At 69.0% G+C, this 219,107-nt stretch carries 223 protein-coding genes, 1 other RNA gene and 1 pseudogene (2 of these 225 only partly in view); 102 read left to right on the top strand and 123 right to left on the bottom strand.

The annotated features are described in order from the left end of the window. A protein-coding gene (locus ACSQ2H_RS20015) for a ubiquitin-activating E1 FCCH domain-containing protein (protein WP_436063122.1) crosses the window boundary here: on the top strand, positions 1–1,549 show its 3' portion. Its footprint begins 86 nt before the window's first position; 1,549 of the gene's 1,635 nt are visible here — the last part of the coding sequence; its start codon lies off the left edge, out of view; its stop codon occupies positions 1,547–1,549. Positions 1,550–1,615: 66 nt separating this feature from the next. Here ACSQ2H_RS20015 and ACSQ2H_RS20010 read toward each other — a convergent pair whose 3' ends face one another. The 5 genes from ACSQ2H_RS20010 to ACSQ2H_RS19990 form a co-directional block, all read right to left on the bottom strand. After that, entirely contained in the window at positions 1,616–3,055 is a 1,440-nt protein-coding gene (locus tag ACSQ2H_RS20010; protein ID WP_436063121.1) for an MFS transporter, read from the bottom strand. A gap of 104 nt (positions 3,056–3,159) precedes the next feature. Further along, positions 3,160–4,641 (bottom strand): MFS transporter, encoded by a 1,482-nt coding sequence (locus ACSQ2H_RS20005; protein WP_436063120.1) that lies wholly within the window; start codon positions 4,639–4,641, stop codon positions 3,160–3,162. Between the two features lie 181 nt (positions 4,642–4,822). Continuing rightward, positions 4,823–6,355 (bottom strand): MFS transporter, encoded by a 1,533-nt coding sequence (locus ACSQ2H_RS20000; RefSeq protein WP_436063119.1) that lies wholly within the window; start codon positions 6,353–6,355, stop codon positions 4,823–4,825. Positions 6,356–6,377: 22 nt separating this feature from the next. Beyond that, complete coding sequence (locus ACSQ2H_RS19995; protein WP_436063118.1) at positions 6,378–7,874, bottom strand: MFS transporter; 1,497 nt, start codon at positions 7,872–7,874, stop codon at positions 6,378–6,380. A 339-nt stretch (positions 7,875–8,213) separates the two neighbouring features. Next, positions 8,214–9,194 (bottom strand): NAD(P)H-quinone oxidoreductase, encoded by a 981-nt coding sequence (locus tag ACSQ2H_RS19990; RefSeq protein WP_436063117.1) that lies wholly within the window; start codon positions 9,192–9,194, stop codon positions 8,214–8,216. A 77-nt stretch (positions 9,195–9,271) separates the two neighbouring features. Here ACSQ2H_RS19990 and ACSQ2H_RS19985 point away from each other — a divergent pair, with 77 nt between their 5' ends. Then, positions 9,272–9,475, top strand: coding sequence for a DUF1192 domain-containing protein (locus tag ACSQ2H_RS19985; RefSeq protein ID WP_436063116.1), 204 nt, complete (start codon positions 9,272–9,274; stop codon positions 9,473–9,475). A 135-nt stretch (positions 9,476–9,610) separates the two neighbouring features. Further along, positions 9,611–10,117: a protease adaptor protein RcdA gene (gene rcdA / locus ACSQ2H_RS19980; RefSeq protein ID WP_436063115.1), complete on the top strand. Its 507-nt coding sequence runs from the start codon at positions 9,611–9,613 to the stop codon at positions 10,115–10,117. Between the two features lie 230 nt (positions 10,118–10,347). On the opposite strand, the gene rpmE is transcribed toward rcdA, so the two are convergent. Then, positions 10,348–10,572, bottom strand: coding sequence for a 50S ribosomal protein L31 (gene rpmE, locus ACSQ2H_RS19975; RefSeq protein ID WP_293404218.1), 225 nt, complete (start codon positions 10,570–10,572; stop codon positions 10,348–10,350). 119 nt (positions 10,573–10,691) lie between these two features. Here rpmE and ACSQ2H_RS19970 point away from each other — a divergent pair, with 119 nt between their 5' ends. Beyond that, positions 10,692–12,542 (top strand): ABC transporter transmembrane domain-containing protein, encoded by a 1,851-nt coding sequence (locus ACSQ2H_RS19970; RefSeq protein ID WP_436063114.1) that lies wholly within the window; start codon positions 10,692–10,694, stop codon positions 12,540–12,542. Between the two features lie 136 nt (positions 12,543–12,678). Here ACSQ2H_RS19970 and ACSQ2H_RS19965 read toward each other — a convergent pair whose 3' ends face one another. Beyond that, positions 12,679–13,698 (bottom strand): glycerophosphodiester phosphodiesterase, encoded by a 1,020-nt coding sequence (locus ACSQ2H_RS19965; RefSeq protein WP_436063113.1) that lies wholly within the window; start codon positions 13,696–13,698, stop codon positions 12,679–12,681. A 47-nt stretch (positions 13,699–13,745) separates the two neighbouring features. Then, a complete protein-coding gene (locus ACSQ2H_RS19960) occupies positions 13,746–14,540 on the bottom strand; it encodes an inositol monophosphatase family protein (RefSeq protein ID WP_436063112.1) in 795 nt (264 codons plus the stop codon). Positions 14,541–14,625: 85 nt separating this feature from the next. Between ACSQ2H_RS19960 and ACSQ2H_RS19955 the strand changes: the two genes are divergently transcribed. Beyond that, positions 14,626–15,039: a GFA family protein gene (locus ACSQ2H_RS19955; RefSeq protein ID WP_436063111.1), complete on the top strand. Its 414-nt coding sequence runs from the start codon at positions 14,626–14,628 to the stop codon at positions 15,037–15,039. Here the strand turns inward: ACSQ2H_RS19955 and thiE are convergent, their stop codons facing one another. Further along, entirely contained in the window at positions 15,040–15,687 is a 648-nt protein-coding gene (gene thiE, locus ACSQ2H_RS19950) for a thiamine phosphate synthase (RefSeq protein ID WP_436063110.1), read from the bottom strand. 140 nt (positions 15,688–15,827) lie between these two features. Between thiE and ACSQ2H_RS19945 the strand changes: the two genes are divergently transcribed. From ACSQ2H_RS19945 to ACSQ2H_RS19935, 3 genes are all read left to right on the top strand, one after another. Beyond that, the gene (locus ACSQ2H_RS19945) at positions 15,828–16,013 is read left to right on the top strand and encodes a (2Fe-2S)-binding protein (protein WP_267232422.1); all 186 of its coding nucleotides are present in this window, start codon (positions 15,828–15,830) and stop codon (positions 16,011–16,013) included. A 120-nt stretch (positions 16,014–16,133) separates the two neighbouring features. Next, positions 16,134–16,625, top strand: a complete 492-nt coding sequence (gene bfr / locus ACSQ2H_RS19940; RefSeq protein ID WP_183771426.1) for a bacterioferritin — start codon at positions 16,134–16,136, stop codon at positions 16,623–16,625. Positions 16,626–16,735: 110 nt separating this feature from the next. Further along, on the top strand, positions 16,736–18,397 hold the full coding sequence (locus tag ACSQ2H_RS19935) for an MFS transporter (protein ID WP_436063109.1): 1,662 nt from the start codon (positions 16,736–16,738) through the stop codon (positions 18,395–18,397). Positions 18,398–18,402: 5 nt separating this feature from the next. Here ACSQ2H_RS19935 and ACSQ2H_RS19930 read toward each other — a convergent pair whose 3' ends face one another. From ACSQ2H_RS19930 to gap, 4 genes are all read right to left on the bottom strand, one after another. Beyond that, the gene (locus tag ACSQ2H_RS19930) at positions 18,403–18,663 is read right to left on the bottom strand and encodes a hypothetical protein (RefSeq protein WP_436063108.1); all 261 of its coding nucleotides are present in this window, start codon (positions 18,661–18,663) and stop codon (positions 18,403–18,405) included. Between the two features lie 99 nt (positions 18,664–18,762). Continuing rightward, the gene (gene fba / locus ACSQ2H_RS19925) at positions 18,763–19,848 is read right to left on the bottom strand and encodes a class II fructose-bisphosphate aldolase (protein ID WP_436063107.1); all 1,086 of its coding nucleotides are present in this window, start codon (positions 19,846–19,848) and stop codon (positions 18,763–18,765) included. A gap of 25 nt (positions 19,849–19,873) precedes the next feature. Continuing rightward, positions 19,874–21,064: a phosphoglycerate kinase gene (locus tag ACSQ2H_RS19920; protein WP_436063106.1), complete on the bottom strand. Its 1,191-nt coding sequence runs from the start codon at positions 21,062–21,064 to the stop codon at positions 19,874–19,876. Between the two features lie 99 nt (positions 21,065–21,163). Beyond that, a complete protein-coding gene (gap, locus tag ACSQ2H_RS19915) occupies positions 21,164–22,171 on the bottom strand; it encodes a type I glyceraldehyde-3-phosphate dehydrogenase (protein WP_436063105.1) in 1,008 nt (335 codons plus the stop codon). A gap of 180 nt (positions 22,172–22,351) precedes the next feature. On the opposite strand from gap, the gene ACSQ2H_RS19910 reads away from it, so the two are divergent. Continuing rightward, positions 22,352–23,188 (top strand): MliC family protein, encoded by an 837-nt coding sequence (locus ACSQ2H_RS19910; protein ID WP_436063104.1) that lies wholly within the window; start codon positions 22,352–22,354, stop codon positions 23,186–23,188. 48 nt (positions 23,189–23,236) lie between these two features. Here ACSQ2H_RS19910 and ACSQ2H_RS19905 read toward each other — a convergent pair whose 3' ends face one another. From ACSQ2H_RS19905 to tkt, 3 genes are all read right to left on the bottom strand, one after another. Beyond that, on the bottom strand, positions 23,237–25,276 hold the full coding sequence (locus tag ACSQ2H_RS19905) for a S9 family peptidase (protein WP_436063103.1): 2,040 nt from the start codon (positions 25,274–25,276) through the stop codon (positions 23,237–23,239). A gap of 56 nt (positions 25,277–25,332) precedes the next feature. Beyond that, complete coding sequence (gene purT / locus ACSQ2H_RS19900; protein ID WP_436063102.1) at positions 25,333–26,538, bottom strand: formate-dependent phosphoribosylglycinamide formyltransferase; 1,206 nt, start codon at positions 26,536–26,538, stop codon at positions 25,333–25,335. Positions 26,539–26,626: 88 nt separating this feature from the next. After that, complete coding sequence (tkt, locus tag ACSQ2H_RS19895) at positions 26,627–28,597, bottom strand: transketolase (RefSeq protein ID WP_436063101.1); 1,971 nt, start codon at positions 28,595–28,597, stop codon at positions 26,627–26,629. On the opposite strand from tkt, the gene ACSQ2H_RS19890 reads away from it, so the two are divergent. From ACSQ2H_RS19890 to ACSQ2H_RS19870, 5 genes are all read left to right on the top strand, one after another. Continuing rightward, on the top strand, positions 28,563–29,048 hold the full coding sequence (locus tag ACSQ2H_RS19890; RefSeq protein ID WP_436063100.1) for a DUF4164 family protein: 486 nt from the start codon (positions 28,563–28,565) through the stop codon (positions 29,046–29,048). The genes tkt and ACSQ2H_RS19890 overlap by 35 nt on opposite strands. A gap of 6 nt (positions 29,049–29,054) precedes the next feature. After that, positions 29,055–29,381, top strand: a complete 327-nt coding sequence (locus tag ACSQ2H_RS19885) for a cell division protein ZapA (protein WP_436063099.1) — start codon at positions 29,055–29,057, stop codon at positions 29,379–29,381. A gap of 71 nt (positions 29,382–29,452) precedes the next feature. Further along, positions 29,453–29,614: non-coding RNA, 6S RNA (ssrS, locus tag ACSQ2H_RS19880), on the top strand. Between the two features lie 44 nt (positions 29,615–29,658). Continuing rightward, positions 29,659–30,213, top strand: coding sequence for a 5-formyltetrahydrofolate cyclo-ligase (locus ACSQ2H_RS19875; RefSeq protein ID WP_436063098.1), 555 nt, complete (start codon positions 29,659–29,661; stop codon positions 30,211–30,213). A 6-nt stretch (positions 30,214–30,219) separates the two neighbouring features. Next, a complete protein-coding gene (locus tag ACSQ2H_RS19870; protein ID WP_436063097.1) occupies positions 30,220–31,056 on the top strand; it encodes a TIGR00282 family metallophosphoesterase in 837 nt (278 codons plus the stop codon). On the opposite strand, the gene ACSQ2H_RS19865 is transcribed toward ACSQ2H_RS19870, so the two are convergent. After that, entirely contained in the window at positions 31,053–31,622 is a 570-nt protein-coding gene (locus ACSQ2H_RS19865) for a hypothetical protein (protein WP_436063096.1), read from the bottom strand. The genes ACSQ2H_RS19870 and ACSQ2H_RS19865 overlap by 4 nt on opposite strands. A gap of 166 nt (positions 31,623–31,788) precedes the next feature. On the opposite strand from ACSQ2H_RS19865, the gene ACSQ2H_RS19860 reads away from it, so the two are divergent. Continuing rightward, positions 31,789–32,139 (top strand): phage holin family protein, encoded by a 351-nt coding sequence (locus ACSQ2H_RS19860; RefSeq protein WP_436063095.1) that lies wholly within the window; start codon positions 31,789–31,791, stop codon positions 32,137–32,139. A 94-nt stretch (positions 32,140–32,233) separates the two neighbouring features. Here ACSQ2H_RS19860 and groL read toward each other — a convergent pair whose 3' ends face one another. Together groL and groES are read right to left on the bottom strand one after the other, a co-directional pair. Then, positions 32,234–33,874, bottom strand: coding sequence for a chaperonin GroEL (groL, locus tag ACSQ2H_RS19855; RefSeq protein WP_436063094.1), 1,641 nt, complete (start codon positions 33,872–33,874; stop codon positions 32,234–32,236). 54 nt (positions 33,875–33,928) lie between these two features. Further along, positions 33,929–34,216 (bottom strand): co-chaperone GroES, encoded by a 288-nt coding sequence (groES, locus tag ACSQ2H_RS19850; RefSeq protein ID WP_056017581.1) that lies wholly within the window; start codon positions 34,214–34,216, stop codon positions 33,929–33,931. Positions 34,217–34,434: 218 nt separating this feature from the next. On the opposite strand from groES, the gene ACSQ2H_RS19845 reads away from it, so the two are divergent. The 6 genes from ACSQ2H_RS19845 to ACSQ2H_RS19820 all read left to right on the top strand — a co-directional run bounded on the left by ACSQ2H_RS19845 (position 34,435) and on the right by ACSQ2H_RS19820 (position 39,213). Beyond that, positions 34,435–34,854, top strand: a complete 420-nt coding sequence (locus ACSQ2H_RS19845; RefSeq protein ID WP_436063093.1) for a hypothetical protein — start codon at positions 34,435–34,437, stop codon at positions 34,852–34,854. An 81-nt stretch (positions 34,855–34,935) separates the two neighbouring features. After that, the gene (locus ACSQ2H_RS19840) at positions 34,936–35,319 is read left to right on the top strand and encodes a VOC family protein (protein ID WP_436063092.1); all 384 of its coding nucleotides are present in this window, start codon (positions 34,936–34,938) and stop codon (positions 35,317–35,319) included. A gap of 351 nt (positions 35,320–35,670) precedes the next feature. Then, entirely contained in the window at positions 35,671–36,987 is a 1,317-nt protein-coding gene (locus ACSQ2H_RS19835) for an acyl-CoA dehydrogenase family protein (protein ID WP_436063091.1), read from the top strand. A 107-nt stretch (positions 36,988–37,094) separates the two neighbouring features. Further along, positions 37,095–37,613, top strand: coding sequence for an N-acetyltransferase family protein (locus tag ACSQ2H_RS19830; protein WP_436063090.1), 519 nt, complete (start codon positions 37,095–37,097; stop codon positions 37,611–37,613). 251 nt (positions 37,614–37,864) lie between these two features. Next, a complete protein-coding gene (locus ACSQ2H_RS19825; RefSeq protein ID WP_436063089.1) occupies positions 37,865–38,623 on the top strand; it encodes a TSUP family transporter in 759 nt (252 codons plus the stop codon). Continuing rightward, the gene (locus ACSQ2H_RS19820; RefSeq protein WP_436063088.1) at positions 38,620–39,213 is read left to right on the top strand and encodes a GNAT family N-acetyltransferase; all 594 of its coding nucleotides are present in this window, start codon (positions 38,620–38,622) and stop codon (positions 39,211–39,213) included. Before ACSQ2H_RS19825 ends, ACSQ2H_RS19820 begins: the two co-directional genes overlap by 4 nt. On the opposite strand, the gene ACSQ2H_RS19815 is transcribed toward ACSQ2H_RS19820, so the two are convergent. Then, a complete protein-coding gene (locus ACSQ2H_RS19815; protein ID WP_436063087.1) occupies positions 39,210–40,085 on the bottom strand; it encodes an SDR family NAD(P)-dependent oxidoreductase in 876 nt (291 codons plus the stop codon). The two genes, ACSQ2H_RS19820 and ACSQ2H_RS19815, sit on opposite strands and share 4 nt — an antisense overlap. Positions 40,086–40,212: 127 nt before the next feature. Here ACSQ2H_RS19815 and ACSQ2H_RS19810 point away from each other — a divergent pair, with 127 nt between their 5' ends. Continuing rightward, positions 40,213–41,946 (top strand): alkyl sulfatase dimerization domain-containing protein, encoded by a 1,734-nt coding sequence (locus ACSQ2H_RS19810; protein WP_436063086.1) that lies wholly within the window; start codon positions 40,213–40,215, stop codon positions 41,944–41,946. Here ACSQ2H_RS19810 and tadA read toward each other — a convergent pair. Beyond that, on the bottom strand, positions 41,943–42,389 hold the full coding sequence (gene tadA, locus ACSQ2H_RS19805) for a tRNA adenosine(34) deaminase TadA (RefSeq protein WP_436063085.1): 447 nt from the start codon (positions 42,387–42,389) through the stop codon (positions 41,943–41,945). The genes ACSQ2H_RS19810 and tadA overlap by 4 nt on opposite strands. Before the next feature lie 6 nt (positions 42,390–42,395). Here tadA and ACSQ2H_RS19800 point away from each other — a divergent pair, with 6 nt between their 5' ends. After that, positions 42,396–44,153, top strand: coding sequence for a pseudouridine synthase (locus ACSQ2H_RS19800; protein ID WP_436063084.1), 1,758 nt, complete (start codon positions 42,396–42,398; stop codon positions 44,151–44,153). After that, complete coding sequence (gene rsmD, locus ACSQ2H_RS19795) at positions 44,153–44,722, top strand: 16S rRNA (guanine(966)-N(2))-methyltransferase RsmD (protein ID WP_436063083.1); 570 nt, start codon at positions 44,153–44,155, stop codon at positions 44,720–44,722. Before ACSQ2H_RS19800 ends, rsmD begins: the two co-directional genes overlap by 1 nt. Here the strand turns inward: rsmD and ACSQ2H_RS19790 are convergent. Then, positions 44,719–44,994: a YjhX family toxin gene (locus ACSQ2H_RS19790; RefSeq protein ID WP_436063082.1), complete on the bottom strand. Its 276-nt coding sequence runs from the start codon at positions 44,992–44,994 to the stop codon at positions 44,719–44,721. The two genes, rsmD and ACSQ2H_RS19790, sit on opposite strands and share 4 nt — an antisense overlap. Positions 44,995–45,376: 382 nt before the next feature. Between ACSQ2H_RS19790 and ACSQ2H_RS19785 the strand changes: the two genes are divergently transcribed. The 3 genes from ACSQ2H_RS19785 to ACSQ2H_RS19775 all read left to right on the top strand — a co-directional run bounded on the left by ACSQ2H_RS19785 (position 45,377) and on the right by ACSQ2H_RS19775 (position 48,677). Next, positions 45,377–46,981, top strand: a complete 1,605-nt coding sequence (locus tag ACSQ2H_RS19785; RefSeq protein WP_436063081.1) for an ATP-binding protein — start codon at positions 45,377–45,379, stop codon at positions 46,979–46,981. 68 nt (positions 46,982–47,049) lie between these two features. Beyond that, on the top strand, positions 47,050–48,099 hold the full coding sequence (locus ACSQ2H_RS19780) for a DUF2157 domain-containing protein (protein WP_436063080.1): 1,050 nt from the start codon (positions 47,050–47,052) through the stop codon (positions 48,097–48,099). Beyond that, entirely contained in the window at positions 48,096–48,677 is a 582-nt protein-coding gene (locus ACSQ2H_RS19775) for a GDYXXLXY domain-containing protein (protein ID WP_436063079.1), read from the top strand. The genes ACSQ2H_RS19780 and ACSQ2H_RS19775 overlap by 4 nt, the downstream gene beginning before the upstream one ends. A gap of 39 nt (positions 48,678–48,716) precedes the next feature. On the opposite strand, the gene mutL is transcribed toward ACSQ2H_RS19775, so the two are convergent. Further along, positions 48,717–50,585, bottom strand: a complete 1,869-nt coding sequence (gene mutL / locus ACSQ2H_RS19770) for a DNA mismatch repair endonuclease MutL (protein ID WP_436063078.1) — start codon at positions 50,583–50,585, stop codon at positions 48,717–48,719. Positions 50,586–50,649: 64 nt separating this feature from the next. Here mutL and ACSQ2H_RS19765 point away from each other — a divergent pair, with 64 nt between their 5' ends. After that, the gene (locus tag ACSQ2H_RS19765; RefSeq protein WP_436063077.1) at positions 50,650–51,633 is read left to right on the top strand and encodes a TraB/GumN family protein; all 984 of its coding nucleotides are present in this window, start codon (positions 50,650–50,652) and stop codon (positions 51,631–51,633) included. A 144-nt stretch (positions 51,634–51,777) separates the two neighbouring features. Here ACSQ2H_RS19765 and ACSQ2H_RS19760 read toward each other — a convergent pair whose 3' ends face one another. The 3 genes from ACSQ2H_RS19760 to ileS all read right to left on the bottom strand — a co-directional run bounded on the left by ACSQ2H_RS19760 (position 51,778) and on the right by ileS (position 55,894). Continuing rightward, the gene (locus ACSQ2H_RS19760; RefSeq protein ID WP_436063076.1) at positions 51,778–52,350 is read right to left on the bottom strand and encodes a DUF3035 domain-containing protein; all 573 of its coding nucleotides are present in this window, start codon (positions 52,348–52,350) and stop codon (positions 51,778–51,780) included. 79 nt (positions 52,351–52,429) lie between these two features. After that, positions 52,430–52,915 (bottom strand): signal peptidase II, encoded by a 486-nt coding sequence (gene lspA, locus ACSQ2H_RS19755; protein WP_436063075.1) that lies wholly within the window; start codon positions 52,913–52,915, stop codon positions 52,430–52,432. Positions 52,916–52,981: 66 nt separating this feature from the next. Continuing rightward, entirely contained in the window at positions 52,982–55,894 is a 2,913-nt protein-coding gene (ileS, locus tag ACSQ2H_RS19750; RefSeq protein WP_436063074.1) for an isoleucine--tRNA ligase, read from the bottom strand. 594 nt (positions 55,895–56,488) lie between these two features. On the opposite strand from ileS, the gene ACSQ2H_RS19745 reads away from it, so the two are divergent. Beyond that, the gene (locus tag ACSQ2H_RS19745; protein ID WP_293405693.1) at positions 56,489–56,881 is read left to right on the top strand and encodes a GreA/GreB family elongation factor; all 393 of its coding nucleotides are present in this window, start codon (positions 56,489–56,491) and stop codon (positions 56,879–56,881) included. Here ACSQ2H_RS19745 and ACSQ2H_RS19740 read toward each other — a convergent pair. The 6 genes from ACSQ2H_RS19740 to ACSQ2H_RS19715 all read right to left on the bottom strand — a co-directional run bounded on the left by ACSQ2H_RS19740 (position 56,878) and on the right by ACSQ2H_RS19715 (position 62,500). Then, entirely contained in the window at positions 56,878–57,813 is a 936-nt protein-coding gene (locus ACSQ2H_RS19740; RefSeq protein ID WP_436063073.1) for a bifunctional riboflavin kinase/FAD synthetase, read from the bottom strand. The genes ACSQ2H_RS19745 and ACSQ2H_RS19740 overlap by 4 nt on opposite strands. A 4-nt stretch (positions 57,814–57,817) precedes the next feature. Continuing rightward, positions 57,818–58,246 carry a MaoC family dehydratase gene (locus ACSQ2H_RS19735; protein WP_436063072.1) on the bottom strand — a complete coding sequence of 143 codons (429 nt, stop codon included), beginning with the start codon at positions 58,244–58,246 and terminating at the stop codon, positions 57,818–57,820. 41 nt (positions 58,247–58,287) lie between these two features. Beyond that, entirely contained in the window at positions 58,288–59,151 is an 864-nt protein-coding gene (locus ACSQ2H_RS19730; RefSeq protein WP_436063071.1) for a TIGR01459 family HAD-type hydrolase, read from the bottom strand. 46 nt (positions 59,152–59,197) lie between these two features. Beyond that, positions 59,198–60,508 (bottom strand): flagella assembly cyclic-di-GMP phosphodiesterase TipF, encoded by a 1,311-nt coding sequence (tipF, locus tag ACSQ2H_RS19725; RefSeq protein ID WP_436063070.1) that lies wholly within the window; start codon positions 60,506–60,508, stop codon positions 59,198–59,200. A gap of 101 nt (positions 60,509–60,609) precedes the next feature. Beyond that, complete coding sequence (locus ACSQ2H_RS19720) at positions 60,610–61,488, bottom strand: 3-hydroxybutyryl-CoA dehydrogenase (protein WP_436063069.1); 879 nt, start codon at positions 61,486–61,488, stop codon at positions 60,610–60,612. 133 nt (positions 61,489–61,621) lie between these two features. Next, on the bottom strand, positions 61,622–62,500 hold the full coding sequence (locus ACSQ2H_RS19715) for a LysR substrate-binding domain-containing protein (protein ID WP_436063068.1): 879 nt from the start codon (positions 62,498–62,500) through the stop codon (positions 61,622–61,624). Positions 62,501–62,622: 122 nt separating this feature from the next. Between ACSQ2H_RS19715 and ACSQ2H_RS19710 the strand changes: the two genes are divergently transcribed. Continuing rightward, positions 62,623–62,991, top strand: a complete 369-nt coding sequence (locus ACSQ2H_RS19710; RefSeq protein ID WP_436063067.1) for a hypothetical protein — start codon at positions 62,623–62,625, stop codon at positions 62,989–62,991. Between the two features lie 84 nt (positions 62,992–63,075). Here the strand turns inward: ACSQ2H_RS19710 and ACSQ2H_RS19705 are convergent, their stop codons facing one another. Both ACSQ2H_RS19705 and ACSQ2H_RS19700 read right to left on the bottom strand, forming a co-directional pair. Further along, positions 63,076–64,020 (bottom strand): electron transfer flavoprotein subunit alpha/FixB family protein, encoded by a 945-nt coding sequence (locus ACSQ2H_RS19705; RefSeq protein WP_436063066.1) that lies wholly within the window; start codon positions 64,018–64,020, stop codon positions 63,076–63,078. Then, positions 64,020–64,766, bottom strand: a complete 747-nt coding sequence (locus ACSQ2H_RS19700; RefSeq protein WP_436063065.1) for an electron transfer flavoprotein subunit beta/FixA family protein — start codon at positions 64,764–64,766, stop codon at positions 64,020–64,022. The genes ACSQ2H_RS19705 and ACSQ2H_RS19700 overlap by 1 nt, the downstream gene beginning before the upstream one ends. 159 nt (positions 64,767–64,925) lie before the next feature. On the opposite strand from ACSQ2H_RS19700, the gene ACSQ2H_RS19695 reads away from it, so the two are divergent. Further along, positions 64,926–65,228 (top strand): hypothetical protein, encoded by a 303-nt coding sequence (locus tag ACSQ2H_RS19695; RefSeq protein ID WP_436063064.1) that lies wholly within the window; start codon positions 64,926–64,928, stop codon positions 65,226–65,228. Here ACSQ2H_RS19695 and ACSQ2H_RS19690 read toward each other — a convergent pair. The 6 genes from ACSQ2H_RS19690 to ACSQ2H_RS19665 all read right to left on the bottom strand — a co-directional run bounded on the left by ACSQ2H_RS19690 (position 65,225) and on the right by ACSQ2H_RS19665 (position 69,871). Then, positions 65,225–65,788: a cob(I)yrinic acid a,c-diamide adenosyltransferase gene (locus tag ACSQ2H_RS19690; RefSeq protein WP_436063063.1), complete on the bottom strand. Its 564-nt coding sequence runs from the start codon at positions 65,786–65,788 to the stop codon at positions 65,225–65,227. The genes ACSQ2H_RS19695 and ACSQ2H_RS19690 overlap by 4 nt on opposite strands. A gap of 1 nt (position 65,789) precedes the next feature. Further along, positions 65,790–65,993, bottom strand: a complete 204-nt coding sequence (locus ACSQ2H_RS19685) for a twin transmembrane helix small protein (RefSeq protein WP_436063062.1) — start codon at positions 65,991–65,993, stop codon at positions 65,790–65,792. 36 nt (positions 65,994–66,029) lie between these two features. Further along, positions 66,030–66,644 (bottom strand): TetR/AcrR family transcriptional regulator, encoded by a 615-nt coding sequence (locus ACSQ2H_RS19680; RefSeq protein WP_436063061.1) that lies wholly within the window; start codon positions 66,642–66,644, stop codon positions 66,030–66,032. Between the two features lie 194 nt (positions 66,645–66,838). Further along, positions 66,839–67,492 (bottom strand): TetR/AcrR family transcriptional regulator, encoded by a 654-nt coding sequence (locus ACSQ2H_RS19675; protein ID WP_436063060.1) that lies wholly within the window; start codon positions 67,490–67,492, stop codon positions 66,839–66,841. Beyond that, positions 67,489–67,707 (bottom strand): hypothetical protein, encoded by a 219-nt coding sequence (locus tag ACSQ2H_RS19670; RefSeq protein WP_436063059.1) that lies wholly within the window; start codon positions 67,705–67,707, stop codon positions 67,489–67,491. The genes ACSQ2H_RS19675 and ACSQ2H_RS19670 overlap by 4 nt, the downstream gene beginning before the upstream one ends. A gap of 523 nt (positions 67,708–68,230) precedes the next feature. Further along, on the bottom strand, positions 68,231–69,871 hold the full coding sequence (locus tag ACSQ2H_RS19665) for an acyl-CoA dehydrogenase family protein (protein WP_436063592.1): 1,641 nt from the start codon (positions 69,869–69,871) through the stop codon (positions 68,231–68,233). Between the two features lie 75 nt (positions 69,872–69,946). On the opposite strand from ACSQ2H_RS19665, the gene ACSQ2H_RS19660 reads away from it, so the two are divergent. Continuing rightward, on the top strand, positions 69,947–70,579 hold the full coding sequence (locus ACSQ2H_RS19660) for a glutathione S-transferase family protein (protein WP_436063058.1): 633 nt from the start codon (positions 69,947–69,949) through the stop codon (positions 70,577–70,579). On the opposite strand, the gene ACSQ2H_RS19655 is transcribed toward ACSQ2H_RS19660, so the two are convergent. The 6 genes from ACSQ2H_RS19655 to ACSQ2H_RS19630 all read right to left on the bottom strand — a co-directional run bounded on the left by ACSQ2H_RS19655 (position 70,576) and on the right by ACSQ2H_RS19630 (position 77,508). After that, positions 70,576–71,358 (bottom strand): alpha/beta fold hydrolase, encoded by a 783-nt coding sequence (locus ACSQ2H_RS19655; protein ID WP_436063057.1) that lies wholly within the window; start codon positions 71,356–71,358, stop codon positions 70,576–70,578. The two genes, ACSQ2H_RS19660 and ACSQ2H_RS19655, sit on opposite strands and share 4 nt — an antisense overlap. A gap of 81 nt (positions 71,359–71,439) precedes the next feature. Beyond that, complete coding sequence (locus tag ACSQ2H_RS19650; RefSeq protein WP_436063056.1) at positions 71,440–72,540, bottom strand: Rieske 2Fe-2S domain-containing protein; 1,101 nt, start codon at positions 72,538–72,540, stop codon at positions 71,440–71,442. A 17-nt stretch (positions 72,541–72,557) separates the two neighbouring features. After that, a complete protein-coding gene (locus tag ACSQ2H_RS19645; RefSeq protein WP_436063055.1) occupies positions 72,558–74,156 on the bottom strand; it encodes an alpha-amylase family glycosyl hydrolase in 1,599 nt (532 codons plus the stop codon). A 4-nt stretch (positions 74,157–74,160) separates the two neighbouring features. Continuing rightward, a complete protein-coding gene (locus ACSQ2H_RS19640; protein WP_436063054.1) occupies positions 74,161–74,772 on the bottom strand; it encodes an ATP-dependent Clp protease proteolytic subunit in 612 nt (203 codons plus the stop codon). Positions 74,773–74,906: 134 nt separating this feature from the next. Further along, positions 74,907–75,953 carry a hypothetical protein gene (locus tag ACSQ2H_RS19635; protein ID WP_436063053.1) on the bottom strand — a complete coding sequence of 349 codons (1,047 nt, stop codon included), beginning with the start codon at positions 75,951–75,953 and terminating at the stop codon, positions 74,907–74,909. 76 nt (positions 75,954–76,029) lie between these two features. Next, positions 76,030–77,508: a M20 family peptidase gene (locus ACSQ2H_RS19630; RefSeq protein WP_436063052.1), complete on the bottom strand. Its 1,479-nt coding sequence runs from the start codon at positions 77,506–77,508 to the stop codon at positions 76,030–76,032. Positions 77,509–77,571: 63 nt separating this feature from the next. Here ACSQ2H_RS19630 and ACSQ2H_RS19625 point away from each other — a divergent pair, with 63 nt between their 5' ends. Then, the gene (locus tag ACSQ2H_RS19625) at positions 77,572–78,300 is read left to right on the top strand and encodes an extensin-like domain-containing protein (RefSeq protein ID WP_436063051.1); all 729 of its coding nucleotides are present in this window, start codon (positions 77,572–77,574) and stop codon (positions 78,298–78,300) included. On the opposite strand, the gene ACSQ2H_RS19620 is transcribed toward ACSQ2H_RS19625, so the two are convergent. Both ACSQ2H_RS19620 and ACSQ2H_RS19615 read right to left on the bottom strand, forming a co-directional pair. Beyond that, positions 78,297–79,049: a sulfite exporter TauE/SafE family protein gene (locus ACSQ2H_RS19620; RefSeq protein WP_436063050.1), complete on the bottom strand. Its 753-nt coding sequence runs from the start codon at positions 79,047–79,049 to the stop codon at positions 78,297–78,299. The two genes, ACSQ2H_RS19625 and ACSQ2H_RS19620, sit on opposite strands and share 4 nt — an antisense overlap. Positions 79,050–79,123: 74 nt before the next feature. Beyond that, complete coding sequence (locus ACSQ2H_RS19615; RefSeq protein WP_436063049.1) at positions 79,124–80,089, bottom strand: alpha/beta fold hydrolase; 966 nt, start codon at positions 80,087–80,089, stop codon at positions 79,124–79,126. 111 nt (positions 80,090–80,200) lie between these two features. Between ACSQ2H_RS19615 and ACSQ2H_RS19610 the strand changes: the two genes are divergently transcribed. The 3 genes from ACSQ2H_RS19610 (at position 80,201) to ACSQ2H_RS19600 (ending at position 83,749) form a co-directional block, all read left to right on the top strand. After that, positions 80,201–80,770 (top strand): biliverdin-producing heme oxygenase, encoded by a 570-nt coding sequence (locus ACSQ2H_RS19610; protein WP_436063048.1) that lies wholly within the window; start codon positions 80,201–80,203, stop codon positions 80,768–80,770. After that, positions 80,767–82,920 (top strand): histidine kinase dimerization/phosphoacceptor domain -containing protein, encoded by a 2,154-nt coding sequence (locus tag ACSQ2H_RS19605; RefSeq protein ID WP_436063047.1) that lies wholly within the window; start codon positions 80,767–80,769, stop codon positions 82,918–82,920. Before ACSQ2H_RS19610 ends, ACSQ2H_RS19605 begins: the two co-directional genes overlap by 4 nt. A 64-nt stretch (positions 82,921–82,984) precedes the next feature. Then, positions 82,985–83,749, top strand: a complete 765-nt coding sequence (locus ACSQ2H_RS19600; protein WP_436063046.1) for an SDR family oxidoreductase — start codon at positions 82,985–82,987, stop codon at positions 83,747–83,749. A gap of 40 nt (positions 83,750–83,789) precedes the next feature. Here the strand turns inward: ACSQ2H_RS19600 and ACSQ2H_RS19595 are convergent, their stop codons facing one another. Both ACSQ2H_RS19595 and ACSQ2H_RS19590 read right to left on the bottom strand, forming a co-directional pair. Continuing rightward, positions 83,790–84,359, bottom strand: a complete 570-nt coding sequence (locus tag ACSQ2H_RS19595) for a hypothetical protein (protein WP_436063045.1) — start codon at positions 84,357–84,359, stop codon at positions 83,790–83,792. A gap of 107 nt (positions 84,360–84,466) precedes the next feature. After that, positions 84,467–85,633, bottom strand: coding sequence for an aminotransferase (locus ACSQ2H_RS19590; protein WP_436063044.1), 1,167 nt, complete (start codon positions 85,631–85,633; stop codon positions 84,467–84,469). A gap of 153 nt (positions 85,634–85,786) precedes the next feature. Here ACSQ2H_RS19590 and ACSQ2H_RS19585 point away from each other — a divergent pair, with 153 nt between their 5' ends. Next, a complete protein-coding gene (locus ACSQ2H_RS19585; protein ID WP_436063043.1) occupies positions 85,787–87,376 on the top strand; it encodes a transporter in 1,590 nt (529 codons plus the stop codon). Between the two features lies 1 nt (position 87,377). Further along, positions 87,378–88,442, top strand: coding sequence for an HlyD family secretion protein (locus tag ACSQ2H_RS19580; protein WP_436063042.1), 1,065 nt, complete (start codon positions 87,378–87,380; stop codon positions 88,440–88,442). Position 88,443: 1 nt separating this feature from the next. Here ACSQ2H_RS19580 and ACSQ2H_RS19575 read toward each other — a convergent pair whose 3' ends face one another. From ACSQ2H_RS19575 to typA, 3 genes are read right to left on the bottom strand one after another with little or no spacing between them, the layout of a single operon-like run. Further along, positions 88,444–88,785 carry a response regulator gene (locus ACSQ2H_RS19575; RefSeq protein ID WP_436063591.1) on the bottom strand — a complete coding sequence of 114 codons (342 nt, stop codon included), beginning with the start codon at positions 88,783–88,785 and terminating at the stop codon, positions 88,444–88,446. Positions 88,786–88,802: 17 nt separating this feature from the next. Further along, positions 88,803–90,104 carry a sensor histidine kinase gene (locus ACSQ2H_RS19570; protein ID WP_436063041.1) on the bottom strand — a complete coding sequence of 434 codons (1,302 nt, stop codon included), beginning with the start codon at positions 90,102–90,104 and terminating at the stop codon, positions 88,803–88,805. After that, positions 90,104–91,936 (bottom strand): translational GTPase TypA, encoded by a 1,833-nt coding sequence (gene typA, locus ACSQ2H_RS19565; protein ID WP_436063040.1) that lies wholly within the window; start codon positions 91,934–91,936, stop codon positions 90,104–90,106. Before typA ends, ACSQ2H_RS19570 begins: the two co-directional genes overlap by 1 nt. 397 nt (positions 91,937–92,333) lie before the next feature. Here typA and rmuC point away from each other — a divergent pair, with 397 nt between their 5' ends. Both rmuC and def read left to right on the top strand, forming a co-directional pair. Further along, positions 92,334–93,605, top strand: a complete 1,272-nt coding sequence (rmuC, locus tag ACSQ2H_RS19560; protein ID WP_436063039.1) for a DNA recombination protein RmuC — start codon at positions 92,334–92,336, stop codon at positions 93,603–93,605. Positions 93,606–93,620: 15 nt separating this feature from the next. After that, on the top strand, positions 93,621–94,130 hold the full coding sequence (gene def / locus ACSQ2H_RS19555; protein WP_436063038.1) for a peptide deformylase: 510 nt from the start codon (positions 93,621–93,623) through the stop codon (positions 94,128–94,130). 94 nt (positions 94,131–94,224) lie between these two features. Here def and ACSQ2H_RS19550 read toward each other — a convergent pair whose 3' ends face one another. Next, complete coding sequence (locus tag ACSQ2H_RS19550) at positions 94,225–94,566, bottom strand: hypothetical protein (protein ID WP_436063037.1); 342 nt, start codon at positions 94,564–94,566, stop codon at positions 94,225–94,227. A gap of 91 nt (positions 94,567–94,657) precedes the next feature. On the opposite strand from ACSQ2H_RS19550, the gene fmt reads away from it, so the two are divergent. Both fmt and truA read left to right on the top strand, forming a co-directional pair. Continuing rightward, complete coding sequence (gene fmt / locus ACSQ2H_RS19545) at positions 94,658–95,584, top strand: methionyl-tRNA formyltransferase (RefSeq protein WP_436063036.1); 927 nt, start codon at positions 94,658–94,660, stop codon at positions 95,582–95,584. Then, positions 95,584–96,321 carry a tRNA pseudouridine(38-40) synthase TruA gene (gene truA / locus ACSQ2H_RS19540; RefSeq protein WP_436063035.1) on the top strand — a complete coding sequence of 246 codons (738 nt, stop codon included), beginning with the start codon at positions 95,584–95,586 and terminating at the stop codon, positions 96,319–96,321. The genes fmt and truA overlap by 1 nt, the downstream gene beginning before the upstream one ends. A 142-nt stretch (positions 96,322–96,463) precedes the next feature. Here truA and dapE read toward each other — a convergent pair whose 3' ends face one another. Further along, positions 96,464–97,612, bottom strand: a complete 1,149-nt coding sequence (gene dapE / locus ACSQ2H_RS19535; protein WP_436063034.1) for a succinyl-diaminopimelate desuccinylase — start codon at positions 97,610–97,612, stop codon at positions 96,464–96,466. 182 nt (positions 97,613–97,794) lie between these two features. Between dapE and ACSQ2H_RS19530 the strand changes: the two genes are divergently transcribed. Then, a complete protein-coding gene (locus tag ACSQ2H_RS19530) occupies positions 97,795–98,430 on the top strand; it encodes a hypothetical protein (RefSeq protein WP_436063033.1) in 636 nt (211 codons plus the stop codon). Between the two features lie 9 nt (positions 98,431–98,439). Here the strand turns inward: ACSQ2H_RS19530 and ACSQ2H_RS19525 are convergent, their stop codons facing one another. The 16 genes from ACSQ2H_RS19525 to ACSQ2H_RS19450 all read right to left on the bottom strand — a co-directional run bounded on the left by ACSQ2H_RS19525 (position 98,440) and on the right by ACSQ2H_RS19450 (position 113,042). Continuing rightward, complete coding sequence (locus tag ACSQ2H_RS19525) at positions 98,440–98,931, bottom strand: hypothetical protein (protein WP_436063032.1); 492 nt, start codon at positions 98,929–98,931, stop codon at positions 98,440–98,442. Between the two features lie 397 nt (positions 98,932–99,328). After that, a complete protein-coding gene (gene dapD, locus ACSQ2H_RS19520) occupies positions 99,329–100,159 on the bottom strand; it encodes a 2,3,4,5-tetrahydropyridine-2,6-dicarboxylate N-succinyltransferase (protein WP_436063031.1) in 831 nt (276 codons plus the stop codon). Further along, complete coding sequence (locus ACSQ2H_RS19515) at positions 100,159–100,821, bottom strand: pyrimidine 5'-nucleotidase (protein WP_436063030.1); 663 nt, start codon at positions 100,819–100,821, stop codon at positions 100,159–100,161. Before ACSQ2H_RS19515 ends, dapD begins: the two co-directional genes overlap by 1 nt. Beyond that, positions 100,818–101,732, bottom strand: coding sequence for an acetylglutamate kinase (argB, locus tag ACSQ2H_RS19510; protein ID WP_436063029.1), 915 nt, complete (start codon positions 101,730–101,732; stop codon positions 100,818–100,820). Before argB ends, ACSQ2H_RS19515 begins: the two co-directional genes overlap by 4 nt. Positions 101,733–101,869: 137 nt before the next feature. Continuing rightward, positions 101,870–103,012, bottom strand: a complete 1,143-nt coding sequence (locus ACSQ2H_RS19505) for an acyl-CoA dehydrogenase family protein (protein WP_436063028.1) — start codon at positions 103,010–103,012, stop codon at positions 101,870–101,872. Between the two features lie 90 nt (positions 103,013–103,102). Then, a complete protein-coding gene (yihA, locus tag ACSQ2H_RS19500; protein WP_436063027.1) occupies positions 103,103–103,753 on the bottom strand; it encodes a ribosome biogenesis GTP-binding protein YihA/YsxC in 651 nt (216 codons plus the stop codon). Continuing rightward, the gene (gene yidC, locus ACSQ2H_RS19495; protein ID WP_436063026.1) at positions 103,750–105,564 is read right to left on the bottom strand and encodes a membrane protein insertase YidC; all 1,815 of its coding nucleotides are present in this window, start codon (positions 105,562–105,564) and stop codon (positions 103,750–103,752) included. Before yidC ends, yihA begins: the two co-directional genes overlap by 4 nt. A 12-nt stretch (positions 105,565–105,576) precedes the next feature. Beyond that, entirely contained in the window at positions 105,577–105,975 is a 399-nt protein-coding gene (gene rnpA, locus ACSQ2H_RS19490; protein WP_436063025.1) for a ribonuclease P protein component, read from the bottom strand. Between the two features lie 34 nt (positions 105,976–106,009). After that, positions 106,010–106,144: a 50S ribosomal protein L34 gene (rpmH, locus tag ACSQ2H_RS19485; RefSeq protein WP_056017364.1), complete on the bottom strand. Its 135-nt coding sequence runs from the start codon at positions 106,142–106,144 to the stop codon at positions 106,010–106,012. 76 nt (positions 106,145–106,220) lie between these two features. Next, positions 106,221–106,970: a type I methionyl aminopeptidase gene (map, locus tag ACSQ2H_RS19480; protein ID WP_436063024.1), complete on the bottom strand. Its 750-nt coding sequence runs from the start codon at positions 106,968–106,970 to the stop codon at positions 106,221–106,223. Positions 106,971–106,986: 16 nt separating this feature from the next. Then, positions 106,987–107,964 (bottom strand): NADPH:quinone oxidoreductase family protein, encoded by a 978-nt coding sequence (locus ACSQ2H_RS19475; protein ID WP_436063023.1) that lies wholly within the window; start codon positions 107,962–107,964, stop codon positions 106,987–106,989. Continuing rightward, entirely contained in the window at positions 107,945–108,997 is a 1,053-nt protein-coding gene (locus ACSQ2H_RS19470; protein ID WP_436063022.1) for an alpha/beta hydrolase, read from the bottom strand. The genes ACSQ2H_RS19475 and ACSQ2H_RS19470 overlap by 20 nt, the downstream gene beginning before the upstream one ends. Before the next feature lie 5 nt (positions 108,998–109,002). Further along, positions 109,003–109,626 (bottom strand): TetR/AcrR family transcriptional regulator, encoded by a 624-nt coding sequence (locus tag ACSQ2H_RS19465; protein WP_436063021.1) that lies wholly within the window; start codon positions 109,624–109,626, stop codon positions 109,003–109,005. A gap of 95 nt (positions 109,627–109,721) precedes the next feature. Then, positions 109,722–110,024 (bottom strand): hypothetical protein, encoded by a 303-nt coding sequence (locus tag ACSQ2H_RS19460; RefSeq protein WP_436063020.1) that lies wholly within the window; start codon positions 110,022–110,024, stop codon positions 109,722–109,724. 45 nt (positions 110,025–110,069) lie between these two features. Next, positions 110,070–110,987: an SDR family oxidoreductase gene (locus ACSQ2H_RS19455; RefSeq protein WP_436063019.1), complete on the bottom strand. Its 918-nt coding sequence runs from the start codon at positions 110,985–110,987 to the stop codon at positions 110,070–110,072. Between the two features lie 126 nt (positions 110,988–111,113). Further along, a complete protein-coding gene (locus ACSQ2H_RS19450) occupies positions 111,114–113,042 on the bottom strand; it encodes a methyl-accepting chemotaxis protein (protein WP_436063018.1) in 1,929 nt (642 codons plus the stop codon). Between the two features lie 238 nt (positions 113,043–113,280). On the opposite strand from ACSQ2H_RS19450, the gene ACSQ2H_RS19445 reads away from it, so the two are divergent. Next, a complete protein-coding gene (locus tag ACSQ2H_RS19445; RefSeq protein ID WP_436063017.1) occupies positions 113,281–113,589 on the top strand; it encodes a hypothetical protein in 309 nt (102 codons plus the stop codon). Between the two features lie 74 nt (positions 113,590–113,663). Here ACSQ2H_RS19445 and ACSQ2H_RS19440 read toward each other — a convergent pair whose 3' ends face one another. Then, a complete protein-coding gene (locus ACSQ2H_RS19440; protein WP_436063016.1) occupies positions 113,664–114,467 on the bottom strand; it encodes a DUF72 domain-containing protein in 804 nt (267 codons plus the stop codon). A gap of 17 nt (positions 114,468–114,484) precedes the next feature. Further along, positions 114,485–116,134, bottom strand: coding sequence for a M28 family metallopeptidase (locus ACSQ2H_RS19435; protein ID WP_436063015.1), 1,650 nt, complete (start codon positions 116,132–116,134; stop codon positions 114,485–114,487). A gap of 241 nt (positions 116,135–116,375) precedes the next feature. Here ACSQ2H_RS19435 and ACSQ2H_RS19430 point away from each other — a divergent pair, with 241 nt between their 5' ends. From ACSQ2H_RS19430 to ACSQ2H_RS19415, 4 genes are all read left to right on the top strand, one after another. Then, positions 116,376–117,812 carry an efflux transporter outer membrane subunit gene (locus tag ACSQ2H_RS19430; RefSeq protein ID WP_436063014.1) on the top strand — a complete coding sequence of 479 codons (1,437 nt, stop codon included), beginning with the start codon at positions 116,376–116,378 and terminating at the stop codon, positions 117,810–117,812. A gap of 1 nt (position 117,813) precedes the next feature. Next, positions 117,814–118,911, top strand: coding sequence for an efflux RND transporter periplasmic adaptor subunit (locus ACSQ2H_RS19425; RefSeq protein ID WP_436063013.1), 1,098 nt, complete (start codon positions 117,814–117,816; stop codon positions 118,909–118,911). Continuing rightward, positions 118,908–122,039, top strand: coding sequence for an efflux RND transporter permease subunit (locus tag ACSQ2H_RS19420; protein ID WP_436063012.1), 3,132 nt, complete (start codon positions 118,908–118,910; stop codon positions 122,037–122,039). Before ACSQ2H_RS19425 ends, ACSQ2H_RS19420 begins: the two co-directional genes overlap by 4 nt. A 67-nt stretch (positions 122,040–122,106) precedes the next feature. Next, complete coding sequence (locus ACSQ2H_RS19415) at positions 122,107–123,021, top strand: hypothetical protein (RefSeq protein ID WP_436063011.1); 915 nt, start codon at positions 122,107–122,109, stop codon at positions 123,019–123,021. Here ACSQ2H_RS19415 and ACSQ2H_RS19410 read toward each other — a convergent pair. Both ACSQ2H_RS19410 and ACSQ2H_RS19405 read right to left on the bottom strand, forming a co-directional pair. Then, entirely contained in the window at positions 123,018–123,998 is a 981-nt protein-coding gene (locus ACSQ2H_RS19410; RefSeq protein ID WP_436063010.1) for a threonine ammonia-lyase, read from the bottom strand. The genes ACSQ2H_RS19415 and ACSQ2H_RS19410 overlap by 4 nt on opposite strands. After that, complete coding sequence (locus tag ACSQ2H_RS19405) at positions 123,995–124,414, bottom strand: VOC family protein (RefSeq protein ID WP_436063009.1); 420 nt, start codon at positions 124,412–124,414, stop codon at positions 123,995–123,997. Before ACSQ2H_RS19405 ends, ACSQ2H_RS19410 begins: the two co-directional genes overlap by 4 nt. Before the next feature lie 203 nt (positions 124,415–124,617). Between ACSQ2H_RS19405 and ACSQ2H_RS19400 the strand changes: the two genes are divergently transcribed. Beyond that, positions 124,618–125,904 carry an adenylosuccinate synthase gene (locus ACSQ2H_RS19400; protein WP_436063008.1) on the top strand — a complete coding sequence of 429 codons (1,287 nt, stop codon included), beginning with the start codon at positions 124,618–124,620 and terminating at the stop codon, positions 125,902–125,904. A gap of 93 nt (positions 125,905–125,997) precedes the next feature. Next, a complete protein-coding gene (locus tag ACSQ2H_RS19395) occupies positions 125,998–126,813 on the top strand; it encodes a response regulator (RefSeq protein WP_436063007.1) in 816 nt (271 codons plus the stop codon). A 12-nt stretch (positions 126,814–126,825) separates the two neighbouring features. Here the strand turns inward: ACSQ2H_RS19395 and ACSQ2H_RS19390 are convergent, their stop codons facing one another. Further along, positions 126,826–127,533 carry a Crp/Fnr family transcriptional regulator gene (locus ACSQ2H_RS19390; RefSeq protein ID WP_436063006.1) on the bottom strand — a complete coding sequence of 236 codons (708 nt, stop codon included), beginning with the start codon at positions 127,531–127,533 and terminating at the stop codon, positions 126,826–126,828. A 79-nt stretch (positions 127,534–127,612) separates the two neighbouring features. Between ACSQ2H_RS19390 and ACSQ2H_RS19385 the strand changes: the two genes are divergently transcribed. After that, positions 127,613–128,710 carry an acyltransferase family protein gene (locus tag ACSQ2H_RS19385; protein ID WP_436063005.1) on the top strand — a complete coding sequence of 366 codons (1,098 nt, stop codon included), beginning with the start codon at positions 127,613–127,615 and terminating at the stop codon, positions 128,708–128,710. A gap of 80 nt (positions 128,711–128,790) precedes the next feature. On the opposite strand, the gene rpoH is transcribed toward ACSQ2H_RS19385, so the two are convergent. The 3 genes from rpoH to ACSQ2H_RS19370 all read right to left on the bottom strand — a co-directional run bounded on the left by rpoH (position 128,791) and on the right by ACSQ2H_RS19370 (position 131,829). Then, entirely contained in the window at positions 128,791–129,678 is an 888-nt protein-coding gene (gene rpoH, locus ACSQ2H_RS19380; protein ID WP_436063004.1) for an RNA polymerase sigma factor RpoH, read from the bottom strand. A gap of 217 nt (positions 129,679–129,895) precedes the next feature. Beyond that, entirely contained in the window at positions 129,896–130,858 is a 963-nt protein-coding gene (locus ACSQ2H_RS19375) for an RluA family pseudouridine synthase (RefSeq protein ID WP_436063590.1), read from the bottom strand. 56 nt (positions 130,859–130,914) lie between these two features. Continuing rightward, positions 130,915–131,829 (bottom strand): helix-turn-helix domain-containing protein, encoded by a 915-nt coding sequence (locus ACSQ2H_RS19370; RefSeq protein WP_436063003.1) that lies wholly within the window; start codon positions 131,827–131,829, stop codon positions 130,915–130,917. Between the two features lie 191 nt (positions 131,830–132,020). Between ACSQ2H_RS19370 and ACSQ2H_RS19365 the strand changes: the two genes are divergently transcribed. Continuing rightward, positions 132,021–132,188, top strand: a complete 168-nt coding sequence (locus tag ACSQ2H_RS19365; protein ID WP_436063002.1) for a hypothetical protein — start codon at positions 132,021–132,023, stop codon at positions 132,186–132,188. A gap of 261 nt (positions 132,189–132,449) precedes the next feature. Then, positions 132,450–134,120: an alkaline phosphatase D family protein gene (locus ACSQ2H_RS19360; protein WP_436063001.1), complete on the top strand. Its 1,671-nt coding sequence runs from the start codon at positions 132,450–132,452 to the stop codon at positions 134,118–134,120. On the opposite strand, the gene ACSQ2H_RS19355 is transcribed toward ACSQ2H_RS19360, so the two are convergent. Beyond that, positions 134,117–134,746 carry a LysE family translocator gene (locus ACSQ2H_RS19355; RefSeq protein ID WP_436063000.1) on the bottom strand — a complete coding sequence of 210 codons (630 nt, stop codon included), beginning with the start codon at positions 134,744–134,746 and terminating at the stop codon, positions 134,117–134,119. The genes ACSQ2H_RS19360 and ACSQ2H_RS19355 overlap by 4 nt on opposite strands. Beyond that, the gene (gene hisI / locus ACSQ2H_RS19350) at positions 134,743–135,141 is read right to left on the bottom strand and encodes a phosphoribosyl-AMP cyclohydrolase (RefSeq protein WP_436062999.1); all 399 of its coding nucleotides are present in this window, start codon (positions 135,139–135,141) and stop codon (positions 134,743–134,745) included. Before hisI ends, ACSQ2H_RS19355 begins: the two co-directional genes overlap by 4 nt. Before the next feature lie 113 nt (positions 135,142–135,254). On the opposite strand from hisI, the gene ACSQ2H_RS19345 reads away from it, so the two are divergent. Further along, the gene (locus ACSQ2H_RS19345) at positions 135,255–136,424 is read left to right on the top strand and encodes a serine hydrolase domain-containing protein (RefSeq protein WP_436062998.1); all 1,170 of its coding nucleotides are present in this window, start codon (positions 135,255–135,257) and stop codon (positions 136,422–136,424) included. A gap of 12 nt (positions 136,425–136,436) precedes the next feature. On the opposite strand, the gene folE is transcribed toward ACSQ2H_RS19345, so the two are convergent. Next, on the bottom strand, positions 136,437–137,069 hold the full coding sequence (gene folE / locus ACSQ2H_RS19340; RefSeq protein WP_436062997.1) for a GTP cyclohydrolase I FolE: 633 nt from the start codon (positions 137,067–137,069) through the stop codon (positions 136,437–136,439). Between the two features lie 214 nt (positions 137,070–137,283). On the opposite strand from folE, the gene cysS reads away from it, so the two are divergent. Genes cysS through ACSQ2H_RS19310 form a run of 6 tightly spaced genes read left to right on the top strand, consistent with a single transcriptional unit; the run spans position 137,284 to position 142,924 of the window. Beyond that, positions 137,284–138,672, top strand: coding sequence for a cysteine--tRNA ligase (cysS, locus tag ACSQ2H_RS19335; RefSeq protein ID WP_436062996.1), 1,389 nt, complete (start codon positions 137,284–137,286; stop codon positions 138,670–138,672). Next, positions 138,672–139,226: an SRPBCC family protein gene (locus ACSQ2H_RS19330; RefSeq protein WP_436062995.1), complete on the top strand. Its 555-nt coding sequence runs from the start codon at positions 138,672–138,674 to the stop codon at positions 139,224–139,226. The genes cysS and ACSQ2H_RS19330 overlap by 1 nt, the downstream gene beginning before the upstream one ends. After that, positions 139,223–139,672 (top strand): iron-sulfur cluster assembly scaffold protein, encoded by a 450-nt coding sequence (locus ACSQ2H_RS19325; protein WP_436062994.1) that lies wholly within the window; start codon positions 139,223–139,225, stop codon positions 139,670–139,672. Before ACSQ2H_RS19330 ends, ACSQ2H_RS19325 begins: the two co-directional genes overlap by 4 nt. A 56-nt stretch (positions 139,673–139,728) precedes the next feature. Then, entirely contained in the window at positions 139,729–140,010 is a 282-nt protein-coding gene (yidD, locus tag ACSQ2H_RS19320) for a membrane protein insertion efficiency factor YidD (protein WP_436062993.1), read from the top strand. Further along, the gene (gene thrS / locus ACSQ2H_RS19315; protein ID WP_436062992.1) at positions 140,007–141,989 is read left to right on the top strand and encodes a threonine--tRNA ligase; all 1,983 of its coding nucleotides are present in this window, start codon (positions 140,007–140,009) and stop codon (positions 141,987–141,989) included. The genes yidD and thrS overlap by 4 nt, the downstream gene beginning before the upstream one ends. Next, the gene (locus ACSQ2H_RS19310; protein ID WP_436062991.1) at positions 141,986–142,924 is read left to right on the top strand and encodes a glycosyltransferase family 2 protein; all 939 of its coding nucleotides are present in this window, start codon (positions 141,986–141,988) and stop codon (positions 142,922–142,924) included. Before thrS ends, ACSQ2H_RS19310 begins: the two co-directional genes overlap by 4 nt. Here the strand turns inward: ACSQ2H_RS19310 and ACSQ2H_RS19305 are convergent. Both ACSQ2H_RS19305 and ACSQ2H_RS19300 read right to left on the bottom strand, forming a co-directional pair. After that, entirely contained in the window at positions 142,921–143,826 is a 906-nt protein-coding gene (locus ACSQ2H_RS19305; RefSeq protein WP_436062990.1) for a hydroxymethylglutaryl-CoA lyase, read from the bottom strand. The genes ACSQ2H_RS19310 and ACSQ2H_RS19305 overlap by 4 nt on opposite strands. Further along, positions 143,823–145,496 (bottom strand): ArnT family glycosyltransferase, encoded by a 1,674-nt coding sequence (locus tag ACSQ2H_RS19300; protein WP_436062989.1) that lies wholly within the window; start codon positions 145,494–145,496, stop codon positions 143,823–143,825. Before ACSQ2H_RS19300 ends, ACSQ2H_RS19305 begins: the two co-directional genes overlap by 4 nt. Before the next feature lie 48 nt (positions 145,497–145,544). Between ACSQ2H_RS19300 and ACSQ2H_RS19295 the strand changes: the two genes are divergently transcribed. From ACSQ2H_RS19295 to ACSQ2H_RS19285, 3 genes are all read left to right on the top strand, one after another. Then, on the top strand, positions 145,545–146,273 hold the full coding sequence (locus ACSQ2H_RS19295; protein WP_436062988.1) for a glycosyltransferase family 2 protein: 729 nt from the start codon (positions 145,545–145,547) through the stop codon (positions 146,271–146,273). A 71-nt stretch (positions 146,274–146,344) separates the two neighbouring features. Further along, positions 146,345–146,773, top strand: a complete 429-nt coding sequence (locus ACSQ2H_RS19290) for a hypothetical protein (protein ID WP_436062987.1) — start codon at positions 146,345–146,347, stop codon at positions 146,771–146,773. A 138-nt stretch (positions 146,774–146,911) separates the two neighbouring features. Beyond that, positions 146,912–147,232, top strand: coding sequence for a helix-turn-helix domain-containing protein (locus tag ACSQ2H_RS19285; protein ID WP_436062986.1), 321 nt, complete (start codon positions 146,912–146,914; stop codon positions 147,230–147,232). On the opposite strand, the gene ACSQ2H_RS19280 is transcribed toward ACSQ2H_RS19285, so the two are convergent. Continuing rightward, positions 147,229–147,552 (bottom strand): hypothetical protein, encoded by a 324-nt coding sequence (locus ACSQ2H_RS19280; RefSeq protein WP_436062985.1) that lies wholly within the window; start codon positions 147,550–147,552, stop codon positions 147,229–147,231. The two genes, ACSQ2H_RS19285 and ACSQ2H_RS19280, sit on opposite strands and share 4 nt — an antisense overlap. 28 nt (positions 147,553–147,580) lie before the next feature. Beyond that, complete coding sequence (gene phaR, locus ACSQ2H_RS19275; RefSeq protein WP_436062984.1) at positions 147,581–148,186, bottom strand: polyhydroxyalkanoate synthesis repressor PhaR; 606 nt, start codon at positions 148,184–148,186, stop codon at positions 147,581–147,583. 179 nt (positions 148,187–148,365) lie between these two features. Between phaR and ACSQ2H_RS19270 the strand changes: the two genes are divergently transcribed. From ACSQ2H_RS19270 to ACSQ2H_RS19260, 3 genes are all read left to right on the top strand, one after another. Continuing rightward, positions 148,366–149,541, top strand: a complete 1,176-nt coding sequence (locus ACSQ2H_RS19270) for an acetyl-CoA C-acetyltransferase (protein ID WP_436062983.1) — start codon at positions 148,366–148,368, stop codon at positions 149,539–149,541. Between the two features lie 59 nt (positions 149,542–149,600). Then, positions 149,601–150,326, top strand: a complete 726-nt coding sequence (locus ACSQ2H_RS19265) for a beta-ketoacyl-ACP reductase (protein ID WP_436062982.1) — start codon at positions 149,601–149,603, stop codon at positions 150,324–150,326. Positions 150,327–150,441: 115 nt separating this feature from the next. Next, entirely contained in the window at positions 150,442–151,149 is a 708-nt protein-coding gene (locus tag ACSQ2H_RS19260) for a DUF4908 domain-containing protein (protein WP_436062981.1), read from the top strand. Positions 151,150–151,208: 59 nt separating this feature from the next. On the opposite strand, the gene ACSQ2H_RS19255 is transcribed toward ACSQ2H_RS19260, so the two are convergent. Then, a complete protein-coding gene (locus ACSQ2H_RS19255) occupies positions 151,209–151,532 on the bottom strand; it encodes a UrcA family protein (RefSeq protein WP_436062980.1) in 324 nt (107 codons plus the stop codon). A gap of 260 nt (positions 151,533–151,792) precedes the next feature. Between ACSQ2H_RS19255 and ACSQ2H_RS19250 the strand changes: the two genes are divergently transcribed. From ACSQ2H_RS19250 to ACSQ2H_RS19215, 8 genes and pseudogenes are all read left to right on the top strand, one after another. Beyond that, entirely contained in the window at positions 151,793–152,260 is a 468-nt protein-coding gene (locus tag ACSQ2H_RS19250) for a (2Fe-2S)-binding protein (RefSeq protein ID WP_436062979.1), read from the top strand. A gap of 2 nt (positions 152,261–152,262) precedes the next feature. Continuing rightward, positions 152,263–154,443 (top strand): molybdopterin cofactor-binding domain-containing protein, encoded by a 2,181-nt coding sequence (locus tag ACSQ2H_RS19245; protein ID WP_436062978.1) that lies wholly within the window; start codon positions 152,263–152,265, stop codon positions 154,441–154,443. Positions 154,444–154,524: 81 nt separating this feature from the next. Beyond that, positions 154,525–155,739 carry a TetR/AcrR family transcriptional regulator gene (locus ACSQ2H_RS19240; protein WP_436062977.1) on the top strand — a complete coding sequence of 405 codons (1,215 nt, stop codon included), beginning with the start codon at positions 154,525–154,527 and terminating at the stop codon, positions 155,737–155,739. A 54-nt stretch (positions 155,740–155,793) separates the two neighbouring features. Further along, positions 155,794–159,126, top strand: coding sequence for a carboxyl transferase domain-containing protein (locus ACSQ2H_RS19235; protein ID WP_436062976.1), 3,333 nt, complete (start codon positions 155,794–155,796; stop codon positions 159,124–159,126). Between the two features lie 134 nt (positions 159,127–159,260). Further along, a pseudogene (locus ACSQ2H_RS19230) lies at positions 159,261–159,428 on the top strand (LuxR C-terminal-related transcriptional regulator); the annotation flags it as partial. A 109-nt stretch (positions 159,429–159,537) separates the two neighbouring features. After that, entirely contained in the window at positions 159,538–159,807 is a 270-nt protein-coding gene (locus ACSQ2H_RS19225; protein ID WP_436062975.1) for a hypothetical protein, read from the top strand. Between the two features lie 189 nt (positions 159,808–159,996). Then, on the top strand, positions 159,997–160,353 hold the full coding sequence (locus ACSQ2H_RS19220; RefSeq protein WP_436062974.1) for a hypothetical protein: 357 nt from the start codon (positions 159,997–159,999) through the stop codon (positions 160,351–160,353). 31 nt (positions 160,354–160,384) lie between these two features. Continuing rightward, a complete protein-coding gene (locus tag ACSQ2H_RS19215; protein WP_436062973.1) occupies positions 160,385–160,828 on the top strand; it encodes a hypothetical protein in 444 nt (147 codons plus the stop codon). A 4-nt stretch (positions 160,829–160,832) separates the two neighbouring features. Here ACSQ2H_RS19215 and ACSQ2H_RS19210 read toward each other — a convergent pair whose 3' ends face one another. From ACSQ2H_RS19210 to ACSQ2H_RS19200, 3 genes are all read right to left on the bottom strand, one after another. Next, a complete protein-coding gene (locus tag ACSQ2H_RS19210; RefSeq protein ID WP_436062972.1) occupies positions 160,833–162,185 on the bottom strand; it encodes a VWA domain-containing protein in 1,353 nt (450 codons plus the stop codon). 4 nt (positions 162,186–162,189) lie between these two features. Then, positions 162,190–163,152, bottom strand: coding sequence for an AAA family ATPase (locus tag ACSQ2H_RS19205; protein WP_436062971.1), 963 nt, complete (start codon positions 163,150–163,152; stop codon positions 162,190–162,192). 149 nt (positions 163,153–163,301) lie between these two features. Further along, positions 163,302–164,384, bottom strand: a complete 1,083-nt coding sequence (locus ACSQ2H_RS19200) for a hypothetical protein (protein WP_436062970.1) — start codon at positions 164,382–164,384, stop codon at positions 163,302–163,304. Between the two features lie 182 nt (positions 164,385–164,566). Here ACSQ2H_RS19200 and ACSQ2H_RS19195 point away from each other — a divergent pair, with 182 nt between their 5' ends. From ACSQ2H_RS19195 to ACSQ2H_RS19185, 3 genes are read left to right on the top strand one after another with little or no spacing between them, the layout of a single operon-like run. After that, entirely contained in the window at positions 164,567–165,847 is a 1,281-nt protein-coding gene (locus tag ACSQ2H_RS19195; RefSeq protein WP_436062969.1) for a cytochrome P450, read from the top strand. Between the two features lie 8 nt (positions 165,848–165,855). Beyond that, positions 165,856–166,875 carry a phosphotransferase family protein gene (locus tag ACSQ2H_RS19190; protein WP_436062968.1) on the top strand — a complete coding sequence of 340 codons (1,020 nt, stop codon included), beginning with the start codon at positions 165,856–165,858 and terminating at the stop codon, positions 166,873–166,875. After that, positions 166,872–167,291 (top strand): hypothetical protein, encoded by a 420-nt coding sequence (locus tag ACSQ2H_RS19185; RefSeq protein ID WP_436062967.1) that lies wholly within the window; start codon positions 166,872–166,874, stop codon positions 167,289–167,291. Before ACSQ2H_RS19190 ends, ACSQ2H_RS19185 begins: the two co-directional genes overlap by 4 nt. Here the strand turns inward: ACSQ2H_RS19185 and ACSQ2H_RS19180 are convergent. After that, on the bottom strand, positions 167,280–167,567 hold the full coding sequence (locus ACSQ2H_RS19180) for a DUF1810 family protein (RefSeq protein WP_436062966.1): 288 nt from the start codon (positions 167,565–167,567) through the stop codon (positions 167,280–167,282). The two genes, ACSQ2H_RS19185 and ACSQ2H_RS19180, sit on opposite strands and share 12 nt — an antisense overlap. Continuing rightward, complete coding sequence (locus ACSQ2H_RS19175; RefSeq protein ID WP_436062965.1) at positions 167,516–167,716, bottom strand: DUF1810 family protein; 201 nt, start codon at positions 167,714–167,716, stop codon at positions 167,516–167,518. Before ACSQ2H_RS19175 ends, ACSQ2H_RS19180 begins: the two co-directional genes overlap by 52 nt. Positions 167,717–167,845: 129 nt before the next feature. Between ACSQ2H_RS19175 and ACSQ2H_RS19170 the strand changes: the two genes are divergently transcribed. Both ACSQ2H_RS19170 and ACSQ2H_RS19165 read left to right on the top strand, forming a co-directional pair. Then, positions 167,846–168,238, top strand: coding sequence for a Zn-ribbon domain-containing OB-fold protein (locus ACSQ2H_RS19170; RefSeq protein WP_221220928.1), 393 nt, complete (start codon positions 167,846–167,848; stop codon positions 168,236–168,238). Between the two features lie 13 nt (positions 168,239–168,251). Beyond that, entirely contained in the window at positions 168,252–169,391 is a 1,140-nt protein-coding gene (locus ACSQ2H_RS19165) for a thiolase C-terminal domain-containing protein (RefSeq protein WP_436062964.1), read from the top strand. Positions 169,392–169,553: 162 nt separating this feature from the next. Here ACSQ2H_RS19165 and ACSQ2H_RS19160 read toward each other — a convergent pair whose 3' ends face one another. Continuing rightward, the gene (locus ACSQ2H_RS19160; RefSeq protein WP_436062963.1) at positions 169,554–170,681 is read right to left on the bottom strand and encodes a zinc-binding dehydrogenase; all 1,128 of its coding nucleotides are present in this window, start codon (positions 170,679–170,681) and stop codon (positions 169,554–169,556) included. 109 nt (positions 170,682–170,790) lie between these two features. Here ACSQ2H_RS19160 and ACSQ2H_RS19155 point away from each other — a divergent pair, with 109 nt between their 5' ends. The 3 genes from ACSQ2H_RS19155 to ACSQ2H_RS19145 all read left to right on the top strand — a co-directional run bounded on the left by ACSQ2H_RS19155 (position 170,791) and on the right by ACSQ2H_RS19145 (position 173,429). Beyond that, on the top strand, positions 170,791–172,263 hold the full coding sequence (locus ACSQ2H_RS19155) for a CehA/McbA family metallohydrolase (protein WP_436062962.1): 1,473 nt from the start codon (positions 170,791–170,793) through the stop codon (positions 172,261–172,263). 93 nt (positions 172,264–172,356) lie between these two features. Next, positions 172,357–172,959 carry a response regulator gene (locus ACSQ2H_RS19150; RefSeq protein ID WP_436062961.1) on the top strand — a complete coding sequence of 201 codons (603 nt, stop codon included), beginning with the start codon at positions 172,357–172,359 and terminating at the stop codon, positions 172,957–172,959. Beyond that, positions 172,956–173,429, top strand: coding sequence for a hypothetical protein (locus ACSQ2H_RS19145; RefSeq protein WP_436062960.1), 474 nt, complete (start codon positions 172,956–172,958; stop codon positions 173,427–173,429). Before ACSQ2H_RS19150 ends, ACSQ2H_RS19145 begins: the two co-directional genes overlap by 4 nt. An 11-nt stretch (positions 173,430–173,440) precedes the next feature. Here ACSQ2H_RS19145 and ACSQ2H_RS19140 read toward each other — a convergent pair whose 3' ends face one another. The 12 genes from ACSQ2H_RS19140 to ACSQ2H_RS19085 are packed head-to-tail and all read right to left on the bottom strand — an operon-like array spanning position 173,441 to position 183,158. After that, entirely contained in the window at positions 173,441–173,890 is a 450-nt protein-coding gene (locus ACSQ2H_RS19140; protein ID WP_436062959.1) for a hypothetical protein, read from the bottom strand. Next, on the bottom strand, positions 173,887–174,483 hold the full coding sequence (locus tag ACSQ2H_RS19135) for a response regulator (protein ID WP_293405223.1): 597 nt from the start codon (positions 174,481–174,483) through the stop codon (positions 173,887–173,889). Before ACSQ2H_RS19135 ends, ACSQ2H_RS19140 begins: the two co-directional genes overlap by 4 nt. 10 nt (positions 174,484–174,493) lie before the next feature. Next, complete coding sequence (locus ACSQ2H_RS19130; protein ID WP_436062958.1) at positions 174,494–174,859, bottom strand: hypothetical protein; 366 nt, start codon at positions 174,857–174,859, stop codon at positions 174,494–174,496. Then, a complete protein-coding gene (locus ACSQ2H_RS19125) occupies positions 174,859–175,419 on the bottom strand; it encodes a chemotaxis protein CheD (RefSeq protein WP_293405219.1) in 561 nt (186 codons plus the stop codon). Before ACSQ2H_RS19125 ends, ACSQ2H_RS19130 begins: the two co-directional genes overlap by 1 nt. Then, on the bottom strand, positions 175,416–175,805 hold the full coding sequence (locus ACSQ2H_RS19120) for a response regulator (protein WP_293405217.1): 390 nt from the start codon (positions 175,803–175,805) through the stop codon (positions 175,416–175,418). The genes ACSQ2H_RS19125 and ACSQ2H_RS19120 overlap by 4 nt, the downstream gene beginning before the upstream one ends. Then, on the bottom strand, positions 175,805–176,842 hold the full coding sequence (locus ACSQ2H_RS19115) for a protein-glutamate methylesterase/protein-glutamine glutaminase (protein ID WP_436062957.1): 1,038 nt from the start codon (positions 176,840–176,842) through the stop codon (positions 175,805–175,807). The genes ACSQ2H_RS19120 and ACSQ2H_RS19115 overlap by 1 nt, the downstream gene beginning before the upstream one ends. After that, positions 176,839–177,720, bottom strand: coding sequence for a CheR family methyltransferase (locus tag ACSQ2H_RS19110; RefSeq protein WP_436062956.1), 882 nt, complete (start codon positions 177,718–177,720; stop codon positions 176,839–176,841). Before ACSQ2H_RS19110 ends, ACSQ2H_RS19115 begins: the two co-directional genes overlap by 4 nt. Further along, a complete protein-coding gene (locus tag ACSQ2H_RS19105) occupies positions 177,717–178,187 on the bottom strand; it encodes a chemotaxis protein CheW (RefSeq protein ID WP_436063589.1) in 471 nt (156 codons plus the stop codon). Before ACSQ2H_RS19105 ends, ACSQ2H_RS19110 begins: the two co-directional genes overlap by 4 nt. Before the next feature lie 2 nt (positions 178,188–178,189). Further along, positions 178,190–180,526: a chemotaxis protein CheA gene (locus ACSQ2H_RS19100; protein WP_436062955.1), complete on the bottom strand. Its 2,337-nt coding sequence runs from the start codon at positions 180,524–180,526 to the stop codon at positions 178,190–178,192. Positions 180,527–180,553: 27 nt separating this feature from the next. Beyond that, entirely contained in the window at positions 180,554–180,919 is a 366-nt protein-coding gene (locus ACSQ2H_RS19095) for a response regulator (RefSeq protein ID WP_056017186.1), read from the bottom strand. A 10-nt stretch (positions 180,920–180,929) separates the two neighbouring features. Further along, the gene (locus ACSQ2H_RS19090) at positions 180,930–181,211 is read right to left on the bottom strand and encodes an STAS domain-containing protein (RefSeq protein WP_183771692.1); all 282 of its coding nucleotides are present in this window, start codon (positions 181,209–181,211) and stop codon (positions 180,930–180,932) included. A 36-nt stretch (positions 181,212–181,247) separates the two neighbouring features. Beyond that, entirely contained in the window at positions 181,248–183,158 is a 1,911-nt protein-coding gene (locus ACSQ2H_RS19085) for a methyl-accepting chemotaxis protein (protein ID WP_436062954.1), read from the bottom strand. A gap of 566 nt (positions 183,159–183,724) precedes the next feature. Between ACSQ2H_RS19085 and ACSQ2H_RS19080 the strand changes: the two genes are divergently transcribed. The 5 genes from ACSQ2H_RS19080 to ACSQ2H_RS19060 all read left to right on the top strand — a co-directional run bounded on the left by ACSQ2H_RS19080 (position 183,725) and on the right by ACSQ2H_RS19060 (position 188,724). Continuing rightward, positions 183,725–184,912: an acyl-CoA dehydrogenase family protein gene (locus ACSQ2H_RS19080; protein ID WP_436062953.1), complete on the top strand. Its 1,188-nt coding sequence runs from the start codon at positions 183,725–183,727 to the stop codon at positions 184,910–184,912. Position 184,913: 1 nt separating this feature from the next. Next, complete coding sequence (locus ACSQ2H_RS19075) at positions 184,914–185,990, top strand: acyl-CoA dehydrogenase family protein (RefSeq protein WP_436062952.1); 1,077 nt, start codon at positions 184,914–184,916, stop codon at positions 185,988–185,990. A 48-nt stretch (positions 185,991–186,038) separates the two neighbouring features. After that, positions 186,039–186,866, top strand: a complete 828-nt coding sequence (locus ACSQ2H_RS19070; RefSeq protein WP_436062951.1) for a hypothetical protein — start codon at positions 186,039–186,041, stop codon at positions 186,864–186,866. After that, the gene (locus tag ACSQ2H_RS19065; protein WP_436062950.1) at positions 186,863–187,159 is read left to right on the top strand and encodes a UBP-type zinc finger domain-containing protein; all 297 of its coding nucleotides are present in this window, start codon (positions 186,863–186,865) and stop codon (positions 187,157–187,159) included. The genes ACSQ2H_RS19070 and ACSQ2H_RS19065 overlap by 4 nt, the downstream gene beginning before the upstream one ends. Before the next feature lie 62 nt (positions 187,160–187,221). Further along, a complete protein-coding gene (locus ACSQ2H_RS19060; RefSeq protein ID WP_436062949.1) occupies positions 187,222–188,724 on the top strand; it encodes a hypothetical protein in 1,503 nt (500 codons plus the stop codon). On the opposite strand, the gene ACSQ2H_RS19055 is transcribed toward ACSQ2H_RS19060, so the two are convergent. The 3 genes from ACSQ2H_RS19055 to ACSQ2H_RS19045 are packed head-to-tail and all read right to left on the bottom strand — an operon-like array spanning position 188,721 to position 190,209. Then, on the bottom strand, positions 188,721–189,017 hold the full coding sequence (locus ACSQ2H_RS19055) for a GNAT family N-acetyltransferase (protein WP_436062948.1): 297 nt from the start codon (positions 189,015–189,017) through the stop codon (positions 188,721–188,723). The two genes, ACSQ2H_RS19060 and ACSQ2H_RS19055, sit on opposite strands and share 4 nt — an antisense overlap. Further along, positions 189,014–189,325, bottom strand: coding sequence for a GNAT family N-acetyltransferase (locus ACSQ2H_RS19050; RefSeq protein WP_436062947.1), 312 nt, complete (start codon positions 189,323–189,325; stop codon positions 189,014–189,016). Before ACSQ2H_RS19050 ends, ACSQ2H_RS19055 begins: the two co-directional genes overlap by 4 nt. Before the next feature lie 41 nt (positions 189,326–189,366). After that, a complete protein-coding gene (locus ACSQ2H_RS19045) occupies positions 189,367–190,209 on the bottom strand; it encodes a hypothetical protein (RefSeq protein WP_436062946.1) in 843 nt (280 codons plus the stop codon). Positions 190,210–190,272: 63 nt separating this feature from the next. Between ACSQ2H_RS19045 and ACSQ2H_RS19040 the strand changes: the two genes are divergently transcribed. Then, positions 190,273–191,631, top strand: a complete 1,359-nt coding sequence (locus ACSQ2H_RS19040) for an SLC13 family permease (RefSeq protein ID WP_436062945.1) — start codon at positions 190,273–190,275, stop codon at positions 191,629–191,631. Here ACSQ2H_RS19040 and ACSQ2H_RS19035 read toward each other — a convergent pair. Continuing rightward, the gene (locus tag ACSQ2H_RS19035) at positions 191,628–192,686 is read right to left on the bottom strand and encodes a class I SAM-dependent methyltransferase (RefSeq protein ID WP_436062944.1); all 1,059 of its coding nucleotides are present in this window, start codon (positions 192,684–192,686) and stop codon (positions 191,628–191,630) included. The genes ACSQ2H_RS19040 and ACSQ2H_RS19035 overlap by 4 nt on opposite strands. Positions 192,687–192,831: 145 nt before the next feature. On the opposite strand from ACSQ2H_RS19035, the gene ACSQ2H_RS19030 reads away from it, so the two are divergent. Further along, entirely contained in the window at positions 192,832–193,089 is a 258-nt protein-coding gene (locus tag ACSQ2H_RS19030; RefSeq protein WP_436062943.1) for a putative hemolysin, read from the top strand. Here ACSQ2H_RS19030 and ACSQ2H_RS19025 read toward each other — a convergent pair. Together ACSQ2H_RS19025 and ACSQ2H_RS19020 are read right to left on the bottom strand one after the other, a co-directional pair. Further along, positions 193,074–193,712 (bottom strand): VOC family protein, encoded by a 639-nt coding sequence (locus tag ACSQ2H_RS19025; protein WP_436062942.1) that lies wholly within the window; start codon positions 193,710–193,712, stop codon positions 193,074–193,076. The two genes, ACSQ2H_RS19030 and ACSQ2H_RS19025, sit on opposite strands and share 16 nt — an antisense overlap. After that, the gene (locus tag ACSQ2H_RS19020) at positions 193,712–194,224 is read right to left on the bottom strand and encodes a hypothetical protein (protein WP_436062941.1); all 513 of its coding nucleotides are present in this window, start codon (positions 194,222–194,224) and stop codon (positions 193,712–193,714) included. Before ACSQ2H_RS19020 ends, ACSQ2H_RS19025 begins: the two co-directional genes overlap by 1 nt. 153 nt (positions 194,225–194,377) lie before the next feature. On the opposite strand from ACSQ2H_RS19020, the gene ACSQ2H_RS19015 reads away from it, so the two are divergent. Continuing rightward, positions 194,378–195,313 carry an NAD(P)H-dependent flavin oxidoreductase gene (locus tag ACSQ2H_RS19015; RefSeq protein ID WP_436062940.1) on the top strand — a complete coding sequence of 312 codons (936 nt, stop codon included), beginning with the start codon at positions 194,378–194,380 and terminating at the stop codon, positions 195,311–195,313. Here ACSQ2H_RS19015 and ACSQ2H_RS19010 read toward each other — a convergent pair. Next, positions 195,310–195,693: a hypothetical protein gene (locus ACSQ2H_RS19010; protein ID WP_436062939.1), complete on the bottom strand. Its 384-nt coding sequence runs from the start codon at positions 195,691–195,693 to the stop codon at positions 195,310–195,312. The genes ACSQ2H_RS19015 and ACSQ2H_RS19010 overlap by 4 nt on opposite strands. Positions 195,694–195,777: 84 nt before the next feature. On the opposite strand from ACSQ2H_RS19010, the gene ACSQ2H_RS19005 reads away from it, so the two are divergent. Genes ACSQ2H_RS19005 through ACSQ2H_RS18995 form a run of 3 tightly spaced genes read left to right on the top strand, consistent with a single transcriptional unit; the run spans position 195,778 to position 199,072 of the window. Further along, the gene (locus ACSQ2H_RS19005) at positions 195,778–196,767 is read left to right on the top strand and encodes a helix-turn-helix transcriptional regulator (protein WP_436062938.1); all 990 of its coding nucleotides are present in this window, start codon (positions 195,778–195,780) and stop codon (positions 196,765–196,767) included. Position 196,768: 1 nt separating this feature from the next. Continuing rightward, positions 196,769–197,269, top strand: a complete 501-nt coding sequence (gloA, locus tag ACSQ2H_RS19000; protein WP_436062937.1) for a lactoylglutathione lyase — start codon at positions 196,769–196,771, stop codon at positions 197,267–197,269. A 60-nt stretch (positions 197,270–197,329) separates the two neighbouring features. Next, entirely contained in the window at positions 197,330–199,072 is a 1,743-nt protein-coding gene (locus ACSQ2H_RS18995; RefSeq protein WP_436062936.1) for a hypothetical protein, read from the top strand. A 3-nt stretch (positions 199,073–199,075) separates the two neighbouring features. On the opposite strand, the gene ACSQ2H_RS18990 is transcribed toward ACSQ2H_RS18995, so the two are convergent. From ACSQ2H_RS18990 to ACSQ2H_RS18970, 5 genes are all read right to left on the bottom strand, one after another. Continuing rightward, a complete protein-coding gene (locus tag ACSQ2H_RS18990; protein ID WP_436062935.1) occupies positions 199,076–199,900 on the bottom strand; it encodes a PIG-L deacetylase family protein in 825 nt (274 codons plus the stop codon). Then, on the bottom strand, positions 199,897–200,913 hold the full coding sequence (locus ACSQ2H_RS18985) for a serine hydrolase domain-containing protein (protein ID WP_436062934.1): 1,017 nt from the start codon (positions 200,911–200,913) through the stop codon (positions 199,897–199,899). Before ACSQ2H_RS18985 ends, ACSQ2H_RS18990 begins: the two co-directional genes overlap by 4 nt. 65 nt (positions 200,914–200,978) lie before the next feature. Further along, positions 200,979–202,145 (bottom strand): MFS transporter, encoded by a 1,167-nt coding sequence (locus ACSQ2H_RS18980; RefSeq protein WP_436062933.1) that lies wholly within the window; start codon positions 202,143–202,145, stop codon positions 200,979–200,981. Further along, positions 202,142–205,234: an efflux RND transporter permease subunit gene (locus ACSQ2H_RS18975; RefSeq protein ID WP_436062932.1), complete on the bottom strand. Its 3,093-nt coding sequence runs from the start codon at positions 205,232–205,234 to the stop codon at positions 202,142–202,144. The genes ACSQ2H_RS18980 and ACSQ2H_RS18975 overlap by 4 nt, the downstream gene beginning before the upstream one ends. A gap of 4 nt (positions 205,235–205,238) precedes the next feature. After that, a complete protein-coding gene (locus tag ACSQ2H_RS18970; protein ID WP_436062931.1) occupies positions 205,239–206,327 on the bottom strand; it encodes an efflux RND transporter periplasmic adaptor subunit in 1,089 nt (362 codons plus the stop codon). 91 nt (positions 206,328–206,418) lie between these two features. On the opposite strand from ACSQ2H_RS18970, the gene ACSQ2H_RS18965 reads away from it, so the two are divergent. Then, on the top strand, positions 206,419–207,060 hold the full coding sequence (locus ACSQ2H_RS18965) for a TetR/AcrR family transcriptional regulator (protein WP_436062930.1): 642 nt from the start codon (positions 206,419–206,421) through the stop codon (positions 207,058–207,060). Here the strand turns inward: ACSQ2H_RS18965 and ACSQ2H_RS18960 are convergent, their stop codons facing one another. Continuing rightward, positions 207,061–208,398, bottom strand: coding sequence for a GAF domain-containing protein (locus ACSQ2H_RS18960; protein WP_436062929.1), 1,338 nt, complete (start codon positions 208,396–208,398; stop codon positions 207,061–207,063). Then, positions 208,395–208,868 (bottom strand): hypothetical protein, encoded by a 474-nt coding sequence (locus tag ACSQ2H_RS18955; RefSeq protein WP_436062928.1) that lies wholly within the window; start codon positions 208,866–208,868, stop codon positions 208,395–208,397. Before ACSQ2H_RS18955 ends, ACSQ2H_RS18960 begins: the two co-directional genes overlap by 4 nt. A gap of 157 nt (positions 208,869–209,025) precedes the next feature. Here ACSQ2H_RS18955 and ACSQ2H_RS18950 point away from each other — a divergent pair, with 157 nt between their 5' ends. Both ACSQ2H_RS18950 and ACSQ2H_RS18945 read left to right on the top strand, forming a co-directional pair. Then, positions 209,026–209,721 (top strand): hypothetical protein, encoded by a 696-nt coding sequence (locus ACSQ2H_RS18950; RefSeq protein ID WP_436062927.1) that lies wholly within the window; start codon positions 209,026–209,028, stop codon positions 209,719–209,721. Between the two features lie 77 nt (positions 209,722–209,798). Then, positions 209,799–210,662: a dienelactone hydrolase family protein gene (locus tag ACSQ2H_RS18945; protein WP_436062926.1), complete on the top strand. Its 864-nt coding sequence runs from the start codon at positions 209,799–209,801 to the stop codon at positions 210,660–210,662. Between the two features lie 44 nt (positions 210,663–210,706). On the opposite strand, the gene fghA is transcribed toward ACSQ2H_RS18945, so the two are convergent. Then, entirely contained in the window at positions 210,707–211,540 is an 834-nt protein-coding gene (gene fghA, locus ACSQ2H_RS18940; protein ID WP_436062925.1) for an S-formylglutathione hydrolase, read from the bottom strand. Between the two features lie 38 nt (positions 211,541–211,578). On the opposite strand from fghA, the gene ACSQ2H_RS18935 reads away from it, so the two are divergent. After that, complete coding sequence (locus ACSQ2H_RS18935) at positions 211,579–212,106, top strand: GNAT family N-acetyltransferase (protein ID WP_436062924.1); 528 nt, start codon at positions 211,579–211,581, stop codon at positions 212,104–212,106. Here the strand turns inward: ACSQ2H_RS18935 and ACSQ2H_RS18930 are convergent. Then, the gene (locus ACSQ2H_RS18930) at positions 212,103–212,690 is read right to left on the bottom strand and encodes a GNAT family N-acetyltransferase (RefSeq protein WP_436062923.1); all 588 of its coding nucleotides are present in this window, start codon (positions 212,688–212,690) and stop codon (positions 212,103–212,105) included. The genes ACSQ2H_RS18935 and ACSQ2H_RS18930 overlap by 4 nt on opposite strands. A 127-nt stretch (positions 212,691–212,817) precedes the next feature. Between ACSQ2H_RS18930 and ACSQ2H_RS18925 the strand changes: the two genes are divergently transcribed. Further along, a complete protein-coding gene (locus tag ACSQ2H_RS18925) occupies positions 212,818–213,393 on the top strand; it encodes a beta/gamma crystallin-related protein (RefSeq protein WP_436062922.1) in 576 nt (191 codons plus the stop codon). 101 nt (positions 213,394–213,494) lie between these two features. Here ACSQ2H_RS18925 and ACSQ2H_RS18920 read toward each other — a convergent pair whose 3' ends face one another. Beyond that, positions 213,495–213,884: a YidH family protein gene (locus ACSQ2H_RS18920; RefSeq protein ID WP_436062921.1), complete on the bottom strand. Its 390-nt coding sequence runs from the start codon at positions 213,882–213,884 to the stop codon at positions 213,495–213,497. Between the two features lie 160 nt (positions 213,885–214,044). On the opposite strand from ACSQ2H_RS18920, the gene ACSQ2H_RS18915 reads away from it, so the two are divergent. Next, positions 214,045–214,521, top strand: a complete 477-nt coding sequence (locus tag ACSQ2H_RS18915) for a hypothetical protein (RefSeq protein WP_436062920.1) — start codon at positions 214,045–214,047, stop codon at positions 214,519–214,521. Here ACSQ2H_RS18915 and ACSQ2H_RS18910 read toward each other — a convergent pair whose 3' ends face one another. Further along, positions 214,522–215,376, bottom strand: coding sequence for a LysR family transcriptional regulator (locus tag ACSQ2H_RS18910; protein ID WP_436062919.1), 855 nt, complete (start codon positions 215,374–215,376; stop codon positions 214,522–214,524). Between the two features lie 110 nt (positions 215,377–215,486). Between ACSQ2H_RS18910 and ACSQ2H_RS18905 the strand changes: the two genes are divergently transcribed. The 3 genes in view from ACSQ2H_RS18905 to ACSQ2H_RS18895 are tightly spaced (at most 2 nt apart) and all read left to right on the top strand, a layout consistent with a single transcriptional unit that may run on beyond the window. Further along, positions 215,487–216,644 carry an isovaleryl-CoA dehydrogenase gene (locus ACSQ2H_RS18905; RefSeq protein WP_436062918.1) on the top strand — a complete coding sequence of 386 codons (1,158 nt, stop codon included), beginning with the start codon at positions 215,487–215,489 and terminating at the stop codon, positions 216,642–216,644. Beyond that, on the top strand, positions 216,641–218,233 hold the full coding sequence (locus tag ACSQ2H_RS18900) for a carboxyl transferase domain-containing protein (RefSeq protein WP_436062917.1): 1,593 nt from the start codon (positions 216,641–216,643) through the stop codon (positions 218,231–218,233). Before ACSQ2H_RS18905 ends, ACSQ2H_RS18900 begins: the two co-directional genes overlap by 4 nt. A 2-nt stretch (positions 218,234–218,235) precedes the next feature. Beyond that, positions 218,236–219,107: the start of an acetyl/propionyl/methylcrotonyl-CoA carboxylase subunit alpha gene (locus ACSQ2H_RS18895; RefSeq protein ID WP_436062916.1), read on the top strand. It continues 1,009 nt past the right edge of the window; 872 of the gene's 1,881 nt are visible here — the first part of the coding sequence; it begins with the start codon at positions 218,236–218,238; its stop codon lies off the right edge, out of view.

Here is a 219,107-nt window from a genome sequence, read left to right as displayed (position 1 = left end):
CGAGCGCGGCGCGACCGCCGTCTTCTTCGCTGTGGGCCTGCTGTTGCTGGCGCCCGCCACCATGGGTCTGATCGACCTCTACATGATCACGACCCAGCGCGGCCAACTGCAGGACGCCCTCGACACCGCCACGCTCTACGTGGCCCGGTCGAGCGCGACCTCCGCCACCGACATCCAGACGTCCGGCGACGCGGCCCTGCGCGCGAACCTGCAGCTGCCGACGGGCCAGGCCATCACCTCGAGCACGTTCCAGCTGGCCGCCGACAAGATCACCATCAAGGGGCACGCGACCATCACCCCGCCGACGGTGGGGCCGCGCCTGTGGGTGCAGGCCGACATCGCCGCCAGTTCCGAGGTGCTGCGCAACTCCAACAACGTCGAAGTCGCCCTGGTGCTCGACACCACCGGCTCGATGAGCGCCGACATGGCCAACTTGAAGACCGCCGCGAAGGATCTGGTCGACTTGGTCGTCAAGGACGTGCAGGCGCCCTACTACACCAAGGTCGCTATCGTGCCCTATTCCGTGGGCGTCAACATGAGCTCGACCTACGCCGCCACGGCGCGGGGTTCGACCAAGGCCGCGACGAACATCACCGGCGCGACCAAGGCTAACCCGGTCGTTGTCACCTCCCCGAACCACGGGCTCTACGAGGGCGAGCGCGTGACGATCTCGGGGGTCAAGGGCATGACCCAGCTGAATTCCAACACCTATGTCGCGACCGGCGTCACCCAGAACACCTTCCAGCTGAAGACCAACGCCGTCTCTCCGGCCAACGTCAACGGCTCGAGCTATACCGCCTACACCTCGGGCGGCACGGCCCAATGCAAGGGCGAAGGTTGCGCGCAACACATCTTCGTCAATGCGAACAACAGCCTCATCTCCAATCCTACCTATTGGCAGCCTTCCACCTGCGCGACGGAACGTCTGGGAGCCGAGGCCTACACCGACGCCGGGCCCACGGCGCCGGTCGGCTGGCACTACTCTTCCGACGGCTCCTGTCCGTCGGCCGCAATCATGCCGCTGTCCACCAACAAGACCACGCTCAAGGCGCGCATCGACTCGCTCAGCGCCAGCGGCTCCACGGCCGGCCAGATCGGGCTGGCCTGGGGTTGGTACATGATCTCTCCCGAGTGGAGCTCGGTCTGGACAGGAAGCAGCGCTCCGGCCGAGTACGCCAAGCCGCAGCTCCTTAAGGTCGTGATCCTGATGACCGACGGCATCTTCAACACGCCCTATTGCCGTGGCGTCGCTGCGAAGGATGCTGACTCTAGCTCCGGGGCGGCGAGCGCCAGCAACCGCATCAACTGCAACTCGATCAATGGCGATCCGCTCGTCCAGGCGGCCAAGCTCTGCGAGAACATGAAGAAGAAGGGCGTGATCATCTACACGGTCGGCTTCAACGTCAGCAGCGATCGTGACATCACCGCGATGATGAACAACTGCGCGACCTCGGCGGAGTACGCCTACACGCCCAATGGCGGCGCGGAGCTGAAGGTGGCGTTCCGCGCCATCGCCCAGGACATCAACTCGCTGCGGATATCCAAGTAGCCGCCGCCAGCGAGGCTGGAAGTTCGACGCGCCGGGCCCTGCGCCCGGCGCGTTTTTCTTTGGGCGTCAGCCGACCCGCTCAGGGCCTTCGCCGCCTTCAACCTGCTCAGCCTGGGCGGCCAGCTTGGCGAGGCTGGCGGCGTGGCTGTCGCGGGTGATCTTGTAGAGCGAGACGCAGAGGATCGCCGCGCCGTAGAGGCCGCCCAGCACGAACAGATAGGTCATGCCGAGGTTCGACACGACGCCCTCGCTGACCTCGCCCGGCTTGGCGTTCTGCGGGAAGCCGATGGCCAGCAGGATCATGCTCGAGGCGAAGATGCCGACGCCGGAGACCGCCTTCTGCACGAAGGCGGCGGCGGCGAAGAACAGGCCTTCGGAGCGACGGCCGGTGCGCAGCTCGGAGTCTTCCACCACGTCGGCGATCATCGACGAGATCAGGATCGCCGAGATGATCGAGAAGCCGGTCGAGAACACCGCCTGCACGAACAGGATCGGCAGCAGGGCCGGCGAGCTGTTGTCGGGGAACACGCCGGTCAGCCGCAGGGTGATCGGCGCGACGGCGATGACGAAGGACAGCACCTTGGTGATCTGCGCTGTCTGCTTCTTGCCCAGCCGCTTGGACAGCGGCGCGGCGAAGCCGAAGGCCAGGGCCGCGGAGATGAAGTTGGCCATCGCCAGGATGGCGATCTGGCCGGACGGCAGCTGCCAGAAGTAGGTGTTGAAGTAGAGGTTCAGCGACAGCACCAGGCCGCCGGCCATGGCGTTGAACAGGCCTGCGCCCATCAGCACCAGGAACGACTTGTGGCTGAGCGTGCCGACCATCTCCTTGGCCAGTTGGCCCAGGCTCAGCTTGCGGGCCGGCGGGATGCGCAGGCGCGGAATCTGGTTGTGGGTGCCCATCGCCGAGATGATGATCGCAAAGAAGATCACCGCGGCGGCGACATAGCCGTAGGTGACGTAGCCGGCCGGGTTCAGCTGGCCGACCGGATGCTCGGCGTCCGGCGTCAGGAACACCTTCAGCGCCAGCAGGGTCATGGTCAGGCCGCCCCACCAGGCGAAGAAGTAGCGGTAGGACATCACCTTGGTGCGCTCGTCGTAGTCGGTGGTCAGCTCCGCCGCCAGCGCCGAGGAGGGGATTTCGTACATCGTGATGAAGCTGCGGATGATCACCGCGACGACGATCAGGTAGAAGAACAGCGCCTCATGCGACCAGCCTTGCGGCGGGTTCCAGAGCAGCAGGTAGGACAGCGCCACCGGCAGGGCGGCGGCGTACATGAACGGGTGGCGGCGACCCCAGCGCGAGCGCCAGTTGTCGGACACCTGGCCCATGATCGGGTCGAGGAAGCTGTCGATGATCAGGGCGATCATGATCGCCAGGCCCACGGTCGCCGAGGGCAGGCCGACCACCTGGTTGTAGAAGATCAGCAGAAGATAGGAGAAGCCCTGGTCTTTCACCCCGAAGGCGACCGAGCCGAAGCCGTAGAAGAATTTGGTCGGGACGCTCAAGCGGCCCTGCTTTTGAGCATCTGGTACGGCTTCCGCCACGGCGTTTCCCCTGTTCTATGTTCGCTTTTGTAAACACGACCAGGAGGGCGAGGGAAGGGGGCGTCTCAACCGGCGCTGGCGATCACCGGTTCGGCCTGCGGCGGCTGGCCTTCGTCGCCGACGGTTTTCTCGCCGGCCAGCGCCGCGACATTGCGCTCATGGGTCTCGCGGTCGATGCGGTAGAGGGTCAGCACCAGGATCGAGAGCATGTTCATGCCGAAGGTGATCGGCAGGTAGATCAGCGCCAGCTGGCGCATGATGTCCGGGCCGACCGAACCGGCCGGCGCGTGGGTCGGGAAGGCGACGAAGGTCAGCAGCACGCCGCTGAGGAACACGCCGATGCCGGCGGTGAACTTGGGCAGCAGGCCGTTGGCGGCGAACAGCAGCCCCTCGGAGCGCACGCCGGTGCGGACCGCGGCGTCCTCGACGATGTCGGCGATCATCGAGGAGATGATGATGTAGCCGGCGATGGCCAGGGTGGTGGCGACGAAGGCGTCGACCCAGAGGATGGCGAACACCCACGGCGAATGGTTCGGCGGCATCACGTGCAGCAGCCGCAGCAGGATCGGAGCCGAGGCGGTGACCGTCGACACGCTGAACAGGCCGAGCATCGCGGCCTTCTTGCCGAACGCCTTCGAGGCCGGGGCGGCGATCGCCACGCCGGACACCGAGGCCAGCACCGAGGCCAGGGCCAGCATCGAGATGTTGGCGGCGCTGAGTCCCCAGAACTCCAGATAGAAGTATTGGCTGAGCGCGTTGGTCATGCCCGCCGCCACGCCCGAGCAGAGGCCCGAGGCCATGACCACCACCAGCGAGCGGTTGGACAGCGTGCCGCCGATCTCGCGCAGCAACTGCCCGAGGCTGGCCTGCCGCTCGGGCGGCGCGGCCAGCCGCGGAATGTGCCGGTGGGTGCCGAGCGAGGAGATCAGGATCGAGGCGGCCATCACCAGCCCGGCCAGGATCCCGTACTGCGCATAGCCGTCCCGATTGAGGATCCCGCCGTTCTCCGGGCTCAGGAAGACTTGGTAGAGCACCACGTTCATCCCGAACCCGCCGATCACCCCGAAGAAGAACCGGTAGCTGAACAGGCTGGTGCGCTGGTGGTAGTCGGAGGTCAGTTCCGGGGCCAGGGCCTGGCTCGGCACCTCGTAGAGGCTGACGCAGATGCGGAGCACCACCAGCATGCCGATCAGGTAGAGCCCGATGCTCTCCGGCGGCCAGTCGGCCGGCGAGTTCCAGAATCCGAAGCAGGCCAGCGCCACCAGCGGGGCGGCGGCGTACATGAGCGGATGTCGGCGGCCCCAGCGGGTGCGCAGCTTGTCCGACCACTGGCCGATCGCCGGATCGATGAAGGCGTCGAGGATCAGGGTGGCCATGATCGCCGTGCCGACCCATAGCGCCGGCAGGCCGATCACGCGGTTCAGATAGGGCTGCAGCACCGCCGAGGAGAGGCCGAGCGTGGCGACCCCGAAGGCGACCGAGCCGACGCCGTAGAACATCTTGGACCCGACGCTCAGGCGTCCGTCCGCCGCTTGGGCCTTGCCCATGCGCTCCTCCCTGGCCGGTGCGCCGCGATCTTCGCCGCGGACGTCACGCTTCGAATATTCGGTATGATCTGGCCGCTGGCAAGCGTCTATTCGCGGCAAAGAAAATCCCCCCGCGGCGACGCCGCGAGGGGATCATGGTCGTTCAGGACGCCGGCCCGCGGAGGGCTGGCGGGACGGATCGTCAGGCCTTTGGCGCGACCGGGCTCAGGTCGCCGGCCGGGCCGGTGGCGGCGGGGCTGGCGCCTTCGATCTGGGCGTCGGTGGTGCGGACCTCGACGGCGCCTTCCTGCAGCTTGCGCAGGTTCTCCTCGTGGGTGGTCTTGTCGATCCGGTAGAGGAACAGGCAGGTGATGGCGACGGCGTAGAAGCCGCCGATCGTCGGCAGGTAGATGAGCGCCAGGTTGCGCAGCAGCTCGGGATCGACTTCGCCCGGCTTGGCGCCCTGCGGGAAGGCGACATAGGCCAGCAGCACGCCGGAGGTGAACACCCCGACCCCGGACACGATCTTCTTGAACAGGTTGTCGGCCGAGAACAGCAGCCCCTCGGAGCGGCGGCCGGTCTTGACCTCGCTGTCCTCGACGACGTCGGCGATCATCGACTGCAGCATGACCCCGGTCATGATCGCCATGGCGCCGTTGGCCATGAAGTCGACGATCAGGATGCCGAACAGCAGGTTGGTGCCGTTCTCGGGCATCAGGCCCATGATGCGCAGGCCGATCGGCAGCAGCAGGGCGATCACCGCGCCGAAGAACATGGTGATGGCGGCCAGCTTCTTGCCGAGCTTGGCGGCGACCTTCGGGGCGGCGACGACGCCGATCACGCTGGCGACCACGCCGGTGACGGTCAGTAGCGCCAGCTGGCCCTGGGTCAGACCCCAGAAGTAGAGGTTGAAATAGAGCTCCAGCGCGGTCTTCAGGCCGAGCGAGACGTTCATGAACATGCCCGAAATCGTCAGCGCGACGAACGAGCGGTTGTTCAGGGTGGCGCCGACCTCGCGCACCATAGCGCGGATGGTGATCTTCCGCTTCGGCGGCTGGCGCAGGTAGGGGATCTGGTGGTGGGTCGCCCGCGACGAGATCAGGATGATCGTGAAGATCGTGATCGCCGCGACGATCGAATAGGTCTGCCAGCCGTCGCGCGACAGCAGGCCGCCGGTGCCGTCGGCGTTCTTCTTGAGGAACACCTGGTAGACCAGCAGCTGCATGATCAGGCCGCCGGCGACGCCGCAGAACGAGCGGATGGCGATCATGCTGGTGCGCTGGTCGTAGTCGCTGGTCAGCTCGGCCAGCAGCGCCGACGAGGGCAGTTCGAAGAAGGTGTCGAACAGCCGGATGACCAGCAGGCAGACCAGCATGTAGCCGAACAGCGCCTCCTCCTCCCAGCCGACCGGCGGGTTCCAGATCATGTAGAAGGCGATCGCGACCGGCAGGGCCGCGGCGTACATGAACGGGTGGCGACGTCCCCACTTGCTGCGGGTGTTGTCCGAGATCTGCCCGACCATCGGGTCGACGAAGGCGTCGAAGATCAGCGCGATCATGATCGCCGTCGACACCATGGCCGGCGGCAGGCCGACGACCTGGTTGTAGAACAGCAGCAGGAAGGTCGTGATGCCCCGCTGCTTGATGATGTTGGCGGCCGCGCCAAGGCCATAGAGCGCCTTGGTCGTGAACGTGATGGGCGGGCGTGGCGGCAGGCCGGCGGCGGCGTCGGTCATGTCGTGAATCCTGGACTTAAGGTCAGGCTTTGAAGGGCTGCGGCGATGCGGCGGGGGGCTCGGGCGCAGGTTCGGGCTCGAGGTCCTGGCTTGGCGCGCCGGACCGCTCGGCCAGGCGGGCGAGGTTGTCCTCGTGCTTGGCCTTGTCGATGTTGAAGAAGCTGAGGCTGACGATCCCAAGCCCGAACAGCACCCCGATCACCGGCAGGTAGATCAGGCCCATGTTGTGGATGATCTCGGGGTCGACCTGGCCGCGCTTGGCGTTCTCGGGGAAGGCGATGATCGCCAGCACCGAGCCGGAGATGAACACCCCGACGCCGGAGACCAGCTTCTTGAACAGGTTGTCGGCGCTCATCAGCAGGCCTTCCGAGCGGCGGCCGGTCTTGACCTCGGCGTCCTCGATCACGTCGGCGACCAGCGAGACCAGCAGCACGCCCGTGGCGCCGGCGAGCGCGGTGTTGATCACCGTCTCGACGACCAGCAGGCCATAGAGCAGGCCAGTGCCGTTGGCCGGCATCACCCCGAACAGTCGGGCGACCACCGGGCTGACCCCGACCAGCAGCGCGCTGGCGAACATCAGGATCGCGCCGTGCTTCTTGCCCATGCGCTTGGCGATCTTCGGCGAGGCGACCACGCCGATCGCCGAGCCGACGACGCTGACCGTCACCAGGCCGGCGAGCTGCGTCTGGGTCAGTTCCCAGAAATAGAGGCCGAAGTAGATCTCCAGCGCGTTGCGGGCGCCGACGGCGATGGCCACGAACATCCCGGTGATGGTGGCGATGACGAAGGCCCGGTTGTTCAGCGTGGCGGCGACCTCCTTGGCCATCGCCTTGAAGGTGATCTTGCGGTTCGGCGCCTGGCGCAGATAGGGGATCTGGTTCTGGGTGCCCGCCGTCGACAGCAGGATGCAGACGAAGATCAGCAGCGAGGCGCAGAGCGAGTAGGAGAAGTAGCCGTCGCGGGCCAGCACGCCGCCGGTGCCGTCCGGGTTCTCCTTGAGGAACACCTGGTAGGCGAGGACCGTCATGCCCAGGCCGCCGACCACCGCGAACAGCATGCGCAGCGAGATCAGCTTGGTGCGCTCGTCGTAGTCCTTGGCCAGTTCGGGCGCGAGGGTCGAGTGCGGCAGCTCGAAGAAGGTGTCGAACAGCCGCACGGTCAGCAGGCAGGCCAGCAGATAGCCGACCATCTGGCCGTCGCTGAGGCCCGACGGCGGATTCCACAGCATGTAGAACGCCACCGAGACCGGGATCGCCGCGGCGTACATGAACGGGTGGCGGCGGCCGAGCCGGGACTTGAAGTTGTCGGAGACCTGGCCGACCAGCGGGTCGACGATGGCGTCGAACACCAGGGCGATCATCAGGACGAAGGTCACCGTCGTCGGCGGCAGCCCCACGACCTGATTGTAGAACAGCATCAGGAAGGTCGAGAGCCCGCGCAGCTTCACGGCGTTGGCGACGGCGCCGACGGCGTAGAACAGCTTGGTGGCGAGGCTCAGCGGTGGTCGGGAGTCGCTCATGCGCGGACGCTCGGACCTTCGGCGCACGCGAACGTATTCGGCTGAGATGGGCCGTCGACCAATTGTTCCTCCCGCCGCGCGATCAATGCTGCGCAGCCGCCATTATGAGGCCGCCAAACCACAGCCTTGAAGCTGTGGCGGACGTCCGCGATCAATTGCTCAAATCGTGAGGGAGGGTTTCCCCATCGTCAACGGATTTCGTGGCCGCAGCTGGGCGCCTTACCGTTACCGGACAGGGATTTCGTGGAGCGGGACGATGCCGCTACCGATGTTCTGCAAACATTCCGCGATGGCGGCGGGCGCTTCGCCCGCCGCCATGCCGCATCCTAGAACTCCGACTCAGGCGCCGGTGGTCAGCATGACTTTCCCGACGTGCGCGCCGCCTTCGAGATAGGCGTGGGCGGCGCCGGCCTCGGCCAGCGGGAAGGTCTTGTCGATCTGCGGCTTCAGTTTGCCAGCTGCGATCCAGGGCCAGACCGTCGCCTCGACCGCGGCCGTCAGCCGCGCCTTCTCGTCGGCGTCGCGCGGGCGCAGGGTCGAGCCAGTGACCACGGCGCGCTTCATCATCAGCCGGAAGATCGGCAGCGCCACCTCGCCGCCGCCCTGGGCGGCGATGAACACGATGCGTCCGCCGGTCTTGATGCTGTCGAGGCCCTTGGCGAAGTAGTCGCCGCCGACCATGTCGAGGATCACGTCCACCCCGCCCTCGGCCTTGGCGACCTCGGCGAAGTCCTGGCTGGTGACGTCGACGCTGACGTCGGCCCCGAGCTTCAGCGCCTCGGCCGCCTTGCCGGCGCCGCGGCCGGTGGCGATGACCTTGGCGCCGGCCGCCTTGGCCATCTGTATCGCCGTTGTCCCGATCCCGGACGTCGCGCCGTGCACCATCAGCGTCTCGCCGGCCTTCAGGCTCCCATGCTCGAACACGTTGGCGAAGACCGTGAACACGGTCTCGGGCAGGGCGGCGGCCTCGATGGCGCTCAGGCCCTGGGGAATCGGCAGGGCGTGGCGGGCGTCGACCACGGCGTACTCGGCATAGCCGCCGCCGCCGAGCAGGGCGCACACCTTGTCGCCGGCCTTCCAGCGTCCGGCCCCGACCACGACCTCGCCGGCGACTTCCAGGCCAAGGGTCTCGGGCGCGCCGGGCGGCGGCGGATAGGCGCCGATGCGTTGCGCCAGGTCGGGACGGTTCACGCCCGCGGCCTCGACCTTGATGAGGATCTGGCCGGGCCCGGGCTTGGGCCGCGCGATGGTCGTCGGCTTGAGGTTTTCCGCAGGTCCTCGCCCGCCCTCCACAGCGATAGCGGTCATGGTCTCGGTCACAGGGGCGCCCTCCGGCAGGTTTTCAGCGTAGTCTCCCAGATAGACGCCGGAACGGATCTGGCAATGGGAGGTCTTCGATGGATGAACCGGTGAACACCCGCGTCCAGCGCGGCCAACGGCTGGCCGAGGCGATGCGCGAGGACCTCGAACTCTACGGCGTCGTCGAGCTGGAGGACCGCATCGCCGCCCTGCAGGAAGAGATCGACAGGTGCCGTGCCCAGATTGAGCGCAAGCATTCGGGCCGGGCGGCGGCCGACGCGCTATTCTCAAGGCCAAGCTGAGCGGCGCTTACGGATAACCGAACGTAAACGCGGGTCATCGATAACGGGTGTTTACGTCTGGCATGGGGGTTGCAGACCTCCGCCGCCGAAGCCGCAGACACCTGCGGGCGAGGATTTTAGAGGCTAAGTGCTGTCATGACCGAGGGATTTGCGCCGAACGGCGCCTGGCGAGCCGACGTGATCGCTGACTTTGCGCGATCCGAGCTGTTCGACCGCACCTTCCAGGAAGGCATGGACCTGGTCGAGGAGACCGCCGGCTACCTGGACGGCTCGGGGCGTCAGGAATCGAAGCTGCTCTCGCGCAGCGCCGCCCTGGCCTATGCCGGCGAAAGCATGCGACTCACCACCCGGCTGATGCAGGTCGCCTCCTGGCTGCTCGTGCAGCGCGCGGTGCGTGAAGGCGACATGCCGCCGGAGGGCGCCCGCGAGGACCGTTACCGCCTCGGCGCCGAGGACATCTGCCGCGGCGCCACCACCGAGGACCTTCCGGCCGGCCTGCTGGTGCTGCTCGACCGCTCCGAGCGGCTCTACGAGCGCGTCCGCCACCTGGACCGCCGCATGTACATCGAAGAGAGCGAGCCGGAGGACGCCAACCCGGTGCTGTCCCAGTTCGGCCGCCTGCAGGCCGCCTTCGGGGCCTGAGTCCAACTCCGCTCATCCCGGCGAAAGCCGGGACCCAAGCAGCGCTTCAGCCCGGCTGGAGCGCTGTTTGCGTGTTTGCGATCCCGCTTGGGCCCCGGCTTTCGCCGGGGTGAGCGGCGGCGAGCGAAATCGCGGGTGAGCGCACACAGCAAAAAACGCCGCGCGGGAGCGCGGCGTTTTCGTATCTGCTCGCGGAGTGCGGCGGGCGCGCGCCAGGCGCGCCGCAGGCCTTACTTGCGGGTGAAGGCGCCGAACTTGGCGTTGAAGCGCGACACGCGGCCGGCGCGGTCCAGCAGCGTCTGGTTGCCGCCCGTCCACGCCGGGTGCGTCTTCGGGTCGATGTCCAGGTTCAGGGTCGCGCCCTCTTTGCCGTAGGTCGAGCGGGTCTGATAGCTCGAACCGTCGGTCATCACGACCGTGATGAAATGGTAGTCCGGGTGGGTGTCTTGTTTCATCGCGAGGGCAACCGACGTAAAGGAGCGGCAGAAAGTTCACGGTCCGCCGCAAGGGCGGGCGCGAAGGAAGCCGCGCGTATACAGGAAAAGGCGCGGTAAGAGCAAGGGCGCTAGTTTCCATGAGTGATTTGGCCGCCGAGGCCCCTGTCGAAGGACGGCCCAGCGCCGGCGCCGCCATGGCGCAGGATCTGAGCGAAGCCGCCCAGCGTCGGACCCGCAGCCGCAACGTCGGGGCCCTGCGCGCCCTGGCCCCGTACCTGGCCCGTCACAAGGGCGACACCGCCTGGGCCGGCCTGTTCCTGATCACCGCCGCCGCCTCGACCCTGGGACTGTCCGGCGCTGTGCGCCTGCTGGTCGACCACCTGACTGCGCCGGGCGCGACCGACGCCAGCGTCGCCCCTCGCTTCTGGCTGATCGGCGGCGTGGCCCTGGCGCTCGCCGCCTCCAGCGCCCTGCGCTACTTCTTCGTCACCAAGCTGGGCGAGCGGATCACCGCCGACCTGCGCAAGGGCGCCTACGCCCACATCCTCACCCTCGACCAGCCGTTCTTCGCCAAGACCCGCACCGGCGAGGTGCTCTCGCGTCTGACCACCGACATCCAGATCGTCGAGAGCCTGCTCTCGACCTCGATCTCCGTGGCGCTGCGCAATCTGCTGACCCTGATCGGGGCGCTGGTGCTGCTGGTCATCGTCAGCCCCAAGCTGACCGGCCTGGTCGTCGCCCTGTTCCCGTTCGTGCTCGCGCCGCTGTTTCTCTACGGAAAGCGGGTGCGCAAGCTGACCACCTCGACCCAGGACCAGTTCGCGTCGGCCGTCGGCCATGCCGGCGAGACCCTCGACGCGCTGGAGACCGTTCAGGCGTTCGGGCGCGAAGGCGCGGGCGCCGCCACCTTCGGCGAGGCGGTCGAGGCCTCGTTCCGCACCTCGCTGCGCCGGATGACCGCGCGGGCGATCATGACCGCCCTGGTCATCGGCCTGGTGTTCGGCGGCGTCGTCTTCATCTTCTGGCTCGGCGTGCACGCCGGCCTGCGCGGCGAGATGACCTGGGGCGCGCTGTTCCAGTTCGCCTTCCTGGCGGTGATGGCCGCCGGCTCGGTCGGGGCGCTCGGCGAGACCTGGGGCGACGTGCAGAAGGCGGCCGGCGCCATGGAGCGGGTCTCCGAGCTGTTCGCCGCGACCCCGACCATCGCCGCCCCGGCCCAGCCCAAGGCGCTGCCGCAGCCGTCCCGCGGCGAGATCGCCTTCGAGGACGTGCGCTTCGCCTATCCGGCCCGGCCGGACGCCCTGGCCCTCGACGGCTTCTCGCTGCACGTCGCGCCGGGCGAGACCGTCGCCCTGGTCGGCCCCTCGGGCTCGGGCAAGAGCACGGTCTTCCGGCTGCTGCTGCGCTTTTATGATCCGCTCAGCGGGACGATCCGGCTCGACGGCGTCGACCTGCGCGACGCCGATCCGGGCGAGGTCCGCGCCCGCATGGCGCTGGTCTCGCAGGACTCGCCGCTGTTCTCCGGCTCACCGGCCGACAACATCCGCTTCGGACGGCTGGACGCCGGTCCCGAGGACATCCGCGCCGTCGCCCGCGCCGCCCAGGCCGAGGGCTTCCTCGACGCCCTGCCGCAGGGCTTCGACACCCCGCTCGGCGACCGCGCCCGCAGCCTCTCCGGGGGGCAGCGCCAGCGCCTGGCCATCGCCCGCGCCCTGATCCGCGAAACCCCGATCCTGCTGCTCGACGAGGCTACCAGCGCGCTGGACGCCGAGAACGAGCGCCTGGTCCAGCGCGCGCTGGAGGACGCCATGGTCGGTCACACCACCCTGGTCATCGCCCACCGCCTGGCCACCGTGCTCAAGGCCGACCGCATCGTGGTCATGGACGGCGGCAAGGTCGTGGAGCAAGGGACCCACGCCGAACTGATCGCCGGCGGCGGCCTCTATGCACGGCTGGCGGCCCTGCAGTTCGGGGACGTGGCGGCCTGATCCATTTCCTCCCCCGCTGGGGGAGGTGGATCGATGCGCAGCATCGAGACGGAGGGGGACTGCTGACTCGGTCGGCCCCCTCAGTCAGCCATGCGGCTGACAGCTCCCCCAGAGGGGGAGCAACTAAACAAGAAGGCTATCCCCGCGCCGCCACCGCCAGCCCGGGGAAGTCGCTGAACACGCCTGTCACGCCCGCCGCATAGAGCGCCTTCAGCACCGCGCCGGCGTCGCCGTGGGCGGCCGGGTCATCGCCATTGCGCAATGCCGTCGGCAGGAAGCGGTTCTCGGCCCGCACGGTCCAGGGATGCACCTCAAGCTCCAGCGCCCGGGCCTGGGCGACCAGCGGCGTCGGCGCGCCCAGCCGGCCGCCGGCCGTGGGGATCGCCAGCGACCAGTCGGGACCCACGCCCTGGGCGTAGCTCGCGATCTGCTTGAGGCCCTCGGCGCTGACCATGCCGGGCGTCTCGGCCCCGACCAGCTGCACGCGGCGGGCCTTCGACAGGGTCTTGAAGGTCTTCAGCGGCTGGACCTCGAAGCACTGCACGAACACCGGCGCGTCCTCGGCATCCAGGCCGGCCTCCTTCAGCGCCTGGGCCAGCCGCGCCTCGATCGGCAGCCCGACGGACGCGAAATAGGCCGGATGCTTCATCTCGGGATAGACGCCGATGACGCGGCCGGTTCGGGCGCTCTCGGCCTTGGCCAGCGCGACGACCTCCTGGAAGGTCGGGATCGCGTCCTGGCCGTCGAACCTGGCGCTGGCCGGGCGTAGCTGCGGCAGCCGCTCGCGGGCGCGCAGGGTCTTCAGCTCGGCGAGGGTGAAGTCCTCGGTGAACCAGCCTTCGATGCTCTGGCCGTCGATGACCTTGGCGGTCCTGCGGCTCGCGAACTCCGGCCGCGCGGCGACGTCGGTGGTGCCGGCGATCTCGTTCTCGTGGCGCACGACCAGGTGGCCGTCCTTGGTCAGCACCAGGTCCGGCTCGATGAAGTCGGCGCCTTCCTCGACCGCCAGCCGATAGGCCATCGACGTGTGCTCGGGCCGCTCGCCGCTGGCGCCGCGGTGAGCGATGACGATCGGCTTAGCGGGGGGCGTGGCCATGGCGGGGCTCGCCGCCAGGGCGGCGCTCGAGAGGGCGAAGGCGCGTCGGGTCAGGTCCATGGGGCGACACTAGCCGCCCATGGTGACGCCTGCATCAAGGCTCGAGCCTAGGCCGCGGCCTTGAGCTTTTCGATCACCAGCGGGTGCAGTTCGAGATTGGCCGCGCAGATCGAGCCCGAGCCCATGATGTCGTCGCCGCCGTCGGCGTTGGTCACCTTGCCGCCGGCCTCGGTGATCATCAGCACGCCCGCGGCCATGTCCCAGGGCTTCAGGTCGCGTTCCCAGAACCCGTCCAGGCGTCCGGCCGCGACATAGGCCAGGTCCAGCGAGGCAGCGCCGAAGCGGCGCACGCCGGCGACGCGCTGGCTGATCTGGTGCAGTTCCTTCAGGAACCGCGCATGCTGGCCGTGGCCGAGGAACGGGATGCCGGTGCCCAGCACCGACTCGTCCAGGTGCTTGCGGCCGGCGACGCGCAGGCGCCTGTCGTTGACGTAGCAGCCCTTGCCCTTCTCGGCCCAGAACAGCTCGTTGGTGACCGGGTTGTAGGTCACCGCCGCGACCACCACGCCCTCGCGCTCCAGCGCGATGTTGATCGCGAAGTGCGGGATCGCGTGCAGGAAGTTGGTGGTGCCGTCCAGCGGGTCGACGATCCAGGTGTGGGTCTTGTCGGTGCCTTCGATCAGACCGCGCTCCTCGCCCATGAAGCTGTAGCCGGGGCGGGCCTTTTCCAGGGCTTCGAAGATGGTCTGTTCGGCCTTGATGTCGGCGGCCGAGACGAAGTCGGCCGGCGCCTTGCGCGACACCTGCAGCTCGCCGAGCTCGCCGAAGTCGCGGTTGAGGCCGCGGGCAGCCTTGCGGGCGGCGTCGCTCATCACCTTCAGAAGGGCGGTTTGAGTGCTCACGGTGTCAATGATCTCGGGCGAAAGAAGCCGCGGAAACTAGTGTCCGGGCTCGCCCAAGGCAAGGCGTCTGGCCTATCGTGGTCACATGACGCACCAGACGACGCGCACGGGCCGCTGCTTCTGCGGCGATCTCTCGGTCACGATCGCCGGCGATCCGCTGCTGGTTTCGAGCTGCGCCTGCACCCGTTGCCAGCGCCGGACCGGCGGGTTCTTCGGCGTCACCGTCTATGTAAAGCCAGATCAGATCGTGGCGCGGACGGGTGCGACCGACACCTTCCAGGCGCCGGGGGCGACGACCACCTTCCATCGCTGCGCCCGCTGCGGGACCAGCCTCTGGTGGGTTCCCGACGACGAGGACGACATCGTCGGCCTAGCCGGCGGCTGCTTTGCGGGCCAGGACCTGCCGGCCCCTCAGCGCATGGTCTTCACGGCCACGCGCCATCCGTTCGTCCACACGCCGCCCGGCCTGCCCGAATACGAGGACGGCCCGCCCGAATAGTCAGCCGCGCGCCGCGAGCCCGCGCGCGATCGCCGCTTCCAGCGCCTGCACCGCGGCGGCGGGTCCCTGCGGATGGGCCCAGACGCCGGCCGAGACGGCCAGGAAGTCCGCGCCCGCCTTGGCCAGGCCTTCGGCGTTGTCGGCGGTGATCCCGCCGATCGCCACGCACGGAACCTCCATGGTCTCCTGCCAGATGGTCAGGATTTCCGGCTCGGCCCGGGTCGGGGCGTCCTTGGTGGTGGTCGGGAAGAAGGCCCCGAACGCCACGTAGTCGGCGCCGGCCTCGGCCGCCTCCATCGCCAGGTGGCGGCTGTCGTGGCAGGTCACCCCGATCATCGCCTCGCGACCCATGATCTTGCGGGCCTCGGCATAGGGCGTGTCCGACTGGCCGACATGCACGCCGTCGCAGCCGAGCCGCGCGGCCAAGTCGGGCCGGTCGTTGAGGATCACCGCCACGCCGCGCGCCTGGGCGATCGGCATGATCACGTCGACCGCCGCGGCGATGACCGTGTCGTCCACGTCCTTGAGCCGGATCTGCAGCGCCGCCACGTCGCCGGCGTCCAGGGTATGCGCCAACGTCCGCCCGAACGCGGCCAGGTCGTCGAGCTTGGGCGGGGTGATCAGGTAGAGGCGGCATTCGGCGGTCATGGCCGCCTTCTAGCCGCGCCCGCGTCCAGCGACAAACGGCCGCGCGTCGCACCCCTGGCGGAGTCGGCCTAAGAGTTGCAAATGAGTTGCAACGACGTTCGCATTTGGTACAAAGCCTCGTCGTCGGGAGTTAGACCGCCTTGTACGTCTGCAATTGTAACGGCATCCGCGAGCGCGAAGTCCGCGCCGCCATCGAAGCAGGGGCCACGCGCCCGGCCGAGGTCTTCCGCGCCTGCGATTCCCAAGCTCAATGCGCCCGCTGCGTCTGCGACATGCGCAAGATGATCGGCGAGCACGGCGAGGCGCTGCGCTACGCCGCCGAATAGGTTTCGCCGCCGCCTGCGTTGGCGTGCGAACGAAACGCGGAATCACTTGCAAACATAGGCTTTGACTAAATTCGCCCCCGGGAAGAGTTTGCCCCTCGAAGTGGATTCGAGGAGGTGCTCATGAAGGGCGACAAAGCGATCATCCGGCGGCTGAACGCGGTGCTCACCAATGAGCTGACCGCGGTTAACCAGTATTTCCTGCATGCGCGCATGTACCAGGACTGGGGCTACGCCCGTCTGGGCAAGATCACCTACGATGAATCCATCGGCGAGATGAAGCACGCCGACAAGCTCATCAAGCGTATCCTGTTCCTCGAAGGCCTGCCGAACCTGCAGGACCTGCACAAGCTGAAGATCGGCGAGACCGTGCCCGAATGCCTGGCCTCGGATCTGGCGGTCGAAGTCGCCGGCCGCGTCGATCAGATCGAAGGCATCCGCGAGTGCGAGGCCACCGGCGACTACGCGACCCGCGAGATCCTGCGCGAGATCCTCAGCGACACCGAGGAGCACATCGACTTCCTCGAAACCCAGCTCAACCTCGTCCGCACCCTGGGCGAGCCGAACTACCTGCAGAGCGCGCTCGGCGAACTCGAAGGCGGCGAGGGCCACTAGGCCGCCCTTGGGATCGTCATGGCCGGGACAAGCCCGGCCATGACGAGCTGTAAGGTGTTTCCGCCGTCCAAAATCCCGCTAGGCTCCCCTCAACGATAAGGGGGAAGCAAATGGCCGAAGCGGTCGCGGACGACGGCGTCGTCACGAAGAAGAAGAACCGCCTCGTGATCGGCGCGGCCTCGGCCGGCACGGTCTTCGAGTGGTACGACTTCTACCTCTACGGCTCGCTGGCCGGCTTCATCACCCAGCACTTCTTCTCGGGGGTCAACGAGACCACCGGCTACATCTTCGCCCTGCTGGCCTTCGCCGCGGGATTCGCGGTGCGTCCGTTCGGGGCCATCGTCTTCGGCCGCCTGGGCGACCTCTGGGGCCGCAAGAACACCTTCCTGGTGACCATGCTGCTGATGGGGCTGTCGACCTTCGCGGTCGGCCTGCTGCCCGGCTACGACCAGATCGGCCTCGCCGCCCCGGCGCTCTTGATCGTCATGCGGCTGATCCAGGGCTTGGCGCTCGGCGGCGAGTACGGCGGCGCGGCCACCTACGTCGCCGAGCACGCGCCGCCCGGCAAGCGCGGGCTCTACACCAGCTGGATCCAGACCACCGCCACGCTCGGCCTGTTCCTCAGCCTGATCGTCATCCTGGCGGTGCGCTCGCTGACCGGCGAGGAGGTGTTCAAGGCCTGGGCCTGGCGCATCCCGTTCCTGGTCTCGGCGATCCTGCTGGCGGTGTCGCTGTGGATCCGGCTCAAGCTCAACGAGAGCCCGGTCTTCCAGAAGATGGTCGACGAGGGCAAGACCTCGAAGAAGCCGCTGGCCGAGTCGTTCGGCCAGTGGTCGAACCTGAAGATCGTGCTGCTGGCCCTGGTCGGGCTCACCGCCGGCCAGGCGGTGGTCTGGTACACCGGCCAGTTCTACGCCCTGTTCTTCCTGGAAAAGACGCTGAAGGTCGACGGGCCGACGACCAACACCCTGGTCGCCTTCGCGCTGATCCTCGGCACGCCGTTCTTCGTGCTGTTCGGCTGGCTGTCGGACAAGATCGGCCGCAAGCCGATCATCCTGGCCGGCTGCCTGCTGGCGGCGCTGACCTATTTCCCGATCTTCAAGGCGCTGACCGAGGCGGCCAATCCGGCCCTGGCCCACGCCGCCGCCCGTGCGCCGGTGGTGCTGATCGCCAACCCGGCCACCTGCCACGTCCAGTTCGACCCGGTCGGCAAGCAGGTGTTCACCAGCGGCTGCGACGTCGCCCGCGCCGCGCTCGCCAACGCCGGGGTGTCCTATGACAGCGTCGAGGCCACCCCACGCTCCGAAACCACCTTCGTGATGATCGGCGAGCGGGGCCTCGAGGGGCTCGACGCCACCGGCATGGACATGGCGCAGTTCAAGGTCGCCCGCGACGCCTGGGTCAAGGAGCTCAACGCGGCCCTGCACGAGGCGGGCTACCCGTCCAAGGCCGATCCGGCGCAGATCAACCGGCCGATGGTCGTGGGGCTGCTGTTCCTGCTGATGCTGTACGTCACCATGGTCTACGGCCCGGTCGCCGCGGCCCTGGTCGAGATGTTCCCGGCCCGCATCCGCTACACCTCGATGAGCCTGCCCTACCACATCGGCAACGGCTGGTTCGGCGGCTTCCTGCCGACCACCGCCTTCGCCATGGTGGCGGCCACCGGCAACATCTATTTCGGGCTCTGGTATCCGATCGTCATCGCCGCGGCGACGGCGGTCATCGGCTTCTTCTTCGTGCGCGAGATGCGCGGGGCGAACGTCGACGACTAGGCCGCCTAGTCGCGTCGCCCGCCGCGCGGCTTGTTGACGTCGTAGGGCTCGTCATAGCCGTGGCGGGCCGAATAGAACGCCAGCCACATCAGCCCGCCGGTCAGCCCGCCGACGGCGATGAGGCCGGCGATCACGAAGATCAGCACCTGGCCCAGGCCCTCCCAGCCATAGCCGAGGCGCGAACTGGCGTAGAGCGCCCAGCCGCCGATCGCGGCGAGCGTCGCCAGGGCGGCCATCAGGGCGATCAGGGTCCAAATCCGGCGCATGCTCCTGCAATCGGCGGCGGGCGTGCAAGGTTCCCGGACATGCAAAAGCCGCCGCCTCGGGCGAGGCGGCGGCTCTGCGGGTCGTCTATGCCGGTCGGCCTATTCGGCCGCCTGGCGGCTGACGCCGATCTTCGGGGCCAGTTCGCCCGAGGCGTAGCGCTTGGCCATGTCCGACAGCGGGATCGGCTTGATCGAGCTGGCGTGGCCGGCGGTGCCGAACTCTTCGAAGCGCTGGACGCAGACCTTGCGCATGGCTTCCTTGGCCGGCTTCAGATAGCTGCGCGGGTCGAACTCGCCCGGCTTCTCGGCGAACAGCTTGCGGATCGCGCCGGTGATCGCCATCCGGTTGTCGGTGTCGATGTTGATCTTGCGCACGCCGTGCTTGATGCCGCGCTGGATCTCTTCGACCGGCACGCCCCAGGTCTGGGGCATCTCGCCGCCGTACTGGTTGATGATGTCCTGCAGGTCCTGCGGCACCGACGACGAGCCGTGCATCACCAGGTGGGTGTTGGGCAGGCGGCGGTGGATCTCTTCGATCACGTTCATCGCCAGGACGTCGCCGTCCGGCTTGCGGGTGAACTTGTAGGCGCCGTGGCTGGTGCCCATGGCGATGGCCAGGGCGTCGACCTGCGTGGCCTTCACGAACTCGACCGCCTGGTCGGGATCGGTCAGCAGCTGGTCATGGCCCAGCTTGCCCTCGAAGCCGTGGCCGTCTTCCTTCTCGCCCATGCCGGTTTCCAGCGAACCCAGCACGCCCAGCTCGCCCTCGACCGAGGCGCCGACCCAGTGGGCCATGTCGACCACGTTCTTGGTGACGGTGACGTTGTAGTCGTAGTCGGCCGGGGTCTTGCCGTCGGCCTTCAGCGAACCGTCCATCATCACCGAGGTGAAGCCGTACTGGATCGCCGTGGCGCAGGTGGCTTCGTTGTTGCCGTGGTCCTGGTGCATGCAGATCGGGATGTGCGGATACATTTCCGCCATCGCGTCGATCAGGTGCTTCAGCACGATGTCGTTGGCGTAGGAGCGGGCCCCGCGCGAGGCCTGCATGATCACCGGCGAGTCGGTGGCCTCGGCGGCCTCCATGATCGCGAGCGCCTGTTCCATGTTGTTGATATTGAACGCCGGGACCCCGTAGCCGTGCTCGGCCGCGTGATCCAGAAGCTGTCTCAAAGTAACCCGGGCCATGCCCTGCCCTCCGTAGTTCTAAAGTTTAATTGGTCAGGGCCGCCACTCCGGGCAGCTCCTTGCCTTCCATCCATTCAAGAAACGCGCCGCCCGCCGTCGAGACGAACGTGAAATCGTCGGCGCGGCCCGCCGCGTTGAGAGCCGCGACTGTATCACCGCCGCCGGCCACGGCCACCAGCTTGCCGCTCTTGGCCAGATCCGCCGCATGCTTGGCCGCCGCCATGGTGGCGACGTCGAAGGGCGGCACCTCGAACACGCCCAGCGGGCCGTTCCAGATCAGGGTCGCCGACGCGTCCATGGCCGCGATCAGCTTGGCCAGGGTCTTGGGGCCGGCGTCCAGGATGCGGTCGCCCGCCTGGATGTCCGACAGCTCGCGCACATGGGACGGGACGCCCGGCTTAACTTCCTGCGCGGTCACCACGTCGATCGGCAGCAGCAGCTCGCAGCCGGCCTTCTGCGCGTTCGCCATGATCTCGCGGGCGGTGTCGGCCAGGTCGTGCTCGCAGAGCGAGGCGCCGACGTCGATCCCTTGTGCGGCCAGGAAAGTGTTGGCCATGCCGCCGCCGATCGACAGGCGGTCCAGCTTGGTCACCAGGTTGTTCAGCAGGTCGAGCTTGGTCGAGACCTTCGAGCCGCCGACGATGCCCAGCACCGGGCGCTTGGGCGCGCCGAGCGCGGCCTCCAGGGCGTCCAGCTCGCGGCGCATCTGCTCGCCGGCATAGGCCGGCAGCAGGCGCGCCAGGCCTTCGGTCGAGGCGTGGGCGCGGTGCGCGGCCGAGAAGGCGTCATTGACATAGAGGTCGCCGTTGGCGGCCAGCGCCTTGGCGAACTCCGGATCGTTCTTTTCCTCGCCGGCGTGGAAGCGGACGTTCTCCAGCAGCAGCACGTCGCCGTTCTTCAGTCCGTCGACCGCGGCCTTGGCGGCCTCGCCGATGCAGTCGGCCGCGAACGCCACCGGGGCGTCCAGCAGGTCGGCCAGCGGCTGGGCCAGCGGCTTCAGGCTCATTTCGGGAACGACCTTGCCCTTGGGCCGGTCAAAATGGGCCAGCAGGATGACCTTGGCGCCGCCGGCGCGCAGCTTGGCGATGGTCGGCAGGATGGCCCGCAGGCGGGTGTCGTCGGTGACCTTGCCCTCGGCCATGGGGACGTTGATGTCCACGCGAACCAGGGCGCGTTTGCCGGCCAGGTCGGCGTCGTCGAGAGTCTTGAAGGCCATCAAAATATCTCCGCTCGCCCCGGCGGGCGCGCCTGGGGTGCGACAGGTTCGAAATGCGAAACGGGCGCCACCCGGTGGATGGCGCCCGTCGCTAGGGTCTTAGATCAGCTTCGCGAGCGCGATGGCGGTGTCGCTCATGCGGGTCGAGAAGCCCCACTCGTTGTCGTACCACGACAGCACGCGGCCGAGGGTGCCGTCGATCACCTGGGTCTGGGCCAGGGCGGCCGTCGACGAAGCGGCTTCATGGTTGAAGTCGATCGACACCAGCGGCTCATTGGTCACGGCCAGCACGCCCTTCAGCGGGCCGTTGGCCGCGGCGGTCAGCGCCTCGTTGATCTCTTCCTTGGTGATCTTGCGGCCGGCGACCCAGGTCAGGTCCACGACCGAGACGTTCGGGGTCGGCACGCGGATCGACGAACCGTCCAGCTTGCCTTGCAGTTCCGGGATCACCAGGCCCAGGGCCTTGGCGGCGCCGGTCGAGGTCGGGATCATGGACATCGCCGCGGCGCGGGCGCGGTAGAGGTCCTTGTGCATGGTGTCCAGCGTCGGCTGGTCGCCGGTGTAGGAGTGGATGGTGGTCATGTAGCCGCGCTCGATGCCGGCCAGCTCGTGCAGGACCTTGGCGACCGGCGCCAGGCAGTTGGTGGTGCACGAGGCGTTCGAGATGACCAGGTCGTCCTTGGTCAGGGTCTGGTGGTTGACGCCGTAGACGATGGTCTTGTCGGCGTTGTCGCACGGAGCCGAGACGATCACGCGCTTGGCGCCGGCTTCCAGGTGGGCCGAAGCCTTTTCCTTGGTGGTGAACAGGCCGGTGCACTCGAGCGCGATGTCGACGCCCAGATCCTTGTGCGGCAGGTCCTTCGGATCGCGGATCGCGGTGACCTTGATCGGGCCGAAGCCGACGTCGATGGTGTCGCCGTTGACGGTCACCGTGCCGGGGAAGCGGCCATGGACGCTGTCGTAGCGCAGCAGGTGGGCGTTGGTCTCGACCGGGCCCAGGTCGTTGATCGCGACGACCTCGATGTCCTTGCGGCCATGCTCGACGATCGAACGCAGGACCAGCCTGCCGATACGGCCGAACCCATTGATGGCGACGCGAACGGTCATCGAAAACTCCTGAGCCAATTGATTTGGGGCGGTTTCTTGAGGTCGGGGGGGCGGGAGTCAAGCCCGCGGCGGTCAAGTCTAGCTACATCGTGTTGCCGTTATCGTTGTCAAACGTCTGTCAGGGAACGCGAAGCCCGGTCGCACGCTATGGCGAAGCCGAACAATAGAGGGAACTTCGGAGTGGCGAATCTTCAGCATCTGGCCGCGGCGGCGGTGATGGCGGGCCTCGGACTGGCGGCCTGCAGCAAGCCGGCCGAACAGGCCCAGGCGCCGGCCAAGGCGGCCGCCCCGGCCGCGCCGGTGATCACCTATGCCTGCGACGACGGTCGCACCGTGCGGGCCAGCTATCCGGACACCGACACCGCGGTCGTCGAGATCGACGGCAGGAGCCGCACCCTGAAGATCGCCATTTCGGCCAGCGGCGCGCGCTATACCGGCGACGGCGTCCAATGGTGGACCAAAGGCATGACCCAGGCCCAGCTCAGCCCGCTGGCGGCCGGCGAGGACATCGCCAGCGCGCCGGGCGTGAACTGCAAGGCTCCCGAACCCGCGGCGGCTCCGGTCGCCCCGCCGCCGCCCGGCAGCCCCGGCGGCCTGCCCGACGACAGGACCCCGATCTCGGAAGGTCCGTTCACGCCCGACAGCGCCCAGGGCGCGGCCAATGTCGTGCAGACCTACTACGCCCTGATCGGCGAGAAGAAGTACGCCGACGCCTGGAAGCTCTGGAGCGACGGCGGCAAGGCCAGCGGCATGACCCAGCAGGCCTTCACGGCCAGCTTCGACAAGTACGCGAGCTACAACGCCCAGATCGGCGCCCCCGGCGACATCGAGGGCGGCGCCGGCTCGCTGTTCGTCAGCGTGCCGGTGGTGATCTACGGCCAGCTGAAGACCGGCGCGCCGGTCAACATGAAGGGCGATGTGAACCTGCGGCGGGTCAACAACGTCCCCGGCTCCAGCGGCGAGCAGCGCAAGTGGCATATCGCCGAGACGGCCCTGAAGCCGTCGCCGGGCGGCTAGAACGTGACAGCGTCCGGGTCAGGCGGCCCCGCCTGACCCGGAACGCGGCTAGGGCTTGGCGGCCGGCTTGGCCGCCAGCGCCGTCTCCAGCCCGGGCGCGAACTGCGCCCCGTTCGGCACGGTCATCGAGCTCTTGTCGAGCGCGGCGCCGAACGGCTCGACCCGTCCGCCCAGGCAGCGTTCGAGGAAGTGCTCGGACACCGCATAGAAGGCGATGCTGTTCTCGGGCCGGGCGAAGCCGTGGCCTTCGTCCGGGAACAGCACATAGGTGACCGGGATGTTCTTGGCCTCCAGGGCTTTGACGATCTGGTCGCTCTCGGCCTGGTTCACCCGCGGGTCGTTGGCCCCCTGGCCGATCAGCAGCGGCTTCCTGATCTGGTCGGCCTTGCTCAGCGGCGAGCGTTCCTTCAGCAGGGCCGCGCCCTCGGGCGTGCCGGGATCGCCCATCCGCAGGTACATCTGCCGGCGGCCGGCCTCCCAGTAGGCCGGGACCGAGGCCAGCAGAGTGTTGAGGTTCGACGGGCCGACGATATCGACGCCGCAGGCGAAGACGTCCGGCGTGAACGCCAGGCCCGCCAGCGTGGCGTAGCCGCCGTACGAGCCGCCCATGATCGCCACCTTGTCCTTGGTGGTGACGCCGCCCTTCACCGCCCAGTCGACCGCGTCGAGCAGGTCGTCGTGCATCTTGGCGCCCCATTCGAGGTTGCCGGCGTTGACGAACTTTTTCCCGAAGCCGGTCGAGGCGCGATAATTGACCGACAGCACCGCATAGCCGCGATTGGCCAGCCACTGGTGCAGGCCGTTGTAGCCATAGACGTCGCGCGCCCACGGCCCGCCGTGCACCAGCAGCACCATCGGCACGGGGGCGTCCGGCTTGCCGTCGCCGTCGCTGTCCGAGCCCGCCGGCAGCGTCAGGTAGGACGGCTGCACCAGGCCGTCGCGCGCCTTGATCTCGACCGGATGCATGGCCGCCAGGGTCGCCCCTTCCAGCTCCGGACGGGTCACGTAGAGCTTGGTCAGCGACTTGGCCTTGCGGTCGTAGAGATAGAGCGCCGCCGGCGCGGTCACCGGATCGACGGCGACGGTCCACAGCTGGTCGTCGTCCGTGCGCGAGGTGACGGTCAGCTCGCCCTTCAGGTTGGCCTTCAGGAAGCTGAAGTCGGCGCTCAGCGCCGGGTCGAGCGCGGTCCACTCGTTGGTCAGGTAGTTGACCGAATAGGCGTCGACCTTGCCGGTCAGCGGGCTGGCCATCAGGCCTTCGACGTCGGCCTTGGGGCTCTGGGCGATGACCGTGCGCGCGCCGCTCTTCAGGTCGCGGGCGACGATGGCCGAGGTGTCGCGCTCGCGGCTCTCGCGCCAGTAGGCGACCGTTCCGTCGTTGCTGAAGCCGATCGGGCCGGTGCTCTCGGAATCCTCGAAGCCGATGCTCTCGGTGGGCGTGGCGGAGGGCTTGCCGTCCTCGAAGGCGTAGATGTCGGTGCCGCCGTCGGGCCGCGGCTTGGAGCCGCCGCGGATCTTCAGCTGCTCGTCGATCTCGAAGCCGCCGAAGCCGTCGTTCTGATAGACCAGGGTCAGCTTTCCGCTGGCGAGGTCGAGGCTGTAGACGTCGTGCCAGCGCGGGTCGCGGTTGTTCAGGCCGATCAGAATGCGGTCCTTGATCTGGCGGCTGACGTTCAAGACCTCGACGCGGGTCTTCTCGAACGGGGTCAGGGTGCGCTGCGCGCCGCTGGCGACGTCGACGCCGTAGAGCAGGAAGTTCTCGTCCCCGCCCTTGTCGTTGATGAACAGGATCTGCCGGGAGTCCGGCGCCCAGTAGTAGGCGCGGATCGGGCGCTGGGTTTCGGCGGTCAGCGGCCGGGCATTCGCCGGATCGGCGACCGGGGCGACCCAGATGTTCAGCACGCCGTCGCGCGGGGCGATGAAGGCCAGCCACTTGCCGTCGGGGCTGATGCGCCCGGCGGTGCGGACCGGATTGCCGAAGAACTTGGTCCGTTCGATCAGCGGCGCGGCGGCGGCGTTGACCGCGGTGGCCTGGACGCCCAGGCCAAGAGCGAGGGTCGCGGCGGCGGCGACCGTGAGCTTGCGCATATGTTTCCCTCCCGATTGTGGCAGGAGGCTAGCTGCAGAATGCAGCGTCGCAAACGTCAGGGCGTCGGTTTCACCGGCTTGACCAGCGCCGCCGCCGTGCGGGCGCGCTCGCGCGCCTGGTCGACGTCGGCGCCGCGGGCCAGGGCCACGCCCATGCGGCGGCGCTCGAAGCTCTCGGGCTTGCCGAACAGGCGCAGGTCCGCGCCGGGCGTGCGCAGGGCCTCGGCGACGCCGTCGAATGCGATGCCCTGGGCTTCCATGCCGCCATAGATCACCGCGCTGGCGCCCGGCTCGCGCTGGGCGACGTCGGTCGGCAGGCCGAGGATGGCGCGGGCGTGCAGGGCGAATTCGCTCAGGTACTGGGTGGCCAGCGTGACCAGGCCGGTGTCGTGCGGCCGCGGACTGACCTCCGAGAACCAGACCTCGTCGCCGCGCACGAACAGCTCGACCCCGAAGATGCCCAGGCCGCCCAGCTCGCCGGTGACCCTGGCGGCGATGTCCTGGGCGCTCTGCAGCGCGGCCGGGCTCATCGCCTGCGGCTGCCAGCTCTCGACATAGTCGCCCTTGACCTGGCGGTGGCCGATCGGGGCGCAGAAGCTGGTCTCGATCGCCCCGTCGGCGCCGACCGAGCGGACCGTCAGCAGGGTGATCTCGAAGTCGAACTCGATCTTGCCCTCGACGATCACGCGGGGCTGCTCGACCCGGCCGCCTTCCAGGGCGTAGCGCCAGGCGGCGGCGATGCCCTCGGGGCCCTCGACATAGGACTGGCCCTTGCCGGACGACGACATCACCGGTTTCACGAAGCAGGGGAACCCGGCGACCTTCGCCGCCCCGTCCGCCAGCTCGGCCTCGGACGAGGCGAAGGCGTAGGGCGAGGTGGCCAGGCCGAGCGTCTCGGCCGCCAGCCGGCGGATGCCCTCGCGGTTCATGGTCAGCTGGGCGGCGCGGGCGGTCGGGATGACGGTGGCCACGCCCTCGGCCTCGAGCTTGACCAACTCGTCGGTGGCGATGGCCTCGATCTCGGGGACGATCAGGTGCGGGCACTCGGCCAGCACCAGGGCGCGCAGGGCGACCGGATCGGTCATGGCGATGACGTGGCTGCGGTGCGCGACCTGATGGGCCGGGGCGCCGGCGTAGCGGTCGACGGCGATGACCTCGCAGCCGAGCCGCTGCAGCTCGATGGCGACCTCCTTGCCGAGCTCGCCCGAGCCCAGCAGCATGACCCTGACGGCCGACGGCGAGAGCGGGGTTCCGAGACGCATGCGGGCCATCCTGGCAGGTATGTGGAGGTCAGCCGCGAAAACCTGCCGATAGGCTTCCGCGGCTGACGATAGACGATCCTAGCCCGGCTTAGCCGAGCTTGGCCTTCGCGGCGGCGGCGACGGCCTCGGCGGTGATGCCGAATTCCTTGTACAGCCGGTCGGCGGGGGCGCTGGCGCCCCAGCCGTGCATGCCGACGAAGGCGCCGTTTTCACCGATGAAGCGCTCCCAGCCGAAGCTGGCCGCGGCTTCGACGGCGACGCGTACCGGCGCCTTGCCGATGGTCGCCTGCCGATAGGCTTCCGGTTGGGCGTCGAACAGCTCCCAGCAGGGCGTCGAGACGACGCGGGTGGCGACGCCGTCGGCTTCCAGCAGGTCGCGGGCCGCGACGGCGATCGAGACCTCGGTGCCCGAGGCGAAGATCGTCACCTGGGCTTCGCCGCTGGCGGCCTTCAGCTCATAGGCGCCCTTGGCCGAGAGGTTTTCCGGGGCGCTGTCGCGCACGGCCGGGACCTTCTGGCGCGACAGGGCCATGAACGCCGGGGTCTTCTGCGACTGCAGCGCGATCTTCCAGCACTCGGCGGTCTCGACGGCGTCGGCCGGGCGGAAGACGTTGAGGTTGGGCATGGCGCGCATGCTGGCCAGGTGCTCGACCGGCTGGTGGGTCGGGCCGTCCTCGCCGACGCCGATGGAGTCGTGGGTCATCACGTGGACCACCCGCACGCCCATCAGCGCGCCCAGGCGGATCGCCGGGCGGCTGTAGTCCGAGAACACCATGAACGCCCCGCCGTAGGGGATGACGCCGCCGTGCAGGGCCATGCCGTTCATCGCCGCGGCCATGCCGAACTCGCGCACGCCGTAGTTCACGTAGCGGCCCGAATAGTCCGGGGTGTCGAAGATCTGGGTGTTCTTGACGAAGGTGTTGTTCGAGCCGGTCAGGTCGGCCGAGCCGCCGACCATTTCCGGGATCGCCGGGAACAGCGCGTCGAGCGCCGAGCCCGAATGCTGGCGGGTGGCGGCGGCCGGCTTGGCGGCGGCGGCCTCGGCGATGTGGGCGTCCAGGCGCTCGAAGGCGTCAGCCGGCAGCTCGCCCTTGATGGCGCGGGTGAAGACGCCGGCGTGCGGCGAGGCGGCCAGGCGCGCCTGCCAGGCCTTGCGGTCCTTGGCGCCGCGGCGGCCGGCCGAACGCCAGGGCTTCACGACCTCGTCCGGCACCGCGAACGGCTCGGCCGACCAGCCCATCTTGGCGCGGGTGGCGGCGATCTCGGTGGCGCCCAGGGCCGCGCCGTGGGTCTTGTGGTGACCTTCCATGGTCGCCGCGCCCTTGCCGATCTTGGTCTTGCACGCGATCAGCGACGGGCGGTCCTGCTTGGTGGCCCAGGCGAGCGCGCGGCGGATCTGGCCGACGTCATGGCCGTCGATCGCCTTCACCGCCCAGCCGGCGGCCTTGAAGCGGGCGACCTGATCGCCGCTCTCGGCCAGCGACACCGCGCCGTCGATGGTCACGTCGTTGTCGTCCCACAGCACGGTCAGCTTGTTCAGCTTCAGGCGGCCGGCCAGGCTGATCGCCTCGTGGCTGACGCCTTCCATCAGGCAGCCGTCGCCGCAGATCACCCAGGTGCGGTGGTCGACCAGGTCGGCGCCGAAGCGCGCGGCCAGGTGACGCTCGGCCATCGCCATGCCGACGCTCGTGGCCAGGCCCTGGCCCAGCGGGCCGGTGGTGGTCTCGACGCCCGGCGTGTGGCCGTACTCGGGGTGGCCGGCGGTGTTGGAGCCCCACTGGCGGAAGTTCTTGATCTGCTCCAGCGTCATCGCCTTGAAGCCGGTCAGGTGCAGCAGCGAGTAGAGCAGCATCGAGCCGTGGCCGGCCGACAGCACGAAGCGGTCGCGGTCGGCCCAGTCCGGGGCGCTGGCGTCGAACTTCAGGAACTTGGTCCACAGCACCGTGGCGACGTCGGCCATGCCCATCGGCATGCCGGGGTGTCCCGAGGCCGCCTGCTCGACGGCGTCCATCGAGAGCACGCGAATGGCGTCGGCCATGGATTGCAGCGGTGCGGGCATTATCTGTTCCGGTGAGTCTGGCGGGGAAATGGTGCGGGAATTTGCGCGCGCCCCTCGCACGCGAGGCTTGCAGGGTCAAGGAAAGGTCACGCCACAGTCCGGCTTTCGGCGCAAGGCCGACGCAGTCTATAGATCAACGAACACACTTTCGGAGCGCGTGAATATGCGGGAGCCGGCGGGTGAAAGCCCTCTCGATCAGGCTGTGAAACGGCTGGATCGGGCGATCTCTCAACTTGAGCAACGCCTTGCCGGCTCGGCCGGACAGGGCGGGGGCGGGCTGTTCGACCAGGACGGCGTCCGGCTGGCGGCCGAGCTTGAAAAAGCCAAGGTGCGCGAGAAGGAGCTCGAGGAGGCCGGCGCGGAGGCCTCTGCGGCCCTGGGTCGCGCCATCGCCGAGATCAAGGCGGCGCTGTCCGGGGAGCCGGTCGCGCAAGAGACCGAGGAGGCGTAAAGGCCCATGGCTCAGGTCAACATCACGGTGAACGGTCGGCCCTATGCGGTCGGCTGCGAGGACGGCCAGGAACATCACCTGCTGGAGCTGGCCCGGCTGTTCGACCGCCAGGTGCGCCAGGTGTCCGAGGAGATGGGCCAGCTCGGCGAGACGCGGCTGTTCCTGATGGGCGCGCTGCTGCTGGCCGACGAACTCTCCGACCTGCGCGGCCGCCTCTCGGTGGTACAGGCCGAACTGGCCCGCTTCCAGTCCGATCAGGCCCGGGTCGAGACCCGCGCCGTCGGGGCGCTGGAAAACGCCGCCAAGCGCATCGAGAAGCTCGCGCAGGGCTGACTTACGCGGGGCGGGAGAACAAGCCCCCGCTTGTACCTCGGCCCCTGCGGCCCTACCTTGGTCTACGGCGGGTCATGCTGTGGCTCTCGTCGAAGGCAATCTATCCCAGAGACCTTAATTTCTTCGAAGGGATCTGTCCCTGTCCGGTCCCGTGGGGCCGGGTATATGGAGCCCACCTGGTTAACCAGGTCCGAGGGGATAAAACCGTCCTTCACGGCTCTCGCGGCGCCGCCACCCTTCGCGCTAAGCTCGCGCGGTGAACCTTCCGCCTGACAAAATGAAACTTCGCAGCGTGCTTCGCAAGCGCCGTCGGGCGCTCGACGCGGCGCGGCCGGACGCCGCCCAGGCCGCCGCGGCGGCCCTGCCGCTCGATGCGCTGCCGGCCTTCGAATGGTTCGCCAGCTATCACGCCGTCGGATCGGAGCTCGACCCCGCCCCCCTTGCTGCGCGCCTGGTCAAGGCCGGCGGCCGGCTGGCGCTGCCGGTGACGCTCGCCGCCGACGCGCCGCTGATCTTCCGCGCCTGGCGCCACGGCGACGAGCCGCAGATCGACGCCTTCGGGGTGCCGACGCCGCCGGCCAGCGCGCCGCAGGTCACGCCCGGCCTGGTGATCTGCCCGCTGCTGGCCTTCGACAAGGCGGGCGGCCGGCTGGGGCAGGGCGGCGGGCACTACGACCGCACGCTTGCAGCGCTGCGAGCGACCGGCCCGGTGTTCGTGCTCGGCCTGGCCTATGCCGGCCAGGAGGTCGAAGCGCTGGTCATGGAGCCGCACGACCAAAGGCTGGACGCCATTCTCACGGAAAACGGGTATACGGAGCTCCGAAAGGACTAATTCCGCATGCGCTTTGCTTTCTTCGGGGACGTCGTCGGCCGGGCCGGCCGCGAGGGCCTCGCCGATCACCTGCCGCACCTGCGCCGCGCGCTGGGCCTCGAGTTCGTGATCATCAACGCCGAGAACGCGGCCGCCGGCTTCGGGATCACCGAGAACACCGCGCGCGAGCTGTTCGACGCTGGCGCCGACTGCCTGACCCTGGGCAACCACTCCTGGGACCAGAAGGAGGCGCTGACCTACATCGTGCGCGAGCCGCGGCTCATCCGGCCGCTGAACTATCCGGTGCTGGCCGACGCCCCCGGGCGCGGCGCCAATCTGTTCGAGACCCGCGAGGGCAAGCGGATCGTGGTGATCAACCTGCTCGGGCGGGTGCACATGGATTCGCTGGACGATCCGTTCGCCGCCGTCGACCGCGAGCTCGACAAGGCTCCGCTGGGCATGGTCGCCGATGCGGTGGTGGTCGACATGCACGCCGAAGCCACGTCCGAGAAGATGGCCATGGGCCACTTCTGCGACGGCCGCGCCAGCCTGGTGGTGGGCACCCACACCCACGTCCCGACCGCCGACTGCCAGATCCTGCCGGGCGGCACCGCCTATCAGACCGACGCCGGGGCCTGCGCCGACTACGACAGCGTCATCGGCAACCAGAAGGAAGAGCCGCTGCGCCGGTTCACCACCCGCATCTCCGGCGGCCGCTACAAGCCGGCCGAGGGCCCGGCGACGGTGTGCGGCGTGTTCGTCGAGACCGACGACTCCACCGGCCTGGCGCGGCGGGTCGAGCCGATCCGCGTCGGCGGCCGGCTCCGCCAGTCGATTCCGCAGGTGGACCTGGCGAGCGCCTAGCGCGCCAGGCGCGGACGCAGCGCGTCCAGGGTCAGCTTGCCGTCCTTGTCGGCGTCGAGAATCTCGAAGCGCCGGCGCGCGGCCTTGGCCCATTCCTCGCTGCTGACCCGCTGGTTGAGGTCGGCGTCGGCGCCGCGCACCGGCTGGGCCTCGTTGATCAGCGAGAAGCGGGCCGCGCCGACGCGCGGCTCGCGCTTGTCGGTGCGGCGCACGATCGGGCGCTTGCCGGGCGGGCCGCCGGGGCCGAGGTCCATGCGGGTGATCTCCGGCGCGATCTTGGTCTCGTAGGCGCTGTTCTCAGGTCCGTCGACCTGGCCGTCGCCGTCGGCGTCCAGCACCTTGAAGAAGCGCATCGCGTCGTCGCGGAACTCGGTCAGGGTCAGCGCCCCGTCCTTGTCGGCGTCGGCGCCGGCGAACCAGTCGGCCAGGCCGTCCTCGCCGCGGAACGGCTCGCCCGCCGGGCTGAGGAACAGGCGCTGGTGCTGTTCGCCCGGCGGCGGCCCAGGCTGGGCGAGGGCCGGCGTGGCGGCGAGCAGCGCGGCGGCGGCGATGGCGATACGAAGCATGAGGAACCCTTGCGCGCCCTTCCCGGCGCCACGGCCTAGCTGGACCGGCCATGCGGCCAAAGCGGGGCGCGCTTGTGACGGGGCTGAAACTCAGCCGCCGGGGTGCGATTGCCAAGCGGCGCGCCCGGCCCCATCGTCGGCCACAGCAAAGCTACGGAGCTTCCCGATGACCCGCTTTATCGCCCGCGTGATCTTCGCCGCGCTGGGCCTCGCGCTCGCCGCCTATCTGCTGAAGGGCGTGGGCTATGACGGCCTTGTCGATCTGCTGCTGGCCGCGGTGCTGCTGGGGGTGCTGAACGCCATCGTGCGGCCGATCCTATTCGTCCTGACCCTGCCGCTGACCATCGTCACCCTGGGGCTGTTCCTGCTGGTGTTGAACGCGGCGATGATCGGGCTGGTGGCCTGGATGCTGCCCGGCTTCTGGGTGCACGGCTTCTGGTCGGGCGTCGCGGCGGCGATCATCACCGGCCTAGCCAGCTGGGCCGGCGGCGTGGTGATCGGCGACGCCAAGCGGTGATGGATTTTCCCTCCTCATGAAGGGGGAGGGAGGGCAAAGAAAAAGGGCGGAGCCTCGCGGCTCCGCCCTTCGTCTTTCGACAGGTGTCGTGGACTTAGAAGTCCATGCCGCCCATGCCGCCCATGTCCGGCATGCCGCCGGCCGGAGCGTTCTTCTTCGGAGCCTCGACGATCGCCGCTTCCGTGGTGATCAGCAGGCCCGACACCGAGGCGGCGTCCTGCAGAGCCGTGCGCACGACCTTGGCCGGGTCGATGACGCCGTCGGCGACCAGGTCGACGTACTGCTCGGTCTGAGCGTTGAAGCCGAAGGTCGGCGAGTTGTTCTCGAGGATCTTGCCCACGACGATCGAGCCTTCGACCCCGGCGTTTTCCGAGATCTGACGGATCGGAGCCTGCAGGGCGCGACGCACGATGGCGACGCCGGCGTCCTGGTCGGCGTTGTCGCCCTTCAGGCCGTCGAGGACCTTGGAGGCCTTCAGCAGAGCCACGCCGCCGCCGGGGACGATGCCTTCTTCCACCGCAGCGCGGGTGGCGTTCAGGGCGTCGTCGACGCGGTCCTTCTTTTCCTTCACTTCGACTTCAGTCGCACCGCCGACGCGGATGACCGCAACGCCGCCGGCCAGCTTGGCCAGACGCTCTTGCAGCTTTTCCTTGTCGTAGTCCGAGGTGGTCTCTTCGATCTGACGCTTGATCTGGCTGATGCGGCCTTCGATCGCGTCCTTGGCGCCGACGCCGTCCACGATGGTGGTGTCGTCCTTGGTGATCGAGACCTTCTTGGCGCGGCCGAGCATGTCGAGGGTGACGTTCTCGAGCTTGATGCCCAGGTCTTCGCTGATCAGCTCGCCGCCCGTCAGGATGGCGATGTCTTCCAGCATGGCCTTGCGGCGATCACCGAAGCCCGGAGCCTTGACGGCAGCGACCTTCAGGCCGCCGCGCAGCTTGTTGACCACCAGGGTGGCCAGCGCTTCGCCTTCGACGTCTTCAGCGATGATCAGCAGCGGACGGCCCGACTGCACGACGGCTTCCAGCACCGGCAGCAGCGGCTGCAGCGAGGAGACCTTCTTTTCGAACAGCAGGATCAGCGGCTCTTCGAGCTCGACTTCCATCTTGTCGGCGTTGGTGATGAAGTACGGCGACAGGTAGCCGCGGTCGAACTGCATCCCCTCGACGACGTCGAGTTCGGTTTCCAGGCTCTTGGCTTCTTCGACGGTGATGACGCCTTCGTTGCCGACCTTGGCCATGGCCTTGGCGATCATTTCACCGACTTCGAGGTCGCCGTTGGCCGAGATGGTGCCGACCTGAGCGATTTCCGAGTTGGTGGTGACCTTCTTGGAGGTCGACTTGATCTCTTCGATGACCTTGAGGACGGCCTTGTCGACGCCGCGCTTCAGGTCCATCGGGTTCATGCCGGCGGCGACCGACTTCAGGCCTTCGACGACGATGGCTTGGGCCAGCACGGTGGCGGTGGTGGTGCCGTCGCCGGCCTTGTCGTTGGTCTTCGAGGCGACTTCGCGGATCAGCTGGGCGCCGAGGTTCTCGAAGCGGTCAGCCAGTTCGATTTCCTTGGCGACCGAGACGCCGTCCTTGGTCGAGCGCGGGGCGCCGAAGGACTTTTCGATCACCACGTTGCGGCCCTTGGGGCCGAGGGTCACTTTCACCGCGTTGGCGAGGGTGTTGACGCCGCGCAGCATGCGGTCACGAGCGTCGGAGGAGAAATAGACGTCTTTGGCGGCCATTTTTCTCGTCTTTCAGAAAGAGTGGATGGGGGGAGGAAAGGCGAAAGGGGGTGGTTACTCGACCACGCCCAGGACGTCGCTTTCCTTCATGATCAGCAGGTCCTTGCCGTCGATCTTGACCTCGGTGCCCGACCACTTGCCGAACAGGATGCGGTCGCCGGCCTTCACGTCGAGCGGCTGAAGCTTGCCGTTGTCGTCACGGGCGCCAGGGCCGACGGCGACGACTTCGCCTTCCTGCGGCTTTTCCTTGGCGGTGTCGGGGATGATGATCCCGCCCTTGGTCTTTTCTTCTTCCTCGACGCGCTTCACGAGGACGCGGTCTCCCAGAGGACGAAACGCCATATGTATGTCTCCGTTCGGGACGGTTGAAATGCTTGCCGTCGGCACTTCGGAGGCGGCCGTTAGCAGCCGCAGCCCCTGAGTGCTAACGCAGGCCGGAGGTAGGCAAGGGGCAGGGGGGAGTCAAGCACGGCGCACGGCGGTTTTTGATTCCGCTTGGTTACCGCAGCAGGCCGCAGATAGGTTGGCGCCCGAGGGAACACCAGGAGAAGTACACCATCATGCGCCGTATTTTCGCGCTCGCCGGCCTCTGCGCCTTGGCCGCCGCCAGCACCGTCCAGGCCGAGACCTGGACCCCCTACGCCAAGACCGCCAACGGCCTCGAATGGTCCTATGACGCCGACTACTCGTACCGCGACGTCCAGAGCGGCCGCGTGGTCGTGATGCAGGCGGTCGGCAAGCCGGGCGCCGAGCCGCGCATGGGGCCGTCGGGACCGGGCAAGGCCGACGGGGTCGGCTTCGTCACCGCCGTCGACTGCAGCGGCAAGTCGATGATCAGCCTCGGTGGCTACTCGCCGAAGAAGCCGCTGGAGTTGTCGAACACCTGGCGCACCGCCACCCCTGGCGCGGCCAAGAGCGCCGAGGACAAGGCGCTGGTCGAGGCGGTCTGCAAGAACGCCTCGAACCTGGCCGCAAAATAACCGGCGAACCGGCGGGGCTGCTGACAGGTTTGCGTCAGTCCCGCCGCTAAGGCTGGCGGTCGACATCCGGAGGACAAACCTATGCTCGACCATCTCGGACTGACTGTCAGCGACTTCAAGCGGGCCAAGGCCTTCTACGACGCCGCGCTCGCGCCGCTGGGCGTGGCGGTGGTCATGGAGGTGACGCCCGAGCAGACCGGCGGCTCCAGCCACCTCGGCTACGGCTCCGACGGCAAGCCCTACTTCTGGATCGGCGACGCCGGCGCGACCACCGGCTCGCTGCACGTCGCCTTCGTGGCCCCCGACCGTGCGACGGTCGACGCCTTCTACGCCGCGGCGCTCGCCGCCGGCGGACGCGACAACGGCCCGCCCGGCCTGCGCGAGCATTATCACCCGACCTATTACGGGGCCTTCGTGCTCGATCCCGACGGCCACAACATCGAAGCCGTCTGCCACCACGGCTGAACGATCGTCCGGAAATTGTCGGGAGAGCGACTGGCGATACCGACCGGTCGCTCCCATGTCATGATCATGAACCTGCTCCTGAAGCTTGCGCCCGCGCTGGTCATTCTGGGCCTCGCCGCAGCCCTGGTGCTGCTGAGCCTGCCCGCGCCGCTCTACGCCTGAGTTCGCGGCGCGCCGCGCCGTCCTTCCGCCATTCTCGTCAACGACCGTGGCCCTTGCCCGGCAAGGGCTTGCGGCCGCGCGCCCGTACGCGGCCAATGCTGGACGGCGTAAAATTAAAACGCTTGTTTGATTTTGCGGAAATATCAGCCAAAACTACCGCGCAACAAGATCGCAGCAGGAGAGACCCAGATGACCGAGGCCGCCGCCAAGCAGGCTAGCTTTTCGCTGAACGTGCAGGACGAACTGAACGACCTGCGCATGTCGGACAAGGCGCTGCCGCTCTACAATCAGGTGAAGCAATTCATCAAGGACGTGGTCCAGCCCATGTCCGAGGAATTCCACCGTCTGGGCGAAGGCAAGACCGACATCTGGAGCTACGCGCCGGGCCAGCTCGAAGTGCTGGAAGCGGCCAAGGATAAGGCCAAGGCCGCCGGCCTCTGGAACTTCTTCCTGCCCGACGCCCACACCGGTGAAGGCCTGTCGAACCTCGACTACGCCTACATCGCCGTCGAGCTCGGCAAGAACCCGATGGCGTCGGAAACGATGAACTGCGCCGCCCCGGACACCGGCAACATGGAAGTGCTGGAGCGCGTCGGCACGCCTGAGCAGAAGAAGCAGTGGCTCGAGCCTCTGCTGGAAGGCAAGATTCGCTCGGCCTTCGCGATGACCGAGGTCCACGCCGCCTCGTCGGACGCCAAAAACATCAACACCCGCGCCACCCTGGTCGGCGACGAGTACGTGATCAACGGCGAGAAGCACTACATCTCGGGCGCCGGCGACCCGCGCTGCAAGATCATGATCACCATGGTCCAGACCAGCCCGGACGGCCCGCCCCATCTGCGCCAGTCGCAGATCCTGGTGCCGACCGACGCGCCCGGCGTGAAGATCCTCGGCCCGATGAACGTGTTCGGCGATCCCGACGCGCCGCACGGCCACATGCACATCGTGTTCGACAACGTCCGCGTGCCGGCCTCGAACATGCTGCTCGGTGAAGGCCGCGGCTTCGAGATCAGCCAGCTGCGCCTGGGTCCGGGCCGTATCCACCACTGCATGCGCGCCATCGGCCAGGCCGAGAAGGCCCTCGACCTGCTGGTCACCCGCGGTCTGACCCGCGAGGCGTTCGGCAAGCCGATCATCCAGCTGGGCGGCAACATCGAGATCGTCAGCCGCGCCCGCATCGAGATCGAAGCCATGCGCCTGATGGTCCTCAAGGCCGCCAAGGCCATGGACATCCTGCCGCGCGACGAAGCCCGGATCTGGATCCACATGGTCAAGGCCATGGTGCCGGAAAAGGTCTGCCTGATCATCGACCAGGCCATCCAGATGCACGGCGCCCTCGGCGTCTCGCAGAAGACCCCGCTGGCCCGGATGTACACCTCGACCCGCACCCTGCGCCTGGCCGACGGCCCGGACGAGGTGCACCACATGGTCGTGGGCCGCAACGAGGTCCGCCAGTACCGCGAGATGCCGCAAGATCCGTCGACCGCCGCGGTGTTCCGCAACTAGGCGCCGGCTGACTAAGCTGCACAGGATCAGGCCCCGGGAAACCGGGGCCTTTTTTTCTTTGCCCGGCCGCCATCGACCGGCGCGTCCGGCTGGGCCTAGGGTTCGGCATGAGCTTCGCCATCAGACGCCTGACCGCCGACGAGACCCTTCGCGCCGCGCCGGCCCTCGGCGCCGTGCTGAAGGACTGCGTGGACGGCGGGGCCTCGGTCTCATTCATGGCCGACCTGACCCTGGACAAGGCGACAGACTTCTGGAAGCGGGCCGCCGCGGCCCAGGCCGGCGACGGGCGCGCGGTGCTGGTCGCCGAGGACGACGAGGGCGTGTTCGGCGTGGTGCAGGTGATCGCCGCCGGCATGCCCAACCAGCCGCACCGCGGCGACGTCGCCAAGATGCTCGTGCACCGGCGCGGGCGGCAGCGCGGGGCGGCGCAGGCGCTGCTGGCCGCCGCCGAAGAGGCGGGCAGGGATCTTGGCCTGACCTTGCTGGTGCTGGACACCGTCACCGGCGGCGACGCCGAGCGGCTCTACGCCCGGCTCGGCTGGACCAGGGTCGGGTCGATCCCGAACTACGCCCTGATGCCCGACGGCACGCCGTGCGCCACCACCTACTTCTACAAGGCCCTCTGACAGCGCCGCTTATTGGGTGTATGGAGGTCGCGTCCAGTGAACCTCCGGCCGGCGCGATCGCCGGGAGGCGCCGCGGGCGACCGGGTCCGATCCGCAGGCGCGCGATCCCCGACGAGATGCCGCCGGCCCCGCGCCGTCGGCGTTGCGGGCGGACCCGCATCCTCTTTCCCGCGCGCGTGTCGCGCAGCTGACCGGTGACGTCGGGGGCCTGTGTCCCTCTTCCGAGCCGCTCGCAACCTGGAGGACTATCCATGGGGCTGCTTACGGCTCTCTTCCTGATCGCTCTGGCGTTCATCACCGCGACCTTGTCGGGGGTGTTCGGCATGGCCGGGGGTCTGGTGCTGATGGGGGGGCTGGCGCTGGTGCTCCCCGTCTCGGCCGCCTTCGTGACCCACGGCGTGCTGCAGCTGGTCGCCAACGGCTGGCGCGCGATCCTGCACCGCCAGCATGTCCGCTGGGACATCGTCGGCTGGTACGCCATCGCCTCGGCCGCAGCGGCCGGCGTCGTGGCCCTTGTCTCGCTCGTCCCGTCCAAGCCGGTGCTCTACCTGCTGATGGGCCTGGTGCCCTTCCTGCTGTGGCTGCCGCAGCGCTGGATCAACCTCGACGCCGCCCGACCGCCCCAGGCCTTCGCCTCGGGCCTGATGGTCACCGGACTGAACCTGACCGCCGGGGTCGCCGGGCCGCTGCTGGACATCTTCTTCGTCCGCACCAGCCTGACGCGGCACGCCATCGTCGCCACCAAGGCCGCCACCCAGGTGTTCGCTCACCTGGCCAAGATCCTCGTCTACGGCGCGCCGCTGCTGACGGCCGGGACGGCCGGCATGCCGCCGTGGTGGATGTTCGCCATCGCCATTCCGCTGTCGATGGCCGGCACCGTGGTCGGCGGCCGGATCCTCGACCGCATCACCGATGTGGACTTCAAGAGCTGGACGAAGTGGATCGTGACCGGCATCGGCGTGCTCTATCTGATCCAGGCCGCTCAACTGTTCCTGCGAGGCGGCGCATGAAGCTCGAACCCAAGATCCTGGAAAACGCCTTCGTGCGGCTGGAGCCGATCGGCGAGCCGCACCGCGCCGGGCTGGAAGCGGCCTGCAACGCCGACCAGGACGTCTGGACCCGGCTCTATCCCTATTCCTGGGCCGGCGAGCACTTCGCGCCCACCTGGGCCAAGCTGCTCGACGACAACGCCAGGGGCGGGACCCAGGGCTACGCGGTGACGGTCGGCGGCGAGGTGGTCGGCCTGACCACCTTCTACGCCATCGACCCGGCCAATGCGGTGCTCGAGGTCGGCGGCACCTACTATCGGCCGGACGTGCGCGGCGGCGCGGTCAACCCGGCGGCCAAGCGGCTGATGATGGGCCACGCCTTCGACAGCGGCGCGCGACGGGTGGTCTACCGGGTGGACGCGTCGAACGCGCGCTCGCGCGCCGCGGTGCTGAAGCTCGGCGCGGTGCAGGAAGGGATCCTTCGCCAGGATCGGGAGACCTGGACCGGCCGCATCCGCGACACGGTGATCTTCTCGATCTTGGCGCAGGAGTGGCCGGCCGTCCGCCAAAGGCTCGACGAACGGCTGGCCGGTCTTTCGGTCGGCGCTTAGGCGCTGGCCGCGGTCTTTTCCTGGGCGGCCGGGAAGAACACTTCCGATGCGTGCTCGGCGACCTCCTGGGCGGTGTAGGGCCGGCCCGGCGTGAAGCCGTCGGTCTGCAGCATCTTGATCTCGCGCACGCCGCGGGACGAGACGCCGAGCACCTTGCCGGTGTGGTCGGCGGCCAGGTCCGAGGCCATGAAGAGCACGCCCGGCGCGATGTTCTCCGGCAGCGCCATGGCGTCCGGCTCCTTGTCGCGGAAGCCCGGCAGGTCGGAGGTCATGCGGGTGAAGGCCCCCGGCGCCAGGCCCATGACCCGGATGCCGTACTTGCGTCCCTCGATCGAGAGCACGCGCATGAAGCCGTAGATGCCGGCCTTGGCCGCGCCGTAGTTCGACTGGCCGAAGTTGCCGTAGAGGCCCGAGGTCGACGAGGTCATGATGATGACGCCCGGCTTGCCGTTGTCCTTCATCCACTTCCACACCGGCATGGTGCAGCAGTAGGTGCCCTTCAGGTGCACCTTCACGACCAGGTCCCAGTCCTGTTCGGTGGTGTTGGCGAAGGTCTTGTCGCGCAGGATGCCGGCGTTGCAGACCAGGATGTCGACCTGGCCGAAATTGTCCAAGGCGGTCTTCAGGATGTTCTCGCCGCCTTCGAGGGTCGAGACGTCGTCGGTGTTCGCCGCCGCCCGGCCGCCGGCCGCGATGATGTCGTCGACGACCTTCTGCGCCGCGCCCCTGTCCGAGCCGGAGCCGTCGCGCGGTCCGCCCAGGTCGTTGACCACGACCGCCGCGCCTTCCTTGGCGAACAGCTTGGCGTAGGCCTCGCCCAGGCCGTTGCCTGCGCCGGTAATGATGGCGACCTTGCCGGTGAGCAATCCCATGTCGTTTCTCCCTTATGATCTAACTTATCCGACCATCTTCGGGGCGGGGTTTTGCGCTGGCAAGCCTTGACCGCCACGGGGGCTCGGCTCCAATTGGCGTGCGCAATGCCAATAGGGAGCGACCTCGATGATCCGCATGCTGGCCCAAACGGCCGCGCTGACGGCCGCGCTGACCGCCGCCGGCGCCGCCTTCGCTCACGAGCCGGCTCCGCGGATCGCCCCCTCGCTCGCCGCCCATACCGCCGAGTTCGCGCCGCCCAAGGTCTATGAGCCGGCGCCGGGGATCTTCTCGGCGGTCGGCTACGGCATCGCCAATTCGATCATGGTGGTCGGCAAGACCGGCGTGGTGATCATCGACACCACCGACAGCCTCGACGAGGCCAAGAAGGTCTGGGAGCAGTTTGCGCCGCACGCGGGCGGCAAGCCGATCGTCGGGGTGATCTACACCCACAACCACAACGACCACATCAACGGCGCCCGCGGCTTCCCGGTGTCTGACGGGGCCAAGATCATCGCCCACGACACCCTGCTGCGCGAGGCGGCCAAGTGGAACGGCGTCGCCGCTCCAGCCATCGCCGCGCGCGCCGCGCGCATGTACGGCGTCTTCCTGCCCAAGGGCACGCCGGACGGCTTCGTCAGCGTCGGGATCGGGCCCTATCTCTCGGCTTTCGGCGGCGGCGGGGCGGGCGGCTTCATTCCGCCCAACACCGTCTTCTCCGACCGACTGGAGATCACCCTGGGCGGCGAGGAGTTCGTGCTGGAGCATGCGCCGGGCGAGACCGAGGACCAGATCCTAGTCTGGATGCCGGGGCGCAAGGTGCTGTTCCCAGGCGACAACATCTACAAGGCCTTCCCCAACCTCTACACGATCCGCGGCACCAGTTACCGCGACCCGGTGCAGTGGGCGGACTCCATCGACCGGATGCGGGCGCTCAATCCGGAGGTGCTGGTCCCCTCGCACACCCGCCCGATCGTCGGGGCGCCGGCCATCGCCACCGAGCTCACCAACTATCGCGACGCCATCCGCTTCACCCATGACCAGACCGTGCGCTGGATGAACCAGGGCCTGACCCCCGACGAGATCGTCGAGAGGGTGAAGCTGCCCGCCCACCTGGCCGCCGACCCGTACCTCTTCGAGCACTACGGGACAGTCGAGTGGTCGGTGCGCTCGATCTTCGCCGGCTACATGGGCTGGTTCGGCGGCGATCCGGCCAGCCTGTCGTTCGATGCGCCGGACGTGCGCGCGAGGGAAGTCGTCGACCTGGCCGGCGGGGCGGCGCCGGCGCTGGCTGCGGCGCAGAAGGCCTTCGACGAGGGCCGCTGGAAGTGGACGGCCGAGCTGACGGGATATGTCGGCCGCGCCGATGCGGCGCTGAAGCCGCAGGCCGACGTCCTCCAGGCCAAGGCCTTCCGCCAGCTCGGCTACGACAGCGTTTCGCCCAATGGCCGCAACTACTACCTCGAGCGCGCCGCCGAGCTGGAGAAGAAGGCGCCGGGCTGGGCCCAGATCATCGGCGCACGCCAGGGCGGCTCACAGGCCGCCGGGCTGCCCGCGGCTGCGGTGGTGGCGACCTTCCCGGTGCGGCTGAACGCCGAGAAAGCGGCGGGCGCCCAGGCGGCCATGGGGCTGAAGCTGACCGGCGACGGCGACTGGACGATCCGCGTGCGCCGCGGCGTCGCCGAGACCCCGACCGGCGTGGCCGCCGACGTTCCGCTGGTGGTCGCCGCGGCCAAGGCCGACTGGGTCGGCGCCCTGGCCTCGCCCGGCGCGATGCAGGCGGCGCTGACCTCCGGCAAGGTCAAGATCGAGAAGGGCGACCCCGCGGCCCTGGCGAGCTTTCTCGACCTGTTCCGAGGCTAGTCCTTCTTCTTGCGCCGTGCTCGGAAGAAGCCGCGCAGCAGTTCGGCGCTCTCCTCGGCCAGCACGCCGCCGGTGACCTGCGGGCGCCAGTGGCAGGTCGGCTGCTCGAAGAACTTCGGTCCGTGCACGACAGCGCCGCCCTTCGGATCCTCGGCCCCGAACACGACGCGGCCGATGCGCGCATGGCTGATCGCCCCGGCGCACATGGCGCAGGGTTCCAGCGTCACGACCAGGGTCAGATCGGTCAGCCGGTAGTTCCCGAGCTTCGCGGCCGCTTGCCTTAGGGCGACGATCTCGGCATGAGCGGTCGGATCGTGCGCGCCTATCGGGCCGTTGGCCCCGACGGCGACGATCTCGTCGGTCCTCGGATCGACGACGACGGCGCCTACGGGAGTTTCTCCGCGTAACGCGGCGTCTTGCGCCGCCGCGAGCGCGATGCGCATGGTGCGATGATCATGATCCACGACCCCCAACGAAACGACGAGACGCCCTCCGGTCAAGGTGAGCGCGTCGCAAAGGCGCTGGCTCGGGCAGGCGTCGCCTCCCGCCGAGACGTCGAAAAACTCATTGAAGAGGGCCGTGTGGCCCTGAACGGTGAGGTGCTGACCAGCCCGGCGGTGAACGTCCGGCCCGATGATATTCTGACCGTCGACGGCGAGGTGATCGACGCGGCCGAGCCGACGCGCCTGTTCCGCTACCACAAGCCGATCGACCTGCTGACCACGCACAAGGACCCGCAGGGCCGTCCGACCGTGTTCGACGCCCTGCCGCCGGGCCTGCCGCGGCTGATCTCCATCGGCCGCCTCGACATCAACTCCGAAGGCCTGCTGCTGCTGACCAACGACGGCGAGCTGGCCCGGGCGCTGGAGCAGCCGTCCAGCGGCGTCGTGCGGGTCTACCGGGTCCGCGCCCGCGGGCGCGTGACGCAGGCCGATCTCGACAAGCTGCAGGACGGCGTGACCGTCGAGGGCGTCCGCTACGGTCCGCTGGAAGCCAAGATCGACAAGGCCAAGGAAGGCCCGAGCGGCGCCAACGTCTGGATCACCGTCACCATCGCTGAAGGCAAGAACCGCGAAGTCCGCAAGGTGCTGAAGTCGGTCGGCCTGGAGGTCGGACGCCTGATCCGGATGTCTTACGGGTCCTTCGCGCTCGGCAGCTTGCCGATTGGCCAGATCGAGGAAGTCGGCCCGCGGGTGATCCGCGAGCAGTTGGTCGAGTACATCTCGCCCGAAAATCTGCCGACCGGCGACCGCCCGTCGTTCAAGTCGCCCAAGGCCCCGCCCGGCGCGCACGCGGTGCACGACGGCACCGGCCGCCGCGGGGCGTCGGCCCGTCCGGCCGCCGAGCCGAAGCCCAAGCCGACCTACAAGGAAGGCTGGGCGCGTCCGAAGGTCGAGATCAAGGCCGGCGCGGTCAAGCGCCGCCGTGCGCCGCGTCCGGAAGACGAGGCCGCGCCCGCCGTCCCGCTCGCGCCGCGCCGCCGCTCGGCCCGCATTCCCGGCGACACGCCAGGCGGCATCCGCAGCTACGCCCCCGGCGATCCGCTGGCCCCGCCGCGCCCACCTCGGCCGATGGGCCCCAAGCGCAAGCCCGGCGGTCGCGATGACGGCCCGCGCAGGGGCGCGACCCTGATCGAGCGCGGCCCGCGCTCAAACGACGGCAAGCCGGCCCGGCCTCGCGACTTCGGCCCGCGTCCCGAGGGCCGTTCGGAAGATCGTCCCCGTGGCGACTGGTCCGGTCCGGCCCGCGGACCGCGCCGCGATGGCGACGCGCCGCGCGGCGAAGGGCGTCCTGAGCGCGGACCTCGTCCCGACCGGGGGCCGCGTGGCCCGCGACCGGACGGCGACGCGCCGCGCCGTGAGGAGCGCTTCGACGGTCCGCGCGGTCCGCGTCCGTCGGGCCCGCGTCCGGGCGGCAAGCCTGGGTTCGGCGGCCCGCGATCGGGGCCTCGTCCCGGCGGTCCGCGCAGCGACGGTCCGCGCGGCGAAGGCCGTCCCGAGCGCGCCGACGGTCCCCGTGGCCCGCGTCCGGGCGGCAAGCCTGGGTTCGGCGGTCCGCGGTCCGGGCCTCGCTCAGAGGGCCCGCGCGGCGACGGCCCGCGGTCCGATCGCCCGCGGTCGGGGCCCGGCGGCAAGCCGGGCGGCCCGCGTCCTGGTCCCAAGGGGCCTCGGCCCGGCGGCCCCCGCGGACCTAAGCGGGACGGCTGATGCGCATCGTCTCGGGAGAATTCCGCGGCAAGGCCATCGCCACGCCGGAGGGCGAACGCACGCGCCCGACGTCCGACCGCGCGCGGCAGGCGGTGTTCAACATCCTTGAGCACGCCGCCTGGTCGCCGGGCGTGCGTGACCTGCGGATCATCGACCTGTTCGCGGGCTCCGGCGCGCTGGGCTTCGAGGCGCTGTCGCGCGGCGCGGCCTTCTGCCTGTTCGTCGAGACCGACGAGCTGGCCCGCGGCGCGATCCGCCAGAACGTCGATTCCATGGGCCTGTTCGGGCGTACGCGGGTCCATCGCCGCGACGCCACCGACCTGGGAACGCGGCCCGGCGCCGATGGCCCGGCCTTCGAGCTCGCCTTCCTCGACCCGCCCTATGGCAAGGGCCTTGGCGAGGTGGCGCTCGCCAAGCTCGCCGCCGGCGGCTGGCTGGCTCCCGGCGCAGTGGTGATGTTCGAGCGCGGCAGCGACGAGCCCGACTTCCAGGTCGACGGCTTCGAGAAGCTGGACGCGCGCGACTATGGCGCCGCGCGCGTCCATTTCCTGAAGTTCGCACCGGGCTAGAAGGCCCGGGCGGTGGTGCGGTTGTCGAGCTGACTGCGCAGGCTCTTCAGTCCCTCCTTGGTGATGCGATAGGGCTGGCTGTCGCGACTGGCGATCAGCCGCTTCTGCTTCAGACTCTTGAACACCGCGACGTTGCAGTCGCTGAGCACCCAGCCGTCGCGGGTGACGCAGTCGGCTGCGAGGATGTCGCCGCGATGGTCGCGTTCGAGGATGATCTGGCCGCCTTGGGCCAGGGCGTGCAGCGTGCGTTGCTGCGCTTTTGAAACGTTCAATGGATTGTCCAGCGTTCAGGCATGAGGAAACGCGCCCGGGCCAGATCTCGTGAAAACGAGGGCGCGGACGTTGGGGCCTGACTGCCGATTTTCAGACGAGGACGCCGGCTCGGCGGTTAGGCCCGGACCTCGAACGCAAGCTCAGACATGAAATCCTCTTTCTTGAGCCGTACGCGCCAATCATGGCTGAGCCGCACGCGGCCGTCCAGACGCCGGGGAGCGCCTTCATCACTCCCACCGCTCCGACCGCCGCCGACGTGTGACGACTTGATGACGGTTATGTGACATTATGTATTTGATTTAACAAAGAAAAATATCGGCGATTCACGGCTCATTAGTCGAGGGAAGCTAAAGCGCTGCTCGACCCGCGAGAGCTCCTTCGATGTCCGCCATTCTGCTCGACCTGATCCAGTCGATCGCGCCGATCACGCCCGAGACCCTGGGCCAGGACGTCTATGACCGCTTCCAGACCGAGCCCGACACCCTGGCCATCGCCGTCGTCGACGACGAAGGGCGCCCTGTCGGCCTGGTCGAGCGTAACGCCTTCTTCGTGGCCATGGCCGCCCACTACGGCCGCGCGCTCTACGGGCTGCGGCCGATCTCGCTGCTGATGAACGCCGCGCCGCTGATCGCCGAGGGCGACACCCTGGTCGCCGAGTTCTGCGGCGACGTGCTGGCTGACCGTTCCAGCGAGGTGATGAAGGGCTTCGTGGTGGTTAGCGGCGGGCGCTACGCAGGCGTCGGCTCGACGCTCGCCCTGCTGCAGGCGACCAACGCCGCCAACCGCGCCCATGCCGAGGAGATGACCCGGCTGGCCGCCACCCTCAACCACGCCAAGCTGGAGGCGCAGAGCGCGCTGACCGCCAAGTCGCAGTTCCTGGCGGTGATGAGCCACGAGATCCGCACGCCGCTGAACGGCGTGCTGGCCATCGCCGACATCCTCCAGCGCCAGCTGGGCGATCCGGCGCTGAAGCCCTACGTGACCACCATCCAGGATTCCGGCCAGACCCTGCTGCGGCTGCTGACCGACGCCCTCGACTTTAGCCGCGCCGACGCCGGCCAGCTGGAGCTCGCCGAGGACAGCTTCCATCTGCCTGGTCTGCTCGACGACCTGTCGGCGCTCTGGACGGCGCGGGCCGAACTCAAGGGCCTGAGCCTTTCCTTCCGCTACGAGGGCGCGCTCGACCAATGGGCGCTGGGCGACGCCGTGCGCATCAAGCAGGTGTTCAACAACCTGATCGGCAACGCGCTGAAGTTCACTCGCCAGGGCGGGGTGCAGGTGACGTTGCGGGCGCGCCGCAGCGACGTTCATGTCCAGGTCGAGGGCGAGGTCCGCGACAGCGGCGTCGGCATTCCCGCCGACCGCCTGGGCGCGATCTTCCAGCCGTTCAGCCAGACCGAGGCTGGCGTGCGCGAGGGCGGCGCGGGCCTGGGCCTCTCGATCTGCCGCCAACTGGTCGAGCAGATGGGCGGCGCCATCGGCGTCACGAGCGACGAGGCCGGCGCCGCGTTCGGCTTCGAATTCCCGCTGTTCGATCTGCCCGCGCCGACCGACGCCGAGATCGCCGCCGAACCGGACCTCAGCCAGGGTCCCGGCGGCCTGCACGTGCTGATCGCCGACGACAACGCCACCAACCGCCTGGTGGCCGAGACCCTGTGCGGCATGTTCGGCTGCACCAGCGAGAGCGTCGAGGACGGCGAGCAGGCGGTCAGCGCCGCGGCCACCGGGCGCTTCGACCTGGTGCTGATGGACATCAAGATGCCCAACCTCGACGGCGTCGGCGCCACGCGGCGGATCCGCGGCCTGGCCGGCGCCGCCGCGCAGGTGCCGATCCTGGCGATCACCGCCAACGCCGACCCCTGGGACGCGGCCAGCTATCTGGCCCAGGGCATGGACGGGGTGGTCGAAAAGCCGATCAAGGCCGAACGCCTGCTCAGCGCCATCAACGGCCTGTTCCTCGAGGACGCCGAGTCCGTCGCCGCTTGACCTGACCTTCGCCGGTTGCCTGCACCGGCGGCTTGGGCGAGGGTCTGGGCCTCGGCGAGGAGGCGCGGATGGCGAGCTACAAGGCTCGACTGACCAAGGACCTGGATGAGTGGATCGCGGCCGGCCTGGTGCCGGCGGCGAATCGCGGCGTGATTCTTGACCGGGTGTCGGACGGCCGGCGGATCGAGGCCTCGGCCGCTCTGGCGGTGATCGGCGCGCTGCTGCTGGGCGCGGCGGCCATCGCCTTCGTGGCCGCCAACTGGGGCGCGATCCCGCGGCTGCCGCGGTTCGGGCTGATCGTCGGACTGTTCCTGGCGGTGGCCGGCGGCGGGGCCTGGGCCGCGCGCGTCGGCCGTCCGCTGCTGAGCAACACCTTGCTGGCGGTGGCGGCCCTGGTCTACGCCGCGGCCATCGGCCTGACCGGCCAGATCTTCGACATCGCCGGCGACCCGCAACGCGCGCTGCGCAGCGCCGGTCTCGCCGCGGCCCTGCTGACCATTGCGGGGCGCTCCAGCGCCGCAGGCGTGGTCGCCCTGGCGCTGTTCGGCTTCGGCGAGTTCGCCGGCCGCTTCGACGGCGGCGAGAGCCGCTGGCTGATCTTCGCCGCGCCGGTCGGCATGGGCCTGGCCTGGCTGTGGAATTCCAAGCCGCTGGCGCACGCCTCGGCCCTGGCGCTGATCGTCGGCCTCGTGGCGGCGATCGCGCAGTTCGAGCGCTGGGGCGCGACCAGCCTGCTGGCCAGCGCCGCGGTGCTGGCCGTGCTGGCCGGCGGCGCGCGGCAGCTGGGCGAGCGGCGCACGGCGCTGATCTTCCTGCTGTGGTTTGTCTGGGGCGCGCTGGTGTTCTACGGCGTCGCCGGGTTCGACGAGTTCAAGGGCGCGGCGCTGATCGCCCATCGCGCGGCCTGGCTGATCCTTTCGGGCGGCGTCATCGCGCTGGGCATGCATGACCGCCAGGGCATGGTCACCGCCGCCGGGGTGGTCTCGATGATCGCCGCGGTCTGCACCATCCTGTTCGATCTCGGACTGGGCCTGATGACCGCGGCGGGGCTGTTCGCGGTCTGCGCGCTGATCGCCTTGATCGCCGGCGGCCTGACCCGGCGGAGGGCCAAGGCATGATCGCCAGCCTGCCCCTGCGCATCGCCGCCGCCGCCGCCGTCCTGGTGTTGCTGCTGGTCGGGGTCGTGCTGCGCGAGAACGGCGCGCGCGCCGCCGGCCGCGAAGTGCTGCTGCCGATGGAGGCGGTCGACCCGCGCGACCTGCTCACCGGCCATTACGTCGCGCTGCGCCTCACCCAGCAGCTGGCGCTCGGCCAGCCGTGCCCGCGCGAGCGATCGACCTTCGAGGACGGCGGCTGGATCGGCCTGAAGTCTGCAGGCGGCCCCTACCGTTTCGTCAGCGTCGGGGCGAGCCGCCAGGCCGCCCTGGCTGGGGGCGCGGAGCTGGCGGTGCGCGGCGGGGTCTATTGTTCGCGCACGGCGTTTGGAAACACCGAGTCCGACGTGGTCACCCTCGACATCGGCGTCGACCGCTTCCACGCCGACCAGGACGAGGCCCAGGCCATCGAGAAGGCGCTGCGCGAGCGCCGCCAGGGCGAGGCTCCGGCCTTCGCCGTGGTGTCGGTGGGCGACGACGGCCGCGCGCGGCTGAAAGGCGTCATCGTCGGCGGCAAGCGCACCGACCTGACCTGGTGGTGACCTTCATTTCCTCCCCCGTTTTACGGGGAGGGAAATGTGTCAGCGCCGGCCGAACAGCCGCTCGATGTCGGCCAGCTTCAGCTCCACATAGGTCGGGCGACCGTGGTTGCATTGGCCCGAGTGCGGCGTGGCTTCCATCTGGCGCAGCAGGGCGTTCATCTCCGGCGCGGTCAGCCGGCGGCCGGCGCGGACCGAGCCGTGGCAGGCCATGGTGCCGCAGACCTCGGCGAGTCTCTCCTTGAGGGCGAGCGCCTGGCCGTTCTCCGACAGGTCGTCGGCGATGTCGCGGATCAGGCCCGAGACGTCGGTCTCGCCCAGCAGCGCCGGGGTCTCGCGCACCAGCACCGCGCCGGGCCCGAACGATTCGACCACCAGGCCCATGGCCTCCAGCTCACCCGCGCGGGCGACGACGCGCTCGGCCTCGGCGGGATCCAGCTCGACGACTTCGGGCAGCAGCAGCACCTGGCGGGCGACGCCGCCGCCTTCCATCTGCACCTTCATCTGCTCGTAGACGAGGCGCTCGTGGGCGGCGTGCTGGTCGACGATGACCACGCCGTCGCGGGTCTGGGCGACGATGTAGGTCTCGTGCACCTGAGCGCGCGCCGCGCCCAGCGGGAAGTCGACCGGGTCGAAGACGACCGACGGCGCGGGGGCTTCCTGCAGACCCGGCGAATAGGCTGGCGGCGAAGGCGTCCATTCGGTCGCTTCGGCGCGAGCCGAGACGTCGGTCAGGCCGGGGATGGCCGCGGCGATCGCCGGCGCCCAGCCGCCCGCCTGCCAGGCCGAGAAGCCCTGGGCCGAGGGCTGCGGCGGCAGATAGCTCGGCTGCGGCGACCAGCCGGGACGCAGGTTCGAGAGCGTGTCGCTGGCGACCGTCGTCGCGGCGCGGTGGCCGGCGCCGGCCAGGGCGTGGCGCAGCCCGCCGACGATCAGGCCGCGGACCAGGGCCGGATCGCGGAACCGCACCTCGGCCTTGGCCGGGTGGACGTTGACGTCGACCAGCGACGGATCGAGGTCGAGATAGAGCGCCACCAGCGGGTGACGGTCGCGGGCCAGGAAGTCGGCATAGGCGCCGCGCAGCGCGCCCTGCAGCAGGCGGTCGCGCACCGGGCGGCCGTTCACGAACAGGTACTGGTGGGCGCTGTTGCCGCGGTTGAAGGTCGGCAATCCCGCAAACCCGGTGAGCCGCACGCCCTCGCGCTCGTGGTTGATCTCCAGGGCGTTGTCGGAGAACTCGCGGCCCATGATCGAGGAGAGGCGGGCCAGCCGACCTTCCGGACCCTGGCTCTCGGCCGGCAGCCGCAGGGTGCGGCGTCCGTCGAGGTCGAGCGCGAACGACACCGCTTCGTGCGCCATGGCCTGGCGCTTGATCTCGTCGGCGATCGCCAGCGCTTCCGAGCGCTCGGACTTCATGAACTTCAGCCGCGCCGGGGTGGCGTAGAACAGGTCGCGCACCTCGACCCGCGCCCCGTGCGGCCCCGGGAAGCCCGACGGCGCGACCGCCCCGACCTGGCCGCCTTCGACCAGGATGGCGTGGGCGTCGGCCAGGCCCTTGGCGCGCGAAGCGATCGACAGCCGCGCCACCGAGCCGATCGAGGGTAGGGCCTCGCCGCGGAAGCCGAGGGTGTGGATGTGCAGCAGGTCGTAGTCGCCGGCGTCGTCGGGCGCGAGCTTGGACGTCGCGTGCCGCTCGATAGCCAGGGCCAGTTCGTCGGCCGACAGGCCGCAGCCGTCGTCGGCCACCAGGATGCGAGTCAGCCCGCCGCCGTCGGCCTGCACCTCGATGGAACGCGAACCGGCGTCCAGCGCGTTTTCCACGAGTTCCTTGATGGCGCTCGCAGGGCGCTCGACCACCTCGCCGGCGGCGATGCGGTTCACGGTTTCGGGCGGAAGGCGGCGGATGGGCATGGTCACGCTTCGGTTAGCTCGTCACTATATGGCGATTCCGGGGGGCAAGTCTGGAAGGTGGTCCATGAAACCGACCCTCGGCGTGGCGCTGGCCGCTGTCATTCTCGCATCTCCCGTGACGGCCCAGGTTCCGCTGGTACCGGTCCCGCCGTTGCCGGCCGGAGTGGTCGACCCGAACGAGACCCTGGTCGAGGAGCTGGTGGTCACCGCGCGGCTGCCGGGACCCGCCTGGTGGCGCGTCTCCAACGGCGCGTCCACCGTCTACGTGCTCGGCGCCCCGACCGTGGCGCCCAAGCGCCAGCAATGGGACCGTCTGCAGTTCGAACGCCATCTGGAGGGCGCGAACGCGGTGATCCTGCCGTTCACCGGCTTGAAGGTGAAGCTGGCCGGCGCGCCGGGGGCGGCGATCAGTTATCTGCGCTTGAAGTCGGGCAAGCCGTTCGAGGACAGCCTCGATCCAGGCGAGCGCGCGCGGTTCGCGGCCGTTCGCACCAAACTCGGTCAGCCGGCGGATCACTATAAAACCAAGCACCCGCTGGCCGCCGCCCTGATGCTGACCGACGACTACCGCGAGAAGGAAAACCTCACGACCGCCGATCCGACCAAGCTGATCAAGCTGCTGGCCCAGCAAGGCGGGGTGAAGGTGGTGCAGCGCTCCTATGACCTCGGCCCGCTGCTGGGCGCGGTGATCCGCACCTCGCCGGCGGCCGGCGAGGCCTGCCTGGACGAGGTGATGGGCGAGATCGAGGCAGGGCCGGGCCGCACCCTGGCCGCTTCGCGCGCCTGGGCCGACGGCGACGTGGCCGGCGCGCTGGGGGCCGAGCGCAGCTACGAGCGCTGCATCGCCGTCACGCCGGGCGCGCAGGCGTTCGATTCGCGGGTGAAGAACGATCTGACCAAGGACATCGAGACGGCGCTGAAGGCGCCCGGCCACGCCATCGCCGTGGCGCCGCTGCGCACCCTGCTGGCCCAGGGCGGCGTGCTCGATCAACTCCGCGCCAAGGGCTACGACGTGAAGACGCCCGGCGATGTGGAGGCGGATGACTAAGTCGAGATCCTCCCCTCGTGGGGGAGGTGGATCGGCGCGGAGCGCCGAGACGGAGGGGGACTGCACTCCTCCGAAGTGCGTCAAAGTCCCCCTCAGTCAGCCATGCGGCTGACAGCTCCCCCAGAGGGGGAGCATCTGATTGTCCTACAGGCCCGGCAGCTTGATGCGGGTCTGCTTCTCGCGCGAGATCACGACGGGCTTGTCGCCGGTCAGGCTCTTGACCTTGGCCTCTTCCGCGGCCGGATCGACCGGGGCCGGGACGTTGTCGCCGGCCGCCGCCACGACCGCGGCGCTGCCGCCCGTGGTCTCGCCCGGCTTCCAGAACATGACCTTGTCGGCGAACGACTTGTCCTTGTGGGCCAGGGCGCCGGTTTCGTCGTCGACGACGTAGCGGATCAGCGGGTCGGCCTTGTCGGCGCCGGCCTTGGCGACCAGCAGCTTCTCGCCGTCCGAGCGGGCCTGGGCCTCGCGCGCGCCGAGCAGGGCGTTGCGCGCGGCGCTTTCCGGCTGCAGCTCCTGCGGACGCGGCTCGCCGGGCGCCGGCGGGCGCAGGGCGTATTCCGGCGGAACCACCAGCGGGGCCTTCGAAACCACGCGGAACTCGTCAGGGGTGACCTTGGTCATGCCCAGGGCGTTACGCGTGGAATTGCAGCCTGCGAGGGCAAGGCCGGTCGCCGCGACGAGGGCGGACGCGACGAGCACACGGTTCAGACGCATCAACTTTGAGTCTCCGAAAGCCGCCCCCCGGCGGTGAAGGGTGGGTAAATAGCGCATACGGGCATACCCGCCAACGCGATTAAGCAGCCGATTCCTTACGCAGGGAATCGAGCAACAAGAAGACGACGCCGATGGTGATGGCGCTGTCGGCGACGTTGAACACCCAGGGGAAGAACCCCAGGCGTTGGAAATCCAGGAAATCGACCACCGCGCCGAAGCGGATCCGGTCGATGGCGTTGCCGATCGCGCCGCCGATCACCAGGCCCAGGCCCACGCTCAGCAGCGGCCGATCGGCCTTGCGGACCCAGACGGCCAAGGCGATGGCGACCCCGATCGAGAAGATGGTCAGGATCCAGCGCACGAGGTCGGCGTCGGCGCGAAACAGGCCGAAGCTGACGCCGCGGTTCCAGACCATGGTCAGCGAAAAGGGGCCGGCGATCGGCGTCGAGAACCGCGCGGGCAGGTCGTAGACATAGAGGATCCAGTACTTCGACAGCTGGTCGGCCAGGATCACGAAGGCGGCCAGGCCATAGGCCGCCCAGCCGAGTTTGGAGATGGACTTCAAGAGTGCTCCCATTTTCCGGTCGCCCCGCAGGAGCGACCGGAACTGTGGTTTATCCTGCGGTCAGGCTCAAGCCCGCGCAGCGTCCCAGGCGGCGACCGCGTCGGCGTCACGCAGGGACAGGTCCGGATAGCGCGGATCAGAGCCGACTTCCGGCAGGATCCGCCACGAGCGGGCGCACTTGGCGCCCTGGGCCTTCAACGGCTCGGCGGCGACTCCGGGAACCTCGGCCAGCCGGAAGGCGCCGGCCGGGCCTTCGCCCGCGACCAGGGTCGCCTGGCTGGTGCGGAACACCTCGGCGGCGTCCAGGCCCTCGAAGGCGGCCAGCAGGCCGGCGTCGGCGACGTGGACCACCGGGGCGGCCTCGAGAGCCGCGCCCATGCGCTTTTCGCGGCGCTCGACCTCCAGCGCGCCGGTGACCACGCCGGTCACCTGCTGCACCTTGGCCCAGCGCTCGGCCTCGGCGTCGTTGCGCCAATCGGCCGGGGTTTCCGGGATCTGCCGCAAGCAGTTGGAGATCGCGTCCGGATAGCGGGTGGTCCAGGCCTCTTCCATCGTGAACGGCGTCAGCGGGGCCAGCCAGGCGGTGATCCGCTCGAACACCGCGTCCATGACCGTGCGGGCGGCGCGCCGACGCAGGGCGTCGGGGCGGTCGCAGTAGAGGCTGTCGCGGCGGATGTCGAAGAACAGCGACGACAGGTCGTTCTGGCAGAACTCGATGATCGGCCGGATCACGTCCTGGAAGACGTAGCCCTCGTAGCCGGCGCGCACCTGGGCGTCCAACTCCCACAGCCGGTGCAGGATGAAGCGCTCCAGCGGCGGCATCTGCTCCAGCTCGACCGCCTCGTCGGGCGAGTAGTCGGCTAGGGCGCCCAGCATGTAGCGGACGGTGTTGCGCAGCTTGCGATAGGCGTCGGCGGTCGTCTGCAGCACGGTCTTGCCGATGCGGCTGTCGTCCGAATAGTCGATCATCGCCGCCCAGAGGCGGATGATCTCGGCCCCGGACTCGCGGATCACCGCCTGCGGGTCGACGACGTTGCCCTTGGACTTCGACATCTTCTCGCCGTTCTCATCCATGGTGAAACCGTGGGTGAGGATGGCGTCGTAGGGCGCACGGCCGCGGGTGCCCGAGCTTTCCAGCAGCGAGGACTGGAACCAGCCGCGGTGCTGGTCGGAGCCTTCGAGATAGAGGTCCGCCGGCCACTTGGTGTGCTCGCGGTTCTCGAGCGTGAAGGCGTGGGTCGAGCCGCTGTCGAACCAGACGTCGAGGATGTCGTCGATCTTCTCGTAGCGGTCCGGATCGTGGGCGCCGAGGAAGTCGGTGACCGGGCGGTTGAACCAGGCGTCGGCGCCCTCGGCCGCGATCGCTGCGATGATGCGGGCGTCGACCTCAGGGTCGTGCAACGGCTGGTTCGTCTCCTTGTCGACGAACATGGCCAGCGGCGCGCCCCAGGCGCGTTGGCGGCTGATCAGCCAGTCGGGGCGGGTCTCGACCATCGCGCGGATGCGGTTCTTGCCGCCGGCCGGATAGAAGGCCGTGGCCTCGATCGACTCCAGCGCCGTCTCGCGCAGGGTGCGGCCGCCCAGTTGCGGGGTGTCCACCGGCTCGTCCATGCGGATGAACCACTGCGGGGTGTTGCGGAAGATCACCGGGGCCTTGGAGCGCCACGAGTGCGGATAGGAATGCTCCATCCGCCCGCGCGCCAGCAGGCGTCCGGCCTCGATCAGCTTTTCCATGACCGCGCCGTTGGCCGGGCCGAACTTGCCGGCCTTCTTGCCCTCGGTCTCGAGCACCTTCAGGCCCGCGAACAGCGGCACGTGCGGATAGTAGGCGCCGTCCGGATCGACGGTGTCGGGGATGTCGCGATGACCGTGCGCCAGCCACACCAGGTAGTCGTCGGCGCCGTGGCCCGGCGCGGTGTGCACGAAGCCGGTGCCGGCGTCGTCGGTGACGTGGTCGCCGTCCAGCAGCGGCACCTGGAACGCGTAGTGGGTGTCGAGCGCGGCCAGCGGGTGTTCGCAGACCATGCCCTGGCAGTCGACGGCCTCGATCCGGCGCCAGCTGGCGATCTTGGCGGCCTTGAACACGTCCTCGGCCAGCTTGTCGGCGACGATCAGCCGGTCGCCGGCCTTGGCCCAGGGCTCGAACTCCAGCCCTTCTTCCATGGCCTCGACCTGATAGACGGCGTAGTCGACCGAGTCCGAGTAGCTGATCGCGCGGTTGGCCGGGATGGTCCAGGGCGTCGTGGTCCAGATCACCACGCTGGCGCCGCGGGCCGCGTCGCTGCCCTCGACCACCGGGAACTTCACCCAGATCGTCGGCGACACGTGGTCGTGGTACTCGACCTCGGCGTCGGCCAGGGCGGTGCGCTCGACCGGGCTCCACATCACCGGCTTGGAGCCGCGATAGAGCTGGCTGCTGGCCACGAACTTGTGGAACTCGGCCACGATCGCGGCCTCGCTCGAATAGTCCATGGTCGCGTAGCGGTTTTCCCAGTCGCCGATCACGCCCAGGCGCTTGAAGCCGTCGCGCTGCACGTCGATCCAGTGGGCGGCGTACTCGCGGCAGCGGGCGCGGAACTCGGCTTTGGAGACCTCGTCCTTGCGGCGGCCCTTCTCCTTGAGCTCCTTCTCGATCTGCCACTCGATCGGCAGGCCGTGGCAGTCCCAGCCCGGCACGTAGTCGACGTCGTAGCCGAGCAGGAAGCGCGAGCGGACCACGAAGTCCTTCAGGGTCTTCTGCAGGGCGTGGCCGATGTGGATCGCGCCGTTGGCGTAGGGCGGGCCGTCGTGCAGCACGAACAGCGGCGCGCCGGCGCGCTGCCGCTCGGCGCGGACGGTGTTGTAGAGGTCGGCCTTCGCCCAGCGGGCCAGGATCTCCGGCTCCTTCTGCGGCAGGCCCGCGCGCATCGGGAACGGGGTTTCCGGGAGGAAGACGGTTTCGCGATAGTCGCGCGAAGGCAGTTCGGCGTCGTCGGCCATGGGGACTTTCCAGCTTGGCTCGGAGCTTGAGGACTTAAGCGGGTGGAACCCGGCGCGCGCTGGATCGATCGTCCGGCGGCGTCACGCCGGGCGAATAATTCGCAGGGGTTTCCGAACCGAAGTCATGTCCCGGGGCTGTAGCAGAGGGCGCCGGTGCGCGCGAGCCCCTTTGCCCGTGCCCGCGGCCGCCGCCAGGGAATTTGACATCGCCCCTCCGGCCGGTCAGGATCGGATCAGGATGTGTATTTGCATGAACATGCCGCGCCGAGCGCACCATGCGGGACGCCTAGTCGAAGGAGACTAGCCCCGAACTCATAGCGGCTGCGCGCCGCGAGTTCGGGGATGCTTTCATCCGAAATCCTGATCACTGGTCTTCGAGCCGCGGCCTGACGCCGCGGGGAGTATCGTGACATGCAAAAACCTCCGCCGTCGCCCGCAGATACTGCGGGTGATCTTTCCCGTGCGCCCAGTATTCAGCCGGTTCAGCCAAAGGTGATCGCCTTTCCCAGGCGGCCCGCGGCTCCGGCGCGCAGCGATCCAGACGACGATCCGCCGCCCAGCGCGGCCTGACGAACCCAAGAGAGGAGCCATCCCATGGCCGCCAAGATGAAGGCCCGCCCCAAGGTGCGGGTCACCGAAGCCGATTTCGAAAAGCTCGCCGCCATCGGTTCGGCCTCGCGCTCGCCGATGCCCGGCGCCAGCATTTTGCTGGAAGAGCTCGAGCGGTTTTCCATCGTCCCGAACACCGACCGCCGCTCGAAGTTCGTGCGGCTGGGCTCGAAGGTCACCTATCGCGACCTGATCCTGAAGCGCGACCGCACGGTGCGGGTCGGCCTGCCGGGCGAGGCGGACGTGGACGAGAACCGCATCTCGGTGCTGGCTCCGGTCGGCGCGGCGTTGATCGGCCTGTCGGTCGGCGACGTCTTCCGCTGGGAGGCGCCCGACGCCCGCCTGCGCGAGATCGAAGTGTTGTCGATCGAGGACTAGAACTCGGGAAGCAGCAGCGCCCGGGCCTGGGCGGCGTCGGCGTGGATCTGCTGAACCATCGCGTCCATGCTGTCGAACTTCTCCTCCGGACGCAGATAGGCGACCAGGTCGGTCTCGATGACCTGGTCGTAGAGGTCCTCGTAGAAGTCGAACAGCCAGACCTCCAGCCGCGGGGCGATTTCGCCGGGGACGGTCGGGTTGACGCCGATATTGGCCACGCCGGCGATCTCGCGGCCGTCGGGCAGGCGGGTGCGGGTGGCGTAGACCCCGAGCTTGGGGATCACGTAGTCGGTCAGGGCGACGTTGGCGGTCGGGAAGCCGATCGTGCGCCCCAGCTTGCGGCCGTGCTCGACCACGCCCTCGATCGCGAACGGCCGGCCCAGGATCGCCGCGGCGTCCTGCGGGCGGCCCTCGCGCAGCGCCGCGCGCACGCCGGTGGACGAGAACTTGTCCGCGCCGTCGCCCAGCGCCTCGGCCACCGAGACCGAGAAGCCGAGGTCGCGGCCATAGGCCGCCATGAGCTCGGGGCTGCCGGTGCGGCCCTTGCCGAACGAGACGTCGAAGCCGACCGCCACGTGGCGCACGCCCAGGCCCTCAGCCAGCACCTGGGTCGCGAACTCGCGGTCGGTCAGGTTGGCCATCTCTTGATCGAACGGCAGCACGTAGAAGACGTCGACGCCCAGCGCATCCAGCGCGCGGGCCTGCTGATCGGTGTCCATGATCCGGAACGCCGGCGCGTCGGGCTGGAAGATCTGGCGCGGGTGCGGATCGAAGCTGATCACCCCCAGCGGCGCCTTCATGGCCTGGGCGGCCTTGGCGGCCTGCGCGATCACCCGCTGGTGGCCGCGGTGCACGCCGTCGAAATTGCCGTAGGCCACGGACGCGCCCTTGTCGGCGGCGTCGAGCCCCTTCCAGCCGTGGACGATGCGCATGGCCTCAGGCGTCCTTGGGCCGGCGCGGGGCCGCGACCACGGCCTCGCCGTCGACGACGGTCTTGCCGTCGACCTGGCAGACGGTGGTCAGGGTCACGTGGCCGCGCCGCTCGTCCAGGGCCTGGACGGTCACGCGGGTGACCACCGCGTCGCCGATCTTCACTGGCCGGCGGAAGCGCATCGACTGGGTCAGGTAGATCGCGCCGGGGCCGGGCAGCTTGGTGCCGAGCACGGCCGAGATGTAGGCGCCCGACAGCATGCCGTGGGCGATGCGGCCCTGGAACGGCGTGGTCCGCGCATAGTCTTCATTGAGGTGCACCGGGTTGGTGTCGCCCGACACCGCGGCGAACGCCTCGACGTCGGCGGCGCCGACGATCTTGGTCGTCTCGGCGCTCTGGCCGACGCTCAAGTCCTCGAAGTAAAGCCCCTGCACGCGTGCGCTCCCTCTCACCGCCACTAGTTAGCGGCTTTTGCTCACCACGCCAGATCGGAGATGGCGTAGGTCGCCCGCGCGCCGTCCTTGGCCAGCAGCGTCTCGACGGCCGCCGCATCGACGCCGTCCGGCCCGATGGTCTCGGCGCCGTGGATGCCGCTGGCGACGAACAGCACGTCCAGGCCCTGGTCGTTCGCGCCCTTGGCGTCGGTGGCGACGGCGTCGCCGATGCACAGCACCCGCGCGCGATCCAGCGGCCGGCCCAGCAGCATCTGCGCCTCGGTCAGGCAGAGGTCGTAGATCGGCGCGTGCGGCTTGCCGGCCATGATCACCTCGCCGCCCATCTCTTCGTAGCGCTGGGCCAGGGCCCCGCCGCAATAGATCAGCCGGTCGCCCTTCTGCACGACGATGTCGGGATTGGCGCAGATCATCGGCAGCTTGCGCGCCAGGGCGATCTTGAAGCGCTCTTCGTAGTCGTCCGGGCCCTCGACGTCGTCGTCATAGGGACCGGTGCAGGAGATGAAGGCCGCGTCCTCGGGACCGGCGAAGGCCAGGTCGAGGCCTTCGTACAGCGAGGCGTCCTTTTCCGGGCCGATCGCCCAGGCCGGGCCCGGCGCGCGGCCGCCCAGCAGGATGCGGGTGGCGTCGCCGGACGAGATGAACGCCGACCAGGCCTCGCGCGGGACGCCCAGCTGGTCGAGCTGGCTGTGCACGGCGCTCGACGGGCGCGGGGCGTTGGAGATGAGGATCACCGGGCCGCGCTCGGCCCGCCAGCGGCTCAGCGCCGCACAGGCGGCGGCGAAGCTCTCGCGTCCGTTGTGGATCACGCCCCAGACATCGGAGAGCAGGACGTCGTAGCGGTCGGCGACGGCCGAGAGGCCGGTGATCGGAAGGGGCGCGGTCATGGGCAGGGGCGGTAACGGTCCGGCGCGCGCCGGTCAATGCGGCGCGTCAGATCCGGGTGGCGGCGGCGCGGCGGCGGGCCAGGACGCCGACCCCGCCGCGGGTGCGGACCGGCGGCTCGTCATAGGTCGCCGGCTCGGCGACCGGGCCGTCGGCCTCGGCCAGCACCGCGTCGCGGATGGCGCGCGGTTCGCCGAACAGGTGGCCTTGGCCGTAGGCGATGTCGAGCTCGAGGATGTCGACGATCTGGCGCTCGCTCTCGACCTTCTCGGCGACGATCTCGACGCCGTAACGACGGGTCAGCGAGGCGAAGTCCTGGGCGGCCAGGTCGGGCAGCGAGCGCAGGATCAGGCCCTCGTCGGTCTCGGCCAGCTCGTCCAGCAGGAACGGCGCGGCGATCTTGAGGAACTTCACGTCCGAACGGGCCAGGTCCTGGAAGTCGATGTCCAGGTCGGTGACCTTGTCGAGCGAGAAGCGGAAGCCGAGGTCGGCCAGCTTGCCCATGTTGCGCGCCTCGACCGAGCCGCGGGCGTCGAACGCCGCCTGGCCCAGTTCGAAGATCAGCGCGCCGGCGAGGTCGCGGTTGGCGGCCAGCAGGTCGAGGAACTGCGGGAAGAAGCTTTCGTCCGCCAGGCTGGCGATCGAGATGTTGCAGAAGATGCCGACCTTGCGGTCCTGCTTGGCCAACCGCCGGACGATCTGCACGCAGCGGAACAGCAGCAGGTTGTCGATCGAGGTGACCAGGCCCTCGGGCTCGGCGACGGTCAGGTACTCGGCGGGCATCAGCACCCGGCCGGTGGCGTCGCGCAGGCGCGAATAGCTCTCGTAGAAGACGGTGCGCCGCTGCGGCAGGCCGACCACCGGCTGCAGGTAGAGATCGACCCGGTTCTCGGCCAGCGCCTCGCGCACGGTGTCGAGCAGCGCGGCCGATTGGTGGTGACGGCGCGGATTGGGTTCGTGGCGGGCGTGCAGCGCGCTGGCGCTGACCCGCTCTTCCAGGCGCTGGCCCATCCGCTGGACCAGGTCCTCCAGCATGTGGACCTCGCCCTCCAGAGCCTCGGAGCGGCCGGCGTCGTCGCTGACCGCCTCGGCGACCTCGGTCATGCGGGCGTCGACCTGCTCCATCTGCGCGAGCATCACCCGCTGGGCCTCGCGCACCGCGTCGAGTTCCTTGCGCAGGGCGCGCATCTTCAGGGATTGAGCCACCAGGCCGTGCACGGCGAAGCAGAGGCCGAGGCCCCCGACCAGGGCGGCGACGCCAGGCGCCCAGCCGCCCCCGTTCCGCCACAGAAGCAGGGCGACGATCAGCGCTAGACAGAGATAGGTGGCGGAGAGCGCCACCGAGGTGAACTGTCGCATGAGCCCGCAGAATCCGAATCACTTGGATTATCGGATGCGTCGCGTCGACAAGTCGAACGGATTAACGAACGCTTCACGTTTCTGAAGCGTTCGACGGTGGATTACCGCGTCGGGACGGGCTTCTCGCCGCGATAGTCGTAGAAGCCGCGGCCGGCCTTGCGGCCCAGCCAGCCGGCCTCGACGTACTTCACCAGCAGCGGGCAGGGGCGATACTTGGAATCGGCCAGGCCTTCGTAGAGCACGTTCATGATCGACAGCACGGTGTCGAGGCCGATGAAGTCGCCCAGTTCCAACGGGCCCATCGGATGGTTGGCGCCCAGCTTCAGCGCCGTGTCGATGGCGTCGACGGTGCCGACCCCTTCGTAGAGGGTGTAGATCGCCTCGTTGATCATCGGCACCAGGATCCGGTTGACGATGAAGGCCGGGAAATCCTCGGCGTTGGCGGTGGTCTTGCCCAGCGACTTGGCGAAGTTGACGGCGGTCTCGTAGGTCGCCGCGTCCGTCGCTATGCCGCGGATGATCTCGACGAGATTCATCAGCGGCACCGGATTCATGAAGTGCAGGCCGATGAAGCGCTCCGGACGGTCCGAAGCCGCGCCCAGGCGGGTGATCGAGATCGACGAGGTGTTGGAGGCGAGGATGGTGTCCGGGCCGAGGTGCGGCGTCAGCGCCTTGAAGATGGTCTTCTTGACCTCTTCGTTCTCGGTGGCCGCCTCGATGGCTAGATCGGTCGTGCCGATGGTCTGCAGTTCCGGCGCCGGCTTGATGCGCGCCATCGCCTCGTCCAGCGCGTCCTGGGCGATCGCGCCCTTCACGACCTGGCGGCTGAGGTTCTTCTCGATCAGCGAGCGACCGGTCTGGATTCTATCTTCGCTGACGTCGTGCAGCAGGACGTCGTATCCCGCCAGCGCGCAGACGTGGGCGATGCCCGCTCCCATCTGACCCGCGCCGATGATGCCGACCGACTTAATCTGAACCATGCCGAAATAAGCCTCGAATGACCTGGGCGCACTCCCCTGCGCGCCCGATTGCGACGGGTTTCTAACATGCGGAACCGCGCACAAGCCAAGGCTTTTGCTGCGACGCAGCGTAGCCCTTTGGCGGATCAAGGATTCAGGGCTGGCCCCTGGCGGCCTCGGCCGTCAGCCAGTCGCGCAATGCGTGTATCCGGTGAAGTTTCGGGTTGTCGCCCCGCCAGACCAGATAGAACGCGAATTCGTTGCCGACCGCCTGCGGCAGCACCTGCACCAGCCGGCCGCTGGCCAGGTCCTGCTCGACCAGCGCGCCCCGCGCCAGGGCCACGCCCATGCCCTGGGCCGCCGATTCCAGCAGCATGATCGAGTCCTCGAGTTCGATCCCGCGGCCGGGATCCTCCAGACCAAACGCGCCAAACCAGACGCTCCACGGACGGTGACGGTGGCGCAGCAGCGGCGCGGTCAGCAGGTCGGCCGGGGTGCTGATGTCGTGCGCCGCCGCCAGGGCGGGGCTCGCCACCGGGAATAGCCGTTCGCGGAACAGCAGGGCGGTCTCCAGGCCCGGCTCCCGGGCCAGGCCGTAGCGGACCCCGACGTCGACGCCGTCTGTGACGAAGTTCGCCATCCGCTCCTCGGCGATGAAGTCGATGTTCGCGCCCGCCGGGTCAGCCAGCAGTCGCGGCAACCGCGCCGGCAGCCAGCGGGCCGCCAGCTGCGGGTCCAGGCTGACGACCAGCGGATCGTGGTCGGCGGCGCGCCGGAAGTCGGCGACGCCGGCCTGCAGCACGCCAAGCGCCCGCTCGACCTCGCCGGCCAGCCGCTCGGCGGCGGCGGTCGGGATCATGGCGTTGCCCTGGCGCACGAACAGGCGCGCACCGAGCTCGGCTTCCAGCTTGCGGATCTGTTGGCTCACCGCGCCATGGGTGACGGCCAGGTCCTCGGCCGCGCGGCTATAGCTGCGGCGGCGGGCCGCAGCGGCCAGGGCGCGAAGCGCGAAGAACGGCGGTAGGCGGATCATGCGTGGTTGTTAGGCCGGCTAACAACCTTGAGCAACATTGATCGTTCGTATCGGCCGTGGCGCGGGCGCATATCGATGGGGCGGCCGCACCTCCCCAACCCTCACAAGCCCAGGAACTCTCCATGAAAGCCCAGCTTCTGATGCTGAGCGCGGCCGGCCTGCTGCTGGTTGCGCCGCTGACCAGCGCGCTCGCCGCGCCGGCCGACGTCCAGACCTTTGTCGCCTCGGCGACTGCCGACGCCGGCGAACGTCTCGCCGCCCGCAACGTCGATCTCGGCGAGCGCAGCGTGGCCGTGCGCGGCCGCGTGCACGCCGACCGCCTGAGCGGCCTGCGCATCGCCCGTTCCAGCGGCTCCGCCGAACTCGACGACCAGGTCGTCGCGGCGCTGAAGAACCTGCGCACCGACGTCGCGCCGGTCGACGTGGCCGGGCGCGAAATCACCCTCACCCTCGGCACGCCGGCCGCGGCGGAAGCCATCGCCACCCGCTAGCCCCACTGGCGGGCGGGCATGAAAAAGGGGCGGTCCCTTGCGGGGCCGCCCCTTGATCGTTTGGTTCCTGGAACCTCGTCCGGTTTACTTGCCGGCCGCGGACAGGGCGTCCATCAGTTCCGGCACCGCGGTCTTGTAGTCCGCGACCAGGCCGAAGTCGGCGACCTGGAAGATCGGCGCGTCGCCGTCCTTGTTGATTGCGACGATGACCTTGGAGTCCTTCATGCCGGCCAGGTGCTGGATCGCGCCGGAGATGCCGACGGCGATGTACAGTTCCGGGGCGACGACCTTGCCGGTCTGGCCGACCTGATAGTCGTTCGGGGCGTAGCCCGCGTCGACCGCGGCGCGCGAGGCGCCGACCGCCGCGCCGAGCTTGTCGGCGAGCGGCTCGATGACCTTCTGGAACTCTTCGGCCGAACCCATGGCGCGACCGCCGGAGACGACGATCTTGGCGCCGGCCAGTTCCGGACGGGCCGACTTCACCAGTTGCTGGTCGACGAACTTCACCTTGGCCGAGACGGCGCCGGCGGCGACGTTTTCAACCGAGGCCGAGCCGCCTTCGCCGGCCGCCTTGAAGGCGGTGGCGCGCACGGTGATGACCTTCTTGCCGTCCGAGGACTGCACGGTTTCCAGGGCGTTGCCGGCGTAGATCGGGCGCACGAAGGTGTCGGCGCTGACCACTTCGACGATTTCCGAGATCTGCGCGACGTCCAGCTTGGCGGCGATGCGCGGGCTGAAGTTCTTGCCTTGCGAGGTGGCCGGGGTCAGCACCGCGTCGTAGCCGCCCATCAGCGGAACGACGGTGGCTTCGACGGCTTCGGCCAGGCCTTGGCCCAGCTCGTCGCTTTCGGCCAGCAGCACCTTGCGCACGCCGGCGACCTTGGCGGCGGCGTCAGCCGCGGCCTTGGCGTCCTTGCCGGCGACCAGCACGTCCACGTCGCCCGACAGGGCCAGCGCGGCGGTGATGGTCTTGTTGGTGGAGTCCTTCAGCGACGCGTTGTCGTGATCGGCGATGACGAGAACAGCCATTAGAGCACCCCCGCGGTCTTCAGGTTGGCGACCAGGTCGCCGGCGGTTTCAACCTTGATGCCGGCCGAGCGCTTCGCGGGCTCAGCGACCTTCAGGACCTTCAGGTGCGGCTTCAGGTCGACGCCGAGCGAGGCGGCTTCCTTGACGTCCAGCGGCTTCTTCTTCGCCTTCATGATGTTCGGCAGCGAAGCGTAGCGCGGCTCGTTCAGGCGCAGGTCCGCGGTGATGATGGCGGGCAGGCCGACCTCGATGGTCTGCAGGCCGCCGTCGACTTCACGGGTCACCTTGGCGGTGTCGGCCGACAGCTCGATCGCCGAGGCGAAGGTCGCCTGCGGCCAGTCGAGGATGGCCGCGAGCATCTGGCCGGTGGCGTTGTTGTCGCCGTCGATGGCCTGCTTGCCCATGATCACCACGTTCGGGTTCTCTTCGGCGATCGCCGCCTTGAGCACCTTGGCCACTTCCAGCGGCTCCAGATCCTGGTCGGTCTGGATCAGCACGGCGCGGTCGGCGCCCATGGCCAGAGCCTGACGGAGGGTTTCCTGAGCCTGAGCCGGGCCGATGGAGACGACCACCACTTCAGTCGCGACGCCCTTCTCCTTCAGGCGCACGGCCTCCTCGACTGCGATCTCGCAGAAGGGATTGATGGACATCTTCACATTGGCGAGGTCGACGCCCGACTGGTCGGACTTCACCCTGGCCTTGACGTTTGAATCGATCACCCGTTTGACCGGGACCAACACCTTCATGGGTCGCTAGCGCCTCAAATTTGTTTTTGTGAAAAATTCGGTCGGATGCGGCATAACGGTTCCGCCGAGCATTGCAAGTCGGCGAGGGATCACAGTTCGCCGCATTTTCGGCGAACGAAGCCGCTAGCAGGCTCCCGAAGCGAAGACTAGAAGCACGTCATGAACCGTACCATCGACCGGCTGAAGCTGATCTTCCTCGGCCTTTTCATCGTCCTCAGCGCCGGGACGCTCGTCTATCACGTCGGTTGGGTGTGGCCCGGCCAGAAGTGCGAGGAAGCGGGCGACTGGTGGGATTGGCGCAGCCGTACCTGCGCCAGCCCGATCCTGATTTCAGACATCACCGGCCGGGTGATCAAGAACGACAAGACCCGCGCCGAGGCCAAGGCCGACGCCGCCAAGGTCCGTGCCGATAAGGCGCCGGAAGCCGCCGCGCCCAAGGCGAAGGCCGAACCCCAGCCCTAACGCGTGGCGCCGGACTGCCAGAACACCTCGGCTGCGCCGCGGTCGTTGGCGTGGCGCGCGGCCACGAACAGGAAATCCGACAGCCGGTTTAGGTACTTCATCGCCTCCGGCCCGACGTTTTCGCCTGACTCGACCAAGGCCACGGCGATGCGTTCGGCCCGACGCGCCACCGTCCGCGCCAGGTGCAGATGCGCCGCGGCCGGGGTTCCGCCCGGCAGGATGAACGAGGCCAGCGGCGGCAGCTCCGCGTTCATCGCGTCGATTTCCTGCTCCAGCCGGTCGATCTGCGTCTGGACCATCCGCAAGGCGTGAACTTCGCCCTCCTGCGGCGGCGTGGCCAGGTCCGCGCCCAGGTCGAAGAGCTCGTTCTGCACCCGCGCCAGCATGGCGTCGAACTCGCCCTCGGTGTGCAGGCGCGCCAGTCCCAGACAGGCGTTGGCCTCGTCGACCGCGCCATAGGCCTCGACCCGCAGGGACGACTTGGAGACGGGCTGGCCGGTGGCCAGGCGCGTGGTCCCGGCGTCGCCCGTGCGGGTGTAGATCTTGTTGAGCGTGACCAAATCAGCCGCCGAACTTGGCGCGCCACCACACGGCCAGCACCAGGATGGCGATGGCGAGCGCCTGCAGCGCCACGCGTAGCCGCATCAGCTTGTTCGAGTACGAGCGGCCGAAGTCGCCGCCGCGGAACAGCGCGAAAAGTCCGACGAACAGGGTGATGGTCACCGCCGCCAGGCTGATGGGGATCAGGTAGGTGAAGATGTTCATGGCGCGATCTTAGCCGAGATCGTGGCCGCGGGCCTATCAGTTCGCTGTCGCAGCCGGGCGAAATCCGCTGGCGATCAGGCCGATGTGGCGGTCCATCACCTTGCCCATGGTCTCGGCGTCGGCGTCTTCCCAGGCGGCCAGCCGATAGGTCCAGGCGTAGGACGCCATGAGCGCGTCGACGACCACTTCCAGATCGGTGGCGGGATCGACGTCGCCGCGCTTGATTCCGTCGGCCAGGCAGTCGCGGATCACCAGCCGCAGCCGCGGATTGCGGCCATAGGGACGGCTGGAGGGGCTGAGCGTCCAGTTGTAGGCCGCCGCAATGTGGGCCAGGAACAGCCGCGTGCGCCGGGTCTCGAAGGCGTAGTGGATGGCGAAGATCGATTGCAGTCGATCGGGCGTCGAGCCGCGCAGGTGCGGCGCCAGCCGGTCGAGCTCGGCATAGAGCGCATCCAGCCGGTCGGCCATGACCTGGCTGAGGATGTCGTTCTTGGAGGAGAAGGTGGTGAATACGCTGCCGACCGACACCGCCGCCTGACTGGCGATTTCGCGGACGGTGGTGGCGTCGAAGCCCTTGGACTCGAAAAGATCCCGAGCAGCATCAAGCACGCGCTGACGCGTCGCCTCTTTCTGGGACTTACGTACGCTCAAATGTTCCCCCCAGCCTGCATGGCCGTGCAGGCGCCCCGGGCATTTGCTTAGGGCGAATCCTGCTTCAGGAATTCGTGATGTGAGAAGATGCGACAACTCGCCGCGGAGCTGAACCCCGAAAAACCCCAGGAACAGCAAGGGCGAGACCTGATCCGTCTGGAACAGATCTCGCCCTGATCAGTCTAGTCGGCTGCTTAGCCGCGGCGCGCGCCGGCCAGCAGCACGCGGATCTGGTCTTTCGACTTGGCTTGCAGGGCCTCCAGGCTCCAGCCGCCGAAGATCGCTTCCTGATAGTTGGCCAGGTAGCAGTCGAACAGCATCTGGCTGCGCAGCTTCACTTCGGCTTCCTGTGAGAGCTCGCCGCGCTCGACGCCCAGCGTCAGCTGCTCGGTGAACAGTTCCTGCAGTTCCAGCACCGGCGGCAGGCTGCGCAGTTCCTGGCCCTGCTCGGGCATCCAGGAGATCCCGAAGGCGGCGCGGGCCAGCGGCAGGCGGGTCTTGTAGAAGGCGTAGCCGGCCACGAACAGCTTCAGCAGCGTGTCGTCGACGCCGCGACCGCGCGAGGCGCCCTCGCGCATCGCTTCGACCAGGGCCTCCATGTCGGCGACCATGATCTCGCGGAACAGGTCCGACTTGTCGGTGAAGTTGGCGAACACGGCGCCCGTCGACATGCCGGCCTCGGCGGCGATGTCACGGATAGTCGCGCCCTCGTAACCGGCCTCCGAGAACAGGCGGCGGGCGGCTGCCAGCACCTTGGTGCGGGTCTGTTGCTTGGCGAGCGCGCGGCGGGTCGGAACGCGGACCTGGGTCTCGCCGGCGACTTCGATGTTGCTGGAGACGTGTTTCATCGGGCGATCCTCGCCGTAGCCAGCGCCATCGGCTGTTCGAACTCTACGCAATACTCTTTCACTACCTTGGCGATCCGCTCGGCGCCTTGCCGCGCGAAGCGCAGTCCCAATTGGGCCGCGTCGCGCAACTCAGCGATGAGCTGGTTCGGGTTTTCTACGGCTAGATCGCCGCCCGCGGGGGAACGGACGGCGGTGACGCAGGTCGTCATGACCACTGATTCCTCTTAGCCCCTCAGCCCGGCGGGTCCAAGCGATGGGTTTGGTTGAGCGTGTTCAGCGAACTTGTTTCGCAAAGTATGTATGTTGGCAGCATGTAGCGTGGCGCACCGGGCTTTACCGTGTGGCGCAGCGTCGCAGACCGGCGTTTTGCTGCAGAATCCGAACTTGGTCTGTCGGGCTCCCGCCAGTCCAAAAAACCACGGCTCGCTGAGCATGCTCGCGAAACCTCGCTCGGCGAGGCGGATTCTCGCTCTGCGTATGGCCGGTGTGCGGCGGTGGTGCACACCCAAGACGTTTGACCCAGCGGAAACCTCACCCCGAAACGCGGATTTTTCGCGGCGAAGTCTGGAGATGATGCTCAGGTCAAACTGGACGCCAGTCCAAGGCGAGCACCAGTAACGTGCACGGTTGTGAGGCGGCGGACCTGACCAGCCGGGACGGACCGGGGTGTCTTCAAGAAATCGTGTAGTCGGGCAGGCCGCCAGTATTGGCACAAGGTGCGCCAAAATATCGGCGCTATCAGTTTGCGCCGTCGAGCAGTCGGCGGGCGATGACCTGGGCCTGAATTTCGCCGGCGCCCTCGAAGATGTTGAGGATTCGCGCGTCGGCCAGCACGCGGCTGACCGGCTGCTCGCTGGCGAAGCCGGTGCCACCGTGGATCTGCACGGCGTTGTCGGCGCAGGCCCAGGCGATGCGGGCGGCAACCAGCTTGGCCATGCCGGCCTCCAGGTCGCAGCGGCGGCCCTCGTCCTTGGTCCGGGCCGCAAACCAGGTCAGCCGCCGCGCGCCGACCAGCTCGGCCGCCATCATCGCCAGCTTGTTGGCCACGCGCGGGAAGTCGGAGATCGGCCGCCCGAACTGCCGGCGCGCGATCGAATAGTCGACGGCGAGGTCGAGGGCCGACTGCGCCACGCCGATGGCGCGGGCGGCGGTCTGGATGCGGGCGCTCTCAAACGTCGCCATCAGCTGCACGAAGCCCTGGCCCTCCTGGCCGCCCAGCAGCCGCTCGTGCGGCACAGAGAAGCCGTCGAAGGCGATCTCGTATTCCTTCATGCCGCGATAGCCGATCACCCCGATCTCGCCGCCGCTCATGCCGGGCGCCGGGAAGGGATCGCCCGCCGTGCCGCGCGGCTTGGCCGCCAGGAACATCGACAGCCCGCGGTGGTCCTTCGACGCCGGGTCGGTGCGGACCAGCAGGGTCATCAGGTCGGCGCGCGCCGCATGGGTGATCCAGGTCTTGGCCCCGGTCACCTTCCAGGTCTCGCCCTCGCGCACGGCGCGCGTGCGCAGCGAGCCGAGGTCGGAGCCGGCCTCCGGCTCGGTGAAGACGGCGGTGGGAATGATCTCGCCGCTGGTGATCGCCGGCAGCAGCTCTCGCTTCTGGTCGTCGGTGCCGTGCGCCAGGATCAGCTCGGCGGCGATCTCCGAGCGGGTGCCCAGCGAGCCGGTGCCGATCCAGCCGCGCGACAGCGCCTCGGACACCACGCACATGGCGACCTTGCCTAGGCCCGAGCCGCCGTACTCCTCCGGCGCGGTCAGGCCGAACACGCCCAGCGCCGCCAGCTCGTCGATCAGCGGCAGGGGGATCAGTTCGTCGCGCAGGTGCCAGCCGTGAGCGAACGGAACGATCTTCTCCTCGGCGAAGGCGTGGAACTGGTCGCGGACGTGCTCGAGGGTTTCGTCCAGGCCGCTGGTCTCCAGCGACGGGCGGCCGCGAGCGGTCTCAAGCAGCTCGACGATGCGGTTCTTCACCGCCTGCGAGGCGCCCGGCGCCAGGGCGGCGATCGCCGGCGCCAGCGGCGCGGCGTCGAGGCCGAGGTCGGCCGGCCGGAAGGTCTCGCCCTGGTTCATCGGCAGGCCGCCGGCCAGCTGGCTCAGATACTCGTACGCCAGCAGCTGCGCGGGCAGGGCCTCGGCCTCGCCCAGGCGGTTCTCGGCCGCAAGCTCGCCGGCCCAGGCGGCCGTCTGGCGCAGGGTCTCGGCATAGGCCGCCGCCCAGGCCAGGCCATGGGCGACGTGCTGTTCGCGGTCCAGGGCGTCGCGATCCAGCCGCCCACCGCCGGCTACACGATCGCTCACCGCCCGGCGGGCTTGCGCGACATAGGTTTCGGCGGCGTCGGCGGCGTCGGCCAGCAGGCCGGTAAGGTTCGCAAGCATCATGGCGGCCTGACTATAGGGCATGCTTGCCGCACGTCATCGGTGACGCTACGCCAAGTGAAAACCGGAGGAAGCGCCATGATCGTCGTCCATCACCTCAACGACTCGCGCTCGCAGCGCATCCTGTGGCTGCTGGAGGAGCTGGGGCTCCCCTACGAGATCAAGGCCTATCAGCGCGACGCGACCACCCGGCTGGCGCCGCCCGAACTGACCGCCGTCCATCCGCTCGGCAAGTCGCCGGTGGTGACCGAGGACGGCGCGACGATCGCCGAGTCCGGCGCGATCATCGACTACGTCCTGCGCCATCACGCTGCCGGCCGTCTGGCGCCGCCGGTCGGCACGCCCGACCACGAGGCGCACCAGCAATGGCTGCACTACGCCGAGGGCTCGGCGATGCTGCCGCTGATGCTCAACATGTACGTCGCCCGCCTGGGCGAGGCCGGCGCGCCGCTGCAGCCGCGCATCCAGGGCGAGATCGCCAACCACCTCAGCTATGTCGAGCGGTCGCTCGAGGGCCGCGACTACCTGATGGGCAAGGACCTGACCGCCGCCGACGTCCAGATGAGCTTCGTCGGCGAGGTGGCCGGCGCCTTCGGCCAGTTCGCGACCTATCCGAACATCGCCGCCTGGGTCCGCCGCTTCCAGGACCGCCCGGCCTATCGCAAGGCGCTGGAGAAGGGCGGCCCCTACAACCTCGGACCGAAGGACTAGCGCGCCCAGGGATCGTCCAGCACGCCGTCGATGAAGTCGAAGACGGCGGCCTTGGTGAGGGCGTGCGGGATCGCCGAGAAATGGTCGCAGCCGGGGATGACGACGCCCCGGCCGTCGCCGAACGCCTGGGCCAGCAGTTCCGGGTCGCCGTTGGACTCGCGCTGGCCGGCGACGACCAGCACCGGCATCGGCAGGGTCGCAAAGCCCTCGGTGTCCAGCGCCGGGTTCTCGGCCTGGACGAAGGCGGCCAGGGCGCGGCGATCCTCGCCCTGCTCGTCGGCGAACTGGCGGAAGCTCTTCAGGAACGGCTCGGTGATGGTCTCCGGATCGTCGGCCAGCATGGCGTTCGCCATGACGTCGCCGCGCGCCGAGGGCCGCTCGCTCAGCATCTTGTCGCCGACCCCGCCCAGGATCAGATTCGAGAACCGGTGCGGTGCGGCCACGGCGGCCGCCGCGGCCACCCGCGCGCCCATCGAATAGCCGAACAGGTCGACCCGGTTGACGCCGAGGTGGTCCATCAGCTCGACCACGTCGCGCGCCAGGTTCTCACGCAGGTAGGCGGTCGGCTCATAGGCTTTGCCGCTCTGGCCGTGCCCACGCTGGTCCAGTGCGATCACCCGGAAGCGCCGGCGCTCCAGGGCCGCGTACCAGCCGGTCCGCTTCCAGCCCTCGTTGCGGTTCGAGGTGAAGCCATGGACCAGCAGGATCGCCCGCTCGTAGTTGTCGGGCGCGTTGTCGTCATAGCTGATCGTGAAGCCGTCGCTGGTCGTGAAATCCATGGTCGCAATGCGCTCGATCTGAATAGGCCGTCAAAATAACGGTTCAACAGACCCGCGGTGCGCGCCGATGGCAAGTCCCGGTCAGCTGCGCCAGCGCAGGGTGGCGGCCTCGACCGGGTTCTCGAACGGCCGCCCCGCCTTCCGGCTCGCGGTCCATTCGCGCTTCAGCTGCTGGTACCACTTGGCCTGACGGTCGGCGTCGTCGATCCACAGCAGCGAGGGATCGTAGCGCAGGCCCTCGTTCTGCAGGTTCACCATGTCGCCGTCCTGGCGCAGGAAGGCCCGCGCGCCGGCGGCGATGAACGGCTTGAGCACCAGGAACGCCGGGTGATCGGACCAGACGATCTGGGTGATCCGGGTCTTGCCCTCGTTGATCGGCGTCAGGCAGGTCAGCGACAGCACCTGGCGCTGGCCGACGGTCACATGCTCCCAGCGCAGGCCCGGGATGCGGAAGGTGATCTCGGTCAGCGGCTCGCCGCCCAGGATGGCGTAGGCGCGGCTGTTCTTGCTCGGCTCGTGCCGCACCATGGCGAAGCCCTGCTCGCGCGGTTCGAACTTCTTGGCCTTCTCGTGCTGGCTCTTGGTCGAGCGCCACCACCATTGCTGGTGCACATAGGGGCCGTGGGCCGGATCCATCAGCCCGACGACCGCGTGGTCGATATGGGCGTCGAAGTCCATGCGGTCGACCAGCTTGGGGCCGCCGCCGACCACGCCCGGGAACACCGGCGGCGGCTCGCTCGGCTCGCCGGTGAAGCGCGGATCCCCGCTGATCCAGACGAACACCAGGCCCTGGCTTTCCGCCGCGGGATAGTTGCGCACCCGGATGCGGCTGACGTCCATCGCCTGGTCGTCGACCAGCGAGGGGATCGCCGCGCAGGCGCCGTCGGTCTTGAAGCGCCAGCCGTGATAGGGGCACTCGACGCTTTCGGCGCCGTCGGCCTCGCGGGTCAGCTTGCCGGCCGACAGCGGCGCGGCCCGGTGCGGGCAGATGTCCTTGAGCGCATAGACCTTCCCGGCCCGGTCGCGACCCAGCAGGATCGGTTCGCCGAGGATCTCGTAGCGTTGCAGCTTGCCGGCCTTCAGGTCGCCCGAGAGGGCGGCGAAGTACCAGATGTCATGCAGGAAGCCGCGACCGAACTTGGTGTCGGCGGTGGGTGAGGTTTTGGCGTCGCCGTCGGGCATGGGCGCCTTCTACCGCGTTACGCGAGCCGCAGGAACCTGGCCGAGTGGGCGCCCATGTGGAGGGCGGCTCCATCGAGGTTCGCCTCGCCCGCGCCGGGCTCCAGGATCTGCGCGCCGGCCAGCCGTTCGTCGCCGAACACCGCCGGGGCCGCGCCCATGTTGAACACGCAGGCGATCTGCTCGTCGCCCGCCCGGCGGACGAACACCAGCAGCGGCTCGGGCGCGCTGACCATTTCCAGGTCGCCGGCGACCAGGGCCGGGACGTCGCGGCGCAGGGCCAGCAGCGCGCGGGTGAAGGCCAGGGTCGAATCGGCCGCCGCCTCCTGGCTCGCCGCCGACAGCCCGGCGTGCTCCACCGCCAGCGGCAGCCACGGCTTGCCGGCCGAAAAGCCCATGTTGGTCCCCTCGGTCCACGGCATCGGCGTGCGCGAGCCGTCGCGGCCCTTGGCGATCGGCCAGTAGAGATCGCCGACCGGATCGCGGATCTCCTCGCGGGTCAGGCTCTGGGCCTCGGGCAGGCCGAGTTCCTCGCCCTGGTAGAGCAGCACGGTGCCCTTCAGCGTCAGCAGCAGCGCCAGCATCAGCCGGGCGATCGCCTCGCCGCCGCCGAACCGCGTGGCGGTGCGCGGGATGTCGTGGTTGCAGAACGAGATGCACGGCCAGTGGCCGGGGAACCGGTCCAGGGTGTCGTAGTGGTCGCGGAAGATGTCCGGCGACAGCCGCCGCGCATGCAGCAGCACGAAGGTGTAGGCCGAGTGCAGGCCCTCCTGCGGCGTGCAGTAGGCCCCGCAGCGCTCCTCCTCCTCCGAGAACTCGCCGAACACGAAGCGCTCGTCGAAGGCGTCCACCCGGCGGCGGATCTCGTCCAGCAGGGGCACGTTCTCGGGCAGGTTGGAGTCGTGCAGGTGACGCTGCATCTCGCTGGCGTGCGCCCAGTGGCGGCGCAGCCGCTGGTCGGCCGGCACCGCCGGATTGTCGGTCAGGGTGTCGTCGTGCAGGAAGGTGCCGGCGACGTCGAGCCGGAAGCCGTCGATCCCCTTGTCCAGCCAGTACTCGAGAACCCGCAGGGCGGCGGCCTTGGCCTCCGGATGGCGCCAGTTCAGCTTCGGCTGCTGGCGCAGGAACTTGTGGTGATAGTGCTGGCGGCGCGCCGGCTGGTAGGCCCAGGCCGGCCCCCCGAACACCGACAGCCAGTTGTTGGGCGCGGTGCCGTCCCGGGCCGGGTCGGCCCAGACGTACCAGTCGGCCTTGGGCCCCTCGGCGCCGCCGTCGCGGCTCTCGACGAACCAGGGATGTTCGTCGGACGTGTGCGACAGCACCTCGTCCAGCATGACCTTCAGGCCGCGCCGGTGCGCCGCATCGATCAGCGCCTGCAGGTCGTCCATCGTCCCGTAGTCGGGCTGGACGCCTTCGTAGTCGGAGATGTCGTAGCCCCAGTCGCGGTTGGGCGAGGGGTGGACAGGCGAGAGCCAGATGGCGTCGACGCCCAGGCTCTCGATGTAGTCCAGTTTGGCGAGGACCCCGGCCAGGTCGCCGTGGCCGTCGCCGTCGGAGTCGAAGAAGCTCCGCACATAGACGTGGTAGACGACCGCGCCCTTCCACCAGGGCGCGGCCATCTTCTTAGGCCTCGGTGGCGTTGTGGATGATCTTCGAGACCAGGCCGTACTCGACGGCGGCCTCGGCGCTCATCCAGAAGTTCCGCTGGGTGTCCTTGACGATCTTCTCGTACGGATGCCCGGTTTCCTTGGCGATCATGCGGTTGACGCGCTCGCGCATCTTCACGATCTCCTCGGCCTCGATCTGGATGTCGCTGGCCTGGCCGCGGACGCCGCCCATCGGCTGGTGCAGCAGGAAGCGGGTGTTGGGCAGGCAGAGGCGGTTTTCCTTGCTCGCGCCCAGGAAGATATGCGCGCCGGCCGAGGCCACCCAACCGGTGCCGATGACCTTCACCTGCGGGCCGCAGAACTTGATCATGTCGTGGATGGTGTCGCCGCTCTCGACGTGGCCGCCGGGCGAGTTGATCACCACCTTGATCGGCTTGTCGCTTTCGGCCGACAGGGCCAGCAGCTGGGCGGTGACCCGCTCGGCCAGGCGCATGTCGATCTCGCCGAACACCAGCACGGTGCGCGACTTGTAGAGCGCGTTCTGAACAGGCCCGGCCGTCATCGGCATGTCGGGCTTGCGGGCGCCGTCTTCGCTGTCGTCGTCTTCGTCCAGGCGCCAGTTACGCATATGGGGTCTCCAATTCGGTTAGTCCGGAACGTGCGATGCGCAGCGGCGCTTCGCAAGAGCCCGAAGGCCGCGCAAGGGTCGATATTGCGCGGGGAAGGTGTCTGTAGGCGCTTTATCTGACGAAGTGGTTTCCGTCAGCGGACCTTGAGCGCCAGCAGCAGGAGCAGCGCCGAGACCCCCAGGTGCAGCAGCATGAAGCGCACCAGCACCTGGCTGTTCGACCAGCCGAGTTCCTTGCGGACGTGGTCGTGCAGCGGGAAGCGCACCTTGGACAGCACTTTCAGGCCGAAGAACCGCATCAGCGCCACCTTCACCAGGCCGGTCGCGCCGTTCAGCAGCAGCACCGAGCCGATCAGCAGCAGGAACAGCGGATTGTTGGTGGCGACCACCAGCATGCCGATCAGCAGCCCGATCGGGCGCGAGCCGGCGTCGCCCATCAGCACCTGGCTGGGCGGGGCGTTGTACCAGAGGTAGCCGGCGATGCAGCCGACCATCAGGAAGGCCATGATCGCCCAGTTGGCGCCGTCGCGGTTGAGCGGGATGTGCAGGTGGCCGGCCACCGCCTCGTTGCCGATCACCGTGTAGAGCAGGCCGCCCAGCAGCAGGATCGCCGTGCCGCTGAGGCTGCCGGAGACGCCGTCGACGCCGTCCGAGCAGTTGGTGGCGTTGATCGACAGCCAGATCACGCCGGCCGCCATCGGGATCGAGATCCACGGCGCCAGGGTCAGCACGCCTTTCCAGCCCGGCAGCCAGATCTGCACCGGCTGGAAGCCGTAGATGACGGCCGCCGCGCCGAACGCGATGGCCGCGTCCATGATCGCCAGTTGGTACTCGCTGAAACCGCCGCGGCGGTCGTCCAGATAGCCGACGATCAGCGCCGCCAGCATGAACGGCACGGTCAGCAGCGGCTTGGCGGTCAGCGGCACGAACACCATGCTGGCCAGGCAGAAGATGATCACGAAGATCAGTCCGGCGCTGACCGGCTTGCCGACGCTGAGTTCGGCGTTGACTGCGAAGGCGCGGCCGCGATCGGTCGGCAGCAGGCCCCACAGCTTGGGCAGCAGCAGCCACGTGCCCAGGGCGCAGACCGCGAAGCCCGCGCCCGAGAGGAAGAAGAACGAATTGAACAGCCGCAGCGGACCCCAGGCCTCGCCAAGGGTCGAGTAGATCCAGTTCAGCATTCGGGTCGCGGTCCGCGCGGTGGACGATCGCCCGGATGTGTCGCAATCCGGGCGGCTTGTCGATGCGGCGTAGGTGCTAACCGGCCGTGCTGGTGGCGATCAGCCGGGCGTAGAACTGCACCGCGCGGTCCAGGTTCTCCAGGCTCATATGTTCGTTGGTGCCATGGATCATCTTGATGGTCTCCAGCGAGAACACCATCGGCTGGAAGCGGTAGACGTCGTCGGCCACGCCGACCAGATAGCGGCTGTCGGTGCCGGCCGTGACCAGGCTAGGCGCGACGGGCGACTTGGCGGTGTCGCCGGCCAGGGCCGCGACCATCTTCCAGGCCTCCGAGGTGGTCGAGGAAACCGGCGAGGGCTCGTTCGGCGTGCGGCTCCAGGCGAAGGTCACCGGCAGCGCGCCTACCGCGGCCTTGGCACGCGCCAGCACCCCGGCCGAGCTGTCGCCCGGCGCGATGCGGTAGTTGATCCAGGCGGTGGCGTCCTGAGGCAGCACGTTCTCCTTGGGGCTGCCTTTCAGCATGGTCGGGGCGATGGTGGTGTGCAGCAGGGCCGCGCCGGCCGGCGTGGCGGCGGCCTGTTTGATGATCAGCGGTTCGAACAGCCAGCGGTTGGCCATCGCCATGCGGATCAGGAACGAGCCCTGCGGCGCGAGGCTTTCCATCATCATGCCGCCGGGACCGTCGAGCCTCATCGGCGCCTGGTCCTCGGCGATCTTGGTCACCGCCCGGGCCAGGGTCAGCACGCCGCCGGAATCGGCCGGCGGGGCCGAGGAGTGACCGCCTTCCGCCTCGGCGGTGACCATCAGCGTCGCGTAGCCCTTCTCGGCGATGCCGACCAAGGCGACCTGGTCGCCGGTGATCGGATTGTCGGAGATGATCGCCATGCCTTCGTCGAGCACGAACTGGGCCTTGATCCCGCGCGACTTGAAGAGGTCGGCGACGGCCTGGGCGCCGGTGCCGCCGGCCTCCTCGTCGTGGCCCGAAACCAGGATCAGCGTGCGCTTGGGCTTGTAGCCTTGCTGGGCCAGCGCCTCGACGCCTTCGAACAGGGTGACCAGCGAGCCCTTGTCGTCGATCGCGCCGCGGCCCCAGACCGAGCCCTCGGCGATCACGCCGCCGAACGGCGGATGCTTCCAGTCGTCCTCGGTGCCGGGCGTCACCGGCACGACGTCCTGGTGGGCCATCAGCACCACCGGCGCCAGGGCGGGGTCGGACCCGGCCCAGGTGTAGACCAGCGTATGGCCGGCCACGACCTCGCGGGTCATCGCCGCGTGCGCGGCCGGATAGGTGGTCTGCAGCCAGGCGTGCAGCTTGTCCCACTCGCCGAGCTGGTTGTCGGCCTTGTCCTGGTGGCTGATGGTCTGGAACTGGATCGACTGGGACAGATGCTCGGCGGCCTTGGCGGTGTCGATCGCCACCGTCGGCGCCAGTTTCACCTTGGAGAGGTCCGCGCCCGCGTCGGGCTTGTAGGTCAGCGTCCTGATCACGACTATGGCCGCGAGCAGTATGACCAGCCCGACCAGTCCCAAGGCGATCTTGCCGATGAGTTTCATGGGTCCCTCTCCTCTGGACCTCGACCATAGGTCGGCGCCGCTAGGGAAGAGAAGCCAGTCCGCGTGCGTCTGATCGCGTTTCAATCATCCGGCGTGTTCTGGGGCGCGGTCTGGGCGACCCTGGCCGACGCGGCGCTGGCGGTCGCGATCCTGGTCTGCTGGGCGAACGCGGCGCTGCCGCCGCAGGATCTGCCCTGGAAGCCGCTGACCCTGTCGGCTCCGCCCGGCCTGGCGACCCATCAGCAGTTGCGACGCGCCGCCGCCGATCCCGGCCGCTGCCGCGCGGCGCTGCGGGCCGGCGGCGTGCGGTTCGACGAGAGCCCGCCCCGCCGCGAGGCCGGCTGCTCGCAGCTCGATGCGGTGCGGCTGCGGGGCGGGACGACGCCGCTGTCGCCGGCCGCCCCGGTGATGACCTGCGGTCAGGCCCTGACCTACGCCGCCTGGGACCGCTACGGCCTGCAGCCCGCCGCCCGCGAGCTGCTCGGTGAGTCGATCGCCAGCGTCGATCACATGGGAACCTACGCCTGCCGCAACATGTACGGACGCGCCGAGGGCCCGCGCAGCCAGCATGCCTTCGCCAACGCCCTCGACGTCGGCGGCTTCACGACGGCCAGCGGCCGCAAGCTGCGCGTGCTCGGCCAGTTCGATGGCGAGGACGGGCGGGGCGCGTTCCTGCGTCGCTCGCGCCACGAAGCCTGCGGCTGGTTCCGCACGACGCTGAGCCCCGACTACAACGCCGCTCACCGCGATCACCTGCACCTGGACTCCGGACCCTTCCGGATCTGCCGCTAGCCGCGCGCGGCGCGCACGAAGAACACCGCGGTCATCACCACCGACAGCGCGATGGTGGCGGCGCGCACCACCCGCGGGTCCAGCCGCTTCCCCAGGTGCGCGCCCAGATAGCCGCCGACGATCGCGCCGAGCCCGACCAGCAGCGTCTCGGGCCAGCGCACCGCGCCGGCGATCACGAAGCAGACCACGGCGATGGTGTTGGCGGCGCTGACCATCAGGGTGCGCGGCGGGTTGAGCTGCTTGAGATCGACCCCGGCCAGCAGGCTCCAGGCGGCCATCATCATCAGCCCGACCGCGCCGCCGAAATAGCCGCCATAGACGCCCAGCGCGAACTGCAGGACCAGGATCGGGACCGGCCCGACCTGGGCGTGACGCTGCAGCCAGGGCGCGATGCGCGGCCCGAACGCCAGGGCCAGGGTGGCGGTCAGCAGCAGCCACGGCAGGATCACGTCGAAGGTCGAGGACGGCGTCCACAGCAGCAGCAGGCTGCCGGCCAGGCCGCCGGCGAGGGTGACCGCCAGCATCGGCCGCACCGGCACGCCGCAGACCTCGGTCAGGCCCTGCCGGTAGACCCAGGCGCTGGCCAGGCCGCCGGGATAGAGCGCCACGGTGCTGGAGGCGTTCGCCGCCACCGAAGGCACGCCCGCCGCGATCAACGCCGGCAGGGTGACGAACGAGCCGCCGCCGGCCAGGGCGTTCATCGCCCCGGCCAGCAGTCCCGCGCCCAGCAAGAGGAATTCGCTGCCCATGGCGCCAAGCTGCGCCGGGCAGGACGGCCGCACAATGCGCGGTCGCCGGGGTCAGCCTTCGCGATCGGCGAAGGCTAGAGCGACTTCAACCAGGGCAGCAGCCGATCGTTGACCTCCTGCGGCCGCTCCTGCTGGGTCCAGTGCCCGCAGCCGGGCAGCACGTCGGCGCCGCGCAGGTTGGGCATCTCCGCGCCCATGATCGCCATCAGGTCGCCCTTGCCCAGCATCGACAGCACCAGGTCGCGCTCGCCGCCGACGAACAGCGACGGCTGCTCGATCTTGCGGCCCTCGAACTGGCTCAGGTACGCGAAGTCGCGCTGGTGGTTGCGGTAGCGGTTGATCGGCCCGCGGAAGCCCGAGCGTTCGAACTCGGCCACGTAGTAGTCGAGGTCGGCGTCGGTCAGCCATGCGGGGAAGGGGTTCGGGTCGACCAGCCCCTCCAGCAGGCTCTGGCCGTGGGTCTTGTCGGTCGGCCAGGTCCCGTCCGGCGCGTCGCCGCTGATCGCGTAGTAGAACTTGCGAAGACCGTCGCGGACATTGGCCTCCAGCTCAGCCTCGGCCGGGCCGACGTTCTGGAACCAGGCCTGGTAGAAGAACTTGCCGCGGCTGGTGAACACGCTCTCGATCATGTCGCTGAACGGCCGCTTGGGCACGCCGGTGTAGGGCACCGACAGCCCGGCGACGGCGCGCACGCGGTCGGGGCGGACGAGGGCGGTGTTCCAGACGATCGGCGCGCCCCAGTCGTGCCCGACCAGCACGGCGGGCGCGTCGGGGCTCAGCGCCTCGATCACCCCGGCCACGTCGGCGACCATGTGCTCCATGTCGTAGTCTTCGACGGCCGGCGGCCGCGTCGAGCCGCCATAGCCGCGCACGTCAATGGCGCAGGCGGTGAAGCCGGCTTCGGCCACCGGGCCCATCTGGTGGCGCCAGCTGTACCAGCTTTCCGGGAAGCCGTGGACCATGACGACCAGCGGACCGGAGCCTTGAATGGCGGCCCGCAGGGTGACGTCGGGGAGCGCGATGTTCTTGAATTCGTGCATGGATGGACGCTAACCGGCCATTGCGGATCGACAAACTGTTTCGTTGGCCTCAGGGTGAACCCGGGTATGGGCCGCCGGCGCTTGCGGCTTGGGGGGCGTTTAGGAGTCTGAGTGTCCCATAGCGTTCTCGAACGTCTGCGCGAAGCCACGAGGCCGGCGCACGAACGACTGGAAGAGCGGCTCGATATCCTTGCCAGGATGCAGTCTCTGGACGGCCGCCGCGCATTGGCGGCGCGCTTTCACAGCCTCCACGCGGGCATGGAGACCGTGCTCGAGCCCTGGTTGGCGGACGTCGCGGGCCTGGACTTTTCGGCCCGCCGCCGCACCCGCTCGCTGGAAGCCGACCTCGCCGCCCTCGGTCTGAACCCGCAGACGCCCGCCGCGGCGCCCGCGCCGGCCGACGGCGCCGAAGCGCTGGGCTTCATGTACGTCCTCGAAGGCTCCAGCCTCGGCGGCAAGGTGATCCGCAAGCAGGCCGAACGCGCCGGCCTCGACATGACCGGGCTGAGTTTCCTCGATCCCTATGGCGCGCGGACCGGCGAGGCCTGGCGCGCCTTCCTCTCCGTTCTGGACCGGGAAAGCCCGCCGCATGATACGGCCCGCGGCGAAGCGGTCGCCCGCGGAGGCGCGCTCGGCTTTGCGCATGCCGAGCGGGTCCTGCTCGAAGGAGCAGCCGCATGAGCCTCGAACTCGACGCCGCGGCGGAGGTCGACCTGACCTCCTGCGACCGCGAGCCGATCCACATCCCGGGCTCGATCCAGCCGCACGGCATGTTGCTGGTGGTCGATCGCGACAACCTGACGGTGGGCCACGTGGCCGGACCGGTCGAGGAATTGCTCGGGGTCGCCGACTGGCGGGGCGCGACCCTGGGGCGGCTGTTGGGCGACGAGATCGCCGACCGTGTCGGGCGGCTGACGGAGTCCTCGGCCACCGGCGGCTTCGCCGGGCAACTCCGGCTCGGCGCGCGGCTGTTCGATGTTCACGCCCGCGATCAGGGCGACCTGGTGCTGGTCGAGATCGAGCCTGGCCCCGCGGTCCCGGCGTCGGGCTCGTCCATTCTCGGCGCGCTGGAGGCGGCCGGCCTGGCCTTCGAGCGGGCCGCCAATCTCAAGGCGCTCTGCGAGCGGGCCGCCGTGGAGTTCCGCCGCATCACCGGTTTCGACCGGGTGATGATCTATCGCTTCCTGGACGACGACGCCGGGGCGGTGCTGGCCGAGGACCGGGCCGACTTCATGCCGGCGTTCCTCAACCATCGCTTTCCGGGCTCGGACATCCCCCGGCAGGCGCGCGCCCTCTATCTGCGCAACCTGGTGCGGGTGATTCCGGACGTGCGCTACGAGCCGGCCCCTCTGAGGCCGGCCTGGACCGGCGCGCCGCTGGACATGAGCGACTGCGCGCTGCGCAGCGTCTCGCCGATCCACATGCAGTACATGCAGAACATGGGCGTCGGGGCCTCGGCCTCGATCTCGATCGTGCGCGACGGCGAACTGTGGGGCCTGATCGCCTGCCATCACGCCACGCCGGCGCTGATGCCCTACGACATCCGGGTCGCCTGCCGCGCGCTGTCCGGCGGCCTGGTGCGCCAGATCAAGGCCAAGGAAGAGGCCGAGATGCTGCGCGAGCGGATCCGCCTGCGCAGCATGGAGGACGAGATCGTCCGTCTGCTGTCGCGGGCGTCCTCGCTCGACGACGGCTTGCGCGAGGTGCTGCCCGACGTGATGCGGGCCCTGAACGCCGACGGCGTCGCGGTCCTGCGGGGCGGGGAGCTGCATCAGGCCGGCGCCTGTCCGGCGGAAAGCGCGGTGCGCGACCTCGCCGCCTGGCTGGCGGCCGGGGACCGCGCCGACCCGTTCGAGACCAGCCGGCTGCCGGACGCCTACCCGGCCGCGGCGGCGTTCCGCGATGTCGCCAGCGGCCTGCTGTCGGTGATCGTCTCGCGCGACGAACCGTTCCACATCCTCTGGTTCCGCGCCGAGCAGGTCGAGGAGATCAACTGGGCCGGCAACCCGCACAAGATTGCGGCCGGGCCGGACGGCGTGCTGACCCCGCGCGCCTCATTCGAGGCCTGGAGCGAAGCGGTGCACGGCCGGTCGCGGCCCTGGACGCCGGCCGAGCTGGACGCGGCCGAGCACCTGCGGCGTGCGGTGCTCGACGTGCGCCAGACCCGCCGGATGCGCGAGCTCAACGCCCGCCTGTCGGAGACCTTGTCGGAAAAGGACGGGCTGATCGAACAGAAGGAGCTGCTGCTGCGCGAAGTGAACCACCGGGTTCAGAACAGCCTGCAGCTGGTGTCGAGCTTCCTGGGCCTGCAGGCGCGCGCCTCGGACAGCGACGAGCTGAAGGACAGCTTCGAGGAGGCGCGGCGGCGACTGAGCGCCGTGGCCCTCGTCCACCGCCGGCTCTATCGCGCCGATCAGATCGAGCACATCGACCTGTCGCGCTACATCGAGGAACTGGTCGACGACATGGCCGCCTCGATGGGATCGGAGTGGGAGGGGCAGGTGTCGCTCGACCTCGCGCCGGTGGTGATCGCGACCGACCGCGCCGTGACCTTGGGCTTGATCATCACCGAGTTGGTCATCAATGCGAACAAGTACGCCTACGGCGGCCGGTCCGGCCCGATCGACATCGCGCTCTCGCAATCGGGCGGGCGGATGATGGTGGTGGTCGGCGACCGGGGCGGCGGCCGCCACGGGCCGGGGCAGGGCTTCGGCACGCGCATGATGAACGCCATGGTCGCCCAGCTGCGCGGCGCGCTCGACTATCAGGACAACGACCCCGGCCTGCGGGTGGTGCTGACCGCGCCGCTGAGCTTCGAAGCCGACGCTTGACCCAACGGCGCCCGGCGCCGCAAATGACGACGACAAAATCAAACATTTGTTTGGAGGGAGCGCCATGGGCGAACTGTTCGACCTGACCGGAAAGGTCGCTGTCATCACCGGATCCTCGCGCGGGATCGGCAAGGCGATCGCCGAGCGAATGGCCGAGCACGGCGCCAAGGTGGTGATCTCCTCGCGCAAGGCCGGCCCCTGCGACGAGGTCGCCGCGGCGATCAACGAGAAGCATCCGGGCGCGGCCATCGCCGTTCCGGCCTCGATCTCCTCGAAGGAAGACCTTCAGCGCCTGGTCGACGAGACGGTCAAGGCGTTCGGCCAGATCGACATCGTGGTCTGCAACGCCGCGACCAACCCGTTCTTCGGCCCGATGTCGCAGATCAACGACGACCAGTTCCGCAAGATTCTCGACAACAACATCATCGCCAACAACTGGCTGATCCAGATGGCCGCGCCGCAGATGCGCGAGCGCAAGGACGGCGCGGTGATCATCATCTCGTCGATCGGCGGCCTGCGCGGCTCGACCGGCATCGGCGCCTACAACATCTCCAAGGCCGCCGACTTCCAGCTGGCCCGCAACCTGGCGGTCGAGCTCGGCCCCGACAACGTGCGGGTCAACTGCATCGCGCCGGGCCTGGTGAAGACCGACTTCGCCAAGGCGCTGTGGGACACCCCGGAAGCCGAAAAACGCTCGAGCGCCAACAATCCGCTGCGCCGCCTGGGCGAGCCGGACGACATCGCCGGCGCGGCGGTGTTCCTGGCCTCCAAGGCCGGGTCGTGGATGACGGGTCAAGCCATCGTCGTGGACGGCGGCTCGACCTGCTGATCGGACGCGAAGGGGCGAGGCGCGGCGAGCGCGCCCGCCCCTAGTTCCGCGGCTGCGGCGCGAACTGCGGCGGCGGCTGGAACTGCTGCGGCGGCGCGAACTGCTGCGGCGGCTGTTGCCAGCCGGGCTGCGGGGCCTCGTAGCTGCGATAGGTCCGGCGGTATTCGTAGTAGGTGACCGGCTGCGCGCCGCCGACGGCGTAGGTCGGGTGGCCGCCTTGGGCCGGATAGCCCTGGCCGTAGAACGGGCCGTAGGCGCCCTGGGCCGCGGCGATGGCGGCGGTGCCGCAGGCGGCGGACCGCGAACCGGCGACGCCGCCGATGATCGACCCCACGAAGGCGCCGAGGCCCGCGCCTTCGGCGACGACGCCGGCGCCGGCCGCCGCGCCGCCGGCCAGGCCGCCGGCGATCAGGCCGACGATGCCCCAGCCGAGGGCGCGCTGCGCGGCCGTTCGGGCGCAGGGATCGGCCGGGCCGACGCGCGCGTAGTGGACAGGCGCCGGGGCCGCATAGCCGTAGTACTGGGCCTGGGCGACGCCCCCCGTCAGCACGGCGCCAGCCGCCGCCAGGGCGACGCCGATCTTCACGGCCTTCTTGGAACCCGGGTGCATGTCACGTTCCTCTCGAAATCGTCTCGCCCCAGGATAGGCACGGGAACGGCGTTACGGGAACCTCAGACAACCTGCACGCTACTAACGGCTCGTTCGGCGGGGGAACCTCAGGCCCGGCGCGAGAGCTCGCGGGCCTTGGCCAGCCGGCGCACGCCCTCGTCCAAGGTCTGGTCGTTCTTGGCCAGGCAGAGCCGCAGGATGGTGGTTACGTGATCCTCTTCGTAGAGGGCCGAGACCGGAATGCTGGCGACGCCCGCGGCCCTGACCGCGCGCAGGGCGAAGGCCCGGTCGGGCTCCTCGATCCCCGAGGCCGCCAGGTCGATATTGAGGAAGTAGGTGCCCTGCGCCGGCAGGGTGACGAAGCCCTCGCTGGCCAGGCCGGCGGCCAGCCGGTCGCGTGAGCGCTGCAACTCGCGGGGCATGGCCTCGAACCAGTCGCCGCTGTTCTCCAGTCCCCAGGCCACCGCCGCCTGCAGATTCGGCGCGGTGGTGAAGGTCAGGAACTGGTGCGTCCTCGACAGCGCGCGGGTCAGCTCAGGCGCAGCGCACAGGAAGCCGACCTTCCAGCCGGTGAGGCCGAACATCTTGCCGGCCGAGCCGATCTTCACCGTCCGCTCGCGCATGCCGGGGAAGGCGATCAGCGGCAGGTGCCGGGCGCCGTCGAACACCACCTGCTCCCAGACCTCGTCGCAGATCGCGACGGCGTCGTGCGCGACGCAGAACTCGGCCAGCAGCGCCAGATCATCGCGCGGCAGCACAGCGCCGGCCGGGTTGATCGGGTTGTTCAGGACCACGAACCGCGTGCGCGGGCCGAACGCCGCCTCAAGCATCGCGCGGTCGAAGCGCCAATGCGGCGGGCTCAGCTTGACCAGGCGCGGCACGCCGCCGGCCCGGCGGATCAGCGGCAGGTAGGCGTCGTACAGCGGTTGGAAGACCACCACCTCGTCGCCGGGCTGGATAAGCCCCAGGAAGGCGGCGGCCAGCGCCTCCGTCGCGCCAGAGGTGATGGTGACCTCGCTGGCCCAGTCGAGATCCAGGCCTTGCGTGCGGGCGTAGTGGGCGGCCACGGCGGCGCGCAATTCGGGCAGCCCGGCCATCGGCGGATACTGGTTGTAGCCGTTCAGCACCGCGTCGGCGGCGCGCTCGCGGATCGCCTGCGGGCCGGGATCGTCCGGGAAGCCCTGGCCGAGGTTGATCGCCCCGAGCTCTCGGGCCAGGCCCGACATCTCCTCGAAGATGGTGGTCGGCAGGTTTGCGAAGATCGGATTGGCCATGCGGCTTGCCTAGCACAGCTGGGCGCAGGACGCGTCCGGCCTCGATCTCGCCTCGGCGGCGCCACTTCCGGCGACCATGCGCGTTGTGATCTTGGGCCGGACTTCCGCTCTAGCTTGCGGCGGCCGGTCCAGGGCGAAGGAGGGGCCGGAGGCATGGGCGGATCCCAACCGCCGACGGGCTGGAGGCGGGCGATCGCCTACGGCGGCGTGTCGCTTCTGCTCGGATTGACCCAGGGACTCGGCTTCAACCTGGTCAACAACAACCTGCCCTGGATCCAGGGCTCGCTCGGCGCCTATCCCGGCGAAGCGGCCTGGCTGTCGACAGCCTACACCGCCACCAACGCCACCATCGGTCTGCTCGCGATCAAGTTCCGCTTCCAGTACGGCCTGCGCCTCTTTGGCGACATCGGGCTGGGCCTGTTCATCGTCGTCGCCGTCGCCCACCTGTTCACCGACGACCTTCGCTCGGCGATCGCGGTGCGTGCGGCGTCGGGCGTCGCGGCCACGGCGCTATCGACCATGGCGCTGCTCTACATGATCGCCGCCGTGCCCGAGCACCGGAGGCCGATGGGCATCGCGCTCGGCGTCGGCTGGAGCCAACTGGCCGCGCCGCTGTCGCGACTGGTGTCGTCCGACCTGCTGCAGATCGGACAGTGGCACGGCCTTTACCTGCTGGAGATCGGTCTCAGCCTCCTCTGCCTGGTCGCCGTCAACCTGGTGCGCGTGCCGCCGATGCCGCGCGTGAAGATGTTCCAGGCGCGCGACTTCCTGACCTTCGCGCTCTTCGCGCCAGGGGTGGCGCTGCTCTGCGCCGTGCTCGCCCAGGGGCGCTATGTCTGGTGGTTCGACGCCCCATGGCTCGGCTGGGCGCTGGTCGCGGCCATCGTGCTGCTGGCGGCGTCGGTGCTGGTCGAGCTGCACAGGGAGAAGCCGCTGCTGCACATCCGCTGGCTCTCCAGCGCCGATATGCTGCGGCTGGTGGTGATCATCCTGCTGTTCCGCATCGTGCTGTCGGAGCAGGGGGTAGGGGCCTTCGGCTTCCTCCAGGCGATGGGCATGAACAACGAGCAGATGCGCGGCCTGTCCTGGGTGATGTTCTGGGCGACCCTGGCGGGGATGGTGATCGTGGCGGTGACCATCAATCCGGCTCGGGTTTCGACGCCGGCTCTGATCGCGCTGCTGCTGATCGCGGCCGCCGCCTACTGGGACAGCCACGTCACCAGCCTGACCCGGCCCGCGCAGATGTATCTCAGCCAGGGGCTTATCGCCTTCGCCAGCGCGCTGTTCCTGCCCGCCGCCATGCTGGCCGGCTTCGGCCGCGCCATGCGCCAGGGCCAGGAGTTCATCATCAGCTTCGCGGTGATCTTCGGCGCCGGCCAGAGTCTCGGCGCTCTGGCCGGCTCGGCCTTCCTGGGCACGCTGATGACGGTGCGCGAAAAAGCTCATTCGGCCCAGATTATCGAGCGCCTGCTGCTCACCGACCCCCAGGTCGCGGCGCGTGTGCGCCAGTACGCCGGCGCCTATGGCGGGAGCATCGCCGATCCGGCGCTGCGCCAGGGCGAGGGGCTGGCCCTGCTGGCGCAACTGGCGACGCGGGAGGCCACCGTGCTGGCCTATGCCGACGTGTTCCGGGTGATCGCGGTGCTGTCGCTGCTGGTTTTCGCCTATCTCCTGGCCCTTCGGCTGCGCGAGGATGCGCGGGCGCGGCGGGCCGCCGCCCTGACCCCTGCCGAGGCCGCCTGACGTGAGCGATACGCCCGCCCCGCCCCCCGCCAAGCGCCCCTGGTCGCGCGCCGCCATTCCGATCGTGCTGGCGGCGATCGGCGGCGTGCTGCTGGTGCTGTTCGCCTGGCGGCTGCCGCCGTTCGACACCGGCGTGCAGAGCACCGACAACGCCTATGTCCGCGGCTACGTGACCATCATCAGCCCCAAGCTGGACGGCTACGTCGCCGAGGTCCTGGTGAAGGACTTCATGCCGGTGAAGGCCGGCGACACCTTGGTCGTCATCGATGATCGCAACTATCGCCAGAAGGTCGAACAGGCGCGCGCGGCGCTGGCCGTGCAAAAGGCCAACCTCGCCAACTGGGATCAGCAGCGCCGCCGCGGCCAGGCCAATGTCAGCCTGGTCGGGGCCGAGGAGGTCAGCGCGCGCGCCGCCCTGGCCAAGGCCCAGGCCGACTTCCGCCGCGCCGAGCCGCTGGTCCAGAAGGGCTGGCTGGCCCCGACCGAGCTCGACCGTCTGCGCCTGGCCGTGCAGCAGGCCCAGGCCTCCGTCGGCCAGGCCCAGGCGCAGGGCCGGGTGGCGCAGGAAGACCTGGCCTCGGTCGGGGTCAACCGCGCGGGGCTGGAGGCCGCCGTCGCCCAGTCGCAGGCGGCGCTCGAATTGGCGCAGATCGACCTGGCCAACACCCGCATCACCGCTCCGGTCGCCGGCCAGGTCGGCGAGGTCGGGGTCAAGGTCGGGCAGTACGTGGCGCCGGGGACCCAGCTGATGGGGCTGGTGCCGGAGGCGGTCTGGATCACCGCCAACTTCAAGGAAACCCAGATGAAGGACGTCGCGGTCGGCGAGCCGGTTCGCATCCACATCGACGCGCTGCCGGGAACCACGCTGCGGGGCAAGGTCGAGCGGATCGGCCCGGCTGCAGGATCGGAGTTCGCGGTGATCAAGCCGGACAACGCCACCGGCAACTTCACCAAGGTCGTTCAGCGCATTCCGGTGCGCATCGCCCTCGAGGACGGGCAGGAGGCGACCGCGCGCCTGCGCCCCGGCATGTCGGCGGTGGTCAGCATCGACACCCGCGGCCGCTAGCTCAGACGGCGCTCAGCGCCTCGCCCAGCGTGCGGCGGCTCAGCGGCTTGCCCAGGAAGCCGATCGGCTTGATCGCCGCCATCGAGCGGCGGAACTCCTCGGTGATCGAGCCCGAAACGAACAGCGAGCGGACGCCCAGCTTGTCGTAGAGCTGGCGGGCCAGCACGCCGCCGTCCGCGCCGCGGGCCAGACGGATATCGACCAGTGCGATGTCGGGGCGGCCGCCTTCGGCCAGCGTCCAGGCTTCGGTCGCGTCGGCGGCCTCGGCCACGACCTCGTGGCCCATGTCCTCCAACAGGCCCACGATGTCGAGCGCGATGAGCGCGTCGTCCTCAACAACCATGATACGCACTGCGCGGCTCAACTCCTGGGGAAGACGACGGCGAATGACGCGCCGGACTTCGGTTGTTCTATCTCGAAGCGCCCGCCGAGTTGTCTCGCCAAGGCTTCGATCGCCCGCATCCCGAGGCTCTTACGTTGCCTCGGCGAAAAGTCTTTGGGCAGACCTTCACCGTCATCAGCCACGCTCAAACGGTAGAGCTCGCCATCTGTTCCGAAAGCGACCCTTATTTTGGAGGGCCTATCGGGCGGGCAGCCGTATTTCAAGGCGTTGGTGATCAACTCATTGAGGATCAGAGCCAGCGGCACCGCCTGCTTCACGTCGAGCACGGCGTGTTCGATGGCGGTTTCCAGGGCGACGTCGTCGCGGCCGAGCGAGTTGACCAGGTCCTGGGCGAGGGCTTCGGTGTAGCGGCCGGCGTCGAAGGCGCCGATGGCGTCGTCGGCCTTGTACATCTGCTCGTGCACCCGGCCGACGGCGATGATCCGGTCGAGTGTCCGGTTGAGGGCCTCGCGCGCATCGTGGTGTTCGACGGCGCGCGATTGCAGGCGCACGACGCTGGCGATCTGCTGCAGCGAGTTCTTGACCCGGTGGTTGACCTCGTCGAGCAGCAGGGTGCGGTCGGCGAGCAGGCGGCGCAGCCGCTGCGCCACGTCGGCCTCGGCCTCGCGGTCCAGGCTGATGTCCCGCAGCGCCTTGAAGAACAGCAGCGCCAGCAGCGCCGCGAAGATGATCAGCGAGGCGATGATCACCGTGCGCACGACGGCGACCTGATGCTCGCGCTGGCGCTGCAGCCGCTGTTCCTCCAGTTCCAGTTCGGCGGCGATGGCGCGCACGCCCTGCATCGCCGCCACGCCGTGGCCCCGGCGGATGATCTGGATGGCGGCGCCGGGCGATCCGGTGCGGCGCGCGGCGACCGTCTGGTCGATCACGTCCATCCGGGTGAGCATCAGCGCCTGCAGGCGCGTCAGCCGTTCCTGTTGTTCGGGATTGTCGCGCGTCAGCCGTTCCAGCGCGCTGATATGGATCGCCGCCGACGTTCGGGCGCCTTCGATTTGGCGGGTGAACTGCGAGTCGCCGGTGAGGATGAAGGCGCGTTGGGCCGACTCGGCCTCGGTCAGCGACAGGCGCAGGCCTTCGATCTCGATCCGCACCTCATGGGCGTGGGTCAGCCATCCGGCCGCGCGGTCGTACCAGAAAAAGGACCCGCCCAGGGCGGCGAAGGCCAGGAACAGTGCGGTGACGGTGCCGGCCAGCAGGCGGAACGCGCGTTCGCGCGCCGCCTGTCTGCTTGCACTGGGCGTCGCCCCCGCTTGCGTCACTACTCCTCCTTGACGCGCCGCTTGCGGAAGGAGGGGTTCAGCACCTGCTTGCGCAGGCGGATCGACTTCGGCGTGACTTCGACCAGTTCGTCTTCCTCGATGTAGGCGATGGCCTGCTCGAGGGTCATGCGGCGCGGCGGAGTCAGGCGCACGGCCTCGTCCTTGCCGGACGCGCGGACGTTGGTCAGCTGCTTGGCCTTCATCGGGTTGACGTCCAGGTCGTCGGCGCGGCTGTTCTCGCCGATGATCATGCCCTGGTACGTCTTCTCGCCGGCGCCGACGAACATGGTGCCGCGCTCTTCCAGGTTCCACAGCGCATAGGCCGCGGTTTCCCCGTCGGAGTTGGAGACCAGCACGCCCTTACGGCCGGCGTCGATCGCGCCCTTGTAGGGCTCGTAGTGGCTGAACACGCGGTTCAGCACGCCCGACCCGCGGGTGTCGGTCATGAACTCGCCCTGGTAGCCGATCAGCGAGCGCGAGGGGCTCATCAGGCTGATGCGGGTCTTGCCCGCGCCCGACGGACCCATGTCCTTCAGCTCGGCCTTACGGGCCGACAGCTTTTCGATGACGATGCCGGTGAATTCGTCGTCGACGTCGATCATGACGTCTTCGATCGGCTCCATGCGCTGGCCGTTCTCGTCGGTCTGGAAGACCACGCGCGGGCGGCTGATGGAGACTTCGAAGCCCTCGCGGCGCATGCTTTCGATCAGAACGCCCAGCTGCAGTTCGCCGCGGCCGGCGACTTCGAAGGCGTCCTTCTCGCTGGTCTCGGTCACCCGGATCGCAACGTCGGTCTCGGCTTCCTTCAGCAGGCGGGCGGCGATGACGCGGCTCTGGACCTTGTCGCCTTCGCGGCCGGCCAGCGGGCTGTCGTTGACAGAGACGGTCATCGAGATGGTCGGCGGATCGATCGGCTGAGCCGGCAGGGCGTCGGTGACTTCCAGCGCGCACAGGGTGTCGGCCACGGTGGCCTTCGAAAGGCCGGCGATGGCGACGATGTCGCCGGCTTCCGCGCCGCCGTCGATCGGCTGGCGCTTCAGGCCGCGGAAGGCCAGCACCTTGGTGATGCGGCCGCGCTCGATTTCCTTGCCGTCACGCGACAGCGCCTTGATGGCCAGCCCCGGCACGGCCTTGCCGGCCTCAATGCGGCCGGTCAGCAGGCGGCCCAGGAACGGGTCGCTTTCGATCAGCACCGACAGGATCTGGAAGGGCTCTTCCTTGCGGGCCTCGGACTTGGGCGGCGGCACGTGGTCGACGATCAGGTCGAACAGCGGGCCGAGATTGTCGTTCGGCTGCGCCAGGTCCATCGTCGCCCAGCCGTTCTTGCCCGACGCGTAGATGTGCGGGAAGTCCAGCTGTTCGTCGGTCGCGCCCATGGCGGCGAACAGGTCGAACGCTTCGTTGAGGACGCGGTCCGGATCGGCGTGGGCGCGGTCGACCTTGTTGAGGCAGAGGATCGGGCGCAGGCCCATCTTCAGCGCCTTGCCCAGCACGAACTTGGTCTGGGGCATGACGCCTTCTTCGGCGTCCACGAGGAGGACGCAGCCGTCCACCATGCCGAGGATCCGCTCGACTTCGCCGCCGAAGTCGGCGTGGCCGGGGGTATCGATGATGTTGATGCGGGTCTCGCCCGCTTTTCCGTTCCAGAGGACGCTGGTGCACTTGGCGAGGATGGTGATCCCGCGTTCGCGCTCCTGGTCGTTGGAGTCCATGGCGCGCTCAACCGTCGCCTCATTGGCTCGGAAAACGCCTGACTGGGCTAGGAGCTGGTCGACCAGGGTCGTCTTGCCGTGGTCGACGTGTGCGATGATGGCGATGTTGCGGAGCGACATTGATTTGGCTTTATGGGCGCCTATTTGGGGAAGCGCGCGCTTTTAGGTGAGGAATGGCTTTTGCGCCAGCGCCTTCTCGCCGCGGCGCCGAACATTGATATCGTGTCGTTGTGCGGTGCAGCAAACCTGGGCCGTCTGAGACGCCTTCAAATCTCACTGATTTGTAACGAATTTTTTCGCCGCTTTTAGAAATTGTGATGGGTCCGGCACAAAATCGCTTGTTGTTTTGTGCGTCGCACCGTATATGTTCGAACTGTGAGGCGGCGCTGCCGCTTCTGCCCTTCCTGGGCGTTTCCTCCCTAATGAACTGCCGGGCCTTCGGGTCCGGCTTTTTTTTGGCCTGAGCCCTGGGGCGGCGAAACTATCGCCTGGATCCGACTCCGTATAGGAACGGAGCATGAACCTGGACTCCCTCCTGCTCGCCGTCCTCGCCGCCTTGCTGGCGGCCATCCCCGCGCTCGCCTGGGCGCTCATGGAGCGCGGCCGCGCCAATCGCGCCGAAGCCCGCGCATATGAACTGCAGGACGCCGCCGCCCGCCTGCGGGTGTTGGAGGAGCAGGAGGCCAAGAACACCGCCTTCCTGCAGGCCCAGGCCGCCTCCGCCATCGCCGAGCAGGTGATGAAGCGCGCCGACGAGACCTTCCATAATAGAGAGCAACTCGCCCAGGCCCGGCTCGAGGCGCAGCTGAAGCCCGTCGCCGAGACCCTGGCCAAGTTCCAGGAACAGGTCGTCGCCGTCGAAAAGACCCGCGCCGAGGAGACCGGCGGGCTGAAGGAACAGATCAACCAGCTGATGCAGGCGTCCAGCGCCACCCAGGCCGAGGCGCGCAAACTGTCTGCGGCGCTGCGTCGCGGGGCCGGCGTGCAGGGCCGCTGGGGCGAGCAGACCCTGCGCAACGTCCTGGAGGCCGCCGGCCTGCACAATCGCTACGACTTCGACGAACAGACCTCGACCGACAGCGAGGAGGGCCGCCGCCGCCCCGACGTCACCGTGCGCCTACCGGGCGGGGCGGTGTTCGTCATCGACGCCAAGTGCTCGCTGAACGCCTTCCTCGAGGCCCAGGACGCACCCGACGAAGCCAGCCGCGAGGCCGCCTATCTGCGCCATGCCCAGAGCGTGCGCGCGCACATGCAGGGCCTGTCGGCCAAGGCCTACTGGGACCAGTTCAACCAGGGCTCGCCCGACTTCGTGGCCATGTTCATTCCGGGCGACAGCTTCCTGGCCGCGGCGCTGGAACGCGCGCCCGACCTGATGACCGAGGCGATGGACCGCCGGGTGCTGGTGGTGACGCCGACCACTCTGTTCGCGCTCTGCAAGGCGGTGGTCTACGGCTGGCGGGTCGAGGAGCAGGCCGCCAACGCCCAGGAGATCTCAAAGCTGGGCCGCGAGCTCTACAAGCGGATCTCGGTGATGGGCGCGCACGCCGGCTCGGTCGGCAAGGCGCTGGAGGCGGCGGTCAGCCGCTACAACCAGTTCGTCGGTTCTCTGGAGACCCAGGTGCTGACCCAGGCCCGCCGCTTCGAGGACCTGAAGGTCGACCACGAGGGCAAGGAACTACCCGAACTGGCCCCCGTAGAGACCGGAATCCGACCCCTCGCCAAGCTCGCCGCCGACCCGGACGCGCCCGAGACCGGCCGTCTCGCCGCCTTGACGGCGAAGGGGCGCTGACCTACCTGCGTTTTTATGGCTATCCGTGAAATTCTCGTCGTTCCGAATCCGGTCCTGAAACTGGTCTCGCAGCCCGTCGACAAGGTCGACGACGAACTGCGCGCGCTGATGGATGACATGCTGGAGACGATGTACGACGCGCCCGGCATCGGCCTGGCCGCCATCCAGATCGGCGTGCCCAAGCGCGTGATCGTCATGGACATCTCCGGCCCCGACGACGAGAAGGCGCCGCGCTACTTCGTGAACCCGGAAATCGTCTGGAGCTCCGACGACACCGCGCCCTATGAAGAAGGCTGCCTCTCGATCCCCGACATCTACGACGAGGTCGAGCGTCCCGCCCGCGTGAAGCTCAAGTACCTGAACTACCAGGGCGAGCAAGTGATCGAGGACGCCGACGGCCTGTTCGCGGTCTGCATCCAGCACGAGATGGACCACCTCGAAGGCGTGCTGTTCATCGACCACCTGTCGCGCCTGAAGCGCGACCGCGCGGTCGCCAAGGTCAAGAAGCAGGCCCGCGCGGCCTAGGCTGGGCCTCGCGCCGGTCCGTCCGACCAATCTCAGAAATAGTCGCCTAGACGAGGAAGCGCGCCTGCCCGGCTGACGGGCAGGCGCGTCCGACCTAGTGCTTGTCCGGCGCCGTGGCTTCGTGGACCGCGGCCTTGGCGTCCTTGGCCGCGCCGGTGGCGGCGGCCTTGGCGTCGGCGGCCGCGTCCTTGGCGGCGACGCTGGCGTCGGCCGCGGCGGCCTTGGTGTCGGCGGCGACGGTTCCGGCCGCGGCTTGAGCTTCCGCGGCGGCCTTGTCGGCGGCCGCCTTGGCGTCGGCCGCAGCTTGGTCGGTCGCCGCCTTGGCGTCGGCGGCGGCCTGATCGGCCGTGGCCTTGGCCTGGTCCTGGGTGGCCTGCGAGCAGGCCGACAGGGCGAGGCCCGAAGCGACCAGGGTGACGATCATCAGATTGCGCATGGATTTGGTTCTCCCTTCCCGAGTGCTTCTCTGAACGGCGAAGCTTGCGTGAGGTTCCTAAAATCCTCCGCCGTCGTTACATGCAGGCCTGATGCGCATCGCCTTTCTCGGAACGCCCGACTTCGCCGTCGCCGCCCTCGCCGCCCTGGTCGAGGCCGGGCACGAGGTCGCCTGCGTCTATTCCCAGCCCCCCGCGCCGCGCGGCCGCGGCCAGACGCTGAAGCCCTCGCCCGTGCACGCCTACGCCGAAGAGCGTGGCATTCCGGTGAGGACGCCGGCCTCGATGCGCGACCCGGTCGAGATCGAGGCCTTCGCCGCCCTGAACCTCGACGCCGGCGTGGTGGTGGCGTTCGGCCAGATCCTGCCGGCCGCCGTGCTCGACGCGCCGAAGCTCGGCTGCTTCAACCTGCACGCCTCGCTGCTGCCGCGCTGGCGCGGCGCGGCCCCGATCCAGCGGGCCATCATGGCGGGCGACGCGGTCACCGGCGTCGAGGTCATGCAGATGACTGAAGGTCTGGACGAAGGCCCGGTGCTCGCCTCCGAGACCGTGCGCATCGACGCCCTGGAGACCGCCTCCACCCTGCACGACCGTCTGGCGGTCGTCGGCGCCGGCCTGCTGGCGCGGACCATGGCCGCGGTCGAGCGCGGCGAGGCCAAGGCCACGCCGCAGGCCGAAGAGGGCCTGACCTACGCCAAGAAAATCCGCCCGAAGGAAGCGCGCATCGCGTGGGGAAAGCCGGCCGCCGAGGTCGATCGCAAGATCCGCGGCCTGTCGCCGTTCCCGGGCGCCTGGTTCGAACTGCCGACCGACAAGGGCCCCGTGCGCGTCAAGGCGCTGCTCTCGCGGCTCGAGGACGGGCAGGGCGCGCCGGGCCAGGTGCTGGACGACGCGCTGCTGGTCGCCTGCGGCGAGGGCGCGGTGCGGCTGCTGCGCGTCCAGCGCGAGGGCAAGGGTCCGCAGGACGCCGAGACCTTCCTGCGCGGCGCGCCGGTCGCGGCCGGGACCGAGCTGGCCTGATGCCGCGCTACAAACTGACCATCGAGTACGACGGACGCCCCTACAAGGGCTTCCAGGCTCAGGACGATCTGCCCTCGGTCCAGGGCTCGATCGAGCGCGCGGTGAAGGGGTTCAGCGGCGAGACCTTGCGCCTGCAGGCCGCCGGCCGCACCGACACCGGCGTCCACGCCACCGGCCAGGTGATCCATGTCGACCTGGCCAAGGAATGGCGGCCGCAGGTCGTGCGCGACGCGATGAACGCCCATCTCGTGCCCGAGCCGATCGCCGTGCTCGACGTGGAGATCGCCGTCGGCGACTGGCACGCCCGGTTCTCGGCGACCGAGCGGCGCTACATCTACCGCATCCTCAACCGCAAGAGCCCGCCGGCCCTCGACCAAGGCCGGGTCTGGCACGTCAAGAAGCCGCTGGACGCCCAGGCGATGGACGCCGCCGCCCGCCAGCTGATCGGCCATCACGACTTCACTACCTTCCGCCACATGCAGTGCCAGGCGAAGTCGCCGATGAAGACGCTGGACGTGGCCCGCGCCTGGCGCGAGGGCGAGTACGTGCTGCTGGAGTTCGCCTCGCGCTCGTTCCTGCATCGGCAGGTCCGCTCGATGACCGGCACCCTGGCCGAGGTGGGCGTCGGCCGCTGGGCGCACGACGATGTCCGCGTCGCCCTGGAGGCCCGCGACCGCAAGGCCTGCGGCCCGGTCGCCCCGGCCGACGGGCTCTACCTCACCGGCGTGAAGTACTGAGATCCAGATCCTCCCCTTTTGGGGGAGGTGGATCGATGCGGAGCATCGAGACGGAGGGGGACTGCTCTCAAGCAGCAGCCGTCAAAGTCCCCCTCAATCAGCCAAGCGGCTGACAGCTCCCCCAGCGGGGGAGCATCGAGGTTTACCCGAATGTCGCGAAGTACCGCTCGATCAGCCGCTCGTAGACCTTCTGCAGGTCGTGGATCTCCTGCACCGGCGCGCGCTCGTCGACGGCGTGCATGGTCTTGCCGACCAGGCCCAGCTCGACGACGGGGCAGAGCGCGCGGATGAAGCGGGCGTCCGAGGTGCCGCCTGTGGTCGACAGCTCTGGCGCCGCTCCGGCCACGTCCTGCACGGCGGCGGCCACCACGTCGGTGAAGGCGCCAGGCTCGGTCAGGAACGCTTCGCCGCTGATCACCGGCTCGACGGTGATGGTTCCGGCGAAGCCGTCACGCGACTTGGCGGCTTCGGCCTCGATCCAGGCGGCGAGCTCAGAGCCCTTGTGGGCCGGGTTGAAGCGGATGTTCAGCCGCGCCTTGGCCTGGGCCGGAATGACGTTGGTGGCGGCGTTGCCGACGTCGACCGTCGTCACTTCCAGGTTGGAGGGCTGAAAGCCGGTATAGCCCTCGTCCAGCACGTGGTTCTGCAGCCGGGCCAGCAGGTCGATCAGCACCGGGATCGGGTTGGCGGCGCGATGCGGATAGGCGACGTGGCCCTGGCGGCCGTCGACGGTGATCCAGGTGTTGATCGAGCCGCGGCGGCCGATCTTGATCATGTCGCCGAAGGTCTCGGCGCTGGACGGCTCGCCGACCACGCAATGGTCGATGACCTCGCCCTCGGCGGCCAGCGCCTCGACCACCATCTTGGTGCCGTGGGTCGCCACCCCCTCTTCGTCGCCGGTGATCAGGAAAGACAGCGAGCCGCTGACCTGTCCGGCGGAGATGGCCTGGGCCGCGGCGGCGGCGAAGGCGGCGACCGCGCTCTTCATGTCGACCGATCCGCGGCCGATCAGCATGCCGTCGACGATGTCGGCGGCGAACGCCTCGCGGCTCCAGGCCGCCGCGTCGCCCACCGGCACCACGTCGGTGTGGCCGGCGAAGCAGAGGTTCGGGCTGGCGGTCCCGTACCGGGCGTAGAGGTTCTCGATCTCGCCGAACTTCATGCGCCGGCAGGCAAAGCCCAGACCCTCGAGCGTGCGCTGCACGATGTCCATGGCGCCTTCGTCGGCGGGGGTCACCGACGGGCGGCGGATGAGGTCTTGGGTGAGAGCGACGGGGTCGAGCTGCGGCATGGCTCGCTGGTAGCGGCGACGGCCGTCAGGGGCAATGGCTGTCGAGTCGTTGGGGCGTCAAGGCGCTGCGCCCAGAATGGGGCGTTAGTTTCCTGTTTACCATCCCGAATTGGGAAGCAATTGGATCGACCTGGGGCGCACATTCAAGAACTATGCCTGAACCGGGTGTGGGGTGCTGCGTCATGTTCAATTTCTTCAAGAAGAAGAAACCCAGAACATCTTCTGAGAAGATCGAGGATATCCTTGATATTCTGGAGCGCGGCGGCGTTATTCGCGGAACGCAGTTACCTGAACAGATTATCCCGTCGCCGACGTCGCGTCAGGTCTCGGCCAGTGAACACGTCTACTTCGCCGTCCGCTCCGTCGCCGCCGACGGTCGTCAGCACGTGATGCAGTACGCCTTCGTCGACGATCGTGGGAATGTGGCGCTCAGCGCTTTCGTGCGCTCGTCCAGTCCAGCGACGTTGTTCGGGGGGGCGGCAAGCGAGGACCTGCCGACCGAGCCGATGGAAGAGGCGGCCTTCGCCGTGCTGGCGGCGCGGATCTGCCGCGGCGCGACCCTGGTCGCCTTCCATCGCGTGCTGCAGACCGGCCTGCTGCCGACGGGGGCCTCGGAAGGCGCGTCGGGATCGGAATGCGTCTGGCGTCGCTTCCAGGCCGTCGCGCGCCGCAAGGGCATCCGCCTGTCGCGGCGCGAGCCGCTGGCGCTCAACGATTGCCTGCTGAAACTCGGCATGGCGCCGCTGGAGTCGGACGATGCGGCGGTGCGCGCGCTGGCGATCCGCCGTCTGTGGCGCAAGCTCGACAACATCGAGTAGGGCGGTCGGCTAGCGCTCCAGCCGCACCGCGTCCCAGAACAGCGGCTTCAGGTCGGTGAAGAACTGATCCACGTCATAGGCCTCGCCCAGCGTGAACAGGCCGTCGGGCTCGCGCACCAGGTAGCCGCGCTCGACCAGGGCCAGCAGCTTGCGCCGCGTGGTTTCCCGCGGAATCTGGGTGATGTCGGCCAGACTGAGCGCGTTGAGGCCGCGCCGGCGGCGGAAGGTCTGCGGCGGGCGCGGCCCGCGCGGCATGGACTCGGAAATCTCGGCCAGCAGGAACACCAGGTAGAGCAGGTACTGGTCGAGGTCGCCGTCGAAGCGCGAACGGACCCGGATCAGCGTCGCCGAAAGGTGGCCGCCCCAGCGATAGAAGAACCGCATCGCGTCCTGTTCAAGGTAGCCGGCGGCCGGCTCGGCCCACGAGGGCGCCTCCGGCTGCGGGACATCCTGGTCCGGCGTATCGACGACGACGGTGGCGAGGGAAGGCGCTGGGGTCATTGGTTCGGGCCCTGCGTTAAAGTTAATGTCCATTCGCTTCAATGGTCGTGGCGAATAGCAATCTCCTTGAATAACAACGGGCTCCGAACATGCCGCGTGGTTACGTTAAGGATACTGTCGTTGCTCGCCGCGGCTATATTCGCGTCACGCGATAACCTAGTCAGGCGTCAGTATCGCGAGAAGCGAATGCTATAGTTAATTGGTTCCGGCGGCTCGGAACGGGGGCATTTCCTGTGGATGACCCCGGCGTCACGGGCGTAATCGCGGGCCTGGGCCGCGGGTAGGCGCGCATGGCGCCCGTTCCGGCTGCGGAAATCGTCCGCAGCCGGCGAATCGTCTGGAGAACAGGAGGGCCGGCGGCCCTGGAACCTGGGTCCAGGCCGCCGGTCGGGGCGCGTCAGTCGCGCAGCAGTTCGTTGATCGAGGTCTTGGAGCGGGTGCGCTCGTCGACGGTCTTGACGATGACCGCACAGTTGATCGAGGGCAGGCCCTCGCCGAACGGGCTGGGCATCGAGCCGGGCATGATCACCGAGTAGGGCGGCACTTCGCCCATGAACACTTCGCCGGTCTTGCGGTCGACGATGCGGGTGGTCGAGGTGATGAAGGTGCCCATCGACAGCACGCTGCCTTCACGCACGATCACGCCTTCGGCCACTTCCGAACGGGCGCCGATGAAGCAGTTGTCTTCGATGATGGTCGGGTTGGCCTGCAGCGGCTCCAGAACGCCGCCGATGCCGGCGCCGCCCGACAGGTGGACGTTCTTGCCGATCTGGGCGCAGGAGCCGACCGTGGCCCAGGTGTCGACCATCGTGCCTTCGTCGACATAGGCGCCGATGTTGACGAACGACGGGGTCATGATCACGCCCTTGGCGATGTAGGCCCCGCGGCGCACGACGCAGCCGGGCACCGCGCGGAAGCCGGCGGCCTCGAACTTGGCCGCGTCCCAGCCCGTGAACTTCAGCGGGATCTTGTCCCAGTAGGGATGCGGCGCGCCGGCGTCGATCAGCTCGTTGGCGTTCAGGCGGAAGGACAGCAGGATCGCCTGCTTGGCCCACTGGTGCGTGGTCCACACGCCGTCGTCGCCGCGCGAGGCGACGCGCAGGGTGCCGGCGTCCAGGCGGTTCAGGGTCTCCTCGACCGCTTCGCGGACTTGGCCCTGGGTGCTGGTGTTGACGCCGTCGCGGGCTTCCCAGGCGGCTTCGATCACGGACTTCAGGTCGTCGGACATCAGGCGGTTTCCTTCAGACGCGCCGAACTCAGGAACGGCGTCAGCTTTTCGGTGCGGTGGTGGACAAAGTCGGCGGTTGAGGCGAGCGCGCGCGAGCCGACCAGCACCGTGGTCATGCCCAGCTCTGCGGCCGGATGCAGGTTGCGCTCGGAGTCCTCGAAGAAGGCGGTGGTGGCGGGCGTCAGGCCATGGGCGTCGATCATCCGCTGGAAGCCCAGCGGGTCGGGCTTGGGCGCGAAGCCGAACGAGTGGATGTGGAACACGTCGTCGAACAGCCCGCGCAGGTTCAGGTGCGCCAGCACCCGCTCGGCGTGCTTGTCGTCGGCGTTGGTGAAGATCAGCCGCCGCCCCGGCAGCCGTGCGATGGCGGCGACCAGTTCCGGGTCCTTGGCCAGCAGGTCCAGCGACAGGTCGTGGAACAGGGCGTGGAAGTCGGCGGGATCGACGCCGTGGTGCAGCATCAGCCCCTTCAGCGTCAGGCCGTGTTCGGCCAGGTAGTGCTTCTGCAGGGTGTAGGCGGCGTCATGCTCCAGCCCCGTGACCTTGACCACGAAGGCCGTCATGCGGCTCTCGACGCCCTGCATGAACCCGGACTCCTCGGGGTAGAGGGTGTTGTCCAGGTCGAACAGCCAGGTGTCGATATGCGTCAGGTCCGCCGTCATGCGCGGATGAGCGTGCCCGAGCCGTGTTCCGTGAAGAGCTCGGTGAGCATGGCGTGCGGACGACGCCCATCCAGGATGACCACGGCCTCGACGCCGGACTCGACCGCGGCGATCGCCGTCTCCAGCTTCGGGATCATGCCGCCGGTGGCGACGCCCGAGGCGATCGCCTCGCGCGCCTCGGCCAGGGTCATCTGGCGGATCAGCTCGCCGTTCTTGTCCAGCACGCCGCGCACGTCGGTCAGCAGCAGCATGCGCTTGGCGTTCAGCGCCCCGGCCAGGGCGCCGGCGACCGTGTCGGCGTTGATGTTGTAGGTCTCGCCTTCCTTGGACACGCCGATCGGCGCGACCACGGGGATGTAGTCCTCCTCGGCGTAGATCAGCGCTTCGATCAGCTTCGGATCGATGCGGGTCGGCTCGCCGACATAGCCCAGGTCGACGACCTGTTCGATCTGGCTGTCGGGGTCCTTCTTGGTGCGGTGCGCCTTCTCGACGGTGATCAGGCGCGCGTCCTTGCCCGACAGGCCCACGCCGCGCACGTCGGCCTCGGCGCCGGCCAGCGTGATCCAGTTGGCGATCTCTTTGTTGATGGCGCCCGACAGCACCATCTCGGCGACCTCCATGGTCGCCTCGTCGGTCACCCGCAGGCCGTCGATGAAGGTCGACTTGACGCCGGCCTTGTCGAGCATCCGCGAGATCTGCGGCCCGCCGCCGTGCACCACGACCGGGTGAACGCCCAGCATCTTCAGCAGCACCGCGTCGGCCGCGAACAGCTTGGCGACGCTTTCCTCGCCCATGGCGTGGCCGCCGTATTTGATCGTCACGACCTCGCGGTCGTAGATCTGGATGTAGGGCAGGGCCTCGGCGAGGGTCTTGGCGGTGGCCCAGCCCTGTTCTTCGGCGTCGTCGGTCAAGGTCGCAACCCTCCAGGAGCCGCTCAGGGCTCCGCCACACAAAGCCAGGCGCGATGGCTCGCGCGCTGTTGGGGGCTCCGATAGCGGACCTGCGGCCCCCTGTCACCGCCTGTGGCGAGCACGGGGGCGCGCAGGCCTCAGATCGACCGGGCGACCACTTCCTTCATGATCTCCGAGGTGCCGCCGTAGATGCGCTGGACGCGGGCGTCGCGCCACAGCCGGGCGATCGGGTACTCGTTCATGTAGCCGGCCCCGCCGTGCAGCTGCAGGGCGATGTCGCAGGCCTCCCACTGCAGCTCGGTGTGGAACAGCTTGGCCGCCGAGGCTTCGGCGGCGTCGAGCTTGCCGGCCACGTGGCGGGCGATCGCCCAGTCCAGGTGGGCCCAGCCGGCCTGCAGCTTGGCCTTCAGGGCGGCCAGGGTGAAGCGGGTGTGCTGGAAGTCGAAGATCGACTGCCCGAAGGCCTTGCGGTCCTTGGTGAACTTCACCGCCTCGTCGAAGGCCCGCTGCGCCCCGGCCTGGCCGGCGATGGCGATCTGCAGCCGCTCCTGGGCCAGCTGGTTCATCAGATAGGCGAAGCCGCGGCCTTCCTCGCCCAGGCAGTTGGTGATCGGCACGCGCACGTCGTTGAAGAACAGCTCGGAGGTGTCGGCCGAGTTCTGCCCGACCTTGTCGAGGTTGCGGCCGCGCTCGAAGCCCGCGGTTCCGCGCTCGACCAGGATCAGCGAGATGCCCTTCGAGCCCAGGCTCGGATCGGTCTTGGCGACCACGATCACCACGTCGGCGTTCTGGCCGTTGGTGATGTAGGTCTTGCTGCCGTTGAGGACGTAGTGGTTGCCGTCGCGGATGGCGGTGGTCTTCACGCCCTGCAGGTCCGACCCCGTGCCGGGCTCGGTCATGGCGATGGCGGTGATGATCGCGCCCGAGACCATGCCCGGCAGCAGCCGCTGCTTCAGCTCCTCCGAGCCGTAGTTGATGATGTAGTCGACGGTGATGTCGGACTGCAGCGTCACGCCGGCCGACGAGCCGGCATAGGACAGCTCCTCGCCGATCACCGCGTTGTAGCGATAGTCGAGCTCCAGCCCGCCGTACGCGGCCGGGACCTGCGGGCAGAGCAGGCCCGCCGCGCCGTAAGCCTTCCAGAACTCGCGATCGACGATGCCGGCCTCTTCCCAGCGGTCGAGGTGCGGATAGAGCTCCTTGTCGAAGAACTTGCGCACCTGGTCGCGGAACAGGTCGAGGTCGGCGTCATAGGCCGTGCGGCTGGCGGTGGAGAGCATGGTGGCGGTCCCGAGGCTGTCGTCCCCGCCGTTCTTCCATGGACGCCGCGGCGCGCAAAGATTGACCCCGCGTCAGTGCGGCGTCTGCGCCTAGAGCGTGATCTCGCAGGCCGACATGATCTCGGCGCGCAGCTCGGGGATGCCGTGGCCCTTCTCCGACGAGGTCGCCAGCACCCGCGGGAACGCCGCCGGCCGCTTGATGATCGCCGCCTCGGTGCGCAGGCGCACGGCCTCGACCTCGGCGGGTTTCAGCTTGTCGGCCTTGGTCAGGATGATCTGATAGGAGACCGCGGCCTTGTCGAAGGCGGCCATCGGGTCCTCGTCCACCGCCTTCAGGCCGTGGCGGGCGTCGATCAGCAGATAGGCGCGCTTGAGGTTGGCGCGGCCGCGCAGGAAGTCGCGGCCGAGGTTCTGGAACTTCTTCACCTCGACCTTCGAGGCCTTGGCCCAGCCATAGCCGGGCAGGTCGACCAGCCGCAGGCGGTCGTCCAGCACGAAGAAGTTCACCTCGCGGGTGCGGCCCGGCTCGTTGGAGGCGCGGGCCAGGCCCTTGTGGCCGACCAGGGCGTTGATCAGCGACGACTTGCCGACGTTGGAGCGGCCGGCGAAGGCGACCTCGGGCAGGTCGCCCGGCGGCAGGCCGTCGACCGAGACCGCTCCCATCAGGAAGCTGGCCTGCCGCGCGAACAGAATGCGCGCGGCCTCCAGTTCGTCCTCGGTGAAGAGCGGGTCCTGGCTCACCCGACTTCTCTCGGCTTGCCGGTGACCTTGGCGATGATCTGGTCGATCGGGTTGTCCACCTTGAAGCGGCGCATGATCACGTACTGCTGCAGGATCGTCAGCACGTTCGACCAGGTCCAGTAGATCAGCAGGCCGACCGCGAACGGGGCCATGATGAAGGTGAACATCACTGGCATGAACTGGAAGATCTTCTGCTGGATCGGGTCCGGCTGCGGCGGGTTCATCGCCGTCGAGAGGTACATGGTGACGCCGTAGAGCAGCGCCATCGGGCCCAGGTGCAGCAGGTCGGAGTTCAGGATCGAACCGATCACCGGCACGTTGGCCGGGTTGTAGGGGATCAGGCCGAACAGGTTCCAGATCGTCAGCGGGTCCTTGGCCGAGAGGTCCTGGATCCAGCCGAAGAACGGCGCATGGCGCATTTCGATGGTGACGGTCAGCACCTTGTAGAGGCCGTAGAAGACCGGGATCTGCACCAGCATCGGCAGACAGCCGGTCAGCGGGTTGATCTTCTCGCGCTGGTACAGGGCCATCAGCTCCTGCTGCTGTTTGGCCGGGTCGTCCTTGAATTTCGCGCGCAGCGCTTCGACCTGCGGCTGCGCCTTCTTCATCTTGGTGAGCGACTCGTAGCTCTTGTTGGCCAGCGGGAAGAAGATCAGCTTCACGGCCACGGTCAGCAGCAGGATGGCGATCCCGAAGTTGCCGACCTTCTGGAAGATGAAGTCCAGGAACATGAACATCGGCCGGGTGATGAACCAGAAGTTCCCCCAGTCCACGGCCATGTCCAGGTGCGGCACGCCGAGCTTGGTCTCGTATTCCTTCAGCAGCGGCACGGTCTTGGCGCCGGCGAACAGGCGGGTGACCTCGGTGACCTGCTTGCCGGCCGGGATGATGTGCGGGCGGCCGACATAGTTGGCTTCATAGATGTCGGCGGCGAGCGACTTGGTCACCCGGTACTGGCTCTGGATGTGTTCCTTCTGATCGGGGATCAGGGCGGTCAGCCAGTACTTGTCGGTGATGCCGGTCCAGCCGCCGACGGACGACACGTTGAGGCCGCCCTCCTTCAGCCACTTGGCGTACTTCAGCTGGCGCAGTTCGCCGCCGAGCCAGCCGATCGCGCCTTCGTGGACGATCTGGTTGCGGCCGAGGTCGGCCGGCACGCCCTGGCGCTGGACCGAGGCGTAGGGGGCCAGGGTCACGGAACCCGCGCCGGTGTTGGCCACGGTGTCGGTCACCGTGAACATGAACTTGTCGTCGACTTCGATCTTGCGCGTGAAGGTCAGGCCCTCGCCGTTCGAGGTGCGCAGCACCAGCGGCTGGCCGGGCGCGAGGGTCGAACCCTCGACCACTTGCCAGACAGTGTCGGCGTTGGGCAGCCCGGGCAGGTTGGCTCCGGTCCAGCCGAACTCGGCGAAGAAGGCGTGCTTGGCGCCTTCAGGGCGCAGCAGCTCGACCGGCGGCGAGTCCTTGGCCACCGCCACGCGGTAGTTGTTCAGGAACAGGTCGTCGATGCGCGCGCCGCGCAGCGAGACCGAGCCGGTCAGGGCCGGGGTGGCGATCGGCGCGCGGGCGCTGGCCGCGGCGGCGTCCTGGCGCGAAACCACGACCGGGCCGGGCTTGGCGCTGGGCGCGCCCGGCAGGGCGGGCGCCGCGCCCGAGGCGGCCTGCACTTCGGCGGCGGCGGCCTTCTGGCGCGCGGCCTCGGCGTTGCGCTTCTTGGCGGCCGGATCCAGCACGAAGAACTGGTAGGCGATCAGGATCAGAACCGCGCTGACCACGAAGATGATCGTGTTGCGGTTGTTGTTCTCTTGCATGGGGACGCGCGCTCAGGCGGAGGAAGAAGGGGCGCGCTGCGAGGCGCGGGACGGGCTGTCGCTTTCGGCCGCGAGGCTTATCAGCGCGGTTTTCACATCGTCAAGCAAACGCGGCCACGCCCGGGTGGGCGCGCCGTTGCGAGCGATCAAAACATAGTCAAAGCCGGGCTTGCCGAGTTGCGGCAAAATCGCCTGTGCGGCGGCGCGCAGGCGCCGCTTGGCGCGGTTGCGCACGACGGCGCCGCCGATCTTGCGGGTGGCGGTGAAGCCGACGCGAATGACGGGGGAGTCGTCGGCCCGATCACGGGCCTGCATCACCACCGCGCCCTTGGCGTGCGAAGACGCCCGCGCGGCGGCGAGAAAGTCCGAGCGCTTCTGAATGCCTTCGATGACTTTAGGGGCGTCGGTCATGCCGACACCTCAGGCTCTAAGACGCGGATGCGTCTTAGGCGGTCAGGCGCTTGCGGCCCTTGGCGCGACGGCGAGCCACGATCTTGGCGCCGTTCTTGGTCGCCATGCGCGCGCGGAAACCGTGACGGCGTGCACGCACCAGTCGGGACGGTTGGAAAGTCCGCTTCACGAGATCAACTCCGGTATAAAATTGAGCGGCGGTCTCTAAGGGAGCCTTGGAGAGGAGTCAACCTTCTCCTGCGTTTTCAGGCCGCCAGGGTCAGGATTACCGGTCCGCGCTTGGTTGCGACCAGGGTGTGTTCGTACTGGACGGTCGGTTCGTGGCCCGGCGGGGTCAGCGTCCAGCCGTCGTCGCCCTCCTCGACCCAGTCGGCGCCGAGTGACAGGAACGGCTCGATGGTGAACACCAGGCCCTCGTGAATCCGGCGGCGGTCGCCCGGCTCCCACCAGGTCGGAATCTCGGCCGGCTCGTCGTGCAGCGAGCGCCCGACCCCATGGCTGGCCAGGTTGGTGACCAGCGAATAGCCGTTCTTGTCGGCGAAGCCCTGGATGGCCTTGCCGACCTCGTTGAGCTTGGCCCCTGGGCGCACGGCGCGGATGCCGGCCCACATGGCCCGGCGGCCGTCTCGGCACAGGCGCTCGATGTTCGGCTTGACCGGCGGCACCGCGAAGCTCGCCCCGGTGTCGCCGAAGAACCCGTTCAGCTCGGCCGAGACGTCGATATTGACCAGGGTCCCGGCTTCGATGCGGCGGTCGTCGGGAATGCCGTGCGCGCAGTCCGGAGCGACCGAGATGCAGGTCGCGCCCGGAAAGTTGTAGGTCAGCTCCGGCGCCGAGCGGGCGCCTTCCAGCTCCAGCATCTGGCGGCCCAGCTGATCGAGCTCGCGGGTGGTGATGCCCGGCTCCAGCGCCTTGCCCATGGCCTCCAGCGTGCGCGCGACCAGACGGCCGGCGGCCTTCAGGCCCTCGAGTTCGTGTTCGTGTTCGACGGTCATGGGCTGAGTATATAGGTCAGAGATCGGGCCGCACGATGGTCTTGCCGACGACTTTGCGCTCGGCCAGCGAGTCGAAGGCCGCGCGCCAGTCGCTCAGCGGATGCTCCTGGTCGACCCGCGGCTTCATCTGCGCGGCCAGGTCCCAGATCGCCGCCTGGTTCTCGCGGCCCTTCTCGGGGAACTGGCGGCCGTACTCGCCGGCCCGCACGCCCATCACCGAGAAGCCCTTGATCAGGGCCATGTTGACCGGCAGCACGGGAAGCCGGCCCGAGGCGAAGCCGACCACCAGCAGGCGGCCGTCGAAGGCGATGCAGCGGGTGCTCTCGTCGAACACGTCGCCGCCGACCGGATCGTAGATGACGTTCGCGCCGCGCCCGCCGGTGATCTCCTTGACCTTCTCACGGAAGCCGCCGCTGACGTTGACCACGGCGTCGGGCTGATACTCGCGCTGCACGATGGCCAGCTTGTCGTCCGAGGCGGAGGCCGCGATGACCTTGCAGCCCAGGTGCTTGGCAAGGTCCACCGCCGCCAGGCCGACGCCGCCGGCCGCGCCGTGCACCAGCACCCACTCGCCCGGCTGCACCGCCGCGCGGCGCACCAGCGAGACGTAGGCGGTCAGGTAGGCGGTGGCGTAGCCCGCCGCCTGGCTGAACGACAGCCCCTCGGGCTTGCGGCGCAGGCCAGCGGCCGGCGTCACGGCATACTCGGAAAAGCCGCCGATCCGCGCGCCGCCGACAACGGCGTCGCCGATCTGGAACTGGTCGACGCCCTCGCCCAGGGCGCTGACTTCGCCAGCGATCTCCATGCCGGGAATGAACGGCAGCGGCGGCTTGTGCTGGTACTCGCCCCGGGTCTGCAGCAGGTCGGGGAAGTTCACCGCCGCGGCCTTCACGCGCACCTGCACCTCGCCCGGGCCGGGGACCGGGGTCTCGACTTCCTTCAGGACGCAGCCGCCGTACTCAGGCTTCAGTTCCTCAACCAGCAGCGCGCGCAATACGTCCCTCCAGACCTTCGCGGACCAGGCCCGCAATCTCCCGACACGCCACGTCGGCGCACGGCACCACGCCGGTGAAGGCGGTGAACCCGTGGGCCATGGCGTCATAGCAGCGATAGACCACCGGCACGCCGGCCGCGCGCAGGCGCCGGGCGTAGGCCTCGCCCTGGTCGACCAGCGGGTCGAAGCCGGCGGTGACGACGACCGCGGGCGCGAGCCCGGCCAGATCGTCCTGGCGGATCGGCGACAGCCGCGGATCGGCCGGGTCGGCGTCCGGGCCCATATAGTGCCCCATGAACCAGTCCATCGTCGCCCGCGACAGCGGAAAGGCCTCGGCATAGGTGGTCATCGAGGCGGTCTGGCTGGCGACGTCGACGCACGGATAGATGAGCAGCTGCAGGGCCGGCTGCGGCTCGTCGGCGCGGGCCAGCTCCTGGCAGACCACGGCGGCGAAGTTGCCGCCCATGGAATCGCCGCCGATCATCGCCTGACCGGCCGGGGCGCCGAACTGGGCGGCGTTGTCGCGGACATGGCGATAGGCCGCCAGCACGTCCTCCAGGCCCGCCGGAAAGCGATGCTCGGGGGCCAGGCGGTATTCGACTGACACCACCGGCGCGCGGGCGACCTTGGCCAGGATGCCGCAGAAGGCGTGGCTGGTGTCCAGGTCGCCGATCACGCCGCCGCCGAAGTGCGCGAAGACGATGGCCGGCGCGGCCGGATCCTGCTGCTCGGGCCTGTAGAGGCGCGCGGGGATGCCCCGCTCGCCCCCTGGGATGGTCAGGGGCTCGACGCGGACGCCGGGCTCCGGCCGCCCCCCATAGACCTTGCCGCCCTCGGCGGTGGTGCGGCGGGCCTCTTCAGGCGACAGGGCCGTCATGGCGGGCATGCGCGCGGCCTGGGCGGCCATGAACTGGAACCGCGGGTCCAGGGTGCGCCCGCCGCGATAGACGGCCGCGCCGCCGGACATCAGGCGCAGGATGGGAGCGGGCAGCGAGAGGAGGGTTCTGGCGAGGGCGCGCTGGACGTTCGCCACCCCGCCTAGTCCTCTGCCCGTCGCAGGCCGTTCAGGCCGCCTTGGATCATCGCCACCGCGAACTGGGTGGCGCCCTTGGTGTCGATCGGGCGGCGGGCCAGCATCTTCTCGCCAACGTCGCGGGCGACGGCGATGCAGGCGGCGGCCAGGTAGTCGGGGTCGGTGACCGGGGCGCCGCCGTTGGCCATTTCCTCGACGATGGCTTCGCGGACCTCGTTGAAGACGGCCGCCATCTCAGGCGTCTCGCCGTGGACGTGGGGCTGGGTCTCGCCGGGCGGGCGCTGGCTGAGCCAGCTCTTGTGCGCGTCGGCCAGGAACAGGAAGTAGGCTTCGATGGCGGCGTTCAGGAACTCTTCCCAGCCGGCCGACTGGGCCCGGTGCGCCTTCAGCAGCGGCGCGAACTGCCGCGCGCCCTCGCTGGCCAGGGCCAGGTACACTTCGTCCTTGGATTTGAAGTAGTTGTAGAAGGTGCCCGCAGCCAGGCCGGTGCCGCGGATGATGTCGCGCACCGTCGCGGTTTCGTAGCCGAGCTCGCCGAACACCTTACGGGCCGCGTCGAGGATGGCCTGCCGGTTGGCGACCTTGGTCAGTTCGCGCTTGCCGGCGGGAAGATAGGCGACTTCGGACATCTCAGGCCTGACTCGGAAAGGTGACGCCCGTCATATTACGTCCAGCGCGGGCCGGAAGCCAAGGCGAAGAAACGCTCCGGGTTCGGAGTGATGGGCTATCTGCGGGCCGCGGCGGCGCAGTTGCTGCGGCACTGGCTCCAGTGCGGCGCGCAGTCCTCCGCCGTCTCGGTCGACAGGCAGGCATAGTAGTCGCTGGCGCAGGTCAGCCGGCAGCGATCGGCGTTGGCCGGGCTCGGGGCCAGCGGCGCGATCAGCGCCGGCAGCGCCTCGGTCGGCTGGGCCGCGGCGGCGGCGACGGGACGCGCCGGCTCCGGCTGCACGGGTCCGCGCAGGGCCTGCTGAGCGTTCGCCGGCCACGCGGCCAGGGCCAGGATCAGCAGGAGCGGGGCGATACGCATGGCGAAGGCTTGGGCCGCCGCGCCTTAAGGGGCGGTTAACCATGCTCAGACGGTGCGGGCCGCGCGATCCTTGGCGTTGGTGGCCTGGATCGCTTCCTTGGCCGCCGTCCACTCGCTGTCGCCCCAGCCGGTCAGGCGCGAGAAGTTGCCGCCGGAGGCCTGCCACGCCGCGCCGTCGATGGCGATGGTCTGGCCGTTCACATAGGCCGACAGCGGATGCAGCAGATAGACCGCCAGGTTGGCCAGCTCGCGCATGTCGCCGACCCGCCCCATCGGGTTGCCGCTCATGTCGGAATAGGCGCCGCCGGTCTCTTCGCCCTGGCTGGGATTGAGCCGCGCGCTCATGCCTTCGGTCGGGAAGGGACCGGGGGCGATGTTGTTGAAGCGGATGCCGTGCTGGCCCCATTCCACGGCCAGCGATTGGCTCATGGTGGCGATGCCGGCTTTGGACATCGCCGAGGGCACGGTGAACGGCCCGCCGTTCCAGATCCAGGTGGTCAGGATCGAGATCACCGAGGCGCGGCGCCCTTCGGCGATCCAGCGCTTGCCGCATTCCAGCGTCACGAAGAACGAACCGCGGAACACGATGTTGGCGATGGCGTCGAAGCCGCGCGGCGACAGATCCTGGGTGCGGCTGATGAAGTTGCCGGCGGCGTTGTTGACCAGGCCGCTCAGCGCGCCGCCGTCGGCCCAGATCGTGTCCAGCATCTCGCTGATCGCCTCGGGCACGCGGATGTCGCAGGCCAGGCCCACGCACTTGCCGCCGTGGGCGGCCATCAGGTCCTTGGCGGTCGCCTCGACCACCCCGCCGCGGCGGCCGCAGATATAGACCTCGGCGCCCAGCATCAGCAGCGCCTCGGCCATCACCTTGCCCAGGCCGGTGCCGCCGCCGGTGATCAGGATCCGCTCGCCGGACATCAGGCCCGGCTTGAACATCAGGTCGTCGGCGGTGAACTGGGCCATGGCGTTTTCTCCCGTTGCGGCGGGAACTGCGCATGGCCTGACGCCGCGTCGGTCAAGCGGGACGCGGCGCAACGAGAAAGGGGCCGCCTCGCGGCGACCCCTCCGTTCCTGGACGTCTTCTTATCTCTAGAATTCTTCCCAGCTGTCCTCGTCGGCGTGGGTCGCGGCCGCCAGGGCGGTGGCCCCGCGGGTGCGCGGCGCGGGCTGGCGGGTGCGCGGGGCGCCGACCGTGCGGGTCGCCGTCTGCACGCCGCCGCCGGTGACCCGGAAGCGCGCGACCAGCCGGGCCAGTTCCTGCGCCTCGTCGGCCAGCACGCGGCTGGCGGCGGTCGACTGCTCGACCATGGCGGCGTTCTGCTGGGTGACCTGGTCCATCTGGTTGACCGCGGTGTTGACCTGGCCGAGGCCGAGGGCCTCTTCCTTGGCGCTGGCGGCGATCTCGCCGACCACGGTCGAGATTTCGCCGACCTGGCGGACGATGCGCTCCAGCGCCTTGCCGGTCTCGCCGACCAGGCTCACGCCCGAGGCGACCTGCTGGCTGGAGGCGCTGATCAGGGTCTTGATCTCCTTGGCCGCTTCGGCCGAGCGCTGGGCCAGGGCCCGCACTTCCGAGGCGACGACCGCGAAGCCGCGGCCGGCCTCGCCCGCACGGGCGGCTTCGACGCCGGCGTTCAGGGCCAGGAGGTTGGTCTGGAAGGCGATCTCGTCGATCACGCCGATGATCTGGCTGATCTGCTTGGCCGAGCTTTCGATCTGGCCCATCGCCTCGATGGCGCGGCCGACGACCAGGCCGCCTTCTTCGGCGTCGGTCTTGGCGGCGGCGACGGCTTCACGGCCGTGGCTCGCGCCTTCCGAGGTCTTGTTGACGGTGGCGGTGATCTCGTCCAGCGCCGCGGCGGTTTCTTCCAGCGTCGCGGCCTGGTGCTCGGTGCGGCGCGAGAGGTCGTCGGCCGAGGTGCTGATTTCGCCCGCGCCGGACTGGATCGAGGCGGTGGCGCCGGCGATGGCGGCCATGGCTTCTTCCAGCTTGGCCGAGGCGGCATTGAAGTCGTCGCGCAGCTTGCGGTAGTCGCCCGGGAACTCGGCGTCGAGGCGATAGGTCAGGTCGCCGGCGGCCAGGCTGTCGAGGCCGCGGGCCAGCGAGTTGACCACCATCGCCTGCTCTTCGGCGATCGCCGCAGCGGCGTCGGCGTTCTGACGACGGGTGACTTCGGCGGCGGCCTCGGTCTGCTCGTGCTCGACGCGCAGTTTCTCGAGGTGCAGCTGGTTGTCGCGGAACACGGTCAGCGACGACACGATCGCGCCGAGCTCGTCCTTGCGGGCCAGCTTGTCGAGATCGATGGAGCTGTCGCCACGGGCCAGGGCCTCGGTGGCGCCGGCGATCTGCTTGACGTCGCGGCGCAGCATCATGGTCAGCGCCCAGGCCAGGGCGCCGGCGATCAGCAGGGTCGCCACCGCGGCGACCATCTGGACCATCTGCGCGGTCTGCGAGCGGTCCTCGCTGGCCTTGGCGTTGGCGTCGGTCATCGCGTTGTTGGCGGCGACGATCTTGTTCAGCATGCCGGTCATGTTCGTGTATTCCTGCTCGAACGGAGCAGCAAACCCGGCGGCGGTGCTGAAGTCGGTGGTGATCATGGCCGCGATCACGTCGAGCGCGTCGCGGGTGCCCTTGAGGGCCTTGATCAGATCCTGGAAGGACTTCTTCTGAGCGGCGGGGGCCTTGGCCTCCATCGCCTGCACTTCCTTGGTGATGGCGTCGACCTCGGCCAGCAGTTCCTGGCTCTCGCCCTCGATCTTGTCAGTGTCGATCGACGCGGCCTGGTGGGTCAGCAGGAAGTAGAGCTGGCCATGGACCGCAGTAATGCGCTCCGAAATCTGCTGCAGGCGCAGGCCGTTGGGCAGGTCGGTGTGCACGACCTGCTTCAGGTCGGCGGCTTGACCGCGTTGGATGATGACGGCGCCGCCGGCCGTAAGGGCCAGCATCACCAGTGCGAAAGCAGGCGCAAAGCCGATCTTCGCGATCAGCGGCAGGTCGACGAGCCGAAAGCGCTTCACCTAAGTTTCCCCCGACTAGGTAGTATCCTTAGCTTCACAATGACGGGAGGTTGCTAACCAATCGTCACTGGAAATCCGCATTATCCCGACTTCACGTGCGCAATATATATAAAGACACAACAATTGTGATTGTCGTGTTTACTGCGCATTAACCAAATCTAATTGTCCGCCATCAGATTCTTTTAACCTGAATGCCTCATACAGGGCCTGCGTCCGTTATCTAGAAAGGAGTGGGGCCATGAAGAATCTCATCAAAATCGGCGGCGGTGTCGCCCTCTGCCTGGCGTTTGCCGGCGCGTCGGCTGCGGCTGACTTCCAAGAAAGCATGACCAAGTGCCTGACCAAGCACGCCAACACCCGCGACGCGGCGGTGGTGATGCTCGAGTGCAACGCCGAAGCCGGCAAGCTCTCGGGCTGCAAGGTGCTGGAAGACAGCAAGTCTGGTAAGGGCTTCGACAAGGCCGCCCTGTGCGTGGCCGATGCTCTGCCGATGGGTTCGAAGACCGGCACCGTGAAGGTTCCGATGCGCTTCCCCGGCGGCGCGTAAGCAGCCGCAACAAGAATTCGAATTCTTGCAGATCGCGCCCTCGGCTACGGCCGGGGGCGTTTTGCGTTGTGGGGCTAGGCGTCCACCCGCTTCAGCAGTTCCTGCGCCGCTGCCGGGGCGCGGACCTTCCCTTCGTGGATGAAGAACACGAAGGTCTCGTGCGGGCCTTCCGCCGGCCCGGTGCGGTCGATCGGCGTGAAGTCGCCCGGCACCCGCCCCTTCGAGTATTCGCCGAAGCGTTCGGCCCAGGCGTCCAGGTCTTCGGCCACATAGCCGGTCTCGATCGTGTCCGATCCCATCAGCAGCCGCGCATAGACGAAGTCCGCGGTGATGTCGCAGATCAGCGGATAGTTCTCGTTCTCCGAGACGCAGATCGCCACGTTGCGCTCGCGGCACATCTTCACGAAGGCCGGGTCGACGAAGCTGGCGTGGCGGACCTCGACGCAGTGGCGCAGCGCCAGCCCGTCCTGGCTCTTGGGCAATAGGTCCAGGAAGCCGGCGAAGTCGGCCTCGTCGAATTTCTTGGTCGGCATAAACTGCCAGAGGATCGGACCGAGCCGGTCGCCCAGCTCGACGATCCCCTGGGTCAGGAACTTGCCGACGGACTCGCCGGCCTCGGCCAGCACCCGGCGGTTGGTGCAAAACCGCGAGGCCTTCACCGTGAACTTGAAGCCGTCCGGAGTGGCGGCCGCCCACTTGGCGAAGGTCTGCGGCTTCTGGCTGGAATAGTAGGTGGAGTTGATCTCCAGCGCGGTGAGATGGCGACTGGCGTAGGCCAGTTCGTCGGCGTGCTTGAGGCCCTGCGGATAGAAGACCCCGCGCCACGGCTCGAAGGTCCAGCCCCCGATGCCGGCCCGGATCTGACCTGCCTGCGCCATCTCGTTCCTCGCCTTTGCTACTTCCTGTCGGACGCGGTCGCGTCTCGGGTCAGCTTGAACTCCGAGCCCGCCTTCCACTCCGGCCAGGTGGCGGAGTCGGCCAACTGGCGGCCCAGCTCGAACATCAGTTGGCCGTCCTGGGCGATGCCTTCAAGGTTCCAGCTGTCGTCGAAGTGGTCGGCCGGCTGGTGGTAACGGTCGGCGGTGTAGGCCTTCGACCACGCCGCGCCGGCCTCCTTGCCGCCGCTCACCAGGTCATAGCCCGAGCCGAACGAGATCGCCGGCACGCCGCGCTTGGCGAACGGGAAGTGGTCCGAGCGGAAGAACAGGCCAGCCTCCGGCTTGGAGTCCGGCGTGTAGTAGCGGCCATGGCTCTTGCCGACCGCGACCAGCGCGTCCTGCAGGGTCGAGGCGGCGTCGCCCGAGGTCGTGAAGTCCTTGGCCGGGCCGGCCGGCGACAGGGCGTCCATGTTGATGTTCGCGACCGTCTTGCCGAGCGGGTAGAGCGGGTTGGCGGCGTAGTATTCCGAGCCCAGCAGACCCTTTTCCTCGGCGGTCACCGCCAGGAACACCACTGAGCGGTCCGGCTGCGGGCCCTTGGCGAACGCGCGGCCGATCTCGATCATGGTGGCGATGCCGTCGGCGTTGTCGACCGCGCCGTTGTAGATCGTGTCGCCCTTGGCGTCCGGCAGGCCGACGCCCAGGTGGTCCCAGTGGCCCGAATAGATGATGGTCTCGTCCGGGCGCTTGGCGCCGGGGATCAGCCCGACCACGTTCTTCGAGACGATCTTCTGCACGTCGACGCCATAGTTCGTCGAGAACGTCGCGCCCTTCAGTTCGACCGGCTTGAAGTCGCGGCTCTGGGCCTGCTTCTTGGCGGTTTCGAAGTCGAGGCCGGCGGCCTTGAACAGCTCGACCGTGCGGTCGCGCTGGATCCAGCCTTCCAGCAGGGCGTGCGCCTCGCTCGGCTTGTCGCGGATGATGTCGAACAGCGGGGCGGTGTTCGAGTTCTTCACCGTCGCCCAGCCGTAGGAGGCCGGCGCGGTCTCATGGACCACCAGGAAGCCGATCGCCCCGCGGCGCGCGGCCTCTTCGTACTTGTAGGTCCAGCGGCCGTAATAGGTCATCGCCTTGCCGCCGAAGTCGCCCTTGCCGGTCTCGAAGTCGGGATCGTTGACCAGCACGAGGGCGACCTTGCCCTTCAGGTCGACGCCCTTGAAGTCGTCCCAGTTACGCTCGGGCGCGGTCACGCCATAGCCGACGAAGACGATCGGGGCGTCCTTGACGGCGACCTGCGTCGCGCCGGTCTGGGCTGCGCGCAGGGCGACGTCCTCGCCCTGGGTCCAGGCCTGGGTCTTGCCGCCGGCGGTGACGCCGACGCTGACCGGGCCCTTGATCTCGAAGCGGGCCAGCGGCACGTCCTGGGTCCAGGCGCGCTGGCCCTCCACCAGATCTCCACCCGGCTTCAATCCGGCGTCCTTGAACTGGTTGATGATGTAGGCGACCGTTTTCTTCTCGCCTTCGGTGGCCGGGCCGCGACCTTCGAACTCATCGGACGCCAGCACCTTCACGTGCTCGGCGATCTTGGCGGGGTTGATGTCGCCGGCGAGGGCAGGGGCGGCGAAAACGGCCCAAATCGCGGCGCCAGCGAGCAGAAACTGTTTCATAGTTCACTCAAATGGGGGTGGAATTGCGCGGAACCCTAGTTCGCGGCGTGGTCTCGCGCCAGTGCCATGCGACCGGTTTGCGACACCTGTGTTTCGCTTTGCCGATTGTCTCTTCTCAGCAATCGACCTGAAGCATGACCGCAGCTAAGAACGGAACGCCGGTATCGAGGTCCGCGCTGCGTGTGCTAGTCGCGCCCGGCGTGGTGGGCGGTGTCGCAAACCGATAGTGATGAAAAGAGCGATGCGCCTAGTTTCCCCTGCGGTCGGATCGGTGACCGGCCTGGCCCTGATGCTGTCGGCCTGCGCCTCCACCCGCGACGTCGATACCCGCCTTCCGGCCGCCTACGAGGCGCCGACCTCGCCGGCGATCTCCGCCGCCCCCTCGCTCGAAACCTGGTGGACCGGGTTCGACGACCCGCAGCTCACCGCGCTGATCACCGAGGCGCTGGCCAACAGCCCCGACGCGCGCAGCGCGGCGGCCAAGCTGCGTGAGGCGCGCGCCACCCGTTCCGGCGCGCTGACCAGCTTCCTGCCCCAGGGCAATCCCCGCGGTTCGATCACCGAGACCGACAGCAAGGTGATCGACGGGACCGCGATCAATATTCCCGGCTTCTCGAGCACCGGCGACAGCCGCACGGAGACCGCCAACTTCGACGTCAGCTGGGAGATCGACCTCTTCGGCCGCATCTTCGCCGCCAGCCGCGCCGCCAACGCCGAGATGGCGGCCGCGCGGCTCGACTACGAGGCGGCCCGCGCCAGCCTCGCGGCCGCGGTGGCCGACAGCTACTTCGCAGCTCGCGGCATCGCCATCCAACTTGACGACATCCGCGCCACCGAGCGGATCCAGGCCGAGCTCTACCGCGTGGTCGACATCCGCGCGCAGCGCGGCATCTCCTCGACCGCCGACGCCGACCGCGTGGCCGGCGACCTCGCCCAGGCCCGGTCCCAGGTCGCCGGTCTGGAAGCCGAGCTGCAGGCCGCGCGTCGCGATCTGCTGATCCTTACCGGCCGCGGCGTCGAGCCGATCGCCGCCCTGCCGATCGACGCCGAGGTCGGCGTGGCGCCGCAGGTCCCGGACGTGATCCCCGGCGAGCTGCTCGCCCGTCGCCCCGACGTGCGCCGCGCCGAGGCGATGCTCGCCTCGGCCCTCGGCCGCCTCGACTACGCCAAGCTGGCCTTCTTCCCGACCTTCAAGCTCGCGCCGGGCATCGGCCTGCAGAAGAACGACCAGCCCGGCTACTCGGCGACGACCCAGAGCTGGAGCATCGGCGCCAACGTCGTCGTCCCGGTGCTCGACATTCCGCGCCTGCTCTCGGAGATGAAGGCTCAGGACGCCCGCTCCGAACAAGCCGCCATCGCCTACGAAAAGGCCGTTCAGACCGCCTTCGGCGAGGCCGAGAACGCGCTGGTCCTGCTGCAGGCCGATCGCCGCCGCGTGGACCTGCTGACGGACGGCGAGGCTCGCGCCCGCCGCGCCTACGAGGCGTCGCGCAAAGGCTACGTCGCCGGCTTCACCGATCTGCAGACCACGCTCGACAACGAGCGGGCCTGGCGCACCGTGCGCACCCTGAAGACCGCCGCCCAGGTGCAGGCCATGCGCCGCGCGGTCCAGACCTACAAGGCGCTCGGCGGCGGTTGGCCGCTTGAGGCCGCCCCGACCAACAAAGAGGCTCGCTGAAGTGACGAGAACCAAGACCATCCTGGCCCTCGCCGCCGGCCTGGCTTCCGCCGTGACGTTGACCGCCTGCGGCTCCAAGGAGCCGCCGAAGAAGGACCCGGCCGCCCAGGCGCGCGCAGTGACGGTCGTGCGGCTTGAACCGCGCGCGATCTCCGGAGCGCTCAGCGCCTCGGGCACGCTGCGCCCCCGCGAGGAGGCCGCCGTGGCGGCCGAGGTCAGCGGCTTCCGGGTGCTGCGCGTCAACGCCGACGTCGGCGACACCGTCCGCGCCGGCGAAGTGCTGGTGCAACTCGACCCGGCCCTTCTCCAGGCTCAGATCGCCCAGGCCGAGGCGCAGTCCGCCCAGGCCGAGGACCAGGCCAGGCGCGTCGCCGACCTGGACGGCCAGGGCGTGCTCGCCCAGGAGCAGATCGCCCAGCGCCGCTTCCAGGCCCAGGCCGCCCGCGCGAACCTGCGCGACCTGCAGACCCGCCTGGCCAAGCTCGCCGTCGTCGCCCCGGTGTCCGGCGTGATCCTCGAGCGCACCGTTCGTCCGGGCGACCTGTCGGCCGGCGGCGGCTCGCCTTGGTTCCGCATCGCCCGCGACGGCCAGATGGAGCTCGGCGCCGACATGTCCGAGGACGACCTGGCCCGCATCCGCGTCGGACAGGGCGCGACCGTCACCCTGCCGGGCGGCGGCCAGGCCCAGGGCACGGTGCGGATCGTCAGCCCGCAGATCGACGCCCAGACCAAGCTCGGCCAGGTGCGCGTGCTGCTGCCCGCCCGTCCCGACATCCGCGCCGGCGGCTTCGCCCGCGCGGTCTTCGCCGACGCCAGCGCCTCGACGCTCGCCCTGCCTGAAACCGCGATCCGCTACGACGCCAGCGGCGCGGCGGTCATGGTGGTCGGCGACGACAACCGCGTGAAGCACGTGGCCGTCCAGACCGGCCAGCGCGGCTCGGGCCTCGTGCAGATCGTGAAGGGCCCGCCCGCCGGCGCCCGCGTGGTCCAGAACGCGGCCTCGTTCCTGCTCGACGGTGACCTGGTGAAACCGGTCGAAGCCGGCGCGGCCGCTGCGCCGCAAGCCGCCGCGCCGCAACCCGCCGCGAGGGCCAAATGAGCGAGCATCAAGGCGGGAGCTCCGGCTTCCCGATCTCGGCCTGGGCGATCCGCAACCCGGTTCCGGTCGCACTGCTGTTCATCGGCCTGCTGATCGCCGGCATGATCGCCTATTCGGGGCTGGCGGTTAAGCAGTTCCCGAACATCCAGTTCCCGGTGGTCGCCATCACGGTGACCCAGAGTGGCGCCGCGCCCGGGGAAATGGAGACCCAGATCACCCGGCCGGTCGAAGACGCCATGTCGGGCATCACCGGGGTCAAGAACATCCAGTCGGTGGTGACCCAGGGCGTCTCGACGACGTCCATCCAGTTCGAAATGGGCGAGGATCTTCAAAAGAAGACCGACGAAGTCCGCGCCAAGGTCGACCAGACCCGCCAGGTCCTGCCGCGCGACATCGACGAGCCGACCGTCACCCGGGTCGAGATCGACGACGCATTCCCGATCATCACCTATGCGGTCGAAGCGCCGTCGATGTCGGACGAGCAGCTCTCCTGGTACGTGGACGACAAGATCGCCCGCGATCTGCAGACCGTGAGCGGCGTGGCCCAGATCTCCCGAGTCGGCGGCGTGGCGCGCGAGATCAACGTCGTCGTCGATCCCGACAAGCTGGCCGCCCGCGGCCTGACCGCGGCCGAGGTCAACAACGCCCTGATGGCCTTCCAGCAGGATGCGCCCGGCGGCCGCGTCCAGGTCGGCGGCCGTGAGCAGACTGTCCGCGTGCTCGGCTCGGCCGAGACGATCGATCAGCTGCGGGCCATGACCATCGCCACCGGCGGCGGCGGCTTCGTCCGCCTCACCGACGTCGCCGACATCGGCGAGGGCTCGGCCGAGGCGCGCGGCTTCGCGCGCCTGGACAACCGGCCCGTGGTCGGCTTCCAGGTCAGCAAGACCAAGGAGTCGTCCGACGTCGACGTCGAGGACGGGGTGAACGCCAAGCTGGCCGAGATCGCCAAGGCCGATCCCAACGTCAAGTTCACCAAGATCTACGCCTCGGTCGACGAGACCCGCGCCAACTTCCGCGCCACCCAGCACGTGCTGCTCGAGGGCATGGTGCTGGCGGCGCTGGTGGTGCTGCTGTTCCTGCGCGACTGGCGCGCCACGGCCATCACCGTGCTGGCCATGCCGATCTCGCTGATCCCGACCTTCTTCGTGATGAAGATGGCCGGCTTCTCGCTGAACCTAGTGACGCTGCTGGCCCTGACCCTGGTCATCGGCATCCTCGTCGACGACGCCATCGTCGAGATCGAGAACATCGAAAAACGGGTGGCCCGCGGCGTGCGGCCGTTCAAGGCCGCGCTGGAAGGCGCCGACGCCATCGGCCTGGCGGTGGTGGCGACCACCTTCGCCATCGTCGTGGTGTTCACGCCGGTCAGTTTCATGCCCGGCATCCCCGGTCAGTTCTTCAAGGAGTTCGGCCTCACCGTCTCGGTGGCGGTGCTGTTCTCGCTGCTCGTCGCCCGCCTGGTGACGCCGCTGATGGCGGCCTACTTCCTCAAGCCCAACGTCCACCAACGGCCGCAGAAGCCGTTCGAGGGCTTCTATCCCAGCGCCCTCAAGTGGGCGCTGGAGCATCGCATCATCGCCTCCATCGCCGGCCTGCTGCTGTTCGTCTGCTCGGCGGCGATGATCGCCTTCCTGCCGAAGGGCTTCCAGCCGCCCGGCGATCCCGACTACGTCTATATCAACGTCCAGGGCCCGCCTGGGGCGACCATCGGCGACATGGAGCGCGCGGTTCAGCAGGCCACCCTCGTCATGGCCGACCAGCCGGAAGTCAGGGGCGTCTTCAGCCAGGTCGGCTCGACCGTGGCGAACTTCGGTCCCGGCGGCGGCGGCGGCGGCAGCGACCTGCGCAACGGCACCATCACCGTGCTCCTCAACGCCAACCGCAAGGTCACCGGCAACCAGCTCAAGGACCGCGTGCGCGCCCAGATCGCTGCGGTGCCGGACGTGCGGCTCAACTTCCTCGACGGCCAGGGCTCGGCCGGGTTCGAACAGATCCTGACCAGCTCCGATCCCAAGGCCCTGGAACAGGCCAGCCTCGAGCTCGAGCGCCAGATGCGGACCCTGACCAAGGTCACCGATCCGCGTCCGAAGAACCCGCCGATCGGCCCCGAACTGGTGATCCGTCCCCGCGCCGACGAGGCCGCGCGCCTCGGAGTCTCGGTGGCGACGATCGCCCAGGCGGCCCGCGTCGCCACCGTCGGCGACATCGACGCCAACATTCCGAAGATGAACGAGGGCGAGCGGCGTATCCCGATCCGGATCCGTCTGCCGGAATCGGCGCGCGCCGACATCGAACAGGTCCGTCAGCTTCGTCTGCCGACCGCGACGGGCGGCTCGACGACGCTCGGCGCCGTGGCCGACGTGGAGTTCCAGGCGGGTCCCGCCCGGATCGACCGTCTGAACCGCCAACGCCAGATGACCGTCCAGGCCGAGCTGGCCGACGGGGTCGAGCTCGGCGATGCGACCAGCGAGGTCCACAAGCTGCCGATCATGAAGAAGCTGCCGGCCGGGGTCGCCCCCAGCGCCATCGGCGACGCCGAGGCCATGGCCGAGATGTTCGGCGGCTTCGTCGTCGCCTTCGCCACCGCGGTGTTCCTGATGTTCGCCGTGCTGGTGCTGCTGTTCAAAAGCTTCTTCAAGCCGATCGTCATCCTCGCCGCCCTGCCGCTGGCCGTCGGCGGCGCCTTCATCGGCCTCTTCATCTTCAACCTGTCGCTGTCGATCCCCTCGCTGATCGGCTTCCTGATGCTGATGGGTCTGGCGGCCAAGAACTCGATCCTGCTGGTCGAGTACGCGATCGAGCGCGAGCGCGAGGGCATGCCCCAGCGCAACGCCCTGATCGAGGCCTGCCGTGAGCGGGCCCGGCCGATCGTCATGACCACCGTGGCCATGGCCGCCGGCATGCTGCCGACCGCCCTGGCGCTGGAGAAGGGCGCCGAGTTCCGCCAGCCGATGGCGGTGGCGGTGATCGGCGGCCTCATCACCTCGACCCTGCTGTCGCTGGTGCTGGTGCCGGTGGTCTACGAGTTCGTCGACGACTTCGAGAACTGGCTGCGCCCCAAGCTCGCCAAGCTGATCACCCCGCGCGAGGCGCCCGGCGAGGCCGTGCCCGAGGACCGCCTCTAAGCGGCGCCGTTGCGGCGCGTCGGACGGTCCCGCTATGCTCCGCAGCTGAGGGTTGCGGGGTAGGGGCATGACGACGTTTTCGTTCGGCGACGCAGTCGGGTCGGGGTTCGGCGTCATCGCCCGCAACCCGCTGGCGTTCCTGGTCTGGTGCGCGGTCTACCTAGTGGTGGCGCTCGGGCCGGTGGTGCTGATGATCGCGGCCCTATGGCCGCAGTTCGGCGCCCTGGCCGCGCTGGCCGAGGCCGAGATCGCGCCCGATTCGCCGGCCGCCACCCAGCAGATGACGGCGCTGATGGCCCAGATCAACGCGCTGTCGCTGCTGCAGTGGGTGACCGGCCTGGCGTCCGGCGCGCTCCTGATGGGCGCGGTGTTCCGCGCCGTGCTGGAACCGGAGAACCGGCGCTGGTTCTTCCTGCGCCTCGGCCGCCAGGAGTTCTGGCTGGCGCTGTGCCTGGTGGTCGTCGCCGTCGTGGCGGTCCTGCTGGCCGTGCTCAGCACCATTCCGGTCACGATCACGTCGCTGGTCTTGATCACCGCCGGCCCCAGCCAGACCCTGGCGCCCGGCGTCGGGCTCGGCATCGCCGCCATCGTGCTGATCGTGCTCGGCGCGATGCTCTGGCTGTTCGTGCGCTTCTCGCTCGGCCTGCCGATGTCGTTCGCCGACAGCTATTTCCGGCTGTTCGACTCCTGGCGGCTGACGAAGGGCCATGCGGCGAAGATGGTGCTGGTCGGGGTCGTGGTCAGCATCATCGCCACCGTCGTCCAGATGCTGTTGTTCGTCGGCTTCATCGTCGCCGCCATCGCGATCCTCAAGCCGACCGCCGACATGGACTACACGACCCTGACCTTGGCCCAGGTCTCGCCGATCCTCGCCCTGGCCGCCGGGCTCATGGCCCTGGTCAGCGTGTTCGGCACGGTGCTCTACAGCGCCCCGCTGGCGGTGATCTACCGCGAGCTCGCGCCCGCGCCGGCCGAGGCCTAGACCTCGCCGCGCAGCACCCGGGCGAACAGCTCCGGATCGACGTTGCCGCCGGACAGCACCAGCCCGGTCGCGTCCTCGCCGAACGACTTCACCTTGCCGGCCAGCAGCGCCGCCAGGCCCACCGATCCGCCCGGCTCGACCACCAGCTTCAGCACCGAGAACGCATAGCGCATCGACTCGGCGACCTCGGCGTCGGTGACCACCGCCACGTCGGCCACGGTCTTCTGCAGCACCGGGAAGGTCAGCAGCCCCGGCGCCGGGCTTTCCAGCGCGTCGCACAGCGAGCGCGTGGTCGGCTGGGTCACGATCCGCTCGCCCTTCTGCAGCGAGCGCAGGGTGTCGTCGAAGCCGGCCGGCTCGACGCCGACGATCGCGGTGGTCGGCGACAGCGCCTTCACCGCCGTCGACACGCCCGCCAGCAGCCCGCCGCCGCCGATCGGCGAGACCACGGTGTCCAGCGTCACGCCGCGGGCCTTGGCCTGGGCGACCAGCTCCAGCCCGACCGTGCCCTGGCCGGCGATGACGTCGGGGTCGTCGAAGGCCGGAACCGTCACCGCGCCGCGCTCGGCGGCGACCGCCGCGGCGATCGCCTCGCGGCTCTCGGTCAGCCGGTCGTAGAGCTTGATCTCGGCGCCGTAGCCGCGCGTCGCCTCGACCTTCACGCTCGGCGCGTCGGCCGGCATCACGATCAGCGCCGGCATGCCCAGCAGCCGGGCCGCCAGCGCCACGCCCTGGGCGTGGTTGCCCGATGAGAACGCCACCACGCCGCGGGCGCGCTCCTCCGCCGACAACTGCGAGAGCCGGTTGTAGGCCCCGCGGAACTTGAACGCCCCGACCCGTTGCAGCGTCTCCGGCTTGATCAGCACCCGCCGGCCCAGCCGCTCGTTCAGGGCCGGGCTCTCGATCAGCGGGGTCTCGACGGCGTGGCCCGCCAGCCGCCCGGCGGCGGCCTCGATGTCGGCCAGGGTCACGCTCATTTCGCGAACACCATGGCGTCGTCGGCGAAGGCCTTGAACTCCAGCGCGTTGCCGGACGGATCGAGGAAGAACATCGTCGCCTGCTCGCCGGGCTGGCCCTCGAAGCGGATCTGCGGCTCGATCACGAACTTGACGCCCGCGTCCTCCAGCTTGCCGGCCAGCACGTGCCACTCCGGCAGCGTCAGGATCGCGCCGAAGTGGCGGACCGGCACGTCCTCGCCGTCGACGCTGCTGGTGTTCTTGTGGCCGCACTCGTCCGGCGACAGGTGCGCGACGATCTGGTGGCCGTAGAAGTCGAAGTCGATCCAGTCCGGGCTCGAACGCCCCTCCGGACAGCCCAGCAGCCCGCCATAGAAACTGCGCGCCTCGGCCAGGTCGCGGACGGGAAAGGCGAGGTGAAAGCGCGGTCGGGTCATGGATCTATTCATAGCCTGAGCCGCGGCGTCAGGCGACCAGGGGCTTGACGCACGGGCCTCCCGCTGGTTTACCCCGGCCGAACGGAGAGCCGCCGCCCGCAGGGCCGCCGCATCTGGTTCCTACAATCGATCAAGTCCACACGCCGAGTCCTGTCGAAGGGCGTTGTTGGACCCGCTCGGGCAGGCCGGGAGATCGTATCCGAATGGCCAATGTGACCGTGATCGGCGCTCAGTGGGGCGACGAAGGCAAGGGCAAGCTCGTCGACTGGCTGTCGAACCGCGCCGACGTCGTCGTGCGCTTCCAGGGCGGCCACAACGCCGGCCACACCCTGGTGGTCGGCGACCAGGTCTACAAGCTCAGCCTGCTGCCCTCGGGCGTGGTCCAGGGCAAGCTGTCGGTGATCGGCAACGGCGTCGTCGTCGACCCGTGGCACCTGCTGGAAGAGATCGCCAAGCTGGGCGGGCAGGGCGTCTCGATCACTCCGGAGATGCTGGTCCTGGCCGACAACGCCTGCCTGATCCTGCCGCTGCACCGCGACCTCGACCAGGCGCGTGAAGCCGCCGCGGTCAACAAGATCGGCACCACCGGCCGCGGCATCGGCCCGGCCTACGAGGACAAGGTCGGCCGCCGCGCCATCCGCGTCGACGACCTGCGCGACCGCGACGCGCTGGAAGCCAAGATCGACCGCCTGCTGGCCCACCACACCCCGCTGCGCGCCGGGCTCGGCCTGCCGGAATACGACGGCGCCCAGCTGCTGGCCGCCCTGGAAGAGATCGCCCCGAAGATCCTGCCCTTCGCCCAGCCGGCCTGGAAGCTGTTGGACGGCGTGGTCAAGGCCGGCAAGCGCGTGCTGTTCGAAGGCGCCCAGGGCGCCCTGCTCGACGTCGACCACGGCACCTATCCCTATGTGACCTCGTCCAACACCGTCGCCGGCCAGGCCGCGGCCGGTTCGGGCCTGGGTCCGAAGGGCCCGGGCTTCGTGCTCGGTATCGTCAAGGCCTACACCACCCGCGTCGGCGAGGGCCCGTTCCCGACCGAGCTCTTCGACGAGATCGGCCAGCATCTGGGCACGGTCGGCCGCGAGTTCGGCGTCGTCACCGGCCGTCCGCGCCGCTGCGGCTGGTTCGACGCGGTGCTGGTGCGCCAGTCGGTGGCCCTCAACGGCATCGACGGCATCGCCCTGACCAAGCTCGACGTGCTGGACGGCCTGCCCAAGCTGAAGATCTGCGTCGGCTACAAGCTGAACGGCGAGGTGCTCGACTACCTGCCCGCCGGCCTCAAGTCGCAGTCGGCGCTCGAGCCGGTCTACGAGGAGATGGACGGCTGGAGCGAAAGCACCGCCGGCGCCACCTCCTGGAAGGACCTGCCGGCCAATGCGGTGAAGTACGTTCGCCGCGTCGAGGAGCTGATCGGCGCCCCGGCCGCGATGGTCTCCACCAGCCCGCAGCGCGACGACACGATCATGGTCCGCGACCCGTTCCAGGACTGATCGCCCAAGACGGTTCCGAGACGGGCGGCGTAAGGCGTTCTTAAGGACGCTGCGGCACTCTCTGGTGAGATTCCAGGAGTCCGAGCGCCGCCCGTGTTCACCGAGAACCTCAAACAAATTCAGCGCATGACGCCGCTGATGCAGCGGGTGCTGATCATTGACCCGGCGCCGGCGAGCGCGCGCCTGCTCGCCGACTCCATGCGGAACATCGCCAACGTACAACTCTGGCATGCGCCGACCACCCGCAAGGGTTTGGAGGCCGCCCGCCAGGTCAATCCGCAGCTGATTTTCGTGGAGCTCGCCGGGACCGAGGTCGACGGCGTCCAGTTCTCCCGCCAGCTCCGGCGCTCCGACGCCGCCTGCCGCATGGCCCCAATCATCATGGTCACGGCGACGGCGACCGCCGCCGCCATCCTGTCGGCGCGCGACGCCGGCGTGCACGAGTTTCTGCGCAAGCCCTACACGACCAAGGATCTGCTGCGCCGCCTCGAGGCGGTGACCCTGCATCCGCGCGACTGGGTCGAGGCGGTCGAGTATGTCGGCCCCGATCGCCGCCGCTTCAATTCCGGTGACTACAGCGGCCCGCTGAAGCGGCGCTCGGACGCCACGGCGACGCCGGAAGCCCAGCGCATCACCCAGGCGCTCAAGATCGTGCGTTCGGCCATCCCCGCGATCGCCACCGACCCCAGCCAGGCGATGCGCGCGCTGCTGGCCCAGATGGTCGAGCTGCAACGCGCCGCCGCGGTGACCAAGAACGCCCCGCTCGCCGCCGCGACGATCGAGTTCCAGCGCGAGCTGGCCGTCGCCGCCCAGGCCGGCGCCCTGGTCCCCGAGGACCTCGCCCGCAAGGCCGTCGGCCTGCTGGCCTTCCTGCCGAAGGACGAGCCGGGCAGGGATCGGGCGGCCTGAGCCGCCGCGCGGCTAGTTGAGCTTCAGGACGGCGGAATCCGCCAGAGCCTCGAGCTTGGCCAGCTTGCAGACCACGATGGTCGCATAGCCCAGCGAGACGAGGCCCTCCGCCTGCAGCCCGCGGAGCGCTGGGTTGAGGCTCTGGCGGGAAACGCCGAGCATGTCGGCCAGCGCGGCCTGGGAGAGGCGCAGATCGATCCGCACGCCGCCGCCGGCCTCCACGCCTCGTGACTGGGCGAGATTCACCAGCCGCTTGGCGAGCCGCACCTTGAGCGGCAGACGCGACGTGCTGACGATGTAGGTCAGGGCCTGCCGGTACTGCGAACAGACCCGGCGGGTGAAGCAGGCAAGGTGCTCTCGCGCGGACGTCAGCCGTTCGAACGCCGGGCGTGAAACCCGCAGCACGCTCGCTCGGCCCACGGCCAGGGCGTCGGAGGAGCGCGGCAGGTCGTCGAGCATCCCCGTGTCGCCGAACCAGGCGCCCGGACGAATGATCTCCAGGGCCGAGGCGTCGCCGTCCTCGCTGGCGTGCCGGACATGGACCTCGCCGGCCAGCAGCGCAAACAGGCCGTTGGGCGGGTCGCCCTGGGCGAAGATCAGCTTGTCCTGTAGTCGCACGACGTCGCCTTCCTCGATCAGTCCGTCGGCGAGCGCGGGCGGCAAGCTGCGAAACCAGGGGTTCAGCTGCAGGATTTCGCGGGGAACGAGGGGCGGGGCCATGCCTCCTGGTGAGGATCGGCGGACTGAACTGTCAAGGGCCTGACAGTTGGCCGCGGCCGCCCGCGCTTATCGTCGGCCGATGTCCGATACCCTGCAAAATGCCCCTAGCGCCGCCCCGCGCTCGGCCTATCTGGATCAGCTGAAGCTGCTGCTGGTGGCGCTGGTGGTCGTCCATCATGCGGGCCAGCCGTACGGCCCCCCGGAGGACTGGCCGCTGAGGAGCGCCGCCGCCGGCCTGCCGCTCGGCGCGTTCTTCGAGATCAACGGCGCCTTCTTCATGGGGCTGTTCTTCCTGATTTCCGGCCTCTTCGTCCCCCAGGCGGTCGACCGCCTGGGGGCGCCGAAGGCGGTCGGCGCGCGCATTTTCCGGCTGGGGATTCCGCTGGCCTTCATCTCGGTGCTGGTGTTCGGGCCGATCAGCTACGCCGCCGGGCCGGGGCGCGAGGGCTTCCTCGCCTACATGCTGCGCGACTATGTCGGGGCCGGCGCCTTCGAGGTCGGCCATCTCTGGTTCCTCTCCTGGCTGTTGGTGATGGTCCTCGCCTACGGGACGTGGCGCGCGGTCTGGCGGCGTCCTGCGCCGTCGGCCGCAAGCCCGCCTGGTCACCTGGCGCTGCTCGCGGCCGTGGCGACGCTGGCCGCGGCCAACGCCGTGGTCCGCATCTGGTGTCCGGTCGGGCTCTGGGTCGACCTGGCCCCCTTCGTGCGGGTGGAAGTCGGCCGCCTGCCTCAGTACGTGCTGCTGTTCGGCGCCGGGCTCGCCGCCAGCCGCTTCGGCTGGCTGCAGACCTTTCCCGCGCGGCGAGGCCTGGTCTGGCTGTTTCTGGGGCTGGCGGCCGCTGCCCTGCGCCTCGCCCAGCCCTCCTTCGTACCGATGCCGCCTTGGGCCTGGCTGGTCGAAGAGGCGGTCATCGGGATCGGCCTCAGCATCGGCCTGCTGGTCCTTTCCAGGGCGCTTCTGGACCGGCCGACGGCCCTGCTCTCGGACCTGGCCCGCGACGCCTTCGGCGTCTACCTGATCCATGTCTTCCTGGTGGTCGGACTGCAGTTTGCGCTCGAGACGACGTCCGTCGGCGGCTGGGCGAGGTTCGCCGCCGTCAGCGCCCTTGGCTTGATCCTCAGCTTCGCCGTCGTCCGCGGGCTGCGGCGCGTGGCCGTGGTGCGCGACTTCCTCTGAGCCGCCGGGGCCGAAACGAAAGAAGCGCCGCGACCCTCGCGGATCGCGACGCTTCTCGCTTCAGTCGAAGATCTTGGCCCTTAGGCTTCGATCAGGTTCTTGTCGCGGGCTGCGGCGGTCACCGACTTTTGCAGCTTCTCGAAGGCCCGGACCTCGATCTGGCGGACGCGTTCACGGCTGACGCCGTATTCCGCAGCCAGTTCTTCCAGCGTGGTCGGGCTGTCCTTCAGGCGCCGCTCGGTCAGGATGTGACGTTCGCGGTCCGACAGTTCGGTCAGCGCCGCTTCCATCAGGGTCATGCGCTGGGTGCGCTCCTGGCTTTCGGCGACGTAGGTCTCCTGGCTCACCGAGGTCTCGTCCTCCAGCCAGTCCTGCCATTCGCTTTCGCCGTCAGCGCGCAGCGGCGCGTTCAGCGAAGCGTCCGGACCGGACAGCCGGCGGTTCATCGAGATCACTTCCTCGTCCAGCACGCCCAGCTTGGTGGCGATCTGGCTGACCTGGTCGGGGTGCAGGTCCCCGTCCTGGAAGGCGCTGATCTGGCTCTTGGCCTTGCGCAGGTTGAAGAACAGCTTCTTCTGCGCAGCGGTGGTGCCCATCTTCACCAGGCTCCAGGACCGCAGGATGTACTCCTGGATCGAGGCGCGGATCCACCACATGGCGTAGGTCGCCAGGCGGAAGCCCTTGTCCGGCTCGAACTTCTTCACCGCCTGCATCAGGCCGACATTGCCTTCGGAGATCACTTCCCCGATCGGCAGGCCGTAGCCGCGATAGCCCATGGCGATCTTGGCCACGAGGCGCAGGTGGCTGGTCACCAGCTGGTGGGCGGCGTCGGAGTCCTCGTGCTCACGCCAAGCCTTGGCGAGCATGAACTCCTGGTCCTTGGCCAGCATCGGGAATTTGCGAATTTCAGTCAGGTACCGGCTCAGTCCGCCTTCCGGCGACATCACGGCGAGCGCGTTAGCGGCCATGGATATATCCCCTTTCATACTCGGCGGACTTTCGGATCGCTGCGCGCCGCGCGCGCGAAACCGTCCGCCCCCTCCAACCATCTAGATAGGTATTGGTTGCCCTGGGCGTAAGGGCCCGGTTTGGGAGAAACCGGCGGCCCGGAAGTCCGACTGCTCTAGTCAGGTATTAGTACAGGCCGATGTGGGCGCCTTCAAGGCGCAACAGGCACAAGCTTTCTTACAAAGCTGTCAGGTTAGCTTGCAGTTGCGCCATATCGGCGGGCAAAGGGCTTTCGAATCTCACGGCTTGGCCGGTGACGGGATGGACGAACCCCAGCACCGCAGCGTGCAAGGCCTGGCGTTTCAAGCCGGCGTCCGCGATCGCCTCGCGCACGGCCGCGGCCGGCGGACCCGAGCCGTAGACCGGATCGCCGAGGCAAGGCGTGCCCTTCGAGGCCAGGTGCACGCGGATCTGGTGGGTGCGTCCGGTCTCCAGGGTGCAGGCGATGCGGGCCGCCAGCGGCTTGCCGCTGGAGCCTCCATAGACGGCCTCGGTGCGGTAGTGCGTGATCGCCTCGCGGCCGCCGCTCTTCAGCACCGCGATCTTCTTGCGGTCGTGAGGCGATCGGCCAAGTCGCGTCTCGATGGTCCCACGCTCGGGATTGGGCGCGCCGCGGACCAGGGCGACGTAGACCCTGTCGATATCGTGCGTCGCAAACAGCTTCGAAAGCCCCTGGTGGGCGGCGTCGGACTTGGCGGCGACCAGCACGCCCGAGGTGTCCTTGTCGAGCCGGTGGACGATCCCTGGCCGGGCCACCCCGCCGATCCCCGACAGGCTGGCGCCGCAGTGGTGCAGCAGCGCGTTGACCAGGGTGCCGGTCTCGCTGCCGGGGGCCGGGTGCACGGCCATGCCGGCCGACTTGTCGACGACGATCAGGTGCTCATCCTCGAACAGGATCGACAGCGGAATGTCTTCCGGCTCCGGCTCGGCGGGGGCGGGCGGGGGGATCAGCAGCTGGTACTCGCCGGGCTTGGCCTTGGCTGAGGCGTCCGACAGCGCCGCGCCGTCGCGGCTGACCAGCCCCTGGGCCATCAGCGCCTGGATGCGGCCGCGCGACAGGTCCGGCAGGTGCTCGGCCAAGGTCTTGTCCAGCCGCCCGCCGGCGGCGCTCGGCTCGATCGTCACGATGCGCGCGGCCATGCCCTCGGCGGAGGGGGCTTCGGCGGCGAGGTCGTCGTCCTCGAAGTCGGTCTGGCTCACCCTTGCAGATGTCCGCCGGACGACAGGCCTTTCGACAGGCTGCTGGCCCAGGTCGACAACAGGAACAGCTCGCCCGTGCCGGCGGCGGCCGCGGCTGGGCCGATGTCGCGGATCAGGTGCTTGCGCATGGCGTCGGGCGCGGTTTCCTCGGTGGCGGCGGTGTCGAGCTTCAAGAGCTCGGCGCAGCGTTCGTCGTCGGTTTCCGGGTCGCCGGTCAAGTCCCCGATCCGCTCCAGCACCACCGGGTAGGCCGAAGGCGTGCGCGCCGCGTTCAGCGCCGCGGCCAGGATCAGCCCGTCCAACTGCACCGCCTTGTGCAGCGACACGCCGTTGAACACCAGGAACACCGGCGTCTGCCCGACCGTGTCGAACAGGATCGCGAACACCTGGCCCTCGACCGGCATCAGCCAGCCGTCGAACAACAGGCCCGAGCCGCCCATCTGGAAGCGCAGCAGCCCGTCGGGGCCGCGCCGGATCATGCCGTAGTCGTGGAAGATCTCGCCGGGCATGGCGATGGACGGCCGGGTGCTGCGCCAGAAGCCCTCATAGGTCGCCCCGCGCCGCTCGGTCACCATCCGCACCATGTCCATGCCCGGGAGCGGCAGGCCCTCGACCGCCGCGCCGTTGGCCTGCGGCGCGGGCGCGCGCGGCGAGGCCGGCTCAACCCCGAACACCTGCGCCAGGCCATCGAGGCTGCGGTCCCAGTCGAGCATGGTGAAGCCGGCGCGGCGCCGCGCCACCAGCCGGGTCAGGTTCTCCAGATTGTGCGCCGAGGGCGTCACCGCCCCGGACGCCCAGCGCCCGACCAGCGACTTGTCCACGCCGAGTTCGGCTGCAAGTCGCCCTCGGCTCATCGAGAGCGCCTTCAGCACCAGGTCCAGCTTCTCGGAGAACGGCGTGGCGGCGTGCATGGAACCTCGATGATTCCATAGCCATCGCGGAATGCAACCCTGCATGCAACGGTTGCGCCTTGGAATGCAACGGTTGCACGTGGCTGCGCAGGCCGTCGCAGGCCGCTGCAACTGCTCGTCGAACGGTGTTCGCCTAAACTTTGCGGCAACCACGAACGCGGCCTCGAGACCGTCGGCGGAGGACTAAAATCATGGCCTATCTGACGCTCGGATTCTCGATCGCCTCCTTCATCGCCGCCGGGGTCATCGCCCTGACGACGCCGGCCACGGCCGGGCTGATGAAGGCCGATCCGGCGCGCGAGTCGGCCAGTAGTCAGAGCCAGCCAGGCCTCCCCGGCGTGCTGCGGGCTCTGCGGTGATCCCACGGTCCCCACCATAACCGGATCACCCCGACCGGAGGCGGCGGCCCCTGCTGCGGCGGCCGCCGCCTCCGCGTCGAACGTTCATCCCGGCGAGGGCCGGGACCGCCGGGAGGGTCTGGGGGCTCTCCGCGCCGTAGCGGCTCGGACGCGCGGCGCTGGCAAGGTCCCGGCCTTCCCCCGGACGGACGTGCTGGACATGTGACCGTCATCCTTCTCCACTATGGCTCAAGCTCGGCCATCGAGTGCGAGGGGGATTTCATGCGGATCGACAGACGCCGGGCCTTGGCCCTGCTTGGCTTTGGCGCGGCTGGTCCGGCGGCGGCCCAGGGCGCCTCGCGCTACGCCGGCGCGGTCTCGTTCCAGCACGGCGTCGCCTCGGGCGATCCGCTGGCCGACCGCCTGATCCTCTGGACCCGCATCACGCCGGCCGACCCCGCCGCCGGCGAGATCGCCTACAGCTGGAAGCTCACCCCGATCGACCGCCGCGCCGGCGGCGCCAAGTCAGGGCAGGGGCTCACCGGGCCCGGCCGCGACTGGACGGTCAAGGTCGACGTCGGCGGTCTCGACGCCGGCCGCGCCTACAGTTTCGAGTTCACCGCCAACGGCGTGGCTTCGCCCGTCGGCCGCACCGCGACCCTGCCCAGCGGCGCGACCAAGGACGTGGTCCTCGCCGTCGCCTCCTGCTCGCTCTACCCGAACGGCTACTTCAACGCCTACGAGGCGATCGCCAGGCTGCCGCGCGTCGACGCGGTGCTGCACCTGGGCGACTATATCTACGAGTACGGCGGCCCGGACTCCTACGGCATGACCTCGCCGGTCGCCGCCGAGCGGCCGCACGACCCGAACCACGAGATCCTCTCGCTGGCCGACTACCGCCGCCGCCACGCGCAGTACAAGTCCGACCCGCAGCTGCAGGCCGCCCACGCCCGCGCCCCGTGGATCGTGGTCTGGGACGACCACGAGACCGCCAACGACAGCTTCATGTCCGGCGCCCAGAACCACCAGCCCGACAAGGAAGGCGACTGGAACGAGCGCAAGGCCCGCGCCATCAAAGCCTATTACGAGTGGATGCCGATCCGCGAGCCGGAGGGCGGCGGCGCGGCGATCAACCGGGCCTTCCAGTTCGGCGACCTGATGAGCCTGTTCATGCTGGAGACCCGGCTCACCGCCCGCGACCAGCAGCTCAACTACGAGCGCGACCTGCCGGCCCCCGGCGGCCCCGCCGAACTCGCCGCCTTCCGCGCCAAGCTCGACGATCCGGCCCGCAAGATGATGGGCCCGACCCAGCAGGCCTGGCTCGCCGCCGGCCTCAAGGACTCGGTCAAGGCCGGCCGCGTCTGGCAGGTGCTCGGCAACGAGGTGGTCATGGCCCGCCTGCCGGTGCCCAGCATTCGTAAGCACCTGGGCGAGGCCAAGCTCGCCGAGGTCATGGCCGGCGAGGGCGAGGGGACGCGCAAGCGCCTGGCGCGCATGGAGCAGCTCGCCCAGCTCGACCTGCCCTACGGCCTCGACATGTGGGACGGCTACCCGGCCGAGCGCGAGCGGGTCTACGACGCGATCAAGAGCGCCGGCGCCCGGGCCATCGTGCTGGCCGGCGACAGCCACGCCTTCTGGGCCAACGAGCTCTATGACGACGCCGGCAACCGCGTCGCCGCCGAGTTCGGGGCCACCGCGATCACCAGCCCCGGCGCCAACGACACCATCAAGGGCTTCTCGGTCGGCGAGATGTTCGCGACCGCCAACAAGGAGGTCGTGTTCTCCGAGCAGTCGATGAAGGGCTTCCTGCTGCTGACCCTGACGCACGAGGACGCCAAGGCCGAGCTGATGACGGTCTCGACGGTCGCCTCCAAGACCTTCGACACCCAGCTGCTGAAGACCTTCCGCGTCACGCCCGAGGCGCATCGCGTCTCCGGCCTGACCGAGGTCTAGGCCCGCGACAGCGCCAGACGGGCGGCGAAGGCCACGAACACGCCGCCCGTGACCCGGTCCAGCCAGGCGACCGTCGCCGGCCGCTTCAGCGCCCGCGCCAGCGGCCGGGTGGCGGTGATCAGCACTGCGAACCAGGCCAGGCCGATCAGCCCGTGGATCGCCGCCAGCAGCACCAGGAACGGCCCGGCCGGCACGCCCTTGGCCATGAACTGCGGCAGGAACGACACGTAGAACACCCCGATCTTCGGGTTCAGCAGGTTGGTCAGCAGCCCGCGCCGCAGCCAGGCCAGGTCGCGGCCCCCCGCGCCAGCGCTCTCGCCGCCGAGCTCGAAACTCCGCCGCGGCCGGATCAGCATGCCGATCCCCAGCCGCAGCAGGTAGGCCGCGCCCGCCCACTTCAGGACCGTGAAGGCCAGATGCGAGGCGGCCAGCAGCGCGCCCAGGCCCACCGCGACGGCCGTGCCCCAGACCAGGCAGCCGAGCGTGATGCCGAGCCCCGCCAGCGCCGCCCGCCGCGGTCCCTCGACGGCGGCCGTGCGCAGCACCAGGGCGGTGTCCAGCCCCGGCAGGATGGTCAGCAGGCCGGCGGCCACCGCAAAGCCGGCGATGGCCTCCAGCGGGCTCACGGCCGCTCGACCAGCTGGCCGTCCTCGACCACGCGGTAGAAGCACGAACGGAAGCCGACGTGGCAGGCGCCGCCGTCGCCCTGCGGCAGCACCTTGATCCAGAGGCAGTCCTGGTCGCAGTCGACGCGCATCTCGACGATCTTCTGGATCTGGCCGCTGGTCGCGCCCTTGTGCCAGATTTCGTTGCGGGACCGGCTGAAATAGACCGCCTCGCCCAGCTCCAGGGTGCGGGCCAGGGCCTCGGCGTTCATATAGCCGACCATCAGCACCTCGCCGGTCTCCGCATGGGTCGCCACCACGGCCATCAGGCCGTTCGCGTCGAACCGGGGGCTCAGGACCGCGCCGCGTTCGAGCGCGTCCTTGGAAGAGGCTGTGGGAAAGCTCGCTTGGGTCATGGCGCGCATATGGCGCCCGCGCCGGCGCCCGCGCTAGCCGGAAAGGCGCGCGCCCCGCCTTTCTAAGGCCGCGGTTGGGCTGGAAGACCGCTCCTGAACAACCGGAGCCGTTCATGAGCCTCGACCGCCGAACCCTGCTGGCCGCCGCCGCGGCTGTCACCCTGCCGGGCCCGGCGCTGGCCGCACGGGCCAAGAAGAAGTCGCCCCGCTGCAAGGGGCGCGCGGCCTATGCCGGACCGCCGTTGCGGGCGCCTTTCGCCCAGGCGCAGCTGGACGCCGCCGCCCAGGCTGGCTCCACCCGGCTGCAACCGGTCATCGACGACGCCCTGGAAGCCAAGCTCGAACAGGCGGCCGGCCAGATGCAGGTCCAGGCCCTGACCGCGGCCGTGGCGCGGCCCGACGGAACGCTGTGGACCCAGACCCACGCCGCCGCCGGCGGCCCGCCGGCGCGGTTCTTCTGGGCCAGCGTCGGCAAGGCCTACACCGCCACCGCGGTGCTGCAGCTGGTCGAGGAGGGCAAGCTCGCCCTCGACGCCCCCATCGCGCGATGGGCGCCGAACCTGCCGAACGCCGCGCACATCACGATAGAGGACCTGCTGGTCCACACGAGCGGGCTCTACAGCTTCCAGGAGGACGAAGGGCTGCGGGCCGATCCCGGCTACAAGCCGCCGCAGAGGCTGCTGGAGGTGGCGGTCGGCCATCCGGCCCAGTTCTGCCCCGGCGCGGCGTGGGGCTACAGCAACACCGGTTACGTGCTGCTCGGCACGATCCTGGAGGCGGTGGACGGCAAACCGTACGATCAGGTGCTGTCGGGCAGGATCATGGAACGCCTGGACCTGCGCGAGACCGCGGTGCTGGCGCCTGGCCGCACGCCGGCCGGCATGGCCCCGCCGGTCCCGGCCGGCGAGGACCTCGCCACCCCCTTCGCGGCCGGCGCGGTGGCCGCCTCCGCCGCCGACGTGGTGCGGTTCTGGCGGGCGCTGCTGGCCAGCCGCCTGCACAGCCGCGAGACCACCGCCCGGCGGCTGGCGCGGCTCTATCCGATGACCGGCGTCTCTCCGGCCTCGTTCTATGGTCAGGGGATGATGGTCAGCGATCTGCGGCTCGCCAATCCGGCGGCCAGCGACAGCTGGATCGGCCACGCCGGCGGTCTGCCGGGGGCCAAGGCGATGGTCGCCTATTCTCTGGAGAAGCAGGCCTATGTGGCCGTGGCGCTGACCGGCGAAGGCTCGCCCGAGGCCACGGCCAACCTCTTGCTGTCAGGCCTCCCGAAGAAGGCCTGACGCCAGAACGGCTCAGCGCTTGTTGACGAAGTCGAGGAAGCGCTGACGCAGGGTCGCGTCGGTCTTGAACACGCCCGTGAACTGGGTGGTGATCGTCGAGACGTGGCGGTGGTGCACGCCGCGGGTGGTCATGCACTGGTGCGCGGCGTCGATGAGGATCGCGACGCCGGCCGGACGCAGGCTGTCGGTGATCGCGTCGGCGATCTGCTGGGTCATGGTCTCCTGGGTCTGCAGGCGGCGGGCGTAGATTTCCACGACCTTGGCCAGCTTGGAGATGCCGACGACCCGGTTGGTCGGCATGTAGGCCACATAGGCCTTGCCGAGGAACGGAGCCATGTGGTGCTCGCAGTGGCTCTCGACCTCGATCTCGCGCAGCATGACGATGTCGTCATAGCCCTGCACGTCTTCGAAGGTGCGCGACAGTTCCTTGGCCGGATCGAGCTGATAGCCCTCGAACCACTCGCCATACGCGTCGACCACGCGCTTGGGGGTGTCGATCACGCCTTCGCGGCGCGGATCGTCGCCCGCCCACGCGATAAGCGTGCGCACGGCTTCCATAGCCTCTTCGCGCGACGGGCGCTTCACGGCTTCAAGATCAAGACCGGGCGTGCCGATCAGGGTTCGGTCGCGACTGGGAGCGTCCATGATTGAGCGGTTCTTTCCGGGGCCTGAGTTGCGCCGGGACGAAGGTCCCGGAAATGACGCGTGCCACCCCTGATGTCGGCCATGTGCGCGACCACGGACGGAACCGTGGCCTCGCGGCCGGACCGAATGTATATGGGGCCAACCCCTTGGCGGGCAACCGTTACCCAGCGTCAGTTTTTCTCAAACACTGACGCGCCTTTTCATGAAGGACCCTATGGCCCTCTCGCTCTACGACACCATGGCCCGCGAAAAGCGGCCCTTCGTCCCCAAGGATCCGAGCCGGGTGACGATGTATGTCTGCGGGCCGACGGTCTACAACTACGCCCATATCGGCAACGCCCGGCCGGTGGTCGTCTTCGACGTGCTGTTCCGCCTGCTGCGCCACGCCTACGGCGAAAACGCCGTAATCTATGCGGCTAACGTCACCGACGTGGACGACAAGATCAACAAGAAGGCCGCCGAGGAAGGCGTCGCCATCGACGTGATCACCGACCGTTACCTGGCGATCTACAACGACGACATGGCCACGCTCGGCGCCCTGCGGCCGACGCATCAGCCGCGCGCCACCCAGACCATGGCCGAGATCATCGAGATGATCGGCAAGCTCGTGCACAACAACTCGGCCTATGCGGCCGAAGGTCACGTGCTGTTCAACACCCAGGCCTACGCCGACTACGGCAAGCTCTCGCGCCAGCCGATGGACGACATGATCGCCGGCGCCCGCGTCGACGTCGCGCCCTACAAGCAGCACCCGGCCGACTTCGTGCTCTGGAAGCCGTCCAAGGAGAACGAGCCGGTCTGGGACAGCCCCTGGGGCCCCGGCCGCCCCGGCTGGCACATCGAGTGCTCGGCGATGATCGAAAAGTCGCTGGGCCTGCCGATCGACATCCACGGCGGCGGCATCGACCTCCTGTTCCCGCACCATGAGAACGAGATGGCCCAGGGCGTCTGCGCCGGCCACGACCACGAGGTCGGCTACGCCAACTACTGGATGCACAACGGCTTCCTGAACATGGCGGCCGAGAAGATGTCCAAGAGCCTGGGCAATGTCGCCCTGGTGCACGACCTCATCCAGCAGGCCCCCGGCGAGGCGCTGCGGTGGGCGCTGCTGGTCGGCCACTACCGCGCGCCGCTGGAATGGACCGGCGAGCTCATCGAGCAGTCCAGGAAGGCGCTCGACCGGCTGTACGGCGCCCTGCGCCGCGCCAGCGAGGTCGAGGCCGAGGACGTGCCGGCGCCCGCCGCCTTCCTGGCCGCCCTGGAGGACGACCTCAACACCCCGGCCGCCTTCGCCGAGCTGTTTGCGATGGCCACCAAGCTGGAGACCGCGACCGGCAAGGGCCGCGGTCAGGCCAAGGGCGAGCTGCTGGCCGCCGCCAACCTGCTGGGCTTCCTGTTCGGCGATCCGGAGGACTGGTTCCAGGCCGGCGTCACCGACGACCTGCGCGAGAAGGTCGACGGCCTGATCGCCCAGCGTATCGAAGCCCGCGCCGCCAAGGACTGGGCCGCCGCCGACCGCATCCGCGACGAGCTCACCGCGTTGAACATCGAGGTGATGGACGGTCCGACCGGCGCGACCTGGCGGATCAGGGAATCCGGCTGATGGCCCTGGGCCCGAAAACGCAGAACAACATGTTCACGCCCGGCAAGGGCCTGAAGTTCAAGCCTGCCGCCTCGGCCGGCCCGCCCGGCGTGCGGGTCGAGCACCGGATCGGCATCCAGGCCCCGGCCGAGACGATCTGGGAGATCCTCTACGACGTCGAGCGCTGGCACGAGTGGAACCCGCTCTACACCAAGGCGGAGGGCGCGGTCCGCACCGGCGGTCAGCTCACCCTGACCCTGGCGCTGGAGGACGAGGCGCCGCGGGTGATCCAGCCGGTGGTGTACGAGTGGGTGCCCAACGACCAGATCCACTGGCGGCTGAAGATGCTGGGCGGCCTGGTCTCCAACATCCGCTTCCTGGAACTGGAGAAGCTGGACACCGCCAGCACGATCTTCTCCAACGGCGAGCTGATCGGCGGGCTGCTGGGCCCGACGGTCGCGCGCCGCATGGGGCGCAAGATCTATCGCGGCTTCCAGGCCATGAGCGAGGCGCTGAAGGCGCGCGCCGAAGCGCAATGGCGCGCCGAGGGCGGAAACCCTACATCAGCCCCATGATCGACGACCTCTACTCGGCCAAGCTGCTCAAGCTTGCGGCGAACATGCCGCATCTCGGCCGGCTGCCCGAGCCGGACGCCAGCTCGGAAAAGGTCGCCAAGCTGTGCGGCAGCCGCGTGGTCGTCGACGTGAGCGTCGAAGGCGACCGGGTCGCCCAGTTCGCCCAGGACGTGAAGGCCTGCGCGCTCGGCCAGGCGTCCGCCGCGGTGCTCGGCGCCAGCGTGCTCGGGGCGAGCCTGTCGGAGATCGAGATGGCCCGGGACCAGTTCCGTGCTATGCTCAAGCAAGGCGCTGAAGCGCCCCAAGGACGTTTTTCGGATCTCTCCATGCTGGCCCCGGTGAAAGACTATCCCGCCCGCCACGCCTCGACGCTTCTGGCGTTCGAGGCCGCGGCCGAGGCTGTCCGCCGCGCCGTGGAACGAACTAGCCGCGCCGGCGCGGCTTGATCCTCAAGGCCGCCCAGCGTAATCGCTGCGGCTGAATCGCACGTCCGCGAGCCGGCATGAACCTCTACGAGACCTGCGTCCGTGGCGCCTTGCGCGCCTACAAGCTGACGCTTTCGCCCCTGATCGGGCGCCAGTGCCGGTTCCTTCCGACCTGCTCGGAGTACACGGCCCAGGCCCTGATCCTGCACGGCCCCGTTCGCGGCTCCTGGCTTGCGACCCGGCGGTTGTGCCGCTGTCACCCCTGGGGAGCTTCGGGCTACGACCCGGTCCCCCAACCGCGCGACAAGGCCCCAAACGGAGATGGGCCGGCCTCGCGGACATGGACATGTGAGACATGATCGACCTGATTTTCCCCGATGGTTCCCAGCGCCAGTTCGACGACGGCGTGACGGGACGTGACGTCGCCGCCTCCATCGCCAAGTCGCTGGAGAAGAAGGCGGTGCTCGTGAAGCTCGACGGCGAGCTGCGCGACCTCGACCGCCCGCTCGACAAGGGCGGCGCCTTCGAGATCCTGACGCGAGAGAGCCCCGAGAGCCTCGAGACCATCCGCCACGACGCCAGCCACATCATGGCTGAGGCGGTGCAGGAGCTGTTCCCCGGCACGCAGGTGACGATCGGCCCGGCCATCGACGACGGCTTCTATTACGACTTCGCGCGCGACACGCCGTTCAGTCTCGACGACCTGGCGACGATCGAGCAGCGTATGAAGGAGATCGTCGACCGCGACGAGAAGATCGTGCGCGAGGTCTGGGACCGCGGCGAGGCGATCGAGCACTTCAAGTCGATCGGCGAAGCCTACAAGGCCGAGATCATCTCCGACCTGCCGGAAGGCGAGACGATCACGGTCTATCGCCAGGGGAACTGGAAGGACCTGTGCCTGGGGCCGCACCTGCCGTCGACGAAGTCGGTCGGCAAGGCCTTCAAGCTGATGAAGCTGGCCGGCGCCTATTGGCGCGGCGACCACCGCAACGCCCAGCTGCAGCGCATCTACGGCACGGCCTGGGCCAGCGAGGCCGACCTGGAGGCGCACCTGAAGCGCCTTGAGGAAGCCGAGCGCCGCGACCACCGCAAGATCGGCCGCGCCATGGACCTCTTCCACCTGCAGGAAGAGGCCAAGGGCATGATCTTCTGGCACCCGAAGGGCTGGACGCTCTACCGCACGGTCGAGGCCTATATGCGCCGCCGCCTGGACGTCGACGGCTATGTCGAGGTCAAGGCCCCCCAGATCATGGACCGCGCCCTCTGGGAGAAGTCGGGTCACTGGGAGAAGTTCGGCGCGAACATGTTCACGTGCGAAACGACGGAAGGCGAAGAGCTGGCCGTCAAGCCGATGAACTGCCCGGGCCACGTGCAGATCTTCAACTTCGGCCAGAAGTCCTATCGCGACCTGCCGCTGCGCATGGCCGAGTTCGGCGCCTGCCACCGGTTCGAGCCGTCCGGCGCGTTGCACGGCATCATGCGTCTGCGGGCCTTCACCCAGGACGACGCCCACATCTTCTGCCGCGAGGACCAGATCGAGGAGGAGACGACGAAGTTCGTGCGCCTGCTCAACTCGGTCTACGCCGACTTCGGCCTGGAGCTGCACAGCGTGAAGCTGGCCCTGCGTCCGGATCTGCGCGCCGGCACCGACGAGGTTTGGGACGTGGCCGAGGACAAGCTCGACCGCGCCGCCCGCCAGGCGGTGAACATGGAGGTCGAGCGGCTGCCGGGCGAGGGCGCCTTCTATGGCCCGAAGCTCGAATTCCACCTGTCCGACGCGATCGGCCGGACGTGGCAGTGCGGCACGCTGCAGCTCGACTTCGTGCTGCCCGAGCGTCTGGACGCCGAGTACGTGGTCGAGGACGGCTCCAAGCAGCGCCCGGTCATGCTGCACCGTGCGATCTGCGGATCGATGGAGCGTTTCATCGGCGTGGTGATTGAAAACTATGCAGGCGCATTCCCGCTGTGGTTGGCGCCGACGCAGGTCGTTGTCGCCACAATTACGTCAGACGCCGATGATTATGCCTTGAGGGTAGCTCAAGAATTGAGCGCCGCCGGTCTCCGGGTTGATACGGATCTGCGGAACGAAAAAATCAATTACAAGATCCGTGAACACAGTCTCGCGAAGGCGCCGATCATCGCGGTGGTCGGCCGGCGGGAAGCTGAGGAAGGCAAGGTCGCCTTGAGGCGTTTCGGCTCAGAAGGACAGTCCATCCTTTCGCTCGACGAGGCGGTCAATAAACTTGCCTTAGAGGCGAGTCCGCCGGATGTTGCACGTCAGGCTGTGCTTCGGGGTGCTTCGCCGGAGCAGGCGGTCGGGGTTAGGGAGGCTGGATGAACGGCATCGCCGCACCGATCGTTGCTTACGAACCCGCGCCGACTCAGGACTTCCTGAAGCCGCACCGCAAAGTGTCCGTCGTCATGGTCGTGTACATGACCGGCGAGGCCCTGCAGCAGAGCATCGAATGCGTGCTCGCCGACCCGCTGGTCGACGAGCTCGTGATCGTGGACAACGGTTCGACCCGCATGGAGGCGGCGCGCCTGAAGCGCCTCTCCGAAAGCGACAAGCGCGTGCGGCTGATGACTGGCCATGGGAACGTCGGCTTCGCCCGCGGCGCCAATCTCGGCGCCCGCGGCGCGGTCGGCGACACCATCGTCTTCCTCAACCCTGACGCCTTCCTGCAGCCCGGCTGCATCGCCGAGCTGGTCAGGGCCATCGAGGGCCGCCCGGTCCCGACCCTGGTCGGCGGCCGGGTGCTCAACGCCGACCGCACCGAACAGCGCGGCGCGCGCCGCGGCGACATCACCCCGGTCAGCGCGCTGATGAGCCTCAGCCATCTGTCGCGGAAGATCCCCGCCTGGCGCCGCTACGAGGTGCACTGGGAAACCGAGGCCGCGCCGGAAGGCGTCATCGCCGTGCCGACCATCTCGGGCGCCTGCTTCTGCATGCGCCGCGAGGACTTCGACATCGTCCAGGGTTTCGACGAGGGCTACTTCCTGCACGTCGAGGACGTCGACCTCTGCTGGCGCATCCGCCAGACCGGCGGCGAGGTGCTGTTCCAGCCCAAGGCCGAGGTCATTCATCTTGGCCATACGAGCCACGCCAGCCCGCTGCGGGTCGAGTTCCACAAGGGCGTGGGCCTCGCGCGTTACTTCCGTAAACGTGCCGAAGGCTCCGGCGAGCGCGTGCTCGCCTTGATCCTGTCCCCGATCATCGTCTGCACCGCCATCGCCCGTCCGGTGATGTGGCGCATCCGCGGCCGGACCGCCTAGGCCGCAGGCGGAAATACGCCGGCCCGGCTGACCGAGGCGGCGATCGGCTTGTCCAGCAGACCCGACATCCACTTGGCCGTCTCGATCAGCGCGCCGATGTCGTAGCCGGTGGTGAACCCGGCCCGCTCCAGCATGTAGACCAGATCCTCGGTGCCGATGTTGCCGGTCGCGGCCGGCGCGAACGGGCAGCCGCCCAGGCCGCCGCAGCTGGCGTCCAGGATGTCGATCCCAGCTTCCACGCCGGCGAAGGCGTTGGCGAGCCCCGTGTTGCGGGTGTCGTGGAAGTGCAGGCGCAGCGGGATGTCGCCGATCACCTGCTTCACCGCCTCGACTCGGTCGCGGACCATCCACGGATCGGCGACGCCGATGGTGTCGGCCAGGGCGATCTCGTCGACCTTGGCGTTCGCCGCCTCGCGGGCCAGCGACACGACGCGGTCCTGCGGCACCTCGCCGTCGAACGGGCAGCCGAAGGCGGTCGAGAAGGTCACCGAGATCGGCGGACCGCCCTCGGTCTTCTGGCGCGCGGCGATAGCGTGCATCGCCTCGATCTGCTCGGCGACATTGGCGCCCTGGTTGCGGATCCCGAAGCTGTCCGACGAGCAGACCACCACATTGGCCTCGTCGCAGCCGGTCGCCACCGCGCGCTCCCAGCCTCGCATGTTCAGCACCAGGCCTATGCGTGACAGACCCGACCCGGCAGGCAGGGCGGCCATGATTTCCTCGGCGCCGGCCATCTGCGGCACGCGGTTCGGATTGACGAAGGACACGACCTCCATCCGCTTGGCGCCGGCGGCCTGCAGCCGCCGGATGAAGTCGAGCTTCTGATCGACCTCGAGGATGGACTTCTCGTTCTGCAGCCCGTCGCGCGGACCGACTTCGACGATTTCGATGAACCGGCTCATGGGGACTCAGATGGGGCTGGGGCGAAGATGCGTAAAGCCGTTTCGTCGCCGTTGGAGTAGTCGAGGCCTTCGACCTTGCCGATCTCGCGGACCTTCAGGCCGCGGGCCTTCAGCTCGGCCTCGAAGGCGGCCTGCTCGCGGCCCTCGACCACGGCCGGCCGCTGGTCGGCGATGGCTTCGATGGCCTCGGGAACGTCGCCGAGATCGGTCGGCGTGCCGAGCGCGAACACTAGGCTGGGCTCGGCGTAGCCGGCGACCGCGACCGGCGCGGGCGTGAAGCCCTGGCGCGGCAGCAGCCGGGCTTCCTCCAACACCTTCTCAGTGCGCTGCGACAGCCACAGCGGCTCCAGCCGCGGGGCGAAGGCGCCGGCGAAGGCGCCGTGGCCAAGGATGGTCAGGGCGCCAGCCCCGACGATCGCCTTCAGCGCGTCGCCGCGCCACAACAGGTAGGCGCCGGTGAGGCCGGCCGCGGCCAGCAGCAGCGCGGTGGCGATGGTCGCCGGCAGGTCGCTGGGATCGCCATACTCGCCGTAGAGGTAGAAGATCGCCGCGGCGAACACGACGCCGACCAGCGCCGAGAGCACGACGCCGATCCACTTGGCGACCTTGCCGACCGGCGGGCGCATCACCGCCGCGGCCATCAGCCAGGCGAAGGCGCCATAGGTCGGCAGGGTGTAGTGCACGAGCTTGGTCGGGGTGGCTTCGAAGACGATGAAGGCGGGGATCAGCCAGCACAGCGCAAAGCGGACGCCCGGTTCGTTGCGGGCGCGCCAACCGAGCGCCAGGGCGGCCGGCAGCAGCAACGCGCCGGGGAAGATCAACAGCGGGGTGAGCAGGGTGTGATAGCCGGGCGGGGCCCCGTGGCTTTCCTGGCCGCCGACCAGCTTGGGCGCGAAGTCGGCGCCGAAGGCCGTGGTCCAGAAGCCGCCGTCGGTGGCGACCGTCACGGCCGCCGCCCAGGGGCCGACGATGGCGGCCATCAGGATCAGGCCCCAGGTCCAGCCCAGGCCCTTCAGCCATTCGCCCTTACGGTCCCAGGCCCACAGCGACAGTGCCGTCAGGGTGACGACCATCAGGCCGACCGGGCCCTTGACCAGCATCGACAGCGACAGGCCAAGCCAGAACAGCAGGCGCGTGATCCGACCGGCCGGCGGCCCGTCGCGGGAGGCGGCGTAGATCCGAGCCAGCGCCGCCAGCGCCAGGGTCGTGGTCCCGGCCAGCACCGCGTCGGTCTTGGCGATGAAGGCCTCAGTCGAGAGCAGGAAGGTAGATCCCAGGATCGCGCCGGCCAGCAGGCCGGTCGGCGCGCCGAAGAAGACCGTTGCGCCCCAGGCGCAGGCCGCGGCCGCGAGCATCGCGCCGAGTAGGGAGGGCAGCCGGTAGGCCCAGATGTCGCGGTCCTCGACCTGCGACACGAGCGCCACGCTGGCCGCCTGCATCCAGTGGATGCCGACCGGCTTCTTGAAGCGCGGCTGGTCCTGGAACTGGATGACGACGAAATCGCCGGTCTCCAGCATCTGCGCCGTGGCCTGGGCGAACCGGCTTTCATCGCGGTCCAGCGGAGGCACGGCGAAGACGCCGGGCAAGCCGGCGAGCATGGCGATCAGGGCGGCGAAGGCCGGCGCACGCCAGCCCTGGCTGAATCGGTCCAAATAGGCCTGTAGACTCATGGCAGCGTTGATAGCATCCGCGCGGCGATTTTTCCGCTATGAGGGGCCATGGCCAAATCAACGCCCGACATTTCCGTGGTCGTCCCCGTTTTCGACGAGGAAGGCGCGGCGCCGGATCTCGCACGCGAGATCGCCGCCGCCTTCGCCGGCCGTGACTATGAGATGATCTTCGTCGACGACAAGAGCCGCGACGGCACCCGCGCGGCGCTGAGCGCGCTGAAGGCCGAGATCCCGCAGCTCCGCGTGCTGAGCCACACGAGCAATTCCGGGCAGAGCCGCTCGATCCGCACGGGCATCCTGGCCGCGCGCGGCGATGTGATCGTCACTTTGGACGGCGATGGGCAGAACGATCCGGCCGACGGCCCGGGTCTGGTCGATGCGCTCAACGCCGGGCCGGCCGATCTGGTCCTGGTCGGCGGTGAGCGGGTCAAGCGCCAAGACAGCGCCGCCAAGAAGTTCGCTTCGCGGTTCGGCAACGGCGTGCGCAAGAAGCTGCTGAAGGACACCGCCAACGACACCGGCTGCGGACTGAAGGCGTTCCGGCGCGAGGCGTTCCTGCGGCTGCCGTACTTCGATCACATCCATCGCTATCTGCCGGCGCTGATGCTGCGCGAGGGCTACCAGGTCTCGTTCCGGCCGGTGAACCATCGGCACCGCCAGACTGGCCAGTCGAAGTACACGAACCTCGGCCGACTCTGGGCCTCGTTGTCCGACCTGTTCGGCGTGATGTGGCTGCAGTCGCGCTCGCGGCTGCCCGGCCGCGTGGAAGAGCTCTGAGGGCCGAGCGCTTGTCGCGTTTGGAGAAGCAGCGGAAGCTCCTGCTCGATCCCGAAGGGGGAGGGGTTTCGATGTTCGCCGCCGTGCCGCTGCTGGCCCTGCCCGTGCTCGCCTACAACATCGTCGTGCTGACCCTGGCGGGAGGCTTCGCCTCGCAGGAAGCGACCATCCGCATGACCGAGCCGCTGTTTACGATCGCCATGAATTCGGCGGCGGAGTGGCCGGTGACGCTGGGCGACCTGCTGTTGCTGGCCGGCCTGATCGTGCTGTTCATCGAGCTCTTGAAGTCGACGACCAGCCGGCGGACGGCGATCGTCAATCACGCGCTCTCGATGCTGCTGTTCGTCGGCTGCCTAGTGGAGTTTCTGCTGGCGCCGGCCTTTGCGACCTCGGCCTTCTTCCTGCTGACCGTGATGGTGCTGCTGGACGTGCTGGCCGGGTTCATCGTCACCATCGTCTCGGCGCGCCGCGACGTCGACTTCGGCCAGGGCGACTATTAGGCCTCAGGTCAGGGCGGAGAAGATCAGGGTGACGACGGCCAGATCGAAGAAGCGGGTGGCGATGGCGAGCATGGGAGTCCCGTCGGCGTTGGATTCACTCCTGGTTAAGCAAGACCGGCGCCAAGCCGGGCGCGGCTGATGGCCCTGTTCTTCGATCGTCAGTGGTTCGAGGAAAAGCTGGCTGAGCGCGGGCTAAACCAGCGTGTTCTCGCCGCCGCCGCCGGCATGAGCGAGGTCGAGATCGTTCTGGCTTTCAAGGACCAGCGGGAACTTTCCGCCGAGGAGGTAGGCATTTTCGCCGACCTGCTGGGCGTGCCGGCAACCGAGATCGCCGACCGGGCGGGAATCTCGACGCCCGTGCCGGGGCAGGGCGACCTGACCGGCCGCCTGCTGGCTCTGGAAAAGAAGGTGGCGGCGCTGGAGGCCGAGATCGCCCGGCTGAAGGGGAAGGGGCGCTAGACCTCGGTCTTGGCGGTGCGGCCCTTGGGCGTGCGCCGGTCGGCGGCGCCCGAATATTCGATCTTGTTGTAGAGGCTGCGGGCGCTGTCGAGCGTCTCCTTGCCGCCGCGCAGACCGCGCTTCTGTCCGTCCTGGCCGAGCATGTGTGCAGCAAAGGCCGCTTCCGGTCGCGCAGCTACGCCCGAGGGCGCGGGCGGCGGCGGCGGCTCGTAGACCGCCGGCACGCTGCGGTCCGTCGATTCGCCCCGCGCGGCGTTGTCGGAGCGCTTGACGCGCCGCGCCGCGTTCGGCCTGCGGATGGGATCGATGGGCGAAGTCATGCCGGGAGCCTAGCCGAGCGAGGTTAAGCTAGCGTTTGGCGAGCTTTTCGATCTGCGCCTGCATCTCGGCCATCTGCTTCTTGAGGGCGTCGAGGGTCTCGTCAGCGGCCGGCGGGGCGGCTGCGGCGGGTTTCGCGGCCGGCGTCGGTTCGTCCTGCGGGCGGGTGTAGGCGAAGGGCGAGAACATCTTCATCGCCCGGTCGAACATGGCCAGGTTCTGGCGGATCTGATCCTCGTAGGCGCCGCCCAGGCCCGAGCCCTGGCCGATGCTGGCGAACTGGGAGCGCATGCGCTCCTGTTGCTCGGCGAAGGTCGCCAGCGACAGCTCCAGATAGCTGGGCAGGAACGCCTGCATCGAGTTGCCATAGAACCCGATCAGCTGGCGCAGGAACTGGATGGGCAGCAGGTTCTGCCCCTCGCGGCTCTCTTCCTCGAAGATGATCTGGGTCAGGACCGTGCGGGTGATGTCCTCGTTGGTCTTGGCGTCATAGACGACGAAGTCCACACCCTGCTTCACCATGTCGGACAGGTGTTCGAGCGTGACGTACGAGGACGAGGCGGTGTTGTAGAGCCGCCGGTTGGCGTACTTCTTGATGACGACGCGGCCGTCGTCGGATCCCTGGGTGTCAGCCATCCCACAGTCCTTCATCTGCCCGCCCCCGGCGGCGGATTCTCATTCTTGCACCGCAGTATCGCGGATGCGAGCGCGTTCCGAAAGTGACCGCCCCGATTAGGCGAGTCGGTTTGCGCCCTTGCCCAAGCTCCGCCCTTTATCGATAGATGAAAACCTCAAATGAGCTGAGGAGCCCTCCCATGAGCGACGTCGTCATCGTCTCGGCCGTCCGCACCCCCGTCGGATCGTTCAATGGGGCGCTGTCCAGCCTCCCCGCCCATGAGCTCGGCAAGGTGGCGATCACCGCCGCGGTCGAGCGCGCCGGCATCGCTTCGTCCGACGTCGGCGAGGTGATCATGGGCCAGGTGCTGCAGGCCGGCGCCGGCCAGGGCCCGGCGCGCCAGGCGGCGGTTAACGCCGGCATCCCGGTGGAAAGCCCGGCTTGGAGCCTCAACCAACTCTGCGGATCGGGCCTGCGCGCCGTCGCATTAGGCGCCCAGCAGATCGCCGACGGCTCGGCCGCGATCGTCATCGCCGGCGGCCAGGAAAGCATGAGCCAGGCGCCGCACGCCCAGCAGCTGCGTTCGGGCCAGAAGATGGGCGACCTGGCCCTGGTCGACACCATGATCAAGGACGGCCTCTGGGACGCCTTCCACGGCTACCACATGGGCCAGACGGCCGAGAACATCGCCGCCCGCTGGCAGATCACCCGCGAGGAGCAGGACAAGTTCGCGGTCGCCAGCCAAAACAAGGCCGAGGCCGCCCAGAAGGCCGGCAAGTTCGCCGATGAGATCGCCCCGGTGACGATCAAGGGCCGCAAGGGCGACACCGTCGTCGATCAGGACGAGTACATCCGCCACGGCGCGACGCTGGAAAGCGTCGCGGGCCTGCGCCCGGCGTTCGCCAAGGACGGCTCGGTCACCGCCGCCAACGCTTCAGGCCTCAATGACGGCGCCGCGGCGCTGGTGCTGATGAGCGCCGACGAAGCCGCCAAGCGCGGTCTGAAGCCTCTGGCCCGCATCGCGTCGTGGGCCAACGCCGGGGTCGAGCCGGAGATCATGGGCACCGGTCCGATCCCGGCCAGCCGCAAGGCGCTGGAGAAGGCCGGCTGGGCTGTCGGCGACCTGGACCTCGTCGAATCGAACGAGGCCTTCGCGGCCCAGTCTATCTGCGTGGTGCGCGACCTTGGTCTCGATCCCGCCAAGGTGAACGTCAATGGCGGCGCGATCGCCATCGGTCACCCGATCGGCGCCTCGGGCGCCCGCATTCTCACCACCCTTGTGCACGAAATGAAACGTTCGGGCGCCAAGAAGGGACTGGCGACGCTTTGCGTCGGTGGCGGCATGGGCGTTGCCATGTGCGTGGAGTCAGTCTGACGTTCCTGGAGCGCCGGACCAACCGGCGCCCGGTTGTTTAAGCGAGGGAGGCGAGCCCGATGGGCAGAGTTGCGTTCGTGACGGGGGGAACCCGGGGGATCGGCCGGGCGATCGTGGAGCGGCTGAAGAGCGACGGGTTCGAGGTCGCCGCCGGCTACTCCGGCAATGAGGCGGCGGCGCAGGCCTGCGCGTCCGAGCTGGGCGTGATGGTCGTGAAGGGGAACGTCGGGAGCTTCGAGGACTGCGGTCGTGCGGTCGAACTGGTCACCGCCGAGCTGGGGCCGATCGAGGTGCTGGTGAACAACGCCGGCATCACCCGCGACGGGGTGTTCCACAAGATGACCGCCGAGCAGTGGTCCGAGGTCATCCGGGTCAACATGGACTCGGTCTTCAACATGACCCGTCACGTGATCGAGGGCATGCGCGACCGCGGTTGGGGTCGGGTGATCAACATCTCGTCGATCAACGGCCAGAAGGGCCAGATGGGCCAGACCAACTACTCGGCCGCCAAGGCTGGGGTGATCGGCTTCACCAAGGCGCTGGCGCTCGAAAACGCGCGCAAGGGCGTGACGGTGAACTGCATCGCGCCTGGCTACATCGACACCGAGATGGTGCAGGCGGTGCCGGAAAACGTGCTCGCCTCGATCATCGGCCAGATTCCGGTCGGACGCCTCGGCAAGGGCGAAGAGATCGCCGATATGGTTGCGTTCCTGGCCGGCGAGCATGCCGGCTATGTCACCGGGTCGACATTGTCGCTGAACGGTGGCCAGTACATGGCCGGCTAAGCTTGGCGCGCGTCCAAAAAGCGCCCCAGTCAAAGGGCATCTGCCTAGCTCGATGGTGAGCGAAAGACCGGCGTCAGCGTATCTAGGGCTTATCGCCGCGGCGTTCGCCGCGGTGATGAACCTTGGCTGGGCGGCGGTCGCCCAGGCTGAACCGCAGACCCTGCGTGAGGGCCTGTTCGGCGACCGTCCAGGCCCCGGCCGCCAGGCCAGCCCGCCGATCGCCCGCTATGTCAGCGAGGACGGCGACGCCTTCGTCCTCGATCGCAGCCAGCCGCGCGTCTACATGAAGTTCGAAGCCAGCCCTGAAATCTGGGCGCTGCGGCCGCATCCGGCCCCACGCGGCGACGTGATCTACAAAAACGATCTGGGCGAGCCGATGTTGCGCGCCACTCGGCTCGGCGGCCTGACCCTGTTCACTGCTGATCGGCCGGGCGGATCGCCGGCGGCCTTGGCCGGCGCCGGCGGCGCCTTGCGGCTGGCGCCGCTCAGCCCGCAGGCCCTGCTTGAGAAACTGGCCCAGGCCAGCGCCCGCGCGACCCGCGCGGCGCGCCGTCTGATTCCCTTCGAGGCCGACGCTTCGCCGGCGTCGTCCGCGGTGGTCGCCGACGCCGCGGCGGTGACGGCCGAGGCTGTCGTGCGCATTGCTCGCCGTCCCGACGGCCGCAGCCTGCTGTCGCGGGTCAAGAAGGTGAAGCTGGTCGAAGGGCGGCGGCCCTCGGCGATCCTCTACGGCGAAGAGATGCGGATCACCGTCACGCCGGCCGACGGTCTCTATGGACGCCCGTCTTCAGACCGCATCATGCAGGCGGCTGGCGGCCGCTAGGGCCAGACGTGCAAAGGCCCGCCACCAGGGCGGGCCCTTCTCGCGCGGCGCCTCGGGGGCTAGCGCTGCGCAAGTTCCTGGGGCTTCCCGCCCAGGGCCTGGCGCACGGCCAGCTTGTCTTGAATCTCGGCGCGGGCGCCCTTCAGGCAGGCTTGGTGGGCGGCCAGGGTGATCCGTCCGACTGACGCCGTACTGCAGTAGTCGGCGGCGGCCTTCGATACCCGGTGCTCCAGCGTGCGCGCGTGGTGAGCCGACCCGACGTCGATGTCCGAAACCTTCACGGCGGCCGGCGCGGCCTGGGCGCCGCTGGCCAGGGCCAGGATGGGGACCGCCGCGAGGGCGAGGGTGGCGACGCCGGCCAGGGTGGCGCTGAACTTGGTCATCCGAATTCTCCCAATTCGTGGCGCCTGTGTAGGCCGCCGATGGGTATTGGATATTCCAATGCCTTCCGAATAGTCGCGTTAAACCGGAGTAATGACGAAGGTTTAAGAATGTTACTGAATGTACATGTATCATTACTTGAAGTTTATGCTTTCCGTTGGCGGCTCAGGCCGCTCCGTCCGGGCCCTGTCAGATTTACTCCGCTTGCGGCGTGGCCATACCAGCCCTTAGGATTCCGGAAGAAACAGGGAGGGCGGCTTTCATGGCCTTCAAGCTCAACGTGAATGGCAAGGTCCTGTCGGCGGACGTCGATGGCGACACCCCGCTGCTCTGGGTGCTCCGCGACACCCTCGGCATACTGGGCCCCAAGTACGGCTGCGGCGTCGCGCAGTGCGGCGCGTGCACGGTGCACATCGACGGTGCGCCGATGCGGTCCTGCGCAATTCCGGTCGAAGGTCTCGGCCAGTCGAAGATCGTCACCATTGAAGGCGTCGGCGCGAGCGCCGTCGGCAAGAAAGTGCAGGCCGCCTGGAGCGAGCTCGACGTCGCCCAATGCGGCTACTGCCAAGCCGGCCAGATCATGTCGGCGACGGCGCTGCTGGCTGAGAAGCCCAAGCCCACCGACACGGACATTGATGAGGCGATGGCCGGCAACCTCTGCCGCTGCGCGACCTACACGCGCATCCGCGCGGCCATCAAGCTGGCCTCGGGCCAGAAGACGGAGGCCTGACCATGGCGGACGGATCTCAACTCCTTTCGGCCAATCGCCGTGACGTCCTGGCGGGCGCGGGCCTGGTGTTGTCCTTCACGGTGGCCGGCAAAGCCGGCGCGGCCGAGGCGGGCGGCGCAGGGGGCAAGCTCAACGCCTATGTCCGGGTCGCCCCCGACAACAGCGTGACCATCGTCTCGAAGAACCCGGAAGTCGGGCAGGGCATCAAGACGATGCTGCCGATGCTGATCGCCGAGGAACTCGACGTCGATTGGGCTCAAGTTCGGACCGAGCAGGCGATGAACGACTTCGCCACCTACGGCCGACAGTTCGCTGGCGGCAGCATGGCCACGCCGCTGCACTGGGACGAACTGCGCCGGGTCGGCGCGGCGGCGCGGATGATGCTGATGGCGGCCGCGGCTCAGGGCTGGGGCGTTCCGGCGACCGAGTGCACGACCGCGAGCGGCGTCGTCCATCATGCCGGCTCCAAGCGCAAGGCCACCTACGGCTCATTGGCGACCAAGGCGGCGCAGATCACGGTGCCGGACTTGAAGACCGTGCCGGTCAAGGATCCCAAAGACTACAAGATCATCGGCCAGCCGCTGCGTCAGGTCGACACCGACGCCATCGTCACCGGCAAGCCGCTGTTCGGCATCGACGTCGTCGTGCCGGGAATGCTCTACGCGACCTATGAGAAGGCGCCGGTGTTCGGCGCCAGGGTCGCCGGCGCGGACCTTGCCGCCGCCAAGGGCGTCAAGGGCGTGCGCGACGCCTTCGTGGTCGAGGGCGGGACGGTGCTCGACGGGCTGCTGCCCGGCGTGGCGGTGGTGGCCGACAGCTGGTGGGCGGCGCGCAAGGGGCGCGATCAACTGAACACCCGCTGGGCCGAGCATCCGACGTCGGCGCAATCGTCGGCGGGCTTCGCCGCCAAGGCGGTCGAGCTGTCGAAAGCGGCGCCGGGCAAGACCGAGCGCAACGACGGCGACGTCGATGCGGCGCTGAAGGGCGCATCCAAGACGGTGGAAGCGGCTTACGCCTATCCGTTCATCTCGCACGCCAATCTCGAGCCGCAGAACTGCACGGCGCACTTCAAGGACGGCAAGATCGAGATCTGGGCTCCGACCCAGAACCCGGAGCCGGGCCGCCAACTGGTCGCCAAGACCCTGGGGATCGCGCCGGAAGCGGTCTCCATCCACATGATCCGCGGCGGCGGCGGCTTCGGTCGGCGGCTGATGAACGACTACATGGTCGAGGCGGCGTGGATATCCAAGCAGGTCGGCGCGCCGGTCAAGCTGCTCTGGACGCGTGAAGACGACATGCGCCACGACTTTTACCGTCCAGCCGGCTGGCACTTCCTCAAGGGCGGTGTGAACGCGGCCGGCGACGTCGTCGGCTGGCACGACCACTTCGTCACCCTGGGCGAGAACGGGACGGCCGCGCGCAGCGCCGGCATGTCGCCGACCGAGTTCCCGGCGCGCTTCGTGTCGAACTACCGCTACGACCTGTCGATGATGCCCTGCGGGGTGCCGACCGGCCCGCTGCGCGCGCCCGGTTCGAACGCCATCGCCTTCGTCGTGCAGTCGTTCATCGACGAGCTGGCCCATGCGGCGGGCGCCGATCCGGTGGCCTTCCGCCTGAAGCTGCTCGGCGACAAGCCGATGGTCGGCGAGGCGCCGTCCGGCTATGCGGCCGGCCGCATGGCCGCGGTGGTCAAGCTGGCCGCCGAGAAGTCGGGCTGGGGCCGGTCGATGCCGAAGGGCTCCGGCCTGGGGATCGCCTTCCACTACAGCCACCTGGGCTACTTCGCCGAGGTGGCCGAGGTGGCGGTCGCTCCGGACGGGGCGATCAAGGTGGTGAAGGTCTGGGTGGCCGCCGACGTCGGCCGCCAGATCATCAATCCGTTCGGCGCCCTGAACCAGATCGAGGGCTCGGTGCTCGACGGTCTGTCGGGGGCGCTGCATCAGAACATCACCATCGAGAACGGCGCCGCAGTCGAAAGCAACTTCACGGACTACGGGCTGATGCGCATCAACGAGGCGCCGCCGATCGAGACGCACTTCATCAAGTCGGACAACTCGCCGACCGGACTGGGCGAGCCGGCCCTGCCGCCGATTGTCCCTGCGTTGTGCAACGCGATCTTCGCCGCCACCGGAAAGCGCATTCGTCAGCTTCCGATCGATACAGCCATGCTCAAGAGTGGCTAAGCGCGCTCAGGTCGGTCATCATGTGTTCGGGAGGACGCGGCGGGGCTGATCTGTCGTCGTCTAGATAACAAGAACGCATCGATGACGACGACGACGGTCCGTGTACCGACCAAGCGCTTTGAGCAGCGCAAGAGCGCTATTGTGGGATCGGCCGTGGAGGTGCTCAACCGCCGCGGCGTACGGGGCATGACGCTGGCCGACGTGGCCGCGCGGCTCGATCTCGTGCCCACAGGCGTGATCTACTACTTCAAGAACAAGGAAGACCTGGCTGCAGCCTGCTTCCTGCGGGGCATCGACCGTTACAACGGTCTGATCGCCCAGGCCGAGGGCGGCGAGGACGTTCGCGCGCGGGTGAGGCTGTTCCTCGACGCCTACTTCGCCTATCGCGCCCAGATGCTGGCGGGAGAGGCCGAACCGCTGACCGTCTTCAACGACGTGCGGGCGCTCAACAGCGCGCCGGTCAACACCGCCTATGTCGACATGTTCCGGCGTATCCGCACGCTGCTCTCGGGACCCGAGACCCGCGCGGTGTCTCGGCCGGCGCTGGGCGCCCGCGCCCTGCTGCTGATCTCGGAAGTGTTCTGGGCGCCCGTCTGGCTGCATCGCAACGACGCCGAAGACTTCGGCCGGGTGTCCAAGCGGGTCTGGGCGATCACGGTCGACGGGCTCGCGGCACCGGGCGCGGACTGGAATCCTGTGGCGCTTCCGACCCTGATCCCGAAGGGCTCCGAAGCATCCAGCGAGCTCTTCCTGCGGGCGGCGACCCAGTTGATCAACGAGGAGGGCTACGTCGGCGCCTCGGTCGAGAAGATCAGCGCCCGGCTCAACGTCACCAAGGGCGCCTTCTATCACCACCACGAGACCAAGGACGAACTGGTGGTCGCCTGCTTCGAACGGACCTTCGACGTCATGCGGCGGGCCATTCGTCAGGCCGAAGAGGTGTCGACCACCGGGCTGCAGACCCTGGCGACCATCGCCACCGCCCTGGTCGAATACCAGCTCAACGGCAACGCTCCGCTGCTGCGCGCCTCGGCCCTGACCTCGGCGCCGGAAGCCATCCAGCCGCAGTTGGTCGCGCGCTTCGACCGCCTGTCGGATCGCTTCGCCTCGCTGATCTCGGATGGGATCGCCGACGGGTCGGTGCGGCCGGTGGACGTCAATGTCGGCGCCCAGATGCTGACGGCGATGATCAACGCCGCGGCCGAGCTGCACCACTGGACGCCCGGCGTCACGCCGCAGGCCGCCGCCGCGCTCTATGTGCGGCCCTTCTTCGAAGGACTGGCGCCCAAGGCGTAGACGGCCCCCGCGGCGCCCAGGCAAAGTGGGCGAAAAGCCCGAGGGGAACGCCAGGTGAAGAAGCTGCTGATCGCCAACCGCGGCGAGATCGCCATCCGCATCGCTCGCACTGCTGCGGACATGGGGATCGAGACGCTGGCGGTCTATTCCAGCGACGATGCAGCCTCGCTGCACACTCGGGTGACGGGCGCGGCGCACGCGCTGAGCGGGGCCGGGCCGGGCGCCTATCTCGACGGCGCGCAGATCCTGGCCGCGGCCCTGGCGCAGGGCTGTGACGCCGTGCATCCCGGTTATGGCTTCCTGTCCGAGAACGCGGCCTTCGCGCGGGCCTGCGCCCAGGCGGGTGTGACGTTCGTCGGCCCCTCGTCCGAGACGCTTGAGTTGTTCGGCGACAAGGGCGCGGCCCGGGCCCTGGCCGAGCGGTGCGACGTTCCGATCCTGGCTGGGACCCACGGTGGAACCACCCTGGCCGAGGCGCGGCTGTTCCTCGAGAGCTTGGGGCCGAACGGAGCCGTGATGGTCAAGGCGGTCGCCGGCGGAGGCGGGCGCGGCATGCGGCCGGTGCGCTCACCGGGCGAACTGACCGAGGCCTTCGAGCGCTGCGCCTCCGAGGCGCAGGCCGCGTTCGGCGATGGAGCGCTCTATGTCGAGGAGTTCCTGCCGCGCGCCCGACATGTAGAGGTGCAGATCGTCGGCGACGGGCAGGTGGTCTCGCACCTCTGGGATCGCGAATGCAGTCTGCAGCGCCAACGCCAGAAAGTGGTCGAGATCGCCCCGGCGACGAGCCTGCCGATGGAAACCCGCGAGCGACTGTTCGAGGCCGCCATCGCGCTTGGGCGGGCGGCGCACTACCGCAATCTCGGCACGGTCGAGTTCCTGGTCGATGGCGAGCGGGTGGTGTTCATCGAAGCCAATCCGCGGCTGCAGGTCGAACATACCGTCACCGAAGAGGTGACCGGGCTAGATCTCGTCCGTCTACAGATCGAACTGGCGCGCGGCGGCACGCTGGCCCAGCTCGATCTGGTCCATGCGGCGGTCCCTCGGCCTCGCGGCGTCGCCCTGCAGGCCCGCGTCAACCTCGAGACCATGACCCCTGACGGTGCGGCCAAGCCCTCCGGCGGGGTGCTGTCAGCGTACGAGCCGCCGTCCGGACCCGGCGTGCGGGTCGACGGCTTCGGCTACGCTGGATACCGCACCGGGACTAGGTTCGACTCTCTGCTCGCCAAGCTGATCGTGCACGCGCCGGACCTGCCCTCGGCCGCGGCCAAGGCGCGACGGGCGCTTTCGGAGTTCAAGATCGTCGGGGCCGCGACCAACATCGAGTTCCTGCAGGGGCTGCTGGCCCATCCGGCGGTGACAGGCGGCGAGGTCCATACTCGGCTGATCGAAGAACGCATGGACGAACTGGCGCAGACGCCGTCGGCTCCGCGCCACTACTTCGAGACTAAAGCGGCGGCGACGCCCAAACGCGCCGGTGCGCAGATCGACGCCTCCGATCCGCTGGCGGTTCTGCACCACGGCAAGGCGCAAGCCGAGACGCAGGACGAGCCCGAGGAGCCGGAAGGCCCGGAAGGGACGCGGCCGGTGCGAGCGCCGCTGCAGGGCACGGTGATCGGCCTGATGATCCAGCCCGGCGATGAGGTGCGCGAGGGTCAGCCGCTCTTCGTGATGGAAGCCATGAAGATGGAGCACGTCGTCGCGGCCGACGTCTCGGGCGTCGTGCGCCTGGTGGCGGTGGGCGAGGGCGACACAGTCTTCGAAGATCATGCCCTGGCCTTCATCGAGCCGGCCGACGTCGCCGGCGGCGCGGACGTCGGCGAAGAGGCGATCGAACTTGATCACATTCGTCCTGACCTAGCCGAGGTTCTCGAACGCCACCGCCTGACGCTCGACGCGGCGCGCCCCGACGCGGTCGCCCGCCGCCGCAAGACCGGGCAGCGGACCACGCGCGAGAACATCGACGACCTCTGCGATCCGGGCAGCTTCACCGAGTACGGCGCGCTGACCGTCGCCGCTCGGCGGCGGCGCAACACTGTCGACGAGCTCATCGCCCAGACCCCGGCCGACGGCATGGTCATGGGGCTGGGCTCGGTCAACGGCGACCGCTTCGCCGAGGACAAGGCCCGCGTGGCGGTGATGGCCTACGACTACACCGTGCTGGCCGGCACGCAGGGCTCGCATAACCACGACAAGCTCGATCGGATGAGCGAGATCGCCGCGCGCTGGCGGCTGCCGACGGTGTTCTTCACCGAAGGCGGCGGCGGCAGGCCCGGCGACACCGAGGGCGGCGGCTTCGTGCGCGGCTTCGAATTCTGGGGGCGACTGTCGGGCGCCGTGCCTCTGGTCGGCATCGCGTCCGGGCGGTGCTTCGCCGGCAATGCGGCCATCCTCGGCTGCTGCGACGTGATCATTGCCACCAAGGATGCGGCGCTCGGCATGGGCGGTCCGGCCATGGTCGAGGGCGGCGGGTTGGGAGTGTTCCGCCCCGAGGAGATCGGTCCGGTCAGTGTCATGCAGGCCAACGGCACCATCGACGTTCTGGCGCAGGACGAGGCCGACGCCGTGCGCCTGGCCAAGCAATACCTGTCCTACTTCCAGGGACCTGTCGCCGACTGGACCTGCGCCGACCAGCGACTGTTGCGGCGGGCGATCCCGGAGAACCGCCTACGGGTCTACGACATCCGCAAGGTGATCGAGCTGATCGCGGATGAAGGCTCGGTGCTGGAGCTGCGCCCCAAGTTCGGACTGGCCATGATCACCGCCTTCATCCGCATCGAGGGCCGGCCGGTCGGGGTGTTCGCCAACAACCCGCAGCACATCGGAGGAGCCATCGACTCCGACGCCTCCGACAAGGCCGCGCGCTTCATGCAGCTGTGCGAAGCGTTCGACATCCCGCTGCTGTCGCTCTCGGACACGCCCGGCAACATGGTCGGGCCGGAGGCCGAGAAGACCGGCTTGATCCGCCACTGTTCCCGGCTGTTCGTGATCGGAGCGAACCTGACCGTGCCGCTGTTCTCGGTCATCCTGCGCAAGAGCTACGGGCTTGGCGCCATCGCCATGACCGGGGGCAGCTACCAGGCTTCGATGTTCAGCGTGTCCTGGCCGACCGGAGAGTTCGGCGGCATGGGGCTCGAAGGCTCGGTGAAGCTCGGCTACCGCAACGAGCTGGCGGCGATCGAGGACGCCGGCGCCCGCAAGGCCAAGTTCGACGAGATGGTCGCCGCCGCCTATGCCCGCGGCAAGGCGCTGTCCCAGGCCATGGGTCTGGCGCTTGATGACGTGATCGATCCGGCCGACACCCGTCGGTGGGTGCTGTCTGGCCTGAAGGCCATGCCCCCGCCGCCGGCCCGCACCGAGAAGAAGCTGCGCTGGATCGACAGCTGGTGATCTGTCCGTGCACGGGGCTGTGACCGCCCACGCCTTGCTTCGCCATCTGCGTTAAGCAAGTTTACGCCCGCTAGGCTCCGCGGCGCGGGGCCGCCTCGCAGGCGGCTTGCCCGGCGAGGGTCGGGGGACGCGTAATGGATAGGCTGGCCACGCTCACGCCACGCGAGCGGCAGTGCCTCGTGGGGGTGGCGCGCCATCTCCAGTCGAAGGAGATCGCCCGCGAGCTCGGGCTCGAGGCGCGGACGGTCGACAAGCACATCGAACGCGCGATGAAGAAACTCGGCGCAGCCAATCGGCGGGACGCCGCGCGAATGCTCGCCGGCGATGTACGTGATGACTACGTAGGGGCGCCGCTCCCCCTGGCCGCCGGCGTCGACGAAATGCTGTCCTCCTTCTCGAAAGGAGGCGCACATGCCCCACACGGCCAAACACCTGCCACAGACCACCTGGGGCGACCTGGAAGCGATCTTCGACAGCCTGGCCAGCACGGGTCAGCAGAAGGAGACGGTGCATCACCTCCTGCAGGTGACGCGGGAGATGAGCCCGTATCTCACGCGGCTCGATCTGCTGCGCGAGATTATCTGCGTCGCGCTCGTCTTGTTGCCCGCCGAGGCGCAGCCCCCCCAGTCGTGGCAGTGGCTGGCGCAGGGGCCGCCCGGACCCCCTGGCGACGACTCCTGAGCGCCATGCTGTTCACCCTGGTCGCTGGAGCCCTGCTGATCGGCGGTTTGGCCATCGCCATCCAGCTCGGCCACCTCATGCAGACGCTCGACGTCTGGCTTGCCCGCGGCTGACCGCTCCCAGAGCCGTCGCCGCTTCTCGTCGCACATTCAAATGTCCCGCGCCGTCGGCGCGGAGGAAGGATCCCTCATGCAACGTCGCGAACTGGCCCAGGCCATCGCCACCTCGCTGTTCGAAACCGAAGCGGCGCTGGACGCCGCGCTTGAACGGGCTGCGCTGCTGATCGCCCAGACCAGCGCCCTGCGGCGCGAGCACAACTACTCGGCGGTGCTGGGCCACGAGGCGGTCGCCGCCCTGACCCGTACCATCGACGCGCTGGGTGAAGCCCGCGGCCACACGATGTCGGCCCATGCCGCCTTCGAGAAGGCTTCGCCGCAGCTGGGCGTCCAGCCCGCCACGCTGCACGGCACCGGCGTCGAGAAGCCCCCGACCGGCGTGTCGGAAACCGAGGGGCCGACCTTCCGCGCCGTCGCCAGCGCGGCTTGACGCGATGCTCGCACCGCTTTCCCTTCCGGGGATGAGCTGGTTTGAGCTGATCAACGCGCCCGTTCAGCTGACCGGCGCCGTCGCCACGGCGTTGGTCACGCTGCTGGCGCTCTGGAAAGGCGGCGTTCCCGAACGGATCGCCGCCTGCGTCAGTCTCGCGGCCTTCTTCCTCAGCCCGCTCGCCCAGCAACTCGGCGGCCTGCCGCAGCCGCTCTGGGGCGTGGCGGCGGTGGATGCGACGGTGCTGGCCGTCGTGACCCTGCTGATCTGGTTCTACGACCGCCAGTGGCTGATCGGGGCCTGGGCCGCCGAGGCGCTGACCCTGATGTGCCATGCCGCCAAGCTGGCGGACGTGACCTTGCTGGCGCGGGGCTACGTCGCCAGCCTCTACATCCTCTACTTCGGCTTCCTGGCCTCGCTGGCCTGGGGCGCGTTCGAGGCCAGCGCCCGCCGTGAGAGGACGGCGAGCGCCTGAGCCGCTAGTGCGGGACGTAGGTCCGCAGCACGTCCTCGATGATCCGCTCCAGCTGCCCCAGCGTGTTGCAGGTCTTGGCCACGTGGCAGAAGCGCTCGTAGCGGTACATGACGCTGTCGCCCTGGCTCCAATAGCTTTCGGGCTCTGGGTTCAGCCAGATCACCGAGCGGGCGCGGGTCTGGATCGTGGCCATCAGATCGAGCCTCGGATCGGCATAATTCGACCGTCCGTCGCCCAGGAAGATGACGGTGGTGTGCCGATCCACCCGATCCAGGTGGTTCTCGCAGAAGTCCTCCAGCGACTTGCCGTAGTCGGTCTGCTGAAAACCGATCTTGCGCAGCACCTGGAAGATGGCGCCGTCGACGTGCTCATCGTCGAGGATGTCGTTGACGCTGATCAGCCGGCCGGAGAACGCATAGGCCTCCATCCGATCGACCACCTCGTTCAGCGAGTAGAGGAAGGTCAGCAGGAACTGGGCGGCCGCGGCCACGGATTTCGAAACGTCGCAGATGCAGACGATCGACGGCTTGTCGATCTTCTCGGTCTTCCAGATGACCTCGAACGGCATGCCGCCATAAGGCATCGACTTCCGCAGCGTGCGGCGGATGTCCATGTGGCCCCTGCGAGCCCGATTGCGGCGGCGCGAGTAGCGGTCGGCCAGACGCTTGGCCATCTTCTTGACCAGCGCCTGCATCATCGCCTGGTCGATCGGATCGATGCCGCCGTCGGCGTTCAGCGCCTTGCGGGTCAGCATCTCCTCGCGGAGCATCTTGCCCGAGCCTGAGGCGTAGAGCTCGTGCTGGCGCTCGACATAGCGCTGCGCCTCCTGGGCCAACCGGCGCTTGCCGGCCTCCAGCCGATCGGCTGCCTCGCCGCCGCCTTCGAGCTTTCGGGCGTTGGCGATGATTGACTCGATCTCGGCCAGACCCATCTCCTCCAGCAGCCGCCGGGTGAGGCGCGAGCGCTGGGTGGTCAGCCGGATCTGCGAGACCTGGGCCCGTTGGGCGGCCTCTTCCATCGCCTGGGCCAGGCCTGAGGCGTCACCCTCGAGCAGCATGCGGGCGAGCTGAGATTCCTCGGATCCTTCCGGCAGTCCGTCCATCGGGGCGCCGTCGCCCTGCGGCGGCGGCTCGAACGCCATCTCGTCGCGGCGGAAGAAGGTCTCGAACGTCTCGTCGAACCGGTGCACCTCGTCCGAGGTCTTGGCCAGGGTCGCGCACAGCGCGTCCTTGAACAGTTCGCGATCGGCGAATCCGACCTTTTCCACCGTGCGATGGGCGTCGATGGCCTCGGCAGGCGAGACCTTAACATCCGCGGCCCGCAGGGCCCGGAAGAAGTCCTCCAGAGCGCCCTGCATGGGCTTAGGCCGCCGGACGGCGCAGCAGCTCGGAGATTTGCGGCTCCACCGCGGCGATGTCCGGTTCGAACTTCAGCAGCACGTTCAGCGTGTCGCGCACGATCTCCGGGCTCAGGCTGTCGGCGTTCAGCAGGATCAGCGCACGGGCCCAGTCGACGGTCTCGGAGATCGACGGCGACTTGCGCAGGTCGAGCGTCCGCAGCGACTGCACGAAGCCCACCAGGCTGGCGGTCAGGGTCTGCTCGATGCCCGGCACGCGGCTGGCGACGATCTTGCGCTCCAGGTCCGCATCGGGCAGCGGGATGTGCAGGTGCAGGCAGCGGCGCTTCAGCGCGTCGCCCAGGTCGCGGATATTGTTCGAGGTCAGGAACACCAGCGGCGGCGTCTTGGCTTCGATCACCCCGAGCTCCGGGATCGAGACCTGATAGGCCGACAGCATTTCCAGCAGGAAGGCTTCAAACGCTTCGTCGGACTTGTCGATTTCATCGATCAGCAGCACGCAGCCGTCGTCTTCCTTCAGCGCCTTCAACAGCGGGCGCGGTTCCAGGAAGGGTTCGGAGAAGAACAGGTCGCCGATGCCGTGCAGGCGGTCCATCGCCGCGTCCATGTCCTTGGCGTCGGAGAGCGCTTCGCCCATCCGGTCCTTGAGGATCTGGGTGTAGAGCAGCTGCTTGCCGTACTTCCACTCGTAGAGCGCCTTGGACTCGTCCAGGCCCTCGTAGCACTGCATGCGGATCAGCGGCTGGCCGAGCAGCTTGGCGGTCGACAGCGCCAGCTCGGTCTTGCCCACGCCGGCCGAGCCTTCGACGAGGATCGGCTTCTGCAGGTGAATGGCCATGTAGAGGGCGGTGGCGATGCGGCGCGAGGCGATGTAGCCGACGCTGGCCAGACCTTCGATCAGGGCGTCCACGGACGACAGGACGTCCGGCTGCGCGGCCTTAATCGCCGCGGGAGAGGTAGCGGTCAAAGTCTCAAACTTTCAAAAGTCGCGCGAAATGGCGCCTGGCTATCTTCAATGAACATGAGTGTGCAGGGGCGGGGCCCTGCACGCAAGCGCTGGTTCAAACGGGTGTTGGAGGGCGCGACCGCTGGCCGCGCCGTCTGCAAAGCGGAGGCTTACAGCCCGTACGGCCGATACGGCCCGGCGATCAGTTGTTCGAACACGCCCATGCCCTGGACCGGCGCCTCGCCGGGCAGGGTGAGGGTGACGTAGCTGAGCGCCTGGATGTGCCAGTTCTCCGGGCTGCCCATGTCGGTGGCCGCCAGGTCGATGTCCTCGCGCTCGACGACGAGGTCGCCCTTGTAGCCTCCGTGGCGCCAGTTCGGCGCGCCATAGCCGATGCCGCGCATCAGGAAGGTCAGGAACGGCTTGAAGCGGACCGAGGCCGAGCCCTGCGCCAGCGGCACGCTCAAGGTTCCGGTGCTGGCGTGGCGGGTGCCGGGGATCAGCGACACCTCGTCCATGGTCGGCGCTTCGGTCTCGTAGAAGCCGTCATGGCCGGCGCCGTCCGGCGCGATCACCGCGCGAGTGTTCCAGGGGCGCCCCTCCGGGTCGGCGTTGACGTGGAAGAAGATGCTGCGGTCGGCGAAGTTCAGCGGCGTCCATTGCCAGAAGAAGCCGCCGAGCGTCATCGGAACCGGCGGCTGCGGGTCGGGCGCGCCGATCGGCCGGATGCCCCAGGAGCGGTCTCGGGTGCCGACCGTGCCGGCCGCCAGTTGCTTGCGCACGCCGTCGACCTCGATCCAGCCGGTGCAGCGCACGTTCTGGGTCAGGCGGGTGTAGTCCATGAACGCGCGCGGCCCGATCCGCCGCATGAAGCGCGGCTCCTCGATCGGGAAGGAGCGCCCCTCGAAGACGATCTCCGCGGCGAAGCCGTTCGACGGCGCGACGGTCACCTTCAGCTTCTGCAGCGGTTCGAGCACCTCGATCGAAATCGGCCCGCAGGCGAGGTCCATCCGCTCCATGTTGATCACCCTGGAAGCGTGCAGGCAGTGCTCGACCCCGTCGCGGATCACCGAGAAGTGGGCGTCGGCGACGTTCAGCTGCGGATAGACCCCGAAGGCGATGGCGAAGAACTCGGTCCCGTCCGGCTGATAGCCGTTGAAGAAGTAGCGATCGTAGAAATTCCGGTCGGTCCCGGCGTAGGCGATCGGCTCGGGCGTCTGGTGGATCGGAAAATCGTCGGCCTTGGTCAGCATGCGGGCGTCCTCCCAGACGTATCTTGCACTGCGGCGATCTTGTCTTTGTCGATTGACGGTATTGCGACGTCGCCGTCTGCGGCATTATCAAGTGAACAAAGATAACAAGACAAGGGAGGACGCTCTTTGCTGACGCCACGTAAGGTTACGGGGCGTAAGCCAGCAACGAGCGCTCAGGAGAGATGAGCACAAGCAACGCGCGCATACCCGACGAATACGCGGCCAATCTGGTCGATCCGACCGCCTATGCGGACGGTCGTATTCACGAGACCTACGCCTGGCTCCGCGCCAACAACCCGTTTGGACTGGCCGAAATCGAAGGCTTTGATCCGTTCTGGGTGGCGACGAAGCATGCCGACATCCTGGAGATCAGCCGCCAGAACGCGCTGTTTCACAACGGCGACAAGGCCACCGTCATCACCAACAAGGCCGCCGACACCGCGGTCCGCGCGATGATGGGCGGCAGCCCGCATCTGGTCCGCAGCCTCGTGCAGATGGACGCGCCGGATCATCCGAAGTACCGCGCTCTGACCCAGTCCTGGTTCATGCCGACCAACATCAAGGGCCTGGAAGACCGCATACGCGGCATCGCGCGCCGCGCGGTCGACAAGATGGCTGCGACCGGCGGTGAGTGCGACTTCGTCCGCGACGTCGCGCTGGGCTATCCACTGCACGTGATCATGGAGATCCTGGGCGTCCCGGAGGAGGACGAGCCCCGGATGCTGACCCTGACCCAGGAACTGTTCGGCGCCACCGATCCTGAGCTCGCCCGCGACGGCGGCAAGCAGCGGGACTTCGAGTCGCTGATGCGCGACGGGGTGATCGCTGACTTCTACACCTACTTCAACAAGGTCTCGGCCGACCGCCGGGCCAACCCGCGCGACGATGTCGCCTCGGTGATCGCCAACTCGACGATCGACGGACAGCCGATCTCCGAATTGGAGGCGATCAGCTACTACATGATCGTCGCCACCGCCGGGCACGACACCACTTCGTCGTCGACCGCCGGCGCGCTGTGGGGCATGGCGGCCAATCCGGGCGAGTTCGCCAAGGTGAAGGCCGATCCCACCCTCATCCCCAGCCTGGTGGACGAGAGCATCCGCTGGATCACGCCGGTGAAGACCTTCATGCGCACGGCCACCGAGCCGACCGAGTTCGCCGGCCGCCAGCTCGCCAAGGACGATTGGATGATGCTCTGCTACGCCTCGGGCAACCGCGACGAGGAGGTGTTCGACGACGCCGCGGCGTTCAAGATCGATCGCAAGCCCAACAAGCACCTGGCCTTCGGCTACGGCGCCCACCTGTGCCTGGGCCAGCACCTGGCGAAGATGGAGATGCGGATCCTCTGGGAGGAAATGCTGCCGCGCATCAAGTCCGTAGAGTTGAACGGCGAGCCCAAGCAGAGCCTGGCGACCTTCGTCAACGGGCCCAAAACCCTGCCGATCCGCTTCCAGATGCACTGAGTTCGAGTATGGCGTTGGAACCTCGTCTGGCCGCCTACATCGCCGCCCGCATGCCCGGCGCGCGCGATGTGGCGGTGCACGACCTGTCGCGTATCTCGGGCGGCGCCTCGCGCGAGACCTATCGTTTTCGCCTGCTCTGGAACGAGGACGGCGCGGCGCGTGAGCGTAAGCTGATCCTGCGCCGCGATCCGCCGGCCTCGCTGATCGAGACCGAACGGCGCATCGAGTTCGAGGCCTACCGCGCCTTTCACGGCAGCGCCGTGCCGGTGCCCGAGATGCTGTGGCTCGAGGAAGAGGACGGCGCCCTCGATCATCCGTTCTTCATCGCCGAGGAGATCGCCGGCTTCCAGGCCTCGCCGATGCTGTTGTTCGGCCCGCCCTACGCGGCGACCCTGGGCCAGCTGGGCCAGCGCAAGTGGACGATCCTCGGCGAGATCGCTCAGGCCGATCCGGCGGCGCTGGGCCTGACGCAGGTGATGGCTACCGTGGCGCTCGAAGCCTGCTGGGACCGCGAGCTTAGCTACTGGGAGAACCTGCTCGACCGCGACCAGCCCGAGCCCCTGCCGATCACCCGCGCGGCGATCCGCTGGCTGCGCGCCAACCCGCCGCCGCCTGCCCAGAAGCTGTCGGTGGTGCACGGCGACTACCGGACCGGCAATTTCCTCTATGACGAGGCCGGGGGCATTCACGGGATCCTCGACTGGGAGATGTGCCACCTGGGCGATCCGCTGGAGGACCTCGGCTGGAGCTTCAACCCGGTGTGGTCGTTCGGCCAGGGCAGGGCCGGCGGTCTGCTGCCGCGCGAGGAGGCGATCGCGATCTGGGAACGCGCCAGCGGCCTGACGGCCGATCCTGCCGCCCTGCACTGGTGGGAGCTGTTCAACTGCGTGAAGGGCCAGGCGATCTGGATCTCATCGGCCCGGGTCTGGATCGACGGCGGCAACCGCGAGCCGATCATGGTCTATCCGCCCTGGCTGCTGCAGAACGCCCAGGACCGCGCCACCCTGCAAGTGATGGGACGCCTATGAACCCGCCCGTTCCCGCCGTGCTGGCCGAGCTGGCCGGACTCAGCGTCCGCAATGCGATGCCGGACGTCCATCCCGCCGACCGGGCCAGCGCGCTGGGCCTGTCGGCGGCGCTGCTGGGCGTCGCCGCCGAGGTGTGGGACGGCATGGCCGCCCGGCTGGTGGCCGAGAATCGCGCCATCCGTCCGCTGCTGGCGCGGGCAGGAGAGGTCGGCCTCGACTTCGCGGCCCTCGCAAACGGCGACGACGCTGATCTGCGGCTGTCGGCGCTGAAGGCCGGCAACGACGCCCTGCGCGCGGCGCTGATCGAGCTGCAGGCCGCAGCTGAGGCGAAGGGCGTCTTGGACTTGGATGCCGCGATCTGGGCAGAACTCCTGGCGTCCACCGAGCGCCGCAAGCTGGCCTCGTCACCGGTCTGAAGCGCGCTCCAGGATCTGCAGGGTGAGCTCGTCGCGCTCGCCGCCGAAGAATCGTGCGAGCGCGGTGCGGAACGGCGTCTCGTCAGGCGCGACGGCGTTGAATAGGGTCATGCAGGACCGGAACTTCAGGTCGTCGGGGGCGCCGAACACCTCGCGCGCCGAACCCTCGGCTTCGTTGGCCAGTTCGGTCAGGTCGCGCAGCCGCGAGCCGAGCACCGGGTGGTTCAGATAGGCGGCCGCCTCCGCCGCCGATCCGATGGCGTAGCGCTGGGCCATGGCGCGCTCGATCCGAGGCCGGCGATCTGCGGAAACACGAACCACATCCAGTGCGATCGCTTGCGGCCGGCCGCCAATTCGGCGCGCGCGGCGGCGATCACCGGCTGTTGGGCGTCGAGGAAACGGGCGAGGTCGAAAGGGTCGGACATCGAAGTTTCCCTTAGCGTCAGGATCGACAACGGCGCCGTATCGGGCTTTGCTGCCGCGCCCGTCGAAAGGCGGGCCAATTTCCAAACGTCGAATTTTGATTGGGGACGAATTTCCAGATGGCGAGAATCTTGCCTGAACCCACGCCTGAGACCCAGCATTTCTGGGACGGGGCGGCCCGGGGCGAACTGCTCCTGCAACGCAACAAGGCCACTGGCGAAGCCTACTTCCCGCCGCGCCCGTTCTGCCCGAAGACCGGCTCGCGCGACGTCGAGGTCTTCAAGGCCAGCGGCAAGGCCGTTCTCTGGTCCTACGTGATCAACCACCGTCCCCGCCCCGACATGGGGACCGAGCCCTACGCCATCGCGGTCGTGAAGCTCGAAGAAGGCCCGACCATGATGACCAACATCGTCGGCTGCCCGCAGACGCCTGAAGCCCTGGTCCTCGACATGCCGCTCGAGGTCGTTTTCGAAAAGTTCAGCGACACGATCTCGCTGCCCTTCTTCCAGCCGGCCAAGTCGTAAGGGCTCAGAGACCATGCAAAAGAATTCCGTCGCGGTCGTCGGGGCCGCGGAAACCACGAAGATGGGCAAGATTCCGGACGTGTCCGTGATCGGCCTGCACGCCGATGCGGCGCTGAACGCCATGGCCGACGCCGGCCTGACGCCGGCCGACATCGACGGCGTCGCCACCGCCGGCATCAGCCCGGTCGAACTGGCCCACTATCTCGGCATCAAGCCGACCTATGCCGACGGCACGTCGGTGGGCGGCTGCTCGTTCATGCTGCACGTCCGCCACGCGGCCGCCGCCATCGCCGCCGGCCACGCCAAGACCATCCTGATCACCCACGGCGAATCGGGCCGCAGCCGAGTCGGCGCCGGCGGCTTCGGCCGTGCGCCGTCCAGCCTGATGGGCCAGTTCGAAATGCCGTTCGGCCCGGTCGGTCCGCCGACCATGTTCACCGTGCCGGTGCTTCGCTACATGAAGACCTACGGCGTCACCGAAGAAGACCTGGCCACGGTTTCGGTCATCCAGCGCGAATGGGCCGCCAAGAACCCGCGCGCCAGCTTCAAGGATCCGATCACCGTCGACGACGTGCTGAACTCGCCGATGATCGCCTGGCCGTACCGGATGCTGATGTGCTGCCTCGTCACCGACGGCGGCGGCGCGCTGATCCTGACCAGCGCCGATCGGGCCAAGGACTTCCCGAACAAGCCGGTCTACGTGCTGGGCACCGGTGAAAGCGTCGAGACCCCGATGGTCTCGCAGATGTACGACTTCACCTCGTCGACGGCGTTCAAGATCTCGGGCGCCAAGGCGTTCGAAGACGCCGGCATCAAGCACTCCGACGTCGATCACCTGATGATCTACGACGCCTTCGCCCACCTGCCGCTCTACGGTCTGGAAGACCTCGGCTTCGTGAAGCCGGGCGAAGCCAAGGACTTCATCAGGGAGCGCAACACCGCCATCGGCGGCAAGCTGCCGGTGAACACCAACGGCGGCGGTCTCTCCTACATGCACTCGGGGATGTACGGCATGTACGCCCTGCAGGAGAGCGTGCGTCAGATGCGCGGCACCGCCGCGGCGCAGATCGAAGGCGCTAAGATCAGCGTCGCCCACGGCGTCGGCGGCATGTTCGCCTCCTCCGGCACGGTGATCTTCACGAACGAGAAGTAGCGGCCAGCGTGACAGCCGGAAGCGGACGCCGCTTCCGGCAATCGTCGCGCGGCATAAAGAAAACAGCCCTTCCCCTTGCGGGGAAAGGCTGATGAAACAGCGACTTACCGCAGTTTATGCTGCACCCATGCTGCAAGGCGTAGGTGCAGCATTTTTTATGCGTCAGCCGGCCTTGTTGGGGTTGATCAGGTACTTCTCGCCGGTCGCCTTGCGGGCGTAGGCCGCGATGAACTCGGGCTGCAGGGCCTCGGCCAGCGAGAGCTCGGCCGTGTAGTGGCTGGCGAAGGTGGTCTTCAGCTCGGCCGCCACGCGGGCGCGCAGCTTGGCGGCGTCGGCGCCGATCTTCACCAGGAAGGGCGTGAGCAGCCAGCCGTTGACGCCCCAGGACAGGCCGAAGTTGCGGGCCAGCTCGGTCGGGCGGGTGTCGAGGCCGCCATAGATGTAGACCTGCTTGTAGGTCGACGAGCCGTAGCGGCTGTAGACGGTGGCCTTGCGGTTGGCCGCGACTTCCATGGCCGAAAGGATCTGCGAGGCGAGCTTGCCGCCGCCGATGGCGTCGAAGGCCAGCGTCGCGCCGGTCTCGTCGATGGCGTCGGTCAGGGCGTCGATGAAGTCGGGCGCGCTCGAGTCGACGACGTACTTCGCGCCGATGCCGCGCAGCAGGTCGGCCTGCTCCTGGCTGCGGACGATGTTGACCAGGGCCACGCCGTCCTTGATGCAGATCTTGTTCAGCATCTGGCCGAGGTTCGAGGCCGCCGCGGTGTGGATGAGCGCGGTGTGGCCCTCGCGGCGCATGACTTCCACCATGCTGAGCGCGGTCAGCGGATTGACGAAGCACGAGGCGCCGTCGGCGGGCGTGGCGTCGGCCGGCAGCACCAGCACGTCGCCCGCCTTGGCGATGCGGTGCTGGGCGTAGGTGGCGCCGCCGAGGATGGCGACGGTCTTGCCGAGCAGGGCCTGGGCCTCCGGCGCGTCGCCGGCCGCGACGACCACGCCGGCGCCTTCGTTGCCGACCGGCATCGAGTCGTCGAGGCGGGCCTTCAGCGCGCGCAGGAACTGCTCGGGGACAGGCGCGGTGAAGACGATGTCGTCGCCCGAGCCGGTGACCTTGGCGTTGGCGATGTCGGCAGGACCGAGCAGCAGGCCGAGATCGGACGGATTGATCGGGGCGCCTTCAATCCGAACCAGCACCTCGTCGGCGGTGGGTTGCGGCACCGGCACGCGCGCCAGGGACAGTTCCAGTTCGCCGCTCGACTTGACCAGCGAACGCAGTTGCAGGCTCGTTTCCATACCCGTCTCCGTTGGATTTTGCTTACGTCGTAAATATGGACGGGGCGCCCCTACGGCAATGAAAAACGCACGATCGGTCGTAAATTTGCGCGTGCTATGCCGAAACCTGATGAAGCAAACCCTGCTCGGCTTGGTGATGGCGGCGGCGCTGGCGAGCGCCGCGCAGGCGCAGCCGGCGCGCAAGCCAGACGTGACCCTGACCGGGGTTCTGACCTCTGCCGCGCATCAGACCTATGTCGAGATTCCGTTCGAGGTCCCGCCTGGGACCGAGCGCCTGACTGTCGATTTCGCCCATGGCGGCAAGGCGCAAAAGGCGGTCATCGATCTTGGCCTGCGCGATCCGGAACGCTTCCGCGGGTGGAGCGGCGGGAACAAGTCCAGCTTCACCCTGGCGCAGACCGACGCCACGCCGTCGTACCTCGCCGGACCGCTGACACCGGGAATCTGGACGCTGATCCTGGGCGCGCCGAACATTCGCAAGGACTCGCGCGCTGAGTATGTCGCGCGCGTCTGGCTCGACCGCGCCGGCGCTCCGCCTGCCGACGTCTCGCCGACGGCGGCGGGCCAGGGCGAGCGCTGGTGGCGCGGGGATCTGCATATGCACACCGCCCACAGCGACGGCTCGTGCCTGTCGCGCATGGGGGCGCGGGTTCCGTGTCCCACGTTCAAGACGCTGGAGGCGGCCGCCGCGCGCGGTCTCGATTTCGTGGCTGTCACCGACCACAACACGACTTCGCATTTCGAGGCGCTGCGCGAGCTCGCACCCTACTTCGACGATCTGCTGATCCTGGCGGGGCGCGAGATCACCACCTTCCACGGCCACGCCAACGTCTTCGGCCCGACCGCCTTCATCGACTTTCAGCTCGGCGGGCCGCGCGCGCCAAGCATCTCCCACATCCAGGCGCAGGCGCGAAAGGCCGGCGGGCTCTTCTCGATCAACCATCCCGGCCTGCCGTCGGGCGAGTTCTGCATGGGCTGCGGCTGGACGGCGCCGGACACGGACTATTCCGCGGTTCAGGCGATCGAGGTGGTCAACGGCGGCTTTGCGGAAGGACCTTTGTCAGGCCTGGCGTTCTGGGAGGCGCGGCTCAACGAGGGGCGGCGCATCACCGCTGTCGGCGGCTCCGACAACCACGACGCCGGCCTCGATCGGGCCAAGGCGCCGGCCATCGGCGTGCCGACCACGGTGGTCCGTGCGCCGGAACGCAGCCAGGCCGCCATTCTCGAAGCGATCCGGCGCGGGCATGTGTTCATCGACGTCGCCGGGACCACTGACCGGCTGCTGGAGGTCCGCGCCGCCAGCGGGGCGGACGTGGCGCAGATGGGCGATCTCTTCGCCGCGCCGGCCGGGCGCAAGATCGCGGTCGAGGTCCGCGTGGTCGGCGCCGCGGGCGGCCGCTTGCGACTGGCTGGCGACGCCAAGGGACTGGCGGCGCCCGGCGACCTGGCGATCGGCCAGGCCGATCAGAGGCTTTCGTTCGAGCTCACCGCCGATGGCGCCGCCCGCTGGCTGCGGGTCGACGTGCTGGGCCCCGACGGCAAGCTGATCCTGCTGGGCAATCCGGTCTACCTGCGCCCCTAGCGTGTGGCGGCTCGCCGCACCGCCGGCAGCGGAAACACTTATTAACTCTGATCGCCTTAGGGTTGGACGATCGCTTCCACGCCCGGAAACAGTATGGGTCTTAGTCCGGAATCCCGCGCCCGCTTCAATCTCGAGCGCGCTTCGGTGCTTGTGCTCGATGAAACCCCCATGGGCATGAGCATCCTCGTGCAGATCCTCACCGGCTTCGGGGTCAAGACGCTGCATCGCTGCGAAAAGGTCGAACAAGCCAAGGAAGCGATCTCGAAAGCCGAGATCGACCTGATCGTCTGCGACTCCCTGGGGGCGGCGGGCGAAGGCTACGATTTCGTGAGCTGGCTGCGGTCGAGCCGGATCGAGCCCAACTGCTATGCGCCAGTGCTGCTGACCTCGGGCCATACGCCCAGCCACGCCGTGCAGAAGGCCCGCGACTGCGGCGCCCACTTCATCATGGCCAAGCCGCTGACCCCGATCGCCGTCCTCGAACGCATCATCTGGATCGCGCGCGAAGGCCGGCGGTTCGTGGAGTGCGACACCTACATAGGCCCCGACCGCCGCTTCAAGAACGAAGGCTTGCCGACGGGCGTCACCGGCCGCCGCCGCGACGACCTGCAAGGCGACATCGGCGAGGCCCAGAGCCCCAACATGGATCAGGAAGTCATCGACAGCCTGATGAAGACAAGACGGGTGGAACTATGAGCTCAGTTCGTATCCATACCCCGCCGGTCAAGCTGGCGAAGCTGTTGCGTACGCCCGGCGGGTTGCCGGTCGCCGAGGCCGTGCAGCGCGCCGGCGCGGGCCTCGCCAGTCTCAAGAACGATTGTCTCGGCGAACTGACCACCATGCTCGACCAGGCCGAGGCCTGCGCCGGGCGGGCGGGGGCCAAGTACGACGCGGCGTTGACCGGCGAACTCTACGACATCGTCGCCAAGCCGATCGGGGTGCCGAGCGTCTGCGGCCTGGGGGCGATCGACACGGCGCTGATCAGCCTGTCGGACCTGCTGGATTATCTGAAGAGCCAGCAGCGCTGGGACGCCAACGCCGTGGCGGTGCACCTGCGCGCCTGCCGGTTGCTGCTGCAGACCGAAGGCGCGGCCGACGCGGCCGGCACCCAGGCGATCCTGGCCGGCCTGCGCAAGGTCAGCCAGCGCTACGCCAAGCCGGAGTAGGGGGCGGCGCCTTACGGCGCCAGCCGGTCCGTGATCGACCAGAGCCCGTCGACCACTGACTTCAGCGACTCAGGGTCCTGGCCGTCCTTGGTCCAGAGCAGGCGCAGGGCGCTGACGTGGACGCCGATGCTGGTCCAGTCCTGGCGCCCGTGGGTGCGCTGGCGGTCGACCAGTTCGCAGAGGCTGTAGCAGGCGTCGCAGAGCGTGCGCTTGTCGAACAGGCCGGCGATGTCGAGGATGGTCGAAGCCTCCTCGTACACCGTGTCCAGCGACACCGACTTCTCTCGGTTCATCGCCTCAAGGCGGCCGATCATGTTGCCGAGCGACTTCATGGCATCGCCAGCATGGGCGGCCAGTTCGCGTTGCGCGCGCTCGTTGGCGAGGCCCGCGGTCATGCCGCCCGGGCGGGCGACCTGTTCGGTCAAGCGGTACTTGACCTTGACGAATTCAGCTTCGCTCACAGTTGCGCCTTCATCGGTTTCAGCAGCATGTCGATGTCGGACTGATCCATGTTCGGATCGGTCGCGGCCCCGACGTGCGTGGAGAGGTCGTCCTTGCGCCGGCCCTTGACGCCAAGTGGTGGGCCCATGTTCTTGAAGCGGCGGTCCGGGCCGACATAGCCGTCGGCCACCACCATCTGCCGTTCGTCCTTGGCCACCCAGAACACCCGCTGCAGCAGGATTTCCGGGGTGAACGGCCGCGAGACGACGAAGTTGGCGCCGGAGTCGCGGCTCTTCTCGACCATGGTGCGGGCGGCGTGGCCGGTCAGCATGATCACCGGCGTGAAGCGCGCGTTGTCGGGTCCTTCGCGGCGAAGCCAGTGCACCAGATCGTAGCCGTCCATGTCCGGCAGGTGCGAGTCAGTGACGATCAGGTCGAGTTCCTGCGTCTTGACCACGTGCATGGCCTCGGCGCCGTTGGCCGCCTTGAATTGCTTGCGCACGCCGAACCCGCGAAACATCGCGGTCAGCGCGTCCATCGCCTGTGAGTTCTGCTGAACGAGCAGGACCACCGATCGGTCGAGATTGATCCGGATCTTGGGATCGAGGGCCATCGGCGAGCGCCTAGAAGAGGTCGAGGTCCCCGGCGTCGGCCGCCGCCCGCACGGGCGCGTCGCGGGTCACCCGCGCCAGCCGGTTGGCGAGGTCGCCGAGAGTGACGCCGGCGACGGCGTCGGTGAGGTCGTACGCATCGCTCTCAGCCTGGGCCGACAGCTTGCGGGTGAAGTTGGCCAGGGCCGCCAGGTGCTGGGTCAGCACGTCGAGGGTCTGGGCCTCGTGCAGGGCGATGGCCAGCGGCTCGCCGCGGCTGGCGCGCACCAGCTGGGTGACCAAGGTCTCCAGGCGGTCGCACAGCTCGCCGGCGTGCTCCAGCTCCTGGGCGATGGAGGCGAGCACCTCGGGGGTGCGGATAATCGCCGATTGGCTCATCAGAACAGCTCCACGGACCCTTCGTCCTCCACCGGCGCAGGGACCCGCGCCACAGGTTCGCGCAGACGGGTTAGCTCCGCGTTATCAGTGACGGTCCGTTGTTGGGCCCGCCCAGTGGTCGGCCAGTACTGGACCCGGCGTGCGGCCAGGCCGCCCAGGCTCGAGCCGACGACGGGAATGCCTTCGTCGCGCAGAAATTTCTCGGCGAAGGCGGCGTTCGAGGCGCCGACGTCGGAGAGCCCGCCGAACATCCGGGCCCCGCCGAACAGCTTGGCCTCAAGGCGATCACGGCGAGCGCCGGAGCGCAGCAGCTCGTTGATCAGCAGTTCCATGGCGTAGGCGCCGTAGCGGCGGCCTTCGTCCAAGCCCTCGGCCTTGCCGCTCGGCAGCAGGAAGTGGTTCATGCCGCCGACGCCGGTCTTCGGATCGCGCATGCACACCGCCACGCACGATCCGAGGATCGTGGTCAGCATGACGTCGGGGTCGCTGGAAATGTGGTGCTCTCCCTGCACCACGTGGACCCGCTTGCCCGGTCGTCCGGAGACGTTTTCGACGATCATGTCAGGGGACCGAACACCGCTTCGATTTTTTCTTTGAGCGTCTGGGTGGTGAAGGGCTTCACCAGGTAGTTGTTGACCCCGAACTGCACTGCGCGCTGCACGAGCTCGCGGTCGGCGCGGCCGGTGAGCATGATCACCGCGGTCTTCGAGGTCGGACCATGGGCGCGGATCGCCCGCAGCAGGCCCAGGCCGTCCAGCTTGGGCATGTTGAAGTCGGTGATCACCAGGTTGGCCGGCGCGGCGATGATCTGGCGCAGGGCTTCTTCGCCGTCGGGCGCCTCGCGCGTCTGGGTGATGCCCAGGGCGTGCAGGCTGGTGCGGATCAGCGAGCGCATGGTCTGCTGGTCGTCGACGATCAGGGTCTTGATGGTGACGGCGGCGGGCATCAGGCGCTCCTATGGATGTCTGCGGCGGAGCAGAGGTTCAAGATGGACGGACCCATCCGCGAGAGGCCGACCTGCTTCTCGACGGCGCCGATTTCGAAGGCGACGCGCGGCATGCCGTAGACCACGCATGAGGACTCGTCCTGGCCGAGTGTGCGGGCGCCGGCCTTGCGCATGGCCAGCAGGCCGGCGGCGCCGTCGCGGCCCATGCCGGTCAGGATCGCGCCCACCGCATGTCGGTTCAGCTTGGCGACCGACTCGAACAGCACGTCGACCGAGGGACGATGGCCGTTGACCGGTTCGCCCGCACGCAGACGGATCACCGGGTGCGAGGCTGACAGCACTTCCATGTGCTGGTCGCCGCCGGGCGCGATGTAGACGTGGCCGGGCTGCAGCCGGTCGCCGTCGCGGGCCTCCGTGACCTGCGCGCCCGAGATGCGGTCCAGGCGGGCCGCGAAGCTCTTGGTGAAGGTCGCCGGCATGTGCTGGGTGATCACTGTCGGCGGACAGGTCTCGGGGAAAGTCGCCAGGATGGTCATCAGCGCCTCGACCCCGCCCGTCGACGACCCGATCGCCAGGATCGTGTCAGCGGCGCGGTAGTCGCCGTCGCGTTCCACCGGGGCGGTCGGGCCGTTGTAAGGCTTGACCCGCGCCCGGGCGGCGGCCTTCACCTTGGCGGTGAGGTCGTTGAAGGCTTCCTGCGCGGTGACGCCGCCGACCGGCTTGCCGACGCAGTCGACGGCGCCGAGTTCGAGGGCCTCAAGGGTCACGTCCGCGCCCGACTGGGTCAGGGTCGAGACCATGACCACCGGCGTCGGCCGCAGGCGCATGATCTTTTCCAGGAACTCCAGGCCGTTCATCTTCGGCATCTCGATGTCGAGCGTGACGACATCGGGATTGAGTTTCTTGATCTGCTCGCGCGCTTCCAGCGGGTCGTTGGCGAAGCCGAGGACCTCGATCTCAGGATCACGCTTCAGCGCCGCGGCGATCAGGCCGCGCATGGTGGCGCTGTCGTCGACGACGAGAACCCCGACGGTCATCGGCCGCCTCGCAGAGCATAGGTGGTCAAACCGGTGGTCTCGAACTGGCTGGCGGCCGGGCCGGACACGCGCTCGGAGTGGCCGATGTACAGCGTGCCGCCCGGAACGAGGGCCGGCGCAAAGCGGCTCCAGATGCGCTCCTGGGTCGGCTCGTCGAAATAGATGACCACGTTGCGGCAGAAGATGACGTCGAACTTGCCCTTCATCGGCCAGTCGCCGATCAGGTTCAGTTCGCGGAACGCCACCAGCTCGCGCAGTTCGTCGGCGACTTCCCAGCCCGAGCCGGACTTCTTGAACCACTTGCGACGCAGGTCGAGCGGCACCGGGGTGACGGCGTCCTCGCGGTACACGCCGGCCTTGCCCTCGGCGATCATGTTCGGGTCGATGTCGGTGGCCAGGATCTTGACGTCGAGGTTCGCCGCCTCGGGCAGGGCGCTGAGCACGGTGATGGCCATGGAGTAAGGCTCCTGGCCGTTGGAGCAGGCCGCCGACCACAGGCGCACGCGGCCGCCGCGGCGCGCGGTCTCGGCGAGCTTCGGCATCACGACGTCGCGCAGATGGTCGAAGTGATGCGGCTCGCGGAAGTAGCGGGTCACGTTGGTGGTCAGCGCCGCCATCATGGCCTGGCGCTCGTCGAGCCCCTGCTGGCCCTCGACCAGGCTGCAGTATTCGCGGAACGAACGCATGCCCAGGGAGCGCAGCCGCTTGGCCAGGCGCGAGTAGACTAGCGCGGCCTTGCCCTCGGCCAGGGCGATCCCGGCGTGGCTGTGCAGGATGTTGGCGATTTTCTTGAAATCGTCCTCGGTGAATAGGAACTCGCCTTCGACCAGTCCGGCCGCGGCGCCGCCCCTGGCGCGCGTGTCGACCGGGCTCGTCATGCTGCCTCCGCCTCGGTCTCGGGCAGGACGCGGTCGAGCGAGATCAGGCTGACCATGCGCCCGTCGATGGCGAAGAGGCCCTTCACGAAGGTCTTCACCTGGTCGCAGGCCACGTCCGGCGTCGGCTGCACCATGTCGTCGCTGACGTTGATGATGTCGCTGACCGCCTCGACCAGCAGGCCGAGCGTGCGGCCGCCGACATTGACGACCATGATCACGTGGCGGGCGCTGGGCTCGCTGGTGCTCAGGCCCAGGCGGGCGCCCAGGTCGACGATCGGCAGCACCGCGCCGCGCAGGTTGATGACGCCCTTCATGTAGGACGGCGTGCGGGGCAGGGGCGTGGCCGGGGTCCAGCCGCGGATCTCGCGCACCTGCATGATGTCGACGCAGAATTCCTGCTCGGCGATGCGGAAGGCGATCAGTTCGCGGCGCGCACCGGCCGCGGAATGGGTCATCGGGTCAGTCATGCTCATCCGGCCATTCGCTTTTCGCTACGCGGCGCCGGCTTGCGCCGGTGCTGAGTGGTCACAAGGGCGTCGACGTCGAGGATCAGGGCGACGCGGCCGTCGCCCAGGATGGTCGCCGCGGCGATGCCGTCGATCTGCTGGTAGTTGGCTTCCAGGCTCTTGATCACCACCTGGCGCTGGCCCTGGATGGCGTCGACGAGCAGAGCCGCTTTGCCGCCGCCCTCGCTTTCGACCAGGATCGCCACGCCTTGGCCGGCTTCCATCGGACCGTCGCGGAAGCCCAGCGACACGCCGACGTCGATCAGCGGCACGAAGGTGTCGCGGATGCGGATGACAGCATCCTTACCGCCCACATAGTGCACGTCCTCGGGGCGCGGGGTCAGGCTCTCGACGATGGCCGACAGCGGCGCGACCAGGGTCTGCTCGGCGGCGGTCACCACCATGCCGTCCAGCACCGCCAGGGTCAGCGGCAGCGACATCGTGAACTTCGAGCCCTTGCCGGGCTCGGAGGAGATCGAGATGCGGCCGCCGAGGCCCTGGATCGACCGGCGCACGACATCCATGCCGACGCCGCGGCCGGAAATGTCGGAGATGGTCTCGGCGGTCGAGAAGCCGGGCAGGAAGATCAGGTTGTCGGTCTCTTCGTCCGACAGCACCGCATCCTCGGAGATCAAGCCCTTCTCGATGGCGATGCCGCGCACGCGCTGGCGGTTGATGCCGCGGCCGTCGTCCTGGATCTCGATGACGATGCGGCCGCCGCGGTGCAGGGCGCGCATGTGCACGACGCCCTCGGCGGGCTTGCCGGCTTCGGCCCGGCCTTCGGGCGTTTCCAGCCCGTGGTCGATGGCGTTGCGCAGCATGTGGGTGATCGGATCGGTCAGGCGCTCGATGACGGTCTTGTCGACCTCGGTGCCTTCGCCTTCCATGACCAGGCGCACGCGCTTGCCGACCATGTCGGCGACTTCGCGGACCAGACGCGGCATGCGCTGGAACACGCTCTTCACCGGCTGGGCGCGGATGGCCATGACGCTGTCCTGGATCTCCCGGGTCAGCAGTTCGAGATCTTCGAGGCCGAGCACCACGTTCGACGAGCGGGCCAGGCCGCTTTCCAGCACGCGCTGGGACAGCATGGCCTGCTGGATGACCAGTTCGCCGACGGCGTTGATCAGGCGGTCGACGCGGTCCAGGTCGACGCGGATCGTGGCCTGGGCCGGCGCCGCCGGTGCGTTGGCGGGCGCGGCGGCCTTCGCGGCGGCCGGCGCGGGCGCGGGCGCAGCCGCTACCGGCGTCGGGGCCGGAGGCGGCGCGGCCGCGGTGGTTTCGGCCTGGGCGCGTGCGATCAGCGCGGCGACGTCCAGGTCGGCGGCCGGCTCGGGCGCGGGTTCGGGAACAAATTCGGGCTCGATCGCTGCGGCCGGCGCATCGCCGGAAACGCGAGCGAGCAGGGCGGCCAGATCGAGGGGCGCCTCGGCGCTGGCCTTGGCCAGGTCGTCGTCGCTCAACGGCAAGTCGACCTTGGGCGCCGGTTCGTCGCCGCCCTCGCGGACGATCGACAGGATGCAGTCGTCCTCGACGAACTCGAACACTTCGCGGATCGAGGCTTCGTCCTGCTCGGTGGTCAGGCGGATCGTCCAGCGCAAATAGGCGCTCTCGGCCGCGATCTGATCCAGCGGCGGCAGGTCGCTGTCGTCCAGCGTCACCTGCGTCTCGCCCAGCCGGGCCAGTTCCCGCAGCAGCAGCCCGGCCTCGTTGGCCTTGGCGTACATCTCGGTCTTGGGCGCGAAGTCGATGACCCAGACGCCCCCCGCGGCGACCGCGGGTTCCGGCTCCAGCGCCACCGGCGGCGGCAGGTCGAAGTCCATGGCTGGAGGGGCGTCGTCGTCGATCGAGACGGCCATCGGCACGAAGCCGAAGTCGTCGTCGTCGCCGAGGTCGCCGTCATCGGCCAAGCCGTCCTCGCCGATCAGCGACTTGAGCTCGGAGAGCATGCCCGCCGAGCGGGCCTCGTCGACCATCGTCCCGTCGCGAGCGGCCGCCACGTGGTCGGCCAGGACGTCGAACGCGCGCAGCAGGGTCTTGGCGACCTCGTCGGTCAGCTCCATCTTCCCCGAGCGCAGCTCGTCCATCACCGTCTCGAAGACGTGGGCGAAGCGGATCAGGTCTTCCAGACCGAAGGCCCCGGCGCCGCCCTTGACGGAGTGAACCGCCCGGAACACCGCATTGATGGTCTCGCTGTCCGCGTCGCCGGCCTCCATGGCCAGCAGACCCTGCTCGGCGTCGGTCAGGAGCTCGTCGCACTCCTGGAAGAAGGTCTGCTTGATGCTCTCGAACGGATCCAACGGAACGCTCCGGTTGGGTGGAAAGATTTAGGCGGCGACCCGGCGGACGGCTTCGACCAGCTTGACGGGATTGAAGGGCTTCACGATCCAGCCGGTGGCGCCGGCCGCGCGGGCCCGCTCCTTCTTGGCCGCGTCGCTTTCCGTGGTCAGGACCAGGATCGGCGTGGCGCGGTGATCGGGATTGGCGCGCACGCCCTCGATCACGCCGAAGCCGTCGAGGCGAGGCATGTTGATGTCGGTGATGACGACGTCGGCGCCGTTGGCTTGCAGGACCTCAAGGCCCTCCACGCCGTCCACGGCCTGGATCACGGTGTATCCGGCCTGAACCAGGGCATGGTTCAGCATTTCCCGCATGGTGCGGCTGTCGTCGATCGTCAGGACGGTTTTGCTCACGAGGATCCCCCTAGGACTCGAATTGCAGCTCAGGCGCGCCGAACGCGGCCAATTGCTCTGAGAAGCCTGAAGACGGTTGATCCACAGTTAAGCTAAGGCCGTCCTCGGCCCAGATTTTGCGCGCCGACATCAAAACTTGCAGGCAGAGCCCGCCCAGGCGCGTGACCTGCGAGGCGTCAAGGCTCAGGGGACGGCCGCGCAGGGCCATCAGTTCGGCCCGCAGCGGCTCGGCCGCCTGCAGGTCCAGGATCGGCTGCAGGCTGACCACGGCGGGCGCCGTCGACGTCGTCATCTTCACTCCCCCCAAGGGCCCGCGTTGTGCGGCGCCCTAGAATTCTTCCCAACCGTCAGTCTCGGGCTCCGGCCTACGGAGCGCCGAACCGTCACGGCTCGACCGTCGCATCTGCGGGCTCGCGGCGCCCGGACGACGTCCGGCCGGAGCGGCCTGCACCTGGCCGATATTGAACCGCGCGACGGACCCGGAGAGGGTTTCGGCCTCGCCCGCCAGGGCATGGCTCGCCGCCGTCGATTCCTCGACCATGGCCGCATTCTGCTGCGTGACCTGATCCATTTGGTTAACGGCGGTGTTGACCTGTTGCAGGCCGACCGCCTGCTCCTGCGCGCTGGCGGCGATCTCGGAAACCAGTTCGTCGATCTCGGCGACACGGCTGACGATGCGCTGCAGGGCCTCGCCGGTTTCGCCGACCAGATGCACGCCTTGACCGACCTGTTGGCTCGAGGCGCTGATCAAGGTCTTGATTTCCTTGGCGGCCTCGGCTGATCGCTGGGCCAGGGCCCGCACTTCGGAGGCGACGACCGCGAAGCCGCGGCCGGCTTCCCCGGCGCGGGCGGCTTCGACGCCGGCGTTCAGCGCCAGCAGGTTGGTCTGGAATGCGATCTCGTCGATCACGCCGATGATCTGGCTGATCTGTTGCGCCGACTGTTCGATTTCGCTCATCGCCGCGACGGCTTGCCGCACGACTTCGCCGCTCTTCTGGGCGTCGCCGCGCGCGCCCAGCACAACGTCGCTGCAGGTCTTGGCGCCGCTGGCCGTCTTGTTGACCGTGGCGGTGATCTCGTCGAGCGCGGCGGCGGTCTCTTCCAGGCTGGCGGCCTGCTGCTCGGTGCGGCGCGACAGGTCGTCGGCGGCGATGCTGATCTCACCGGCGCCGCTCTTGATGCCCTGCACGTTGGCGATCACCACTTTCATGGCGTCCTGCAGCTGACCCATGGCGGCGTTGAAGTCGGTCTTCAGTTGCTCGGCGTCAGGGGCGAACCGGGCCGTGATGCGGTGGGTCAGGTCGCCGTGGGCCAGCTTGCCCAATGCTTCGGCCAGCGAGCCGATGGCGACGGCGTCTTCCTCGGCCTTGCGGGCCTTTTCCTCTTCGCGGGCGCGGCGTTCGGCCTCGGCGGCGGCGCGCTGCTCGGCGGTCTGGCCTTCCAGGCGGAGCTTCTCGATGCCGGCTTCCTTGAACACCGCCACGGCCTGGGCCATCTGGCCGACCTCGTCCTTGCGGTCCATGGCCGGGACAATGGCGGTGAAGTCGCCCTGCGCCAGGCGGCGCATGGCGGCGGTCATGGCGGTGACCGGCGAAGCGATCATCTTGCTCAGGATCCAGCCCAGGCCGACGGCGATCAGCACGGCCAGGCTCAGGCCGATGGCGAGGCTGAGGGTCGCGGTGGCCGACGCCCTGACCTGCTGCTCCTGCAGCCGGGCCATCTCTTCATTCATCGCCGCCTGAACGGCGTCCATGGCGTCTTCGGCCGGGGCGATCACCGAGTCGGCGGCGCCGTCGGGACCGACCATGGCGATGGCCTGGGGCAGGGTGGCGGGGTCGGCGGCGAGCTTCACGCCGGCTTCGAAGATTTCGGCGTACCAGCGATCGGCCGAGGCCGCGGCGGTGTCGATTTTGGCGGCCAGCTCGGGCGTGTCGGTGAGGCCGGCGCGCGCGGCGTCCAGGCGCTTTTTGAAGTTCGCCCGATGCTTGTTCACGCGCTCGACGTAGTAGTCGCTCTTCGACAGCAGATAGCCGCGATAGCTGTTTTCCTGCCGGGTCATGAAGAACTTGGCTTCATCGAGGGCCGACAGCACCTCGCGGCTTTCCTTGATCTCCGCGCGGGCGTGGTCGAGCGTGCGCAGATTGACCATCATCGCGCCGCCCATGCCGGCCATGGTCAGCACCACCGCCGCGAAGCCCAGGGCCAGCTTGCGGGAGATCTTCAGGTTGTCGAGAAACACGAGGTCGTCCCCAGGGTTCAGACCGCATCGCGGCGAGCGCGGTGCGAGGCGAGCGCGCCCCAGGCTTTTCTTCCGTACCGGATACAAGAAAATGCTGAAGCGACCTTACTGCTCCTGCACTTGGAGAACGATGTTCTCAACTATACGAAAGTCGGTCGCCTGCGAACGTGCACTATTCTCCTACGAATACTTTGGCGACCTCGGGGAGAATGGACTGCGTCCCCCTTCATCGCCTGCCTTATCGCTAGGTCGTCGCGGCTGAAGAAATGGTTACTGCAACCGTGGCGGGGGCGCCTTTTTCCAGCGTTTGCCGTGGTTTGCATGAAAGGGTGCGACAAGCCGCCACAGGGGTGTTTACGACCCGAGCGAGTGCTGAAACCTGCGGGTGCGCCGATGTCGGGGATACAGTCTTAGGTAATATAGTGACGCTTGTCTCATATTGTACCGAAGTTCAATTTGAGATGTGGCCTGGTGCGCCGCAAGGCGTTCGGCTTCCGTCGGGTCATACTTGCGGGGCGCGGGCGAGGGTGCTCGCCTAGAGGCGACGACGCCCTGGGAGGACGCCGATGGACCTCAGATTGACGCCTGAAATGGAAGGTTTCCGCGACGAGGTTCGCAGTTTCCTGACGAAACACCGGGACCGCTATGTCGGGGACGCCCCGCGGCCGCGCGAGGCCGCCTTGGAATGGCAGCGGCTGCTGATCGAGCACGGCTATGCGGCGCGGACCATTCCCAAGGCCTATGGCGGTTATGGCGCCGCGCCCGACGTGCTGAAGTCGCGGATCATCGCCGAGGAGTTCACCGGCGCCGGCGCTCCGCGCGGCTTCGCCAACCAGGGCATCTCGATGTTGGTCCCGACCCTGCTGGAGGTGGGGTCGGAGGAGCAGAAGCAACGCTGGATCGGACCGACCCTGCGCGGCGAGGTGGTCTGGTGTCAGGGCTACTCGGAGCCGGGCGCCGGGTCGGACTTGGCGTCTCTCCAGACCAAGGCGGTGGAGGACGGCGACGACTTCGTGATCTCGGGCTCGAAGATCTGGACGAGCACAGCGGCCCAGGCCGACATGATCTTCTGCCTGGTGCGGACCGAGCCCGACGCGCCCAAGCACGACGGCATTTCGTACCTGCTGTTCCCGATGACGACGCCCGGGATCGAGGTGCGGCCGCTGAAGACCATGACCGGCTCGGCCGAGTTCAACGAGGTGTTCTTCACCGACGTGCGCGTGCCCAAGAGCGCGGTGGTGGGCGGCCGCGGCCGCGGCTGGTTCGTCGCCAACGCCACGCTCAAGCACGAGCGCGGCATGCTCGGCGACCCCAACGCCACCGAGGCGCGGCTGCATGCGCTGCTCGAGCTGATGAAGTCCGAGACCGTCGACGGCCGGCGGTTGATCGACGACCCGGTGTTCTGCGACCGGGCCATGCAGCTGCAGGCCCGCGTGCTGACCATGAAGTTCAACGGCCTGCGCAACGTGACCGCGTCCGTCAACGGCGAGTCCAGTGGCATGGCCGGCCTGGTGGTCAAGCTGCAGGGCTGCGAGCTGAACCACCAGATCGCCGTCCTGGCGATCGACGCGCTGGGCGAGCTGGGCGTGCTCTACGAGGACGGGCCGCACCTGCGGGCCAAGGGCTCGTGGCAGTGGAACTACATGTTCGACCTTGGGCTGATCATCGGCGGTGGCACCGCCCAGATCCAGAAGAACATCATCTCCGAACGCGGTCTTGGCATGCCGCGCGAACCCAAGCTCGCGAGCGCCTGACATGGATTTCTCAATCACCGCCGACCAGAGGCTGATGCAGGAAAGCCTCGCCCGCACGCTGGACGCCGCCGCGCCCCTGGACCGGGTCCGCAAGTTCGCGGCCGACCGCGAAGCGATCGCTCGCGACGTCTGGGCCGCGCTGGCCGATTTCGGCCTGCCCGGCGTCGTCGTGCCCGAGGAGCACGGCGGACTGGGCCTTGGCCTGTTCGACGCGGCCCTCGCGGCCGAAGCCTTGGGCAGAGCCGTCGCGCCGACGCCGTTCCTGGGTTCGGTCGCGGCCTCGGTGGCGCTGGTGCGCGGCGGCAGCGCCGAGCAGCAGGCTCGCTGGTTGCCGAAGATCGCCTCGGGCGAGGTCGTCGTCGGACTGGCCATCTCCGAAGCCGTGGCGGGGGCGCGCGACGGCATGGGCGTCACCGCGGCCGGCGGACGGCTGAGCGGCGGAGCGCTGTTCGTCACCGACGCCTTGGCCGCCGACCTGTTCCTCGTCGCCGACGCCGCTGGCGGCCTGCACCTGGTGGCCGGCGATGCGGCGGGGCTGACCCGTTCGGACGTGACCAGCATCGACCTGACCCGGCGTTTGGGCGAACTGGCCTTCGACGGCGTCGCGGCCGAGCCGCTGGCCGCCCATACCCTCGACGCCGTGCGCGATGCGGCCTGGACCCTGCTGGCCGCCGACACGCTCGGCGCGGCCGAGGTGATGATCGAAAAGGCCGTCGCCTACGCCAAGGAACGTCGCCAGTTCGGCCGGGTGATCGGTTCGTTCCAGGCGGTGAAGCACCTCTGCGCTGAGATGGCGGCCGAGCTGGAGCCCAGCCGCTCGCTGGTCTGGTACGCGGCCTATGCCTTCGACGACGCGCCGGCGGAAGCCGGGCTCACAGCCGCCCACGCCAAGGCCCACACCTCCGAGATCGGTCGTTTCATCGCCCGCACCGCCACCGAGGTGCACGGCGGCATGGGCATCACCGACCTGCTCGGCCTGCACTACTGGTTCAAGCGTATCGGCCTGAACCGCCAACTGCTGGGCGGACCGGAGCGGGTGCGCAGAATTGCGGCGCGGATGCAGGGGCTGGCGGCCTGAACTGCAGCGGCGCTTGCGTCGCGCCCACCAGGGCGTAGCGTCGCGCTCATGTCGCGCATCCTGATCCAGACGACGATCCCGACGACGCCGGACGACTGGCACGTCGGCCGCTTCGGCCTGCTGGCCGACGTGCTGCGCGGAGCTGGCCATCAGGTCGTCGCCCGCGACCGCGAGCCGGGCGAAGACCCCGTGCTGTCGCGCCTCGACGCCGGCGGCTTCGACCAGCTCTGGCTGTTCGCGGTCGATGTCGGCGACGGCCTGACGGCGGGCGAGAGCGCGGCCATCGCCCGCTTCCATGCCGGCGGCGGCGGGGTGCTCGTCACCCGTGACCACCAGGACCTTGGATGCAGCGTTCGAGGCCTCGGCGAGCTAGGCCTCGCGCACCACTTCCACACGATCAATCCGGAGTCCGATCCTGCGCGGTGCTGCCGCGACGACCAGGCGACGACCTATATCGACTGGCCCAACTATCACTCGGGCGCGAACGGCGACTTCCAGGTGATCGGCGTCGAGGCGCCGGGGCACGCGCTGCTGTCGGACGGGGAAGGCGGGACGATCGCCTTCCTGCCCGCCCATCCGCACGAGGGCGCGGTCAGCGCGCCGCCCTCGGCGCCCGCGGCCAAGGTGGTCGCAAGCGGCACGAGCCAGGCCAGCGGCGCGCGCTTCAATCTGATCGTGGCGTTCGAGGGGGCCGGCGGCGGCCGGGCAGTGGCGCAGTCCACCTTCCACCACTTCGCCGACTACAACCTCGATCCGCGGCGCGGGTGCCCAAGCTTCGTCAGTGAGCCGCCGTCCGATCGCATCATCACCGACCCGCGCGGCCGCCGCGACGCCGAGCGGTATTTCAAGAATCTGGCGGAGTGGCTGAGCCCATGAGCTGCACCCATGGCGCGCACCTGAAGGTCGTCGTTCCGTCTGCGGACGGTTGCGAGGAATGTCTGAAGATCGGCTCCGGCTGGGTCCACCTGCGGCTCTGCCGCGAGTGCGGCCATGTCGGGTGCTGCGACGACAGTCCCAACACCCACGCCACCAAGCACTTCAAGGCCACCGGCCATCCGATCATGGAGACCTATGACCCGCCGGACGGCTGGGGTTGGTGCTATGTCGACGAGGTGATGCTGGATCTGGACGGGATGACGACGCCGCATCCGGAGGGGTGGCGCTACTAGGTCCTCGACACACGCTTCGCGCGCGCTACAACCGGCCCTGCAACCAAGTGCCCGGGGGGAGCATGAGGACCAGGACCATTCGTTCCAGCTTGGGCGCGATCGCCGCCGCGGCGTTGCTTTGGCCCGGCGCCGCAAACGCCGCCTGGGTCAAGGCCGAGACCGAGCGTTTCGTCGTCTATGGTCAGGGCAAGGAAGACAAGGTCCGTGACCTGGCGATGCGGCTCAGCGTCTATGACGCGGTTCTGCGGTTGGTGAATCCTGGGACCCCGACGACTCAAGCGCGGAAACTGGAGGTCTACCTCGTCCGCGGAACGCCGGAAATTCGGCGGGTCTCCCCCAAGATGGCCAATAATGTGGGCGGGTTCTACACGGCGCGCGAGGGAGGCGTCTTCGCCCTGGCCGACGATTCCCAGCCCCCGCTCGCCCGCGACGACCTGCTGTTCCACGAGTACGCCCACGCCTTCATGCTCGAGAATTTCCCGGCGGCGTACCCCGGATGGTTCGTCGAGGGCTGGGCCGAGTACTTCAGCACGGTCGACGTTTCGCCCAAGCGCGCCGAGCTCGGCCGGTACAATCCGGGCAATCTCTACACGCTGTTCGCCGCCAATTGGCTGCCGTGGGAAACCGTGGTGACCAAGGCCACGTGGGAGGTGCCGAAGCAGGACAGCAACGTGTACTACGCCCAGTCCTGGCTGCTGATGCACTACATGCGCAGCGATCCCGAGCGATCCGCCCAATTGACGAAGGCCACGCGGGCCATCGCCGCCGGCGAGCACCCGGTGCGGGCGCTCGAGCAGGCGACGGGCCGTCCGCTCGCCGACATCGGCCGGAGCGTGCGGCTGTACAAGAAGCTGCCGATGTTCGCGATCAGCAACCCTCTGCCCAATCCGCCGGAGATCGTCGTCAGCAAGCTTCCGCCATCGGCCGACGACTTCCTGCTCTACGACCTTCGGATGACCGGCACGATTCCGGATCCGTCGGACGCCGAAGCGCTGGCCGACATTCGCAAGCGCGCGGCGCAATGGTCCGGCGATCGTATGGCCGAGCTGTCCTTGGCGCGGGCCGAGTTCACCTATGGCGACGTGTCTGCGGGCGAGGCGATCGTCGCGCGGCGACTCCAACAGGATCCGAAGGACGTCGAGGCGCTGCTGGTGGCCGGCCAGGGCCAGTTGCGGGCGGGTGATCGGGACGGCGCTCAACGCGAGGCCCGCTACAAGGCGGCCCGGCCGTACCTGGTCAAAGCCTACGACCTGAACAACGACGATTATCGCATCCTGCTTGCCTACGCGGTTTCGCGCACGGTCGACCCCACCTATCCGAACGCCAACGACGTCAACGCCTTGCTCACCGTGCGGGCCATGGCGCCGACGGTCGATCTCGCCTCGCTCATGGCCGGCGGGGCGCTGTTGGCCGTAGACCGCAAGGCCGACGCGATGGCGGTGCTGTCCATCGTCGCCAACAATCCGCATGGGGGCGGGGCGGCGCGCATGGCGCAGGCGTTGATGAAGGGTGAGCCGACGAGCGACCTCGCCGCCGCGGCCCAGCAGCTGGATCCGCAGCGCTAAGCCGTCAGCGCCGCCCGCTCGTCGGGATGGACCAGGTCGTGCAGCTCCGGTCGCCTGGCGATGTAGGCGCGGAAGAAGCCGCAGTGCGGCCGAACCTTCAGGCCCTGGTCCTGGGCATAGGCCAGCGCCGCCTGGGCGAGCTTGGAGGCCAGGCCCTGTCCCTCGAAGGCCTTGGGCGTCACGGTGTGCGGAAAGACGATGCTGTCGCCTTCGATGCGGTAGTCGGCGAAGGCGGTCTCGCCGCCCGGCAGCGCGATCTCGAACCGGCTCGGCGTGCGGACGACCTCGCTCACGCGGTCATGCCCGGACGCTCGTCCGGGTGGACCATGGCGTGCAGTTCGGGACGCTTCTTCATGTAGGCGTTGAAGAACGGGCAGTGCGGCCGCACCCACAGCTTTTCGTCGCGGGCGAACTGGAGCCCCGCCTCGACCAGCCGCTTGCCGACGCCCTGGCCGGCGAAGGCGTCGGGCACCACGGTGTGGGGGAAAATCACGCTGTCGCCGCGCACCTTGTACTCGGCGAAGGCGACGTTCTCGCCGACACGGATTTCGAAGCGTTTGTCGGTGCGGACCACTTCGGGCAGGTCGGTCGCTTCGGTCATTGTCGGTCTCCTGGCGGGGTGGACTGAAATCTAGGGCGCTCTCAGTCCTTGCGCCACTCGCTGATCACGCCGCCGGTGTCGGCGTCTTCGAACGCCACCCGATCTAGCTGGGAGGCGGCGATGCAGAGCGGACGCTGGTCCGCCGTTTCGGCGCGGCAATGGATGCTGCGCCCGTCGGGGAAGACCGTGAAGCGGCCCTCGAGCACCAGCCGATAGCCCTTGGCCGGCGTCGCCGGCGGGGCGTCCCCCTCGCCGCGGACGGTGAAGCTATAGGCGCGGCCGTTGCGCCGGCCGAAGCGCGAGCCCTGGGGCTCGAACACCGCCGCCAGACCGAGCGTCTGCGGGCTCGGCGCCGGCGCGTCCTCGGCGTCTTCGACGTCTGCCGTGGCCGTTGCGCCGGGCGGGCAGAGGTCCGACTGCAGCCAGGGCCGGTCGATCCAGTAGCCCTCGACGGCGTCCCAGACCTTGGCCTCAACCGCGGCGGCGACCAGCGGCGAGCCGGTCCAGTCGGCCGGAATCAGGCTGAGTTCGGCCGCCCGTCCCTTGGCGCGCAGCGTACGGCCGGCCAGGCCGGGGCCAGGCTTGGCCTGCGGCGTACAGCCGAAGGGCGTGCGAATCGTGAAGCTGCGCCCGGCCAATGGATCGGCCCCTTCTGCAGGGCCGCCGGCGGCGTAGGCCGAGGCGGCCGTTGCCGCGGCCGCCAGCAGGTCGGCGCGGCCAAGGGCCGGGGGCGGGGCGATGATCTTCGGCGCCTCGGGCGGCGGCGGCTCGATCTTCGGCGGGGCCGGCGGCGGCGCGGTCTCTTTTGGACCGCAGGCCAGCAGCAGGAAGGCAGGCAGTACGACGGCGCCAAGGCGCGCCCATCTCCGGCGCGCTGAGTTCACATCTGCGGGAGGCATAGGCGCAAGGCTAGCATGTGACCGCCCGCACGTTCCAAGAACCTTGGCGTGAACGTCACGGAAGGCGCCCCCACACCGATGAACTTCGATCAGATCGCCGCCCTCGTGGTCCTTGTCGGAGTCGTCGGCGTGCTGATCCACGGACGGCTGCGGTCGGACGTGGCTGCGCTGTCGGCCGCCGCGGCGCTGTTGCTGCTGGGGGTCATCCGGCCGGTCGAGGTGCAGGGCGCCTTCGCCAGTCCGGCGGTCATCGCGCTCGCCTCGCTGTTCGTCATCGCCTACGCCATCGAGCTTTCGGGCCTGCTCGGCCTGATGATCCGCCAGGCGACCAAGATGTGCGCGCGGCTGGGAGAGAAGGGCCTGTGGCTGGTCATCGGCTTCTGCGGAACGGTCGGCGGCTTCCTCAACAACACGCCGATCGTGGTGCTGGCCGCGCCGGTGATCCGCGATGTGGCGACGTCGATCGGCCTGTCGCCGAAGCGCTTCCTGATGCCGCTCAGCTATGTGACGGTGATGGGCGGACTGCTGACGCTGATCGGCACCTCGACCAACCTGCTGGTCAACGACATGGCCCGCAACGCCGGCCAGCCGACCTTCGGCCTGTTCGAGATCACCCCCGTGGGCCTCTGCGTCGCCGGCGCCGGGGCGCTTTACCTCTACCTGTTCGGCGTGCGGCTGCTGCCCAAGGCCGATGATGCCGCGCCCGATACGTCTGCGCCGATCCCGCTGGGGGAGGCGCGTGGCCACGAGGGCGGGGCCGGGGACGCCGTGCTTGGCGACGTGGCGCTGTTCAGCGCGGCCGACCGGCCCTTGCAGCTAGGCAAGGCGCTGACCTCCCTGGCGATCTTCGTGGCTGTGGTGGCGGCCGCGGCCTTCGGCGCCGCGCCGATCTCCGCAGCGGCGTTCGCGGGGGCGGTGGCGCTCATCCTGCTGCGGGTGATCAGCCCGGAGGAGGCCTATGCCGGCCTGCGCCCCGACGTCTTGCTGCTGATCGCCGGCATGGTGGTGGTCGGCCTCTCGATCGAGGTCACCGGCCTGGCGGCCGCCGGCAGCGAGTTCCTGATCGGCTTCATCCGTCCGTTCGGCCCGCTGGCGGCGCTGATCATCCTCTATGGCGTCACCCTGGTCGCCACCGAGTTTCTCTCGAACGCCGCCGTCGCGGTGCTGATCACGCCGATCGCCGTGGCGCTCGCCGAAAGCCTGGGCGTCGATCCGCGGCCGTTCTTGGTGGCGGTGATGATGGCGGCCAGCGCCGCCTTCGCCACGCCGTTCGGCTACCAGACCAACGTCCTGGTCTTCCAGATGGGCAACTACAGCTACATGGACTTCGTCCGTGTCGGCCTGCCGCTCAACCTGGTCACCTGGGTCGCGGCGATGATCGCGATCCCCGTCTTCTTCCCGTTCTAGGGCCGGACGTCGAACACCAGGTTGAACGGGGTTTCGGTCGCGCGCCTGAAATGGGTGAAGCCGGCGTCTTCGGCCACCTGTCGCAGTCGCTTCTCGCCGGCCTGGGCGCCCAGGCCCATGCCGACTTCCTGGCTGAGGGAAGCTGGCGTGCAGATCATCGTCGAGGCCGAGTAGAAGATCCGCCCGAACGGATTGAGATTGTCGGCCAAGTCGTCGTTGGCGAACGGCTCGACCAGCAGCCAGCTACCGTCGGGGGCCAGGCTTTCGCGGATGTGCTTGGCCGCTCCGACCGGGTCGCCCATGTCGTGCAGGGCGTCGAAGATGGCGATCATGTCGTAGGCGCCGCCGTTGAAGTTCTTGGCGCTGGCGACCTCGAACGTCACGCGATCGGCGACCCCGGCCTCCTTGGCTGCTTCCCGCGCCCGCTCGATCGACGGCCCGTGATAGTCGAAGCCGTAGAACTTCGAGTTCGGATAGGTCTTGGCCATCAGCACGGTCGAGGCGCCGTGGCCGCAGCCGACATCGGCGACCCGCGCCCCGGACTTCAGCTTGCCTTCCATGCCGTCCATCGCCGGGATCCACTCGGTGGTCAGGTGGGCGTTGTAGCCGGGCCGGAAAAACCGCTCGGTGCCGCGGAACAGGCAGACGTCGTGCTCGTGCCAGCCCAGGCCCTTGCCGTTCTTGAACACGGCCTCGACCTTGGGCTCGTCGCGGAACATCGCCGCCAGCACTTCGAAGCCGCCGGCCATGAACGCCGGGCCGCCCTCCTCGGCGAACACCATCGCTTGCTCGGGGGTGAGGAAGAATTCGGACTTTACGGGGTCGTATTCGACGTAGCCGGAGGCGGCCTGGGCGGCCAGCCATTCGCGGACGTACCGCTCGGTCGTGCCGGTCTGGGAGGCGAGCTTCAGCGAGGTGGTCGGGCCGCTCTTGGCCATCGCCTTGTAGAGCCCAAGCTGGTCGCCGAGGATCACCAGCGCCGCCGAGACGGCCGCGCCCATGTCGCCGAGCATCTTGCCCTGGAACGCTTCGAGTTTGGATTGATCGACTTGCACCTGGCCCTCCTTCGGTTGCGGGGCGTGCATTTCGGATGTCGATGTTCTCTCACTGTGCGCGGGTGGTTTGAAGACATCAGGCCGTGCGCCCGTCGCGTTCTGATTGCGGGCGATCTAGGCTGGCGGCGGCGAAGGAGGCGCAGCCATGCGGAACACGCTGAGGCGCGGTGCGATATTGGTCCTGATGGCGCTCGGCGCGTGCGCGCCGAAGCTGGCCGAGCCGCCGCCGGCCCGAGCCGTGGGCATGGCCAATCCGGCGTCCGTCCACTGCGGAGCCTTGGGCGGCGTCAGCGAGATCCGCGAGGGGCCTGGCGGCCAGTACGGCATGTGCCGGCTGCCGGACGGCAAGGTCTGCGAAGAATGGGCGCTCTATCGCGACAAGGTCTGTCAGCCGGCGACGTGATCGCGCGACGACAGGCGCACCTTGCCGCGCGGCGTGTCGAGTTCGGCGCTGATCTCGGCCGGGCCGGCCTCGACCTTCGCGTCGACCTCCAGCCGCTCCAGCAGCGGGCCGAGGCTCCAGGCTTCCGGATGGCGCAAGGTGAGGCCGGTCAGGCGGCAGCCCTGGTCGGCTTCCTCCGAAGGGTGCGGGCTGTCGCCCCAGTCGATGAAGAACGGCGCCAGCGGGCCATAGGCGTGGCCGGCCGGGATCAGCAGCCGCCAGCGGACCAGCCGCCCGGTCGGCAGCCGTCGCGACATCGGGATGATGCCGGCGTGCGGCAGGCCGGCCTGTTCCAGCTTCACCGCGACGCGGTCGAGCCGGTCGGTGGCGACGGCGAAGGTGTGCAGGGTCGGGGCGGCCAAGCTCGCCAGCTGCGACGCGGCGCCCGGCTGCGTCGCCTGGGCCGGGTCGGGGGCCAGGATCTCCAGATAGCTGCCGGCGCCGAGGCCGATCACGGCGTTGCGGGTGCCGGCGCCGGGATGGGCGCCGCCGGGGCTCGCCTTGGCCCCGGTGCGCGCCTGCAGGTCGCTGATCGCGCCGTCGAGGTCCGGCGCAGCCCACACCAGGTGGTCGATGCGCGCCATCAGGACGCGCGCCGGCGGAAGGCGAGCACGTTGTCTTCGGCGCCGCCGAGCGTCTCGGGCGGACGGGCCGCCTCGATGGTCGGCAGCCGCAGCACGTAGCCGCTCATCGACAGCGCCTGGGCCACCAGGCAGGCGGCGGCCGGGAAGGGCGCGCGGGGCGCGTCGGCCAGCAGCCAGGCCAGGTGCGCGTCAAGCCGGGCGTAGTCCTCGGCCTGGGCGGCGGCGAACAGGGCCAGCACCGATTGCTCGTCGCGGGTCAGGCGATAGGAGCCGGGCGCGGCCAGGGTGATTTTACGTCGCCCGCAGAGGCCGAGCTCACGGACGAACACGGTCAGGGCGGTGAGCGCTTCGATCCCCAGCGGGCCGCAACTCTCCTCGAACTGCCGGCGCACCAGGTGGCAGTCGCCGGCCCCGAAGGCCGCGGCGCGGAACGCCCATAGCAACATGTGCTCGCCGTGGGACAGGTCGCAGAGGCGGGCGTGGTCGTCCGGCCGGTGAGCGTGCTGAGGCATGGGGTGGGCTCCTTGGGCTCCCACGAGCGTATTGCTACTGATAATGACTCGCAACAATCATTTTTCGACCCTGGTGATTTCGCCGCGGCCGGACGCTTGACGTCGCAGGCCGCCGGCCGCCCAATGGTTCAAACAAGCGTTTGGGAGGCCATCATGATCAAGACGCGGATCACTGAGATGCTCGGGATCGAGTACCCCATCGTCCAGGCGCCAATGGGCTGGATCGCCCGCAGCCAGCTCGCCTCGGCGGTGTCCAACGCCGGCGGCCTCGGGATCATCGAGACCTCGTCCGGCGAGCTCGACGCCGTGCGCGAGGAAGTCCGCAGGATGCGTGACCTCACCGACAAGCCGTTCGGGGTGAACATCGCCCAGGCCTTCGTCCGCGACCCTGACATCGTCTCCTTCGTGGTCGACCAGGGCGTGAAATTCGTCACCACTTCGGCCGGAGATCCCAACAAGTACTGCTCGGCGCTGAAGGAGGCGGGGCTGACGGTCTTCCATGTGGTGCCCTCGCTGGGGGCGGCGCTGAAGGCGATCGAGGCCGGCGTCGACGGGCTGGTGGTCGAGGGCGGCGAGGGCGGCGGGTTCAAGAACGCGCGCGACGTCTCGACCATGGTCCTGCTGCCGCTGGTCTGCTCGAAGGTGAACGTGCCGGTGATCGCCGCCGGCGGGATCACCGACGGCCGCTCGATGGCCGCGGCCTTCGCGCTGGGGGCCGAGGGCGTGCAGATGGGCACCCGCATGGTCTCGGCCGCCGAGAGCCCGGTGCACCAGAACTGGAAGGACGCGATCGTCGGCGCCAAGGAGACCGACACCGTGTTCCTCAATCGCTTCGGTCCGGGGCCGGCGCTGCGGGCGCTGCGCACCGAGAAGACTGGAACCTACGAGCGCGAGGGCGGCGAGGGCGTGATGGCCGAGTTCGCGCACGCCAAGGAGATGTATTTCGGCGGCGACCTCGAAAAGTCGATCCCGCTGACCGGCCAGGTCGCCGGCCGCATCGACGCGGTCAAGCCGGTGGCCCAGGTTCTCGCCGAGACGGTCGCCGAATTCGAGGAGACCGTGAAGACGATGGGCCGGCGCTGGGGCTAGGCGGCTGCGCTCACCGGGCGAAAGCTCTCCTCGTCGAACAGCGCGTCCCAGTCGGCCCAGCTGTCGGCGGCGTCGCGCAGGCGCGCGTCGTCGCGGACAGTGTGGACCTGACCCTCGGCCTCGTCCCAGATCACCGTCAGGTCGGCCAGTCGCCAGGCGTCTTCACCCAGCTTGCCCTGGGCCTGCAGCTGCTCGATCATGTCGGCCGACAGGCGCAGCTTCAGGCGCTGGCCGGACATCCGCACCGCCACGTCGGCGTGGGTAATGACCTCGTCGATCATCTGCGCGCTCGCCGGCGCCATGGGGCGGCGGGCGGCGAACAGGAACATCGGGTCGGCATAGGAGCGGCGGAACGGGGTCACTCGGGCGGCGCTGGGCATCGGGAAGTCCTTTCCTCTCGGCAGGTTCTTGTTAAAGTGCCGATGCGTCAGAAGCGGACGTAGTGTTGTTCTGGAAAAGTTCTCATGCGTCATGAGAAGGCCGCCCGCCTGCTCGAACTGGCCCGGATGCTGGCGTCGTCCGCCGAGGGCCTGACCCTCGACGAGATGGCCGAGCGCCTCGATGTCGGGCGCCGCACGGCCGAGCGAATGCGCGACGCGGTCCGCGAAGCGTTTCCGCAGATGGAAGAGGTCGAGGACCCGCCCACCCGCCGGTTTCGCATCCCGGCCGGCCTGGACGGCATCTTCCAGGCTCCCAACGCCGACGAGTTCGCCGCGCTGCGCGCCGCCGCAGAGCAGTTCAAGGCCGCCGGCGCGCGAGCCCGGGCCGGCGCCTTGTTGTCGCTGGAGCAGAAGGTGCTGTCGGCGATCCGCGCCGGCGCCCGCCGCAAGCTCGCCCCCGACCTCGAAGCGCTGCTCGAGGCTGAGACCATGGCGATCCACGCCGGTCCGCGTCCGTTCGAAGACGAGGAGGTGCTGGGCGCCGTGCGCGAGGCGATCATCTCGCTGCGCCGCCTGCGGCTTCGCTACGAGGGCGGCTCCTCGCCGGGCCGGGTGCGCGAGATCACTCCCTTCGGCCTGCTGTTCGGCCGCTCCAACTATCTGGTCGGCGGCGAGGGGGATTCGCCGGAGCCGCGCACCTGGCGCCTCGACCGCATCCGCGACATCGAGGTCTCTGACATCACCGGTTCACGCCCGGCGGGTTTCTCGCTGCAGGCGTTCATGAACCGCAGCTTCGGCATCTACCAGGACGAGGTCGAGGAGGTGGTGCTGCGGATCCTGCCGCACGGCGCCGAGGAGGCGATGGGCTGGCGCTTCCACCCGACCCAGGCGATCGAGCCGCAGGACGGCGGCTCGGTGATCGTGCGCTTCACCGCCGGCGGCATGCGCGAACTGGCCTGGCACCTGTTCACCTGGGGCGACAAGGTGGAAATCATCGCCCCGCAGCGGCTAAGGAGCGTCATGCGCGAAGAGCTGGCCGCGGCGGCCCGGGCTCACGCCATGAAGGACAGCTGAGATGAGCGCCACCGACGGCTTCGTGCTGAACCAGACCATGCTGCGGGTGAAGGACCCGGCCAAGACCGTGCCGTTCTACCGCGACGTCCTCGGCATGACCCTGGTCGGCCGCTACGACTTCGAGGCCGGCAAGTTCTCGCTCTACTTCATGGGCTATCCGGGCGGCGAGATTCCCAGTGATCCGGCCGAGCGCGTGAAGTGGGTGTTCGAACAGCCCGCGCTGCTGGAGTTCACCCACAACTGGGGCACCGAGGGCGACGCCGACTTCGCCTATCACAACGGCAACAGCGAGCCGCGCGGCTTTGGCCACATCGGCGTCTCGGTGCCCGATGTCGACGCAGCCTGCGCCCGTTTCGAGGAACTGGGCGTCGAGTTCGTCAAACGTCCCAACGACGGCGCCATGAAGGGCATCGCCTTCATCAAGGACCCGGACGGCTACTGGATCGAAATCTTCTCCGGGGCGAACCTCAAGGGCCTGATCACCGCGGTGCGCGCGAGCTAACTGCGCGCTTCCGCGTTCTTTCCCAAGGGCCTGCACCATGGCCAGCCGCGAGAGCCGCCGATGCCGATCCTGACCCCTCGCGCCGACGGCTTGGTCGAAAGCACGACGCCGGTGCTGCTGCCCGTCATGGCCCCGCGCCTGCAGGGCGAGCTGTCGGCCCAGGGCTTCGGCGACCTGGCGCTATGGGGCGAAGGCGATCTCGGCCGGATCCGGTTCACGCCGCTGGCCGGTCCCTATGTGCACGGCCCCAACCTGCTGACTGCGCCGGGCGGCGGGATCTTCGTCGCCCAGGAAGCGCCGGTGATGGTGATCCGCGGCGTGACCTATCGCGGTTTCACGCCGGCGCGGCGCTGCGCGTCCTGGGACCGCATCCATCACCCGAAGGCCGGCGTGCGCCGCGAGAAGACCCGCCGCCGCGTCGACCTGCCTTGGGCCAACGTGCTGATCGAACAGCGCGGCGAAGACCTGGTCATTGCTGCGGGCACCGACATCGCCGAGGCCGAGCGCGCGCTGCACTTCTCGGTCGACACCATCGTCGCCGAGGCCCGGGCCTATGCCGACCACTGCGACCAGCTGCGCGAGGCCGACCCCATGCTGCGCAGCATGGTCATGCAGGGGACGCATGCGGCGCTCTCCAGCATCCGGCGCGACGAGCGCGGCCGTTTCGACGGCCTGGCCGCGGGGCTGCACTATTCGGCGCCGGCCCGCACCTACTACCGCGACGGCTACTGGACCCTGCAACTGCTGCTGAAGGCGGCTCCGGCCATGGTCCACGAGCAGATCGAGATGCTGGCGTCCGGCGTGCAGCCGGACGGCGAAGCGCCCAGCGGGGTGATCGTCTCGGGCCCCGAACAGGCCAAGGCCTGGGAAGAGCTGCGCACCACGGTGTTTGGCCTGGACTGGATCCACACGCGCTCGAACGACTGGTGGAGCGATCACTTCGACTCGCCTTTGTTCTTTGTGCTCGCGATCGGCGACTACGAGCGGACCTGCGACGACGACGGTCCGGCCGAGCGCCACTGGCCGCTGATCAAGGCGATCTTCGAGCGCTACCGCGGATTCAGCGAGCAGGGGCTGCCGGTGAAGCCGCGGCATGACCGCGACTGGGCCGACAACGTCTACCGCGGCGGCTTCGTCGCCTACGATCTCGGCCTCTGGGTCGGGACACTCGACGTGATCGCGCGGCTGGGAAAGCGGATCGATCCCGAGCTGTCGGAGCAGGCGCGAACGCTGGCCGAGCAAACCCGCCTCTCGGTCGATGCGGCGCTGTGGGGCGAGGCCGGCTGGTACGCCGACTATCACGCCCCCCCGGGCCTGGAGGACGTCGAGCCGACCCTGGAGGATCACCTCACGCTCGACAGCCTGACTCTGCTGCGCCACGACGCCGTTCCGCCGGAAAGGGCGCTGCAAGTGCTGGACGCCGTGCGCGCCCGTCTGGAGAGCCGGCACAACGCGACCCAGACCTATGGCGACTGGGGGGTCATGTGCTGCTTCCCGCCCTACAAGCACAAGGCCGACACCCGCTCGAAATCGGCCTTCGCCTACCGCTACCACAACGGCTCGGACTGGCCCTGGCTGTCGGGCATGTACGCCGAGGAGCGCCTGCGCCGCGGCCTGCCGGGCTGGCGCTATCCAATGCTGCGCTGGTGGGAGACCTGCTTGGAGCAGGGCTGGATGGGCGCGGTCGAGTATTTCGCCCCACCCTGGGGCCGCGGCTCGCTGCTGCAGGGCTGGTCGGGGATGCCGGCGGCGGCGGCGCTCAAGTATCGCGACGTGGTGCTGGCGGGCGATCCGGACGCCTGATCCTCAGCGGTCGATCGCCAAGGCGAAGTACTCGCGGTCGAACAGCCGGTAGTACAGCCAGTGCGGCACGCGGTCGGCATAGGGCTGGACGTCGGCGATGACCTTGGCCTGCGAGGCGTGGATGTCGAGCAGCCGCCGCTTGCGCCGTCCGTACGCGACGATGTTCACCGCCACGGTCGGGGCCGGCAGCCCGTCCTCGGGCGCCTTGGGATAGTTGTCGCGGAATGCGCTCACGAGCTTGAGCGCCAGGGCGACCATCGGCCTCGGCAGGGTCGCCTGATAGAGCCGCCGCACCGACGGCGCGCCGGCCTCGATGACCTCGCGCACCCAACGGCCGGTCTGGATGTGATCGGGGTGGCCATAGAACCCGACCTTCTCGTCGAAGCTGATCACCAGGCTGGGCGCGAAGCGCTCGATCAAGCCCGCGATGGCGGCCCGCGCGACCGCGGGGTCGCTGATGGTCAGGCCGCCGTCGGGGAAGTCCAACACCTCGACGCCGGCCGCGCCGAGGTGCTCGCCCGCCGCCTGCGCCTCGGCGCGCCGCACGCGGGTCAACTCCTCGCGCGTGTAACCGGTGTCCTTGGCCGCCTCGCCGGCCGTCAGGTAGACCAGGATCAGTTCCGCGCCGTCGCGGGCCATCCCGGCCAGGGCGCCGGCGCAGGTGATCTCGTCGTCGGGATGGGCCCAGATCGCCATCACCCGCCGTGGCGCGCCGTCCGCAAACAGGTCGCGGGCCACCGACACGCCGTCGTCGTTAAGTTGCTTGCGGGCGAGCCAGAAGGTCGCTCCGCCCTTCGCCGCCGCCAAAGCCGGCAGCAGCCAGATCACCGGAAGCAGGCCACCGCCTGGCCGACCCAAGCGGCCAGCGCGTCCTTCTTGTCGAGCGGGGTCGCCCCGTGGCGCACCAGGATCAGGTCAAGCTCGGGGACCAGCACCGTGAACTGGCCGTCATAGCCGTTGGCCGAGAACGAACCGTCGCCGGCGATGCCCAGCCACCAGTGCGCCCCATAGCCGAGTTCGCTGGCGCCCGGCTGCTGGTCGGTCGGGGTGCGGGCGTAGTCGACCCAGCCTTCCGGCAGCAGCCGGCGGCCGTCCCAGACGCCGTCGCGCAGATAGAGCAGGCCGAAGCGCGCGAAGTCGCGGGCGCTGGCGTAGCAGAACGACGAGCCGATGAAGGTGCCCGCCGCGTCGAACTTGGGGATCGGCGTCTTCATGCCCAGCGGGCCGAACAGGCGTTGCTGCATGAACGCCTTCAGGTCGCCGCACGCGTCGCCGGCGGCGCGTGCGACGATGTTGCTCGTGCCGCTGGCATAGGACCAGAAAGTGTCCGGCGCGTGCTCCAGCGGAAGGCCGGCTGCATAGTGCGCAACGTCGCCCTTGCCGGACTGGAACAGCATCTCGATCACGTCCGAGACGCTGCCCGGCACGTAGTCCTCGACGAACTTCAGCCCGCTCGACATGCGCAGAAGCTGATCGAGCGTGATCACGCCGCGCGGGTCGCCGTCGGCGCTCCACTCCGGAACCTTGGCCGGGGCGTGGACGTCCAGTTTTCCGTCCAGGACCAGCATCCCGACCAGCGCCTGGGTGATGCTCTTGGCCTTGGACCAGGAGGGATAGGTCGCGTCCGGACCATGGCCTTCGCCGTAGCGCTCGAAGACCAGCTTGCCGCCCTGGACGATGGCCAGGGCGTGGGTTTCGCCGACGCTGTCGCCCTCGAAGGCCTGGGCCAGCAGTGCGTCGAACCGATCCCGCCTCAGGTCGGCGGGCAGAGCGCCCTCAGGCCAGGCCTCGGTCGGCCACGGAACGTCGGCAGGCTGGGCGGGAAGGGGGGCGAGAGCCATGCGTGTCACTCATCCAAGAACGAACAGGCCATTACCAACACCGTTCGCCGAAGAGCCGCAATCGGCTAGGCGGTCGCCAGGCGCTTCACCCGGCCCGCGGTCAGCGCCCAGAACACGGCCCCGCTCACCGCCAACGCCATCGACGCCGAGGTCAGGGCCGGGCCGCCGAAGCCGGTCAGCATCGCGCCGCCAACCGCGCCGCCCAAGGCCTGGCCCATCGAGGCGGCCGAGCCGTTCAGCGCCAGGGCCATCGGGGCGGCGGTCGGCAGCGCCTCCACCAGGCGGGTCTGCACGACCGGCATGATGGCGAACAGCGCCGTGGCGGCGATCAGGATGGCGCTGCAGACGACCGCGTAGGTGGCCGGTCCTTGCGGGGCGCCGCCCAGCAGCTCCAGCTCGTGCAGGCCAGCGCCCAGCGCCAGGGCGAGGAACGCCAGGCCCACCGCCAGGCCGCCCTTGCCGCGGTCGGCGCTGCGCCCGCCCAACCACAGGCCGACGAAACTGCCGACGCCGATGACGATCTGGAACGCCCCGACCCCCGCGCCGGTGATCCCCGTCTGCAGACGGATGATCGGGGCGATGTAGGTCGAGACGGTCATGTTGGCGCCGAAGGCCAGGAAGGTCGCCGCCCACAGCGGCAGCGCCGTGGGGATGGCCAGCTTGCCGCCCTTGATCGGCGCGGGGGCTTCGACCCTAGGTGTCGCCAGCGCCACCGCGACGAATGAGATCAGCGAGAGCAGCGCCGACAGCGCAAAGGTCGCGCGCCAACCAAACGCCGCGCCCACGACGCTGCCCAGCGGGATGCCCAGCAAGAATGCGATAGTCATCCCACCCATCACTGTGGCCATGGCCGATCCGCGCCGCTCGGGCGGAACCAGGCTGGCGGCCATGGTCGAGGCGGCCGGTCCCGCCAGCGCAGCAATGGCGCCCAGCGAGGCGCGCAACACCAGCAGTTGGGTGAAGTTGGCCGCGACCATGCAGACCAGGCTCAGCGCCACGGCCAGACCGAGCGCGCTCAGCAGCACGCCCTTGCGTTCCCGCTGGCCCAGCAGCATCGCCAGCGGCGGCCCGGCCAAGGCCGAGGTCAGCACATAGGCTGTCTGAAGTTGGCCCGCCGCCCCGGTCGAAACGCCCAGGTCGGCGGCCATGCTCTCGAGCAGGCCGGCGAAGATGAAGGCGCTGGATCCGAACGAGAACGTCGAAAGCGCCAGAACGAAGACACGTGGGTTCATGCCGCCCGAGCTTCAGCGCCGATCTCGCTCACGTCGACCGAGTTCTTCTCGTCGCCGCGTGAGAGAAGCAGATAGGTCACCGGCGTCGCGACCCGGCTGAGGAAGGTCGAGGTGATCAGCCCGCCGATGATGGCGATGGCCAGCGGCGAGTAGAGGCCCGAGCCTTCGAGCGCGAGCGGCAGCAGGCCGCCGATCGCGGTCACCGAGGTCAGCAGCACCGGCAGGAAGCGGACCTCGCCGGCCTTTTCGATCGCCTCGCGCAGGCCCATGCCGCCCTTGCGCAGCTGCTCGGTGAAGTCGACCAGCAGGATCGAGTTCTTGATCTCGATGCCGATGAGCGCGATCAGCCCGATGGTGGCGGTGAACGACAGCGAGTGGCCGGTCAGCCACAGCGCCGCCACCGCGCCGAACAGGCCAAGCGGGATCACGCCCGCCACCACCAGCGCCGTGCGGAACTTGCCGAACTCCAGCACCAGGATGGCGAGGATGCCGAACACCGCGACCAGGATCGCCGCGCCGAGGCCGGCGAAGCTCTCGGACTGGGCCTCGGCCTGGCCGCCGAGCGACAGGCTGTAGCCGGCCGGCATCGGCAGCTCCTTGGCCAGCCGCGCCTCGACGTCGGCGGTGACGTTCGACGTCAGCGCCCCGGTGCGGACCTGCGAGGTGACCGTGACGGTGCGCTCGCGGTCGTAACGGGTGATCAGCGCCGGGCTGGAGCGGAAGGTGGGCTGGGCCACGGCCGCCAGCGGCGCGGCCTGGCCGCCGGCCGTTGGCACGTGGATCTGCGACAGGGCCGAGAGCTCGTTGCGCTCGCCCATCGGCAGGCGCACGCGCACCGGATAGTCGTCGCCGTCCGGATCGCGGTAGCGGGCCGCGTCCTCGCCCGACAGCGCCAGCCGCGCCGTGCGCCGCGCTGCGCCGGCCGGCATGCCCAGCGCCGCGGCCTTGGCTTCGTCGAGGCCAAGGTCGATGTCGGTGCGATCGAGCCGCAGCGGGTTTTCGACGTCGCGGGTCCCGGGCGTCGTCTTCATGATCTGCTCGGCGCGGGCGGCCAGCGCCTTCAGGACGTCGAGGTTCTCCCCGGTGATGCGGATGGCGACGGGCGCTTCGATCGGCGGGCCGTTCTCGAAGGTGACGATGCTGATCCGCGCGCCGGGATAGCGGGCGAAGTCGGCGCGCAAGGCGTCGAGCACCTGCTCGCTCTTGCCGGGCTCCCAGGCCTTCAGGCTGGCGAACACCTCGCCGTAGCTGGCCTGGGTCTGGCGTTGCTGCTGGTTGTAGAAGATCTGCGGGTTGCCGCGGCCGAGATTGGCGGCGGTCCAGGCGATCTGCGGCGTCGCCTTCAGCCGCGCCTCGACATGACGCAGCGCCTGGTCGGTCTTGGCCATCGACGAGCCGTCGGCGGTCTCGACCCGCACCAGGAACTGCGGAGTCTCGGCAGGCGGGAACAGGCTGGAGCCGATGGCGCCGAGCAGCGGCACGGTGGTGGCGCAGATCGCGCCGATGATCGCGATGGCGACCCACGGGCGGGCCAGGGCGCGGTGCAGCACCGGGGTGTAGAAGCGGTGGATGGCGCCGTTTACCGCCCGCAGGATGGCGTTGCCCTCGGGCTCCTCGTGGCGCGACAGCATGCGGCTGGCGAGGAACGGGATGATGGTCAGCGCCACCACCAGCGAGGCGCCGACCGTCGCCAGCACCGTCACCGGCAGCGAGCGGATATAGGCGCCCGACCCGCCTGGCAGGGCCAGCAGCGGCAGGAAGGCGAACATCAGCGTCGCCGTGCAGCCGATCACCGCCAGGGTGATCTGCCGCGTCCCGTTGATCGCCGCATCGAGCCGGCTGGCGCCCTCGCGCAGATGGCGGGCGATGTTCTCGGTGACCACGATGCTGTCGTCGACCAGCAGGCCCAGCGACAGCACGAAGCCGGCGATGGCCAGCTGATTGACCGTGAAGCCCAGCGCCTGCAGCACCGACAGCCCGATCAACAGCGACAGCGGGATCGAGAGCATCACCACCCCGCCGGCCCGCAGGCCGAGCGGCAGCAGCGTCACCATCACCAGGGCCAGCGCCAGGCCGAAGTCGCGGAACAGCCGCGACAGCCGGTGGGCGACATTGTCGGCCTGCACGAACCCCCGCTCCAGCTTCACGCCGGCCGGCAGGGTCTTCTCGAAGGCGTCCAGGGTCTGTTCGACGCCCTTGGTGACCTTGGCGACGTCGGCGCCGTCCTTCTGGGCGACGGTCACGAACACCGCGCGCTGGCCGTTGAAGCGCGTCAGGTGGTCGGCTTCCTGCTGGGCCCAGCTCACCTGGGCGACGTCTTTGACCCGCACGACCTGGCCGTCGATCGCCCGCACCGGAGTGTCGGCGACGGCCTGGAGGTCGCGGAAGGCGCCGCCGGCCTTGACGTTGAAGCGCCGCTCGCCGGCGTGGGCGGCCCCGACCGGCGTCTCGGCGCCGGCTGCGCGCAGGGCGTCGGCGACCGCCGTCGGCGGCAACTGCATCGCCGCCAGCTTCGGCAGGTCGATCGCCACCCGCACCTCGGACGGCGGCGCGCCCCAGTAGCGCGCCTCGCGTACGCCGGGGGTGCGGTCCAGCCGCTCGCGCAGGGTATCGGCCAGCTTCTCCAGCCGCCGCATCGGCAGATGCTCGCTGACCAGCGCGACCTGGACGATGGCGACCTCGGTGGTGCGCGCGCGGCGCACTTCGAGCTGGGCCAGGCCGGGCGGCAGGTTCGGGCGCAGGGCGTTCACCTCGCGCACGACCTCGTCGTACTTGCGCTCGGTGTTGACGCTCCAGTCGAACTCGACGCTGACGATGGCCGCGCCGTCGAGGCTGGTCGAGGCGATCTTGTTGACGTCGTCAAGGCCGTCGAGGGCGTCCTCGATCGGGTCGGCGACCAGCTGCTCCATCTCGGCCGGCTCGGCGCCTGGCAGCACGGCGCGGACGATCACCACGGGGATCGGGAAGTGCGGGTCCTCGGACCGCGGCGTGGTCATCAGGGCGTTGAGCCCCAGCATGGCCAGCAGGGCGAAGGCGACCAGCGTGAACTGCCAGTTACGGACCGCGAAGGCGGCGACGTCGAACCTCATCGGCCTACTTCCCCGCCGAGACCAGGTTCAGCTGTTTGGGATCGACGACCTGCACCTTCTCGCCGTCGTCGATGAAGCCGGCGCCGGCGGTGATCACCCGCGCCCCGGCCGGCAGGCCGGAGACGAGGGCGTCGTCGCCGTCGAAGCCGCCGAAGCTGACCGGCCGGCGACGGGCGACGTCCTTGTCGACCACGAAGACGAAGGCGCGCTGGCCGTCGGCCTCCAGGATCGCCTCGGCCGGGACGCGCGCCATCGGCGTGGTCGGCGCCGCGCCGACGGTGATGTCGGCGGTGGCGATCTGGCCCGAACGCAGCGGATGGGCGCCCAGCAGCTCGATCTCGACGTCGACGGCGCCGGTCTGCGGCCCGGCCCGCTCACCCACCCGGCTGACACGACCGGGCACGACGGCGGGGAGACCGTCGATGCGGACGCTGGCGCTCTGGCCGACACGGACGCGGATCACGTCGCGATCGGCCAGGGGCGCGCGCAGGGTGAGCGGACTGGATTCGTCGGCGATGCGCAGCACCGCCTGTCCCGGTTGGACGACCTCGCCAGCCTGGGCCGTGCGCTGCAGCACCACGCCGCCGGCTGGCGAAACCAACTGGGCCCAGCGGCGGTCGAAGGCCGCCGACCCGGCGCGGGCCTGGGCGGCGCGCAGCGCGCTCTTGCGGTCGTCCAGCCGCTGGACCGAGATGAAGCCCTTGTCGAACAGCGCCTGGTCGCGGGCCAGGTCGCGGCGGGCGCGTTCGACCTCGACGTCGGCCTGGGTCTGGGCGGCTGCGACGCCGGCGGGATCGAGGCTGGCCAGCACCTGGCCGGCCCGGACCACGTCGCCGTCGTCGACGTTCAGGGCGGTGATCACCCCGCCGATGCGGAATGACAGCGTCATTTCCCGGCGCCGCTCCAGCGGGCCGGTGGCGGTGAGGGTCGCCCCGTCCGAGGGGCTGCGCACGGCGACCGCCTCGACCGCCGCGGGCGGCGGCGCGTCGGCGGTCTTCGGCGCCTTCGAGCAGGCGGTGGCGGCGGCCAGGCTGGCGGCCGCCGCCACTCCGGCGCGCACGAGGCGTGGTCTCACAAAACGCCTGATACGCACCGGTGTCTCCAATTATCAATCAGTGATAGGTGATCAGTGATCGATAATGTGCGATTGTCAAGCGACAGGGGCTTATGACAGGCATGCAGGAATGAATGCGCCGAGCTCACGTTCGCCACGCAAGGCGAAGGGCCAGGGGGCCGAACGCCGCGAGGAGATACTCGCGGCGGCGCTGAAGCTGTTCACCGAATTCGGCATCTACGCCGTCTCGACGCGGCAGATCGCCCAGGTCGTCGGCATCTCCCAGCCGACGCTCTACGCCTACTTTCCGACCAAGGACGATATCGGCCACGAGCTGCAGGACCGCGCCTTCGCGCTGCTGGCCGACAAGCTGGCGGTGGGGGACCACGGTCAGATCGACAACCTCGACGGTGTCGTCCGGATGCTGCGCATCTATGTCGACTTCGGACTTGAGAACCCGGACATGTACCGCATCGCCTTCATGTCCGAGGGCCAGCATGTCGGCAAGTTGCGGCACGAGCCGAAGGACCTGGCCACCCTGCCGGCGGTGCAGGCGACCTACGGCGTGCTCCGCGGCGAACTGGCCAAGCTCCACGCCCGCGGGCTGACCATCGACCTCGACATCGAGACCCTGACCCAGTGCGCCTGGTCGGGGATGCACGGTCTGGTGTCCCTGTTGATCGCCAAACCGGGCTTTCCGTGGTCTGAGCGCGAGCACCTGATCGCCAGCCAGCTGCGCGTCATCGCCCGCGGCCTCTGGCGCGACGGCTGATCAGACGGGCGGCGCGGTCTCCAGCCTCGGGACGCCGTCGAGCTCGAGGCGGATCTGCCCGCGACCGGGCCGCGCCAGCCGGATCGGCGCGCCCTTCTCCTCCAGGCGCCTGCGCAGCAGGATCAGCCGGGTCTCCAGGTTGTCCTTCAGCCCAGGCAGGCGGAGAGAGGCCTCGAGCCGGATCTCGCGATTGGTGAAGTCGCGCCGGCCGGTGTCGGCGAACACCGTCAGCAGATGGAACAGCAGCCGGCCGGGCACCCCCTTGATCAGGTAGGCGTCGTCGAGGAACAGGCTGTCGTCATGGGCGAAGTACTTGACCCGGATCTCGCCTTCGGCCCCAGCCGGTTCGTGTCGGGTCGTCGCGGCCTCGGCCTCGCGGGCCTCCAGCTCGGCCAGGCGCAGGCTGGCCGCCAGTTGGCCGCCGATCAGCATCAGCGCCTCCTCGTCATCGGGTCCGAACCAGAAGCGCTGGGAGGACTCGGCGAACAGCACCCCGTGCACCTTTCCCCGGCTGACCATCGGCGCGGCGAGCTGGCTCTGCGGTTCGTCCAGGCCGGGCAGGGGAACCGATCGCTCGATGCCGAGCGCCGCGCCGGCCGTCACCGCCGCCGCCATCCTTCGACCGCGGCTCATGTCGCTGAGCCGGATGGCTTGCCCGCTGGCCGCGGCGATGCCGATGGCGCCCTCGCCCAGCGCCACTTCGGACCCCGCGCCGCCCTGCGCGTAGCCTCGACTGGCGAGGGTGGCGAGGCGGCCGTCATGGTCGTCGAGCATCAGCAGCATGGCGTTGGCGAAGCCGAATGCGGCGACCAACCCGTCGAGCGCTGCATCGACCATCGCCTCGGCGTCCGCCTGCGCGGCGATGGCCGCCGCGACCCGGGCGGCCAGGGCCAGGCGATCCTGCGCCGTCGGCGACGGGACCGTCTCGGCCAGCATCGGCGGTCCCAGGATCGCCCGACATTCGCTGACCCAGTAGAGCTCGGCGCTGCGCAGCACCATCGCGTCGCCGACGCCGTGCTGGGAACTGATCGCGGTCAGCTGGGCCGACATCTTGTCGAACACCGGCCCCTCGGCCAGCGAGGCCCGGTGCTCGACGTCCAATGCGAATTGCGCGCCCGTCCGGCCGCTGACCACCAGCACATGCGCCCGACCGGTCGCCGCGACGTTGGCGGCGGTCTTGGAGAAGAACTGGTTCGACAGCGCCACGTGCTCGGCGTCCACCAGATAGACCTGCGACAGGTACGAGACGTTCGGCTGCCCGGCCGCATCCAGGGTGGCGATAACCGAGGGGATCACCCCTTCGAAGCAGTCGCGGATGCTGGCGAGGGGCGTCTTCACGCGCCGTGATCCGGAAGGCGCTCGCCCGCATGCGGCCCGGGCGTCTGGCGGAAGGCCATGCTCGGCGCCAGGCGCAGGGTGACGAGATCGCTGCGTCCCAGCCAGTGGGCCATCTGCTGGGGCTGCACGCCCAGGCCGGTCAGCGCCTGCGAGACCTGCGCCACATAGCGTTCGGCGGCGGCGATGTCCTCGGCGCCGGAGGGCGCGATCGAGATCAGCTCGCCCTTCAACTGGAACGTCCGATAGGTGTCGGGGCGGACGAAGGTGAAGGCCAGCGGCGAACCGGGGCGCAGACCGCTCAGGGCCTCACCCCACTGGGCGGCGGGCGTGAAGATGTCGACCGTCGCGCCGTCCGGTGCGGGACGCGCGCCCAGCGCCCGGCCCAAGGCCGGCAGGCCCGCGGCGCTCCTGGCCGCGAACACCATCATCACCGGTTCCCGCAGCAGGGCCGTCAGTTCCGCGTCGATCACAGCAGTTCCCCTGCCGCAAAGCTAACCCGATAGCGTTGTTTTAGGAACGCCGTTCGCTGCTTAGGAACTATTTAGGATGAGCCGCCTGGAGGCCGGGCGTAGGGACCGCGTCAACGCCATCGCGCCGCCGTCGGGCGGCCCAGCCAAGAGACGCAACATGACCAGCACGGACCTCCTCGCCCTCTCGGCCGCGCGCCGCTGGGACATCTACGGCCCTGTCCACAAAGGCCTGCGCCTGGCGCACGGGGCCATGGCTGCGCGGCTGGGTTCGGCCGACTTCTCCGCCGACGTGCGGCCTCTGCTCGCCGACCTGAGGGCCCATCTGGACATCGGCGCCCAGCACCTGGCGCACGAGGAACTGCACATTCACACGGCGTTGGCGGCCCGCGCGCCGGACGCCGTGGCGGCGCTCGACGACCAGCACGAACATCACCGCGCCCGCTTTGCGGCGCTCGACGCGGCCATCAAGCGGCTCGAGCACGGCGACGCCGCCGATCGCCCCGGTCTTGGCCGGGTCCTCTATCTGGAGTTCAGCGCCTTCGTCGCCGAGGATCTGCTGCACATGCTGCACGAGGAAACGGTGATCTGGCCGCTGCTCTGCGCCCAGTTCGACGACGACGAACTGATGGCGATGGAACAGGCGATCATCGCCTCGCTGTCGCCGCAGGAGACGATCGACACGATGCGCATCATGCTGCCGGCGATGAACCCGGCCGAGCGCGCCGGCCTGCTCACGGGCATGAAGGCGGGCGCGCCGCCGGAGGCCTACGCGGCGGTCATCGACCTTGCGGCCCGCCCGACCCTGCCGCGCGCGGACTTCGCCGAATTGGAGCGGCTGGGCCTGGCCGCCTGAAGCCGAGCTTCCCTCGCCGACACATCCGCGCAACAAATGCTGCGCTCCATGGGCCGGACAAAAAGGGAGGTGACGCCATGTGCGACGACGATATCCACCAGGGTCTGATCGAGGATCCCACCGTTTCGCGCCGGACGTTCGGCCTGATGACCGTGGCGGCGGCCGGCCTGACCGCCGCCAACGCGCACGCGGCGGTTCCGGTCGTCGAGAAGGACGTCGAGATCAAGACCCCGGACGGTGTCGCCGACGCCGCGCTCTACTATCCGGAGGGCAAGGGCTCGTGGCCCGCGGTGGTGCTGTGGCCTGACGTGGTCAGCCTGCGGCCGGTGTTCCGCGAGATGGGCAAGCGCCTGGCCTCGTCGGGCTACGTGGTGCTGGTTCCCAACCTCTACTACCGGGTCAAGAAGGCCCCGGTGGTCGACGGCGCCTTCAACTTCGCCAACGCCGACGACCGGGCCAAGCTCGCGCCGCTGCGCGCCAGCGTGACGCCGGAAGGCACCGATCGCGACGCCGTCGCCTATCTCGCCTTCCTCGACGCCCTGCCGCAGACCGACAAAAAGAAGAAGGTCGGCACGCAAGGCTACTGCATGGGCGGGCCGCTGGCCTTCCGCACCGCCGGCGCGGTCCCGAACCGGGTCGGCGCGGTGGCCAGTTTCCACGGCGGGGGCCTCTTCACCGACGCGCCGACCAGCCCGCACCTGGTGCTGCCCAAGACGCATGCCGAGTACATGGTCCTGGTCGCCGACAACGACGACAAGCAGGACCCGGCGGCCAAGGAAAAGCTCAAGGGCGCGCTCGACGCGGCCAAGCTGAAGAGCCGGGTGGAGGTCTACGAAGGCGCCGCCCACGGTTGGACCGTCAAGGGCAGCCAAGTCTACAACGAGCCGGCTGCCGAAAAGGCCTGGGCCGAACTGCTCGACCTCTACAAGCGCGCGCTCTAGGCGCCTGCGGTCGGCGGCGCGTCCGCCGACCGCTCCCGCCGCGCCTAGAGCCGCGCGGCGTGCCAGGCGACGTGGTCGCCGACGAAGCTGGTGATGAAGAAGTAGGAGTGGTCGTAGCCCTCCTGCATGCGCAGGGTCAGGCTCGCGCCGCCCTCTGCCGCCGCCGCCTGCAGCAGTTCGGGCTTCAACTGCTCGGCCAGGAAGGTGTCGCCGCCGCCCTGGTCGACCAGGATCTCGCGGCCGCGCGCCTTGCCGGCGGCGATCAGTAGGGCGCTGTCGTGCGCGGCCCAGGCGGCCTCGTCCGCGCCGAGATAGGCGCCCAGCGCCTTCTGGCCCCACGGGCAGCGGGTCGGGGAGGCGATCGGCGCGAAGGCCGAGACCGTCTTGAACAGCTGGGGATGGCGCAGGGCCAGGGTCAGGGCGCCATGGCCGCCCATCGAGTGGCCGAAGATCCCGCGCCGCCCGCCGTCCAGCGCAAAGGCCTCCTCGGCCGCGGCGATCAGGTCGGCGACGACGTAGGTCTCCATCTTGAAGTGCGGCGCCCAGGGCGCCTGCGTGGCGTCGACATAGAAGCCGGCGCCTTGGCCGAGGTCATAGGCCGGATCGTCGGCGACGCCCTCTCCGCGGGGGCTGGTGTCGGGGGCGACGATGGCGACGCCGGCCTTGGCCGCATAGGCGTAGGCGCCGGCCTTGGTGGTGAAGTTGTCCTCGGTGCAGGTCAGGCCCGACAGCCAGATCAGATACGGAACCGGTCCGCTCGCGCCGCTCGGGACGAACACCGAGAACCGCATCGGCGTCCCCGTCGCCGCGCTCTGATGGCGGACATAGCTCAGCGTCCCGCCATGAACCTTGTGCTGCTGAAGAATTTCGACCGGCATGGGGACCTCCTGACTGACCAGGGTCTATAAGCCGACCCATGACCGAGAAGCGAGCCTCCCTGCGCCCATTGAAGCCCGCCGACATGCCGGCGGTCGCCGCGTTGCAGCTTGTCGCCTTCGAGCCGCTGTTCCACGAACCGCAGGAGATCCTGGCCAGCCGCCTGACCATCGCGCCGAACCTCTGCTGGGGCGCGTTCGAGGGCGACGAGCTGCGGGCCTACATCCTCAGCCACCCGTGGCCGGCCGCCAGTCCCCCGCCGATCGGCACGACGCTTGGTCCGCCGCCTCCGACCGACAACTGGTTCGTCCACGACCTCGCGATCGGCCCCGCCGCGCGCGGCCTGGGACTGGGCCGCGAACTGGTGGCGTCGGCGTCGGGGGCGGCTCTGGACGCCGGGCTCGTGCACGGCGATCTCGTGGCGGTGCAGGGCGCCTGGCGGTTCTGGGAAAAGCTGGGATACGTCGTGCAGGACGGCCTGGAGGAGCCGCTGCGCTCCAAGGTCGCCGGCTATGGCGACGACGCGCGCTACATGACCGCCGACATCGCCGCGCTGAAGGTCCGCTAGATCAGCGGCACGTGACTCGCGGAGTCCCGCGGCGCCAGGTCCAGCAGCCGCGGATCGTCGGCGATCTCCACCTGCCGGCGGAACGGGGTGAAGCCCGAGCGCACGTAGAAGGCCAGCGCGCCGGGATGGTCGAGCGTGCAGGTGTGCACCCAGAACCGCTTGATCGGGGCGGACCAGGCCCGCTGCACGGCGCGGTTCATCATCCAGCGTCCGGCGCCGCCGCCGACCAGTCCCGGCGACACGCCGAAGAAAGCCAGTTCGCACTCGCCCTCGGCGCGGAAGTCGAGCTCGAGGATGCCGACGCCCTCGGGCGCCTCCAGCCGGTAGACCTCGACGCCGGGCGCGCCGATCACGGCGGCCAGGTCAGCGTCGGCCATCAGCAGCCGCGAGAACCACAACCAGTCGCGACCGACCGTGGAGTACAGCGCGCGGTATTCCTCGATCCCCGGACGTTCCAGCCGACGCAGCGTCCAGGTCTCGCCGCCCGCCTCCGGGCGCAGCGGCGGCGGGGCGTGCATCTCCAGCGAGGTGACGATGGTGGCGATCTTGCCCGCCGGCACGTCGTGATAGCCGTCTGTCAGCATGGCCGTTCCTCTGCGCCGCAATTCACGCGGACCACGCCTGTGGGGCGTCGGCTTGTCAACGCACAGCGCGGGAACTACGGCCGCGCTCTTCCATTAGAGTCGGCGACGGGCAATTTGGGAGGACTGCATGTTGTCTCGGATCATCCTGGCTTCGGCCGCCCTTCTGGCGCTGGCCGTTCCGGCTTCGGCCCAGGATCGCATGGCTCCCAACGCTCAGCTGTTCTCGGCGACCAACTATGAAGGCCGCAGCCTGACCGTGGTGCGTGACATGCCGGTGATCCCGGCCACCTGGTCGGCGCGCAGCATCCGCATGGGCGGCGGCAGTTCGTGGGAGGTGTGCGAACTGCCCAACTTCCGCGGTCGCTGTACCGTGCTCACTGGCTCCAGCACCAATCTCCAGGCCCAACTCGGGGTCAGCGGCGTGCGGTCGATCCGCGCTGCGGCCACACCCCTGCCGCAGCCCGTTCCCGGCGGCGGCGGGCGCTCGCTGAAGGGCATGGCGGCCGAGTTCTTCCCCGCGCCGGAAAGCCGCGGTCGCCGCATCGAGGCCTGCAATCGCGAGGGCGGCGGCTCGGCCTGCATCACCCGCGAAGCCGACAGCTTCTGCAAGTCGATGGGCTACGTCCGTTCGAGGAACAGCGCCGCCCAGACCATCTCGGGCCGTATCTTCCTGGCCGACGTCCTCTGCAGCCGGTGGAACTGATGCGCCTTCTCTCAGCGCCGCCTCCGGCTACAGCTTCACGCCGGACGGCGCGCTGGTGATCGCCACCGCCTCGGGCCCGCTCAAGTTCCGCAAGGACTAGGTCAGACGGCCCGGCCCGCGATGCCGACGAACAGGGCGAGGCCGGCGAGAGTCATCACCAGCGAGATGAACAGCGTCGGGCGTCCCAGGCGGAACTCTTCGGTGCGCCGCAGGTCCTTGAGCGTAGTCCAGTAGCTGATCACGCCGAGCAGCATCGACAGCGTGCCGACGCCGGCCAGGAAAAGTCCGACCTGCTGGGGGCTGTTGGGCCGCGCCAGTTGCTCGTTCTGCGCGGCGGTCTCCAGGAACTTGTAGATCGTGAAGCCGAAGCTCAGCATCGACAGCGAGGTGCGGACCCAGGCCATCAGCGTGCGGTCCGCGGCCATGATCGTCCGCATGGTGCCCAGGTCGCTGGGCAGGCCCAAATTGCCCTTCGGTCGCGAGGCGGTCATGGCGGGGCTCCCGTCGTGGTCGAGGCAAGGAACCATGCGCGCGTCGCCGCGGGGATCGGGCGTTTACCGGAGGAGGGCGGCGGCGATCGCTCGCCCGAGGCGCCTTGCGTGTCGGCCTTCCATGCTTAAGGTTCGCGGCTTGTTTTGGGGGGAGTAACCGATGGTTCGGTTTGCGGCCGCGGCGGCGGCGCTGGTGCTTGCGGCGTACGGATCGACGGCCCAGGCGGGCCTCTATGGCGACGATCTCTCCAAGTGCCTGGTCAAGGCCTCAAGCCCCCAGGACCGCAACGACATGGTCCTCTGGATCTACGGGGCCATGTCCCTGCACCCGGAGGTGAAGCCCTATTCCAAGCTCACTACAGTGCAGCATGACGCGGTCACCAAGAAGGCGGCCGCCCTGACACAGCGCCTGCTGACCGTCGATTGTCGCAAGGAGACGATCGATGCGCTGCGTTACGAGGGCCCGGCGACCATGCAGGCGGCGTTCGGCGTGCTCGGTCAGGTGGCCATGGCCGATCTGATGAGCGACCAGCAGGTTGCGCAGGGCATGTCCAATATGGGGACCTACCTGGACACCGAGAAGCTGGAGGCGCTCGGCGCGGAAGCCGGCGGCATGGCCGGGGTCCAGCGGAAGTAGTCAGCCCATCTCGCCGAACACCTCGCGTGCGGCCTGGACGAAGGCGCTGGGCCGCGCAGCTTCGCCGGCGTAGCAGAGCCCGATGACCCGCCGTGGGGTGAAGCCCTCCAGACCGACCCGGGCCACGCCCGGATCACGATAGCTGTCAGGCATGACGGTGATCCCAAGGTCGGCGCGGACCAGGGCCAGCACTTTCTCGTCGCTGGCCCCGCGATAGCTGAAGAACGGCCGCACGCCGCGGTCGGTGAAATAGCGGCTGGTCTGGGCCAGCACCTCGCAGTGGCGGCGGACCATCATCACCTCGTCAGCCAGCGCTTCGCCGTCGACCATGTCTGCGCCGGCGAGCCGATGCCCGGCCGGCAGAGCCAGGCCATAGCCTTCCTCATGCAGGCGCTCGCTGGCGAAACGATCCGTGGACGGATTGATCGCCGTCAGCGCGGCTTCGACCCGGCCGCGGTCCAGCAAGCTGAGCACCTCCCGCTCAGAACCTTCGAGCAGTTCGATGCGCTCGGCGCCGCGGGGCCGGCGGGCCAGGATCTCCTCGATCAGGGCGGCTGGGATGGTCGACAGCACCGCCACCCGCAGAAGCTGGGCGGGCGCGGCGCCCGACACCGCCGCCTGGGCCAGGTTGAACTCGTGCTCGATGCGGCGCGCGTGGACCAGGAAGCGGCTGCCGGCTTCGGTCAGGTGCACCCGGCGATTGGTGCGGTCGAACAGTCGCGCCTGAAGCTGGCCTTCCAGCTTGGCGATGCCGGCCGAGAGCGTGGGCTGGGCGACGTTCTCGCGCGCCGCGGCGCGGCTGAAGTTCCCGGTCTCGACGACGGCCAGGAAGTAGCGCAGCAGGTAGCGGTCCATGATAGATGAGATCTATCATATGCATCATGATCGTTCAATTTTGTGGATTGTTCAGCCGGCGCTAGTTTTGCGAGGTTAGCCCCAGACCCGCCCCGCAGAAGGCACGCAGAATGTCCGGTCCAAACTTCCAGTTCGGCCTCGGCGAGAACGCCGACGCGATCCGCGAGACCACCGCCCGCTTCGCCGCCGACAAGATCGCGCCGATCGCCGCGCAGGTGGACGCCACCAACACCTTCCCGCGCGAACTCTGGCCGCAGATGGGCGAGCTCGGCCTGCACGGGATCACCGTCGAGGAGGAGTTCGGCGGTCTCGGCCTCGGCTATCTGGAGCACGTGGTGGCGATGGAGGAGGTGTCCCGCGCCTCGGCCTCGGTCGGCCTCTCCTACGGCGCCCACTCCAACCTCTGCGTCAATCAGATCCGCCGCTGGGGTTCGGTCGAACAGAAGCGCAAATACCTGCCGGGCCTGATCAGCGGCGAGCATGTCGGTTCGCTGGCCATGAGCGAGGTCGGCTCCGGTTCCGACGTGATTTCCATGCGCACCCACGCGGCGCATCGCGGTGACCGCTACGTGCTGAACGGCACGAAATTCTGGATCACCAACGCTCCGCACGCCGACACGCTGGTCGTCTACGCCAAGACCTCGCCGGACGAGGGCAGCCGCGGCGTCACCGCCTTCCTCGTCGAGAAGGGCATGAAGGGGTTCAGCGTCTCGCCCAAGCTCGACAAGATGGGCATGCGCGGCTCCGACACCGCCGAGCTGGTGTTCGAGGACTGCGAAATCCCCGAGGAGAATGTGCTCGGCCCGCTGAATGGCGGCGCCGGCGTTCTGATGAGCGGCCTCGACTACGAGCGCGCCGTGCTCGCCGCCGGGCCGCTGGGCATCATGCAGGCCTGTCTCGACGTGGTTCTGCCCTACGTCCGCGAGCGCAAGCAGTTCGGCAAGCCGATCGGTTCGTTCCAGCTGATGCAGGGCAAGATCGCCGACATGTACGTCGCGCTGAATTCGGCCCGCACCTACGTCTACGCGGTGGCCAAGGCCTGCGACGCCGGGCTCACCACCCGCTTCGACGCGGCCGGCGCGATCCTGCTGGCCTCCGAGAACGCCGTGAAGGTCAGCCTGGAGGCCGTCCAGGCCCTCGGCGGCGCCGGCTACACCAAGGAGTTTCCGGTCGAGCGGCTGGTCCGCGACGCCAAGCTCTACGACATCGGCGCGGGCACCAACGAGATCCGCCGCTTCCTCATCGGCCGGGAGCTGCTGGGCGCATGACCAAACTCGCCACTTCGATCGACAAGGCCTCCGCGGCCTTCCAGGCCAACGACACGCATAATCGCGCCTTGGCCGCCGAGCTCGCCGAGCGCACGGCCCATGCCGCCCTCGGCGGTCCGGAGCCGTCGCGCCAGCGCCACGCCTCGCGCGGCAAGCTGCTGCCGCGCCAGCGGGTCGAGCGGCTGCTCGATCCCGGCGCGCCGTTCCTGGAGGTCGGCGGGCTCGCCGCCCACGGCCTCTACAAGGACGAGGCCCCCGGCGCCGGCATCATCACCGGCATCGGCCGCGTCTCCGGCCGCGAGGTGATGATCGTCGCCAACGACGCGACGGTGAAGGGCGGGGCCTACTTCCCGACCACGGTGAAGAAGCATCTGCGGGCGCAGGAGATCGCCATGCAGAACCGCCTGCCGTGCGTCTACTTGGTGGACTCCGGCGGCGCGAACCTGCCGCACCAGGCCGAGGTCTTCCCCGACCGTGAGCACTTCGGCCGCATCTTCTTCAACCAGGCCCGGATGAGCGGCGAGGGCATCCCCCAGATCGCCTGCGTCATGGGCTCGTGCACCGCCGGCGGCGCCTACGTCCCGGCCATGTCCGACGAGACGGTGATCGTCCGTGGCCAGGGCACCATCTTCCTCGGCGGCCCGCCGCTGGTGAAGGCCGCCACCGGCGAAGTGATCACCGCCGAGGAGCTCGGCGGCGCCGACACCCACGGCCGTCGCTCGGGCGTCGTCGACTATGTGGCCGAGGACGACGAGCACGCCCTGACCATCGTCCGCTCCATCGTCGCCAACCTGAACACCCGCAAGGTCGTCGATCAGGACCTGCGCGAGCCGCGCCCGCCGGCGTACGACCCGGCCGAGCTTTACGGCATCGTGCCCACCGACGTGCGCGCGCCCTACGACGTGCGCGAGGTCATCGCCCGCATCGTCGACGGCTCGGACTTCGACGAGTTCAAGGCCCTCTACGGCACGACCCTGGTCTGCGGCTTCGCCCGCATCTGGGGCCAGCCGGTGGCGATCCTCGCCAACAACGGCGTGCTGTTCTCGGAAAGCGCGCTGAAGGGCGCGCACTTCATCGAGCTGGCCTGCAAGCGCAAGGTCCCGCTGGTCTTCCTGCAGAACATCTCCGGCTTCATGGTCGGCGGGAAGTACGAGGCTGGCGGCATCGCCAAGGACGGCGCCAAGCTGGTCACCGCCGTCGCCAGCGCCGAGGTGCCGAAGTTCACCGTGCTGATCGGCGGCTCGTTCGGGGCCGGCAACTACGGCATGTGCGGCCGGGCCTATAGCCCGCGCTTCCTGTGGACCTGGCCCAACAGCCGCATCTCGGTGATGGGGGGCGAGCAGGCCGCCAGCGTGCTGGCCACCGTCCACCGCGACTCAGGCAAGTGGTCGCCGGCCGAGGAGGAGGCCTTCAAGGCCCCGATCCGCGAGCGCTACGAGCACGAGGGCTCGCCCTATTTCGCCACCGCCCGGCTCTGGGACGACGGCATCATCGACCCGGTTCAGACCCGCGACGTGCTGGGCCTTTCCATTTCCGCAGCCCTCAACGCGCCGATCCCGGAAACCCGGTTCGGCGTCTTCCGGATGTGACCATGATCAGCAGCATTCTGGTCGCCAATCGCGGCGAAATCGCCTGCCGCGTCTTCCGCACCGCCCAGGCCATGGGCCTCTCAACCGTCGCGGTCTATTCCGAGGCCGACGCCGACGCCCCGCACGTGCGCATGGCCGACCAGGCCGTGCTGATCGGCCCCGCCGCGGCGCGCGAGAGCTACCTCGTCGGCGAGAAGATCATCGACGCGGCGCTGGCGACGGGCGCCGACGCCATCCATCCGGGCTACGGCTTCCTCTCCGAGAACGCCAAGTTCGCCGAGGCGGTGGTCGCCGCCGGCCTGATCTGGATCGGTCCGCCGCCCGCCGCGATCCGCGCCATGGGCCTGAAGGACGCCGCCAAGTCGCTGATGGCGGGCGCCGGCGTGCCGGTGACGCCCGGCTATCTCGGCGAAGACCAGAGCCCCGCGCGGCTGCAGGCCGAGGCCGACAAGATCGGCTACCCCGTGCTGATCAAGGCCGTCGCCGGCGGCGGCGGCAAGGGCATGCGCAAGGTCGACGACGCGGCCGCCTTCGCCGCCGCCCTGACCTCCTGCCAACGCGAGGCCGCCGCCTCGTTCGGCGACGACCGGGTGCTGCTGGAGACCTATGTCACCCGCCCGCGCCACATCGAGGTGCAGGTGTTCGGCGACGCCCAGGGCCAGGTCGTCCACCTCTATGAGCGCGACTGCTCGCTGCAGCGCCGCCACCAGAAGGTCATCGAGGAAGCCCCGGCCCCCGGCATGAGCGAGGCCGCGCGCGCCGCCGTCACGGGGGCCGCCGTCCGCGCCGCCCAGGCCGTCGGCTATGTCGGCGCCGGCACCGTCGAGTTCATCGCCGACGCCAGCGAGGGCCTGAAGCCCGACCGCATCTGGTT

The sequence above is a fragment of the Phenylobacterium sp. LjRoot97 genome, from assembly GCF_964254345.1.
Classification (GTDB): domain Bacteria; phylum Pseudomonadota; class Alphaproteobacteria; order Caulobacterales; family Caulobacteraceae; genus Phenylobacterium.
The sequence above is the reverse complement of the archived record's forward strand: the minus strand, read 5'-3'. Positions and strand labels throughout refer to the sequence as shown.

Coding starts and splice junctions, on each gene's coding strand:
- truA (WP_436063035.1), top strand. CDS start 95,584: ATGCCGCGCTACAAACTGACCATCGAGTACGACGGACGCCCCTACAAG.
- ACSQ2H_RS19405 (WP_436063009.1), bottom strand. CDS start 124,414: ATGACCCGACCGCGCTTTCACCTCGCCTTTCCCGTCCGCGACCTGGCC.
- ACSQ2H_RS19250 (WP_436062979.1), top strand. CDS start 151,793: ATGGCCTTCAAGCTCAACGTGAATGGCAAGGTCCTGTCGGCGGACGTC.
- ACSQ2H_RS19640 (WP_436063054.1), bottom strand. CDS start 74,772: ATGCGTAACTGGCGCCTGGACGAAGACGACGACAGCGAAGACGGCGCC.
- ACSQ2H_RS19645 (WP_436063055.1), bottom strand. CDS start 74,156: ATGGCCGCGCCCTGGTGGAAGGGCGCGGTCGTCTACCACGTCTATGTG.
- rcdA (WP_436063115.1), top strand. CDS start 9,611: ATGACCGAGGGATTTGCGCCGAACGGCGCCTGGCGAGCCGACGTGATC.
- ACSQ2H_RS19800 (WP_436063084.1), top strand. CDS start 42,396: ATGATCATGATCCACGACCCCCAACGAAACGACGAGACGCCCTCCGGT.
- ACSQ2H_RS19245 (WP_436062978.1), top strand. CDS start 152,263: ATGGCGGACGGATCTCAACTCCTTTCGGCCAATCGCCGTGACGTCCTG.
- ACSQ2H_RS19665 (WP_436063592.1), bottom strand. CDS start 69,871: ATGATGCTTGCGAACCTTACCGGCCTGCTGGCCGACGCCGCCGACGCC.
- ACSQ2H_RS19225 (WP_436062975.1), top strand. CDS start 159,538: ATGCCCCACACGGCCAAACACCTGCCACAGACCACCTGGGGCGACCTG.
- ACSQ2H_RS19620 (WP_436063050.1), bottom strand. CDS start 79,049: ATGGGCAGCGAATTCCTCTTGCTGGGCGCGGGACTGCTGGCCGGGGCG.
- phaR (WP_436062984.1), bottom strand. CDS start 148,186: ATGGCTGACACCCAGGGATCCGACGACGGCCGCGTCGTCATCAAGAAG.
- ACSQ2H_RS19030 (WP_436062943.1), top strand. CDS start 192,832: ATGCGGAACACGCTGAGGCGCGGTGCGATATTGGTCCTGATGGCGCTC.
- ACSQ2H_RS19185 (WP_436062967.1), top strand. CDS start 166,872: ATGAACCCGCCCGTTCCCGCCGTGCTGGCCGAGCTGGCCGGACTCAGC.
- ACSQ2H_RS19370 (WP_436063003.1), bottom strand. CDS start 131,829: ATGCACGCCGCCACGCCGTTCTCCGAGAAGCTGGACCTGGTGCTGAAG.
- ACSQ2H_RS19440 (WP_436063016.1), bottom strand. CDS start 114,467: ATGGCGCAGGCAGGTCAGATCCGGGCCGGCATCGGGGGCTGGACCTTC.
- ACSQ2H_RS19465 (WP_436063021.1), bottom strand. CDS start 109,626: ATGTCCGAAGTCGCCTATCTTCCCGCCGGCAAGCGCGAACTGACCAAG.
- cysS (WP_436062996.1), top strand. CDS start 137,284: ATGGCCCTCTCGCTCTACGACACCATGGCCCGCGAAAAGCGGCCCTTC.
- ACSQ2H_RS19740 (WP_436063073.1), bottom strand. CDS start 57,813: ATGCGCATCGTCCACGGCTGGAAGGGGCTCGACGCCGCCGACAAGGGC.
- ACSQ2H_RS19325 (WP_436062994.1), top strand. CDS start 139,223: ATGATCGACGACCTCTACTCGGCCAAGCTGCTCAAGCTTGCGGCGAAC.
- ACSQ2H_RS19600 (WP_436063046.1), top strand. CDS start 82,985: ATGGGCGAACTGTTCGACCTGACCGGAAAGGTCGCTGTCATCACCGGA.
- ACSQ2H_RS19310 (WP_436062991.1), top strand. CDS start 141,986: ATGAACGGCATCGCCGCACCGATCGTTGCTTACGAACCCGCGCCGACT.
- ACSQ2H_RS19775 (WP_436063079.1), top strand. CDS start 48,096: ATGATCGCCAGCCTGCCCCTGCGCATCGCCGCCGCCGCCGCCGTCCTG.
- ACSQ2H_RS19195 (WP_436062969.1), top strand. CDS start 164,567: ATGAGCACAAGCAACGCGCGCATACCCGACGAATACGCGGCCAATCTG.
- ACSQ2H_RS18930 (WP_436062923.1), bottom strand. CDS start 212,690: ATGCTGACAGACGGCTATCACGACGTGCCGGCGGGCAAGATCGCCACC.
- yidC (WP_436063026.1), bottom strand. CDS start 105,564: ATGCAAGAGAACAACAACCGCAACACGATCATCTTCGTGGTCAGCGCG.
- groES (WP_056017581.1), bottom strand. CDS start 34,216: ATGGCGTTTCGTCCTCTGGGAGACCGCGTCCTCGTGAAGCGCGTCGAG.
- ACSQ2H_RS19615 (WP_436063049.1), bottom strand. CDS start 80,089: ATGCACGAATTCAAGAACATCGCGCTCCCCGACGTCACCCTGCGGGCC.
- ACSQ2H_RS19115 (WP_436062957.1), bottom strand. CDS start 176,842: ATGACCGTCGGGGTTCTCGTCGTCGACGACAGCGCCACCATGCGCGGC.
- rpoH (WP_436063004.1), bottom strand. CDS start 129,678: ATGGCCGCTAACGCGCTCGCCGTGATGTCGCCGGAAGGCGGACTGAGC.
- ACSQ2H_RS19830 (WP_436063090.1), top strand. CDS start 37,095: ATGAGCTTCGCCATCAGACGCCTGACCGCCGACGAGACCCTTCGCGCC.
- ACSQ2H_RS19715 (WP_436063068.1), bottom strand. CDS start 62,500: ATGATCCGCCTACCGCCGTTCTTCGCGCTTCGCGCCCTGGCCGCTGCG.
- ACSQ2H_RS19110 (WP_436062956.1), bottom strand. CDS start 177,720: ATGACGAGCCCGGTCGACACGCGCGCCAGGGGCGGCGCCGCGGCCGGA.
- yidD (WP_436062993.1), top strand. CDS start 139,729: ATGAACCTCTACGAGACCTGCGTCCGTGGCGCCTTGCGCGCCTACAAG.
- ACSQ2H_RS19815 (WP_436063087.1), bottom strand. CDS start 40,085: ATGGGATTGCTCACCGGCAAGGTCGCCATCATTACCGGCGCAGGCAAC.
- ACSQ2H_RS19955 (WP_436063111.1), top strand. CDS start 14,626: ATGACGCACCAGACGACGCGCACGGGCCGCTGCTTCTGCGGCGATCTC.
- ACSQ2H_RS19685 (WP_436063062.1), bottom strand. CDS start 65,993: ATGAACATCTTCACCTACCTGATCCCCATCAGCCTGGCGGCGGTGACC.
- ACSQ2H_RS19190 (WP_436062968.1), top strand. CDS start 165,856: ATGGCGTTGGAACCTCGTCTGGCCGCCTACATCGCCGCCCGCATGCCC.
- ACSQ2H_RS19720 (WP_436063069.1), bottom strand. CDS start 61,488: ATGGTTCAGATTAAGTCGGTCGGCATCATCGGCGCGGGTCAGATGGGA.
- ACSQ2H_RS19655 (WP_436063057.1), bottom strand. CDS start 71,358: ATGGATTTCACGACCAGCGACGGCTTCACGATCAGCTATGACGACAAC.
- ACSQ2H_RS19550 (WP_436063037.1), bottom strand. CDS start 94,566: ATGCGCAATCTGATGATCGTCACCCTGGTCGCTTCGGGCCTCGCCCTG.
- ACSQ2H_RS19905 (WP_436063103.1), bottom strand. CDS start 25,276: ATGCGCAAGCTCACGGTCGCCGCCGCCGCGACCCTCGCTCTTGGCCTG.
- ACSQ2H_RS19080 (WP_436062953.1), top strand. CDS start 183,725: ATGGACCTCAGATTGACGCCTGAAATGGAAGGTTTCCGCGACGAGGTT.
- ACSQ2H_RS19090 (WP_183771692.1), bottom strand. CDS start 181,211: ATGACGACGTCGACGGCGCCCGCCGTGGTCAGCCTGCAGCCGATCCTG.
- ACSQ2H_RS19730 (WP_436063071.1), bottom strand. CDS start 59,151: ATGACCGCGCCCCTTCCGATCACCGGCCTCTCGGCCGTCGCCGACCGC.
- fba (WP_436063107.1), bottom strand. CDS start 19,848: ATGGCCCGGGTTACTTTGAGACAGCTTCTGGATCACGCGGCCGAGCAC.
- ACSQ2H_RS19070 (WP_436062951.1), top strand. CDS start 186,039: ATGTCGCGCATCCTGATCCAGACGACGATCCCGACGACGCCGGACGAC.
- ACSQ2H_RS19920 (WP_436063106.1), bottom strand. CDS start 21,064: ATGGCCTTCAAGACTCTCGACGACGCCGACCTGGCCGGCAAACGCGCC.
- ACSQ2H_RS19820 (WP_436063088.1), top strand. CDS start 38,620: ATGAAGCTCGAACCCAAGATCCTGGAAAACGCCTTCGTGCGGCTGGAG.
- ACSQ2H_RS18910 (WP_436062919.1), bottom strand. CDS start 215,376: ATGGACCGCTACCTGCTGCGCTACTTCCTGGCCGTCGTCGAGACCGGG.
- ACSQ2H_RS19060 (WP_436062949.1), top strand. CDS start 187,222: ATGAGGACCAGGACCATTCGTTCCAGCTTGGGCGCGATCGCCGCCGCG.
- mutL (WP_436063078.1), bottom strand. CDS start 50,585: ATGCCCATCCGCCGCCTTCCGCCCGAAACCGTGAACCGCATCGCCGCC.
- thrS (WP_436062992.1), top strand. CDS start 140,007: ATGATCGACCTGATTTTCCCCGATGGTTCCCAGCGCCAGTTCGACGAC.
- ACSQ2H_RS18975 (WP_436062932.1), bottom strand. CDS start 205,234: ATGAGGTTCGACGTCGCCGCCTTCGCGGTCCGTAACTGGCAGTTCACG.
- thiE (WP_436063110.1), bottom strand. CDS start 15,687: ATGACCGCCGAATGCCGCCTCTACCTGATCACCCCGCCCAAGCTCGAC.
- ACSQ2H_RS19200 (WP_436062970.1), bottom strand. CDS start 164,384: ATGCTGACCAAGGCCGACGATTTTCCGATCCACCAGACGCCCGAGCCG.
- ACSQ2H_RS19180 (WP_436062966.1), bottom strand. CDS start 167,567: ATGGCCCAGCGCTACGCCATCGGATCGGCGGCGGAGGCGGCCGCCTAT.
- ACSQ2H_RS19360 (WP_436063001.1), top strand. CDS start 132,450: ATGCGGATCGACAGACGCCGGGCCTTGGCCCTGCTTGGCTTTGGCGCG.
- ACSQ2H_RS19700 (WP_436063065.1), bottom strand. CDS start 64,766: ATGAAGGTGTTGGTCCCGGTCAAACGGGTGATCGATTCAAACGTCAAG.
- ACSQ2H_RS19155 (WP_436062962.1), top strand. CDS start 170,791: ATGAAGCAAACCCTGCTCGGCTTGGTGATGGCGGCGGCGCTGGCGAGC.
- ACSQ2H_RS19330 (WP_436062995.1), top strand. CDS start 138,672: ATGGCCCTGGGCCCGAAAACGCAGAACAACATGTTCACGCCCGGCAAG.
- ACSQ2H_RS19885 (WP_436063099.1), top strand. CDS start 29,055: ATGGCTCAGGTCAACATCACGGTGAACGGTCGGCCCTATGCGGTCGGC.
- ACSQ2H_RS19210 (WP_436062972.1), bottom strand. CDS start 162,185: ATGCAGGGCGCTCTGGAGGACTTCTTCCGGGCCCTGCGGGCCGCGGAT.
- ACSQ2H_RS19460 (WP_436063020.1), bottom strand. CDS start 110,024: ATGCGTATCGCCCCGCTCCTGCTGATCCTGGCCCTGGCCGCGTGGCCG.
- ACSQ2H_RS19630 (WP_436063052.1), bottom strand. CDS start 77,508: ATGAAACTCATCGGCAAGATCGCCTTGGGACTGGTCGGGCTGGTCATA.
- rpmE (WP_293404218.1), bottom strand. CDS start 10,572: ATGAAACAAGACACCCACCCGGACTACCATTTCATCACGGTCGTGATG.
- ACSQ2H_RS19930 (WP_436063108.1), bottom strand. CDS start 18,663: ATGCGCCGGATTTGGACCCTGATCGCCCTGATGGCCGCCCTGGCGACG.
- ACSQ2H_RS19710 (WP_436063067.1), top strand. CDS start 62,623: ATGAAAGCCCAGCTTCTGATGCTGAGCGCGGCCGGCCTGCTGCTGGTT.
- ACSQ2H_RS19215 (WP_436062973.1), top strand. CDS start 160,385: ATGAGCTGGTTTGAGCTGATCAACGCGCCCGTTCAGCTGACCGGCGCC.
- ACSQ2H_RS19305 (WP_436062990.1), bottom strand. CDS start 143,826: ATGAGCCGGTTCATCGAAATCGTCGAAGTCGGTCCGCGCGACGGGCTG.
- ACSQ2H_RS19150 (WP_436062961.1), top strand. CDS start 172,357: ATGGGTCTTAGTCCGGAATCCCGCGCCCGCTTCAATCTCGAGCGCGCT.
- ACSQ2H_RS19705 (WP_436063066.1), bottom strand. CDS start 64,020: ATGGCTGTTCTCGTCATCGCCGATCACGACAACGCGTCGCTGAAGGAC.
- ACSQ2H_RS19435 (WP_436063015.1), bottom strand. CDS start 116,134: ATGAAACAGTTTCTGCTCGCTGGCGCCGCGATTTGGGCCGTTTTCGCC.
- purT (WP_436063102.1), bottom strand. CDS start 26,538: ATGCGTCTCGGAACCCCGCTCTCGCCGTCGGCCGTCAGGGTCATGCTG.
- typA (WP_436063040.1), bottom strand. CDS start 91,936: ATGTCGCTCCGCAACATCGCCATCATCGCACACGTCGACCACGGCAAG.
- ACSQ2H_RS20005 (WP_436063120.1), bottom strand. CDS start 4,641: ATGGGCAAGGCCCAAGCGGCGGACGGACGCCTGAGCGTCGGGTCCAAG.
- ACSQ2H_RS19175 (WP_436062965.1), bottom strand. CDS start 167,716: ATGTCCGACCCTTTCGACCTCGCCCGTTTCCTCGACGCCCAACAGCCG.
- ACSQ2H_RS19385 (WP_436063005.1), top strand. CDS start 127,613: ATGTCCGATACCCTGCAAAATGCCCCTAGCGCCGCCCCGCGCTCGGCC.
- ACSQ2H_RS19970 (WP_436063114.1), top strand. CDS start 10,692: ATGAGTGATTTGGCCGCCGAGGCCCCTGTCGAAGGACGGCCCAGCGCC.
- ACSQ2H_RS19430 (WP_436063014.1), top strand. CDS start 116,376: ATGCGCCTAGTTTCCCCTGCGGTCGGATCGGTGACCGGCCTGGCCCTG.
- ACSQ2H_RS19135 (WP_293405223.1), bottom strand. CDS start 174,483: ATGGCCCTCGATCCCAAGATCCGGATCAATCTCGACCGATCGGTGGTC.
- ACSQ2H_RS19985 (WP_436063116.1), top strand. CDS start 9,272: ATGGATGAACCGGTGAACACCCGCGTCCAGCGCGGCCAACGGCTGGCC.
- ACSQ2H_RS19400 (WP_436063008.1), top strand. CDS start 124,618: ATGGCCAATGTGACCGTGATCGGCGCTCAGTGGGGCGACGAAGGCAAG.
- ACSQ2H_RS18925 (WP_436062922.1), top strand. CDS start 212,818: ATGTTGTCTCGGATCATCCTGGCTTCGGCCGCCCTTCTGGCGCTGGCC.
- ACSQ2H_RS19785 (WP_436063081.1), top strand. CDS start 45,377: ATGTCCGCCATTCTGCTCGACCTGATCCAGTCGATCGCGCCGATCACG.
- ACSQ2H_RS19025 (WP_436062942.1), bottom strand. CDS start 193,712: ATGGCGCGCATCGACCACCTGGTGTGGGCTGCGCCGGACCTCGACGGC.
- tadA (WP_436063085.1), bottom strand. CDS start 42,389: ATGCGCATCGCGCTCGCGGCGGCGCAAGACGCCGCGTTACGCGGAGAA.
- ACSQ2H_RS19825 (WP_436063089.1), top strand. CDS start 37,865: ATGGGGCTGCTTACGGCTCTCTTCCTGATCGCTCTGGCGTTCATCACC.
- ACSQ2H_RS19160 (WP_436062963.1), bottom strand. CDS start 170,681: ATGGAAACGAGCCTGCAACTGCGTTCGCTGGTCAAGTCGAGCGGCGAA.
- rnpA (WP_436063025.1), bottom strand. CDS start 105,975: ATGACCGACGCCCCTAAAGTCATCGAAGGCATTCAGAAGCGCTCGGAC.
- ACSQ2H_RS19420 (WP_436063012.1), top strand. CDS start 118,908: ATGAGCGAGCATCAAGGCGGGAGCTCCGGCTTCCCGATCTCGGCCTGG.
- ACSQ2H_RS19865 (WP_436063096.1), bottom strand. CDS start 31,622: ATGCTTCGTATCGCCATCGCCGCCGCCGCGCTGCTCGCCGCCACGCCG.
- ACSQ2H_RS19590 (WP_436063044.1), bottom strand. CDS start 85,633: ATGGCCAATCCGATCTTCGCAAACCTGCCGACCACCATCTTCGAGGAG.
- ACSQ2H_RS19345 (WP_436062998.1), top strand. CDS start 135,255: ATGAGCCTCGACCGCCGAACCCTGCTGGCCGCCGCCGCGGCTGTCACC.
- ACSQ2H_RS18920 (WP_436062921.1), bottom strand. CDS start 213,884: ATGACCGCCTCGCGACCGAAGGGCAATTTGGGCCTGCCCAGCGACCTG.
- ACSQ2H_RS19995 (WP_436063118.1), bottom strand. CDS start 7,874: ATGAGCGACTCCCGACCACCGCTGAGCCTCGCCACCAAGCTGTTCTAC.
- ACSQ2H_RS19020 (WP_436062941.1), bottom strand. CDS start 194,224: ATGCCTCAGCACGCTCACCGGCCGGACGACCACGCCCGCCTCTGCGAC.
- ACSQ2H_RS19780 (WP_436063080.1), top strand. CDS start 47,050: ATGGCGAGCTACAAGGCTCGACTGACCAAGGACCTGGATGAGTGGATC.
- ACSQ2H_RS19505 (WP_436063028.1), bottom strand. CDS start 103,012: ATGCTCTCCACCGCCAGCCGCACGGCCTATGACGCCGACCTCGACCTG.
- ACSQ2H_RS19760 (WP_436063076.1), bottom strand. CDS start 52,350: ATGCGTCTGAACCGTGTGCTCGTCGCGTCCGCCCTCGTCGCGGCGACC.
- gap (WP_436063105.1), bottom strand. CDS start 22,171: ATGACCGTTCGCGTCGCCATCAATGGGTTCGGCCGTATCGGCAGGCTG.
- ACSQ2H_RS19130 (WP_436062958.1), bottom strand. CDS start 174,859: ATGAGCCAATCGGCGATTATCCGCACCCCCGAGGTGCTCGCCTCCATC.
- ACSQ2H_RS19595 (WP_436063045.1), bottom strand. CDS start 84,359: ATGCACCCGGGTTCCAAGAAGGCCGTGAAGATCGGCGTCGCCCTGGCG.
- fmt (WP_436063036.1), top strand. CDS start 94,658: ATGCGCATCGCCTTTCTCGGAACGCCCGACTTCGCCGTCGCCGCCCTC.
- ACSQ2H_RS19840 (WP_436063092.1), top strand. CDS start 34,936: ATGCTCGACCATCTCGGACTGACTGTCAGCGACTTCAAGCGGGCCAAG.
- ACSQ2H_RS19455 (WP_436063019.1), bottom strand. CDS start 110,987: ATGGCCCAGTTCACCGCCGACGACCTGATGTTCAAGCCGGGCCTGATG.
- hisI (WP_436062999.1), bottom strand. CDS start 135,141: ATGACCCAAGCGAGCTTTCCCACAGCCTCTTCCAAGGACGCGCTCGAA.
- ACSQ2H_RS19120 (WP_293405217.1), bottom strand. CDS start 175,805: ATGCCCGCCGCCGTCACCATCAAGACCCTGATCGTCGACGACCAGCAG.
- ACSQ2H_RS19605 (WP_436063047.1), top strand. CDS start 80,767: ATGAGCCTCGAACTCGACGCCGCGGCGGAGGTCGACCTGACCTCCTGC.
- ACSQ2H_RS19285 (WP_436062986.1), top strand. CDS start 146,912: ATGGCCCTGTTCTTCGATCGTCAGTGGTTCGAGGAAAAGCTGGCTGAG.
- ACSQ2H_RS19375 (WP_436063590.1), bottom strand. CDS start 130,858: ATGGCCGCGCGCATCGTGACGATCGAGCCGAGCGCCGCCGGCGGGCGG.
- ACSQ2H_RS19745 (WP_293405693.1), top strand. CDS start 56,489: ATGGCCGCCAAGATGAAGGCCCGCCCCAAGGTGCGGGTCACCGAAGCC.
- ACSQ2H_RS18950 (WP_436062927.1), top strand. CDS start 209,026: ATGACCAGCACGGACCTCCTCGCCCTCTCGGCCGCGCGCCGCTGGGAC.
- ACSQ2H_RS18965 (WP_436062930.1), top strand. CDS start 206,419: ATGAATGCGCCGAGCTCACGTTCGCCACGCAAGGCGAAGGGCCAGGGG.
- ACSQ2H_RS19860 (WP_436063095.1), top strand. CDS start 31,789: ATGACCCGCTTTATCGCCCGCGTGATCTTCGCCGCGCTGGGCCTCGCG.
- ACSQ2H_RS19890 (WP_436063100.1), top strand. CDS start 28,563: ATGGCGTCGGCCATGGATTGCAGCGGTGCGGGCATTATCTGTTCCGGT.
- ACSQ2H_RS19065 (WP_436062950.1), top strand. CDS start 186,863: ATGAGCTGCACCCATGGCGCGCACCTGAAGGTCGTCGTTCCGTCTGCG.
- ACSQ2H_RS18985 (WP_436062934.1), bottom strand. CDS start 200,913: ATGGCTCTCGCCCCCCTTCCCGCCCAGCCTGCCGACGTTCCGTGGCCG.
- ACSQ2H_RS19145 (WP_436062960.1), top strand. CDS start 172,956: ATGAGCTCAGTTCGTATCCATACCCCGCCGGTCAAGCTGGCGAAGCTG.
- ileS (WP_436063074.1), bottom strand. CDS start 55,894: ATGGCCGACGACGCCGAACTGCCTTCGCGCGACTATCGCGAAACCGTC.
- ACSQ2H_RS19870 (WP_436063097.1), top strand. CDS start 30,220: ATGCGCTTTGCTTTCTTCGGGGACGTCGTCGGCCGGGCCGGCCGCGAG.
- ACSQ2H_RS19290 (WP_436062987.1), top strand. CDS start 146,345: ATGTTCGCCGCCGTGCCGCTGCTGGCCCTGCCCGTGCTCGCCTACAAC.
- ACSQ2H_RS19695 (WP_436063064.1), top strand. CDS start 64,926: ATGAACCGTACCATCGACCGGCTGAAGCTGATCTTCCTCGGCCTTTTC.
- gloA (WP_436062937.1), top strand. CDS start 196,769: ATGAGCGCCACCGACGGCTTCGTGCTGAACCAGACCATGCTGCGGGTG.
- ACSQ2H_RS19260 (WP_436062981.1), top strand. CDS start 150,442: ATGAACCTTGGCTGGGCGGCGGTCGCCCAGGCTGAACCGCAGACCCTG.
- ACSQ2H_RS18900 (WP_436062917.1), top strand. CDS start 216,641: ATGACCAAACTCGCCACTTCGATCGACAAGGCCTCCGCGGCCTTCCAG.
- ACSQ2H_RS19845 (WP_436063093.1), top strand. CDS start 34,435: ATGCGCCGTATTTTCGCGCTCGCCGGCCTCTGCGCCTTGGCCGCCGCC.
- ACSQ2H_RS18980 (WP_436062933.1), bottom strand. CDS start 202,145: ATGAACCCACGTGTCTTCGTTCTGGCGCTTTCGACGTTCTCGTTCGGA.
- ACSQ2H_RS19415 (WP_436063011.1), top strand. CDS start 122,107: ATGACGACGTTTTCGTTCGGCGACGCAGTCGGGTCGGGGTTCGGCGTC.
- ACSQ2H_RS19015 (WP_436062940.1), top strand. CDS start 194,378: ATGATCAAGACGCGGATCACTGAGATGCTCGGGATCGAGTACCCCATC.
- ACSQ2H_RS19445 (WP_436063017.1), top strand. CDS start 113,281: ATGAAGAATCTCATCAAAATCGGCGGCGGTGTCGCCCTCTGCCTGGCG.
- ACSQ2H_RS18945 (WP_436062926.1), top strand. CDS start 209,799: ATGTGCGACGACGATATCCACCAGGGTCTGATCGAGGATCCCACCGTT.
- ACSQ2H_RS19965 (WP_436063113.1), bottom strand. CDS start 13,698: ATGGACCTGACCCGACGCGCCTTCGCCCTCTCGAGCGCCGCCCTGGCG.
- folE (WP_436062997.1), bottom strand. CDS start 137,069: ATGGACGCTCCCAGTCGCGACCGAACCCTGATCGGCACGCCCGGTCTT.
- bfr (WP_183771426.1), top strand. CDS start 16,134: ATGAAGGGCGACAAAGCGATCATCCGGCGGCTGAACGCGGTGCTCACC.
- ACSQ2H_RS19810 (WP_436063086.1), top strand. CDS start 40,213: ATGATCCGCATGCTGGCCCAAACGGCCGCGCTGACGGCCGCGCTGACC.
- ACSQ2H_RS19515 (WP_436063030.1), bottom strand. CDS start 100,821: ATGACGGCGGACCTGACGCATATCGACACCTGGCTGTTCGACCTGGAC.
- ACSQ2H_RS19075 (WP_436062952.1), top strand. CDS start 184,914: ATGGATTTCTCAATCACCGCCGACCAGAGGCTGATGCAGGAAAGCCTC.
- map (WP_436063024.1), bottom strand. CDS start 106,970: ATGACCGTCGAACACGAACACGAACTCGAGGGCCTGAAGGCCGCCGGC.
- ACSQ2H_RS19650 (WP_436063056.1), bottom strand. CDS start 72,540: ATGCCCGACGGCGACGCCAAAACCTCACCCACCGCCGACACCAAGTTC.
- ACSQ2H_RS19165 (WP_436062964.1), top strand. CDS start 168,252: ATGCAAAAGAATTCCGTCGCGGTCGTCGGGGCCGCGGAAACCACGAAG.
- ACSQ2H_RS19105 (WP_436063589.1), bottom strand. CDS start 178,187: ATGACTGACCCGATGACCCATTCCGCGGCCGGTGCGCGCCGCGAACTG.
- fghA (WP_436062925.1), bottom strand. CDS start 211,540: ATGCCGGTCGAAATTCTTCAGCAGCACAAGGTTCATGGCGGGACGCTG.
- ACSQ2H_RS19300 (WP_436062989.1), bottom strand. CDS start 145,496: ATGAGTCTACAGGCCTATTTGGACCGATTCAGCCAGGGCTGGCGTGCG.
- ACSQ2H_RS20000 (WP_436063119.1), bottom strand. CDS start 6,355: ATGACCGACGCCGCCGCCGGCCTGCCGCCACGCCCGCCCATCACGTTC.
- ACSQ2H_RS19125 (WP_293405219.1), bottom strand. CDS start 175,419: ATGATCGTCGAAAACGTCTCCGGACGACCGGGCAAGCGGGTCCACGTG.
- rmuC (WP_436063039.1), top strand. CDS start 92,334: ATGAACCTGGACTCCCTCCTGCTCGCCGTCCTCGCCGCCTTGCTGGCG.
- ACSQ2H_RS19280 (WP_436062985.1), bottom strand. CDS start 147,552: ATGACTTCGCCCATCGATCCCATCCGCAGGCCGAACGCGGCGCGGCGC.
- ACSQ2H_RS19010 (WP_436062939.1), bottom strand. CDS start 195,693: ATGCCCAGCGCCGCCCGAGTGACCCCGTTCCGCCGCTCCTATGCCGAC.
- ACSQ2H_RS19365 (WP_436063002.1), top strand. CDS start 132,021: ATGGCCTATCTGACGCTCGGATTCTCGATCGCCTCCTTCATCGCCGCC.
- groL (WP_436063094.1), bottom strand. CDS start 33,874: ATGGCCGCCAAAGACGTCTATTTCTCCTCCGACGCTCGTGACCGCATG.
- tkt (WP_436063101.1), bottom strand. CDS start 28,597: ATGCCCGCACCGCTGCAATCCATGGCCGACGCCATTCGCGTGCTCTCG.
- ACSQ2H_RS19005 (WP_436062938.1), top strand. CDS start 195,778: ATGCGTCATGAGAAGGCCGCCCGCCTGCTCGAACTGGCCCGGATGCTG.
- tipF (WP_436063070.1), bottom strand. CDS start 60,508: ATGCGACAGTTCACCTCGGTGGCGCTCTCCGCCACCTATCTCTGTCTA.
- ACSQ2H_RS19675 (WP_436063060.1), bottom strand. CDS start 67,492: ATGAAACACGTCTCCAGCAACATCGAAGTCGCCGGCGAGACCCAGGTC.
- ACSQ2H_RS18915 (WP_436062920.1), top strand. CDS start 214,045: ATGGTTCGGTTTGCGGCCGCGGCGGCGGCGCTGGTGCTTGCGGCGTAC.
- ACSQ2H_RS19530 (WP_436063033.1), top strand. CDS start 97,795: ATGTTCAATTTCTTCAAGAAGAAGAAACCCAGAACATCTTCTGAGAAG.
- ACSQ2H_RS19240 (WP_436062977.1), top strand. CDS start 154,525: ATGACGACGACGACGGTCCGTGTACCGACCAAGCGCTTTGAGCAGCGC.
- ACSQ2H_RS19660 (WP_436063058.1), top strand. CDS start 69,947: ATGATCGTCGTCCATCACCTCAACGACTCGCGCTCGCAGCGCATCCTG.
- ACSQ2H_RS19390 (WP_436063006.1), bottom strand. CDS start 127,533: ATGGCCCCGCCCCTCGTTCCCCGCGAAATCCTGCAGCTGAACCCCTGG.
- ACSQ2H_RS19875 (WP_436063098.1), top strand. CDS start 29,659: ATGAAACTTCGCAGCGTGCTTCGCAAGCGCCGTCGGGCGCTCGACGCG.
- ACSQ2H_RS19220 (WP_436062974.1), top strand. CDS start 159,997: ATGCAACGTCGCGAACTGGCCCAGGCCATCGCCACCTCGCTGTTCGAA.
- ACSQ2H_RS19935 (WP_436063109.1), top strand. CDS start 16,736: ATGGCCGAAGCGGTCGCGGACGACGGCGTCGTCACGAAGAAGAAGAAC.
- def (WP_436063038.1), top strand. CDS start 93,621: ATGGCTATCCGTGAAATTCTCGTCGTTCCGAATCCGGTCCTGAAACTG.
- ACSQ2H_RS19265 (WP_436062982.1), top strand. CDS start 149,601: ATGGGCAGAGTTGCGTTCGTGACGGGGGGAACCCGGGGGATCGGCCGG.
- ACSQ2H_RS19765 (WP_436063077.1), top strand. CDS start 50,650: ATGAAACCGACCCTCGGCGTGGCGCTGGCCGCTGTCATTCTCGCATCT.
- ACSQ2H_RS19410 (WP_436063010.1), bottom strand. CDS start 123,998: ATGAGCGTGACCCTGGCCGACATCGAGGCCGCCGCCGGGCGGCTGGCG.
- ACSQ2H_RS19270 (WP_436062983.1), top strand. CDS start 148,366: ATGAGCGACGTCGTCATCGTCTCGGCCGTCCGCACCCCCGTCGGATCG.
- ACSQ2H_RS19050 (WP_436062947.1), bottom strand. CDS start 189,325: ATGACCGAAGCGACCGACCTGCCCGAAGTGGTCCGCACCGACAAACGC.
- ACSQ2H_RS19255 (WP_436062980.1), bottom strand. CDS start 151,532: ATGACCAAGTTCAGCGCCACCCTGGCCGGCGTCGCCACCCTCGCCCTC.
- ACSQ2H_RS19585 (WP_436063043.1), top strand. CDS start 85,787: ATGGGCGGATCCCAACCGCCGACGGGCTGGAGGCGGGCGATCGCCTAC.
- ACSQ2H_RS18935 (WP_436062924.1), top strand. CDS start 211,579: ATGACCGAGAAGCGAGCCTCCCTGCGCCCATTGAAGCCCGCCGACATG.
- ACSQ2H_RS19525 (WP_436063032.1), bottom strand. CDS start 98,931: ATGACCCCAGCGCCTTCCCTCGCCACCGTCGTCGTCGATACGCCGGAC.
- ACSQ2H_RS18905 (WP_436062918.1), top strand. CDS start 215,487: ATGTCCGGTCCAAACTTCCAGTTCGGCCTCGGCGAGAACGCCGACGCG.
- dapD (WP_436063031.1), bottom strand. CDS start 100,159: ATGTCCGACGACCTGAAGTCCGTGATCGAAGCCGCCTGGGAAGCCCGC.
- ACSQ2H_RS19575 (WP_436063591.1), bottom strand. CDS start 88,785: ATGGTTGTTGAGGACGACGCGCTCATCGCGCTCGACATCGTGGGCCTG.
- ACSQ2H_RS19295 (WP_436062988.1), top strand. CDS start 145,545: ATGGCCAAATCAACGCCCGACATTTCCGTGGTCGTCCCCGTTTTCGAC.
- rsmD (WP_436063083.1), top strand. CDS start 44,153: ATGCGCATCGTCTCGGGAGAATTCCGCGGCAAGGCCATCGCCACGCCG.
- dapE (WP_436063034.1), bottom strand. CDS start 97,612: ATGCCGCAGCTCGACCCCGTCGCTCTCACCCAAGACCTCATCCGCCGC.
- ACSQ2H_RS19835 (WP_436063091.1), top strand. CDS start 35,671: ATGACCGAGGCCGCCGCCAAGCAGGCTAGCTTTTCGCTGAACGTGCAG.
- ACSQ2H_RS19635 (WP_436063053.1), bottom strand. CDS start 75,953: ATGCTGAACTGGATCTACTCGACCCTTGGCGAGGCCTGGGGTCCGCTG.
- ACSQ2H_RS18995 (WP_436062936.1), top strand. CDS start 197,330: ATGCCGATCCTGACCCCTCGCGCCGACGGCTTGGTCGAAAGCACGACG.